Raw genomic sequence first — 194,005 nt, 5'->3', positions numbered from 1 at the left:
AGGGGGGTGTTTCCCCCCCCCCTCCCCCCCTTCCCCCCCCCCCCCCCCCCCCCCCCCCCTCCCCCCCCCTCCCCCCCCCCCCCCCCCCCCCCCCCCCCCCCCCCCCCCCCCCCCCCCCCCCCCCCCCCCCCCCCCCCCCCCCCCCCCCCCGGGCCGGCCGACCCGCGTCCGCAGACGTGCACCACTTTTCGATGGAAAGAGCAGTGCCCATGGCCCGCGACCTCACCCCCGGCACCGGCAACCGCGGCGGCCGCCTGAGGGTGTACCTCGGCTCCGCGCCGGGGGTCGGCAAGACCTATCGGATGCTGGACGAGGCCCGGCGCAGACAGCAGCGCGGGGCCGACGTCGTGGTCGGGTACATCGAGTGCCACGGCAGACGCCACACCGAGGCCATGCTGGCCGGCCTGGAGGTCCTGCCGCGGGTCCGGCGCGCCTACCGGGACGCCGGGTTCGACGAGATGGACCTCGACGGCGTGCTCGCCCGCCGCCCGTCCGTCGTGCTGGTGGACGAGCTGGCGCACACCAACGTCCCCGGCGGCCGGCACGCCAAGCGGTGGCAGGACGTCGAGGAGATCCTGGCCGCCGGGATCGACGTCATCACCACCGTCAACATCCAGCACCTGGAATCGCTGAACGACGTCGTCCGGAAGATCACCGGCATCCCGCAGCGCGAGACCGTCCCGGACGAGGTGGTCCGCCGGGCCGACCAGATCGAACTCGTCGACATGGCCCCGCAGGCGCTGCGCCGCCGGATGGCCCACGGCAACGTCTACCGGGCGGAGAAGGTGGACGCCGCGCTCTCGAACTACTTCCGGGTCGGCAACCTCACCGCCCTGCGCGAACTCGCCCTGCTCTGGGTGGCCGGGCGGGTGGACGAGGGCCTGCGCGACTACCGGGCCAGCCACAACATCGACCGGGTCTGGGAGACCCGCGAACGGGTCGTGGTCGCCCTCACCGGCGGCCCCGAGGGCGAGACCCTGATCCGCCGCGCCGCCCGGATCGCCGACCGCACGGCCGGCGGCGAGCTGCTGGCCGTCCACGTCTCCCGCAGCGACGGCCTGGCCGGCGCCTCCTCCGGCGCGCTCGCCCAGCAGCGGCAGCTGGCGGAGGCCCTCGGCGGCAGCTACCACGTGGTGGTCGGCGACGACGTCCCCACCGCGCTGCTCACCTTCGCCCGCGCCCACCACGCCACCCAGCTGGTGCTCGGCACCAGCCGCCGCGGCCGGATCAACCGCTTCCTCACCGGTCCCGGCACCGGGCAGACCACCGTGGACGCCTCCGAGGACATCGACGTCCACATGGTCACCCACGAGTTCACCGGCCGCGGCCGGCTGCCCTCGCTCGGCCGCCGCCACTCCCGGCGCCGCACCTTCGCCGGCTACCTGGCCGGACTGGCGGTGCCCTGGCTGCTCACCGCCCTGCTCTCCCAGGCGCACCACAGCATCAACCTGACCACCGACGCGCTGATCTTCCAGCTCGGCGTGGTCATCGTCGCCCTGCTCGGCGGAGCCGTGTCGGCCCTGCTGGCCTCGGTCGTCGCCTCGGTGCTGCTGAACTACTACTTCATCCCGCCGATCCACAGTCTGACCATCGGCGAGACCAACAACATCGTCGCCCTGGTGGTCTTCGCCGCCATCGCGCTCACCGTCTCCACCGTGGTCGACCACGCCGGCCGGCTCACCAGCCGGGCCGCCCGCGCCACCGCCGAGGCCGAGACCCTCTCCACCCTGGCGGGCAGCGTGCTGCGCGGCGCCGACGCGCTGCCCGCCCTGCTGGAGAAGTCCCGGACGGCCTTCGGCATGCGGGCCGTCGCCCTGCTCTCGCGGGTCGACGGCGAGGCGCTCGCGCACTGCGCGGGGGACCACCGGGGCGACGGCGACGGGCCGCACGAGACCACCGAGGTCCCGGTCGGCCCGGACGCCGTCCTGGTGCTCACCGGCCGCCGGCTGCCCGCCGCCGACCAGCGGGTGCTGACCGCCTTCGCCGCCCACGTCGCCGCCGCGCTGGAGCGCGACCGGCTTGCCGTCGTCGCCGCCGAGGTCGAGCCGATCAAGGCCGCCGACCGGATGCGCACCGCCCTGCTCGCCGCCGTCAGCCACGACCTGCGCACCCCGCTGGCCGCCGCCCGCGCCTCGGTCGGCTCGCTGCGCAGCCCCGACGTCGAGTTCTCGCCCGAGGACCAGTCCGAACTCCTCGCCACCGCCGACGAGTCGCTGGTCAAGCTCACCCGGCTGGTCGACAACCTGCTCGACATGAGCCGCCTCCAGGCCGGCGCGCTCACCCTGCACCTCACCGAGACCCACCTGGACGAGATCCTGCCCCGGGCGCTGGACAGCCTCCCCGACCCGTACGCACCGGTCCAGCCGCTCGACCTGGAGACCACGCCGCCGGTGCTCGCCGACCCGCCGCTGCTGGAGCGGGTGCTCGCCAACGTGATCACCAACGCGCTGCGGTACAACGCCCCCGGCGCGCCCGTCCTGGTCACCGCCAGCCACCACGCCGACCAGGTCGAGATCCGGGTGATCGACCGCGGCCCCGGCATCGCCCCCGAGGACCGCGACCGGGTCTTCCTGCCCTTCCAGCGCCTCGGCGACACCGACAACACCACCGGCGTCGGCCTCGGCCTCGCCCTCTCCCGGGGCCTCGCCGAGGCGATGGGCGGCAGCCTGGAGGTCGAGGACACCCCGGGTGGAGGCACCACCATGCTGCTCACCCTGCCCGCCGCCACCACCGGGCCCGCCGCCACAGCCCCCGCCACCTCAGACCCCGCCGCCACCGAGCCCGGACACCCCGGGGAGGAATCGCGACATGAGTGAGATCCTGGTCGTCGACGACGAGCCGGCCCTCCTGCGCACCCTGCGGATCAACCTCAGCGCCCGGCAGTACGCCGTCCGCACCGCCGCCAGCGGCGGCGAGGCGCTCGACCGCGCCGCGCACAGCACCCCGGACGCCGTCCTGCTCGACCTCGGCCTGCCCGACCTCGACGGGATGGACGTGCTGCGCGGCCTGCGCACCCGCAGCGCGATGCCGATCATCGTGCTCTCCGGCCGGACGGACGCCGCCGACAAGGTGGGCGCCCTGGACGCGGGCGCCGACGACTACCTCACCAAGCCCTTCCTGATGGAGGAACTGCTGGCCCGGCTGCGCGCCGTGCTGCGCCGGCCGCCGGGCGGCGTGCCGTCGGGCCGGCCGGTGATCGGCGACCACACCGTGGACCTCGCGGCCACCGCGGTGAACGGCCCGAACGGTCCGGTCCGGCTCACCCCGACCGAGTGGCGCATCCTCGCCCTGCTGCTCGCCAACCCCGGGCGGCTGGTGCCCGGGCGGCAGATCCTGCGCGAGGTGTGGGGCCCGGCCCAGGAGGGGCGCGGCAACTACCTGCGGGTCTACTTCGCCGGGCTGCGCCGCAAGCTGGAGCGCGATCCGGCCCGGCCGCGGCACCTGATCACCGAGCCGGGGATCGGGTACCGGTACGTGCCGTGACGGACCGGCGGGCGAGCCCTCGTCAACGAGCCGTCAAGAGCGCTCCGGTGGACGACAGGAGGGCGTCAAGACCGCCCGGGGGCGGTGTTCCGCGGGCGTAGTGTCGGTGTCGAACGAGCGGCCCGGCTCCGTGTGGGGGAGGCCCGGGTCCGCTCCGGCAGCCGTCCGAGGACGGCCAGCAGGTGGGGGAGGGGCGCGCGACATCCGTCGCGCGCCCCCATCTGTCGTCGGGGCCGGGTCCGTCCCCCGGATCAGCCGTCCGCGGCCCCGGACTGCCGGGGCAGCGCCAGCGCCACCGTGTCCGCGAACTCCCGGACCGCGCTGGTCCGGCTGACCACCCGGCCGCTGTGCACCACCAGCCGGCTGTGCCCGCCCGCGAGCGCCCCGGCCAGGCTGTCCCCGCGCACCGCCAGCAGCTCCGCCGGGAACCCGGCGTCCACCCGGACCGGGGCCAGCCCGAGCGCCGCCCGGGCCTGGTTCGCCACCGCGTCGTACGCCGCCGCCGGGTCCAGCTCCCCACCGGCCGACAGCAGGTACGCCGACTCCAGCGGATCCGCCCGGCCGACCGGGTTGGACGGGTCGCGCAGCGCCCCGCTGCCCGCCGCCAGCGGCACCCTGGCGGCGGCCAACTCCCTTACCAGGCCCGGCCGCAGGCCCGTCGTCCGGCCTTCCATTCCGGTGCAGCCGCCGTTCTGCGGCAGGCAGACGACCCGGATCCCGCTGGTCGCCAGCACCGTCGACCCGCCCCGGGCCAGCGCCCCGCACGGGCCGAGCGTCACCCGCGGCCGTAGCGGCGCCAACGCGCCCGCCATCCGGGCGAGTTGGGCGGCGTCGGCGGCGCCGGTGTGCAGGTCCACCGGACAGTCCGCCTCCCGGGCGGCCTCCAGCAGCAGCTGCACGTACCCGGCCGGGTCCGGATCCAGGTCCGGGCAGCCGCCGGCCGCGGTGGCGCCCAGCTTGAGCGCCTCGCGCAGCTGCGCCCGGCCGTCCGCGCCGGCCCGCCCGGTGAGCAGCCGGGGCATCGCCACCGCCTGGAGTTCGGCCAGCCCGCGCAGCGCCTGCCGGGCGGTGAGCACCGCCTCCAGCCGGCGCAGTCCGTGCACGTCGCCGATCCGGACGTGGGTGCGCTGGGCGGTGGCGCCGTAGCCGAGCGAGGTCAGCGCGGCCTCGGTGACCCGGCGGGTGAGGTCGGCCGGGGTGTCCGGCGGCGGGGCGGCCAGCGCGGCGGAGAACGCGGTGTCGTAGTGGGCGTGCGCCTCGGCGGGGGCCGGGAGCAGCAGGTAGCCGCGCAGGTCGATCCGGGCGCCGGTGGTGACGGTGGGCGCGCCGGGCAGGGCGGGCAGTGGGCCGAGGCTGCCGACGGTGCCGACCGCCTGGATCCGGTCGCCGCTGATCCGGACGTCCACCACCCGCCCGTCGGCCAGCCGGGCGCCGGTGAGGAGCAGGACCGGGCCGTGCCCGAGCGGGTTGGCCGCCGGGCCGGGTCCGGAGTGCGGCCCGTCGGCGGCTGCGCTGTCCATCGCCGGCTCCTTCTCGCGTCGGCCCGTGCGGTCGGCCCCGGGCCGCTGGCCCGTACCGCCGGGCGGTCCTCCCGATCAATGAGCGTCGAGCCTATGGGCCCGGGGGGCGGGGCGCCGGGAGGCGGGCAATAGTCGTATCGGGTCGGGCCGCGGCGCTCGCGGCCCGATCGAACGCAAGGCCTTGGATCGTCCGCCCGTACCCCTCACCCACCTGCGGTCTTCGCCGCGGGATACGGATTTCACCTCCGGGCGCGAAACGTGTAATCTCTTCCTCGTTCGCCCCTATAGCTCAGTCGGTAGAGCGTCTCCATGGTAAGGAGAAGGTCTGCGGTTCGATTCCGCATGGGGGCTCGGTGAGAAGCAGTCAGCCTCGGCTGTGCTGTGGATCACTGTGGCGGTGTAGCTCAGTTGGTAGAGCAAGCGGCTCATAATCGCTGTGTCACCGGTTCAAGTCCGGTCACCGCTACCCCGCGTAGTCGGTCGGGAGATCGCACTCCCGGTCGGCTACTCTTGTTGTGTTCTTATTCGTTGTCCAAGGAAGGCACTCCCGTGGCTGCCACCGACGTCCGCCCGAAGATCACGCTGGCCTGCGTGGAGTGCAAGGAGCGGAACTACATCACCAAGAAGAACCGGCGTAATGACCCGGACCGTCTTGAGATGAAGAAGCACTGCCCCCGCTGCAACTCGCACACCGCGCACCGCGAGACCCGCTGACCCTGAAGTAGGGCGACGGGCCTGTGTGAAATCAGGTCTTCTACTCCGGGCCGCATCCCTCACAGGGGGTGCGGCCCGGAGTTTTTTCGTATCCACCCGCGTTCCGAGGAGCTGCCATGGCGCTCGACCCCTCCTTCATCGGGCGTAGTTACCCGCCCACCGAGCCGTACGAGGTCGGCCGGGAGAAGATCCGCGAGTTCGCGACCGCGGTCGGCGACGCCAACCCGGCGTACACCGACCCGGAGGCGGCGAAGGCGCTGGGCCACCCCGACGTGATCGCCCCGCCGACCTTCCCGTTCGTGATCACCTACCGCGCGGCCGGCCAGGTGGTCGAGGACCCGGAGCTGGGCCTGGACTTCAGCCGGGTGGTGCACGGCGACCAGAAGTTCGCCTACACCCGCCCGGTGCGGGCCGGTGACCGGCTGTCGGTCGCGGTGACCATCGACAACATCAAGTCGCTGGCGGGCAACGACGTGCTCACCGTGCGCGGCGAGGTGACGGACGCGACCGGCGAGCACGTTGTGACGTCGGTCATGACCCTGGTGGCCCGGGCCGCCGACGAGGCGGGGGAGTGAGCGCGATGGCGATCGGCTACGACGAGGTCGAGGTCGGCACCGAGCTGCCGGCGCAGTCCTTCCCGGTGACCCGCGACACGCTGGTGCGGTACGCGGGCGCCTCGGGCGATTTCAACCCGATCCACTGGAACGAGAGGTTCGCCCTGGAGGTCGGCCTGCCGGACGTCATCGCGCACGGCATGTTCACCATGGCCGAGGCGATCCGGGTGGTCACCGACTGGGTCGGCGACCCGGCCGCGGTGGTCGAGTACGGCGTGCGCTTCACCCGCCCGGTGCCGGTGCCGAACGACGGGGTCGGCGCGGTGGTCGAGGTCTCGGCCAAGGTCGCCAAGAAGCTGGACGACCGCAGGGTGCAGGTCGACCTGCTGGCCACCGCGGGCGGTCAGAAGGTGCTCGGGATGTCCCGGGCCGTGGTCCGGCTCGGCTGAGCCGCCCCCTCGCGACGGCGGTCGCGGCCGGAGCCCCGTACTCACGGGATCTCCGGCCGCGGCCGCGGGCCTTGCCTTGATAGTGATTGGCCACTAACTTGGAACTCATGGCGAAGTCGAGCATCCGGATGAGCGCGGAGGAGCGGCGCGAGAGCGTCGTCCGGGCCGCCCTGATCGAGTTCGCCCGGGGTGGGTACCACGGCACCTCCACCGAGGCGATCGCCCGCCGGGTGGGCGTCTCGCAGCCGTACCTGTTCCGGCTGTTCCCGGGCAAGCAGGCGATCTTCGCCGCGGCTGCCGAGCGCTGCGTCGAGGAGACCTGGCGGGTGTTCGACGAGGCCTCGGCCGGGCTGTCCGGCGAGGAGGCCGCCGACGCGATGTCCGCCGCGTACATGAGCCTGGTCGAGGACCGTGACCAGCTCATGATGCAGATGCAGCTCTACGTCTCGGTCTTCGCGGCCCGGGCGGCCGGCGAGGAGGAGGTCGGGGAGACCGCCCGGCGGCTGTGGGAGAGCCTGTTCGACCGGGTCAGGATCCGGATCGGCGGGGGCATGAGGGACGCCACGCAGTTCTTCGCGTACGGGATGCTGATCAACACCATGGTGGCGCTGGGCTATCCGCCGGACCACCGGATGTGGAGCGGCTTCGACGGGTGCGAGGAGCCCGAGTAGCCGGGCCGCGCGGCGGTGTCCGTGCGGCCTTTTTTCGGCCCACGAAAGTTATTGAGCAATAACTACCTAGAGGAAACTGGGGGACGTCATGACGGAGAAACCGACCATGGGCAGAACCGCGATCTGGACGCTGGTGATCGTCAGCGCGGCCGGCTTCATGGCCGCCCTGGACAACCTGGTGGTCACCACCGCACTGCCGTCGATCCGCGAGGAACTCGGCGGCGGGCTGTCCGACCTCGAATGGACGGTCAGCGCCTACACCCTGAGCTTCGCCGTGCTGCTGATGTTCGGCGCCGCGCTCGGCGACCGCTTCGGCCGCCGACGGATCTTCCTGGTCGGCCTGACGGTCTTCACCGCAGGCTCCGCCGCGGCGGCGATGTCCCCGGGCATCGGCGACCTGATCGCCGCCCGGGCCGTCCAGGGCGTCGGGGCCGCGGTGATGATGCCGCTCACCCTGACCCTGCTCACCACCGCCGTGCCCGCGGCCAGGCGGGGGATGGCCTTCGGCATCTGGTCGGGCGTCAGCGGCCTCGCCGTCGCCGCCGGGCCGCTGATCGGCGGCTCGCTGACCGAGCACTTCTCCTGGCAGTGGATCTTCTGGGTGAACGTCCCGGTCGGCCTCGTCCTGCTGCCGCTGGCCTACCTGCGGCTCGGCGAGAGCCGGGGCGCGGGCCGGGCCCTGGACGTGCCCGGGACCCTGCTGGTCAGCCTGGGGATGTTCGGGGTCGTCCTCGGCCTGATCCGCGGCAACCCGGACGGCTGGACCAGCCCGCTGGTCCTCGGCGCCCTGGTCGCCGGCGTCCTGCTGCTGACCGCCTTCGTCTGGTACGAGCAGCGGGTGGCCGCCCATCCGATGCTGCCGATGCGGCTGTTCCGCAGCCGGGCCTTCTCCGCCGTCAACGCGGCCAGCCTGCTGATGTACCTGGGGATGTTCGGCTCGATCTTCCTGATCAGCCAGTACCTCCAGGGTGTCGGCGGCTTCAGCCCGCAGGAGTCGGGCATCCGGATGCTGCCGTGGACGGCGATGCCGCTGCTGGTCTCCCCGGTCGCGGGCATCGTCTCCGACCGGATCGGCGGCCGCCCGATCGTGGTCGCCGGGCTGGCCCTGCAGGCCGTGGGCCTGGTGCTGTTCGGCCTGGTCGCGGACGGGAGCACCGGCCTCGACTACCCCGCCCAGATCCCGGCCATCGTGATCTGCGGGATCGGCATGTCGCTGTACTTCGGCCCGACCGCCCAGCTGGTGATGGCCAGCGTCCGGCCGCAGGAGCAGGGGATCGCCTCCGGCGCCAACAACGCGCTGCGCGAGGTCGGCGGGGCGCTCGGGGTCGCCGTGCTCGCCGCGGTGTTCTCGGCGCGGGGCGGCTACCAGTCGACGCAGGCCTTCACGGACGGGCTGGTGCCCGCGCTGTACGTCGGCGGGGCCGCCGTCGGGCTCGGCGCGCTCGCCGCGGTGTTCATCCCCCGGCGGCGCGCGGCGGCGGCCGCGGGGGTGCGGGAGGAGCGGGCCGGGAAGCCGGCCGTGCCCGCGGGGGTCTGAGGCGCCGGCCCCGGGCGACCGGCGTACGGGCGAGCGGCGTACGGGGGGCGGGAGTACGGGCGGCGGGCGTGCCGGGAGGCACCCCCGCCACCCGTACGCTGGTGGGCGTGCTGGTAGAAAACGACGCCCCCCTCGCCCCGCTGACCACGCTCCGGCTCGGTGGCCCGGCCCGCCGCCTGGTGACCGCCCACACCGATGACGAGGTGATCGCCGCCGTCCGCGAGGCCGACGCGGCCGGCGAGCCGCTGCTGGTCCTCGGCGGCGGCTCCAACCTGGTGATCGGCGACGCCGGCTTCCCCGGCACCGTGCTGCGGATCGCCACCGAGGGCTTCGCCCTGGACGGCACCGCGCTGGAGGTCGCGGCCGGCGAGACCTGGTCCGAGGTGGTCCGCCGGACCGTCGTGGACCACGAGCTGGCGGGCATCGAGTTCCTGGCCGGCATCCCCGGTTCGGCGGGTGCCACCCCGGTGCAGAACGTGGGCGCCTACGGCCAGGAGGTCGCGCAGTCGGTCACCGAGGTGGTCGCGTACGACCGTGCCGCCGACGAGGTGGTCGTGCTCTCGAACGCCGAGTGCGCGTTCTCCTACCGGCACAGCCGCTTCAAGGCCGAGCCGGAGCGCTACGTGGTGCTGCGGGTGCGGTTCCGCCTGGAGGACAACGGCGGCCTCTCCACCCCCGTCCGCTACGCCGAGACCGCCCGGCACCTGGGCGTCGAGCAGGGCGAGCGGGTGGCGGTCGGCACCGCCTGGAACGCGGTGCTGCTGCTGCGCGCCGGCAAGGGCATGGTGCTGGACCCGGCGGACCACGACACCTGGTCGGCCGGCTCCTTCTTCACCAACCCGGTGCTCACGGCCGCGCAGTACGACTCGTTCCGCACCCGCCCGGGTGCCGAGGACGCCCCCGCCTACCCGGCCCCGGAGGGCCGCACCAAGACCTCGGCGGCCTGGCTGATCGACCGGTCCGGCTTCGGCAAGGGCTACGGCAGCGGCCCGGCGACGCTCTCCACCAAGCACACCCTGGCGCTCACCAACCGCGGCTCGGCCACCGCCGAGGACCTGCTGGCGCTGGCCCGGGAGATCCGGGACGGGGTCCGCGAGGCCTTCGGGGTGGAACTGGTGAACGAGCCGGTGATGGTGGGCGTCAAGCTCTGAGGCAGCGCCTCGTCAGGCGGGTACGGCGGCCGGCTCCGCGGGGGCTCGGCCGCCCACCAGCCAGGCGTCGATGTCCGCCAGCAGTTCCTTGCGGACGGCCTCCGGCGCGACCGAACCGCGCACCGACTGCCGCGCCAGCTCGGCGAGTTCGGCGTCGGAGAAGCCCAGCACGTCCCGGACCAGCTCGTACTGGGCGGCCAGCCGGCTGCCGAACAGCAGCGGGTCGTCCGCGCCCAGCGCGAGCGGCACCCCGGCGTCGAAGAGCCGGCGCAGCGGGACCTCCTCGGGGTGCTCGTAGACGCCGAGCGAGACGTTGGAGGACGGGCAGACCTCGCAGGTGACCTGCCGGTCCGCCAGCCGCTCCATCAGCCTCGGGTCCTCGGCGGCGCGCACGCCGTGGCCGATCCGGCCGGCGCCCAGGTCGTCCAGGCAGTCCCGGACGGACTCCGGGCCGGAGAGCTCGCCGCCGTGCGGGGCCGCCAGCAGCCCGCCGTTGCGGGCGATCGCGAAGGCCCGGTCGAAGTCCCGGGCCAGGCCCCGGCGCTCGTCGTTGGAGAGGCCGAAGCCGACCACCCCGTGGTCGGCGTAGCGGACGGCCAGCCGGGCCAGCGTCCGGGCGTCCATCGGGGACTTCATCCGGTTGGCCGCGACCAGGACCCGGATGCCCACGCCGGTCGCCGCGGCGGCGTGCTCCACGGCGTCCAGGATCAGCTCCAGCGCGGGGATCAGCCCGCCCAGCCGGGGCGCGTACGAGGTCGGGTCGACCTGGATCTCCAGCCAGCGGGAGCCGTCCCGCCGCTCGTCCTCGGCGGTCTCCAGGACCAGCCGGCGGATGTCCTCCTCGTCCCGCAGCACCGAGCGGGCGGTGTCGTACAGCCGCTGGAAGCGGAACCAGCCCCGCTCGTCGGTGGCCCGCAGTCGGGGCGGCTCGCCGGAGCTGAGCGCCTCCGGCAGCCGGACGCCGTGCTTGTCGGCCAGCTCCAGGAGGGTGGCGGGCCGCATCGAGCCGGTGAAGTGCAGGTGCAGGTGGGCCTTCGGGAGGCCCCTGACGTCTCGCGGGTTCAACAGGCGTTCCATTCACCGATACTGCCGTATGCGGCCCCCGAACGGGAACCGCCTCCTTTCCATCCCCCGAAGGGGTGAAAGGAGGCGGCGTGCCGGGTGAATCCCGTATGTCGGATTGACGTCAGTGCTGGAACCGCGTCAGTCGCGGGCCTCGCCGAGCAGCTTCTGCACCCGGCTGACGCCCTCGACCAGGTCGGCGTCGCCGAGCGCGTAGGAGAGCCGCAGGTAGCCGGGGGTGCCGAAGGCCTCGCCCGGGACGACCGCGACCTCGGCCTCGTCCAGGATCAGGGTGGCCAGCTCGCCGGAGGTCTGCGGGCGCTTGCCGCGGATCTCCTTGCCCAGCAGGCCCTTCACCGACGGGTAGGCGTAGAAGGCGCCCTCGGGCTCGGGGCAGAACACGCCGTCGATCTCGTTGAGCATCCGCACGATGGTCTTGCGGCGGCGGTCGAAGGCCTCGCGCATCTCGGAGACCGCGTCCAGGTCGCCGGCCACGGCGGCCAGGGCGGCGCGCTGGGCGACGTTGGAGACGTTCGAGGTGGCGTGCGACTGGAGGTTGGTCGCGGCCTTGATGACGTCCTTGGGGCCGATCACCCAGCCCACCCGCCAGCCGGTCATCGCGTAGGTCTTGGCGACACCGTTGACCACGACGCACTTGTCGGCCAGCTCGGGCAGCAGGGCCGGCAGCGAGGTGAAGGTGGCGTCGCCGTACACCAGGTGCTCGTAGATCTCGTCGGTGAGCACCCACAGGCCGTGCTCCAGCGCCCAGCGGCCGATCGCCTCGGCCTCGGCCTCGGTGTACACCGCGCCGGTCGGGTTGGACGGCGAGACGAACAGCACGACCTTGGTGTTCTCGGTGCGCGCGGCCTCCAGCTGCTCGACCGAGACCTTGTAGCCGGTGGTCTCGTCGGAGACGACCTCCACCGGGACGCCGCCGGCCAGCTGCACCGACTCCGGGTAGGTGGTCCAGTACGGGGCCGGGATGATGACCTCGTCGCCCGGGTCCAGGATCGCCGCGAAGGCCTCGTAGATCGCCTGCTTGCCACCGTTGGTGACCAGCACCTGGGAGGCGTCCACCTGGTAGCCGGAGTCGCGCAGCGTCTTGGCGGCGATCGCGGTCTTCAGCTCGGGCAGGCCACCCGCCGGGGTGTACCGGTGGTTCTTCGGGTCGCGGCAGGCCTCGACGGCCGCCTCGACGATGTAGTCCGGGGTGGGGAAGTCGGGCTCACCGGCGCCGAAGCCGATGACCGGGCGGCCGGCGGCCTTGAGGGCCTTGGCCTTGGCGTCCACGGCGAGGGTCGCGGACTCGGCGATCGCACCGATCCGGGCGGAGACCCGGCGGTCGGCGGGGCGGATGGACTGGTCGGGCTGAGGGGTGGAAGCGCTCATGCCTGCATCGTCGCAGAACCCGGACCTACCGGGCATCGGGGTATCGGCATCCGTACGTTCCCGTCCGAATCGCGGCCCCGGCGATCCGTCGGCGGGCGCCCCGCCGGACCGGACATCCGCCGGGTGACCGGCCGGTCCGGAAGAAGAGGTTCGACCAAACACCCCTCGACCACGTACACTCGCTGCTCGACGGCCCGCCGAGAAAAACCGGAGCTTTCACCGCCTGTACAGACAGCGGGGGGAGATGCGGTAGGTTGGTCGCCACCGGAGCCGCGAGGCACCGTAGGGCAATAGCTCAATTGGTAGAGCACCGGTCTCCAAAACCGGCGGTTGGGGGTTCGAGTCCCTCTTGCCCTGCTGCTAGATCCGTTTTCAGCCCGTTCGCTCCACAGGAGTGAGCGGGCTTGATGCGGAGATGGCACCGATCAGCACCGCTGGCCGACTGGCCGTGCCCCACCGGGAGCGCGGCGAAGCTCGGCAGGACCCGGATTCAGGTGAGGACGAGTGACGGAGACCACGGGCTCCACCGCAACGCCTGAGAGCGGCAACCCCGAGGGTGCCGATGGCGTTGCCGAGAACACGGCCGAGGGCGAGAACAAGTCCGGCAAGCAGAAGAAGTCCGGCAAGCGGGCCAAGAAGGGCCTGTTCGCCAGGATGGGTCTGTTCTACCGCCAGATCATCGCCGAGCTGCGCAAGGTCGTCTGGCCCACCCGCGGCGAGCTCACCAGCTACACCGCCGTCGTGGTCACCTTCGTCGTGGTCGTGATGGCCTTCGTGGCCGGCCTGGACTACGGCTTCTCCAAGCTGAGCCTCCTGGTCTTCGGCTGACCGGCCGCCTCACCTTTCGAACAGCTTCCCGACCCGGGCCGAATCCTCGGCCCGGGTCGAGCTGTCGGTGCCGGACGTACGCGCGGTTACCGTGGACTCGGTACTGTTGAAGTCTCCGAGACCTCGCCTGGCGCCCGCGCGAGCGGCCGTACGCCGGACCGGTCGAGGAGCGCGCCACCTTCACCATCTCCAGGAAAGAAGCCGCCACCGTGTCTGAGTCCCCCCTGTACGACGCCGACGAGACCGTCCGCGAGGCGGATGCGGATGTCGCCGCCGCGCCGGACGCGACCGAGCTGGCTGACGACGTCGAGTCCGCCGAGCAGATCGTGGACGCCGCGGACAGCGACGAGGACGAGGTCGAGGCGTACGACGAGGCCGAGGCCGGCGAGCCCGCCGAGGAGGCCGCGCTGCACGTGGAGGGCGAGGCCGAACTCGACGCCGAGCTCGCCGCCGAGGAGACCGTCGAGGAGGAGCCGGCCGACGAGGTCGACCCGGTCGCCAAGTTCCGCGAGGACCTGCGCTTCATGCCGGGCGAGTGGTACGTGATCCACACCTACGCCGGCTACGAGAACCGGGTGAAGCAGAACCTGGAGCAGCGCGCCGTCTCGCTGAACGTCGAGGAGTACATCTTCCAGGCCGAGGTGCCGCAGGAGGAGGTCGTCCAGATCAAGAACGGCGACCGCAAGACCATCCGCCAGAACAAGCTCCCCGGCTACGTCCTGGTGCGCATGGACCTCACCCCGGAGTCCTGGGGCGTCGTGCGCAACACCCCGGGTGTCACCGGCTTCGTCGGCAACGCCTACGACCCGTACCCGCTGACCCTGGACGAGGTCGTCAAGATGCTCGCCCCCGACGTCGAGCGCCAGGCCGCCAAGGAGGCGGGCAAGCCGTCGCCGATCAAGCCGAGCGAGATCCAGGTGCTGGACTTCGAGGTCGGCGACTCGGTCACCGTCACCGACGGTCCGTTCGCGACCCTCCAGGCGACCATCAACGAGATCAACCCGGACTCGAAGAAGGTCAAGGGCCTGGTCGAGATCTTCGGCCGGGAGACCCCGGTCGAGCTCTCCTTCGACCAGATCCAGAAGAACTAGTCCCACGGTCTTCGGATTCGGGGCGGGGCCGAGGGCCCTGCCCCGAATCCGTTTTGGTCCAGCGGCGCCGACGCGTTAGCCTGGTCCGATGTGTGTGCTGGCGGCCGGGTGTCGCCCCGGTTCCGCACGCACCAGCAATCACCTCTCGGAAGGACCCGGAGAGACATGCCTCCCAAGAAGAAGAAGATCACGGGGCTTATCAAGCTCCAGATCAACGCCGGTGCGGCCAACCCGGCGCCGCCGGTCGGCCCCGCGCTGGGTCAGCACGGCGTCAACATCATGGAGTTCTGCAAGGCCTACAACGCTGCGACCGAGTCGCAGCGCGGCATGATCGTGCCGGTGGAGATCACGGTCTACGAGGACCGCTCCTTCACCTTCATCACGAAGACGCCGCCGGCCGCGCGCCTCATCCTGAAGGCCGCCGGTGTGGACAAGGGCTCCAGCGAGCCGCACAAGACCAAGGTCGCCAAGCTCACCAGCGCCCAGGTCCGTGAGATCGCCACCACCAAGATGCCCGACCTGAACGCCAACGACCTGGACGCCGCGGAGAAGATCATCGCCGGCACCGCCCGGTCGATGGGCATCACCGTCGAGGGCTGAGAATCTCCCTTCCCGCCAGGGAAAAGTTGATTCAGCCGGTTCTTGTGGTAGGGCCCGCGCAGGCCCGTGACACCACACCTCCATTCACCATTCAGGAGCAGCTATGAAGCGCAGCAAGGCCCTGAAGGCCGCGGACGCCCAGGTCGACCGCGAGCGCCTTTACGCCCCCCTCGAGGCCGTCCGCCTCGCCAAGGCGACCAGCACCACCAAGTTCGACGGCACCGTCGAGGTCGCCATGCGTCTGGGTGTCGACCCGCGCAAGGCCGACCAGATGGTCCGCAGCACCGTGATCCTCCCGCACGGCACCGGTAAGACCGCTCGGGTCCTGGTCTTCGCGACCGGCGAGCGTGCCGAGGCCGCGCGTGCTGCGGGTGCCGACATCGTCGGTTCCGACGAGCTCATCGACGAGGTCGCCAAGGGCCGCCTCGACTTCGACGCCGTCGTCGCCACCCCGGACCTCATGGGCAAGGTCGGCCGTCTCGGCCGCGTGCTCGGCCCCCGTGGCCTGATGCCGAACCCGAAGACCGGCACCGTGACTCCGGACGTCGCCAAGGCGGTCAACGAGATCAAGGGCGGCAAGATCGAGTTCCGCGTCGACAAGCACTCGAACCTGCACTTCATCATCGGTAAGGCCTCCTTCACCGACGAGCAGCTGGTCGAGAACTACGCCGCCGCGCTGGACGAGGTGCTCCGCGCCAAGCCGTCCGCCGCCAAGGGCCGCTACATCAAGAAGACCGCGATCTCGACCACCATGGGCCCCGGCATCCAGGTGGACCCGAACCGCACCCGCAACCTCCTCGTCGAGGAGGACCCGGCCGCGGTCTGAGCCTCAGCGCTCTAGAGCAGTCCGTACGGCGGGCCCGCACCCCCTTCACCGGGGGTGCGGGCCCGCCGTCATTCCCGGGTGCGGGGCCGGTGCGGGCCGGAGGGCCGGGCGGGCTGCCGGACCGGGGCACCCGCGGATGGGAACGGCGGGCCGAACCGTCGTACGCTCTGCCGGTCAGACCACATGGAGCACCTGTGACCGCCGGAGTGTGCCGTGCCGCCCGCCCCTCGCCCCACCGTTCTCGCAGCGGCCCTGCTGCTCGCCACCACCACCGGGTGCAGCCTGCTGGCCGCTCCGACCACCGGCACCCCCGGGGGCCCCGCGCCGGTGCCGCCCAAGCAGGTGGTGCTCACCGCCGCGCAGGCGCTGGACGACGCCGGCAGCGCCCGGATCGACGTGGTGCGGGAGGGCCCGGGCGGCCGGCGCACCGCGAGCGGCTCCCTGGTCTGGGGCGCCTCGGACGAGGCCCGACTGACCGTCACCGACGAACGCGGCAGCGGCCGGCTGACCGTGAAGGACGGTGCCCTCGACCTCGTCTACCAGGACGGCGCGGCCAGGCACGCGGAGCGGAGCACCGCCGAGTCGGTCGACCCCGGGGCGGGCCCTGACCCGGAGGGCTTCGCGGGCGGCTGGACGACGGCGCTGATCTCCAGCCCGGGCGGCCGGGCGTACGAGGTCGCCCAGGGCGTCAAGCTCACCTCGCTCGGCGGCGAGCAACTGGCCGGGGTGACGGTGGCGCACTACCAGGGCTCCGCGCCGGTGGCCGAACTGTTCGGCAAGGACGACGAGTTGAGCCCGCGACGGCGCGCCGCCACATTGGACTGGTACCGGCAGCACGGGGTGACGGCGATCGGCTACGACATCTGGGTCGGGCCCGGCATGCAGCTGCTGCGGCTGCGCGAGACGGTCCGGGGGGACGCGGGAACCACGGTGACGACGACCGATGTCTCTGCTCCCGGGGCGGCGGACGCGACGCCCGCCGCGGGCGGGTGACGGGGAGGCGGATATCCGGTGCGTGGGGACATCGACGATCCGTTAGAGTCCGCATGAAAAGAACATGAGAAGAGCTGACGATCGGTTCTTCCATGGGGATCTGGATCTCACGGGGGTATCTCCATGCGCGCTCTGCGCCTCGCCTCGGCCGTCGCGACGACGGCCGTCCTGCTCGGTGCCGCGACCGCCTGCGGCAGTGACGCCAAGAGCGGCGACGCCAAGGGCGGCACCAAGACCGGTGAGGCCAAGCCCGGTGACACCAAGAGCGCCGACGCCAAGGGCGCCGACCCGCTCGCGGCGGCCCTGGCCGCGGACCCGAAGGCCGCGCTGGCCGCGTCCGCCGTGGTGATGCAGAAGGCCGGCAACGGCAAGGTCACCATGATCCCGGCCGATCCCACCGACCCCGCCGGCACCGGCGACGCGGACTGGAAGGACCCGGCCAAGGCGGCCGTGGACCTGGCCAGCGACATCGAGGGCAAGAAGCTCCGGATCCGGGTGCTCGGAACGGACGCCTACCTCGGCGGCGGCGACGACGTCGCGCCGGCCCTGGGCGGCAAGCACTGGGTCAAGATGCCCGCCGACGCGACGGGTGACAGCTTCCGGGCGGTCGGCCAGATGACGAACCCGGTCGTCCTGCTCACCGTCGCGGCCCAGAGCGGCAAGCTCTCCAAGGTCGGCCAGGAGGCCGTGGACGGCGTCCAGACCACCCACCTGCGGGCGGAGCAGGACACCGCCGCGCTGGTGGCCGGGATGACGGCGCTCTCGGCGGGCCAGCGCACGGCCGTCCAGAAGACGCTGGAGGAGGACGGCAAGACCCTCACCATCGACTTCTGGCTGAACGGCAACCAGGAGCTCGTCCAGTACAAGGAGTACGGCGACACCAACGGCGAGAAGCAGGCCGTCACGATCAAGTACTCCAACCTCGGCAAGGCCGCCGCGATCGCGGCGCCGGCCGCCGGCGACCTCGGCAACGAGGCCGACCTGCTCAAGCTGCTCGGCTGATCCGGCCGGACCGGACACCGGGCCCACCCGCAACAACCGGCTACCACCCCGGGCGCACGACGCGCCCGGGGGTCCTCAAGGGGGGAATCATGGCTGGAACCCGCAAGACCGCCGTCGCCGTCGTCCTCGCCGCCCTGGCGCTGACCGCGACCGCGTGCAACAACAACGACGACAAGAGCGCCGCCCCGGCCGCGCCGACCACGGCCGCCACCTCGGCCACCCCGTCGGCCGCCGCCCCGACCACCGCCGCGAAGCCGGAGAAGGTCAGCCCGGCGGTCTTCCTGGAGCAGGTCACCCAGAAGACCGGCGCGGCCAAGTCGGCCAAGGTCGACGAGGTGATCCAGGTCGGCGAGGTCGTCATGAAGGGCCAGGGGGCGGTGTCCTGGGCCGACGGCCTGGAGGCCGACCTCACGATGGACCTGTCGGGCTCCCCGATGGCCAAGCTCCTGGAGCCGCTGACCGGCGGGCCGAAGGTGCACTACCTGTACGCCAAGGACGCCATGTACATGGGCCTGGGCGGGCAGCTGCTGGAGAGCGGCAGCCCGAAGTGGGTGCGCTACAGCAAGGCCGACATGGCCAAGGCGTCCGGTGGCACGACCGACCAGCTGCAGAGCGCGGACCCGGTGCAGGGCGTCCGGACGCTGATCGCCAGCGGCAAGGTCACCGAGGTCGGCCAGGAGACGGTGAACGGCAAGGCCACCACCCACTACTCCGGTGTGCTCAGCGCGGCCGACGTGCTCAAGGCCACCAGCCAGGGCATGACCCAGGCGCAGGTCGACAAGATCAAGCAGAACCTGGACACGGCCGGCATCACCACCGACCAGATCGACGTCTGGGTCGACGCCGACAAGCTCGTGGTCAAGCGGAGCGAGGTGGCCGACACCAAGGCCGGCGCGCTGAACGTCACCGTCAGCTACTCGGACTACGGCACCCCGGTGATCGCCTCCACCCCGGCGGACTTCATCGACCTCGCCGACCTCCAGAAGGCCGCGGCCGGCAGCTGATCCGCGCGGCCGGGGAGGCGGGGCGCCGGAAGTCGGTCCCCGCCTCCCCGGCCCCGGGCCCGGCTGGGCCGACCCGGTGGATCCGCCCGGCGGAGGGGGCCGCCACCGGGCGGACCGGGGACGGGTGGCAAGGTGGCCGGGACGGGGCCGCCGCAGGACGGGGCCGGGCGAAAGGGGAACGGGCGATGGCGGCACGGCAGCGGTTGGCGGCAGTGGCCGCCGTCGCCCTGCTGGCGAGCGGGCTGAGCGGATGCGGCGGGGACGGCGGCGCGCCCGTCGTGATGTCCGGCAGCCCGAGCCCGGTCGGCGCCCCGCTCTCCACCGCCTCCCCGAGCGCGCAGGCCAAGCCCACCGACCGCTCGCCGCACGGGGTGCTGCTCTCCGCCCAGCTGGCCATGCAGACCGCCCGCCGGGCCAAGGTCAGCTACCGGCTCGGTTCGGACGCCGGGTCCGGCCCGCTGTTCTGGCAGCCCAAGACCGCGCTCCAGATCAAGCGCTCCACCCCGGCCGAGGCCGAGCAGCTGATCGTCGTGGACACCGTCGCCTACCAGGGCGGGGACGCCGCCACCGCGGCCCGGCAGGGCGGCCGCCACTGGGAGCGCTTCACCGTCCCGCCGGACGCGGACGGCCACAAGGAGATCCCGTACGCCGGGCTGATCGACCTGCTGAACCCGGTCGAGGCGCTGACCGCGGCCAACGCCGAGGGGACGGACCCGGTCTTCGTCGGCGAGGAGAAGTTCGAGGACTCCACCGTCGAGCACTACCGGGTCACCACCACCGCCGAGAAGTACGCCGCCGCCCAGACCCAGCTGACCCGGTCCCGCCGGGACGGCCTGCGGGCCGCGCTCGCGCCCGGCGGCTCGATCTCCCTCACCCTGGACCTCTGGCTCAACGACAAGGACCAGCTGGTCCGGCTCCAGCGCACCGGCAGCGGGGACAGTGGGCGGGCGGACGACTCGGTGCTCTACACCGACCTCGCCGGCGCGCTGCTCTCGGCGCAGGCGCCGGCCGAGACGGACACCGCGGACACCGGCGTCCGGACGGTCTCCCCGCTGGCCCGCTGAGCGGGCGCCCGGGATGCTCCGGGACGGCCCGGGCCCTCACCGCCCGAGGGCGATTTGCACCTCGCGGAGGGCTCCGGCTACGCTGGCCGAAGCCAAAGACCGCTGGTTGTCGCCGCGCCCGTCAGGGAGCAGGTGACCGAAGGATCTGCGCTTCGTCGCAGGCAGCCCGCGCAGGTGCGTCTGGAGCTTCGACTTCCGGGTCCCGCGTTCGCGTGGAGGTCCGTCGAGGTCGTTCCGAGCCCCGTGCCCCTGCGCACCGGGGCTCATTGCATTTCTGCAAGGGCTTTCCTTCCGTCCGGTCGGTCCACGGCGACCTAGGTCGACTTTCGCGGTCGGCCCGAATTCGACATCACGGAAGGAGGCGTAAGCCTATGGCCAGGCCCGACAAGGCTGCCGCCGTCGCCGAGATCACGGACAAGTTCCGTGGCTCCTCCGCGGCGCTGCTGACCGAGTACCGCGGTCTCTCGGTGAAGCAGGTCAAGACCCTGCGTCGCTCGCTCGGCGACAACGCCGAGTACGCCGTGGTGAAGAACACGCTGACCAAGATCGCGGCCAATGAGGTCGGGATCACGGAGCTCGACGACCTGTTCAACGGTCCGACGGCTGTCGCCTTCGTCACCGGTGACCCGGTGGAGTCGGCGAAGGCTCTGCGTGACTTCGCCAAGGAGAACCCCGCTCTCATCATCAAGGGCGGTGTCCTTGACGGTAAGGCGCTGTCCGCCGATGAGATCAAGAAGCTCGCGGACCTCGAGTCCCGCGAGGTGCTGCTCGCCAAGCTGGCGGGTGCCCTGAAGGCCAAGCAGTCCCAGGCTGCCGCGCTCTTCCAGGCCCTGCCGTCGAAGCTCGTCCGCACTGTGGACGCGCTGCGCGACAAGGTCGAGCAGGGCGGTGCCGGTACGCCGGCTCCCGCCGCCGAGGACGCCGCCGCCGAGTAATTCGGCAGGCTCACGCCTCGCTGCGGGCCCGTACGCCCGCCCCACCCGTACATCCGGCACCAACCTGCCGATTTAGTGGAAGGACGCCATCATGGCGAAGCTGTCCCAGGACGAGCTGCTCGCGCAGTTCGAGGAGCTCACCCTCATCGAGCTGGCCGCCTTCGTGAAGGCCTTCGAGGAGAAGTTCGACGTCACCGCCGCCGCCCCGGTCGCCGTTGCCGCCGCCGGCGTTGCCGGCCCGGCCGCCGAGGCCGCTGAGGAGCAGGACGAGTTCGACGTCATCCTCGAGGGCGCTGGCGACAAGAAGATCCAGGTCATCAAGGAGGTGCGCACCCTGACCTCCCTCGGCCTGAAGGAGGCCAAGGACCTCGTTGACACCGCTGGTGCCAAGGTCCTGGAGAAGGTTGCCAAGGACGTTGCCGAGAAGGCCAAGGCTGCCCTTGAGGGTGCCGGCGCCAAGGTCACCGTCAAGTGATCTCGCGCCCCCTCTGAGGGGGCGTAGGGCCGGGCCGATCACCCTTGCGGGTGGTCGGCCCGGCTTTTTCGCGTTTCCGGGCCGGGCCCGGGCCCCGCCGGGGCCGCCCCCGGTCCCGTTCCCCCGACCGGCCGGTACGGCCCGCCGGCGTGGCCGACGGCCCACTCGGCACCGTCGGTGCCGGGGGGTATGGTGATCACCGTCGTCGAGGGCGGCGCCACCACGGCTTCTGTAACGCCGGGGGGCTCCGGGTCGATAGACAGGTCGAGGCCCGCGCCGCCGGCGGGCCCTTGACGAACCTGGCGCGGCGCGCGATTCTCAAGGCGCGAGTCCGCCCGGTTGGTTCGCCACTGGATGCATAACCAGTGGCTCCGGCGGGAAATGACTCCACGTGAGTTAGAGCAGTACCCGGTGGGCGCCCGCGCTCGCCGGCTACCGGGAGGAGTCTCCGATTCGGTCTCCGAATCAGAGCTGGACAGCAGTGTCGCCATTGGCTACACTGTCCCTTTGCGCTGCCTGTTAGCTTCTCCGTGACTCGTCGCCCGGAGTTTGCGTTGCCCTGATGGGGTCTGGCACCGCCTCCGCAAAGCGGCTCTGACCTGGGGTTTCGACCCCGGCGGAGGCCAGTGGCGAGGGAGGCGGCACCAAGCCCAAGCAGGCCCGGCTGGTACGCGCGTAGTGAGCTCCGAGCCCTCGGAAGGACCCCCCTCTTGGCCGCGCCGCGCAACGCCTCGAACAATTCCGCCGCATCCACCGCCCCGCTCCGCGTCTCGTTCGCGAAGATCAAGGAGCCCCTCGAGGTCCCGAACCTCCTGGCCCTGCAGACCGAGAGCTTTGACTGGCTGCTCGGCAACGCGGCCTGGAAGTCCCGGGTCGAGGCGGCCCTGGAGAGTGGTCAGGACGTCCCCACGAAGTCCGGTCTGGAGGAGATCTTCGAGGAGATCTCCCCGATCGAGGACTTCAGCGGGTCGATGTCGCTGACCTTCCGCGACCACCGTTTCGAGCCGCCGAAGAACTCCATTGACGAGTGCAAGGACCGCGACTTCACGTTCGCGGCCCCGCTCTTCGTCACGGCCGAGTTCACCAACAACGAGACCGGTGAGATCAAGTCTCAGACGGTCTTCATGGGCGACTTCCCGCTCATGACCCACAAGGGCACGTTCGTGATCAACGGCACCGAGCGTGTCGTCGTGTCGCAGCTCGTCCGCTCCCCGGGTGTGTACTTCGACTCCACCCTGGACAAGGTGTCCGACAAGGACATCTACTCCTGCAAGGTCATCCCCTCGCGTGGTGCCTGGCTGGAGATGGAGATCGACAAGCGCGACATGGTCGGCGTCCGCATCGACCGCAAGCGCAAGCAGTCCGTCACCGTGCTGCTCAAGGCGCTCGGCTGGACCAACGAGATGATTCTCGAGGAGTTCGGCGAGTACGAGTCGATGCGCGCCACCCTGGAGAAGGACCACACCCAGGGCCAGGACGACGCGCTGCTGGACATCTACCGCAAGCTGCGTCCGGGCGAGCCGCCCACGCGCGAGGCCGCGCAGACGCTTCTGGAGAACCTGTACTTCAACCCGAAGCGCTACGACCTCGCGAAGGTCGGCCGTTACAAGGTCAACCGCAAGCTGGGCAACGCCGAGTCGCTGGACTCCGGCGTGCTCACCGAGCCCGACATCATCGGTGCGATCAAGTACCTGGTGAAGCTGCACGCGGGCGAGACCGAGTGGCGTGACGACGAAGGCCGCGACATCGTGGTCGAGGTCGACGACATCGACCACTTCGGCAACCGTCGCCTGCGCAACGTCGGCGAGCTCATCCAGAACCAGGTCCGTACGGGTCTCGCCCGTATGGAGCGCGTCGTGCGCGAGCGCATGACCACCCAGGACGTCGAGGCGATCACGCCGCAGACCCTGATCAACATCCGGCCGGTCGTCGCCTCCATCAAGGAGTTCTTCGGCACCAGCCAGCTGTCGCAGTTCATGGACCAGACGAACCCGCTGTCGGGCCTGACCCACAAGCGTCGTCTGTCCGCGCTGGGCCCCGGTGGTCTGTCCCGTGAGCGGGCCGGCTTCGAGGTCCGTGACGTGCACCCCTCGCACTACGGCCGCATGTGTCCGATCGAGACCCCCGAAGGCCCGAACATCGGTCTGATCGGCTCGCTCGCCTCGTACGGCCGGGTCAACGCGTTCGGCTTCATCGAGACCCCGTACCGCAAGGTCATCGAGGGTGTCGTCACGGAGCAGGTCGACTACCTGACCGCCGACGAGGAGGACCGCTACGTCATCGCCCAGGCGAACGCGCCGCTGACCGCGGACCTGCACTTCGCCGAGCCGCGCGTCCTGGTCCGCCGCCGTGGCGGCGAGATCGACTACATCCCGGGCACCGAGATCGACTACATGGACGTCTCGCCGCGCCAGATGGTGTCGGTCGCGACCGCCATGATCCCGTTCCTCGAGCACGACGACGCCAACCGCGCGCTCATGGGCTCGAACATGATGCGCCAGGCGGTGCCGCTGCTGAAGAGCGAGGCTCCGCTGGTCGGTACCGGCATGGAGTACCGCTGCGCCGTCGACGCCGCGGACGTCATCACCGCCGAGAAGGCCGGTGTCGTCCAGGAGGTCTCGGCCGACTACGTCACCGTGGCCAACGACGACGGCACGTACACCACGTACCGCGCCGCCAAGTTCACCCGCTCGAACCAGGGCACCGCCTTCAACCAGAAGGTGCTCGTGGACGAGGGCGCCCGGGTCGAGGTCAACCAGGTGCTGGCCGACGGCCCGTGCACCGACGAGGGCGAGATGGCCCTCGGCAAGAACCTGCTCGTGGCGTTCATGTCGTGGGAGGGTCACAACTACGAGGACGCGATCATCCTGTCGCAGCGCCTCGTGCAGGACGACGTCCTCTCCTCGATCCACATCGAGGAGCACGAGGTCGACGCCCGTGACACCAAGCTCGGCCCCGAGGAGATCACCCGGGACATCCCGAACGTCTCCGAGGAGGTCCTCGCGGACCTCGACGAGCGCGGCATCATCCGCATCGGCGCCGACGTCGTCACCGGCGACATCCTGGTCGGCAAGGTCACGCCCAAGGGCGAGACCGAGCTGACCCCGGAGGAGCGCCTGCTCCGCGCGATCTTCGGTGAGAAGGCCCGTGAGGTCCGCGACACCTCGCTGAAGGTCCCGCACGGTGAGTCCGGCAAGGTCATCGGCGTCCGCGTCTTCGACCGCGAAGAGGGCGACGAGCTGCCCCCGGGCGTCAACCAGCTGGTCCGCGTCTACGTGGCCCAGAAGCGCAAGATCACCAACGGTGACAAGCTCGCCGGCCGTCACGGCAACAAGGGCGTCATCTCGAAGATCCTGCCGGTCGAGGACATGCCGTTCCTGGAGGACGGCACCCCGGTCGACATCATCCTCAACCCGCTGGGTGTCCCGTCCCGAATGAACCCGGGACAGGTCCTGGAGATCCACCTCGGGTGGCTCGCCAAGCAGGGCTGGGACGTCTCCGGGCTGGCCGACGAGTGGGCCCAGCGCCTGCAGGCGATCGGCGCCGACACCGTCGAGGGCGGCACCAACCTCGCCACCCCGGTCTTCGACGGCGCCCGCGAGGACGAGATCACCGGCCTGCTGGACAACACCACCCTCACCCGTGACGGTGAGCGCCTGGTGAACTCCACCGGCAAGGCCCGACTGTTCGACGGCCGCTCCGGCGAGCCGTTCCCGATGCCGGTCTCGGTCGGCTACATGTACATCCTCAAGCTGCACCACCTGGTCGACGACAAGCTGCACGCCCGTTCGACCGGTCCGTACTCGATGATCACCCAGCAGCCGCTCGGTGGTAAGGCGCAGTTCGGTGGTCAGCGCTTCGGTGAGATGGAGGTGTGGGCCCTCGAGGCGTACGGCGCGGCCTACGCGCTCCAGGAGCTCCTCACCATCAAGTCCGACGACGTCCTCGGCCGAGTCAAGGTCTACGAGGCCATCGTCAAGGGCGAGAACATCCCCGAGCCCGGCATTCCCGAGTCCTTCAAGGTCCTCATCAAGGAAATGCAGTCGCTCTGCCTCAACGTGGAGGTGCTGTCCTCGGACGGCCAGTCCATCGAGATGCGGGACTCCGACGAGGACGTGTTCCGCGCCGCCGAGGAGCTCGGCATCGACCTGTCCCGGCGCGAGCCGAGCAGCGTCGAAGAGGTCTGACGGAGGCCGGGCCGGCCGCAGCAGCGGCCGGCCCGCCCCCAGGCCCCCCTCAGACCACATGAACGACTCTCGACTTACGAAAGAGGGCTTGACGACCAGTGCTTGACGTCAACTTCTTCGACGAGCTCCGCATCGGCCTGGCCACCGCCGACGACATCCGCCAGTGGTCGCACGGCGAGGTCAAGAAGCCGGAGACCATCAACTACCGCACCCTGAAGCCGGAAAAGGACGGGCTCTTCTGCGAGAAGATCTTCGGCCCCACCCGGGACTGGGAGTGCTACTGCGGTAAGTACAAGCGCGTCCGCTTCAAGGGCATCATCTGCGAGCGCTGCGGTGTCGAGGTGACCCGCGCCAAGGTGCGCCGCGAGCGGATGGGCCACATCGAGCTGGCCGCCCCGGTCACCCACATCTGGTACTTCAAGGGCGTGCCGTCCCGCCTGGGCTACCTGCTGGACCTGGCGCCGAAGGACCTCGAGAAGGTCATCTACTTCGCCGCCTACATGATCACCTGGGTGGACGACGAGCGCCGCCAGCGCGACCTGCCGTCCCTGGAGGCGCACGTCTCGGTCGAGCGCCAGCAGATCGAGAACCGCCGCGACTCGGACCTCGAGGCCCGTGCCAAGAAGGCCGAGACCGACCTGGCCGAGCTGGAGGCCGAGGGCGCCAAGGCCGACGTGCGCCGCAAGGTGCGCGAGGGCGCCGAGCGCGAGATGAAGCAGCTGCGCGACCGCGCGCAGCGCGAGCTCGACCGCCTCGACGAGGTGTGGGCCCGCTTCAAGAACCTCAAGGTCCAGGACCTCGAGGGCGACGAGCTGCTCTACCGCGAGCTGCGCGACCGCTTCGGCACCTACTTCTCCGGCTCGATGGGCGCGGCGGCCCTCAAGGACCGCCTGGAGACCTTCGACCTGGCGGAGGAGTCCGAGCGCCTGCGCGAGATCATCCGCACCGGCAAGGGCCAGAAGAAGACCCGTGCGCTCAAGCGCCTCAAGGTCGTCTCCGCGTTCCTGCAGACCACCAACAAGCCCAACGGCATGGTGCTGGACTGCGTCCCGGTCATCCCGCCGGACCTGCGTCCGATGGTGCAGCTGGACGGTGGCCGCTTCGCGACCTCCGACCTGAACGACCTGTACCGCCGCGTGATCAACCGCAACAACCGCCTGAAGCGCCTTCTCGACCTCGGTGCCCCCGAGATCATCGTGAACAACGAGAAGCGCATGCTCCAGGAGGCCGTCGACGCGCTGTTCGACAACGGCCGTCGTGGTCGCCCGGTCACGGGCCCCGGCAACCGCCCGCTGAAGTCCCTCAGCGACATGCTGAAGGGCAAGCAGGGTCGTTTCCGTCAGAACCTGCTCGGCAAGCGAGTCGACTACTCGGCCCGTTCGGTCATCGTCGTCGGCCCGCAGCTCAAGCTGCACCAGTGCGGTCTGCCGAAGGCCATGGCGCTGGAGCTCTTCAAGCCGTTCGTGATGAAGCGCCTGGTCGACCTGAACCACGCGCAGAACATCAAGTCGGCCAAGCGCATGGTCGAGCGTGCCCGTCCGGTCGTGTGGGACGTGCTCGAAGAGGTCATCGCCGAGCACCCGGTGCTGCTGAACCGTGCGCCCACCCTGCACCGCCTCGGCATCCAGGCCTTCGAGCCGCAGCTGGTCGAGGGCAAGGCCATCCAGATCCACCCGCTCGTCTGCACCGCGTTCAACGCGGACTTCGACGGTGACCAGATGGCCGTCCACCTGCCGCTCTCCGCGGAGGCGCAGGCCGAGGCCCGCATCCTGATGCTGTCCTCGAACAACATCCTGAAGCCGGCCGACGGTCGCCCCGTCACCATGCCGACCCAGGACATGGTGCTCGGTCTGTTCTTCCTGACCTCGGACCGCGACAACGTGAAGGGCGCCGGCCGCACCTTCTCGTCGACCGCCGAGGCGATCATGGCCTTCGACGCCCGCGACCTGGACGTCCAGGCCCCGATCGAGCTGCGCCTGCCGGCCGGCACCGTCCCGCCGCGCGGCTGGACCGCCCCGGTGGACGAGGACGGCCAGTCGAGCTGGTTCGACGGCGAGCCCTTCCGCCTGACCACCACCCTGGGTCGCGCGCTCTTCAACGAGCTGCTGCCCGAGGACTACCCGTTCGTCGACTACGAGGTGGGCAAGAAGCAGCTCTCCGCGATCGTCAACGACCTGGCGGAGCGCTACCCCAAGGTCGTCGTCGCGGCGACCCTGGACAACCTGAAGGCGTCCGGCTTCCACTGGTCGACCCGCTCGGGTGTCACCGTCTCGATCTCCGACGTCGTCGTCCCGCCGAACAAGCCCCAGATCCTTGAGGGCTACGAGGCGAAGGCGGAGAAGGTCCAGCGTCAGTACGAGCGCGGCCTGATCACCAACGACGAGCGCAAGCAGGAGCTCATCGGCATCTGGACCCAGGCGACCAACGAGGTCGCCGAGGCCATGAACGAGAACTTCCCGAAGACGAACCCCATCTTCATGATGGTCGACTCGGGTGCTCGTGGAAACATGATGCAGATGCGCCAGATCGCCGGTATGCGTGGTCTGGTGTCGAACGCCAAGAACGAGACCATCCCGCGACCCATCAAGGCGTCGTTCCGTGAAGGTCTGTCCGTGCTGGAGTACTTCATCTCCACCCACGGTGCCCGTAAGGGTCTGGCCGACACCGCCCTCCGTACCGCCGACTCCGGTTACCTCACCCGTCGTCTGGTCGACGTCTCCCAGGACGTCATCATTCGCGAGGAGGACTGCGGCACCGAGCGCGGCCTGAAGCTGGCGATCGGCTCCGTGGGTGCGGACGGCGTGCTGCGCAAGGCCGACGACGTCGAGACCAGCGTCTACGCCCGCATGCTCGCCGAGGACATCACGGTGGACGGCAAGCTCCTTGCCACCGCCAACACCGACCTCGGCGACGTCCTGATCGACGAGCTGATCCGCCACGGCATCGGCGAGGTCAAGACCCGCTCGATCCTGACCTGTGAGTCGGCCGTCGGCACCTGCGCCATGTGCTACGGGCGCTCGCTGGCCACCGGCAAGCTGGTCGACATCGGTGAGGCGGTCGGCATCATCGCCGCCCAGTCCATCGGTGAGCCCGGTACCCAGCTGACCATGCGTACCTTCCACACCGGTGGTGTGGCCGGTGACGACATCACCCAGGGTCTGCCGCGTGTCGTCGAGCTCTTCGAGGCCCGTACCCCGAAGGGTGTGGCTCCGATCTCGGAGGCCGCCGGCCGGGTCCGGATCGAGGACACCGAGAAGACCCGCAAGCTGGTCATCACGCCGGACGACGGCACCGACGAGATCGCCTACCCGGTCTCGAAGCGTGTGAAGCTGCTCGTCAGCGAGGGCGAGGCGGTCGAGGTCGGCCAGAAGCTGACCATGGGTGCCACCAACCCGCACGACGTCCTGCGCATCATGGGCCAGCGTGCCGTCCAGGTCCACCTGGTCGCCGAGGTCCAGAAGGTCTACAACTCGCAGGGTGTGTCGATCCACGACAAGCACATCGAGATCATCATCCGGCAGATGCTCCGCCGCGTGACGATCATCGAGTCGGGCGACGCCGAGCTGCTGCCCGGCGAGCTGGTCGAGCGCGGCCGCTTCGAGCAGGAGAACCGCCGCGTCGTCGCCGAGGGCGGTCACCCCGCCTCCGGCCGTCCGCAGCTGATGGGTATCACCAAGGCCTCGCTGGCCACCGAGTCCTGGCTGTCGGCCGCCTCCTTCCAGGAGACGACCCGGGTCCTCACCGACGCGGCGATCCACGCCAAGTCGGACCCGCTGCTGGGCCTCAAGGAGAACGTCATCCTCGGTAAGCTCATCCCGGCCGGTACGGGCCTGCCCCGTTACCGCAACATCCGGGTCGAGCCGACCGAGGAGGCCAAGGCCGCGATGTACTCGGCCGTCGGCTACGACGACTACGACCTGTCGCCCTTCGGCGCCGGCTCCGGCCAGGCGGTTCCGCTGGACGACTACGACTACGGCCCGTACACCGGCTGAGTCGCGCAGCACCGATCGCAGGGCGGTCACCCCACGGGGTGGCCGCCCTGCGGCGTTCCCGGGGGCCGCCAGGGACCGTCAGGGGCTGCCGGGGGGTGGGGGCGGCCGGCCGGGCCGCCCGGGGCGCGGACGGAAGCCGATTAGGTCATTCGGCCGAAGTCGCGTAGAGTCATGTTTACCGACGCGGGGTGGAGCAGCTCGGTAGCTCGCTGGGCTCATAACCCAGAGGTCGCAGGTTCAAATCCTGTCCCCGCTACAAAGGAAGGGCCCGGAGGCATCAAGCCTCCGGGCCCTTCGGCATTCCCGGGGCCGGACGGCTCCGTCGTACGGGGGAGGGGCGGGAACCGCTCCGGCGGGGGAGGCGGTCGGGGCGGCCGCCGAGGGAGGGTTCCCGGTGTCGGTCGACGGGCTTTCGAAGGAGCCGGGGATGAAGCGGGTGCTGGGCGTGGTGGCGATCACGGCGGGGGTGCTGGTCGGGATGTCGGCCTGTCTGCCGTTCGGGGACGACGCGGAGCACCGGACGGTGAGCTACGGGGTGGCGGGACCGGTCCGGGAGCTCGTCGTGGAGGGGGCCGACGGCGGGGTGGTGGTGCACGGGGGCGGTGACGCCGTGCACGTGGTCGAGAAGCAGGACTACCGGGGGGACACGCCGAAGAGCACCCACGAGGTGACGGACGGCGTGCTGAGGCTGACGTACGACTGCGGCTCGTGCGGGATCGGGTACACCGTGCAGGTGCCCGCCGGGACCAGGGTGCGGGTGAAGGAGGGCAACGGTGGCGTCGAGCTGTCCGGGCTGGCCGGCGAGGTGGACGCCGAGGTGACCAACGGCGGGGTCGAGGCCGACGGGCTGCGGGCCCCGCGGGTGCGGCTGGTCACGGTGAACGGCGGGGTGCGGGCCGACTTCGCCGCGGCGCCGTCGAAGGTCGAGGCGAGCACCACCAACGGCGGGGTGCGGCTGCGGGTGCCGGCCGGGGAGGCGTACGCGGTGGACGCCCGGGCCTCGGCCGGCGCGGTGGACCTGGGCATCCCCTCGCAGCCGGGCGCGGCGCGCAGCATCAGCGCCCGGGCGGAGACCGGCGGTGTGACGGTCAGCGGTGTCTGACCTGGGCGTTCCGCAGGCGCTGCCGGTAGGGCATGATCTCCTCCGCGGGGGCGGCGTCCCCGGCTACGGGGGAGGGACCGGGGTGGAGCGTGCGGTGCGCCTGCGCGGCCGGGTGGACGGGTTCGGCCCGTACCTGCCGGACTCGCTGCTGGCGGTGGCGGCGGCCGGGGTCGCGCTCTGGGCGGTGTCCCAGGACACCACGGTGCGCCCGTGGTGGATCCACCTGCTCGCGGTGGCGACCGCGCTGCCGCTGCCCTGGCGGCGCCTGAGGCCGCTGACGGTGCTGGCGCTGGCGACGGCGCCGTCGCTGGTGATCTCGGTGGTGGCGCACTCGGCCAACCCCCAGGTGCCGCTGTCCGGGGTGGTCGCCCTCTACACGGTGGCGGAGCGGTCCTCGGAGCGGGTGCGGTGGAGCGTGCTGGCGGTGGTGGTGGTCGGCAACGTGCTGGGCACCCACTCGCCGAACGGCGCGCTGTTCAGCCTGGTCACCTCCGTCGGCACCTTCGTGTTCGGCTCGCTGGTGCGCGCCCAGCGGCAGCTGGCCCGGGTGCAGGCGGAGCGGGCCCGGGAGGCCGGCGAACGGGCGGCGAGCGACGCGGCCCGGGCGGTGGCGGAGGAGCGGGCCCGGATCGCCCGGGAGATGCACGACATCCTGGCCCACGCCGTCTCGCTGATGGTGATCCAGGCCGAGGCCGGGCCGGTGGTGGTGCGCAGTGATCCGGACCGGGCCGTCCGCGCGTTCGACACCATCGCCGACGCGGGCCGGGACGCGATGGTCCAGCTGCGGCGCGTGCTGGGGGTGCTGAAGGACCCGGAGGCGGGCCGGCAGCTGGCGCCGCGGCCCCGGCTGGCCGAACTCGCCGGGGTGGCCGACCGGGTGCGCGCGGCGGGGCTGCGGGTGGATCTCGAACTTCCGGGGCAGGAGGGTCCGCTGCCGGCCGACGTGGAGACGGCGGCGTACCGGATCGTGCAGGAGGCGCTGACCAACACGGTCAAGCACGCCGGGGCGGACCGGGTCGCGGTCCGGGTGCGGCGGGCCGGGGAGGTGCTGGAGGTGGTGGTCTCGGACAACGGACGCGGGGTGCCGGCCGCGGCCGGCCGTGCGGTGGTCGGCTGGTCCGGCGGCCGCGGTCTGGTCGGCATCCGGGAGCGGGCGGCGGCCTGCGGCGGGCGGGCCGAGGCCGGGCCGGGGCCGGAGGGCAGGGGTTTCCTGGTGAGGGCCCGGCTGCCGCTGGGCACGGGCGGGGTGGTGGAGAGGGTGGACGAATGACGCCGATCCGGGTGGTCGTCGCGGACGATCAGGAGCTGGTGCGGGCCGGGTTCGGGATGATCCTGGACGCGCAGCCGGACATCGAGGTGGTGGCCGAGGCGTGCGACGGTGCCGAGGCGATCGAGGCGGTGCGCGCGCACGGCCCGGACGTGCTGCTGCTGGACGTCCGGATGCCGGTGATGGACGGGCTGGAGGCGGCCCGCCGGGTGTGCGCCGAGTTCCCGTCGACCAAGGTGATCATGCTGACCACCTTCGACATCGACGACTACGTCTTCGACGCGCTGTACGCGGGCGCCAGCGGCTTCCTGCTCAAGGACGTCCGGCGGGACGACCTGGCGCACGGGGTGCGGATGGTCGCCTCGGGGGAGGCGCTGCTCGCGCCGTCGGTGACCAGGCGGCTGATCGGCGAGTTCGCGGCCCGTCGGCCGGGGGCGCCGGAGCGGGCGGTGCGACCGCCGTCGCGGCTGCTGGAGCAGCTGACCCTGCGCGAGCGGGAGACGCTGCGGCTGATCGCGCGCGGGCTGTCCAACGCCGAGATCGCGGCCGAGCTGGTGGTCAGCGAGCACACGGTGAAGACGCACGTCAGCAATGTGCTGAGCAAGCTCGGGCTGCGGGACCGGGTGCACGCGGTGGTGTTCGCGTACGAGGCCGGGGCGGTGGTGGCGGGGGAGTCCTGACGGGCTCCCCCGTGCGGGGGAGGCGGCCGGTTCGCCGGTGCGGGTGATCCGGGACGAGGGCCCCGGCCGGGAGGCTCTGAGGTGTCGGAACGGACCACACCGCTGGAGACCATCGGATGAACACCGCCCTGGATGCCCGGAACACCCGCCCCACCCGCCCCACCCGCCTCAGCGGCCTCACGCCGTACGCCGTCGTCGGCGCCCCCGCCCTGATGGCCCTCTACGGCGGCATCCGCCTGGTGCCGGGCTCCCGGGCGCCCGGCCCCGGCTGGACGGCGGGGCACACCGCGATGCTCGCCGGGCTGCTGCTGTTCGCCCCCGTCCTCCTCGCCCTGCACCGGCGGCTCGCCCCGCGCGGCACGGCCGCGCGGACCGCGGCCGGCGCGGCGCCGGGGACGGCCTTCGCCGGGTTGCTCTGCTCGCTGGCGCAGATCGGCATCGACCTGGTGGTGGGGCTGGCGGCGGCGGACAAGGCCGAGCAGTCGCGGCTGTTCGACCGGGTCCAGGACGTCCCGGGCGTGCTGCCGGTCGTCTACCAGGTCGGCCCGCTGCTCTTCTACGTCGGCCTGCTGGCGCTGCTGACCGCCGCCGCGGCGGGCCGCTCCCGGGCGCTGCGCTGGTGGAGCCCGGTGCTGGCGCTGCTCGGCACCCTGGCCTCGGGCGTCGACCTGGCCCTCGTCCCGCTCGCCGCCGCCTGCTACCTGCTCGCGCTCGCCCCGCTGGCCCGCCCGGCCGCCGCGCCGCGCGCCGCCCTGGCCTGAAACGCGCGTCCTGGCCCGAAGCGGGCCCAGGGCCCGGCGCCCCCGGATTTTCGGTGGCCGGTCGTGGGCCGCGAGCCGTACGGTCCGGGGTATGAACGCGAAGCGCCCCCTGATCGCCGTGCTCACCGGCGCGGGCATCTCGACGGACTCCGGCATCCCCGACTACCGCGGCCCGCAGGGGCTGTGGCAGAAGGACCCGTCGGCGCAGGAGCTGGTCACCATCGGGCCGTACCTGGAGGACCCGGAGGTCCGGCGGCGGGCCTGGCGGATGCGGCTGGAGACGGGCGCGCTGGGCGCCGAGCCGAACGCCGGGCACCGGGCGCTGGTCGACCTGGAGCGCTCCGGGCTGCCGCTGCGGGTGCTCACCCAGAACATCGACGGGCTGCACCAGAGGTCCGGGCTGACCGCCCGCAAGGTGCTCGAACTGCACGGCAACGTGCGGGAGACGCAGTGCCTGCGCTGCCGGGTGGTCGGTTCGATGGCGGACGCGCTGGACCGGGTCGGGGCGGGCGAGCCGGACCCGGCGTGCCGGGAGTGCGGGGGGATCCTCAAGCCGCGCATCGTGATGTTCGGCGAGAACCTGGATCCGGAGGTGCTCGGGCAGGCCGACGCGGTCGCCCGGGCCTGCGACGTCTTCATCGCGGTCGGCACCAGCCTCCAGGTGTTCCCGGTGGCGGGGCTGCCGTACAACGCGGTGCGGACCGGGGCGAAGCTGATCATCGTGAACGGCGAGCCGACGCCCTACGACGAGGCCGCGGCCGAGGTGATCCGGGAGCCGATCTCGCAGGCGCTGCCGAAGCTGGTGCGCCGACTTGTCCTGGAACGGGCCTGAGCGGGGGCCGGAAGGGTCATGTTCCCGGACGTACCGCGTGCGTACGATGATCTTTCCGGCTTCCCCCCTCCTGGCCTGGAGTGATCGACCGATGACGACGACGGCGAAGTTCGACCCCTGGTCGGCGGCCTTCGTGGCCCACCCGTACGACGCGTACGCCGAACTGCGCGAGCACGCGCCGGTGACGTACTTCGAGCCCACGAACCAGTGGCTCGTCTCGCGCCACGAGGACGTCAGCGCCCTGCTGCGCGACCGGCGGCTCGGCCGCACCTACACCCACCGCTTCAGCCACCAGGAGTTCGGCCGCCCCGAGCCCGACCCGGCGCACGAGCCCTTCCACACCCTCAACGACCACGGGCTGCTCGACCTGGAGGCGCCCGACCACACCCGGCTGCGCCGGCTGGTCTCCAAGGCCTTCACCCCGCGCATGGTCGAGGGCCTGCGCCCCACCGTGCGGCGGCTGGCCGGCGAACTGGTCGACCGGCTGCTCGCGGCCGGCGGCGGCGACCTGATCTCCGCCGTCGCCGAGCCGCTGCCGGTCGCCGTGATCGCCGAGATGCTCGGCGTGCCGGAGGCCGACCGCCACCTGCTGCGGCCGTGGTCCGCCGACATCACCGGGATGTTCGAGCTCAACCCCACCGAGGAGACCGCCCGCCGGGCCGTCACCGCGAGCATCGACTTCTCCGACTACCTGCGCACCCTGATCCGCGAGCGCCGGGGCAACCCCGGGACGGACCTGATCAGCGCGCTCATCCAGGCCCAGGAGGGCTCCGACGCGCTCAGCGAGCAGGAGATGATCTCCACCTGCGTGCTGCTGCTCAACGCCGGCCACGAGGCGACCGTCAACACCACCGGCAACGGCTGGTGGGCGCTGTTCCGCAACCCCGGGGAGCTCGCCCGGCTGCGCGGCTCGGTGGACGCACTGCTGCCCACCGCGATCGAGGAGCTGATGCGCTGGGACACCCCGCTGCAGATGTTCGAGCGCTGGGTGCTGGAGGACATCGAGGTCCGCGGCGTCACCATCCCGCGCGGCGCCGAGATCGCCCTGCTCTTCGGCTCCGCCAACCGCGACCCCGAGCGCTTCGCCGACCCGGACCGCCTCGACCTCGGCCGCACCGACAACCCGCACATCACCTTCGGCGCCGGAATCCACTTCTGTCTGGGCGCCCCACTCGCCAGACTGGAGCTCACCGAGTCCTACGGCACGCTGCTGCGCCGGGCCCCGGGCCTGCGGTTGGTCCGCGAGCCCGAGTGGAACCCGGGCTACGTGATCCGCGGGCTCAAGGAGCTGTTGGTCGAGGTGTGACGGGAAGAGGGGGGAACTGCCGTGGGCAAGGCGACGGGGGCACTGCTGGGGCTGGCGATCGGCGACGCGATGGGCCGGCCGACCGAGTTCCAGGACATCGAGCGGATCGCCGCCGACCATCCGGACTGGCGGCGGCTCCCGCTGCCGAAGAAGGCGCTGGTCACCGACGACACCCAGATGACGCTCGCCCTCGCCCGCGGCCTGCGCACCGCCCTGGCGCGCGGGACCCTGACGCCCCTGCGGCTGGAACGGCCGGTCCGCGAGGAGTTCGTCGACTGGTGGCGCTCCCCGCAGAACAACCGTGCCCCCGGCATGACCTGCCTGCGCGCCTGCCAGCGCCTCAGCCACGACGAGTACCGCTGGCAGCAGGCCAGCGACGTCGGCTCCAAGGGCTGCGGCGCCAACATGCGGGTCGCCCCGGTCGGACTGATCCGCGACCTGGACGCCCGGCAGCTCTCCGGCGCCGCCCAGCTGCAGTCCGCGCTCACCCACGGCCACCCGACCGCGCTCGCCGCCAGTGACCTCACCGCGTACGCCGTGCGCAAGCTCGCCGAGGGCGTCCCGCCCGCCGCACTGCCTGCGGTGCTGCGGGCGTACGCGCTGGCGAGCCGCGAGCGGTACGACGCGTTCTGGCTCGGCGACCTCGCCGACCGCTGGTACGGCTCCTCGCCGCAGGCCGTCATCGCCCGCGGCTGATGGGCCCCTCCTTGCCCGTCGGCGGGCAAGGAGGGAGAGTGCCTCCAGGTGCTCGAGCGGCTGGACGCGGCGCTCGCCGCCCCCGACGTCGAGGCCGACCCGTGCCTGGCCACCGGCGAGGGCTGGGTCGCCGAGGAGGCCTTCGGCACCGGCCTGCTCTGCTTCCTGCTGCTGCCCGACGACCCGGTGGCGGCCGTCCGCCGGGCCGCCTGCTCCAGCGGCGACTCCGACTCGCTGGCCTGCCTGACCGGCGCCTTCGCCGGCGCCCACCACGGCGAGGCGGCCTGGCCGGCCGACTGGGTGGAGCGGATCGAGCACCGGGACGAACTGCTGGAGTTCGGAGCGCTCTGGGACTGATCCGGGGCACGCCGGCCGGGCGGAACCGGTGGGCGGGACGGCGCGTCGAAGGGCCATGACGAACCGCAGCACCGCAACCCGTCGCACCCTCCGCCGCCCGGCGGCGCTGCTCCTCGCGGCCGCGCTCGCCACGCCGCTGCTCGCCGGCTGCGGCAGCACCGGGGCCGCCGCGCCCGTGGAGCTCCGGGCGTCCGCGCCCGTGAGCCGGCCGGCCGTCGACCCGGCCCAGGTGGCCGCCACCGCGACCGCCACCGACGCCTTCGGCCTGGACCTCCTGCACGCCCTGACCAGCGAGCCGGACGCCGCCGGGAGCAACCTCGTGGTCTCCCCGTCCGGCCTGGCCACCCTGCTCGCCATGCTGCTGCCCGGAGCCCGCGGCGCCACCGCCGGGGAACTGGCCGAGGCCCTGCACACCGGGCTCGACCCGCGGCAGTACGCGCTCGCCACCGGCGCGCTGAACCGGCCGGTCCCGGCCACCGACCAGCTGACCCTGCGCCGCAGCGACGACGTCTGGACCCAGCAGGGCCTGGCCGTCGAGCCGGACTACCTCGCCACCCTCGCCGCCGCCTTCGACGCCGGGGTCCACCAGGCCGACTTCGCCAAGGACCCGGACGGCGCCCGCAAGACCGTCAACGCGGCGGTGGAGAAGGCCACCGACGGCCGGATCAAGGACCTGTTCGGCTCGAACGGGATCACGTCGAGCACCCGGCTGGTGCTCACCGACGCGCTGTACCTCAAGGCGAAGTGGGCCTCCGCCTTCACGCCCTCGCACACCGCCGACCGCCCGTTCCACAAGCTCGACGGCTCCGCCCCGGCCGTCCCCACGATGGGGCAGACCGGGGAGTTCAAGTACGCCGACGGCTCCGGCGGGATCGTCGGCGAGCCCTGGCAGGCCGTCGAACTGCCCTACGCGGAGGGCGGGCTGGTGATGGACCTGATCGTCCCCCCGCAGGGCGGCTTCGCCGCGTTCGCCAAGGGCCTGGACCAGCCCCAGCTCGACCGCGTCCTCGGGGCCCTCGCCGAGCGGCCGGTCGACCTCCGGCTGCCGCGCTTCCACTTCGGCACCTCGAAGGAGCTCACCCCCGCGCTGCGCTCGCTCGGCGTGCGGGCGGCCTTCGACGCGGCCGACTTCGGCGGCATCGCCAAGGACCCGCTGGCCGTCGGCACGGTGGTGCAGAAGGCCACGATCGAGGTCGGCGAGGACGGCACGGTCGCGGCGGCCGGCAGCGGTGTCGGGATGGAGGTGATGGCGGCGCCGAACGCCGAACGGCCGGTCCAGGTGTACGTCGACCGGCCGTTCCTGTTCCTGATCCGGGACAGCCGGGGCGGCGCGCCGCTGTTCCTCGGCCAGGTCACCGACCCGCAGGCGGGGTAGTCACCGGGCCGGGTGGTCACCAGGCGGGGTAGCGCCCGCCGAGCCCGGGGTGCAGCGGGTCGCGGCTGCCGAACAGCACCAGCAGGTCGTCCGCGACCTGCCGCAGCTCGGCCCGCCCCTCGACCGCCCCGGCCCACTCGGGGGGCAGCGCCGCGGCGCCGTACGCGGCCCCGACCAGGTTGCCGCAGACCGCGCCGGTCGAGTCGCTGTCCCCCGAGTGGTTCACCGACAGCAGCAGCGCGGTGCGCACCGGGTCGGGGTCCAGGGTGGCCGCCAGCAGCGAGTACACCGCGATGGCCAGGCACTCCTCGGCGGTCCAGCCGAGCCCGACCCGCTCCACCGTCTCCGCGGCCGGCTCGGCCTCCTGGGCCAGCCGCACCGCCCGGGCCAGCGCCTGGACGGTCTCCTTGGAACTCGGCAGCTCGCGGATCTGCTCCACCGTCTCGCCGACCGCCGCCCAGGGCTCGGTGCCGTCCGCGAGCCGCTCGACCAGGGCCGCGAAGGCGCCGGCCGCGAGGTAGCCGGTCGGGTGTCCATGGGTGAGCTGGGCGCACTGCACCGCCAGCCCGAAGGACTGCTCGACCCCGAGCCGGGCCAGCCCGAACGGCGCCGAGCGCATCACCGTGCCGCAGCCCTTGGAACCCGGGTTGATCGGCCCCAGCAGCCCGATCGCGGACGGCGCCTCGAACACCGGATGCTCGGCCACCCCGCTCAGGCAGGCGTTGCCGGGCGCCCGCCGCGCGTACAGGAAGGGCCGGCTCAGCAGCCAGCCGTCGTACGGGCGGGGCTGCGGCTCGGTGTCCGGCGCACCCTGGTACTGGGTCCGCAGCCAGCGCCGGTAGGCGCCGTGGACGGCCTCCGGCACCGAGCCGCCGCCGCCCGTCCAGCCGCGGACGAAGCCGCGGATCAGACCCTCGGCGGTGAACAGCGTCATCTGGGTGTCGTCGGTGACCTCGACCGGCCCGGGCCCGGCCGGCAGCGTGGTCACGCCCTGCGGCCCGAACCGGTCCTGGATCTGGTGGAGTTGCTGGAACTCCACCGGCCAGCCCAGCGCATCGCCGATCGCTCCGCCGAGCAGCGCTCCGCGCACCCGGTCCCGGTACCCCGACTCCGCCGCCGGATCCGTCACGTCGCGTCCCCCTTCGTTCGTGGCGGACTACGTTCTATCAGGTCCCCGGGGAATGATCGGCGGGACGGGCCCTACCGGCGGATCGCACCGGCGCGTCCGTGCAGCGCGGCCCGGTCGGCGGCGGCGCGTCCGGCCGCCCAGCCCACGCCGTCGCTGACCCGCACCCGCTGCGAGACCAGCTTCGGGAACAGCCGGTCGACCTGCTCGTCCACCGCCTCGGAGCGGGCGGCGAGCGCGGGCAGCAGCCGCTCGTCCGGCAGCAGCTGCTCCTCGGTGCCGTCCTCGCGCAGGTGCCGGCCGGCCGCGGCGGCGCTGGTGGCGCGCTCGGTCGCGGCGGTCAGCCGCTCGCGGATCCGCGCCGCGTACGCGACCAGGAAGGACTGCCGGAACGCCTTGCTGCGCGAGTCCTTGCGGGAGCCGGCCTTGTTGAGCGCGTGGGTGGCCTGCACCAGCAGCGAGGTGTAGAGCAGCTCGACGCCGTCCAGGTCGCCGTCGAAGCCGACCACGGTGCAGAAGCCGAACTCCTTCGCCCACACCACCCGGCACCGGTTGGCCGCCGCGACCGCGTCCAGCAGCATCGTCTTGGGACCCTCGTACGGGTTGTCCACCCCGATCCGCAGCGCCGCCGGGGTGTCGCGGTCGGCGCCGGCCGCGGCCAGCAGCGCGTCGTCGATGCTGTGCTGGGCCATCAGCTGCTGGGCCTTGGCGGTCAGCGCCTCGGCCTCCTCCGGGTACTCGGTGGACTCGGCCTTGGCCAGCAGCGCCCGGATCCGCGCCAGCATCCGCGGCTCGCCGGTCACCGGCGCCGAGTGCCGCCCCCGGACGGCCTGCCCGGGGGCGGGCCCCACCGGGGCGATCGGCGGCAGCCGGCCCCAGGTGCGCAGCAGCTCCAGGACGGCGGTGGCGAGCGCGAAGCGGTCCAGCCGGTGCCGGTGGGCGAAGGCGCCGAGGTACTCCTCGTCGCCGGACCACCACACCTCGGCCTCCAGCTCGCGCAGCTGCTCCCGCCAGCGCCGGTCCAGGCCGGCCGCGGGGTGGCGGCGGTCCTCGGCGGCGATCAGGTCCACCGCGAGGGCCAGGTGGACGGGCTGCAGCTCGCGGCGCACCACCCGGGCCAGGTCGGCCGGCCGCCATCCGGCGGACCAGCAGCGGCCGACGGCGGTGTCCGCGTGGCCGAGCACCGCCCGGCTCACCTCGGGCCACTGCCCGGCCGAGGCGGCCAGCAGCGAGGCCCCGGTGTCCAGGGCGAGGTCCAGTGCGTCCTCCGGTGCCGTCAGCACCGACCGCACCGCCTGCTCCAGCAGCGGCCCGGCGGTCCCGGCCTGCTGCGCTCGCTCGCCCACGGTGTGTCCCTGCTCTCCTCGACGGTCCGGCCTCCTGCCCATGATGCCGGAGCCGCGGCGAAGACCGTCCGGCGCTCGGGCCGGCGGGGCCCGCGGCTCAGCGCTCGATGGCCTTGGCCAGGATCTCCGGCGTGCGCTCCAGCAGCCGGCCCGCGGCCATCCGCACGCCCAGCGTCGCGACCAGGGCGCCGTACAGCGGGCCGACCAGCAGCACCGGCCAGCTCGGCCCGTCCGAGACCAGCGCCCAGGCGAGGTAGCCGCCGACCGGCAGTGCCAGCACCGTGACGCCGAGCATCGAGCCGAACTGGTTGAGCAGGATCAGCCCGCCCTGTCCGGGGGCGGCGTTGCGCATCGGGTTGCTGTCGGCCGGCATGGTGTAGGGCGCCAGCACGCTGAACATCGAGCCCAGCGCGATCCCGCAGCCGAGGAGGGTCAGCGCCAGGCCGAGCGCGGACGGCAGCTCGCCCCACCGGCCGGTGACGGCCGCCAGCACCAGCCCCAGCACCACCGTCACCGGGACGGCGTACGACAGCACCGCGTACGCCCGGCCGCGCAGCTCGGACCGGGCGTCGGCCGGGGTGCGCAGGGTGGCGGCGACCATCCAGAACGCCGAGCCGTCCATGCCGAACAGGTTGAGCATCTGCAGTCCGAGGAACACCCCGGTCATCGCCAGCAGGTAGACGCTCGCCCAGCCCTGGACCATCGACAGCACGCAGATCACCAGCGTCATCCCGATGCTGGTGAACAGCGCGGCCTTGGCCCGCGGCTCGCGCCAGGCGTAGCGCAGGTGGCGCTGCATCACCGCGCCGGTCCGGCCCTGGGGCAGGAAGCGCCAGCCGCGCGAGTTCTGCACCCCCCGGGCCACCTCCAGGGTGGAGGAGTCGGCGGTGACCATCAGCTCCTGCAGGCTCCGCCGCCACCAGCGCAGCAGCAGTGCCAGCAGCGCGGCGGCCGCGGCGAGCTGGAGCAGCGCGAGCCCGTACCGGCCCTCGCCGGCGGTGCGCGGCGCGTCCGCCGCGCTGATCGGCGGGATCCAGCGCAGTACCGAGGCGATCGGCTTCAGCGGGGTGAGGTCGATCGGTCCGCCCCGACGGCCGAGGATGCTCTGCGAGCCGACGTTGGCGACCTGCACCAGCAGCGCGAAGGCCAGCCCGCCGAAGATCGCGAAGTCCTTGCCGCGCCGGCTGGAGAGCATCCGGGCGTTGCCCGCCGCGACCGCCCGGGAGAGCGTGACCAGGCAGAGCACCGCGAGCGGTACGGCGGGCACCGCGACCGCGGCCGAGGCGCCGCCGGCCGCGCCGGCCAGCACCGCGCCGGTCACCAGCACCAGGCTGATCAGCGGCCCCGGTCCGATCAGCGCGGCCAGCAGCGAGCCGCGCAGCAGCGGGCCGGGCCGCAGCGGCAGCATGGTCAGCCGGGTCGGGTCGGCGCTCTCGTCGCTGGAGAAGAGGAACAGCGGCAGGGCGGCCCAGCCCAGGGCCAGCACGCCGAGCAGCATCACCCCGGCGTCCCCGGAGCCCGCGTAGCGCCCGTTCAGCGCGCTCATGGCGACGGCGACGCCGGCCGCGAGGGCCAGGCCCACGACGCCGCCGATCACGTAGACGGTGGTCCGGCCGGGGCTGCGCCGCAGCCCGTTGCGCAGCAGCCGCAGCTTGAGCGCGACCAGGGCGCGCACCACCGTCCGCCCGTCGGGCACCGAGGCCGTGCGCGTGGCCTCGCTCCGCTCGGTCACAGGGCACCCCCGGGCTGCCCGCCGCCGAGCCAGCCGAGCGCCTGCCCGTCGTCCTCGCGCACGCCGATCAGGTCCAGGAAGGCCTCGTGCAGGCTGCGCCCGCCCCGTACGGTGTCCAGCGGTCCCTGGGCGATCACCTGGCCGGCGTTGACCACGGCGACCCAGTCGCAGAGCTGTTCGACCAGCTCCATCACGTGGCTGGAGAAGACCACCGTGGAGCCGGCCGCCGCGTACCGCTTGAGCACGCCGCGGATGGTCTGGGCGGAGACCGGGTCGACGCCCTCGAAGGGCTCGTCCAGGAACAGCACGTCCGGGTTGTGCAGCAGCGCCGCGGCCAGGCCGATCTTCTTGCGCATGCCGGTGGAGTAGTCGGCGACCAGCTTGTCGCAGTCGCGGCCGAGGTCCAGGACGGCCAGCAGCTCCTCGGCCCGCCGGTCCACCTCGGCGCCGGGCAGGCCGCGCAGCCGCCCGGTGTACTGGAGCAGCTCGCGCCCGCTGAGCCGCTCGAACATCCGCAGGCCCTCGGGCAGGATGCCGATCCGCGCCTTGACCGTGACCGGGTCCGCCCACACGTCGGTGCCGTGCACCAGGACGGTGCCCTGGTCGGGCCGGAGCAGCCCGGTGACCATCGACAGCGTGGTGGTCTTGCCGGCACCGTTCGGCCCGACCAGGCCGATGAACGCCCCGGCCGGCAGCTCCAGACTCAGCCCGGCCACCGCGGCCTGGGTGCCGAAGTGCTTCCAGAGCCCCTGGATGCTGACGGCGGACGGGGTTCCCGGCCCGGGGAGGTCGGAGGACGGCGGCGCTGACGCCTGCATGGCGGCCTTCTCTGCTCGTGGTGGTGGAGTGGTGGGCATCGTGCTGGTGGAAGCCCTCGGGGCTCAGCCTGTCACTGCTCGAACAGGCTGTCGCCCGAGTTGAGCATCCCCTGAGCACATCCGCCGAACGGGTGAGGCACGCCGACCAATATCCTCTTCTCGGCGGCTACTGGGCCGATTTGGCAACTACTCAGTTCGGCCGTTCGTCCTGCACTATGAGGAAGCAGTGACGTGCGCGGGGGTGCCGCGCTACCGGGAGGTGGCGGATGTCCGTACAACCATGGGGCGAGCCCGGTTCCGGCTATCCGCCCGGCAAGCGGTCGGCGGGGGGCTGGCAGCCGGTGCCCGCGCCCGCGGTGTCGTCGCAGGCGGCGATGCGGGCGGGCCACGCGGACCGGGACCGGACGCTCGACGTGCTCAAGGCCGCGTTCGCCGAGGGGCGGCTCTCCGTCCAGGAGTACGAGCAGCGCCACGAGGCCGTGGCCGCGGCGCAGACCTACGGTCAGCTGGCCGTGCTGGTGGCCGACCTGCCCTCCGGGCCGATGACGGCGCCGCCGGCCGCCGCCGCCACGCCGGTTCCGGCCACCTTCATGGCCGTCCCGCCGCCGGTGCAGGCCCGCCCCACCAACGTGCTCGCCGTGGTCTCCCTGGTGGCCAGTCTGGTCGGCCTCTCCGCGCCCGCCGTGATCACCGGCCACATCGCCCGCTCGGAGATCCGCCGCCGCAACATGGACGGCGACTGGGCGGCCGTCCTCGGCCTGGTCATCGGCTACCTGGGGTGCGTGTTCTGGACCCTGATGATCCTCCTCGGCTTCGCCTGAGGCCCACCCGGTCGGGTGATCCCACGGTGGTCGGCCGTTCTTCCCGATGGGGCCTTCCTCAGACGGAGGACCTATGATGCCCGGGGCTGCCGCCGCGCACCCGGAAGCAGTACGTTCTCCGTCACCGGCCGACGCCGAAGGGCCGGGCGGGCCGAGCGAGCGACCACGAGCTGAGGACCGTGCCAGTGACAGTCAGTGCCCAAGAGGCCTCCAGGATCCCGCCGATCGGAGGACGTTCGCTGATCCGGGGATCCGCGGGCCGCTCCGTGGCCCGGCTCCGGACGTCGGCTCCGGCACTGCTCGCGGGCGAGGCCGTGGTCTCCTTCCTGGCCGCCCTGGTGCTCCCGCTGATGGCGCGCGGCTTCCAGATGGACCCGCTGAACCGGATCGCCCAGGTGAGCGGTCTCGCCGCGGTGCAGCTGCGGTTCGCGGTCATCGGCTTCCTCCTGCTCGGCGCGGTCGTGCTCGCGATGCGCTTCCGCTCGGGCCGGCACTTCGGCCTGGCGTCCCGTTTCTCCTCGGCCGCCATCGCCGGTCTCGCCAGCGGCTTCGTGGCGGCCGGCGCGGTCATCGCGCTGCTCGGCACGCCCTGGCCGATGTTCGGCATGAACGGCGACAGCCAGCGCATCGTCGAGTGGGCCCACGCGGTGGTGAACGGTCAGCCCTCGGGCTCGCCGGTCTACCCGCCGGCGCCGCTCTACACCCTGGGCTTCTACGCGGAGCTGTTCCGCGGCGGCAACACCGCGTACGCCTTCAAGGACCTGCAGATCTTCGGCGCCGCAGCGTTCGGCCCGCTGGTCTACCTCTCGTGGCGCATGCTGCTCAGCCCGGTCCGCGCACTGGCCTTCGGCGTGCTGCCGGCCTTCGCCCTGATCGACGCCTACAAGCCGTACAGCCAGACCGTGCTGGTGGTCCTGGTGCCCGTGCTGGTCGCCGTGGTGGTGCACCTGCGCCGGAGCGGGACGGACGGCTGGCGGCTGCTGCTGCTGAAGGCGGGCGGCTTCGGGGCGTTGCTGGGCCTGATGTTCCTCACGTACTCCGGCTGGTTCCTGTGGAGCGCCCTCGGCGTGCTGGTCGCGGCGTTGATGTACTTCCCCTGGCACGAAGACCGGCGCAAGGGCCTGGCGTACCTCGGCACCACCGGGGCCGCCTTCCTGCTGGTCTGCGGCAGCTACCTGGTGACCATGCTGACGGAGGCCCCGGACACCAAGGACTCCAACTTCCGCTTCGACAACTTCACTGACCCGGCGTACTTCCTGATGTGGCGTACGGACATGCCGGGCAAGGTGGGGGACTGGCCGATCCCCGGCGAGTTCGGCGGCATGGACCTGTTCGCGGTGGTGATGTTCGTCGCACTGGGCGCCGCCCTCTGGCTGGGCATCCGCAAGCCGGTGATCGTCACCATCAGCTGCATGTTCGCGAGCGCCTGGGTGATGCGGATGTTCATCGCCTCGCACATGTACGAGACGCAGACGGTCCAGCTCTACACCCGGACCAACAACCAGCTGCTCTACTGCGGCCTGCTGCTCTGCGCCCTGCTCGCCCACCTGGTCTCGCTCCGGCTGGCCGAGCGCCGCCGGGCCGCGGAGGCCGCCGGTACCGCCGGAACCGCCGGAACGGCCCTGCCGGGCCCGCAGGCGGCCGTGATCGGTACGCTGTTCGCTCTTCTCTTCCTGTTCGGTACGGTCTCCTCGTCGATGGCGGACCGCTACATGCCGGCGAAGGAGGACACCTACCGCATCCTGCCGTGGGTGTCGCACACCATGCAGAACCTCGACGGCACCTGCCCGAAGTTCGCGCCGGGTGGGCAGTGCTCCAAGACCGGTGACCAGTCATGGCTCAGCATGATCAAGTAACCAGTTCCCGCCCATGAGCCCGAACTGACCCCGAAGGCCCAATCCTGATGATGATCACCGCCGTCAAGAGCCTCGCCGACCGGCTCGTCTCCTCACCGAGGCGTCTGTGGGTTGTGGCGTTCGCGATCCTGTTCGCACTGAGTGGGGCCTGGGCGTTCGCTTCGCCGACCGGTGCCTCGCCGGACGAGCACGCACACCTGATCCGGGCGGCGGCCGTCGCCCGAGGCCAGGTCGAGGGACGGGAGGTCATGGTCCCGCACCTGGTGGGCGGCATCGAGGGCCAGTTCGCCGAGACCGGGGTCGAGCTCCCGCGCATCTACCAGGACCTCAAGGACGTCAACAGCTGCTACGTCTTCAAGCCCGAGCAGCCGGCCTCCTGCGCGCCCCGGCTCGTGGACCGTCCGGGGGAGACCCTGGTGACCACCGCGGCGGGCCGCTACCACCCGGCGTACTACTTCGCGGTGGGCTGGCCCAGCCTCCTGGTCCACGGGGCCAAGGCCTTCTACCTGATGCGCCTGATGTCGGCGCTGATCTGCTCCGCCCTGGTGGCGAGCGCGGTGGTCTCGGCGGCGGAGTGGCGGCGGCGCTCCTTCACCCTGCTCGGCGTGATCACCGCGGCCACGCCGATGGCGCTGTTCCTGTTCGGCGTGGTCAACCCGAGCGGTCCGGAGATCGCGGCGGGCATCCTGGTCTGGAGCGCCGGGCTGCCGATGCTGATGAGCCCGGACCCGCTCCTGCTGAACCGCCGGCTGGCGCGGTTGGGCATCGGCGCGCTGGTGCTGATCAGCATCCGCCCGCTGGGCCTGATCTGGTTCGCCGGGGCCCTGTTCTTCGCGCTGCTGCTGGGCCAGAAGGGGGCGGTGCGCGAAGTGCTCCGCCGCAAGGTGACCTGGCTCTGGGGCGGCCTGGCGGCGGCGGGGGCCGTCGCGGCCCTGGCCTGGTCGTCGAGCCACCCGGACAACTCGATCATCAACACCCCGAGCGACCTCACCCCGCTCGCCGCGGCCCGGAAGACCTTCGACTTCGGCCTGCTCTACATGAAGCAGATGATCGGCTACTTCGGCTGGCTGGACGCCGAGGCGCCGGCCGCGACGCTGCTGGTCTGGTGCGGTGTGGCGCTCGCCCTGGCGATGTTCGCGCTCTGCTACGCCCGGTTCCGCGACGCCCTGGCGATCGTCGGCGTGATGGCCGGCATCGTGGTGATACCGATAGCGGCACAGGCCATGCAGGCGCGCCAGCTGGGCATGATCTGGCAGGGCCGCTACCTGCTGCCGTTCGCCGTCGGACTGCCGATCCTGTGCGCCGCGATCTGCCACGAGCGGCTGCCCTGGGGCGGCTTCGCCTGGCGCCGGCTGCTGGTGATCGCCGGCTTCTCGCTGTCCCTGGTCAACGCCGCGGCCTTCCTCTGGGCGCTGCGCCGCAACACCGTCGGCAGCACCGGCCCGCTGCTGATCAACCCGGCCCACTGGTCCCCGCCCGGCACCTGGATGCTCTGGCTGGCCGTGTACACGCTGGCCGCGCTCGCGCTGGGGCTGTTCACGGCGGTGTCGGACAACCGGGAGCGCCCGTTGCCGCAGTCGGCCGGGGCGGCCGGCGGCAGCGCCAGCCAGGACCCGCCCCGGCTCGCCGGGGCCCACGCGGAGGCGTAGGGTCGCGGTGCGGGGGCTGCCCGGTTGTGGTAGGGAGCCCCGCCCCGGCCCGGTTCCCGGCCCGCTTTCGGTGCAAGCCCCGCGACCTGCGGCGTTGCATTTGTTTTGACCGAGCCCGATGCGCTAGGTACGCTCTGACCTTGTGCCTGGGGTGTCCCCGGGTCCTTGTGCGTGCATGCACACCGGTCGCCGCGCCGAGCCGGAGCGCTTCCCAGCGCGCCGCGCGTAGAGCGCCGTCGCTGTACAGCAGCCATGGGATTCCGTGTCGTAACAAGCCCAACACACCCGACCGCGTGGGTCGACCACGGGGCCGTGTGCGAGGGAGACATCGCAGGTTAGTTCCACCAAGCCTTGGCACACAGAAAACGGAGAAACGGTGCCTACGATCCAGCAGCTGGTCCGAAAGGGCCGGCAGGACAAGGTCGAGAAGAACAAGACTCCCGCGCTGAAGGGTTCCCCGCAGCGCCGTGGGGTCTGCACGCGTGTGTACACGACCACCCCGAAGAAGCCGAACTCGGCTCTCCGCAAGGTCGCCCGTGTGCGCCTCACCAGCGGGATCGAGGTCACCGCTTACATCCCGGGCGAGGGCCACAACCTGCAGGAGCACTCCATCGTGCTGGTGCGCGGTGGTCGTGTGAAGGACCTTCCTGGTGTCCGCTACAAGATCATCCGCGGTTCGCTCGACACCCAGGGTGTCAAGAACCGCAAGCAGGCCCGCAGCCGCTACGGCGCCAAGAAGGAGAAGTAAGAATGCCTCGTAAGGGCCCCGCCCCGAAGCGCCCGGTCATCATCGACCCGGTTTACGGCTCCCCGGTCGTCACCCAGCTGGTCAACAAGATCCTGCTGCACGGCAAGCGCTCCACCGCCGAGCGGATCGTCTACGGCGCCCTCGAGGGCGTCCGTGAGAAGACCGGCTCGGACCCGGTCGTCACGCTGAAGCGCGCGCTGGAGAACGTCAAGCCGGCTCTCGAGGTCAAGTCCCGCCGTGTCGGTGGCGCGACCTACCAGGTTCCGGTCGAGGTCCGTCCGGGCCGCGCCAGCACCCTGGCGCTGCGCTGGATGGTCGGTTACTCCCGCGCCCGTCGCGAGAAGACCATGACCGAGCGCCTGATGAACGAGATCCTCGACGCCAGCAACGGCCTGGGCGCTTCCGTGAAGCGTCGTGAGGACACCCACAAGATGGCCGAGTCCAACAAGGCCTTCGCGCACTACCGCTGGTAGTCCCTACCCCGTCACTAGACAGAGAGAGAACGAGCCACCATGGCTGCAACCTCCCTTGACCTCGCCAGGGTCCGCAACATCGGGATCATGGCGCACATCGACGCGGGCAAGACCACCACCACCGAGCGGATCCTGTTCTACACCGGTGTCTCGTACAAGATCGGTGAGGTCCACGATGGCGCTGCCACCATGGACTGGATGGAGCAGGAGCAGGAGCGCGGCATCACGATCACGTCGGCCGCGACGACCTGTCACTGGACCGTTGACGACGTCGACAACACCATCAACATCATCGACACCCCGGGCCACGTCGACTTCACCGTCGAGGTGGAGCGTTCGCTGCGCGTCCTCGACGGTGCCGTGACGGTGTTCGACGGTGTCGCCGGTGTCGAGCCCCAGTCCGAGACCGTGTGGCGGCAGGCTGACCGCTACGGCGTCCCGCGCATCTGCTTCATCAACAAGCTGGACCGCACGGGCGCGAACTTCTTCTTCTGCGTCAAGACCATCGTGGACCGCCTCGGCGCCACCCCGCTGGTCATGCAGCTGCCGATCGGTGCCGAGTCGGACTTCCAGGGCGTTGTCGACCTGGTCCGCATGAAGGCGCTGGTCTGGTCCGCCGAGGCCGCCAAGGGCGAGATGTACGACGTCGTCGACATCCCGGCCGACCTGCAGGAGCAGGCCGAGGAGTACCGCGAGGCGCTCATCGACACGGTCTCGAACGTCAGCGACGAGATCATGGAGCTCGCCCTGGAGGGCGAGGAGATCCCGGTCGAGCTGCTGCAGGACGCGATCCGCAAGGGCACCCTGAACTCGGACTTCACCCCGATCTTCTGCGGTACCGCCTTCAAGAACAAGGGCGTTCAGCCCCTGCTCGACGCGGTCGTCAAGTACCTGCCGTCGCCGCTGGACATCGAGTCCATCGAGGGCACCAAGCCCGGTGACGACACGGTCAAGATCTCCCGCAAGGCCTCGGACGACGAGCCGCTCGCCGCGCTCGCGTTCAAGATCATGTCGGACCCGCACCTCGGCAAGCTCACCTTCGTCCGGGTCTACTCGGGCCGCCTGGAGTCCGGCACCTCGGTGCTGAACGCCGTCAAGGGCAAGAAGGAGCGCATCGGCAAGATCTACCGCATGCACGCGAACAAGCGTGAGGAGATCGACTCGGTGGGCGCCGGCGACATCATCGCCGTCATGGGCCTGAAGCAGACCACCACCGGTGAGACGCTGTCCGACGAGAAGAACCCGGTCATCCTGGAGTCCATGGACTTCCCGGCCCCGGTCATCCGCGTCGCGATCGAGCCCAAGTCCAAGGGTGACCAGGAGAAGCTGGGCGTTGCCATCCAGCGTCTCGCCGAGGAGGACCCGTCCTTCCAGGTCAACACGGACGAGGAGACCGGCCAGACCATCATCGCGGGTATGGGCGAGCTGCACCTCGAGGTGCTGGTCGACCGTATGCGCCGTGAGTTCAAGGTCGAGGCCAACGTCGGCAAGCCGCAGGTCGCGTACCGCGAGACCATCCGCCAGGCGGTCGAGCGCATCGACTACACCCACAAGAAGCAGACCGGTGGTTCCGGTCAGTTCGCCAAGGTGCAGATCGCGATCGAGCCGCTCGAGCAGGCCGAGGGCTACGAGTTCGTCAACAAGGTCACCGGTGGCCGCGTTCCGCGCGAGTACATCCCGTCGGTCGACGCCGGTTGCCAGGAGGCCATGGAGTTCGGCATCCTCGCCGGCTACCCGCTGCAGGGTGTCCGCGTGAGCCTGCTCGACGGTCAGGCGCACGACGTCGACTCCTCCGAGCTCGCGTTCAAGATCGCCGGTTCGATGGCGTTCAAGGAAGGCGCGCGGAAGGCCAAGCCGGTCCTCCTCGAGCCGATGATGGCCGTCGAGGTCACCACGCCCGAGGACTACATGGGCGACGTGATCGGCGACATCAACTCTCGCCGTGGCCAGATCCGGTCCATGGACGAGCGTCACGGTGCCCGCGTCGTCACGGCGCTGGTGCCCCTCTCCGAGATGTTCGGCTACGTCGGTGACCTGCGCAGCAAGACCTCTGGTCGCGCGAGCTACTCGATGCAGTTCGACTCGTACGCCGAGGTTCCGAAGAACGTGGCGGACGACATCATCGCCAAGGCCAAGGGCGAGTGACGTCCCGATAATCGGGACGATAGCGAAGCCTTAGGCTATTCGGAGGCAACCCGGGAGGATCCGGTCGGATCCTCCCGGGAGCCTCCGGCCCCCCCACCAGCGGGACGGCACGGGATGTCCTCCGGACAACCCGCACCAAAACCGATCAAAGACCAACTGGCGTCAGCACGGCGTACAGGAACTGTCCTCAGGAGGACTCAGTGGCGAAGGCGAAGTTCGAGCGGACGAAGCCCCACGTCAACATCGGCACCATCGGTCACATCGACCACGGTAAGACCACGCTGACCGCGGCCATCACCAAGGTGCTGCACGACGCGTACCCGGAGATCAACCCCTTCACGCCGTTCGACCAGATCGACAAGGCGCCGGAGGAGCGGCAGCGCGGTATCACCATCTCCATCGCGCACGTCGAGTACCAGACCGAGGCGCGCCACTACGCCCACGTCGACTGCCCGGGTCACGCCGACTACATCAAGAACATGATCACCGGTGCCGCCCAGATGGACGGCGCCATCCTCGTGGTCGCCGCCACCGACGGCCCGATGCCGCAGACCAAGGAGCACGTCCTCCTGGCCCGCCAGGTCGGCGTTCCGTACATCGTCGTCGCCCTGAACAAGGCCGACATGGTGGACGACGAGGAGATCCTGGAGCTCGTCGAGCTCGAGGTCCGCGAGCTGCTCTCCGAGTACGAGTTCCCGGGCGACGACCTGCCGGTCGTCCGCGTCTCCGCGCTGAAGGCGCTGGAGGGCGACAAGGAGTGGGGCGAGAAGCTCCTCGGCCTGATGCACGCGGTCGACGAGGCCATCCCGACCCCGGCCCGCGCCGTGGACCAGCCGTTCCTGATGCCGATCGAGGACGTCTTCACGATCACCGGTCGTGGCACCGTCGTCACCGGCCGTATCGAGCGTGGCATCCTCAAGGTCAACGAGACTGTCGACATCATCGGCATCAAGGAGACCAAGACCACCACCACGGTCACCGGCATCGAGATGTTCCGCAAGCTGCTCGACGAGGGCCAGGCCGGTGAGAACGTCGGTCTGCTGCTCCGTGGCATCAAGCGCGAGGACGTCGAGCGCGGCCAGGTCATCATCAAGCCGGGTTCGGTTACCCCGCACACCGACTTCGAGGCCCAGTCCTACATCCTGTCGAAGGACGAGGGTGGCCGCCACACCCCGTTCTTCAACAACTACCGCCCGCAGTTCTACTTCCGTACCACGGACGTGACCGGCGTCGTGACCCTCCCCGAGGGCACCGAGATGGTCATGCCGGGCGACAACACCGCCATGACGGTCGCGCTGATCCAGCCGATCGCCATGGAGGAGGGCCTGAAGTTCGCCATCCGTGAGGGTGGCCGCACCGTCGGCGCCGGCCAGGTCACCAAGATCATCAAGTAGTCTGACGGTCTGACCTGCCTGCCTCGTACAGGCTCAGTCCGAAGGGCCCCGCGCACCGCACGGTGCGCGGGGCCCTTCGGCGTCTCAGCAGCGGTTCACCGGAGCGCGCCGCCTTTCACCGGCCGCTCATCGCAGACTGTTAAGGTCGGGCGACATCCAGCCCGGCCGTCGTGGAAAGTGGGACCAACGCATGTCAACGGCACCGCTGTTGTCGGTCGTGATGCCTATCTACAACGAGCAGGAGGCGCTCCCGCTGACCGTCGAACGGCTGCGGCCGATCCTCGACGGGCTCGACGTGAGCTACGAGGTGGTCGGCGTCGACGACGGCAGCACCGATGTCACCCCGGTGCTGATGCAGAAGATCCGCCAGGACTGGCCGGAGTTCCGCATCGTCCGCTTCGCCCGCAACTCCGGGCACCAGGCCGCCCTCACCGCCGGCCTCCACCGCGCCTTCGGCGACTACGTGGTCTCCATCGACGCCGACCTCCAGGACCCGCCGGAGAAGATCCCCGAGATGCTGGCGCTCGCCCGCGAGCAGAACCTGGACATCGTCTACGGCGTGCGCGGCGACCGCGGCACCGACACCTTCTTCAAGCGGCACACCGCCGGCGGGTACTACCGGCTGATGCGCCGACTGGTCGGCAAGCGGATGCCCAACCAGGCCGGCGACTTCCGGCTGCTCAGCCGGGCGGCCGTGGACGCGCTCAAGGCGATGCCCGAGCACCAGCCGGTCTACCGGCTGCTGGTGCCCTGGCTGGGCTTCCCCAGCGGCGAGGTGGTCTACGTCCGCGAGGAGCGGATCGCGGGGAGCAGCCACTACCCGCTGTCCAAGATGGTCCGGCTCGCGTTCGACAGCGTCACCAACTTCTCCGCCGCCCCGCTGCGACTGGCCACCTGGCTCGGGCTGTTCAGCTTCCTGGTCTGCATCCTGCTGGCGCTCTACACCACGATCGCGTACGCCGTCGGCTCCACCGTGCCCGGCTGGTCCTCGCTGTTCATAGGGATGCTCTTCATCGGCGCCGTGCAGCTGGTCTGCGTCGGCCTGCTGGGCGAGTACGTCGGCCGGATCTACTCGGCGGTCCAGGCGCGGCCCGCGTACTTCGTCGGCTACGACTCGGCCGAGGAGCCGGACCGGTACGGTGCGGGCGCGTGAACGAGAGCCTCCCCACGGCCCGGGACGAGCGCGAGGAACCCGCCGAGGCACCCCGGCCGGTCCGCCGGCTGCTGCCGTCCTTCCTGGTGATCGGGGTGCTGAGCACGGTCTTCTGCCTGGCGCTGTTCGTGCTGCTGCGGCTGGTGACCTCGCCGCAGGTGGCCAACCTGATCGCGCTGGCGGTCAGCGCGGTGGCCAACACCGCCGCCAACCGCCGCTTCACCTTCGGCATCACCGGCTCGGACGGCGCGGTGCGCCACCAACTGCAGGGCGCGGTCGCGTTCCTGATCGGGCTGGGCCTGTCCAGCGGCGCCCTGGCGCTGCTGGACGTGGCGGTGCCGCACGCCTCCCGGACGGTCGAGGTGGCCGGGCTGGTGGTGGCCAACGGCCTCGCCACGGTGGTCCGGTTCGTGCTGGCCAAGCTGTGGGTCTTCCGGACGCCCTGAGCCGGCGCGGGGGAGACGACGACGGAGGGGGCGCGTGCCGTGGCACGCGCCCCCTCCGTGTGGGCCGGGCTGCGCTACTGCTGCTTCAGCGAGTCCGTGTAGGCCTTGCAGGCCTGGTAGTCCGGCAGCAGGCCGTCGGCGAGCGCCTCCGCGAGGGAGGGCGCCACCGCGTCGCGGGCCGAGAGCTGCGGGGCGTCGGTCGGCCACTCGATGCCGAGATCCGGGTCCAGCGGGTGCACGCCGTGCTCGCCGGTCGGGTTGTACGTCGCCGAGCAGAGGTAGGTCAGCGTGGCGTCGTCGGTGAGGGCGCAGAAGCCGTGGCCGAGGCCCTCCGGGATGTAGACGGCCTTGCGCTCGGTGTCGTCCAGCCGGACGAACTCCCACTTGCCGAAGTTCGGCGAGCCGACCCGCAGGTCGACGATGACGTCCAGCACCGCGCCGCGGGTGCAGGCCACGTACTTGGCCTGGCCGGGCGGGACGTCGGCGAAGTGGATGCCGCGGACGACGTCCTTGGCGGAGAGCGACAGGTTGGCCTGGGCCAGGTTCAGCGGGTGGCCGACGACCTCGGCGAGGCGGTCGAAGCGGTACCACTCGGTGAAGTGGCCGCGGGCGTCGCCGTGCACCTGAGGGGTGATCTCGAAGGCGCCCTCGATGGAGAGCTCACGGAACTTCACTTGGCGGCCGCCTCTTCGAGCAGGCCCACCAGGTACTGGCCGTAGCCGCTCTTCAGCAGCGGCTCGGCGAGCTCGCGCAGCTGGACGTCGTCGATCAGCCCGGCCCGCCAGACGGCCTCCTCGATGCAGCCGATCTTGAAGCCCTGGCGCTCCTCGATGACCCGGACGAACTCCGAGGCCTGGACCATCGACACGAACGTGCCGGTGTCAAGCCAGGCGGTGCCGCGGTCGAGGATCGTCACGTGCAGGTCGCCGGTGCGCAGGTAGGCGTCGTTGACGGCGGTGATCTCCAGCTCGCCGCGGGCGCTCGGCTCCAGCGTGCGGGCGATCTCGACGACCCGGTTGTCGTAGAAGTACAGGCCGGGGACGGCGTAACGGGACTTGGGCTCGGTCGGCTTCTCCTCGATGGAGATGACCTGGCCGGTCCCGTCGAACTCGACCACGCCGTACGCGGTCGGGTCGGCCACGGGGTACGCGAAGACCCGGCCGCCCTTGATGTCGGAGTGCTCGGTGAGCGCGGTGCCCAGGCCGGTGCCGTGGAAGATGTTGTCGCCGAGGATCAGGGCCACCGGCTCGTCGCCGATGAAGTCCGCGCCGAGCACGAAGGCCTGGGCGATGCCCTCGGGCTTCTCCTGGACGGCGTACTGGAGCTTCAGGCCGAACTGGGAACCGTCGCCCAGCAGTCGTTCGAACTGGTCCCGGTCGTTCGGGGTGGTGATGATCAGGATTTCGCTTATCCCGGCCATCACCAGGGTCGAGAGGGGGTAGTAGATCATCGGCTTGTCGAAGACCGGGAGGAGCTGCTTCGACACCGCACGGGTCAGGGGCCACAGCCGCGAGCCGGTGCCGCCGGCCAGGAGGATTCCACGCATGGGTGCACCCTATTCGAGATCGGTGAACGCGGGAGGGGCCGGGTCGGGAGGGCGTTCGGGCGGCGGTAGACTACGCGCATTATGCGCATCCTCGTGACCGGCGGCGCCGGATTCATCGGTTCGGAGTTCGTCCGTCAGCTCCTCGGGGCTGACGAGAATGCCCGGATCACGGTCTTTGACAAGCTCACCTACTCGGGCGTCCTGGAGAACCTCGCTCCGGTGGCCGACCACAAGGGCTACACCTTCGTCCAGGGCGACATCTGCGACGCGGACGCCGTCGACCAGGTCATGCCTGGACACGACGTGGTGGTGCACTTCGCCGCCGAGTCCCACGTGGACCGTTCGATCGCCGGCGCGGGCCCGTTCGTGCTGACCAACGTCGTCGGCACCCAGGTGCTGCTCGACGCGGCCCGCAAGCACGGCGTCGGCCGCTTCGTCCACATCTCCACCGACGAGGTGTACGGCTCGATCAACGAGGGCTCCTGGACCGAGACCTGGCCGCTCGAGCCGAACTCCCCGTACTCGGCCTCCAAGGCCTCCTCCGACCTGCTGGCGCTGGCCTACCACCGCACCCACGGCATGGACGTCGTGGTGACCCGCTGCTCCAACAACTACGGGCACTACCAGTTCCCGGAGAAGGTCATCCCGCTGTTCACCACCAACCTGATCGACGGCAAGAAGGTGCCGCTGTACGGCGACGGTGGCAACGTCCGCGACTGGCTGCACGTCTCGGACCACTGCCGGGGCATCGAGCTGGTCATGCGCGGCGGCCGCGCGGGCGAGGTCTACAACATCGGCGGCGGCACCGAGGCGACCAACAAGGAGCTGACCGGCCTGCTGCTGGAGGCCGCCGGCGCCGGCTGGGACATGGTCGAGCACGTCGCGGACCGCAAGGGCCACGACCTCCGCTACTCCATCGACATCAGCAAGATCCGCGAGGAGCTCGGCTACGAGCCGCAGGTCCGCTTCGAGGACGGCCTCGCCGCGACCATCGCCTGGTACCGCGAGAACCGCGCCTGGTGGGAGCCGCTGAAGCAGAAGGCGGCCCTGGCCAAGTGACCGCGAACGCCGCCGCGCCCGTGCGCTGGCTGGTCACCGGCGCGGCCGGGATGCTCGGGCAGGACCTGCTGTCGGTGCTGGGCGCCGACGGGACCGCCGAGATCACCGCGCTGCGCCGGGCGGACCTCGACATCACCGACGCGGCGGCCGTCCTGGCCGCCGTCGAGGGCCACGACATCGTGGTCAACTGCGCCGCGTGGACGAACGTCGACGGTGCGGAGACCGAGGAGGCAGCCGCCACCGCCGTCAACGGCACCGGCGTGCGCCACCTGGCCGCGGCCTGCGCCAGGACCGGCGCGCGGCTGCTGCACGTCTCCACCGACTACGTCCTGCCGGGCGACGCCACCGAGCCCTGCCCGGAGGACGCCCCGACCGCTCCGGTGAACGCGTACGGCCGCAGCAAGCTGGTGGGGGAGCAGGCGGTCGCCGAACTGCTCCCCGAGCACGGCTACATCGTGCGCACCGCCTGGCTGTACGGCGAGCACGGCCCGAACTTCGTGGCCACCATGCTCAAGCTCGCCGCCCAGCGGGACACCCTGGACGTGGTGGACGACCAGCACGGCCAGCCGACCTGGTCGTACGCGCTGGCCGGCCGCCTGGTCGAGCTCGGCCGGGCCGCGCTCGCCGGGCAGGCCCCGGCCGGGGTCTACCACGGCACCGCGAGCGGCCGCACCACCTGGTGCGGACTGGCCGGCGAGACCTACGCGCTGAGCGGGCTGGACCGGGAGCGGATCCGCCCGACCACGTCGGAGGCCTTCGTCCGCCCGGCCGCCCGCCCCGCCTTCAGCGTGCTGGCCCACGACCGCTGGGCCGCCGCCGGGCTGGCGCCGCTGCCCGAGTGGCGGGCCATGCTGGCCGAGGCGCTGTCCCGGCCCGTCTTCGCCGAACTGGCCGCAACGGCCCGGACCACCGAGAGCGACAGACCTCAGTGAAGAACGCACTGACGAAGGTGGCTGCCGCGCTACCGCCGGGAACCCTGGCGGTGGCCGGCGGCACCGTCGTCCTGGGTGCCGCCAACTACATCCACCTCGGGGTGGCGGGCCACAGCCTGTCCGTCGACGACATGGCGAACGTCTCGCTGCTGTGGACGATCGTGATGTCCGTCGGCATCGGCGTCTTCTTCCCGATCGAGCAGGAGCTCACCCGGATCGTCGCGGCGCGCGCGGCGCTCGGTCACGGTGCCGCGCCGGTCCTGCGCCGGGCGGCCCTGCTCACCGGCGGGATCCTCGGGGCGACCCTGATCGTCCTCGGCGCCGCCTCCGGCCCGATCGCCCGGTCGATGTTCCACGGCGACCGCTCGCTGGTGCTGGCGCTCGGCGGGGCCTTCACCGGCATGGCCGTCTGCTACCTCACCCGTGGCGTGCTGGCCGGCCTCGGCCGCTTCGGCGCGTACGGCACCCAGCTGGGCCTGGACGGCGGCCTGCGGATCGGCCTGGCCTTCGCCTGCGGCGTGGCCGGGGTGCACTCGGCGTTCGCGTTCAGCCTGATCCTGGCCGTCGCGCCGATCCTCGCCACGATCCTCACGCTGCCGCCGCTGCTGCGCGCGGTGAAGCCCGGCGAGCAGGTCGGCTGGTCCGAACTCTGCTCCGGGCTGGGCCTGCTGATCTGCTCGACGCTGCTCTCGCAGGTCGTGGTGAACGCGGCCGTGGTGAGCACCAAGCTGCTCGCGCCCTCGGACTCCGCGCTGATCGCCGCTCTGCTCAACGCGCTGGTGCTGGCCCGGGTGCCGCTGTTCGTCTTCGGTTCGCTCCAGGCCTCGCTGCTGAACGGCCTCTCCGCCGCGATCGCGGTCGGGGACCGGGCGGCCTTCACCGGGATGCTCAAGAAGATCGGCGTCGTGGTGGGCGCGCTCGGCGTGCTCGGCGGGATCCCGGCGGTCGCCCTCGGCCCGTGGCTGATCCAGGTGCTGTTCGGCGCCAAGCCGGTGCTCGGCTGCCTCGACTTCTTCTGGTTGTCCGCCGGAACCGTGGCGTACATGTTCGCGATGGTGCTCGGCCAGGCGTTGATGGTATTCAAGCGGCACAACCTTCAGCTGCTCTGCTGGGCGCTCGGCACCGCGGTCCTCGCCGGGGTGACCTTCCTGCCGGGCGAGGTGTCCACCCGCGTGATCCTTGCGTACACGGCGGGTTCCGTGGCCACCGTCCTCGGTATGCTGGCGGTGCTGAGGCAGAGTTTCGCCCGTTCGGCGACGAATTCCGCCGGCCTCGTCCAGCAGCCGGGGGACCCGAACGCCGCGGTGCTGAGCAGCCGGACGGCCGGTGAATGACCGTGTCCGCCCCTCATCTTCAGATCGCCGCGCAGCAGCGCGGGCCAGACCCCATTCATGGAGCCTCCGTGTCCCAGTACGACGATGTTTGGCTGGTGATCCCGGCCTACAACGAGGGCCAGGTGATCGCCGACGTTGTGGAGGGGGCGCGAAAGACGTTCCCGAACATCGTGGTGGTCGATGACGGCAGCGGCGACGACTCGGCCAAGCACATCATGGAGACGGGCGCGCACCTGGTGCGCCACCCGGTCAACCTCGGTCAGGGTGCCGCCCTCCAGACCGGCCTGGCCTACGCCCTGGCCCAGCCGGGCGCCAAGTACTTCGCCACCTTCGACGCGGACGGTCAGCACCAGACCGCCGACGTCGAGAAGATGGTCGCCCTGCTGCGGGAGGGCGACACGGACGTGGTCCTCGGCTCGCGCTTCATCGAGCAGAACGGGCAGGTGCCGTGGATCAAGCGGGTCGTCCTGCGCACCGCGGCGACCGTCAGCCCGACCGCTCGCAAGCTCAAGCTGACCGACTCCCACAACGGCCTGCGGGTGCTGAACCGCGAGGCCGCCGGCCGGCTGCGGATCACCATGAACGGCATGGCACACGCGTCGGAGATCGTCAGCTTCCTCGCCGGCTCGGACCTCCGGGTCGCCGAACTCCCGGTGGACATCCTGTACACCGACTACTCACGCGCCAAGGGTCAGTCCCTGATCAACGGCGTCAACATCATCTTCGACATCTCGCTGCGGGAGCGTAGCCGCCGATGAAATTCTTCTGGATCCAGCTGGTTCTCATTCTCGGCTCGGTCACTCTCGCCTTCATGTTCATCCGGCGTTGGGACCGTGCCAACACCCGCGCCTGGAAGCGCATCGCGTTCTCGGTCTTCGTGATCGTGAACATCTACGCGGTGCTGCGCCCCACCGACGTGACCTGGCTGGCCCACCAGCTCGGCGTCGGCCGCGGCACCGACCTGGTGCTGTACGTGATGGTGCTGGGCATGGGCTTCCTGACCCTGAACACCTTCCTGCGCTTCCGCTCTCTGGAGAAGAAGCTCACCGATCTGGCGCGCACCGTGGCGATCAACGAGGGCGCCCGCCTGAACGAGGAGCGCTTCGACCTGGACCTGCCGGTCTCGGCGCCGGTCGACCGAAGCAAGGTCTGATCCCGTGGCGACCTTCGAGTTCATGCTGCCGTACTACGGCGACGTGGCGCTGATGCAGGCCGCCGTGCGGAGCATCCTCGCGCAGACCGACCCGGACTTCCGGCTGACGGTCATCGACGACGGCAAGGAGCCGGACGTCCCGGGCTGGTTCGCCACGCTCGGCGACGACCGGGTGGGCTACCTGCGCAACGAGCAGAACCTCGGCATCACCAAGAACTTCCAGAAGTGTGTGGAGCTGTCCAAGGCCGACCACGTGGTCATCATGGGCTGCGACGACCTGCTGCACCCGCACTACCTGGAGACCGTCCGGTCGATCCTCAAGGCCAACCCGGACCTGGGCATGGTGCAGCCGGGCGTCGAGGTCATCGACGGCAACGGCGAGGTCAGCCGTTCCGGCCTGGCGGACAACGTCAAGGAGAAGATCTACGCGCCGACCGTCAAGGGCCGGCGGCTGATGGGCGGCGAGGAGCTGGCCGCGAGCGTGCTGCGCGGCAACTGGCTCTACTTCCCGTCGATCTGCTGGCGGGGCGAGGCGCTGCGCGCGGTCAACTTCCGTGACGAGTACTCGGTGATCCAGGACCTGGCCCTGGTCGTCGACCTGCTGGAGCGCGGCGAGCAGATGATGGTGGACAACACCACCGTCGTCTTCCAGTACCGCCGGCACGCCGTCAGCGAGTCCTCGGTGCAGGCCTTCTCCGGCACCCGGTTCACCGAGGCGGAGCGGTACTTCAACGCGGTGGCCGAGCGGATGGACGCCCGCGGCTGGCCGAAGGCCGCCCGGGCGGCCCGGTTCCGCAGCGCCTCCCGGCTGCACGCGCTCACCATGCTGCCGGGCGCGCTGAAGCGCGGCCAGCGGGACGGCGCCAAGGTCCTGGTCCGCCACGCGCTGACCGGCGGAGAGCGGCACTGACCGTTCGTAGGTCCTGATACGGCACTGGGCCGGTAGTCCGAACTCGGACTACCGGCCCAGTGCCGTTCGCGGGCGCCTCGCCACGGTCTACCAGGGCGCGCCCGAGGGGCCGAGCGGGTCGGGCTGCCGCGGCGGGTACGGGTTGACCTTCGGGCACGCGAGCTTGCCGGTGTCGGGCACCGGCTCCAGCAGGTTGCTGATGTCCGTCGGCTGGTCGCACTGGCCGTTGGGCGCGTAGCGCGAGCAGTGCCCCTTGGTGTCGGCGGTGCTCTGCGCGATCCAGGCCAGCGCGCCCGGGCCCCAGTGCGGGTCGGGCATGTACTTGCTGGCGGTGGCGGAGCCGGCCATGCCGAAGAGCAGGCCCAGCGAGCAGATGGCGCCGATGGCCACACCGCGCGGGTTGAGGCGCAGCGGGAGCCGGCGTCCGGTCTCCGCGGCCGTCTCGGCGGTGGGAGCCGCCGGGGCGCCCTGGCGGCGGCGGACGATCAGGTAGCACGCCAGCCCGACGAGGACCAGCAGGCAGTAGAGCAGCTGTGCGCTGGTGCGCGGGTAGAGCATGACGGCCTGGTCGCGCTCCATGTGGGAGGCGTACCAGTAGCGCATCAGCAGGGCGCTCGCCGTGCACGCGGCGGCGGTCAGCACGGTGGCCCGGCCGATCCCGAGGGCCAGCGCCACGCCCAGGCCGACCAGCAGGAGGATCGTGAAGAGGCCGACCCCGCCGATCTCGCCGGGGACCGGCCAGGTGCTCTGGCCGTCGGTGCCGGGGAGGTCGTCGCGCCACATCGCGAAGTAGGTGGGCTCGGTGTAGGTGTCGAAGTAGCAGTAGCGGTCGACGGTGCTGCCGGCGGACCCGAGCAGCCGGACCAGGTAGAGGCCGGCGACGACCAGGAAGACCCCGGCGGCGGCGCCGATCGCGCACAGGGCGTTGAGCAGACCGGGGGTACCGCCGCTGCGGCGGGCGCGCAGCAGCAGCACCAGGGTGAGCACCACCACTCCGGCCGCGGACCACACGAACCAGCCGGAGTAGAGGAGGAACAGCAGCCCGATCCCGAGGCCGAGCACGGCGCCGCGGACGGCGGCGGTGCGGCGCGGGAGGTCCGGGGCGCGCTGGAGGAGCTGCATCAGCTTCGCCACCACGGGGAGGAAGGCGACGAGCACGAAGGTGGTGTACGGCTTGTACGGCTGCGCCATCGGCAGGGCGGCGGTGACGCCGATCCCGAGCGCCCAGAGCGGGGGCAGCAGCAGGCGCCAGGACAGGTAGGCGAGCGGGCCCAGCAGCGCGGTGAACGCCAGGTCGGCGAGCTTGAGCGCGTAGCCCACCTGGCCGTGGGTGAGGTGCTCGGCGATGAAGGCGACGATGTGCGGGAACAGCGGCGGGTAGGCGCCGTCGAGGGACTTGCCGTCCATCAGGGCGCCGACCCAGGCCTGGAGGCTGCCGGAGTCGCCGTGCTGGGCGTACAGCGGCCAGTTGGTGTCGCGCAGCGCGAGCGAGATGCCGGCGGCCAGGACGCCGGAGGACAGGCCCGCGACCGCGGCGGCGGCGAACCGCACCGGGAGGTCCGCCCAGCGGCGCATCGCCGGCACCAGGACCAGGACGACGAGGCCGACGAGCAGCAGGAGCCGGAGCTGGAGCGCGGCGAGGCCGCTGACCTGGCCGATCCTCGACATGGGGTTCAGGTGGACGGTCCATGCCAGACCGGTCATGAACAGCGCCGCCGTGGCCGCGGTCAGGATCTCCGCGGCCCAGAGGACAGCGGGGAGGCGAAGAGCGGCTGCCCGTCTCCTCTGGCTGGGCGGTATGCCCTGATGCCTGCCCGAGGCGGGGGCGGGCTGGACGCTCGTCGTCACTGTTCGGTCCTTCTGCTTCCCGCAGCACGTGGACGCGGGGGCGGTGTGTGGTTTCGGTGGCCGGACACCGCGATTCTGCCAGCACCTCGGTCGGGGGATCAGCGCGGGCTGAACCACCGTTCCCGGGCGGGTCGTTGTCGTCCAGGGGCGAGGAGTGCGTTGGCTCCGGCCGATCACCGCGTGGCACACTGCCGATGCGCTTCGACGCGTGGTGGCAGGACCCGTGGCGCACCGTCCGGAACCGGCCATGACGAGATCGTCAACTCATACAAGTAGGGAAGTGTCTCGGTGCAGCCGCTGATCGACTCTGCCCACACGTCCGACGGGCCTCGCCGGGGTGAGGGCGGCGACGGGAGCGCGTCCGGCACCCCGGCCCCGGTCGTGCCGGTCCGGCTGCGGGCGCTCGCCGCCCACCGCTGGTTCTGGCCGGCGGCCCTGCTGCTCGGGTACGGCGCGCAGGTGGCGTTCCGCCTGGTGCTGTCGATCCACAACTACTTCCCGTCGGTGCACGCCGACGAGGACTCGTACCTGGTGATAGCGCGGGTGCTGGCCGGCCGGCCGACCACCGAGATGCCGGTCGGCGTGGTGATCCCGGGCGGTTACCCGCTGCTGATCTCGCCGGCGCTGCGGATCGCCGACAACCCGGCCACCGCGTACCACCTGGTGATGGGCATCAACGCGGTGCTCAACGCGCTGGTGTTCCCGCTGGCCGTGGTGGCCGCGCGCCGGCTGGGCCTGTCCCGGCCGCAGGCGTACCTGGTGGGCACCGCCGTGGCGCTGGTGCCGCCGGTGGTCTTCTACTCCCAGTTCGTCATGTCGGACACCGTGCTGCCGGTGCTCCTGCTGGCCTGGGTGCTCGCGATGCACGGCTGGCTCTCGCCCGGCACGGCGCGCCGCCGCGCGCTGTACGCGGCGGGGATGGGCCTGGCGGCCGGCTACACGATGGCCACCCACGACCGGGGCGGCGTGGTCGTGGCGCTGACGGCGCTGGTGCTGGTCGTGGTGCTGGTCCTCGGCTGGGCGCCGCGGCTCGCCTCGCTGGCCGGCGTCGGCGCGCTCGGGGTGTCGTACCTGGGCGCCAAGCTGCTGGCCGGCTTCGTCGAGAGCCAGTTCAAGGACGTGCCGCCGAGCGACGTCGGCAACAAGGTCTTCGAGAACCTTGAGGACAGCACGTACATCGGCACGATCGTCGCCCGCACGTTCGGGCAGCTGTGGTACTTCATGACCTCCACGTACGGCTTCGGGGCGATCGCCCTCGTGCTGTGCGTGGTGGTGGTGTTCCGGCGCCGGTACTCGGTGGCCGAGCGGGTGGTGGCCTTCACCATGGTGGCCATGCTGTTCGGCACCGCGCTGGCCTCGGCGGCCGGCCTGGCGGACAACGACCGGACCGACAACTGGGTGTACGCCCGGTACTGCGCGGTGCTGGTGCCGCTCTTCCTGGTGGTCGGCCTGACCGCGCTGTTCCGGGCCGGGGTCCGTGCGCTGCTGTGGATGGCGCTGGTCGGCACGGTGGTGATCGGTGTCATCCAGGTGTCGGTCGGCGCGTACGCGGGTGCCGCGCTCAAGCTCTGGGTCAGCCCGTGGACGGTGCCGGACGCGATGTTCCTGGCCTCGACCTGGGACGGCCTGCACATGATCCGGACGAGCTTCGGCGCGCTGGCGGTGCTGGCCGCCTGCCTGCTGCTGCGGGTGGCCGGTGGGCGCCGGGTGGTCGCCGCGGTGGTGGCCTGCCTGACGCTGTTCGCGGCCTACGCGACGATCGCCATCACCGACAACGTCTCCGAGCCGCACGCCAAGTTCCGCAAGTACCAGGCGGTCGGCGTGGCCAAGGAGGCGGGCCTGCGCAAGGGCGACAACGTGGTCCTGGACTGGGACCTCGACTGGGACACCCGGATGGCGATGGCCTACGAGGTCTACTGGGGCCGGGTCTGGACGGACAACGTCAAGGGCGGCAACGCCCCGCCGGAGAAGGCCACCGCGTTCCTGGCGGCCACCGGCAAGGACGCCCCGCCGGAGGCCAGCTGGCCGAATCCGAAGCCCGGCTGGCACGTCGCGACGTACAACAAGGACCGCGGCTGGGTGCTCTGGCGCAAGGACTGACCAGGGCGTTCACCCCATCGGGGCCGGTGAGGAGCGCCTCACCGGCCCCGATTGGCATCCGGGCTGCTCCATGTGGCAGTATGTCCAAGTTGCTCGGTTGAGTGCCGATGCTGCGCGCCTCCCGCCGGGAGGACTGGAAGCGAGTCCCATGTACTCGTCGTTCCCGTGATGGCCGTCAAGCGTGAGTTCTACGCCACGGCAGCTGCGGGGCGAAAGTACGGGAATCTTCCGGGAAGCGTGAGCGGGGCCTCGACCCGGCGCCCCCAACCCCGAAAGTTCTAAACCGACGAAGTGATTCGTTGGTTTTTTGCAAGCGCGAGTGCGACACGCCCGAGCGCGGGGGTCGGAGGGTTGTCGTGCAGTGACTAAGGACAAAGGACTACTGAGTAGCCATGGCGGGACAGAAGATCCGCATCCGGCTCAAGGCCTACGACCACGAGGTCATCGACTCTTCGGCGAAGAAGATCGTCGAGACGGTGATCCGTACTGGTGCGCAGGTCGCGGGCCCGGTGCCGCTGCCCACTGAGAAGAACGTGTACTGCGTCATCCGCTCGCCGCACAAGTACAAGGACTCGCGCGAGCACTTCGAGATGCGTACTCACAAGCGTCTGATCGACATCCTCGACCCCACGCCGAAGACGGTTGACTCGCTCATGCGTCTCGACCTGCCGGCCGGCGTCGACATCGAGATCAAGCTCTGAGAGGCGCACCGAAGATGGCTAAGCAGATTAAGGGCATCCTGGGCGAGAAGCTCGGCATGACCCAGGTCTGGGACGAGAACAACCGGGTCGTCCCGGTGACCGTCGTCAAGGCTGGGCCCAATGTCGTGACCCAGGTCCACACCGCCGACAGCCCGGCCGGCTACGACGCCGTCCAGATCGGCTTCGGCGAGATCGACCCCCGCAAGGTGAACAAGCCCCTCGCGGGTCACTTCGCCAAGGCCGGTGTCACCCCGCGCCGCCACCTGGTCGAGCTGCGTACCTCGGACGCGTCCGAGTACACCCTGGGCCAGGAGATCACCGCCGAGCTGTTCGAGGCGGGTGTCAAGGTCGACGTGACCGGCACCTCCAAGGGCAAGGGCTTCGCCGGTGTCATGAAGCGCCACAACTTCCGGGGCCTCGGCGCCGGTCACGGCGTGCAGCGCAAGCACCGTTCGCCCGGTTCCATCGGTGGCTGCGCCACCCCGGGCCGCGTGTTCAAGGGCCTGAAGATGGCCGGCCGGATGGGTCACGAGCGTGTGACCACCCAGAACCTGACCGTGCACGCGGTTGACGCGGAGAAGGGTCTGCTCCTGATCAAGGGTGCGATCCCGGGCCCGAACGGCGGCCTCGTCCTCGTCCGCACCGCGGCGAAGGGGCTGTGAAGGATATGAGCACCATTGACATCCTGTCGCCCTCGGGTGACAAGACCGGCAGCCTTGAGCTGCCGGCCGAGATCTTCGACGCGAAGGTCAGCGTTCCGCTGATGCACCAGGTCGTCGTGGCGCAGCTCGCTGCGGCCCGTCAGGGCACCCACAAGACCAAGACTCGTGGCGAGGTCCGCGGCGGCGGCAAGAAGCCGTACCGCCAGAAGGGCACCGGCCGCGCCCGTCAGGGCTCGACCCGTGCGCCGCAGTTCGCCGGCGGTGGCGTCGTGCACGGTCCCGTGCCGCGCGACTACTCGCAGCGGACCCCGAAGAAGATGATCGCCGCCGCTCTGCGCGGTGCGCTCACCGACCGGGCCCGCCACAACCGCATCCACGTCGTCACCGACGTGGTCGCGGCCGAGGTGCCGTCGACCAAGGCCGCCAAGGGCCTGTTCGGCAAGATCACCGAGCGCAAGAACGTCCTCCTGGTCGTCGAGCGCGAGGACGAGCTGGGCCTGAAGTCCGCTCGTAACCTGCCGCACGTGCACATCCTGGACGCCGGTCAGCTGAACACCTACGACGTGCTCGTCTCCGACGATGTGGTCTTCACCCAGGCCGCCTTCGAGCGTTTCGTGGCCGGTCCGGCCGCGTCCGCCAAGGCCGTTGCCGCTGAGGGCGAGCTCGAAGGGAGCGCCGCCTGATGAGCGACGTTACGAGCAAGACGTTCACGGACCCCCGTGACGTCCTGGTGAAGCCGGTCATCTCCGAGAAGAGCTACAGCCTTCTCGACGAGAACAAGTACACGTTCATCGTGTCGCCGGGCGCCAACAAGACCCAGATCAAGCAGGCCGTCGAGGCGGTCTTCTCGGTCAAGGTCGAGGCTGTCAACACGATCAACCGTCAGGGCAAGCGCAAGCGCTCCAAGACGGGCTTTGGCAAGCGCAAGGACACCAAGCGCGCCATCGTGACGCTGGCCGAGGGCAACCGCATCGACATCTTCGGTGGTCCGGTCTCCTAACGGAGATCGTGATCGTCGATAAGGACGAGGACGAGAGAGCCAAATGGGCATCCGCAAGTACAAGCCGACTACGCCGGGCCGTCGTGGCTCCAGCGTGGCCGACTTCGTAGAGATCACGCGGTCCACGCCGGAGAAGTCGCTGGTTCGCCCCCTGCACAGCAAGGGCGGCCGTAACAACGCCGGTCGGATCACCGTTCGCCACCAGGGTGGCGGTCACAAGCGCGCCTACCGCGTGATCGACTTCCGTCGTCACGACAAGGACGGCGTGCCGGCCAAGGTCGCGCACATCGAGTACGACCCGAACCGCACCGCGCGCATCGCGCTCCTGCACTACGCGGACGGCGAGAAGCGCTACATCATCGCGCCGCGCGGCATCGCGCAGGGTGACCGGATCGAGAACGGCGCTGGCGCCGACATCAAGCCGGGCAACAACCTGCCGCTGCGCAACATCCCGGTCGGTACCACCATCCACGCGGTGGAGCTGCGTCCCGGTGGCGGTGCCAAGCTGGCCCGCTCCGCCGGCTCCGGCATCCAGCTGCTGGCGCGTGAGGGCAAGATGGCGCACCTGCGCATGCCCTCCGGCGAGATCCGCCTGGTGGACGCGCGCTGCCGCGCGACCGTCGGCGAGGTCGGCAACGCCGAGCAGTCGAACATCAACTGGGGCAAGGCCGGCCGTATGCGCTGGAAGGGCGTTCGCCCGACCGTGCGTGGTGTGGCCATGAACCCGATCGACCACCCGCACGGTGGTGGTGAGGGTAAGACCTCCGGTGGTCGCCACCCGGTCTCGCCGTGGGGCCAGAAGGAGGGTCGTACCCGTCGCCCGAAGAAGGCGTCGGACGCTCTCATCGTGCGCCGCCGCAAGACCAACAAGAAGCGCTAGGAGCAGGTCAGATGCCGCGCAGTCTCAAGAAGGGCCCCTTCATCGACGGCCACCTTCTCAAGAAGGTGGACGCGCAGAACGAGGCGGGTACCCAGAACGTCATCAAGACCTGGTCCCGTCGCTCCGTGATCTTCCCGGCCATGCTCGGCCACACGATCGCGGTTCACGATGGTCGCAAGCACGTCCCGGTGTTCGTCACCGAGTCGATGGTCGGCCACAAGCTGGGCGAGTTCGCTCCGACCCGCACCTTCCGCGGCCACGTCAAGGACGACCGCAAGTCGAAGCGTCGCTAGTCGCCTGAGCTTCACCGCCAGAACGACTCAATGACTTACTCCATTAAGGGGACAACCATGGAAGCCAGGGCCCAGGCGCGGTACATCCGCGTCACGCCCATGAAGGCCCGCCGCGTGGTGGACCTCATCCGTGGCCTGCCGGCCACGGAGGCCCAGGCCGTCCTGCGTTTCGCTCCGCAGGCCGCCACCGTGCCGGTCGGCAAGGTGCTCGACAGCGCCATTGCCAACGCCGCGCACAACTACAACCACTCCAACGTGGACGACCTCGTCATCAGCGAGGCGTACGTTGACGAGGGTCCGACCCTGAAGCGGTTCCGCCCGCGTGCCCAGGGCCGCGCCTACCGGATCCGCAAGCGGACCAGCCACATCACCGTGGTCGTCAGCAGCAAGGAAGGGACCCGGTAATGGGCCAGAAGGTTAACCCGCACGGGTTCCGCCTCGGCATCAGCACGGACTTCAAGTCCCGCTGGTACGCCGACAAGCTGTACAAGGACTACGTCAAGGAAGACGTTGCCATTCGTCGCATGATGACGAAGGGCATGGAGCGCGCCGGCATCTCGAAGGTTGAGATCGAGCGCACCCGCGACCGCGTCCGCGTCGACATCCACACCGCCCGCCCCGGCATCGTCATCGGTCGCCGTGGCACCGAGGCCGACCGCATCCGCGGCGACCTCGAGAAGCTGACCGGCAAGCAGGTCCAGCTGAACATCCTCGAGGTCAAGAACCCCGAGCTGGACGCCCAGCTCGTGGCTCAGGGCGTCGCGGAGCAGCTGTCCTCGCGCGTCTCCTTCCGCCGTGCCATGCGCAAGTCGATGCAGGGCACCATGAAGTCCGGCGCCAAGGGCATCAAGGTCCAGTGCTCCGGTCGTCTCGGCGGCGCCGAGATGAGCCGTTCGGAGTTCTACCGCGAGGGTCGCGTGCCGCTGCACACCCTGCGTGCGAACGTCGACTACGGCTTCTTCGAGGCCAAGACCACCTTCGGCCGCATCGGCGTGAAGGTCTGGATCTACAAGGGCGACGTCAAGAACATCGCCGAGGTCCGCGCTGAGAACGCCGCTGCCCGCTCGGGCAACCGCCCGGCCCGTCCCGAGGGTGGTCGTCCCGCCCGCGGTGGCGACCGCCGTGGTGGCGAGCGCGGTGGCCGTGGCCGTCGCCCCGCCGCTGCCGAGGCCCCCGCGGCCGCGGCCGCCGAGGCTCCGGCTGCCGAGAACACCGGAACGGAGGCCTGACCCCAATGCTGATCCCCCGTCGGGTCAAGCACCGCAAGCAGCACCACCCCAAGCGCCGTGGCGCTGCCAAGGGTGGCACCGAGCTCGCGTTCGGCGAGTACGGCATCCAGGCCGTCACCCCGGCCTACGTGACGAACCGGCAGATCGAGTCCGCTCGTATCGCCGTCACCCGTCACATCAAGCGTGGCGGCAAGGTCTGGATCAACATCTACCCGGACCGTCCGCTCACCAAGAAGCCGGCCGAGACCCGCATGGGTTCCGGTAAGGGTTCGCCCGAGTGGTGGATCGCGAACGTGCACCCGGGTCGGGTCATGTTCGAGCTGTCGTACCCCAACGAGAAGGTGGCTCGTGAGGCGCTGACCCGCGCAGCTCACAAGCTCCCGATGAAGTGCCGGATCATCCGGCGCGAGGCAGGTGAGAGCTGATGTCGGCCGGCACCAAGGCTGCTGACCTCCGCGAGCTGGACAACGAGGGTCTCGTTGCCAAGCTCCGTGAGGCCAAGGAGGAGCTGTTCAACCTCCGCTTCCAGGCGGCGACCGGGCAGCTCGACAACCACGGACGGCTGAAGCTCGTCCGCAAGGACATCGCGCGGATCTACACCCTGATGCGCGAGCGCGAGCTGGGCATCGAGACGGTGGAGAACGCCTGATGACTGAGAACACCAACGAGACGCGCGGTTTCCGCAAGACCCGTGAGGGTCTCGTCGTCAGCGACAAGATGGACAAGACCGTCGTCGTCGCCGTCGAGGACCGCGTCAAGCACGCTCTGTACGGCAAGGTCATCCGCCGTACGAACAAGCTGAAGGCGCACGACGAGGCGAACGCCTGCGGCATCGGCGACCGGGTCCTCCTCGCGGAGACCCGCCCGCTGTCCGCGACGAAGCGCTGGCGCGTCGTCGAGATCCTCGAGAAGGCCAAGTAACGAAGCCGATGTGGTACGGCCGTATGTGCAGCGGGTCCCTGCGGGACGCCGGTGTGAGCAGCGGCCGGCCCGTCAGCTCTCGTTGACGATCAGGAGAAAGCTGTGATCCAGCAGGAGTCGCGACTGCGTGTCGCCGACAACACGGGCGCGAAGGAAATCCTTTGCATCCGCGTTCTCGGTGGCTCCGGTCGTCGCTACGCCGGTATCGGGGACGTCATCGTCGCGACCGTCAAGGACGCGATCCCCGGCGGTTCGGTGAAGAAGGGTGACGTCGTCAAGTGCGTCGTCGTCCGTACCGTGAAGTCGCGTCGTCGTCCGGATGGCTCGTACATCCGCTTCGACGAGAACGCCGCGGTTGTTCTGAAGAACACCGATGGTGACCCCCGTGGCACCCGCATCTTCGGCCCGGTGGGCCGCGAGCTGCGTGACAAGAAGTTCATGAAGATCATCTCGCTTGCGCCGGAGGTGCTCTAACTCATGGCGAACAGCATGAAGATCAAGAAGGGTGACCTGGTTCAGGTCATCACCGGCAAGGACCGCGGCAAGCAGGGCAAGGTCATCCAGGCCATGCCCGCCGAGAACAAGGTCCTGGTCGAGGGTGTGAACCGGGTCAAGAAGCACACCAAGCCGGGCCCGGGCACTCAGGGTGGCATTGTCACCGTCGAGGCCCCGGTGCACGTCTCCAACGTCCAGCTGGTCGTGGAGAAGGACGGCAAGAAGGTCGTCACCCGCGTTGGCTACCGCTTCGATGACGAGGGCAACAAGATCCGCGTTGCCAAGCGAACCGGTGAGGACATCTGATGTCTGAGACGACTGTTGAGAAGGTGACCCCCCGTCTCAAGGAGCGTTACAACTCCGAGATCAAGGGTCAGCTGCAGGAGCAGTTCTCGTACGAGAACGTCATGCTGACGCCCGGCCTGGTCAAGGTCGTCGTCAACATGGGTGTCGGCGAGGCCGCCCGTGACAGCAAGCTGATCGAGGGCGCGATCCGCGACCTGACCGCGATCACCGGTCAGAAGCCGGCCGTGACCAAGGCTCGCAAGTCCATCGCGCAGTTCAAGCTGCGCGAGGGCCAGCCGATCGGCACGCACGTCACCCTCCGCGGTGACCGCATGTGGGAGTTCCTGGACCGTCTGGTTTCGCTGGCCCTGCCGCGAATCCGTGACTTCCGCGGCCTCTCCCCGAAGCAGTTCGACGGCCGTGGCAACTACACCTTCGGTCTGACCGAGCAGGTTATGTTCCACGAGATCGACCAGGACAAGGTCGACCGTCAGCGCGGTATGGACATCACCGTCGTGACCACCGCTCAGACCGACGACGAGGGCCGGGCGCTCCTGCGCGCTCTGGGCTTCCCGTTCAAGGAGGCGTGAGCCAATGGCGAAGAAGTCCCTCATCGCGAAGGCCGAGCGGAAGCCGAAGTTCGGCGTCCGGGCCTACACCCGGTGCCAGCGCTGCGGCCGTCCGCACTCGGTGTACCGCAAGTTCGGCCTGTGCCGTGTCTGCCTCCGTGAGATGGCGCACCGCGGCGAGCTGCCGGGCGTGACCAAGAGCTCCTGGTAATCAGGGCGCTTTAGGCACACAGCGAAGCAGAGGTGCCCGATCCCACACCGGCCCGTTTTGGGCCTGCCGTACGGATTCCCGTAAGGTAGTGGGGTCGGGCCCCCTGCCACGGCTTCCCCATGGACGTCCGTGGCCCTCTCAAGGGAGGGCTCGCACCCAGTCTTACGACGTCGCAGGTCCCCTGCGCTTGTGCCCCTGACGAACTCGGAAGAGTGCGTAAGGGGGACCTGGCGCGGAGAAACCGCGGCGAGAGAGGCCTGAGGCCATCATGACCATGACCGACCCCATCGCAGACATGCTCACGCGTCTGCGTAACGCGAACTCGGCGTACCACGACACCGTGGCGATGCCGGCCAGCAAGATCAAGGCGCACGTCGCCGAGATCCTGCAGCAGGAGGGGTACATCTCCTCCTACAAGGTTGAGGAGCCCGTCGAGGGCGAGGTCGGCAAGAAGCTGACCATCGAGCTCAAGTTCGGCCCCAACCGTGAGCGCTCCATTGCCGGCATCAAGCGCATCAGCAAGCCGGGTCTGCGTGTTTACGCAAAGTCCACCAACCTGCCGAAGGTTCTCGGCGGCCTGGGCGTGGCGATCATCTCCACGTCCTCCGGCCTCCTGACCGACAAGCAGGCCGCCAAGAAGGGCGTAGGCGGAGAAGTTCTCGCCTACGTCTGGTAATTCGGGAAACGGAGGTACAGCAATGTCGCGCATTGGACGGCTGCCCATCCAGGTCCCCGCTGGCGTGGACGTCACCATCGATGGCCAGACGGTCTCGGTGAAGGGCCCGAAGGGCTCCCTCACCCACGTCGTCGCCGCGCCGATCGAGATCGGCAAGGGCGAGGACGGCATTCTGGCTGTCACCCGCCCCAACGACGAGCGTCAGTCGAAGGCCCTGCACGGCCTGACCCGCACGCTGGTGGCGAACATGATCACCGGCGTGACCGCGGGCTACCGCAAGTCGCTGGAGATCAGCGGTGTCGGCTACCGAGTTCTGGCGAAGGGCTCCGACATGGAGTTCCAGCTGGGCTACAGCCACCCGATCCTCGTCGAGGCGCCCGAGGGCATCTCCTTCGTCGTCGAGTCGGCCACCAAGTTCCACGTGGACGGCATCGACAAGCAGAAGGTCGGCGAGGTCGCCGCGAAGATCCGCAAGCTGCGCAAGCCGGACCCGTACAAGGCCAAGGGTGTCAAGTACGCGGGCGAGGTCATCCGCCGCAAGGTCGGAAAGAGTGGTAAGTAAGCGATGAGTGTCTCTGTCAAGATCGGCAAGGGCAACGCCTACAAGAGCGCCGCTCGCAAGCGCCGCGCGATCCGCGTTCGCAAGCGCGTCGTCGGCACCGAGGTGCGTCCGCGCCTCGTCGTGACGCGCTCGAACCGTCACATGGTCGCCCAGGTCATCGACGACGCCAAGGGTCACACCCTGGCGTCGGCGTCCACCCTCGACGTGTCCATCAAGGGCGCCGAGGGCGACAAGACCGAGCTGGCCAAGAAGGTCGGGAGCCTGGTCGCCGAGCGCGCCAAGGCCGCCGGCATCGAGTCGGTCGTCTTCGACCGCGCGGGCAACCGGTACGCCGGCCGCATCGCCGCCCTGGCGGACGCGGCCCGCGAGGCCGGGCTCGACTTCTAAGCCGCTCGTCGACTCTGTCGACGGACGTAAACGAGAGAGGTAATTCCAATGGCTGGACCCCAGCGCCGCGGTAGCGGCGCCGGCGGTGGCACCGGCGGTGGCGAGCGGCGCGACCGTAAGCGTGACGACCGGGGCAACGCCCCCGCCGTCGAGAAGACCGCTTACGTCGAGCGCGTCGTCGCGATCAACCGTGTCGCCAAGGTTGTCAAGGGTGGTCGTCGCTTCAGCTTCACCGCGCTGGTCGTGGTGGGCGACGGTGACGGCACCGTGGGTGTCGGTTACGGCAAGGCGAAGGAGGTTCCGGCCGCCATCGCCAAGGGTGTTGAGGAGGCCAAGAAGAACTTCTTCAAGGTCCCCCGTATCCAGGGCACCATCCCGCACCCGATCCAGGGTGAGAAGGCCGCCGGCGTCGTGCTGCTGAAGCCCGCCGCCCCCGGTACCGGTGTTATCGCCGGTGGTCCGGTGCGCGCCGTCCTGGAGTGCGCCGGCATCCACGACATCCTGTCGAAGTCGCTCGGCTCGGACAACGCGATCAACATCGTGCACGCCACCGTGGCCGCTCTGAAGGGCCTCGTGCGCCCCGAGGAGATCGCCGCCCGTCGTGGTCTGCCGCTGGAGGACGTGGCCCCCGCCGCTCTGCTGCGGGCGCGTGCTGCTGGGGTGAGCGCCTGATGGCTCGCCTGAAGATCACGCAGACCAAGTCGTACATCGGCAGCAAGCAGAACCACCGTGACACCCTGCGTTCGCTTGGTCTCAAGCGCATGCACGACGTGGTGGTCAAGGAGGACCGTCCCGAGATTCGCGGGATGGCCCACACGGTCCGTCACCTGGTGACGGTTGAGGAGGTGGACTGATCATGGGCGACAACCCGATCAAGATCCACAACCTGCGTCCCGCCCCGGGTGCCAAGACCGACAAGATCCGCGTGGGTCGTGGTGAGGGCTCCAAGGGTAAGACCGCTGGTCGTGGTACCAAGGGCACGAAGGCCCGCTACCAGGTTCCGCAGCGCTTCGAGGGTGGCCAGATGCCGCTCCACATGCGCCTGCCGAAGCTGAAGGGTTTCAAGAACCCGTTCAAGATCACCTTCCAGGTCGTCAACCTCGACAAGCTGGCCGAGCTCTACCCGCAGGGTGGAGAGGTCACGGTCGAGGACCTGGTCGCCAAGGGCGCGGTTCGCAAGAACTCCCTCGTCAAGGTGCTCGGCACCGGCGAGATCTCGGTTGCCCTGCAGGTGACGGTCGACGCCGTCTCCGGCTCGGCCGCCGAGAAGATCACCGCCGCCGGCGGTACGGTCACCGAGCTCGTCTGAGCCCGCTGACAACCGGCTTCGAGCCCCGCACCTCCTCCGGGAGGTGCGGGGCTCGCGCCGTTCCCGGGGATATCCGGCCGGACGGCGCTCGTTCTTTTGTGTGGCAAACCCGGGCATCCCGTACCCCATGAGTGGGGGAGGGGTGGTACGCGCTTCTTCCGAGTGGCTGCGCACTGTTAGAGTCCGTGGAGTTCCCTTGTAGGCTGCGCGTAGGCTCGCCTGTGCCGTCTGTACGGGAGCCCGAACCGCCAAACTCCCCATTCAGGACCGACCCTCCCGCCGACGACGCGCGGGAGGCGCAGGAGGCACCGTGCTCAGTGCGTTCGCGCGGGCGTTCCAGACGCCCGACCTGCGCAAGAAGCTGCTGTTCACGCTGGGCATCATGGTGCTGTTCCGCCTGGGCTCGCACATCCCGATCCCGGGCGTGAGCTTCACGGCCGTGAACGAGTGCGTGAAGGAGACCAAGAACAGCGGCCTCTTCGGACTCGTCAACCTGTTCAGCGGTGGCGCGCTCCTCCAGCTGACGATCTTCGCCCTCGGCATCATGCCGTACATCACGGCGAGCATCATCCTCCAGCTCCTCACCGTCGTGATCCCGCGACTGGAGATGCTGAAGAAGGAGGGACAGGCCGGCCAGGCCAAGATCACCCAGTACACCCGCTACCTGACCATCGCGCTCGCCGTGCTCCAGGGCACCGGCATCGTGGCGACGGCCTCCAGCGGTGCGCTGTTCTCCGGCTGCCCGCTGGCCAACCAGATCGTCCCGGACACCGGCGTGTTCCGGATCGCCGTCATGGTGCTCACCATGACCGCCGGCACGACGGTCATCATGTGGCTCGGCGAGCTGATCACCGACCGCGGCATCGGCAACGGCATGTCGCTGCTGATCTTCACCTCGATCGCGGCCCAGTTCCCGTCCTCGATGTGGGCGATCAAGCAGTCCGGCACCATCGGCGGCGGCTGGGTCGAGTTCCTCTCCGTGGTCGCGGTCGGCGTCATCGTCGTGATGCTGGTCATCTTCGTCGAGCAGGCCCAGCGCCGGATCCCGGTCCAGTACGCGAAGCGGATGATCGGGCGCCGCGCGTTCGGCGGGACCTCGACCTACATCCCGCTCAAGGTGAACCAGGCCGGTGTCATCCCGGTCATCTTCGCCTCGTCGCTGCTGTACATCCCCGCCCTGGTGGTCCAGCTGACCAACAGCCAGGCAGGCTGGGCCACGTGGATCCGGACGAACTTCGTCAAGGGTGACCACCCGATCTACATGGCCACCTACTTCCTGCTGATCGTCTTCTTCGCGTTCTTCTACGTCGCCATCTCCTTCAACCCCGAAGAAGTTGCCGACAACATGAAGAAGTATGGTGGGTTCATCCCGGGTATCCGGGCCGGCCGACCGACGGCCGAGTACCTGAACTACGTGCTGACCCGTATCACGTGGCCGGGTTCGCTCTACCTGGGCCTGATCGCGTTGATCCCGATGATCGCCCTGGTCGCCTTCGGACAGCAGACCAACTTCCCGTTCGGCGGCACCAGCGTGCTCATCGTCGTCGGCGTCGGACTCGAAACTGTGAAGCAGATCGAGAGCCAGCTCCAGCAGCGCAATTACGAAGGGTTCCTCCGCTGATGCGTATCGTCCTCGTTGGTCCTCCCGGGGCCGGGAAGGGTACTCAGGCGCACCTGCTCGCCAAGACCCTGTCCATCCCGCACATCTCCACCGGCGACCTGTTCCGTGCCAACATCGGCCAGGGCACCCCGCTGGGGCTCGAGGCCAAGGGCTACATGGACGCCGGCCGCCTGGTGCCGGACGAGGTCACCATCGGGATGGCCAAGGACCGCATGCTCCAGGCGGACGCCGAGAACGGCTTCCTGCTCGACGGCTTCCCCCGCAACCTGGGCCAGGCCGAGGCTCTCGACGAGTTTCTCGCCGAGAAGGGCATCAAGCTGGACGGCGTCCTGGACCTGGAGGTCCCCGAGGACGAGGTCGTCAAGCGGATCGCGGGCCGTCGCCTGTGCCGCAAGAACGGCAGCCACGTGTTCCACGTCGCGTACAACCCCCCGAAGGAGGAGGGTGTCTGCGACGAGTGCGGTGGCGAGCTCTACCAGCGCTCGGACGACACCGAGGCAGCGGTGCGCACCCGCCTGGAGGTCTACCACACGGAGACCGAGCCGATCATCGGCTACTACAAGGAGCAGGGGCTGCTGGTGACCATCCCGGCCCTCGGCAAGGTGGACGAGGTCACCACCCGCGCCATCGAGGCGCTGAAGCAGGACAGCTGAGTCTCTCGGCGAACGTACGACGGTACGGCCGGGTCGCCCGCCCCTCGCGGGTGGCCCGGCCGTTTCGGCGTCGTACGGTGGTAGCAGTGGTAATCCGGACTTGGAAGGCGTGACCAGATGGTGGAGATCAAGACCCCCGAGCAGATCGCGAAGATGCGAGCGGCCGGGCTGGTCGTCGCCGAGGCCCTGAAGGCCTGTCGCGAGGCGGTCGTCCCCGGGGTGACCACCCAGGAGCTCAACGACGTCGCGGACAAGGTCATCACCGGCCACGGTGCCACCTCGAACTTCCGGGCCCACCACGGCGGGCTCTGGTTCCCGGGCGTGATCTGCGCCTCGGTGAACAACGAGGTGGTGCACGGCATCCCCGGCGAGCGGGTGCTCCAGGAGGGTGACGTCATCTCGATCGACTGCGGCGCCATCCTGGACGGCTGGCACGGCGACTCGGCCATCACGGTGGCGGTCGGCGAGGTCCGCCCGGAGGTCGAGATGCTGAGCCGGGTCACCGAGGGCTCGATGTGGGCCGGCATCGCCCAGATGAAGAAGAACAACCGCCTGGTGGACGTCTCCAAGGCGATCGAGGGCTTCATCCGTCGCCAGCCGCTGCCGCCGAAGGGCAAGTGGGGCATCACCGAGGGCTACGGCGGTCACGGCATCGGCACCGCGATGCACATGGAGCCGCACGTGCTGAACTACGTCGAGCGCGGCCGCGGCAAGGGCCCGAAGCTGGTCCCCGGCACCGTGCTCGCGATCGAGCCGATGGTCTCGCTCGGCACCCCGCACACCACCGTGCTGGACGACGAGTGGACGGTCGTCACCAACGACGGCACCTGGGCCTCGCACTGGGAGCACTCGGTGGCCGTCACCGAGCAGGGCCCGCTGGTGCTGACCGCCTTCGACGGCGGCCGGGCCGAGCTGGCCAAGCTGGGCATCACCGCAGCTCCGGACCCCCTCGCGTAGTCGCCACGGCGCCCAACTGCCGCTGCTGACAAGGGATCAGAGCCCTGGAGGTTTGGACCTCCAGGGCTTTTGTCCTATTTTTATCGGCTGGCAGGGTCTGTAGTGGCTCACGAGCGAGCAGGAGAGAGTACGTGCTCAAGGGATTCCGCGACTTCATGATGCGCGGCAACGTCGTCGACATGGCGGTCGGTGTGGTCATCGGTGCCGCGTTCACCGCGGTGGTGACCGGCTTCGTGTCCGCCTTCCTCACCCCGCTGGTGGGCGTGGTGGTCGGTGCGGCCGGCGACTTCAGCTCGTACAAGGCGCACATCGCGGGGGTGACCTTCCCGTACGGGCAGTTCCTCAACGTGCTGATCGCGTTCTTCATGACCGCCGCGGTGCTGTACTTCTGCGTGGTGCTGCCGATCACCAAGGCGACCGCGCGCTACATGCCGAAGAAGCCGAAGACGCCGAAGCGTCCCTGCCCCGAGTGCCTGACCGAGATCCCCGAGGCCGCCCGCCGCTGCTCGGCCTGCACCGCCCACGTCGAGCCGCTGGTGGTCTTCACCAAGGCCTGACGCGACGGGTGTGACGGTGACCGCTTTCCGGGGCCCCCGTTTTGGTCCGTCGGACGCGCTGGCGTAGGATGGACCGTCGGCTCACTCGTAGCGTGCTTCAGCGCGCCCTCTTCCCCCCGGGGGAGGGGTGAACCCAGGTTCGCACGAGCGTTCCGCATACGGTAGCCGGTCCCGGAAGGTGGATCTCGCAGTTCATGGCTAAGAAGCAAGGCGCCATTGAGATCGAGGGCACCGTGATCGAGTCTCTGCCGAACGCGATGTTCAAGGTCGAGCTGCAGAACGGTCACAAGGTCCTCGCGCACATCAGTGGCAAGATGCGCATGCACTACATCCGCATCCTGCCGGACGACCGGGTCGTCGTGGAGCTCAGCCCCTACGACCTCACGCGCGGGCGGATCGTCTACCGCTACAAGTAAGAACGTCAGATCTAGACCCGGAGAACCTGAACATGAAGGTCAAGCCGAGCGTCAAGAAGATCTGCGACAAGTGCAAGGTGATCCGCCGTCACGGCCGGGTCATGGTGATCTGCGACAACCTGCGCCACAAGCAGCGCCAGGGCTGATCTCTCCCCAGCATTTCTCGTAGTACTTCGCGCGACGCGAAAACGTCATAAGCGGGCTGCCCGATCCGTTCCGTCCGGAACGGACTGCCACCCCCGGTCAGAGGCCGGGGCTCCCTCACCGTGAGGTGTCGGAGTAGGCAGCACGCAAGACCTCTGAAAAAGCACAGGAGCCTTGAATGGCACGCCTCGCCGGCGTTGATCTCCCCCGTGAGAAGCGGATCGAGATCGCCCTCACCTACGTGTACGGCATCGGCCGTACCCGCGCCCAGCAGACCCTGGCCGAGACCGGTGTGAACCCGGACGTCCGCGTCCGCGACATCACCGAGGACGACCTGGTCAAGCTGGGTCAGTACATCGACGCCAACTACACGGTCGAGGGTGACCTCCGCCGTGAGGTGGCCGCCGACATCCGCCGCAAGGTCGAGATCGGCTGCTACGAGGGTCTGCGTCACCGCCGTGGCCTGCCGGTCCGCGGCCAGCGCACCCACACCAACGCGCGTACCCGCAAGGGCCCGCGTCGCGCGATCGCCGGTAAGAAGAAGCCGGGCAAGAAGTAGTCCGTCCCGTAACCGGACATCCCTCCGGCCCGCGGGTCAGCGGACCGACCACCTCAGTAGGAGAACAGACTTATGCCCCCCAAGGGTCGTCAGGCTGCCGGCGCGAAGAAGATCCGCCGCAAGGAAAAGAAGAACGTCGCTCACGGCCACGCGCACATCAAGAGCACGTTCAACAACACCATCGTTTCGATCACCGACCCCGCGGGCAACGTGATCTCCTGGGCCTCCGCCGGCCACGTCGGCTTCAAGGGCTCGCGCAAGTCGACCCCGTTCGCCGCGCAGATGGCCGCCGAGGCCGCTGCCCGTCGCGCGCAGGAGCACGGCATGCGCAAGGTTGACGTCTTCGTGAAGGGTCCGGGCTCCGGCCGCGAGACCGCGATCCGTTCGCTCCAGGCCACCGGCCTGGAGGTCGGCTCGATCCAGGACGTCACCCCCACCCCGCACAACGGCTGCCGTCCGCCGAAGCGCCGCCGCGTCTGACGCAGCGCCTTCGGGCACGCGGGTGATGTTTTAAACCTCGTACGGGCTCCCGTTTTCCACGGGAGCCCGTACGCTTGGTCCTGTCGGCATCAAATAGTGGGTGCCGAAGACAACCGGAGGATTTCCCCCATGCTTATCGCTCAGCGTCCCTCGCTGACCGAAGAGGTCGTCGACGAGTTCCGCTCCCGGTTCGTGATCGAGCCGCTGGAGCCGGGCTTCGGCTACACCCTCGGCAACTCCCTGCGCCGCACGCTCCTGTCGTCGATCCCGGGTGCCGCTGTCACCAGCATCCGCATCGACGGCGTCCTGCACGAGTTCACCACCGTGCCGGGCGTCAAGGAGGACGTGACCGACCTCATCCTCAACATCAAGCAGCTGGTCGTCTCCTCGGAGCACGACGAGCCGGTCGTGATGTACCTGCGCAAGCAGGGCCCGGGTGTCGTCACCGCCGCCGACATCGCCCCGCCGGCGGGTGTCGAGGTGCACAACCCCGAGCTGGTCCTCGCCACGCTGAACGGCAAGGGCAAGCTGGAGATGGAGCTGACCGTCGAGCGCGGTCGCGGCTACGTCTCCGCCGTCCAGAACAAGGCCTCCGGCCAGGAGATCGGCCGCATCCCGGTCGACTCGATCTACAGCCCGGTGCTGAAGGTCACCTACAAGGTCGAGGCCACCCGTGTCGAGCAGCGGACCGACTTCGACAAGCTGATCGTCGACGTCGAGACCAAGCCCGCCATGCGTCCGCGCGACGCCATGGCCTCGGCCGGCAAGACCCTGGTCGAGCTGTTCGGTCTCGCCCGCGAGCTGAACATCGACGCCGAGGGCATCGACATGGGCCCGTCCCCGACGGACGCCGCCCTGGCCGCCGACCTGGCGCTGCCGATCGAGGAGCTGGAGCTCACCGTCCGCTCCTACAACTGCCTCAAGCGCGAGGGCATCCACACCGTGGGTGAGCTCGTCGCCCGCTCCGAGGCCGACCTGCTCGACATCCGCAACTTCGGTGCGAAGTCGATCGACGAGGTCAAGGCGAAGCTGGCCGGCATGGGCCTGGCCCTCAAGGACAGCCCGCCCGGGTTCGACCCGACCGCTGCCGCCGACGCCTTCGGCGCCGACGACCTCGACGACTCGCACTTCGCCGAGACCGAGCAGTACTAAGAGAATTGGCCGCGGGGGCGGTTCCACGGAGCCGCCCCCGTCGTCGCGAAAGTCGTACGGGCAACAGTGCCCGTACGCCCGCTGCGGTACCTGATACGGCCGTAGTCGGAGATCCAAGGAGAAATCCATGCCGCGTCCCACCAAGGGTGCCCGCCTCGGCGGCGGCCCGCACCACGAGCCGCTGCTGCTCGCCGGTCTGTGCCGGGAGCTGTTCCAGTACGGCCGCATCACCACGACCGAGGCCAAGGCCCGTCGGATGCGCCCGCTGGCGGAGAAGCTGATCACCAAGGCGAAGAAGGGCGACATCCACAACCGTCGCCTGGTGCGCAAGACCATCACCGACATCTCGGTGCTGCACACCCTCTTCACCGAGATCGCGCCGCGCTACGAGAACCGCCCGGGTGGCTACACCCGCATCACCAAGATCGGTCCCCGTCGTGGCGACAACGCCCCGATGGCCGTGATCGAGCTGGTCGAGGCGCTGACCGTCGCGCAGACCGCCGTCGGCGAGGCCGAGGCCGCCACCAAGCGCGCCGTCAAGGAGGCCGACGAGGCCGCTGCCGTCGAGACCAAGGCCGACGAGGCCGAGGCCGCCGAGCAGGCCTGACGCCTCTAGGTGTTCCGCGGGCCCGTTTCCCCAGCTCTGGGGGAGCGGGCCCGTTCCTCATCCCCGGGAGATGTGAGAAGCAGTGGTCAACGATTGCGCCGAGCAGCCGCCGGTGAAGGACGGCCCGGCCGACGGGTACGTCCGGGTCCGGCTCGACCTCGCCTACCAGGGCGCCGAGTTCTCCGGCTGGGCCCGTCAGAAGGGCGGCCGGCGGACGGTCCAGGAGGAGATCGAGACCGCGCTGCAGATCGTCACCCGCAGCCCCGAACTGTTCCCGCTGACCGTGGCCGGCCGCACCGACGCCGGGGTGCACGCCCGCGGCCAGGTCGCCCACGTCGACCTGCCCGCCGAGCTGTGGGAGGCGCACCGGGAGAAGCTGCTGCGCCGGCTGGCCGGCCGGCTGCCCGGGGACGTCCGGATCTACCGGGTCGGCGAGGCGCCGGCCGGGTTCGACGCCCGCTTCTCGGCGGTCTGGCGCCGGTACGCGTACCGCGTCGCCGACCACCCCGGCGGGGTGGACCCGCTACTGCGCGGCCACGTGCTCTGGCACGACCGCCCGCTGGACGTGGACCGGATGAACGCCGCGGCGAAGCTGCTGCTCGGCGAGCACGACTTCGCCGCGTACTGCAAGAAGCGCGAGGGCGCCACCACCATCCGCACCCTGCTGGAGCTGCACTGGGACCGCGTCCCGGTGGACTCCTACGCGGCCCAGGAGGGCTCGCTCGCGGTCGCCACCGTCCGGGCCGACGCCTTCTGCCACAACATGGTCCGGGCGCTGGTCGGCGCGATGCTGCTGGTCGGCGACGGGCACCGGCCGGTGGAGTTCCCCGGCGAGGTGCTGGCGGGCGGGGTGCGCAACTCCGCCGTCAACGTGATCCGGCCGTACGGGCTCACGCTGGAGGAGGTCGGCTATCCGCCGGACGACCAGCTGGCCGAGCGCAACCGGGCGGCCCGGCGGATGCGGACCCTGCCCGGGCAGCCGGCCGTCGGGTAATCCGTTTTGGCCCGGCGCGTCCGCTTGGGAGAATCGCTCCCATGGGACACGTCGAGATTTCGCACCTGGAGTACTACCTGCCGGACGGGCGCGTGTTGTTCGACGACGCGTCCTTCCGGGTCGGAGAGGGCGCCGCGGTCGCCCTGGTCGGTGCCAACGGCGCCGGCAAGACCACCCTGCTGCGCATGATCGCGGGGGACATCCAGCCGCACGGCGGCTCGGTGACGATCAGCGGCGGGCTGGGCGTGATGCGCCAGTTCGTCGGCACCACCGGCCGCGAGGACCAGTCGTCCACCCCGGGCGCGCTGCCGGCCGACGCCTCGGTGCGCGACCTGCTGGTGTCGGTCGCCCCCGAGCGGATCGCCAAGGCCGCCCGCGCGGTGGACGCCGCCGAGCTGGCGATGATCGCCCAGGACGACGAGAAGACGCAGATGGCCTACGCCCAGGCGCTCTCCGACTGGGCCGACGTCGGCGGCTACGACTACGAGACGGACTGGGACGTCTGCACCACGGCGGCCCTCGGGGTGCCGTTCGACAAGGCCCAGTGGCGGGGCCTGAACACCCTCTCCGGCGGCGAGCAGAAGCGGCTGGTCCTGGAGGCGCTGCTGCGCGGCCCGGAGGAGGTGCTGCTGCTCGACGAGCCGGACAACTACCTGGACGTCCCGGGCAAGCGCTGGCTGGAGGAGGCCATCAAGGCCACCTCGAAGACCGTGCTGTACATCTCGCACGACCGCGAGCTGCTCTCGAAGACCGCGGACAAGATCATCGCCGTCGAGTCCGGCGCCGCCGGCAGCAGCGTCTGGGTGCACGGGGGCGGCTTCGACAGCTTCCACGAGGCCCGCAAGGACCGCTTCGCGCGCTTCGAGGAGCTGGGCCGGCGCTGGGACGAGGAGCACGCCAAGCTCAAGAAGCTGGTCGTCACCCTGCGCCAGGCGGCCTCCGTCAGCCACGCGCTCGCCACCCGCTACGCCGCCGCCCAGACCCGGCTGAAGAAGTTCGAGGAGGCCGGCCGCCCGGAGGAGCCCCCGCGCGAGCAGAGCATCACCATGCGGCTCAAGGGCGGGCGCACCGGCATGCGCGCCTTCACCCTGGAGCAGCTGGAGCTCACCGGCCTGATGCAGCCCTTCGACCTGGAGGTCTTCTACGGCGAGCGGGTCGCGGTGCTGGGCGCCAACGGCGCCGGCAAGTCGCACCTGCTGCGGCTGCTGGCCGGCGACACGACGGTCGGGCACAGCGGGAACTGGAAGCTCGGCGCCCGGGTCGTCCCCGGCCACTTCCGGCAGACCCACGCCCACCCGGAGCTGTTCGGCCGCACCGTGCGGTCGATCGTCGAGGAGGAGCACGCGCTCAGCCGCGGCGCCGCGATGGGGGCGCTGCGCCGCTACGAGCTGGACCGCCAGGAGGAGCAGAAGTTCGAGTCGCTGTCCGGCGGGCAGCAGGCCCGGCTGATGATCCTCAAGCTCGAACTCTCCGGTGTGACGGCCCTGTTGCTCGACGAGCCGACCGACAACCTGGACCTGGAGAGCGCCGAGGCGCTGCAGACCGGCCTGGAGGCCTTCGAGGGCACCGTGCTGTGCGTCACCCACGACCGCTGGTTCGCCAGGACCTTCGACCGCTTCCTGGTGTTCGGGGCGGACGGCCGGGTGTACGAGTCGTCGGAGCCGGTCTGGGACGTGACCCGGGTGGAGCGCGAACGCTGAGTCGCGACCGGCCCCGGCCGGGAGGGGGCCAGCCGATTTTTGACCCCTCAGGGTCGGGCCGGTAACCTGGACGCTTGATGTGCGTATTGGCTCGCTCTTTCTCACGTGAGAGGTCGGTACGCCGGAGACATCAGGTCGTCGACCAGCGGTCCCCCTTGAATTGCGTCCAAGGTTGGCCAGGCTGCTCTGCCGTCCGGGTGCTCCTGTCAGGACTCACTCACTGAAAAGCGAAGGCTACGACCGTGCGTACGTACAGCCCCAAGCCCGGCGACGTCCAGCGTCAGTGGCACGTCATCGACGCGACCGACGTCGTGCTCGGCCGCCTGGCCTCCCAGGCCGCCAACCTCCTCCGGGGCAAGCACAAGGCGATCTACGCGCCGCACGTTGACACTGGTGACTTCGTCATCATCATCAACGCCGACAAGGTGCACCTGTCCGGTAACAAGAAGACCCAGAAGCTGGCCTACCGCCACTCGGGCTTCCCGGGCGGTCTGCGCTCGGTGCGCTACGACGACCTGCTGGCGAACAACCCGGAGAAGGCCGTCGAGAAGGCCATCAAGGGCATGATCCCCAAGAACAGCCTGGGCCGCCAGATGCTCTCCAAGCTGAAGGTCTACTCGGGCGACCAGCACCCGCACGCTGCCCAGCAGCCGGTGCCGTTCGAGATCACCCAGGTCGCGCAGTAATTCGGCCACCAAGCCCCCCAACACTGAAAAGAGCTGAGGAACATCGTGGCCGAGACCACTGAAACCCTTGAGGTCGACTTCGACGAGGCCGTTGAGGCCGTCGAGGGCGAGTACACCTCCGAGGAGAGCTACACCTCCGAGTCCCTGGCCGGCCGCTTCGGCGAGGCCACCCCGGGCGCCGGCCTCGGCCGTCGCAAGGAGGCGATCGCCCGCGTGCGCATCGTCCCCGGCACCGGCCAGTGGAAGATCAACGGTCGCACCCTCGAGGGTTACTTCCCCAACAAGGTGCACCAGCAGACCGTGAACGAGCCCTTCAAGCTCCTTGAGCTGGACGGCCGTTACGACGTCATCGCCCGCATCAGCGGTGGTGGCACCTCCGGCCAGGCCTACGCGCTGCGCCTCGGCGTCGCCCGTGCCCTGAACGAGGCCGACGTGGACAACAACCGCGCCGCGCTGAAGAAGGCCGGCTTCCTGATGCGTGACGCCCGCGCCGTCGAGCGCAAGAAGGCCGGTCTGAAGAAGGCCCGCAAGGCGCCGCAGTACAGCAAGCGCTAATCGCCTCCCCGGGGGTGCGCTCCGCCCTGGCGGCGCACCCCCTGGTTGTGCGAAACCGTCGCCCCGGAGTACCTCGCGTACTCCGGGGCGACGTGTTCCCCGGCTACTGTGCGGCGGCCGGGATCTTCGGTTGGGTTCCGAGCAGTGGTGATGGAGGACGGGACAGTGGGACGACTCTTCGGTACGGACGGCGTGCGCGGAGTGGCCAACGAGGGCCTGACGGCGGAGCTCGCGCTCGGCCTGTCGGTCGCGGCGGCCCATGTGCTCGGCGAGGCCGGCGCCTTCGACGGCCACCGGCCGGTCGCGGTGGTCGGCCGTGACCCGCGCGCCTCGGGCGAGTTCCTGGAGGCCGCCGTCATCGCCGGTCTGGCGAGCGCCGGCGTCGACGTCCTGCGGGTCGGCGTCCTGCCCACCCCGGCCGTGGCGTACCTCACCGGCGCGCTCGGCGCCGACTTCGGCGTGATGCTGTCCGCCAGCCACAACGCCATGCCGGACAACGGCATCAAGTTCCTCGCCCGCGGCGGCCACAAGCTGGACGACCGGATCGAGGACGCGATCGAGTCCCACTACCGCAAGCACACGCTCGGCGACGAGGACTGGAACCGTCCGACCGGCGCGGCCGTCGGCCGGGTGCGCGAGTACACCGAGGGCTTCGACAAGTACGTCGCCCACCTGATCGGCGTGCTGCCCAACCGCCTGGACGGCATCAAGGTCGTCATCGACGGCGCCCACGGCGCGGCCGCCTACGTCGCCCCCGAGGCCTTCGCCCGGGCCGGTGCCGAGGTGGTCCACACCCTGGGGGCCGAGCCCACCGGCCTCAACATCAACGACGGCGTCGGCTCCACCCACCTGGACCGGCTGCGGGTCGCGATGAAGGAGCACAAGGCCGACCTGGGCATCGCCCTGGACGGCGACGCCGACCGCTGCCTGGCCGCCGACGCCGAGGGCGCCGAGGTGGACGGCGACCAGATCATCGCCATCCTCGCGGTCGCCATGAAGGAGGCCGGCACCCTGCGCCGCAACACCGCGGTGGCCACCGTGATGTCCAACCTCGGCTTCAAGCTGGCGATGGAGCGCGAGGGCATCGAGCTGGTGGAGACCGCCGTCGGCGACCGCTACGTGCTGGAGGCGATGAAGGAGCACGGCTTCGCGCTGGGCGGCGAGCAGTCCGGCCACGTGATCCTGCTGGACCACGCCACCACCGGCGACGGCACCCTGACCGGCCTGATGCTGGGCGCCCGGCTGGCCGCCACCAAGCAGCCGCTGGCCGACCTGGCCGCCGTGATGACCCGGCTGCCGCAGGTGCTGATCAACGTCAAGGGCGTCGACAAGTCCCGGGTGCGGACCAGCGCCGAGCTGACCGCCGCGGTCGCCGCGGCCGAGGCCGAGCTGGGCTCCACCGGCCGGGTCCTGCTGCGCCCGTCGGGCACCGAGCCGCTGGTCCGGGTGATGGTCGAGGCCGCCGACCCGGCGCAGGCCGAGGCGGTCGGGCAGCGGCTGGCCGACGCGGTGCGCACCCACCTGGGCTGAGCCCCCGGGCACCCACCTGGGCTGAGCCCCGGAGACGGCGAAGGGCCCCCGCGCGACGCGGGGGCCCTTCGTGTCGTGCCCGGCGGGCGCTCAGAGCTTGCGCAGCAGCGCCCGGCGGACCTTGTGGTCCGAGCCCTTCTGGAGGATCAGGGTGGCGCGGCCGCGGGTCGGCAGCACGTTCTCCAGCAGGTTGGGCTTGTTGATGGTGCGCCAGACCTGCCGGCCGTACTCCATCGCCTCCTCCTCCGGCACCTCGGTGAAGCGGCGGAAGTAGGAGTTCGGGTCCTGGAAGGCGGTCTGCCGCAGCTTGCGGAAGCGGTCCAGGTACCAGTGCTCGATGTCGTCGGTCCGGGCGTCGACATAGATCGAGAAGTCGAAGTAGTCGGCCACCGCGAGGCGGGTGCGGCCGTCGGAGCCGGGCAGGGCCGGCTGGAGCACGTTCAGGCCCTCGACGATCAGGATGTCCGGGCGCTCCACGGTCAGCCGCTCGCCCTGCACGATGTCGTACACCAGGTGCGAGTAGACCGGCGCGCTGACCCGCTCCTTGCCCGCCTTCACGTCCGCGACGAAGCGCATCAGCGCCCGGCGGTCGTACGACTCCGGAAAGCCCTTGCGGGCCATCAGGCCGCGCCGGCGCAGCTCGGCGTTGGGGAGCAGGAAGCCGTCGGTGGTGACCAGCTCGACCCGGGGGTGCTCGGGCCAGCGGGCGAGCAGTGCCTGGAGCAGGCGGGCGGTGGTGGACTTGCCGACCGCCACGGAGCCGGCCACGCCGATGATGAACGGGGTGCGGGTGCGTTCGGTGTCCGGGGTGTCCAGGAAGGTGCCCAGCGTGCCGCGCAGCTCGTGCGTGGCGTGGATGTACAGGTTCAGCAGGCGCGACAGCGGTAGGTAGACGTCGCGGACCTCGTCCAGGTCGAGGGCGGTGCCGAGGCCGCGCAGCCGTTCCACCTCCTCGGCGGTCAGCGGCAGTGGCGTACGCTCGCGCAGCGCGCTCCACTCGGCCCGGCTGAGGTCGACGTAGGGGGACGGCGACGGGCCGGGCGTGGCGGCGCCCCGCGTACAGAGTTCGGTCAGCACATGCTCCATTGTGAGCCGTAGCGGCGTTCACGGTGGCTGTGGTGTCGGTCACGCAGCGTTCGCGCGCGGGGGGAAACGGCCACAGAACCGCCCTTATGCTGGCACGCATGTGCGGAATTGTTGGATACGTGGGCGCTCAGTCCGCCCTCGACGTAGTAATCGCAGGCTTGCAGCGACTGGAGTACCGGGGCTACGACTCGGCCGGTGTCGCGGTGCAGGTCCAGGACTCCGAGGGGCAGTGGAGCCTGGCCACCGACAAGCGGGCGGGCAAGCTCGCCAATCTGGAGAAGTCGCTCGCCGAGTCCCCTCTGCCCGGCGGCACCACCGGCATCGGCCACACCCGCTGGGCCACCCACGGCGGCCCGACGGACGCCAACGCCCACCCCCACCTGGACGACCACCAGCGGGTGGCCGTGGTGCACAACGGCATCATCGAGAACTTCGCGCAGCTGCGCGCCGAGATCGCCGAGCGCGGCCACACCCTCCGGTCCGAGACCGACACCGAGGTCGTCGCCCACCTGCTGGGCGAGGCCTACGCGGGTGACCTCGCCGAGGCCATGCGGGTGGTCTGCCGTCAGCTGGAGGGCGCCTTCACCCTGGTCGCCGTGCACGCGGACGCGCCGGACGTGGTCGTCGGTGCCCGCCGCAACTCGCCGCTGGTGGTCGGCCGCGGCGAGGGCGAGAACTTCCTCGCCTCGGACGTCGCCGCCTTCATCGCCCACACCCGCGAGGCGATCGAGCTGGGCCAGGACCAGGTGGTCGAGCTGCGCCGGGAGGGCGTGACCGTCACCAACTTCGACGGCACCCCGGCCGACGTGCGCGAGTACCACGTCGACTGGGACGCCTCGGCCGCCGAGAAGGGCGGCTACGACTACTTCATGCTCAAGGAGATCGCCGAGCAGCCGAAGGCGGTCGCCGACACCCTCCTCGGCCGGATCGGCACCGACGGCCGGCTGACCCTGGACGAGCTGCGGATCTCCGACGCCGACCTGCGCTCGGTCGACAAGGTCGTCATCGTGGCCTGCGGCACGGCCTTCCACGCCGGCATGATCGCCAAGTACGCGATCGAGCACTGGACCCGCATCCCCTGCGAGGTCGAGGTCGCCTCCGAGTTCCGCTACCGCGACCCGATCATGGGCCCGGGCACGCTGGTCATCGCCATCTCGCAGTCCGGCGAGACCATGGACACCCTGATGGCCCTGCGGCACGCCCGCGAGCAGGGCGCCAAGGTGCTGGCGATCTGCAACACCAACGGCTCCACCATCCCGCGCGAGTCGGACGCGGTGCTGTACACCCACGCCGGCCCGGAGGTCGCGGTCGCCTCGACCAAGGCGTTCCTGACCCAGCTGGTCGCCTGCTACCTGGTCGCCCTGTACCTGGGCCAGGTGCGCGGCACCAAGTGGGGCGACGAGATCTTCGCCGTCATCAAGGAGCTCGGCGACGCGCCGAAGCAGGTCGAGCAGGTCCTGGAGACCATGGAGCCGGTGCGCGAGCTGGCCCGCTCGCTGGCCGACGCCCGCTCGGTGCTGTTCCTCGGCCGCCACGTCGGCTTCCCGGTGGCCCTGGAGGGCGCGCTCAAGCTCAAGGAGCTGGCGTACATGCACGCCGAGGGCTTCGCGGCGGGCGAGCTCAAGCACGGCCCGATCGCGCTGATCGAGGAGGGGCTGCCGGTCGTGGTGGTCGTGCCCTCGCCGCGCGGGCGCTCGATCCTGCACGACAAGATCGTCTCCAACATCCAGGAGATCCGGGCCCGCGGTGCTCGCACGATCGTGATCGCCGAGGAGGGCGACGAGGCCGTCGTCCCGTACGCGGACCACCTGATCCGCATCCCGGCCACCCCGGTGCTGCTCCAGCCGCTGGTCGCCACCGTCCCGCTCCAGGTCTTCGCCTGCGAGCTGGCCACGGCCAAGGGCCACGAGGTCGACCAGCCGCGCAACCTGGCGAAGTCGGTCACCGTCGAGTAGTCGCTCGGCGGCACGGTGCCCCTGCGGTGGCTGCGTCCTACCGCAGGGGCACCGTGCCGAGCGTGAAGGAGAACGGGGCGGGAGCTTGATGCGCCTGCCGAATTCGGTTTCGTGGAGGGTGGTGCAGTCGCCGTTCCCCGGATCCGTGAACAGCGTCACCCTGCCGTCGCTGCGGTCGATGACCAGGTAGCACGGGATGCCCGCAGCGGCGTAGCCCAGGCGCTTGGCCTCGCGATCCTTGTGCGGGCCACAAGGTAGGCGTACGGACCGGCACCGGCGGGGGATCGAAGTGGTTGTCACTCGAACGTGTGCCGCAGGCCCGGCTCCCGCGGGGCGGTGACGCGGGCTAGCGTCGGCGGTAGCCGACCGCCGAAGGAGTTCTCCCCATGCGTCATGCACACCCTGTGGAAACCGTCCGGGCCGCCGAGGCCGAGCTGATGGCGCGGCTGCCCGAGGGCACCCTGATGCAGCGGGCGGCCGCGGGGCTGGCCGCGACCTGCGCGCGGCTGCTGACGCGGCGTCGGGGGCGGGTGTACGGCAGCCGGGTGACGGTGCTCGCGGGCAGCGGGGACAACGGGGGTGACGCCCTGTACGCCGGGGCCGCGCTGGCCCGGCGCGGGGCGCGGGTGACGGCGGTGCTGCTGGCGCCGGAGAAGGCCCACCCGGGCGGGCTGGCCGCGCTGCGGGCCGCCGGCGGGCGGGTGACGGCGGAGCGGGAAGTCGGCCTGGCCGACTTCCCGCGCGCGGACCTGGTGCTGGACGGGATCGTCGGCATCGGCGGCCGGGGCGGGCTGCGCCCGGAGGCCGTGCCGTACGCGAGGGCCGAGCGGCACGGGATCGTGGTGGCGGTGGACCTGCCGAGCGGGGTGGACGCCGACACCGGGGAGGTGCCGGGCGCCGCGCTGCGGGCGGACGTCACGGTCTGCTTCGGCACGTACAAGCCCGGGCTGCTGGTCGACCCGGGGGCCTCGTACGCGGGGGCCGTGCAGCTGGTCGGCATCGGGCTGGAGCCGGGCGCCGCGCAGGTGACGGCGCTCCAGCACGCGGACGTGGCGGCGCTGCTGCCGGAGCCGGGCGCGGAGAGCGACAAGTACCGGCGCGGCGTGGTCGGGGTGGCGGCCGGCTCGGCGACCTACCCGGGGGCGGCGCTGCTGGCGGTGGCCGGGGCGCTGCACGGCGGCGCGGGCGCCGTCCGGTACGTGGGCACGGCGGCCGAGGAGGTGGTGCGGCGCTTCCCGGAGGTGCTGGTCACCGAGGGCGGGCCGGCCGGCGCCGGACGGGTGCAGGCCTGGGTGGTCGGGCCGGGCGGCGGCGAGGGGGCGCGGCAGGCGCTGACCGAGGCGCTGGCGAGCGACGTCCCGGTGCTGGTGGACGCCGACGGGCTGACCGAGCTGGGCCGGCTCGGCCCGGACGCGCTGGCCGGCCGCACCGCGCCCACCCTGCTCACCCCGCACACCGGCGAGGCCGCCCGGCTGCTCGCCGGCGCCGACGGCGGTACACCGCCGGCCGCCGACGACCTGGCCGCGGCCCGGCTGGCCACCGCCCGACGGCTGGCGGCCGGCTACCGCGCCACGGTGCTGCTGAAGGGCTCGACCACGGTGGTCGCCGATCCGGGCGGGGCCGTCCGGGTGAACCCCACCGGCACCTCCTGGCTGGCCACCGCCGGCAGCGGCGACGTGCTGGCCGGGCTGGCCGGCTCCCTGCTGGCGGCCGGCCTCGCGCCGCTGGAGGCCGCGTCGGCGGCCGCCTACCTGCACGGCCTGGCCGGCCGGGAGGCGGCGGGCGTGCCGGGCGCCCCGACGACGGCGCTCGCGGTGGCCGGGGCGCTCCCGGCGGTGTGGCGGGCGGTCCGCGCGGGGTGACCCCGGAACCGGGACATCCGGTTGCGGCGTCCTGAACGGGGTGAACGGGCGGTCCGCCGCACGTCGGCGCGTCGTGGGGGCCGCCGCGCCGCCGGGCCGTTCGGCGAGGACTCCGGGACGTCTGGGAGACTGACCCTGATGACAACTGCGAACACGACCGGCACAGCCACCCGCACCGACGGCCTCCGGGCCGAGGCGACCATCGATCTCGCCGCCCTGCGCGGCAACCTCGCCGCCCTGCGCGAACGCGTCGGCGGCGCGGCGGTGATGCTCGCCGTCAAGGCGAACGCCTACGGCCACGGCGCGGTCGAGTGCGCCCGGGAAGCGGTCGCGAACGGGATCGGCTGGCTCGGCTGCGCGACGCCGGACGAGGCGCTGGCGCTGCGGGCCGCGGGCATCCGCCCGGAGCAGGCCCGCATCCTGTGCTGGCTGTGGACGCCGGGCGGGCCCTGGCACGAGGCGCTGCGCGCGGACCTGGACATCTCGGTCAGCGGCCAGTGGGCGCTGGACGAGCTGCTGCCCGCCGTCCGCGAGACCGGCATCCCGGCCCGGGTGCACCTGAAGGCCGACACCGGCCTCGGCCGCAACGGCTGCCAGCCGCACGACTGGCCGCGGCTGGTGGCCGCCGCCCGCCGGGCCGAGACGGAGGGGCTGCTGACGGTCGTCGGCGTGTGGTCGCACTTCGCCGCGGCGGACGAGCCGGGCCACCCGTCGATCCAGGCCCAGCTGGACTCCTACCGCGCCGCGCTGGCCACGGCCGAGGCCGCCGGGCTGCGCCCCGCGGTCCGGCACCTGGCGAACTCCCCGGCCGCGCTGCTGCTGCCCGAGTCGCACTTCGACCTGGTCCGCACCGGCCTGGCCGCGTACGGGCTGTCGCCGGTGCCGGAGGTGGGCTCGCCGGCCGACTTCGGGCTGCGCCCGGTGATGGCGCTGACCGCGCGGCTGGCGCTGGTCAAGCACGTCCCCGGCGGGCACGGGGTCAGCTACGGCCACCACTACACGACGCCGGGCGAGACCACCCTGGGCCTGGTCCCGGTCGGCTACGGCGACGGCATCCCCCGGCACGCCAGCGGCACCGGCCCGGTGCAGATCGCCGGCAAGTGGCGCACGGTGGCCGGCCGGGTCGCGATGGACCAGTTCGTGGTGGACCTCGGCGGCGAGACCCCGGCGATCGGCGACGAGGTGCTGCTGTTCGGCAACGGCGAGCGCGGCGAGCCCACCGCGGAGGACTGGGCCCGCGCCTGCGGCACCATCTCGTACGAGATCATCACCCGGATCGGTGCCCGGGTGCCCCGCCGCTACCTCGGCGGCAGCCACCCGGAGGGCCCGTCGGCATGACCGGTGCACCGGCCGAGGGCAGTCCGGTCGCGGCGGTCGCCAAGGCGGCCGGCGCCGCCTCCGGGGTGAGCCGGGCGGGTGTGATCGGGATCTCGGTCGGCGTACTGGCGGCGGGGGCGGCCGCGGGCGTCGCGGTGGAGCGGCTGACCGTCGGCCGGGCGATGCGCCGCCGGGCCCGGGCCGAGCTGGACGCGAACGCCCCGTACGGCTCGCTGCGCGGCCGTCCGAGGACGGTGGCCGCGCCGGACGGCACCGAGCTGTACGTCGAGCTGGACGGCACCGGCTGGAGCGGGCCGGACGGGGACGGCGCCGGCGCCGAGCCGCTGACCGTGGTGTTCTGCCACGGCTACTGCCTCAACCAGGACAGCTGGCACTTCCAGCGGGCCGCGCTGCGCGAGGGCATGCGGCTGGTCCTCTGGGACCAGCGCAGCCACGGCCGCTCCGAGCGCTCCCGTTCGTACCTGGCGGGCGAGCCGGCCGGCATCGACCAGCTGGGCGGCGACCTCAAGGCCGTGATCGACGCCGTCGCCCCGACCGGGCCGCTGGTGCTGGTGGGCCACTCGATGGGCGGCATGACGGTGATGGCGCTGGCCGACCAGCACCCTGAACTGTTCCGCGAGAGGGTCGCCGGGGTGGCGCTGATCGGCACCCTCGCCGGGGACTGGAACGAGGTCAGCCTCGGCCTGCCGAGGGCCGGCGCGAAGCTGTTCAGGAAGGTCGCGCCCGGCATGGTGAAGCTGCTGGGCCGCCAGGTCGACCTGATCGAGGCGACCAGGCGGCTGGGCTCGGACGTGGCCGCCGTGTTCTACCGGAGGTTCTCCTTCGGCGGCCGGGACGTCGACCCCGGTGTGGTGCGCTTCGCCGAGCAGCTGCTGGACGCCACCCCGATCGACGTGGTCGCCGAGTTCTACCCGGTGTTCGGCGCGCACGAGAAGTACGAGGCGCTGGCCGCCCTGCGGGGCCTGCCCGCGCTGGTGCTGGCCGGGACGAAGGACCTGCTGACGCCCTCGACGCACAGCGAGGCGATGGCCGCGCGGCTGCCCGGCGCCGAACTGGTCCTGGCCGAGGGCGCCGGGCACCTGGTGATGCTGGAACGCCCGGAGCTGGTGGACCACGAGCTGGCGCGGCTGCTGCGCCGGGCCGCCGGCTTCGCCGGGGCGGCGCCGCTGCCCGCGGCCGTCCTCGACCTGGCCCGGGAGCGGGTCGCGGAAGGCGTCGTCGACCCCGTGTGAGCCCCGGCGGCGCGCGGATGTGGCACGGTAGCGGTGGCGGCCGGTGGTCGGTGCGCCGGTACGGACCGAAGGGCAAGACACGCGCATGGGCTCGCACGCCACTCTCACCGTCCCCACCCCGGAGCGGATGGGCCGGCTCGGCCGGGAGCTGGCCGCGCTGCTGCGGCCGGGTGACCTGGTGCTGCTCTCCGGGGAGCTGGGCGCGGGGAAGACCACGCTGACCCGGGGCCTGGGGGAGGGCCTGCAGGTCCGCGGGGCGGTGACCTCACCGACCTTTGTGATCGCCCGGGTGCACCCCTCGCTGGTCGGCGGCCCGGCGCTGGTGCACGTGGACGCGTACCGGCTGGGCGGGGACCTGGACGAGATGGAGGACCTCGACCTGGACGTCTCGCTGCCCGAGTCGGTGGTCGTGGTGGAGTGGGGCGAGGGCAAGGTCGAGCGGCTGTCCGAGGACCGGCTGGAGGTCCGGATCGAGCGCGCCATCGGCGGCACGGCGGACGGGGACGACCAGGACCCGCGCCGGGTGGTGCTGACCGGGATCGGCCCGCGCTGGGCGGACGCGGCGCTGGCGGACCTCGGATAGCCGACGGGCGCCGACGGGGTGCCGACGTCCCGCCGACATCTTGCCGACAGGCTGTCGGCAAGATGTTGCGGGCGGGGTGCCGGGCGTGGTGGGATGGGTGCTGCGGTTAGGTCTGCCTAACTAGGGAGGCGCCATGTCGAGCACCACCCCCGCCCCGAAGCGCGCGGTCCCCGCCGCCGGGGCCGGAGAACCGGCCCGTCGCGCTCCGGGAGAGCCGATGCGGGCGCTGCTGGCCGCCTGCGCGGCCGCCGAGGCGGTGTCCACCCCGCCCGAACCGCGGCCCCGACAGGACGAACGGCCCGAGGCGCGGGCGCCCCGGGCCGCGTGAGGCCGGTCCTTCCGGGCCCGGGCCGTTCCGGGCCGTCCGGGTCAGGCGATCACGACCACCTTGGTGTCCTTGGGCGCGAAGTCCCAGAGCAGCTGCCCCTCGGCGCGTCCGCTGCGGATGCCGCCGGTCTTGGCGCTCGGGTCGGTGGTCGGCGTCGCGCCGTCCACCGCCGCGCTGAAGCCGAACACCACGCCGTTCTGCTGCGCGAAGCGCACCACGTGCTCGATCTGCTTGCCGTCCGTCCCGGTGGTGGTCTGGGTGCGGCTGTACACGGCGTAGCTGCCCGGGGCCGGCTCGACCGAGCCCGGGGTGACCGGGAAGGCGGCCGCGACCTGCGGAGTCTTCTTCGGGTCGACCAGCCAGACGAAGTGGCTGCCGACCGAGTAGACCACGCGGATGCCGGTGCCCGAGGTGGTCGGCAGCGCGGGGACGGTCGGGGCGGCCGAGGCGGTCGGCGCCGCGGCGGTCGCGGTGCCGGTCGCCGTGGTGGTGGCCGTGGGCCTGGGGCCGCCGGCCCGGTCCTGGGCGCCGTTGGCCTGGAAGGCCAGCAGGCTCACCACCGCCAGGGCCCCCAGGGTCAACCCCGTGACCACCACTCCAGGACCCATCTTCGCCACGTTGCCGCTCCCGCCGCCGTCCCTTTACGTACGGCCCCATCGTGCCAGGTTCATCCGCGCGGGTCGCAGCGCCTCGGATGTGTGTTCCCGGCTGGTACACCTTGCCGATCGGCCGGTCGGCCCAACGCGGTCTAACCTTGACCCCGTGCTGCTGCTCGCGTTCGACACCGCTACCCCCGCCGTCACCGCCGCCGTCCACGACGGCACGGCCGTCCTCGCCGAGACCCACCAGGTCGACGCCAGGCGCCACGGCGAACTGTTGCTGCCCGCGATCGACGGGGTGCTGCGGGCCGCGGGGGTGGACAAGCACCGGCTGACCGGCATCGCGGTCGGCGTCGGCCCCGGCCCGTACACCGGCCTGCGGGTCGGCCTGGTGACCGCCGCCGCGCTCGGCCACGCGCTCGGGCTGCCGGTGCACGGCGTCTGCACCCTGGACGCGATCGCCTTCCAGGCCCGCGCCGAGGGCCTGGCCGGGCAGCCGTTCACCGTCGCCACCGACGCGCGCCGCAAGGAGGTCTACTGGGCCTCGTACGACGCCGAGGGCCGCCGCACCGAGGGCCCCGGCGTGGACCGCCCGGCCGAGCTGACCCCGCAGGAACGCTCCGTCGGCGCCGGCGCGCTGCTCTACCCCGACGCCTTCCCGGGCGGGCACGGCCCCGAGCACGTCTCGGCCGGCGCCCTGGCCGGGTTCGCCGCCGCCGAGCTGGCCGCCGGGCGCGAGCTGCTGCCGAACCACCCGCTGTACCTGCGCCGCCCGGACGCCCAGGTCCCGGCCGGCTACAAGGCGGTGCTCCCGGCGTGAACCACGGCACCACCCTGCGCCCGATGCGCTGGTGGGACATCGCGCCGGTGCTGGAGCTGGAGCTGCGGCTCTTCCCCGAGGACGCCTGGTCCGCCGGGATGTTCTGGTCCGAACTGGCCGAGTCCCACCCCGGCGGCACCCGCCACTACACCGTCGCGGCCGCCCCGGACGGCACGATCGTCGGCTACGCCGGCCTGATGGCGATCGCCGGTGAGGGCGACGTCCAGACCATCGCCGTCGACGCGCGCCACCAGGGCGCCGGCCTCGGCGCGGCGCTGCTCACCGACCTGATCCGGGAGGCCGCCCGGCGCGAGTGCGCCGAGCTGCTGCTGGAGGTGCGGGTGGACAACCCGCGCGCCCAACGGCTGTACGAGCGCCACGGCTTCGAACCGGTGGGCATCCGGCGCGGCTACTACCAGCCCGCCAACGTCGACGCGCTGGTGATGCGCCTCGACTCCCCGAGCACTGACAGCACTGACCCGAAGGACATTGAGGACACCCGCCATGGCTGACGAACCGCTCGTCCTCGGCATCGAGACCTCCTGCGACGAGACCGGCGTCGGCATCGTGCGCGGCACCACGCTGCTGGCCGACGCGGTCGCCTCCAGCGTCAACGACCACGCCCGCTTCGGCGGCGTCGTCCCGGAGATCGCCAGCCGCGCGCACCTGGAGGCGATGGTCCCGACCATCCAGCGCGCCCTGGACACCGCCGGGATCAAGGCGAGCGACCTGGACGGCATCGCCGTCACCGCGGGCCCCGGCCTGGCCGGCGCGCTGCTGGTCGGCGTCAGCGCCGCGAAGGCGTACGCCTGGGCGCTGGACAAGCCGCTGTACGGGGTCAACCACCTCGCCTCGCACATCTGCGTCGACCAGCTGGAGCACGGCCGGCTGCCCTCGCCGACGATGGCCCTGCTGGTCTCCGGCGGGCACTCCTCGCTGCTGCTCAGCGAGGACATCACCAGCGACGTCCGCCCGCTCGGCGCGACCATCGACGACGCGGCCGGCGAGGCCTTCGACAAGGTCGCCCGGGTGCTCGGCCTCGGCTTCCCCGGCGGCCCGATCGTCGACCGCACGGCCCGCGAGGGCGACCCGAAGGCGATCGCCTTCCCGCGCGGCCTGACCGGCAAGAACGACCCGGAGTACGACTTCTCCTTCTCCGGCCTGAAGACCGCCGTCGCCCGCTGGGTGGAGGCCAGGCGCCGGGCCGGCGAGGAGGTGCCGATCGCCGACGTGGCGGCGTCCTTCCAGGAGGCGGTCACCGACGTGCTCACCCGCAAGGCCGTCAAGGCGTGCAAGGACAGCGGCGTCGACCACCTGATGATCGGCGGCGGCGTGGCGGCCAACTCGCGGCTGCGCGAGATGGCCCAGCAGCGCTGCGACCGGGCCGGCATCCGGCTGCGGGTGCCCCGGCCGGGCCTGTGCACCGACAACGGCGCGATGGTCGCGGCGCTCGGCGCCGAGATGGTGTGGCGCGACCGCACGCCGTCCGCCTTCGACCTGTCCGCCGACTCCTCGCTGCCGGTGACCGAGGTCCACGTGCCCCACACCGACGTCCACGGCCAGGCCTACGACGCCCTCGGCGGTGGCGCGGCATGACCGTCGCCGCGATGTGGGAGGCCCGGGCCGCCGACGGGTGCGGGCCCGAACTCGCCGCCTGGGCACGGGAGTCGGCGCTGCCCCGGCTTCGCGGCTCGGCCGGGCTGGAGCGCCTCGAACTGCTCACCGCCCCGGGCGGGCGGGTGCTGCTGATCACCTGGTGGAACGGCGAGCCGGTGCCCGTCGCCGACCCGCCGGCCGAGCTGCTCGGCCGCCCGGTGCACCGCTGGTCCTTCACCAGCGAGCACCTGGAGTAGCCCCGTACCGGGAACCGCGGGACCGGCCGTTACCGTGCATAGCTGAGAGAATGCTGGACGGGAACCGGGAGCGCGCAGCGGTGATCAGGAACGGGCGGAGCAGGACCAGGACGTACGCGGCGGGGGCGGTGGCCCTGCTGGCCCTCGCCACCGGGTGCGGCGACAACGGGGGCGGCGGCAGCGCCGCCCCGGCCGCCGCGACCACGCCGGCCGCGCCCCGGCCCTCCGGCGCCGCGCCGGCCGCGGCCGCGACCACCGCCGCCGCGGCCGGCGCCCCGGCGGGAGCGGGCGCGGCGGCCTGGGCCAAGTGGAACCTCTCCCCGCTCGCCCCCGCCCCGGCGCCGCCCGCCGACAAGCCGATAAAGCTCGAACGGACCGGCCCCGTCCCGGTGTTCAGCGACGTGAAAACGAGCGACAAGGTCGTCTTCATCACCATCGACGACGGGGCCGAGAAGGACCCGAAGTTCGTCGAGATGCTCACCGACCTCAAGGTGCCGATATCGATGTTCCTGACCCGGGACATCGTCAAGAACGACTACGCCTACTTCAAGCCGCTCCAGGCCCTGGGCAACCACGTCCAGAACCACACCGTGGACCACCCGGTGATGAGCAGGATCCCGGCGGAGAAGCAGAAGTCCGAGATCTGCGACGCGCAGTCCGCGCTCACCCAGCAGTACGGCGCCGCCCCGCTGCTGTTCCGCCCGCCGTTCGGCGACGGCGCCAACACCCCGACGCTCAACACCTCCGTCCAGCAGTGCGGCCCGCGCGCGATGGTGCTCTGGCGCGAGTCGATGCAGATCCACGACATGCAGTACCAGGCGGGGGACAAGCAGCTGAAGCCCGGCGACATAATCCTGGCGCACTTCCGCGGCCCCAAGGAGCTGAAGGGCGCCACGATGACCCAGATGTTCGGCGACCTGCTGGCCCGGATACAGGAGCAGGGCTTCTCGGTGGCGCGGCTGGAGGACTACATCCAGCCACCCGCGTGACCGACGCCGCGGGTCGACCCCCTAGGACGCCGCGACCGGCTGTCCCAGCATCATCAGCGGCCCGTTGTCGGTGCGGCTGAGGATCACCGTGACACTGTTCGGCCCGGAGGGCTTGAGCTGGCGGCGCAGCTCCTCCGGGGTGATCGCCATCCCGCGCTTCTTGATCACCACCGTGCCGACCGCCCGCTCGCGCAGCAGCGCCTTCAGCTTCTTGATGTGGAACGGCAGCACGTCGGTGAGCTCGAAGGCGTGCGCGTACGGGGTGGCGACCAGCTCGTCCGAGGTCAGGTAGGCGATCTTCGGGTCGATCAGCCGGCCGCCCACCCGCCCGGCCACCTCGGCCACCAGGTGGGCCCGGATCACCGCGCCGTCCGGCTCGTACAGGTACCGCCCGACCGGGCCGGCCGGCGGGTCGGGCAGGTCGCCGCCGGTCAGGCTGGCGCCCTGCGGCAGCAGGGTGGCGCGGTGCGGGCTCGCGGCCCTGGTGCCGAACCAGAGCACCGCCTCCTTGACGTCACCGTGGTCGGAGACCCACTCGGCCTCGGCGTCCCGGGGCACGGCCTCGTGCGGGATGCCCGGCGCGACCTTCAGCGCGCCGATCGGGGTCCGCCGGCCGGCCTCGATCGCCCAGGAGAGCGGTGGGGCGTACGCCTCCGGGTCGAACACCCGGCCGCGCGAGGTGCGCCGGGCCGGGTCGGTGAACACCGCGTCGTAGCCGGTGACGTCCACCTCGGCGACGTCCGCGCAGCGCACCTCGACCAGCTCGGACAGGCCCAGGGCGGCGGCGTTGGCCGCGGTGGCGGCGCAGGCCGCCGGGTCCTTGTCGACGGCCAGCACCTCGATGCCCGCCCGGGCCAGCGCCAGCACGTCCCCGCCGATGCCGCAGCACAGGTCCGCCAGCCGTCGGACGCCCAGCGCGGCGAACCGCTGCGCCCGCCACTCGGCCACGCTGCGCCGGGTGGACTGCTCGACCCCGTTGGGCGTGAAGTACATCAGGTCGGCGTCCGCCCCGAACTTCGCCCGCGCCCGCTGCCGCAGCCGCGCCTGCCCGAAGGCCGCCGAGACCAGCTCCGCCGGATGCTCCCGGCGCAGGCGGGTCGCCAGCGCCAGCTCCTCCTCGGGGGTGAACTCGCGCAACTCGGCGAGCAGGGCCTGGCCCTCGGGCGTCAGCAGCGGCTGGAGGTTCTCGGTGTCCACGGGGGCCATTCTCGCCGCTCGGCCGGTCGGTGACCGCAGTGGTGCGGCGGTCACCGGCCGATGACGGGGATGCCGGAGGCGAGCCGGCCCACGAGCACGCCCAGCGGTGCTGCGGCCACCGCGGCGTACGGCGTGATCCGGTAGCCGAGCCGTCGGGTGCCCCGGAAGGTCAGGGTCAGCAGCACGAGCAGGACCACGACGCCGAAGACGTCCAGGGCCACGGTCCCGGGGCCGTACAGGGCGAGCAGCTTCAGCACGTTGAGCACGAGCGATCCGAGGAACACCGCGACGGCGGTCACCGCGAGCACCACCGCGGCGAGCACCAGGTCCGCCGCCCAGTGGATCCGCGGCGGCTCGGACGGGGCGGCCGGTCGGCTCACCGGAGCGCCCCCGGGAGGAGCGGCAGCGCGGGCGGGGCGTCCTTCGCGCCGGAGGGGTCGACGCGTACCGGGGTGTCGGTCATGGCAGGAGTCTGCCCGAGGGAGTGCCGCCCGTACAGGTGAACGGCAGTACGGCCCCCAGCAGGGGCGGCGCCGGCGCGGCGAGGGCGGCGTCCCTGGGCCGGGACGGGCCGGGACGCACCGGGATCGAGGTCATGGCAGGAGTCTGCGGGGGCCGGGCCGGGGCGCACATGAGTGCGGCTGCTCATCCGCGGAACCGGGGCCCCCAGGGCGCGTCGTTGGCACTCTGGTTGACTGAGTGCTAACACGGCCCTATGGTCGTCCTTGGCACTCTCCACCGGGAGAGTGCTAACGCGACGACGTGTGTCTGACCCCCGCGACGGCAGGCCCGCAGGATCGCCCTACCCGTTAGAAAACCCCGTAATCTCCGAAGGGGAGCTCGGACGTGACCACCAGCAGCAAGGTTGCCATCAAGCCGCTCGAGGACCGCATTGTGGTCCAGCCGCTCGACGCCGAGACCACCACGGCCTCCGGCCTGGTTATCCCGGACACCGCCAAGGAGAAGCCCCAGGAGGGCGTCGTTCTGGCCGTCGGCCCGGGCCGCTTCGAGGACGGCCAGCGTCTGCCGCTCGACGTCGCCGTGGGTGACATCGTCCTGTACTCGAAGTACGGCGGCACCGAGGTGAAGTACCAGGGCGAGGAGTACCTGGTGCTCTCCGCCCGCGACGTCCTCGCGATCATCGAGAAGTAAGACGTTCCGACCCGCCCCGGATCCGTGTCCCAAGTGACAGGGGCCCGGGGCGTGGTTGTTGGTTCACGTAGTTCGGCGGCCGGTGGGCCGGCCGCAGCCCCGAGGGAATAGGGAACATGGCGAAGATCCTGCAGTTCGACGAGGACGCCCGCCGCTCGCTGGAGCGCGGTGTCAACAAGCTGGCCGACACCGTCAAGGTGACCATCGGCCCCAAGGGCCGCAACGTCGTCATCGACAAGAAGTTCGGCGCCCCGACCATCACCAACGACGGTGTCACCATCGCCCGCGAGGTCGAGCTGGACGACCCGTACGAGAACCTTGGCGCGCAGCTCGTCAAGGAGGTCGCCACCAAGACCAACGACGTCGCGGGTGACGGCACCACCACCGCCACCGTGCTGGCCCAGGCCCTGGTCAACGAGGGTCTGCGCAACGTCGCCGCCGGTGCCGGCCCGGCCGCCCTGAAGAAGGGCATCGACAAGGCCGTCGCCGCCGTCTCCGAGCACCTGCTCTCGATCGCCCGCGAGATCGAGGGCAAGGACGACGTCGCCGCCGTCGCGTCCCTCTCCGCCCAGGACACCCAGGTCGGCGAGCTGATCGCCGAGGCGATCGACAAGGTCGGCAAGGACGGTGTCATCACCGTCGAGGAGTCGAACACCTTCGGCGTGGAGCTGGACTTCACCGAGGGCATGCAGTTCGACAAGGGCTACCTGTCGCCGTACTTCGTCACCGACGCGGAGCGGCAGGAGGCGGTCCTGGAGGACCCGTACATCCTGATCAACCAGGGCAAGATCTCCTCCATCCAGGAGCTGCTGCCGCTGCTGGAGAAGATCCTCCAGGGCGGTGCCTCCAAGCCGCTGCTGATCATCGCCGAGGACGTCGACGGCGAGGCGCTGTCGACCCTGGTGGTCAACAAGATCCGCGGCACCTTCAACGCCGTCGCCGTCAAGGCCCCGGGCTTCGGCGACCGCCGCAAGGCGATCCTCGGCGACCTGGCCGTCCTGACCGGCGGCACGGTCATCTCCGAGGAGGTCGGCCTCAAGCTCGACCAGGTCGGCCTGGACGTGCTAGGCACCGCCCGCCGCGTGACCATCACCAAGGACGAGACCACCGTCGTCGACGGCGCCGGTGACTCCGAGGCCGTGGCCGGCCGCGTCGCCCAGATCAAGGGCGAGATCGCCGCGACCGACTCCGACTGGGACCGCGAGAAGCTGCAGGAGCGCCTGGCCAAGCTGGCCGGCGGCGTCTGCGTCATCAAGGTCGGCGCCGCCACCGAGGTGGAGCTGAAGGAGCGCAAGCACCGCCTGGAGGACGCCATCTCGGCGACCCGTGCCGCGGTCGAGGAGGGCATCGTCGCCGGCGGTGGCGCCTCCCTGGTCCACGCCGCCAAGGTGCTGGACGGTGGCCTGGGCCTGTCGGGCGACGAGGCGACCGGTGTCGCGGTCGTCCGCAAGGCGCTGCACGAGCCGCTGCGCTGGATCGCCCAGAACGCCGGCCTGGAGGGCTACGTCATCACCTCCAAGGTCTCCGAGCTGGAGGCCGGCCAGGGCTACAACGCCGCCACCGGCGAGTACGGCGACCTGGTGAAGGCCGGCGTCATCGACCCGGTCAAGGTCACCCGCTCCGCCCTGGAGAACGCCGCCTCGATCGCCTCCCTGCTTCTCACCACCGAGACCCTCGTGGTGGAGAAGAAGGAGGAGGAGGCCGACAACGGTCACGGCCACGGCCACGGCCACTCGCACTGAGGCTCCGACGCCTGACCGGAGGCCCGGTCCGCGCCCCGCGAGGGGTGGCGGGCCGGGCCTCCGGCGTTCACCTTCACTGTTCAACTATCAGTAGAATTTTGCAGAATGCAAAGATTGCCTTATAACTGAGGCATGATCGAGGCCCGCCATCTGCGCGTCCTGCGTGCCGTCGCCCGCACCGGCTCCTTCTCCGCCGCCGCCCGCGAGCTGGGGTGTACGCAGCCCGCCATCAGCCAGCAGATGAAGGCGCTGGAGAAGTCGGTGGACACCCCGCTGGTGGTCCGCTCGGGCCGCGGGATGCAGCTCAGCGAGGCCGGCCGGGTCCTGCTCAAGCATGCCACCGGAATCCTGGCCGGGCTCTCGGCCGCCGAGGAGGAGGTGGCCGCGATCGCCGGGCTGCGGGCCGGGCGGGTGCGGCTGGTCTCCTTCCCGACCGCGAGCTCCACCCTGGTGCCGCCCGCGGTCGCCCGCCTGCGGGACGGCCATCCGGGGGTGCGCGTGTCGCTGGTCGAGGCGGAGCCGCCGGAGTCGCTGGCGATGCTGCGCGGCGGCGAGTGCGAGATCGCGCTGGCCTTCCGCTACCCGCAGTCCGGCGGCGCCGTCGCGCTCCCGGCGCCGGCCCACGGCACGCCGCGCGAGGCCCGGGCCGAGGCCAATCTGGAGGCGCAGCAGCTGACCGCGGGGTCCGACTGGTCCGATCTGGTGGTCACCCCGCTGCTGGACGACCCGCTGGTGGGCCTGCTGCCCGCCGGCCACGGGCTGGCGGGGCGGGGCGGCGCGGTCGGGCTGGCCGAGCTGGCGGGGGAGCAGTGGATCGCCGGCTGCCCGCAGTGCCGGGGGCACCTGGTGGAGCTGTGCGCCGGGGCGGGCTTCGAGCCGCGGATCGACTTCGCGACGGACGACTACCCGGCGGTGGTCGGCCTGGTGGCGGCCGGGCTGGGGGTGGCGGTGCTGCCCCGGCTGGCGCTCCGGTCGGTGCGTCCTGACGGCGTGTCGACGGTGCCGGTGCACACGGCCTCCGGGGCGCCCGCGGTGCGCCAGGTGGTCGCGCTGACCCTGCCGGACCTGGCGGAGGTGCCGGCCGTGGCGCTGATGCTGGAGCGGCTGGCGGGGGCGGCCGCCGATCGCTGACGGTGGGTGACGGGACCGCGGGGGTCCGGCACGTAGGGTGAGCCAGAAGGCTGAAGCGCCGCGAAGGAACGTTTCTTCACGGCGCTCACGGAGTCGGGTCTAGCGCTGGGCGACCGCCGGCGGGGCCAGCGGGACCTCGATCAGTCGGTGCCGCGAGCGCCCCAGCATCTCCTCGCGCTCGTCCTCGGTCATCCCGCCCCAGACGCCGTACGGCTCACGGACCGCCAGCGCGTGCGCCGCGCACTCGGCGATCACCGGGCAGCGCATGCAGACCTCCTTGGCGCTGGCCTCGCGCGAACTGCGCGCGGCCCCGCGCTCGCCCTCGGGGTGGAAGAAGAGCGAGCTGTCCACGCCACGGCAGGCTGCGGAGAGCTGCCAGTCCCAGAGGTCCGCGTTGGGACCGGGGAGGCGGGAGAAATCTGCCATGGCTCATTCCCTTCAGAGGCTGTCGGCCGTCGGCCGGGCGTTCGGCGGGGCTGCTGCCGAGCGGTGCGGCGGGGCTTCGATGCACTGGTGTGGACACCTGGAAATATGACTTAAGGCAACTCCATGGACAAGTCACCCACACACTGGCACAACAGTCAATGACCATACGAAAGCTATAAAAACGGGCATAGTGGGCAAGGGCTCCGCCGGGCGCGGGCGTGGCAATCGGGTGGCCGACGGGCGCGCGACGTGCCGAATCGGTGTGCGGGTCGTACGCCCACCGCGCGCGAGCTGCGCAAAAGTGCGGCGTGTGCACCGCGATGCGGCTGATCGGTAATGGGTTGGCCACGTACAGTGGTGGAGATGGCCCCGAAGGCCGTAACTCATTCGAGTGACGGTCGTTGGAAGTGCGGAGGCGGTTAGCGGGCGCCGGACGTCGGGAACGATCGCGGGCAGGTTGGGGCGATCAGGACGGAGTCTGTCGCCGATCGGCCGTGTCGGAGAGGTTCGTACCAGCCAGGAGGCTCAACGTGACGCGGATCAGCTGCGGAGGACGACGGTCATGACTTCCGTTCTCGTTTGCGACGATTCCCCGCTCGCCCGCGAGGCGCTTCGCCGCGCGGTCGCGACCGTACCCGGTGTGGACCGGGTCACCACCGCGACGAACGGGGAGGAGGTCCTCCGCCGCTGGGTGGCCGACCGCTCCGATCTCGTTCTGATGGACGTCCGGATGCCCGGCCTCGGCGGGGTCGAGACGGTCCGGCGGCTGCTGTCCGCCGACCCCGGCGCGCGGATCATCATGCTCACCGTCGCCGAGGACCTCGACGGCGTCGCGCTCGCGGTGGCCGCCGGCGCCCGCGGGTACCTGCACAAGGACGCCTCGCGCGCCGAGCTGCGGGCCACCGTCACCCAGGCCCTCGCCGACCCGACCTGGCGGCTCGCCCCGCGCCGGCTGCGCAGCCCCGACATGGGCGCGGCACCGACGCTGACGGCGCGTGAGATCCAGGTGCTGGAGGGCATGAGCCACGGCCGCAGCAACGCCGAGATCGGCCGTGAACTGTTCCTCTCCGAGGACACCGTCAAGACCCACGCCCGACGGCTGTTCAAGAAGCTCGGGGCCTCCGACCGGGCGCACGCGGTGGCGCTGGGTTTCCGCTGGGGCCTGGTCCGCTGACCACCGGCGGCGCCGCCGGGTGCGGCGTGCCGCCGGCGGTTCCCGGAGCGGGTGCCGCACAGGCGTGTGACGTTACGGTCCCGAGGTTGCACCATGGAGGAGTGGAGCACCTCGGGGACCAGCGGACAGGCACTGCGGCGAACCACACGGCCGCAGGACACTCGGCGGACGGCGCGACGGACGGGACCACCACCGATCGCGGCGGGGCGGGAGGCGGCACGGTGCAGGAGGGGCCGGTGGTGCGGGGCACGCCCTACGGTGCCGCAGCGCATAACGTTCCGGTGCACAACTCCGGACGCGGTGCCGCGTTTTCCCGCTCGACCAGGCACCATGGACCGATGCGCGACGACGTCGCCGGTACGGCCGGCCAGGCGGACCCGGCGGAGGCCGAGCCCTCCGGTCCGGGCCGTGATCCGTCGTACGCCGACCCCGACGGTCCCGTCGGCCTGACCGGCCCGGACCGCCCGCCGGTACTCGGCACGGGCGGCTCGCCGCTGATGGGCGAACTGGTCGCGGCCGCGGTCCGCGGCGAGGGCCCGGCGATCGACGCGCTGCTCGCCTACGTCCACCCGCTGGCGCTGCGGTACTGCCGCGCCCGGCTGGTCCGGCTGCCCGGCGGGGCCCGGCACCACGTGGACGACGTCGCGCAGGAGGTCTGCGTGGCCGTGCTCTGCGCGCTGCCCCGGTACAAGGACCAGGGGCGTCCGTTCGAGGCCTTCGTGTACGGGATCGCCGCGCACAAGATCGCCGACCTCCAGCGGGCCGCGATGCGCGGACCCGGCTCGACCGTCGTGCCGCAGGACGACCTGCCCGAGGTGCCGGACGAGGCGCTCGGCCCCGAGGAGCAGGCGCTGCTGAGCAGCGACGCCGCCTGGGCGAAGGAACTCCTCTCCAACCTGCCGGCCCGTCAGCGCGAGCTGGTGCTGCTGCGGGTGGCCGCCGGGCTGTCGGCGGAGGAGACCGGCGAGGTGCTCGGGATGTCGCCCGGCGCCGTCCGGGTCGCCCAGCACCGGGCGCTCAGCCGGCTGCGGGCCCTCGCGGAGGAGTCCTCCTGATCGGGTCCCCCGATCCGGCGGCCCGTCCCGATCCGCACTCTTTCCACCGTTTCCGGGCGGAATGAGCCACGGGGCCGGGTTGTTGTCAAGGGCACACGAGGACACATTCGCGGTGCCAGTACCATGGGGTATCGGCGCCTGGGCGGGTTGCCAAAGTTTGACGGGTGCGCTCTGGGTCCCCTTGGAGGATCCTCCCATTGCATCCGGCTTCGGCGGTCTGCGCGAGTGAGCGATGAATGCGCCCCCACCCTCGGGCGTGAGCGGATAAGGCCGGCCACGGAAGGTACCCCCCAAATGTCTTACAACGCCGCAGGCGTACCCGAGAAGTTCGCGATGCTCGGGCTCACGTACGACGACGTGCTGCTGCTGCCCGGGGCCTCCGAGGTGCTGCCGAACCAGGTGGACACCTCCTCGCGGGTCTCCCGGAACGTGCGCGTCAACATCCCGCTGCTGTCCGCGGCGATGGACAAGGTGACCGAGTCGCGCATGGCCATCGCCATGGCCCGCCAGGGCGGCGTCGGCGTGCTGCACCGCAACCTGTCGGTCGAGGACCAGGCCAACCAGGTCGACCTGGTCAAGCGCTCCGAGTCCGGCATGGTCACCGACCCGATCACGGTCGGCCCGGAGACCACCCTGGCCGAGGCCGACGCGCTGTGCGCCAAGTTCCGCATCTCCGGCGTGCCGATCGCCGACGAGGCCGGCAAGCTGCTCGGCATCGTCACCAACCGCGACATGGCCTTCGAGTCGGACCGCAGCCGCCAGGTCCGCGAGATCATGACCCCGATGCCGCTGATCACCGGCAAGGTCGGCATCTCCGGGGTGGACGCGATGGCCCTGCTGCGCCGCCACAAGATCGAGAAGCTGCCGCTGGTCGACGACGAGGGCCGGATCAAGGGCCTGATCACCGTCAAGGACTTCGTCAAGGCCGAGCAGTACCCGAACGCGGCCAAGGACGCCGAGGGCCGGCTGCTGGTCGGCGCCGCCGTCGGTGCCAGCGCCGAGGCGTTCGACCGGGCCCAGGCCCTGGTCGAGGCCGGTGCGGACTTCCTGGTGGTGGACACCTCGCACGGCCACAGCCACAACGCGCTGGCCTGGATCGCGAAGATCAAGTCGGCCGTCAGGATCGACGTGGTCGGCGGCAACGTGGCCACCCGGGACGGCGCCCAGGCGCTGATCGACGCCGGCGTGGACGGCGTCAAGGTCGGCGTCGGCCCCGGCTCCATCTGCACCACCCGCGTGGTCGCCGGCATCGGCGTCCCGCAGGTCACCGCCATCTACGAGGCCGCCCAGGCCTGCCTGGCGGCCGGCGTGCCGGTCATCGGCGACGGCGGCCTGCAGTACTCGGGCGACATCGGCAAGGCGCTCGCCGCCGGTGCCGACACCGTGATGCTCGGCTCGCTGCTGGCCGGCTGCGAGGAGTCCCCGGGCGAGCTGATGTTCATCAACGGCAAGCAGTTCAAGTCCTACCGCGGCATGGGCTCGCTCGGCGCCATGCAGTCCCGCGGCCAGGGCCGCTCGTACTCCAAGGACCGCTACTTCCAGGCCGAGGTGGCCTCGGACGACAAGCTCGTCCCCGAGGGCATCGAGGGCCAGGTGCCCTACCGCGGCCCGCTGTCGGCCGTGCTGCACCAGCTCGTCGGCGGTCTGCGCCAGACCATGGGCTACGTCGGCGCCGCCACCGTCGCCGAGATGGAGAGCAAGGGCCGGTTCGTCCGGATCACCTCGGCGGGCCTCAAGGAGAGCCACCCGCACGACATCCAGATGACCGTCGAAGCGCCGAACTACTCGGCCCGCTGACCCGCTGAACCCCAGAAGGGCCCGCTGCCGCACCGCGGCGACGGGCCCTTCGGGCTGCCCGGGGTGCGGTCGATGTGCGTCGGGGGTGCGGCCCGGGGGCGCGGCTCCGGGCGCGGCCGGAGGCGTCCGGGGCGTGTCCGGGCCGTGGGCCGTCGGGGCGGGACCAGCGGCAGTACGGGATACTGGGGTGCGGCCGGGGTGACCCGGCGCGGGCATGAGCAACAAAGCAGAAGGGCTCGAAGTGACTGAGATCGAGATCGGGCGAGGCAAGCGCGGCCGACGGGCGTACGCCTTCGACGACATCGCCGTCGTCCCCAGCCGCCGTACCCGGGACCCGAAGGAGGTCTCGATCGCCTGGCAGATCGACGCGTACCGCTTCGAGCTGCCGTTCCTGGCCGCCCCGATGGACAGCGTGGTCTCGCCGCAGCAGGCCATCCAGATCGGCCGCCTCGGCGGTCTGGGCGTGCTGAACCTCGAAGGCCTGTGGACCCGCTACGAGGACCCGCAGCCGCTGCTGGACGAGATCGCCGCGATCACCGACGAGTCCACCGCGACCCGCCGCCTCCAGGAGATCTACGCGGCGCCGATCCGCGCCGAGCTGATCAAGCAGCGGATCCAGGAGGTCCGCGACTCCGGTGTGGTCACCGCCGCCGCGCTCTCGCCGCAGCGCACCGCCGAGTTCTCCAAGGCCGTGGTCGACGCCGGCGTCGACGTCTTCGTCATCCGCGGCACCACCGTCTCGGCCGAACACGTCTCCAGCGCCGCCGAGCCGCTCAACCTCAAGCAGTTCATCTACGAGCTGGACGTCCCGGTGATCGTCGGCGGCTGCGCCACCTACACCGCCGCGCTGCACCTGATGCGCACCGGCGCCGCCGGCGTCCTGGTCGGGTTCGGCGGGGGCGCCGCCCACACCACCCGGAACGTCCTGGGCATCCAGGTGCCGATGGCGACCGCCGTGGCCGACGTGGCGGCCGCCCGTCGCGACTACATGGACGAGTCCGGCGGGCGCTACGTGCACGTGATCGCGGACGGGGGCGTCGGCTACAGCGGGGACATCCCGAAGGCGGTCGCCTGCGGCGCGGACGCGGTGATGATCGGGGCCGCGCTGGCCCGGGCGACCGACGCCCCGGGCAAGGGGTTCCACTGGGGGATGGAGGCCGTCCACGAGGAGCTGCCGCGCGGCAAGCGGGTGAACCTCGGCGCGGTCGGCACCACCGAGGAGATCCTCACCGGGCCTTCGCACACCCCGGACGGGACCATGAACCTGTTCGGTGCGCTGCGGCGCGCGATGGCCACCACGGGGTACACGGAGCTCAAGGAGTTCCAGCGGGTCGAGGTGACGGTGAACCCGGCGCTCGATCACCGCTGACGGGTGTCGACGGGGCCCCTGCCGGGAATCGGCGGGGGCCTTCGGGGTTTTCGGGGGGCTTCCGGGAGGGGCGCCGGCGTCAGCTTCGGGTGGCGGTGCGGCGGGTGAGGAGGAAGCCGCCGATGAGGGCGATGGTGTAGAAGGCGGCGTCGAGGGGGCGGAGGTCAGCGCGCCAGGCGGTGACGGTGTCGTGCAGCAGGTCGTGGGGGGCGGGGCCTTCGGCGCGCAGGCGGCGGAGGTGTTCGATCAGTTGGCCGAGGAGGAGGGCGCCGGCGGCGAGGAGGGCGCCGAGCGGGGGGAGCGAGCGGCTCGTGCCGCCGAGGCGGCCGAGGGGGAGGGCGACCAGGCCGGCCGGGGCGATGGCCAGCCAGCCGAGGCTGTCGGCGGCGCGCAGGGGGGCGCTGCCGTAGGCCAGGCCGCCGATCAGCATGGCGAGCAGGGCGAGGGCCACGGCCAGGGCGGTGCGGCGGCGGGGGACGGGCCGGGGCGGGGGTTCGGTGGGTTCGAAACCGGCCACGGGGGCGCCGGGCATGCCGGGGGCGACGTAGCCCTCGGGGGCGGCCGGGGGCGGCGCGACCGAGTAGTGCTCGGCGGTGCGGGGCCGGGTCGATGGGCCGTCAGTGCCCGGCGCGGGTGCGGTCATGGGCGTCGAATCCCCCCGGAAAGACGATGAGCTGCCGAACGGTAGCAGTGGTTCGGGCAGATCTTGGCGAGTTTTCGATCACAGATCGAGCACGGAGCGCCGCGCCCGTTCCGGTTCGTCCCGGCTTGTGGCGGGGGCCGGGTGGTCGCGGGCCCTCCGGACAGGAGATGATGGAGGCTTGGGCGTCCGGGCCCCAGGTCGGGCCGACGCGCCGTCACCACGACCGCCAGCAGCACATGGGGGAACGTTCCGAATGACCCAGGCGCAGGGTTCCACCGGCCGCCTCCTGGCCGGCCGCTACCGCCTGAACGGCGTGCTCGGGCGCGGTGGCATGGGCACGGTCTGGCGCGCCGAGGACGAGATGCTGGGCCGGACCGTCGCGGTCAAGGAACTGCGGATGAACGCCAGCGTCGACGAGGAGGAGAAGCACCGGCTGATCACCCGGACGCTGCGCGAGGCCAAGGCGACCGCGCGGATCCGGCACAGTTCGGCGGTGACGGTCTTCGACGTGGTCGACGAGGACGACCGGCCGTGGATCGTCATGGAACTGGTCGAGTCCCGCTCGCTGGCCGACGTGGTGCGGGAGGACGGGCCGTTGGAGCCCGCCCGGGCCGCGGAGATCGCGCTGGACGTGCTGGGTGTGCTGAGCGCGGCGCACGCGCTGGGCATCCTGCACCGGGACGTCAAGCCGTCCAACGTGCTGATCGGCGAGGACGGCCGGGTGGTGCTCACCGACTTCGGCATCGCCAGTGTGGAGGGCGACGCCTCCGTCACCTCGACCGGGATGCTGGTCGGCGCGCCCTCGTACATCTCGCCGGAGCGGGCCCGCGGGCAGAAGCCCGGGCCGCCGGCCGATCTGTGGTCGCTGGGCGGCACGCTGTACGCGATGGTCGAGGGCCGGCCGCCGTACGACCGGGGCTCCGCGCTGGCCACGCTGACCGCGGTGATGACCGAGGACCTGGCGGCGCCGGTGAACGCCGGGCCGCTGCGGCCGGTGATCGAGGGGCTGCTGGCGAAGGACCCGGCCGAGCGCCTGGACGCCTCGCAGACCCGGTCGATGCTCAAGCGGGTGGTCGCGGAGTCCACCGCGCGGGCGGAGTCGACCACCGAGCACGCGGTGCCGGTGGAGAAGCCGGCCGGGGAGCCGGAGCCCGCGAAGGAGGCGCCGGAGCAGGCCGAGGAGGGCCGCAAGCGGCCCGTGGCCGGGCTGCTGGGGACGGTCCGGGTCGGTAGCCGGGCCCAGGACGAGGAGCCCGTCGAGAAGCCGGCCGGGGAGCCGGAGGCGCCGGAGCCGGAGTCGATCCGGCCGGTGACCAGCGAGTGGACGATGGGTGCGACGCAGGCGGCCGGGGCCGATCCGCGCACCGGTCGGCGGCGGCTGGCCATCGCCACCGTGATCGTGGTGCTGCTGCTGATCGCCGGGGTGGTGGCGGTGCTCCGGATGGTCGGCAACGAGGACGGCGGGTCGGGCGGCGGGGCCGCGCAGAGCGCGGGGGCCACCGCGCCGGCGGCGGGCACGGAGCCGGAGTCGAGCCCGAGCGCGGCGGCGCCGCCGGCGAGCGGACCCGCGCCGCAGCCGACCGGCGACCCGGCCGCGGTGCCGGACGCGCCCGCGCAGTCGGCCGGTGCGCCGGCGGCTCCCGTGCAGCCCCCGGCACCGGCCCAGACCCCGGCGCAGCCCACGCCGGGGGGCGTGCCGGCCGGGTACCACGAGTACAAGGACCCGAGCGGCTTCTCGGTCGTGCTGCCGGACGGTCTGCAGCCGACGGCGTCCGACGCCAACCGGCGGATCTTCAAGAACGCGGCGGACGGCAGCCAGCTGCGGATCGAGTGGACCACGTCGCCCGGCGCGAGCGCGGTCGCCGACTGGCAGGAGTCGGAGCCGAGCGTCCGCGGGCAGGTCACCAACTATCAGCGGCTGAACCTGGCGGCGATCACCTACCGGCAGTGGAGCAACGCCGCGGACTGGGAGTGGACCAACGGCACGCCCAGGATGCACTCGCTCAACCGCGGCTTCGTGACCGGGACCCCGGCCAAGTACGGGTACTCGATCTACTGGATCGTCCCGGACGCCGAGTGGGCCGCCCAGGCCCCGGTCCGGGACGTCGTCTTCAACAGCTTCCAGCCCGCGCCGTAGACAGGCTCTAACCGATCAGGCGTTGCTTGGCGCGGGTGAACTCGTCCTCGGTGAGGGCACCGGAGGTGCGCAGGGCGGCCAGCCGTTCGAGCTGGCTGATGAGCTGTTCGCCGGTGGCGGCTCCGGCCGGTGCGGCGGGCAGGGCCTTCGGGGTGTTGCGGGCGGTGCGGGCGGCGGCCCGGAGCCGCTCGGCGAAGAACTCGGCCTTGACCACGTCCTCGAAGCGGTGGGAGCCGGTGAGCGCCACCACCAGGAGCACTTCGCCGTTGAGCTTGGTGCGGGTCACGGTGACGTCGCTGACGGCGGCGAGCGGAACCGGGACCGGCGGCTTGCCGTCCTTCAGGAACAGGAGCCGATGGGTGGTCAGCACGAGCACTCCCTTGCGGAAGTGCTCGGGGTGGCGCCCGGCGGTGGAGGCGACCGGTTTCTCGCCGTCGATGACGGTCGCCTCCACGGCGCGGACGGCCTCGGCCTGGTTGGCCTTGCTGCTGTTCCCGGACGCCTTGAGGGCGGTGTCGATCAGATCGGTCCAGTCCATGGACCGAGCCTAAGGGAGCCGCTCAGTAGGCTGGTCGGCGAGCGAGAGGAACTGGCATGCGAGGCGGCCCCGAGCTGTTGCTGGCGGGACGGTACCGGCTGACGGACCGTCCCGGACCGCTGAGCGCCCACGCGGTGGACGAGTGGACCGGAGAATCGGTGCTGCTGAGCGCCCTGGAGCTGCCGGGGCTGCTGACGGTGGGGCAGGATCCGGAGGACGCCGCCGCGGCACAGGCGGACCGCCTGGTGCGGCGGGTGGCGGCGGTCGGTTCGGCCGCGCCGGTCGCGCACCCGCGGCTGCTGCGGGGGGTCGGCGCGTTCGTCGAGGGCGAGCTGCTGTGGACGGTGGAGGAGCGGCCGGCCGGGTGGACGGTGGCCGAGCTGCTCGCCGAGGGGCCGCTGCCGCCGTACCGGGCGGCCGAGTTGGCGGCGGACCTGGCGGGCGCGCTGCGGGCGCTGCACGCGGCCGGGCTGACCCACGGTGACCTGACCGCGGAGTCCGTGCTGGTCTGCGAGGACGGTGCGGCGATGCTCGGCGGACTGCTCGCCGGGGTGGCGCAGGAGGCGCTGGCCGAGGAGCTCGGCGGGCCGGCCGGGCGGCGTCGGTACGAGGTGCGGGCGACCCTGGTGGGTCCGGTGGCGGAGCGCTGGCCGCTGGACGGCGGCCCGGCGGGCGACTGCTGGGCGCTCGGGGTGCTGGTGCAGCGGATGGTCACCGGCCGCGCGCCGTACCCGGAGCGGAACGTGCCGGAGCTGGTGACGGCCGTACGGGACGGGCGGCGCGAGCCCTCGGTGGTGTGCGGGCCGCTCGGGCCGCTGGTGGAGCGGCTGTTGCAGGCCGATCCGGTGCGGCGGCCGACGGCGGAGGCGGTGCGCGGGGAGCTGGCGGAGCTGCTGGCGGGGGCGCCGGAGCCGGTCGACGAGGAGCGGGTGGCGGCGATTGCGGTGCCCGCTCCACCGGAGTCGAGGCAGCCGCGCCGGCGGGGCGGGAGGACCGGGGCCCCCGGGGGCGGCAGGAGTGCCCGAAAGGGCGGGAACGGCGGGGACTTCGGGGCAGGAAACGGTGCGAAGCCGCCCCGGATACCCCCGGCCCTATTGGGCCCGCTGTTGGTCGGTGGAGTGTTTGCGCTGCTCGCGCTGGGAATTGTCGCGGTGGTGCTGTTCGCGGGCTGACGATCCGCTGGGATTCCGGTCCTGCGGTTCAGCGGGTGGGCGTGATTACCCGGGGCGGCAAGGTGCGCCTAATGTGTGCGTGGGATTTGTTCGAACAGTGGTCTGCACCAGGCCCTCCGTCGCTGTGACGGCTGGCGGAGTGTGTGGGGGAGCGGGCGCAGATGGGCGTGCAGGACCGGCCGGAGGCGGCCGAGGCGGAGCGGTTGCTGGCCGGGCGGTACGAGCTCGGCGAGCGGCTCGGCCGGGGCGGCATGGGTACCGTCTGGCGGGCCTGGGACCGGATGCTCGACCGCGAGGTCGCGGTCAAGGAGCTGACCGTCAACCACCTGCCCGAGGAGGACCTCCAGATCCTGCACACCCGGATGAAGCGCGAGGCCAGCGCGGCCGCGCGGATCAAGCACCCCGGTGTGATCACCGTGCACGACGTGCTGGAGCAGGACGGCCGGCCGTGGATCGTGATGGAGCTGGTCGACGGCCGCTCGCTGGCCGACGTGATCAGCCAGGACGGCACCCTGCAGCCGCGCGCCGCCGCCGAGGTCGGCAGCCAGGTGCTGGCCGCGCTGCACCGGGGCCACCAGCTGGGTGTGCTGCACCGGGACGTGAAGCCGGCCAACGTGCTGCTGGAGCGCGGCACCGGGCGGGTGGTGCTGCTGGACTTCGGCATCGCGAAGTACGAGGGCTCGACCGAGCTGACCCGGCCGGGGGACCTGGTCGGGTCGCCGGACTACCTGGCGCCGGAGCGTGCCCAGGGCGAGCGGCCCGGGCCGGCCTCCGACCTGTGGGGCCTCGGGGCGACGCTGTACGCGGCGGTCGAGGGCCAGTCGCCGTTCCGGCGGGACTCGCCGATCAGCACGCTCGCCGCGGTGGTCGACGAGCCGCTGCCGGAGTCGCGGCGGGCCGGGCCGCTGGGGCCGGTGCTGGCCGCGCTGATGGCCAAGGACCCGGCCGAGCGGCCCACCGCGGACGAGGCGGCCAAGATGCTGGCCGAGGTGCAGGCCGGGCACACGATGGGCCTGAAGTCGGTCGCGGCGGTGCGCACGCCCACCCGGTCGGTGCCGGTGGTGGACCGCAGCGACGGCCCGGTGCCCGAGGCGGAGCCGGCCGAGGGCTCCGAGGAGCCGACCGAGCCGAAGGCCGCCGCACCCGCCGCGCCCGTCGTCCCCGTCGCGCCCGTCGTCCCTGTCGAACCGGACACCACCGGGGGCGCACAGGCCGCCGCCCGGGCGCACACCGGGCCCGTCGCGCCGGTGCCGCACTCCGTCACGCCCGAGCGGGGACCGGCCAAGCGCCGCAGCCTGCTGAAGATCGTCGGCATCGCGGTGGCCGTCGGCCTGCTGGCCGCCGCGGGCACCTTCCTCGTCACCCGGCACGTGGTCGGCGGCGACGGCCCCGACGACCCGACGCCGACCGCCGCGGAGTCCACCGGGCCCGAACCCACCAGCGACGCCACCCCCGCGGTGGCACCGCCCAACGGCTACCACTGGGTCGACGACCCGGCCGGCTTCCGCTTCCCGCTGCCGAACGGCACCCCGCCCTGGCAGCGGATCAGCGCCGGCGACAACCAGATCTTCTACAGCCCCGACGGCAAGGTGCACTACCTCCAGTTCGCCGTCACCGTCGGCCAGTCGGTCAAGCCGCTGGAGCACATGCGGCAGATGGAGACCAGCGTCTCCAAGTCGCTCAAGGACTACAAGCAGCACCGGATGGCCGGCACGGCGGTGAAGGGCCAGGAGGCGGCGGTCTGGGAGTTCAGCTACCTGGCCAAGGAGGGCGGCCGCCGGCGCGCGATCGAGACCGAGTTCATCAGCCAGGACGGCACCAGCTACGCGATCTACTCGTCCAGCCCGGACCGGGGCAGCGAGTGGAACGAGGCCGAACAGCGCTTCTACGCCGTGCTCAACAGCTTCACCCCGACCCGCTGACCGGGACCGGGCGGGGCGCCCGCTTTCACCCGACTGCGGCAGATTCTTGTTACCGACGGGTACCGGACCGGGCGCCGAACGCCTAGGCTGCGCCGTATGTCGGACCTCACAGCAGACGCAGTGGCCACCGAACACCCCGGCACGGGCAACCCGGCGGCACCCGGCGGCGCGCGGACCGTCGCCGCGGCCGTCCCGCCGTCCCTGGTCGCCAAGCTGGCGACCGGCGTCACCGCCACCGGCGAGCCCGACCTGGTGGAGACCGTCGCCCCGCTGACCGGCGAGCGGCTGGCCAGCCTGCCGCAGTCCACCCCGGCCGACGTCGAGGTCGCCTTCCAGCTGGCCCGCCGCGCCCAGGCCGCCTGGGCCGCGCTGCCGGTGCGCCGCCGGGCCGCCGTCCTGCTGCGCTTCCACGACCTGCTGCTCAAGCGGCAGGACGAGGTGCTGGACCTCGTCCAGGCGGAGACCGGCAAGGCCCGGCTGCACGCCTTCGAGGAGGTGCTGGCCGTCGCCATGGCCGCCCGGCACTACGGGCGGGCCGCGCACCGGTACCTCCGGGACAAGCGGCGCGGCGGCGCGCTGCCGGTGCTCACCCAGGCCGTCGAGGCCCGCCGGCCCAAGGGCGTGGTCGGCCACATCTCGCCGTGGAACTACCCGCTGGAGCTGTCCGTCGGCGACGCCCTGCCCGCCTTCGTGGCCGGCAACGCGGTGGTCAACAAGCCCGACACCCAGACCGCGCTGACCGCGCTGTGGGCCCGCGAACTGCTGATCGAGGCCGGGCTGCCGGCCGACCTGTGGCAGATCGTGATCGGCGACGGCCCGGTGATCGGCCCCGCCGTGGTGGAGCACGCCGACTACGTCTCGTTCACCGGCTCCACCCGTACCGGCCGCGACGTCGCCCAGCGCGCCGCCGCCCGGCTGGTCGGCGCCTCGCTCGAACTCGGCGGCAAGAACGCCATGCTGGTGCTCGCCGACGCCGACCTCGACGCGGCCGCCGCCGGCGCCGTACGGGCCTGCTTCTCCTCCGCCGGACAGCTGTGCATCTCGATCGAGCGGCTGCTGGTGCACCGCTCGGTGGCCGACGAGTTCCTGGAGCGCTTCGCCGCCCGCACCCGGGCGCTGCGCCTCGGTGGCGGCCTCGCGTACGGCGCCGACATGGGCTCGCTGGTCTCCGTCCGCCAGCTGGAGACCACCACCCGGCACGTCGACGAGGCGGTCAAGGCGGGCGCCACCGTGGTGGCCGGCGGACGGGCCCGGCCGGACCTCGGCCCGTTCTTCTTCGAGCCGACCATCCTCGACGGCGTCACCCCGGACATGGCGGTCTGCGCCGAGGAGACCTTCGGCCCGGTCGTCTCCGTCTACCGCTTCGACACCGACGAGGAGGCGGTGGCCGCCGCCAACTCCACGCCGTACGGCCTCAACTCCAGCGTCTGGACCAGGGACGTGCGGCGCGGCCGGACGGTCGCGGCCCGGCTGCGCACCGGCACGGTCAACGTCAACGAGGCGTACGCCGCCGCGTACGGCTCGATTGCCTCGCCGATGGGCGGGATGGGCGACTCCGGGCTGGGCCGCCGGCACGGCGCCGAGGGCATCCTGCGCTTCACCGAGGCGCAGACCATCGCGACCCAGCGGCTGATGCCGATCGCGCCCTCGTTCGGCCTGGACGACAAGCAGTTCGCCGCGGTGATGACCGGCGGCCTGCGGGCGCTCAAGGCGCTGCGCTTCAAGTAGGCCCGCTTCACGCAGGCCCGCTTCGTGCGGGCCCGGGCGGCGGGCCGGGCCCCGCAGTGCGCGCGGGCCCGGCCCGCCGCCCCACAGACAGGTTCACCCGGCGAAGGAGCGGTGGCAGATGGTGCAGTCCGGCGGTGCGGCGGAGTTCGACTACGACGTGGTGGTGGTCGGGTCCGGCTTCGGCGGTTCGGTCGCGGCGCTGCGGCTGACCGAGAAGGGCTACCGGGTCGCCGTCCTGGAGGCCGGGCGGCGCTTCGACCGGGACGAACTGCCCAGGAACTCCTGGGACCTGCCGAACTACCTGTGGGCGCCGCGGCTCGGGCTGTACGGAATCCAGCGCATCCACCTGCTGGCCAACGTGCTGATCCTGGCCGGCGCCGGGGTCGGCGGCGGCTCGCTGAACTACGCCAACACCCTGTACGTGCCGCCGAAGGCCTTCTTCGAGGACCGGCAGTGGCGCCACATCACCGACTGGCAGCAGGAGTTGGCGCCGTTCTACGACCAGGCGCAGCGGATGCTCGGGGTCCGGCTCAACCCGACCCTCACCCCGTCCGACGTCCACCTCAAGGCGGCCGCCGAGCGGATGGGCGTCGGCGACACCTTCCACATGGCGCCGGTCGGGGTCTTCTTCGGCGACGGCGAGGACGCCGGGGGCACCTCCCGGACGGAGTCCGGGGGAGGCACGGCCGAGGCGGCCCCGGGGGGCGAGGTGGCCGACCCGTACTTCGGCGGCGCCGGCCCGGCCCGCAAGGCCTGCGTGGAGTGCGGCGAGTGCATGACCGGCTGCCGGCACGGCGCCAAGAACATGCTCACCGAGAACTACCTGTACCTGGCCGAGAAGGGCGGCGCGGAGATCCACCCGCTCACCACGGTGGCCCGGATCCGGGAGATCGGCGGGGCCGACGGGGACCGGGGCTTCGCCGTGGACGTGCGCCGCACCGACGCGCGCTCGAAGACCGACCGGGTGAAGGCGGGCGCGCGGACCATCACCGCGGCCCGGGTGGTCGTCGCGGCCGGCACCTACGGCACCCAGTCGCTGCTGCACCGGATGCGGGACGGCGGCCACCTGCCCCGGATCTCGGAGCGGCTGGGCGAGCTGACCCGGACCAACTCCGAGGCCCTGGTGGGGGCGCAGACCACCGACCGGCGCTACGGCGCCAAGGCGGACTTCACCAAGGGCGTGGCGATCACCTCCTCGATCCACCCGGACGCCAACACCCACATCGAGCCGGTCCGCTACGGCAAGGGCTCCAACGCGATGGGCGCACTGTCCATCGCCCAGGTCAGGGGCGGCGGAACGCTCCCGCGCTGGCTGCGCTACCTGGGCAACTCGGCGCTCCACCCGGTGACCTTCGCCCGCTCGATGAACCAGCGCCGCTGGTCCGAGAAGACGATCATCGGCCTGGTGATGCAGTCGCTCGACAACTCGATCACCGTCTCGCTGCGGAAGGGCCCGCTCGGCAACGCCCGGCTCACCTCCGCCCAGGGCCACGGCGAGCCCAACCCGACCTGGATCCCGGCGGCCGAGCGCGGCGCCCAGGCGCTGGCCGACGAGATCAACGGCTTCCCCGGCAGCACCGTAGGCGAGATCTTCGACATCCCGATGACGGCGCACTTCCTGGGCGGCTGCCCGATCGGCGACGCCCCCGGGACCGGCGTGGTGGACCCGTACCACCGGCTGTACGGCTACCCGGGCATCAGCGTGGTGGACGGTTCGGCCGTCTCCGCCAACCTGGGAGTCAACCCCTCGCTCACCATCACGGCCCAGGCCGAGCGCGCCCTGTCGATGTGGCCGAACAAGGGCGAGGCGGACCCGCGCCCGGCCCAGGGCGAGGAGTACCGGCGGGTCGCGGCGGTGGCGCCGGTGCGGCCGGCCGTGCCCGAGGGCGCGTTCGGCGCGCTGCGGCTGCCGCTGCTGCCCGTCCCGGAGGTCCCGAAGAAGCGCGGCTGAACCCGGTCCGGCGGGCCAATCCGCCTGCGCCGGTTCCCGGTTGACAGCCGTTCGGGTCCGATGGGATAAACGGGCTCCCTGGGGCGGCCAGGAACTCGTCGAGCGGGGGGAACGCGGGCCATGGCCAACTGCACATCGTGCGGGGCGACTTCGGCGGAGGGGGCGCCCGCCTGCGGGTCGTGCGGCCGGCCGTTCGCGCCCCCGGCCCCGCCGACCGTCCCGCCGGCCGCCGTCCCGCCGCCACCTCCGGGTGCGGCTGCGCCCGTTCCGCCGTCCGTGCCGCCGCCCGGGTACGGTCCACAGCCGGGGTACGGGCCCGCGGCCGCGGCCCCGCCCGCCCTGGGCAGCTGGGGTGCCGGGCAGTCGTACGACAGGCAGCCCGCCCTCCAGCGCCTGCTGACGGCCGCGGACTGGCGCCCGGCGGCCAGGGCGGCCGTCGCGCCGACCCTCGTCCTGCTGGCCGTGGCGCTGGTCGCGGCGGTCCCCGGCGACTACCAGTACCAGTACCGGTTCGAGGCGCCCGGCTTCGGCGAGCGCTTCGGCGCGATGCTGTCGATGACCCTGAACGCGCTCGGCGCGCCGTTCCGGCTCGCCTACCAGGGCTCGGTGGGCCGGGGTCCGGGCGGCTGGACCGAGACCGTCCGGGTGCTGCCGATGACCGTCACGGTCCTGTGGTGCCTGGCGCTCTGGCTCGGCCTGCGGGCCGGGCTGCGCCGGCGCAAGGCGGCCGAGGGCCAGCTGACCCGGGGCCAGGCCGCCGCCGAGGCGATGCGCACCGCGGCGGTCCTCGCGGCGGTGAGCCTGGCGCTCGGCCTGGTCGGCGGTACGGACTGGAGCCCGGACGGCCGCGGCGTGAAGTCCGACTACTTCGACTCCCGAGGGAAGCCGGAGCTGCTGGTCACCGCGGACTCCGGCTGGCTGGAGGCGGTCGCCTGGACCGTGGTGCCGGCCGCCCTGCTGGCCTTCCTGGTGTACGGCACCGACGCGCTGCGCTGGGCGGCCTGGCGCAGCCGCTCGGTGCGCGGCTGGGCGGTGGCCGCGCTGACCGCCGGCCAGGCGCTCGCGGTCTCGGTGGGGCTGTCCTCGGTGGCGGCCTTCCTGCTGGTCGCGCTGAACAGCGACGACGGGGCGTTGACCGGGGTCTCGCTGGCCTTCCTGCCCAACCTCGGCCTCGGTCTGCTCGGCTTCGGCTCGGGGGCGGGCTTCCGGACGCACACCGGTCTGTCCGGTGACGGCGGCGGCTCGTGGCGCGACCGCAGCAACGACACCGAGTTCTCCTTCTTCGACCTGCGGGACCTGGGCGCCGACTGGCGCTGGGCCGGCCTGGCCGCGCTCGTCGCGGCGGGCGTGCTCGGCTGGGCGGCGTACCGGCGGCGCCTGGACGCGACCGACCGGCTGCGCCTGGCGGCCCTGCACGCCGGGGCGCTCACCCTGCTGATGGCGCTCTCCGGGGCGCGGTTGGTGGAGACCACGTCCATGGCGGGCTGGACCGAGACCGCCCGGATGGAGTTCTCGCAGGAGTCCTCGGCCGGGCTGGTGTTCCTGGGCACGCTGGTGGCCAACGCGGTCTGGGCGCTGGTCGGCGCCCTGCTGGTGCCGCCGCTGCTGGTGGCCGTCCGCGACCGGGGCGCGGGCGCGCCGAACGGCGCGGTGCCGTACGCCGAGTCCCCGTTCGCCCGTGCCCAGGGCGGCGCGCCGCACCCGGCGACGGTGCCGCCGCAGGTGCCGTACGCGACGCCGCCGCACGGCGTTCCGGCGCAGCAGGGCGGTCCGGTGCCGGGGTACGGCGGGCCGGCGCGGGCCGTCGTGCCGCAGGACGCGCCGTTCGACTCCGGGGGCGGGGTGAGCGAGGTGCTCGACTCGCACGAGGAGCCGCCCGTCCCGGCCGGCGGGGCGCCGGTGCCCGGCGCGGTGCCGCCGCCCCCGGCCGAGGAGCCGGTCGACCCGAGCGTCTGGCGCAAGCACCCCTGACCCGGGCGGCCGTCGGGGTGCCGGAGGCCGGGAGCACGGTGCCGGAGGCCGGGAGCACGGGGAAAGGGCAAAGGGCCCCGCGGGGGAACGGGGCCCTTTGTCGTTCAGCACTCGGCGTCAGGGCCGCGCCGGTGCTGGGGTGACGGCGCCGGGGGAGGAGCGCCGTCGTGTCGGTCGGCTTCGGGGTGCGCCGCAAGGCTCCGGCGTGGGTGGCCGGCCGTGCGGGGCGCGCACCTCCGTGCGCGGCGGGTCGGCACGCAGGTCTGCGCCGGTCCCACGCTCACGGAGCGTGAACTGACAATCGCTGCCACCGCCCTGCGGCGCGGCTGCGGAGAACGCCGTCGCGGGCCTCCTCGGTGGGCCGTGAGGCGCCAGGAGAACCGCTTACAACGAGCATCGTGCTGGACAAGGGGCTCGCTCTGCAACCGGTTCGGCACAGTTCGGCACAGAGCATTTCCCGACGGGGCCGCCATCGATGATCACGGTGCGTAGTGGTTCGGATGGTTGTGGCGCACGGGGACGCGCGTAGCGGCACGAGGTGGACGGGGGAGTGCGCCCGGGCGCGCACCGGAACGGACCGGGGGTGCGACGGCCGGTCCCGGGCGTCCCCGGACTCCGGCCGTCCCACCTCTCGGCCCAGTCGCGGCCGGGGTCGCTGTCCCCTGCTCGCCGGCCGCGGCACCCGCGCACGGTCCCACGGAGCCGCGCGCCCGGCGGACCGGGCGGCGGCACCACGTGCGCCGGTGGACTGGGGTGGAGCTCCACGCGTGGTCCTGCTGCCGTACGGTGCCCCCGCGGGGACGGGCGGCGCGTCTGGCGGACGCGGCGCGGCCGTACGTTCGTCAGAAGCAACGAACCGCGGCCCCGCCCGGTCACGGTTCATTGGACGGGCAGACGAGTGAAACCGGACAGCCCGGTAGAATCGGTGTCCAGACACCCCACACCGTCCGCCGCAGCCGCAGTCCCGCCGGGGAGGCGGCCACGCGTGACACCTCGATACCGCTGCCGGAAGGCCGTCTGTGTCCTCTGCAATTCCCGTCCAGTCCGCGCCGGACAACGACCCCGTCCTGGTGGTCGACTTCGGCGCCCAGTACGCCCAGCTCATCGCCCGTCGGGTGCGTGAGGCGCGGGTCTACAGCGAGATCGTGCCGAGCAGCATGCCGGTCGCCGAGATGCTCGCCAAGAACCCCAAGGCGATCATCCTCTCCGGTGGCCCCTCGTCGGTCTACGAAGACGGCGCGCCGCAGATCGACCGCGCGATCTTCGAGGCCGGTGTCCCGGTCTTCGGCATGTGCTACGGCTTCCAGCTGATGGCCAAGAGCCTCGGCGGCACCGTCGACAACAACGGCGCCCGCGAGTACGGCCGCACCCCGCTGACCGTCTCCCGCACCGGCTCCACCCTGTTCGAGGGCGTCCCGGCGCAGCACTCGGTGTGGATGTCGCACGGCGACGCCTGCTCCGCCGCCCCGGAGGGCTTCGCCGTCACCGCCTCCACCGACCTGGTCCCGGTCGCGGCCTTCGAGAACGACGAGGCCCGGCTCTACGGCGTCCAGTACCACCCCGAGGTGCTGCACTCCGACCACGGCCAGCAGGTCCTGGAGCACTTCCTCTACCGCGGCGCCGGCATCGCCCCGACCTGGACCACCGGCAGCGTGGTCGACGAGCAGATCGCCCTGATCCGCGAGCAGGTCGGCGACAAGCGCGCGATCTGCGGCCTGTCCGGCGGCGTGGACTCCGCGGTCGCGGCCGCCCTGGTCAACAAGGCCATCGGCGACCGGCTGACCTGCGTCTACGTCGACCACGGCCTGATGCGCAAGGGCGAGACCGAGCAGGTCGAGAAGGACTTCGTGGCCGCCACCGGCGTCCAGCTGAAGGTCGTCGACGCCGCCGAGCGCTTCCTGAACGCGCTGAAGGGGGTCACCGACCCCGAGGAGAAGCGCAAGATCATCGGCCGGGAGTTCATCCGGGTCTTCGAGCAGGCCCAGGCCGAGATCGTCGCCGAGGCCGGCGAGCAGGGCGAGTCGGTCGACTTCCTGGTCCAGGGCACCCTGTACCCGGACGTGGTGGAGTCCGGTGGCGGCACCGGCACCGCCAACATCAAGTCCCACCACAACGTCGGCGGCCTGCCCGAGGACCTCCAGTTCCAGCTGGTGGAGCCGCTGCGCAAGCTGTTCAAGGACGAGGTCCGGATGGTCGGCCAGGAGCTGGGCCTGCCGGAGGAGATCGTCCAGCGCCAGCCGTTCCCGGGCCCGGGCCTGGGCATCCGGATCGTCGGCGAGGTCACCAAGGAGCGTCTGGACCTGCTCCGCGACGCCGACGCGATCGCCCGCGAGGAGCTGACCGCGGCCGGTCTGGACCGCGAGATCTGGCAGTGCCCGGTCGTGCTGCTCGCCGACGTCCGCAGCGTGGGCGTGCAGGGCGACGGCCGCACCTACGGCCACCCGATCGTGCTGCGCCCGGTCTCGTCCGAGGACGCCATGACCGCCGACTGGTCGCGCCTGCCGTACGACGTGCTGGCGAAGATCTCCACCCGGATCACCAACGAGGTCCGCGACGTGAACCGCGTCGTCGTCGACGTCACCAGCAAGCCGCCGGGCACCATCGAGTGGGAGTGATCACTCCCGCCGGCCGCCGGGACGCTTCTTCGTCCTGAGGCCGATGCCTGAACGGTCGCGCCGTCGTTCCCGTACTGGAGGGAGCGACGGCGCGACCGTTTGCGGTGCGGGCGTCGCTCTCCGGGAGGACCTCCCACCGAAAGCGGCCGGGAGCGGGCAGAATGCGGACCGGACCTGTCAGGGACTGGCAGGCGGCGAGGGAAGGTGTGAGGGATGTCGGAGGCCAGCAACTCGGTGCCGGCCGGTGGCGGCGCGGCCGGCCGGGCCGCCAGGGCGGCGCGACTGCGGGCGCTCGCGTCCACGTACGCGCTGCTGCCTCTGCGGCTCTTCCTCGGCGTCACCTTCGTCTACGCCGCGCTCGACAAGCTCTCCGACGCCCACTTCCTGGCCGGGGCGGGCGACCCGGCGTCCTTCGTCTCGCAGACCCAGGCCGCCAAGGCGGGCGGAAGCCCGATCTCCTTCCTGCTCGGCCCCGCCCTCGACCACCCGACCCTGTTCGCGCTCGCCGTCGCCTTCGGCGAGCTGGCGGTGGGCCTGGGCACCCTGCTCGGCCTCTGGGGCCGGGTCGCCGCGCTCGGCGGCGCGCTGCTCAACCTCAGCCTGTGGCTGACCGTCAGCTGGAGCGTCTCGCCGTACTACCTCGGCAACGACCTGGCCTACCTGATGGCCTGGACGCCGCTGCTGCTGGCCGGCACGCCGTACCTGTCGGTGGACGGCTACCTGGCCCGCCGGGCCGGACGGGACCGCGCGCGCGGGCTGGGCGAGGACCACGTCAAGCGCCGGGCCCTGGTGGACGGCGGGATCGCGGCCGTCGCGATCGGCGGGGCCGGGCTGCTCACCGGCTCGCTGACCCGGACCTTCGGCCGGGACAAGCCGGCCGCGCCCGAGCCGTCGGCGGCCCCGGTCTCCGCCGTCCCGTCCGCCGCGGCCCCGGCCTCCGGCGCCCCGGCGACGGCGCCCACGGTGCCCGCCGCGAGCGTGCCGGTCGGCGGCTCGGCCCAGGTCAAGGACCCGGCCACCGGGGACGCCGTCTACATCGTCCAGCCCAAGGCCGGCCAGTACTGCGCCTTCTCCGCGGTGTGCACCCACTCCGGCTGCGCCGTGGACGCGCCGAAGAACGGCCAGCTGTACTGCCCCTGCCACGGCTCCCGGTTCGACGCCGCGACCGGTGCGGTGGTCAACGGGCCGGCGGTCAAGCCGCTGCCCAAGTACGCCGTCAGCAAGGACGGGGACCGGCTGGCCCTGGGCCCGCAGCAGAGCTGAGGGCCCGGAGCCGGGCTGAGGGCCCGGAGCCGGTCAGGGGCGGCCCGGGACGTCCGGGGGCCTGCCCCGGACGCTCACTCCTCGCGGTCGGGCCGGCCGCGCCGGGCCACCGCCGCGACCGCGCCGGCCAGGCCGCCGACACCGAGCACGATGAAGGTGACCGGGATGACGATCCGCCCGTTCACCGACTGGTCGTTGAGCGCCGCGACCAGGTAGAGCACCGCGAGTACGGTGAACAGCGCGCCCGCGATCAGCGAGAACAGGTCGAGCCGGTGCTTCCTCACTGCTGGACCACCTTGATGTTGCCGAGCCCGATGCCGAGTTCGAGATTGAGGGTCCCCTTGGCCGGCTGCCCGTTGGCAGGGCCGATCAGGTAGGTGTGCCGCCCGGTGCCGTCGCTCCGCTCACCCGGGACGGTGACGTTGCCCAGGCCGACCCGGGTCACCAGGTTCACCGTGATGTCGTCCGGCACGGTGACCGTCATGTCGCCGGTTCCGAGGTCGACCTTGGTGGCGAGGGTGGCCCCCGCCGGGTCGAGCGCGGAGAGGTCGAGCCTGATCTGCCCGGCGCCCAGGTTGTACCGGTCGCGCAGGTCGGTCGCCGAGGCGACGGTCCAGTCGCGATCGCCGACGGCGTTGCGCATGGAGTCCGGTGAGTGGCCGACGAAGGCCAGCGCCAGGGTGAGCAGCAGGCCGGTCACCGCCAGCCGGCGGGCCCGGCCGAACTTCGCGCCGACCAGCAGCGTCAGGCCCACCACCAGCAGCGCGGCGGCCAGCACCGTCGCACCCAGCACGGTGGGGTCGTGGTGGTCGGCGGAGGCGGCCCAGACCGCGGCGCCCGCGCCGATCGCCAGCAGGAAGCCGAAGAAGCCGAGCGCCGAGCGCTCCCGGGGGCGCCGTACGGCGGCGGGCGCGGGGCGTCGCCCGGGGTGCTCCTTGCGCAGCGGGTCGCCCTGCGGCAGGTCGGCGCGCTGCCACCAGGGCCGGGCCGGGCCACCGGCCGGCGGCACCGGGGTGCCGAACGGCGGGGTCGGGGTGCCGAAGGGCGGTGTCGGGGTGGCCGAGGAGCCGCCCCCGTACGGATTGCGCTCGGGGTGGCGGGGGTCCCACAGGTAGCCGCCGGCGCCGGGGGCCGGGCTGTCGGCGGGGCCCTTTCCGGCGGCCCGGGCGGACTCGTCCTGCTCCGGCCGCGGCCAGCGGTAGGCCCCGGCGCTCCCGGCGCCCGCCGCGCCGCCGGTGACCCCGGTGACCCCGGTGCCCTCGGACCCGTCGGACCCCGGGAAGTGGCGGTCGTACGGCCCGCCGCCGCGGCGGTCGCGCCCCCGGCCGCGGCCCCGGCGGCGCTCCGGGTCGTAGCGCACCGCCAGGAAGACCAGGGCGGCGAGCAGCAGCAGCGGGAACATCTGGTCCCCGTCGCCCATCGAGGAGAAGAACACCCCGGTGCCGATCACGGTCAGCAGAACCGCGCCGACCGACTGGCCGTCCACCCGCCCGGTGAGCACCCGCTGGAGCTCGGTGCGCCCGCCGCGGCCCTTGGACTCGTCGTCGGTCGGGACGATCAGCCAGGCCAGGCCGTACAGGAACAGCCCGAGGCCGCCGGAGAGGCAGAGCACCACCGTGACGATCCGGAAGACCACCGGGTCGATGTCCAGGTGCCGGCCGAGGCCGCCGCAGACGCCGGCCACCACGCGGTGGTGCTCGGCCCGGGTCAGTGGCGGGCGGTCCGGTTCCGGCGGGGCGGCGGGCCCGGCCTCCTCGATGCGGGGGTCCTCGGTCATGGGCACCATCCTTCCGGCAGGGGCGGGCCCGGCCCAACCGGGTCGATCCCTGTCCGTACCCTGACTTGTCCCTGATACGCGATGGGGACACACCCTGATGCGCCCGTGGGCGCGCGCGTGGAACCATCGGTGCCGTGGCAGCCCCCGGTACCGATCCCCGACCCACCGCCCCCGACGCCGCGTCGTCGGCCGGCGCCGACCCGAGCGCGCCCGACGACGGGAGGCCGCCCTACCGGCGGCTCTACCGCAGCCCGCAGGGACGGATGCTCGGCGGCGTCGCGCACGGCCTGGCGGTGCACCTCGGGCTGCCGGTGCGGTGGGTGCGGATCGCCTTCGTCGTGCTGTTCTTCGCGCAGGGGATCGGCGCCCTGCTGTACGCCGCGTTCTGGTTCGTGGTGCCGATCGGCATCGGCGAGCCCTCGCAGCGCGGCGGCGCCCAGTGGGTGTACGTCAACGGGGTGTTCGTCCCGGCCTCGCCCGGGGTGCAGGGCGGCCTGCTGAGCAAGGGCGGCCAGGCCGGCGGCTGGGTGGCCCGGATGCGCCGGCTGCTCCAGCACACCCTGCAGGGCGAGCCGGTGGGCTCCCCCGCGGAGGGGGAGGAGGCGGCGCCGGCCGGCAAGGCCGGGCAGGGCGGCCTGGGCCAGCTCGCCGCCCTGGTGATGACGGTGATCGGCCTGATCGCCCTGCTCAACGTGCTCGGCCTGCAGACCGCCAAGCCGTACACCTGGCCGCTGCTGGCGATCGGCGTCGGCGTGGCGCTGGTCTGGCGGCAGGCCGACGACTCGCGCTGGCAGCGCTGGTTCGGCATCGAGGAGGGCGAGAAGCGGCGCGGCGCCTACACCCGGGTCGGCGCCGGCGTGCTGCTCGCGGTGGCCGGCACCATCGCGCTGCTCGCCATGCAGGGCAGCGGTTCCACGCTCGGCTCGGTGGTCGAGGCCTCGCTCGCGGTGCTGGCCGGCGTGCTGGTGCTGCTGGGCCCGTACGGACTGCGGCTCTGGCAGGACCTCGGGGCCGAGCGCACGGCCCGCATCCGCGCCCAGGAGCGGGCCGAGATCGCCGCGCACATCCACGACTCCGTGCTGCACACCCTGACCCTGATCCAGCGCCGGGCCGAGGACCCCAAGGAGGTGCTGCGGCTGGCCCGCTCGCAGGAGCGCGAGCTGCGGCTGTGGCTGTACCGCCCGGAGGCCGCCGCCGAGGCCGCGCCGGACACCATGGCGGAGAGCCTGCGGGCCGCCGTCGCCGAGGTCGAGGACCGGCACGGCGTCCCGGTGGAGCTGGTGATCGTCGGCGACTGCCCGATGGACGAGAGGATCGCGGCACAGATGCAGGCCGCGAGGGAGGCGACCGTCAACGCGGCCAAGTACGGTGGCGGGGGACCGGTCCAGGTCTACGCCGAGGTGGAGGGGAGGACGGTGTCGGTGTTCGTCCGCGACCACGGCCCCGGCTTCGACCCCGACACGGTGCCCGAGGACCGGATGGGCGTACGGGAGTCGATCATCGGCCGGATGAAGCGCAACGGCGGCACCGCTCGGGTGCGGCCGGCGGCGGGCGGCGGCACCGAGGTCGAGTTGGAGATGGAGAGAGCGGATGACTGAGGCAGCTCCGGAGCGTTCTGCGCGGGTCGTGCTGGTGGACGACCACCGGATGTTCCGGACGGGGGTCAGGGCCGAGATCGGCCGCACCGAGGTGACCGGAATCGACGTGGTCGGCGAGGCCGACGACGTGGACTCGGCGGTCCGCGTGGTCGCCGAGACCAGGCCGGACGTGGTGCTGCTCGACGTCCACCTGCCGGGCGGCGGCGGCGTCGAGGTGCTGCGCCGCTCGGCCGGGGTGATGGGCGAGGGGTCGGGCGGTGCGGCGCGCAGCGCCTCGGACAAGAGCGGTGGCGAGCGACGGGAGGGCGTGAAGTTCCTGGCGCTGTCGGTGTCGGACGCCGCCGACGACGTCATCGGCGTCATCCGCGGCGGCGCGCGCGGCTACGTCACCAAGACCATCACCGGCGCCGACCTGGTGAACGCGATCTTCCGGATCGCCGACGGCGACGCGGTGTTCTCGCCCCGGCTGGCCGGCTTCGTGCTGGACGCCTTCGCCGCGACCGACACCCCGCCGGTGGACGAGGACCTGGACCGGCTCACCCAGCGCGAGCGCGAGGTCCTGCGGCTGATCGCCCGCGGCTACGCCTACAAGGAGATCGCCAAGCAGCTCTTCATCTCGGTGAAGACGGTCGAGAGCCACGTCTCCGCGGTGCTGCGCAAGCTCCAGCTGAGCAACCGCCACGAACTGACCCGCTGGGCCACCGCCCGCCGTCTGGTCTGAGGTCTGAGGCTCTGAGGCTCTGAGGCTCCGAGGGGCCGAGGCGCCCGGTCCGGGGCGTCCGGCGCCCTCGAAGGCCGGTGCGGTCCCGTCCGACCGGCCCGCACCGGCCCGCACCGGCCCGCGCCGGCCCGGTCGCCCGGGGCGGGCGGGCTTGTCGGCGGGTGGCCATAGACTCGATGTGCCATGAGTAGCCTCTTTGACGACCTTCCGCTCCCCGGTTTCGAGGCACCCGCCGCCGGGTCGAAGCAGCCCGCCGCTCCCCTCGACGAGGAGCCCCCGCCGTACGACGACGACGTTCCGTACGACGCGTACGAGGAGGCCATCCCGGACGGGCTGTTCCGGACCGACCACTCCGCCGAGGCGGAGCGGGACGCCTGGTACCGCAACGGCGCCGCGCGGACGGTGGTGGACCCGGCGCAGCTGCTGGAGGGGATGAACGACCCGCAGCGCGAGGCGGTGCTGCACGCGGGCTCGCCGCTGCTGATCGTGGCCGGCGCCGGCTCGGGCAAGACCCGGGTGCTGACCCACCGGATCGCCCATCTGCTGGGCGCCCGCGGGGTGCAGCCGGGGGAGATCCTGGCGATCACCTTCACCAACAAGGCGGCCGGCGAGATGCGCGAGCGCGTCGAGGCGCTGGTCGGCCCGCGCGCCCGGGCGATGTGGGTCTCCACCTTCCACAGCGCCTGCGTGCGCATCCTGCGCCGCGAGTCCAAGCAGCTGGGCTTCACCTCCAGCTTCTCGATCTACGACTCGGCGGACTCGCAGCGGCTGATGTCGCTGGTCTGCCGGGACCTCGACCTGGACCCGAAGCAGTTCCCGCCGAAGTCCTTCACGGCGAAGGTCAGCAACCTCAAGAACGAGCTGATCGACGAGGAGACCTTCGCCGACCAGGCCGCCAACCCGATGGAGAAGAAGCTCGCCGAGGCGTACGCGCTCTACCAGCGGCGGCTGCGCGAGGCCAACGCGCTGGACTTCGACGACATCATCATGACGACGGTGAACCTGCTGCAGGCCTTCCCCGACGTCGCCGAGCACTACCGGCGCCGGTTCCGGCACATCCTGGTCGACGAGTACCAGGACACCAACCACGCCCAGTACATGCTGGTCAGGGAGCTGAGCGGGGGCTCCGTCGCGGCCGCGCCCAGGCGCACCGCGGACGGCGACCTCGTGAACCCGGCGGCCGGGCGGCTCGCCGAGGTGCCGCCGGCCGAGCTGTGCGTGGTCGGCGACGCGGACCAGTCGATCTACGCCTTCCGCGGCGCGACCATCCGCAACATCCTCCAGTTCGAGGAGGACTACCCGAACGCGACCACGATCCTGCTGGAGCAGAACTACCGCTCCACCCAGACCATCCTGAGCGCCGCCAACGCCGTCATCGAGCGCAACGCCAACCGCCGCGAGAAGAAGCTGTGGACGGCCGGCGAGCACGGCGAGAAGGTCATCGGCTACGTCGCGGACGACGAGCACGGCGAGGCCCAGTTCATCGCCGACGAGATCGACCGGCTCACCGACAAGGGCGAGGCCAAGCCCGGCGACGTCGCGATCTTCTACCGGACCAACGCCCAGTCCCGCGTGTTCGAGGAGGTGTTCATCCGGGTCGGCCTGCCGTACAAGGTGGTCGGCGGGGTGCGCTTCTACGAGCGCAAGGAGGTCCGGGACGTCCTGGCGTACCTGCGGGTGCTCTCCAACCCGGAGGACACCGTGCCGCTGCGCCGGATCCTCAACGTGCCCAAGCGCGGCATCGGCGAGCGGGCCGAGGCGATGATCGACGCGCTGGCCGCGCGGGAGCGGATCTCCTTCGCCCGGGCGCTGGTCCAGGTCGACGAGGCCTACGGGATGGCCGCGCGCTCGGCCAACGCCGTCAAGAAGTTCAACACCCTGATGGCCGGGCTGCGCCAGGTCGTCGAGTCGGGCGCGGGCCCGGCGGCGGTGCTGGAGGCCGTCCTGGAGGAGACCGGCTACCTGGCCGAGCTCCAGGCGTCGACCGATCCGCAGGACGAGACCCGGGTGGAGAACCTCCAGGAGCTCGCCTCCGTCGCCCTGGAGTACGAGCAGGACCCGGGCGAGCGGCCGGACGGCGACGCCGAGGGCACGCCGCCGGTCGGCTCGCTCGCCGACTTCCTGGAGCGGGTCGCGCTGGTCGCCGACTCCGACCAGATCCCGGACGACGACGAGAACGGACAGGGCGTCATCACGATGATGACCCTGCACACCGCCAAGGGCCTGGAGTTCCCGGTGGTCTTCCTGACCGGCATGGAGGACGGGATCTTCCCGCACATGCGGGCGCTCAACCAGGTCAAGGAACTGGAGGAGGAGCGCCGGCTCGCGTACGTCGGGCTCACCCGGGCCCGCGAGCGGCTGTACCTGACCCGCTCGGTGCTGCGCAGCGCCTGGGGGCAGCCGGCCTACAACCCGGCCTCGCGGTTCCTGGAGGAGATCCCGGAGACGCTGGTGGAGTGGAAGCGCACCGGGGCCGCGCAGGCGCCGGTCCAGCGCGGCTACTCCTCCGGCTCGTCCTGGGGCAGGTCCTCGTCCGGGGGCGGCGGTTCGCGGTCCTCGTCGACGGCGGCCGCGCCGAAGGCGGGCTGGGGGCAGTCGGCCCGGCGCGGCGGCCGGACGGTGGAGCGCGAGGCCGTCTCGCTCGCGGTCGGCGACCGGGTCACCCACGACAGCTTCGGGCTGGGCACGGTGATGGCCGTCACGGGCGCCGGCGACCGGGCGCAGGCCACCGTCGACTTCGGTGCCGAGGGCCGCAAGCAGCTGCTGCTGCGCTACGCGCCCGTCGAGAAGCTGTAGGGCGGCTCAGCGCGGGTCCAGCCCGTTCGCGAGGAACCAGGGCAGCGGGTCGATCGGTCCGCTGCCCTGCGGCCGGATCTCGAAGTGCAGGTGCGGGCCGGTGCTGTTGCCGCTGGTGCCGACGAAGGCGATCACGTCGCCCTGCTTCACCGGGCCCTTGCGCACCTTGTACGCCCGCAGGTGGCAGTACCAGGCCTCGGTGCCGTCGGGCATCTTGAGGATCGTCATGTAGCCGTAGAACGGGTTCCACTGGGTGCGCAGGGTGCCGTCGGTCACGGCGTAGACCTCGGAGCCGCCGTCCACCGGGAAGTCGATGCCGGTGTGCCGGTTGGCCCAGTGGGTGCCGGCCTCGCCGAACTGTTCGCCGAGACCGTGCCGGGCGACCGGCATGACCACCTTGGGCCCGACCGGCTCGGGCGCCGGCTCGGCGGTGGGCTGCGCGGTGGGGGCCTCGGTGGGCTGGGCGCCGGCCAGCGGCAGGCGGGCGTCGCCGCGCGAGGCCTGGGTCGGCGCGCCGGCCGCCACCGCCTGGGCCGCCGCCTGAGCGGCGGTGGTGTCCGGGGCGTTGTCGGCCGCGGTCCGCGGCACCTGTCCGGCGGCCTGGGCGCGCTGCTGGTCGGCCTCCCCCTGCACCGTGATCGCCGCCGCCGCGGCCACCCCGAGCGCGGCCACCGACGGCAGCGCGACCCGCAGCAGCGCCGTCCGGGTGGCCGCCCTGGCGGCGCCGCGGCGCTGGGCACGGGACTGCTCGCGGGCGGCGAGGCGCAGCTCCGCGCGGGTCGGACGGGCGGCTGCATCGGGAGCCATCGGGGGCTGCCTCCTCGGTGGGCCTCGGACGTCGTCGGGCGGGGGAAGACAGCCGTGACTGTAGCTCCCTGGCCGACGCCCCGGAAAAACCTCCGGATGTCAAGGGGGCGGCCGGGGGGTCTGTGCGGAGGTTGCGGGGAGGAGGGGTAGGCCCGCCGGTGGCAAGGCCCGGAGCTGTGACTTTGCCCTCCTCTTGGGAGGTGGCACGGTCAACCGTGCCGGGTGGCGCTAACCTCCCCTCAGGTTGGTTATTGACCGTTAACCGCGCCGGCGGCCCACGAGGCCCGGTCGGATGGTGGACGACGACGTCCAGGAGGCAGTCATGAGTGTGTCGGGGCCGATCCGTGTGGTGGTCGCCAAGCCCGGGCTCGACGGTCACGACCGTGGTGCCAAGGTCATCGCGCGCGCCCTGCGCGACGCCGGTATGGAGGTCATCTACACCGGACTGCACCAGACGCCCGAGCAGGTCGTCGACACCGCGATCCAGGAGGACGCGGACGGCATCGGGCTGTCCATCCTCTCCGGCGCCCACATGACGCTGTGCGCGCGGGTCCTGGAGCTGCTGAAGGAGCGCGACGCGGAGGACATCAAGGTCTTCTGCGGGGGGATCATCCCGGACGAGGACATCGCCGAACTCAAGGCGATGGGTGTCGCGGACATCTTCACCCCGGGCACGCCGACCCGCGACGTGGTCGCCTGGGTCGAGTCGAACCTGCGGGCCGGCTGAACCACCGCGCGTCGAGCGGGCCGCCCCTCCCGGGGCCGGCCCGCTCCGCCGTTCCGGGGCCCGGAAAGCCCCGGAAAGCCCCGGAAAGCCGACGGGCCGGCCCGTCGGCCCCGGCTCAGCCCGCCAGCTCCGCGAGCATCGCCGCCCGGAAGCGCAGGGTGCCGGCCAGCCGGGCGAAGGTCTCGGACCACGCGGAGTCCGGGGCGGCCCCGGCGGCCAGCTCCTCCACCGCGGCGGCCGTCTCCGGGGCGAGCGCGCGCTCCGTCATCCCGAGCACCCCGCTGTGGCTCCACGGGTACGCCCCGGAGGCCGCCGCCCGGGCCAGGGCGGTCACCACGGCGGTGGACAGCGGTGGCGTCCACGGGGTGGCGCAGGCGCCGAGCAGCTGGAAGGCCTCGCCCAGCCCGTGCGCCGTGATGAACGCCGCCGTCCAGACGGCCCGCTCCTCCGGCGGGAGGACGGCCAGCAGCTTGGCCGGGGCGCCGGTGGCGCGCGCCGCGCGGGCCCGCGCACTGCGCCCGGACGGGGCCGGGCCGAGCAGCGCCCGGGCCCAGTCGGCGTCCTGCTGGCGGACGGCGGCCCGCGCCCAGGCCTCCCGCAGGTCGTCGGCCCAGCTGCTGCTGGTCTCGTCGATGCTGTCGCCGACCCGCAGGGCGAGCAGCTGCTCGGGCGTCAGCCCGGTGCTCTCCGGCCAGAGCGACAGCGGCGCGGCGGCCACCACCTCGCCGAACCACCAGGCCCGTTCGCCGCGCCCGGTGGGCGACTTGGGCGCGATCCCGTCGCGCTGCATCTGCGCGTCGCACTCGGCGGGCGGGGTGACCAGCAGATGCGTGCCGGTGCCGGCGAGCCGGACGGCGGCCCGCGCCCGCTCGGCCATCCGGCGGGCCAGGGCCGAGCCGGGCAGGGTGGAGAGCAGTTCGGCGGCGGTGGCCCGGACGTTCTTGCTCCGGTCGCCGAGGGCGGCCTCCAGGAACGGTTCGTCGGCGGGGGAGAGGCCGTCCTGGAGGGCGTCCAGGAAGAGCAGGCGGTCCTCGGCGCGCTCGGTGGACCAGGTGCCGCGCAGCAGTTCCAGGCCGGCCGCCGGGTCGCGGCGGCGCAGCAGCGTGAGGTGGGTGACCCGCTCGGCGAACAGGCCCTCGTGCCAGAGCCGGTCGTCCGTCGGCCGTTGCGGCAGGTCGGGGGCGGTGGTGCGCAGCACGAACCGCCAGTCGGGGTTCTGCTCGGCCAGCCAGCGGCCCGGCGGACCGGCCAGGGCCACGGCGTCGGGGCGCAGTTCGCTGCGGGCGCGGGCGGCGTCGAGCAGGCCGGGTATCAGCGCCGCGGGCGGGCGCAGGCCCCGGGCCCGGGCGGTGGTGAGCCACTGCGGCAGCAGCTCGGCCAGGTTGGCCAGGGTGCCGCCGCCGCTGCCGGCCCGCCCCGAGAGCAGGACGGCCAGCCGGCGGGCGGCCGGCTCGGGCAGCTCCGGGCGGGTGTCCTCGGCCGCGGGCGGGCCGGGCGGCCCGGCGGCCGGTACGGGCAGCGCTCCGGCCCGGCGGCGGACGGCGGCCAGTGCGGCCAGCTCCAGCAGGGCGGTGGCCGGGTCGCCCCGGTCCACGGCGTCCGCGAGCGGCAGGGCGGTGGCCGGGAGCGGGCGGCGGTCGGTGCCGAGCAGCGCGCTGGTGTGCAGGGTCTCCCACGGGTCCTGGGTGATCGTCATGCCGGGTTCTCCTGGGGAGTGTCCGGGGCGTGTCTGGGGCACGCCCTACGCGTTGGTGAGGCCGACCGGGCGTCGGCCGGCGGCCCAGGCCGTGACCGGGGCGAAGCCCTGGTGGCCGTACTCGCCGAAGACCGTCAGCGGGCGGCCGGTGGAGACGGCGGCCAGCCGCCACAGGGCCGTCTCCGGGACGGTCGAGGCGCGGACCGGCACGGTGTGGTGGCCGTCCGTCAGGAACCAGCCGTCCGGGGTGCGGACCGGGACGACGTCGCCGAGCACGGTCGGCCGGCTCTCCAGCCACGGGTCGTCGGCGACGGCGGTGCCGTAGCCGGCCACCGCCTCGGCGACGGTGAGCCCGGCGGGCGGTTCGGCGGGGCCCGGCTCGGGGGCGCCGTAGCGCTCGCCGAGGGTGGCGCGCAACGGGTGGGCGCCCGGGTGGTAGGCGAGGTCGGCCTCCACCAGGCGGCCGGTGGGCAGGGCGAGGGCGGGGGCCTGGCCGGTGCGGCCGAAGGAGAGCAGCAGCGCCGGGCGGCCGGTCTTGGCACCGCGCAGCCAGATCCGGCGGGTGATGAGCCGCTCGTCCGAGGTGTCGCGGCTGCCGAGCACCAGCCAGCGGTCGCGGACGGTCGGGCCGGCCAGCACCTCGTTGCTCTCCACGGTGTAGCCGACCCGGGTGCGGACGGTGGCGGCCAGCTCGGCGGGCAGCTCGTCCAGCCGGGTGGCGGCGGTGGCGAGCAGGTGCAGCATCGCGTACTCCTCCAGCAGCCGCTCCTGCGGCAGCGCGTCCAGTTCGCGGACCCGGGCGGCCAGGCCGGGGGCCTGTGCGTCGACCATCCGGGCGGCGACCTCCTCCCAGGGCCCGGCGGTGGACTGGTCGGCGAGGCCGTGCCGGACCCGGTCGGCCAGCCGCAGCCGCAGCTCGGCCGCGCCGGCCGCGACCCGGGCGCCGCGCCGCTCGGCCCGGCGCCGGGCGCCCTCCGGATCGACGACCTGCTCCTTCACGCGCTTCTCGGCGCGCTCCTGGCGGGACGTGAGCCACTCGGCCACCCAGTCGGCGGGCTCCCCGGCCGGGACGGCCTGCGGGGTTCCGCTCCACAGCAGGAGGAGCCCGAGCGCGTGCTTGCACGGGAACTTCCGGCTGGGGCAGCTGCACTGGTAGGCGGGCGTGGCGAGTTCGATCGCGGTGCGGTACGGCGTGCGGCCGCCGCCCTTGCACTCGCCCCACAGCGCGGTGCCGTCGGTGCCGGTGCCGGACCACGGCGCGGGCGCGGACAGCTTGCCCGCAGCCTTCTGCGAGGCGGCGTCAGGTGCCAGGGACAGGACGTGTTCGGTGCTCCAGCGTTCCTCCATGCGACCGACCGTAGGCGGCGGCACTGACATCGGCTGACGGCCCGTCCGGGGCCCCGCCGGGTTGTCAGTGGCTCGGTGCAGGGTTGGTTCCACAGGCCGGGACGCCGACCTGGCTCCCCCCGATCACCCTTGCGCCCGGGGCACCCGTGTGCCCGGCGGCAGACCCGAAGGAGCCCCCATGACCGACGTTCTGCGGCAGCACGCCGAGGACGCGTTCGCCGGCGAACTGGCCGCGCTGGCCGCACAGGACGACCGGCCGCGTCCCGAGCGCTGGAAGCTCTCGCCGTGGGCCGTGGCGACGTACCTGCTCGGCGGCGACCTGCCCGACGGCACCCGGATCACCCCCAAGTACATCGGCCCGCGCCGGGTCGTCGAGGTCGCCGTGACGACCCTGGCGACGGACCGCGCGCTGCTGCTGCTCGGCGTGCCGGGCACCGCGAAGACGTGGGTGTCCGAGCACCTGGCGGCGGCGATCAGCGGTGACTCCACGATGCTGGTGCAGGGCACCGCCGGCACCCCCGAGGAGGCCGTCCGGTACGGCTGGAACTACGCCCAGCTGCTCACCCGCGGGCCCAGCCGGGACGCCCTGGTGCCCTCGCCGCTGATGCGGGCAATGGCCGAGGGCAGGATCGCCCGGGTCGAGGAGCTCACCCGCATCCCGGCCGACGTGCAGGACAGCCTGATCACCATCCTGTCGGAGAAGACGCTGCCGATACCGGAGTTGGGCTCCGAGACGCAGGCGGTGCGCGGCTTCAACGTGATCGCCACCGCCAACGACCGCGACCGCGGTGTCAACGAGCTGTCCAGCGCGCTGCGCCGCCGCTTCAACACCGTGGTGCTGCCGCTGCCGGGCTCGCTGGACGAGGAGGTCGACATCGTCACCCGCCGGGTCAACCAGCTCGGCCGCTCCCTGGAACTGCCCGAACTGCCCGGCGGCGCCGAGGAGATCAGGCGCGTGGTCACCGTCTTCCGGGAGCTGCGGGCCGGGATCACGGTGGACGGCCGGACGAAGGTCAAGACCCCGAGCGGCACCCTCTCCACCGCCGAGGCGATCTCGGTGGTGACCAACGGACTCGCGCTGGCCACCCACTTCGGCGACGGCGTGCTGCGCGCCGGGGACGTGACGGCCGGCATCCTCGGCGCCGTCGTCCGCGACCCGGTGGCGGACCGGGCGGTCTGGCGCGAGTACGTCGAAGGGGTGGTGCGCGAGCGCGACGGCTGGAAGGACTTCTACCGCGCCGCCCGTGAGGTGGGGGCATGACGGCGCCCGAGGTCGCCCTGCTGGGCATCCGCCACCACGGCCCCGGCTCGGCCCGGGCGGTCGCCGCCGCGCTGGCGCAGTGGCGGCCGGACGCGGTGCTGATCGAGGGCCCGCCGGAGGCCGACGGCATCGTCCACCTGGCCGCGGAGAAGGACCTGGTCCCGCCGGTCGCGCTGCTCGCCCACGCGGTGGACGACCCGGCGAAGGCCGCCTTCTGGCCGTACGCCGAGTTCTCCCCGGAGTGGGTGGCGATCCGGCACGCCGTGGAGCACGACCTGCCGGTCCGCTTCATCGACCTGCCCGCCGGGCACGGCTTCGCGCCGGCCCCGGAGGAGGACGCGGAGGGGACGGCCGCCGAGGAGGAGGAGGACGCCGGGCCGGTCGCCGACCCGCTGGCGCTGCTCGCCGAGGCGGCCGGGCACGACGACGCGGAGCGCTGGTGGGAGGACGTGGTCGAGCACCGCGCGCCCGGCGACGACGCGCTGGCGCCGTTCGCCGCCGTCGCCGAGGCGATGGGCGCGCTGCGCGCGGAGGGCCTCGGCGAGTCCCGCCGGGACCTGCTGCGCGAGGCGTACATGCGCCAGCAGATCCGTGCCGCCCGCCGCGCCGGGCACCGCAGGATCGCCGTGGTCTGCGGGGCCTTCCACGTCCCGGCGCTGGAGCGGATGCCCACCGTCGCCCACGACCGGGCGCTGCTCGCCGCACTGCCGAAGAAGGTGCGGACGGACATCACCTGGGTGCCGTGGACGCACCGCCGGCTCTCCCAGGCCACCGGTTACGGCGCGGGTGTGCAGTCACCCGGCTGGTACCACCACCTGTTCACCACCGACGGTGACCCGGTGCCGCGCTGGCTCACCCGGGCGGCCGACCTGCTGCGCGCCGAGGACCACCCGGTCTCCTCCGCGCACGTGATCGAGGCGGTCCGGCTGGCCGAGACCCTGGCCGTGCTGCGCGGCCGCCCGCTCGCCGGGCTGACCGAGACCCTGGACGCCGTGCGCGCGGTGCACTGCGAGGGCTCGGACGTCGCCCTGGAGCTGGTCCGGGACCGCCTGGTGGTCGGCGACGCGCTCGGCGAGGTCCCGGACGCCGCACCGGCGGTGCCGCTCCAGCGCGACCTGACCCGGTTGCAGCGCTCGCTGCGGCTCAAGCCCGAGGCCGCGCCGAAGGACGTCGACCTCGACCTGCGCAAGGACACCGACGCGGCCCGCTCCCGGCTGCTGCACCGGCTGCGGCTGCTGGGCGTGGACTGGGGTGTGCCCGCGCGCTCCTCGGTGAACTCGACCGGGACGTTCCGGGAGAGCTGGCGGCTGTGCTGGCAGCCCGAGTTCGCGGTCCGGATCGCCGAGGCCGCCCAGTGGGGCACCACGGTCGAGGAGGCCGCGGCCAACAAGGCCGTCGGCACCGCCCGCGCCGCCGGGGAACTCGCCGAGCTGACCGGCCTGGTGGAGACCTGCCTGCTGGCCGGGCTGTCCGGCGCACTGCCCGCCGTGATGCGGGTGCTCGCCGACTGCGCGGCCCTGGACACCGACGTCGCGCACCTCGCGGGCGCGCTGCCCGCACTGGTCCGCGCGCTGCGCTACGGCGACGTGCGCGGCACCGACCACGGCGCGCTCGCCGAGGCGGCCGCGGGCCTGGCCGAGCGGATCTGCGTGGGACTGCCGCCCGGCTGCGTCGGCCTGGACGCGCAGGGGGCGGAGGCGATGCGCGGCCGCCTCGACGAGGTGCACGGCGCGATCGGCCTGCTGGCCGCCGATCCCGGCGACGTCACTGCCGTCGGCACCACCACGGCCGACACCATCACCGCCGCCGGCACCGCGCCGGACCCGGACGGCCTGGCCGGCCTGGCCGACCGCTGGGCCGCCGCCCTGGGCTCGCTGGCCCGCCGCGAGCCGGCCGGCGGACCGGCCACCGGCGCCCCCGGGCTGCTGCGCGGCCGGGCCGCGCGGCTGCTGCTGGACGACGGCCGGCTCGACTCCGCGGCGGCCGGCCGACGGCTTCGGCTGGTGCTCTCCGCCGCCAACGCCCCGGCCGACGCGGCCGGTTGGGTCGAGGGCTTCCTGACCGGCGGCGGCGCCCTGCTGCTGCACGACCCGCGGCTGCTCGCCCTGCTGGACGAGTGGCTGACCGGGGTGAGCGGCGAGGCCTTCACCGACGTCCTGCCGCTGCTGCGCCGCACCTTCGCCGGACTGGAGGCGGGCGTGCGCACCACCATCGGCGGCCGGGTCGCGGCCGGCCCGCTCGGTGAGCCGCCGGCCGTCGACGCCGCGGCCGGTGAGCTGGACCGGGCCCGCGCCGACGCCGCCGTCCCGGTGGTGGCCCTGCTGCTCGGGATCCGCCCGAGGATCCCCCGGCAGGCCGCCGGCCGCGACACCTGACACCCGCCGCGGTGGCACCCACCGCACCGAACGCCTGCCCCACCGCAGGACCCGCTGAAGGAGGACGAGATGGCAGCGCCCACGACCGACGAACGGCTGCGCCGCTGGCGGCTGGTGCTCGGCGGCGAGGCCGACGGCACCGGCTGCGCCCTGCGCGGCCGCGACGCCGCGATGGACGGCGCCCTCGCCGCGCTCTACCGCGGCGCCCCCGAGGAGGGTGCCCGGGCCGGGCGCACCGGCCGCCGCGGTGCCGGGCTGGGCGGCTCGGCCCCGCAGGTGGCCCGCTGGCTGGGTGACATCCGCGAGTACTTCCCCTCCACCGTGGTGCAGCTGATGCAGCAGGACGCGATCACCCGGCTCGGCCTGGACCGGCTGCTGCTGGAGCCGGAGATGCTGGAGGCCGTCGAGCCGGACGTGCACCTGGTCGGCACCCTGCTGTCGCTCAAGCACGCGCTGCCCGAGACCACCCGGGAGACCGCCCGGGCGGTGGTCGGCAAGGTGGTCGCCGACCTGGAGCGCCGGCTCGCCGACCGCACCCGGGCCACGCTCGGCGGCGCCCTCGACCGCAGTGCCAAGGTCAACCGTCCCCGCCACCGCGACATCGACTGGGACCGCACCATCCGGGCCAACCTGAAGAACTACCTGCCCGAGCACGGCACCGTCGTCCCCGAGCGGCTGGTCGGCTACGCGCGCGCCCAGCGCGCCGTGAAGAAGGACGTCATCCTCTGCATCGACCAGTCCGGCTCGATGGCGCCCTCGGTGGTCCACTCGGCGGTCTTCGGCGCGGTGCTCGCCTCGATGCGCACCCTGGACACCCGGCTGGTCGTGTTCGACACCTCGGTGGTCGACCTCACCGAACAGCTCACCGACCCGGTCGACGTCCTGTTCGCCACTCGGCTCGGCGGCGGCACCGACATCAACCGCGCCCTGGCCTACTGCCAGTCGAAGATCACCCGGCCCTCCGAGACCGTCGTGGTGCTGATCAGCGACCTGTACGAGGGCGGCATCCGGGACGGCATGCTCAAGCGGGTCGCCGCGATGAAGGCGGCCGGCGTCCAGTTCATCGCCCTGCTCGCGCTCTCCGACGAGGGGGCCCCGGCGTACGACCACGCGCACGCCGCCGCCCTGGCCTCGCTCGGCGCGCCGGCCTTCGCCTGCACCCCGGACGCGTTCCCGGAGATCATGGCGGCGGCGATCGAGAAGCGCCCGATCCCGCAGAGCCTGTTCGAGGGGGCCGCCCAGGGGGGTGAGGGATTCACCCGAACGCGCTAATCGGACCGATCGGTGGACCGGCCGCCCACCCCGTCCCTCCTGGGCATTCTGTGACGGTTCTCACCCATGCCGGGCAGGCCCCGGGCGGAACAGTCCCGTCCCGCGGGGATAACCTGCCAGACGGACGTGACGCGCGTGTTGATTGACGTGAGCGCCCGTGGCTGTGTGGGCCGCAAGGCCGTACCTCTGCGTACCCGCACCGCCCCGACGACCCGCAGCGAAGATCCTGCCGTGGCACGCTCGTAGAGACACAATCCGCGACCACGAACAAGGACAAACACGTGGACCTGTTCGAGTACCAGGCGAGGGACCTCTTCGCCAAGCACGGCGTGCCCGTGCTTGACGGCGATGTCATCGAGACCGCCGCAGACGCTGCCGCCATCGCGGAGCGCTTCGGCGGCCGCGCCGTCGTCAAGGCTCAGGTGAAGGTGGGTGGCCGAGGCAAGGCCGGCGGCGTCAAGCTCGCCGCCGACCCGGCGGACGCCGTCGCCAAGGCCGAGCAGATCCTCGGCATGGACATCAAGGGCCACACCGTTCACAAGGTGATGCTGGCCCAGACCGCGGACATCAAGGACGAGTACTACGTCTCGTTCCTGCTGGACCGCACCAACCGCACCTTCCTGGCCATGGCCAGCGTCGAGGGCGGCGTGGAGATCGAGGTCGTCGCCGAGCAGAACCCCGAGGCGCTCGCCAAGATCCCGGTCGACGCCAACGAGGGCTGCACCCCGGAGAAGGCCGCCGAGATCGTCGCCGCGGCGAAGTTCCCGGCCGAGGTCGCCGACCAGGTCGCCGAGGTCCTGCAGAAGCTGTGGACCGTCTTCATCAAGGAGGACGCCCTCCTTGTCGAGGTCAACCCGCTGATCAAGTCCGGTGAGGGCAAGATCATCGCGCTCGACGGCAAGGTCTCCCTGGACGAGAACGCCGAGTTCCGCCAGCCCGAGCACGAGGCCCTGGAGGACAAGGCCGCGGCCAACCCGCTGGAGGCCGCCGCCAAGGCCAAGGGCCTGAACTACGTCAAGCTCGACGGCCAGGTCGGCATCATCGGCAACGGCGCGGGCCTCGTCATGAGCACCCTCGACGTGGTCGCGTACGCCGGTGAGAACCACGGCGGCGTCAAGCCCGCCAACTTCCTCGACATCGGTGGCGGCGCCTCCGCCGAGGTCATGGCGAACGGCCTGGAGATCATCCTGGGCGACCCCGACGTCAAGTCGGTCTTCGTCAACGTCTTCGGCGGCATCACCGCGTGCGACGCGGTCGCCAACGGCATCGTGCAGGCCCTCGCGCTCCTGGAGGGCAAGGGCGAGAACGTCACCAAGCCGCTGGTCGTCCGTCTGGACGGCAACAACGCGGAGCTGGGTCGCAAGATCCTCGACGACGCCAACCACCCGCTGGTCCAGCGCGTGGACACCATGGACGGCGCCGCTGACCGCGCCGCCGAGCTGGCCAACAAGTAAGGAAGGGGACTTAACACCATGGCTATCTTCCTTACCAAGGACAGCAAGGTCATCGTCCAGGGCATGACCGGCGCCGAGGGCATGAAGCACACCCGCCGCATGCTCGCCTCCGGCACCCGGATCGTCGGCGGCGTGAACCCGCGCAAGGCCGGCACCACGGTCGACGTCGACGGCACCGAGATCCCGGTCTTCGGCTCCGTCGCCGAGGCGATGGAGAAGACCGGGGCCGACGTCTCCGTCCTCTTCGTGCCCCCGGCCTTCACCAAGGCCGCCGTCGTCGAGGCCATCGACGCCGAGATCGGCCTGGCCGTCGTCATCACCGAGGGCGTCCCGGTGCACGACACCGCCGCCTTCTGGGCGCACGCCGGTGCCAAGGGCAACAAGACCCGCATCATCGGCCCGAACTGCCCCGGCCTGATCAGCCCCGGACAGTCGAACGCCGGCATCATCCCGGCCGACATCACCACCTCCGGCAAGATCGGTCTGGTCTCGAAGTCGGGCACCCTGACCTACCAGCTCATGTACGAGCTGCGCGACATCGGCTTCTCCTCGGCCGTGGGCATCGGCGGTGACCCGGTCATCGGGACCACCCACATCGACGCCCTCAAGGCCTTCCAGGAGGACCCGGACACCGAGATCATCGTCATGATCGGTGAGATCGGTGGCGACGCCGAGGAGCGTGCCGCGGCCTACATCGCCGAGCACGTCACCAAGCCGGTCGTCGGCTACGTCGCGGGCTTCACCGCCCCCGAGGGCAAGACCATGGGCCACGCCGGCGCCATCGTCTCCGGCTCCTCGGGCACCGCCCAGGCCAAGAAGGAGGCCCTGGAGGCCGCCGGTGTCAAGGTCGGCAAGACGCCGTCCGAGACCGCCCGCCTGGCCCGCGAGATCATCGCCGCCCAGGCCTGATCCCGCCCCGCGCGTGATGAGCGCCCCCGCCCTCCCGGGCGGGGGCGCTCGCCGTTCGCGGCTCAGTGCCGCCCCGGCCCCGTGGTGCAGGGCAGCGGCGACCACGGCCGGCAGGCCGCCGGGCCCTGCGGCGGCGGAGCGGCGCCCCGGGCCGCCGGCGGCAGCTCCCAGCGCGCGACCGCCTGGGGCTGCGGATCCACCAGGACGGCCTCCAACCCGGGCGCCGGGCTGCACCAGATGCTGGTGATGCCGTTCGGCGCCCCGTCGGGCAGCAGCGGCACGGCCGGCTCCGCCGCCTGCGCCGCGGTGGCGGCCAGGCAGAGCGTGGGCGTCGGCGGGGTGGTCGGCCTGAACAGCTCCGCCGGGCGCACCCCCGCCAGGGTCGCCAGCGTCGCCCCGCCCACCGCGACCGTCAGCAGCGCCGCCGCGCCCGTCCGGCTCGCCGTCCGGAGCCGGTACCGGGCCCGCAGCACCGGCACCGGCGTCCGGTGCGGCTCCGGGCAGCCGCGCACCGCCGCCCGGTGGAGCAGCCCGCACAGCCGGTCCGCGAAGCCCGGCGCCGCCGGGTCCGGCCCGACCAGGTCCGGCACCCACGCGGCCAGGGCCGCCCGGGCGGCCCACACCCGCCCCTCGGCCGCCGCCCGGGTGGACTCCACCTCCACCGCGACCGCCACGGCCGGCAGCCCCAGCCCGTCGTGCAGCACCAGCGCCCGGCGCTGGGGGCGGGACAGCCGCTTGAGCGCCTTCAGCAGCGCCCGGTCCCGGTCGGTCAGCCGGTCGTGGTCCGGCAGCACCGCCTGGGTCTCGTCGGCCGGCCGCACCTTGATCCGCCGGTGCGGCAGCCCCCACGCGTGCGCCCGCCGGGGGCCGCCCCGGTGCCACGGGGACAGCGCCAGCTCGCAGGCGCGCGCCCGGACCCAGCCCTCCGGGTTCCCCGAACCGGCGGCCGTGGCCCAGCACCGCCGGGCCTCGCCGAACGCCCGCCGCACGCAGTGCACCGCCCGGTGCCGGCAGGCGGTCAGCAGGAACACCTGCTGCACCAGCCGGGTGTGCGCGGTCTCGTAGAGCTCGTCGAAGCCCATCGCCGGGGGCTCGGCGTCGAGGTCGTCGTCCGCGCCCGAGGGAGCGGCGGCGGCCAGCGCCGCCCGGCCGGGACTGGCGGCGGCAGGCTCCTGCGGCTCCGGCCGTGCCGTCCGCGCCCGGTCGGGTTCGGCGGCCGGTGGCCGTTCGGCGTCCGGCCCGGAGTCCGCTTCGGGGGCGGCCGGGGTGCGGTTCGGCGTGTCGCCGTGGCCGGCGGCCGGCCCGGCGGGGGCCTCCTCGGACCCGCCTCCACCGGCCGCGTCCGTGGTCGGAGCGCTCGCCTGCCAGGCCGGCCCGGCGCCGGGAGTGCCGGGAGTGCCGCCGTGCCGGTCGGGATCCCCGGGGGCCGTCGGCGGGTGGCCGGTGTCGGACGGCTGACGCCGCCCGTCGTCCGCCGCCGCGGCCGGAGGTGCCTGGAGGGCGGCGGCTCCTGGCCGGCCCCCGGGCGTGCGTGGCTCCTGCGCGCGCCCGGGGGCGGCGCTCCTCTCGGCGGCCGGCGGCCCGTCGGCGGCCTGCCGCGGCTGCCCGGCCGGGGCCGTCCGCCGGGTGCCGCCCGAGGGTCCCGGAGCGGGTTTCCCGGCTCGGGTACGGCTCCGCTTCCCGGTCGCCTCCCCGTCCGTCGCCGCGTCGGCCCGCGGGCGGTCGGCCCCGACCACGGAACCGGGGGCGGCCGGGGCGGAGGAGCCCGGGACCGGCCGCAGGAGGACCGGTTCGGCCGGTGGGAGCCCGGCACCCGGGGCCGGCCCCGGGTCGGCCGGGTCGAGGCCGGCGGAGTTCGCCGGGTGTCCGGTCGGGCCGGGGTCCTGGGGGCGCGGCGGTGTGCCGGCCAGCAGGGCGAGTGCCTCCGCCGCGGTGCGGGTGCCGAGCTTGCGCATCGCGCGCTGGAGGTAGCTGCGGGCGGTGGTGGGGGTGACCCCGAGGGTGGCGGCGGTGCGGGGGAGGTCGTGGCCGGCGGCGAGGTGGGCCAGGGTCTGGGCCTCACGGGGGGTCAGCGTCCGCAGCAGGCGGCCCGGGTCGGTCTCGGCGCGGGCGGGCCTGCGGTGGCGCTCCGGAGTGGGGGAGTCGGCGGTGGGTGGCGTGGCCATCAGACGCTCCGGGCCGGGGCGCCGGCGGCTTGGGGGCAAGGTCTGAAAATGCGCATAAGCCAATAATCTGGGACACGGCGGCGGTTTGGCGCTTCACGGAGCATGGCGAGTCGCCTTGGCACCATGTGGCCCATGACGCAGCTGATGGGCCGTCCGATCCTGGAGTCGCCCGGTGAATTGGGCGGACGCCCCGCGCTGGCCGACCTGTTGGCGGGTGTGCGGACGGCGTTGGTCGGCCTGGCGGTGGTCGGGGCGCCGGTGCTCGGGCTCTGGGTGGCGACGCCGTACGCGGACGACGACGCGGGCGTTGTCACCCGGTTGGCGGGGGCGCTCTGGCTGCTGGGGCACGGAGCGCCGCTGCTGCGCGGGCCGGCGGACGCCCCGCTGACGGTCACTCCGCTGCTGCTCGGCGCCCTGGCCGTGGTCCGGCTCTACCGGGCGGCCGCCAGGGTGGCCGCGCGGCGCGGGCCGCGCCCGCGCTGGGGCGGTCCGGTGGCGGTGTGGGCGGGGTACTGCGCGGTGGCCTTCGCGGTGGCGCTGCACTGCGCGGCCACCGGGCCGTTCCGCAGCCGGGTGCTGCCGGACGTGCTGGTGGTGGCGCTGGTGGCGGGCCTGGCGACGGCCGCGGGGGCCCGCTCGGTGGCCGTCCTCGACGTGCCTGTCGACTCCCCGCTGGACCGCCTCCCGCCGCCGTACCGCCCGGTCGACGGTGCGCCGGTGGTACGGGCCGCGGCGCTGGCGGCCGGGGCCGGGCTGGTCGCGGCGGGCGGTCTGCTGGTGGTGTTCTCGGCGGTGCTGGACGCGGTGGCGGGCGGTGGGCGCGGGATGGCGCTGCTCGGCGGTGGGCCCGTCGCGCTGCTGGGGCTGGTGCTGCTCGCGCTGGCGCTGCTGCCGAACGCGGTGCTGTGGGGTGCGGCGTACGCGCTGGGGCCGGGCTTCGCGCTCGGCGCCGGGACGGTGGTGTCGCCGACCGGTGCGGTGCTGGGCCCGGTGCCCGAGTTCCCGCTGTTCGCCCTGCTGCCGGCGGACGGGCCGGGCGGCTGGCGGCTCGCGGCGTCGGTCCTGCCGCTGTTGGCCGGGGTGGTGCCGGCGGTGCTGCTGGGCCGTGCGGCGGCGGGCCGGCGGCTGCCGGTCTCCGGGGCGGGGGCCGGGGAGCGGCCCGAGCCCTGGACGCCGGCCGCGACGGCGGTGGCCGCGCTGGCGGCGGCGCTGTGGGTCGGGGCCGGGGCGGCGGTGCTGGGCCGGCTCTCCGGCGGGGCGCTGGCGGGGGAGCGGCTGGCGTGGGTGGGGCCGCTGCCGTGGACGGGTCCGGCGGCGGCGGGCTGGATCGCGCTGGTCGCCGTCCCGGGCGCGTTGCTGGTCCGGTACCGGATGCTGGGCCCGGCGGACGGTGTGGGCGTGTACGCCCGGCTCGCGCGCCAGGCCCGCCGGGGTGTGCTGGGGCTGCGCGCCCGTACGTACGCCCTCGTGCTGCGGCTTTCGGAGCCGGGTGCCGGGCCCGCAGCCGGCGGACCGGGCCCCGACGGGCGGGATCCGGACGACCGCGCGGGCCTCGACGACTGAGCGGGCCTCGACGACTGACCGGGGCCGGGGCGGCCGGGCGGACCCGGAGGTCCGGCTACTCGGTGTTCCCGGTGAAGTCCACGTACCACTGCGGCGCGTACCGGTCGCAGTTCTGGGCGCCGACGCTGGTCAGCGAGTCCTGGACGCAGGTGACGTAGTCGCGGTAGTGGTACCCGAGGCCGATCACCGAGGTCGCGACCACGATGGTCATCGCACCGGTCAGGATGCCGGCGAGCGCCGCCGGGGTGAGCGGGTTCGGGGCGGGGGCCGCGGGGAGCGGCCCGGCCGGCCCGGCGACGGTGGCGGCCGGGGCGGGCCGCCGGGTCCGCAGCGCGCCGACGCCCCAGACGACGCCGAGCGCCCCGATCAGCAGGGCGATCCAGTGGAATCCCGCGAACAGGCAGATCAGGGCGAACGGCCCGGCCAGCGCCGCGTTGCGGGCCTTGCGGTGGGCCGGATCGGCGAGGTCGAGCCGGGGCGGCTGCGGGGACGGCGGTCGCTGGCCGGTGCGGCCGTCGCCGGGGCCCCATTGCGGCGGCAGCTGCGGACGCTCGCCGCCCCTGCCGTCGGAGCCGCCCCTGCCGTCGGAGCCGCCCTGTCCGGCGGGGCCGCCCTGTCCGGTGGGGCCCGCTTGGCCGTCGGAGCCGTGACCCCCGCCGGCCCAGGGGCTGCGCGGCTGCCACGGCTGGTCCGGGGCATCCGCCGGCGGCGGCGCGAAGGGGTTGCGCTCGCCGGTGTCGTCGCCGCTGCTCATGGGTTCAGCCATTCCTTCTCGGTCGGGGCTCGTTCGGAGGTTCTCGCGTCGGAGCGGTCTCCCGCGCCCCCAATGATCCCGCAGTCGTCCGTCGGGCCATCGGCGGCCCGGTGCCGCGGGGCGGGCGGGGACGCCGGGGCCGGTGCGGTGGGCCGGAGGAGATCCCCGTCTCAACTACGCGCGTAGCGCCGCCGGGAGGGTGCGGAGGCCCTCCGACCAGCCGTTATCGTGGTGACGGTCAGCAGCCCACAGAGGTTCCCCGGGGCCCGCGTCGCGGCGGATTTCCCTGGAGTTCCCCCTCGCTCGACCTGCCGTTCGTAGTGGCCCCACCACCGGTGGACGTACCAGCGGACGGCGCCCGACCTACGGAGAGACGCGCAGTGGCCGCCGCCCCCGCCCAGCACTTCCCGCCCCGTACGCCCGGACCGGCCCGCCTGGTGGTGCTGGTCTCCGGCTCCGGCACCAACCTGCAGGCGCTGATCGACGCCGTCGCCGACCCGGCCTACGGCGCCGAGATCCTCGCCGTCGGCGCGGACCGGGACGGGATCGCGGGCCTGGAGCGCGCCGGGAAGGCGGGCCTGCCGACCTTCGTCCACCGGGTGAAGGACCACCCGGACCGGGCCGCCTGGGACCGCGCGCTGACCGCCTCCGTCGCCGAGTACCAGCCGGACCTGGTGGTCACGGCCGGTTTCATGAAGATCCTCGGCCCCGAGTTCATCGCCGCCTTCGCCGGGCGGACCGTCAACACCCACCCCGCACTGCTGCCCTCCTTCCCCGGCGCCCACGGCGTCACCGACGCGCTCGCGTACGGCGTGAAGGTCACCGGCTGCACCGTCCACCTGGTCGACTCCGGCGTGGACACCGGGCCGATCATCGCGCAGGGCGTCGTCGAGGTCGTCGACGCCGACCACGCCGATGGCGGCGAAGCGCTGCACGAGCGCATCAAGACTGTCGAGCGCCAGTTGCTCGTCGACGTCGTGGGCCGGCTGGCCCGCGAAGGTCACCGCATCGAGGACCGAAAGGTATGGATTCCGGCATGAGTGCCAGCTCCACCACGCCCGTTTCGGAGAACGTCCGTCCGATCCGTCGCGCGCTGATCAGCGTGTACGACAAGACCGGTCTGGAGGAGCTGGCCCAGGGCCTGCACGCCGCCGGGGTCGCCATCGTCTCCACCGGCTCCACCGCCGGCCGGATCGCCGCCGCCGGTGTCCCGGTGACCGAGGTCTCCGAGCTGACCGGCTTCCCGGAGTGCCTGGACGGGCGCGTGAAGACGCTGCACCCCCGGGTGCACGCCGGCGTGCTGGCCGACCTGCGGCTGGAGTCGCACCGCGCCCAGCTGGCCGAGCTCGGCGTCGAGCCCTTCGACCTGGTCGTGGTGAACCTCTACCCGTTCAAGGCCACCGTCGCCTCCGGCGCCACCCCGGACGAGTGCGTCGAGCAGATCGACATCGGCGGCCCGAGCATGGTCCGCGCCGCCGCCAAGAACCACCCCTCGGTGGCCGTGGTGGTCGACCCGGCCCGCTACGGCGACGTGCTGAAGGCGGCGCAGGAGGGCGGCTTCGACCTGGCCACCCGCAAGCGCCTGGCCGGTGCCGCGTTCGCCCACACCGCCGCCTACGACGTGGCCGTCGCCTCCTGGTTCGAGGACGGCTACGCGCCCAGCGACGAGCGCTTCCCCGAGTTCCTCGGCTCGACCTGGGAGCGGCAGAACGTGCTGCGCTACGGCGAGAACCCGCACCAGGGCGCCGCGCTCTACAGCGACGGCACGGGAGGCCTGGCCGGCGCGCAGCAGCTGCACGGCAAGGAGATGTCGTACAACAACTACGTCGACACCGACGCCGCCCGCCGCGCCGCCTACGACCACGCCGAGCCGGCCGTCGCGATCATCAAGCACGCCAACCCGTGCGGCATCGGGACCGGCGCCGACGTCGCCGAGGCGCACCGCAAGGCGCACGAGTGCGACCCGGTCTCCGCGTACGGCGGCGTGATCGCCGTCAACCGCCCGGTCACCGTCGCGCTGGCCGAGCAGATCGCCCCGATCTTCACCGAGGTCGTGGTGGCCCCCGGCTACGAGGAGGGCGCCCTGGAGGTGCTCACCCGCAAGAAGAACCTGCGGGTGCTGCTCGCCCCCGAGGCCCCGGCCAACCGCCAGGAGGTGCGCCCGATCTCCGGCGGCGTGCTGCTCCAGGACGCCGACCGGGTGCACGCCGAGGGCGACGACCCGGCGAACTGGACCCTCGCCAGCGGTGAGGCGCTGGCCGCCGACGAGCTGGCCGAGCTGGCCTTCGCCTGGCGCGCCTGTCGGGCCGTCAAGTCCAACGCGATCCTGCTGGCCAAGGACGGCGCCTCGGTCGGCGTCGGCATGGGCCAGGTCAACCGGGTGGACTCCTGCAAGCTCGCGGTCGAGCGGGCCGGCGAGCGCGCCAAGGGCGCCTACGCGGCCTCGGACGCCTTCTTCCCGTTCGCGGACGGCCCGGCGATCCTGATCGCGGCCGGTGTCAGGGCGATCGTCCAGCCCGGCGGCTCGATCCGGGACGAGGAGGTCGTCGCGGCGGCCGCCGAGGCCGGCGTGACCATGTACTTCACCGGCGCGCGGCACTTCTTCCACTGATCCCGCCGATTCCACCGGCCCCGCCGGCGGCGTGACGGTGTGACGGCACGACAGAGCGGCCCGGCCCCCTCCGAGGAGGGAGCCGGGCCGCTCTGCGCTGGTCGTGCGGGCCGGTCAGTAACGCGGCCGGTTGAACCAGTTGACGCCGTCCTGGACGCACATGGCGGTGATCCAGATGATGCTGATCGCCAGCCAGAGCAGGGCCATCACCAGGCCGACCGCGGTGCCGCCGGAGATGGCGCCGAGCAGGATCAGCAGGCCGACCAGGGCACCCAGCGAGCCGTACACGATGGTGGTGACGCGGACGGCGTTGCCGCCCTTGCCGAACTTCACGCCGAGCGTGATGGAGAGCGCGGCGAACAGCCCGAACAGCACGCCGACGACGAGCAGGACACCGGCGGCGGCGTCGCCCAGCGCGGTGAACGGGTTGTCGTCGCTGGTGGTCCGGCTGGCGGCGTTGGTGACGTCCTTGGCCGCCGCCCCGATGATCACGTAGGAGATCGCGGCGAGCGTCTGGACGCCGCCGACGATGAACAGCAGTACCCGGGCCGTGGTCATCAGGCCCGGCATGGACGGCGGGACCATCGGCGCATACCCGTAGGCCGGGGCCTGCTGCGGGTAGCCGTAGCCCGGGGCGGCCTGCGGCGGGGCCTGCTGCGGGTAGCCGTAGCCCGGGGCGGCCGGCGGCTGGCCGTACGGGTTGTTCGGGTCGGGCGGGTACGTCATGGATGCCTCCGGGCAGTTACGGGGACGCGGGGACGGGACGCCGACGGTCCCGGTCGGTGAGTCGGGTCACCGGCCGAGGGGGACGTCGGCGGAGCGGGGAACGGCCCGGCGGCGGTGACGGGCGCCGCGGCTCGCAGCGTGGTGAGCGTCAGGGGTGCGAGGCGGCCGACGGGTACGGCGCGGGCGGAACGGTGCCCCCGCGGTCGGACTGCTCGTTCTGCTGTGGTCGGCTCACTGGCTCTTTCCCCCGGGTACGCCCCGCCGCGGGGTCCGTCGGCCCGTCACCGGGCCGGTATCGCGGCGGGAATGCGCGCTTATCGTCATCCGGACGGCGGCGCCCTGTCCAGCCGGTTCCGCGTGCCGCGTCAAGACTGTGGCGCAACCGCAACGTGCGTCGGACCTTCGTACCCGTCCGTTCACCCGTTCGTCCACCCCGGAAGCGGGCCCGGGAGCGGGCCGGAGTCGCGCCCGGAGCCGCGCCCGGGACCGCGCCCGCAACCGCGCCCGCGAGCGTGTCGGCAGCGGTCGGACGCCCTCGGTACGGAGACCCCCGGCGATCCGGGAGAATGGGGTCATGACTGCCCAGATTCTCGATGGCAAGGCCACCGCCGCCGCGATCAAGTCCGAACTCGCCGCCCGCGTGGCGGTCCTCAAGGCGAAGGGCGTCACGCCCGGCCTCGGCACCGTCCTGGTCGGCGACGACCCGGGCAGCCGCTGGTACGTGAACGGCAAGCACAAGGACTGCGCCGAGGTCGGCATCGCCTCGATCCAGCGCGAGCTGCCCGCCACCGCCACCCAGGAGGACGTCGAGAACGTCGTCCGCGAGCTCAACGCCGACCCGTCCTGCACCGGCTACATCGTCCAGCTGCCGCTGCCCAAGGGCCTGGACCAGAACCCGGTCCTGGAGCTGATGGACCCGGACAAGGACGCCGACGGCCTGCACCCGACCTCGCTCGGCCGGCTCGCCCTGGGCATCGAGGGCCCGCTGCCGTGCACCCCGCTCGGCATCGTCGAGCTGCTGCGCCGCCACGACGTCGAGATCAACGGCGCCGAGGTGGTCGTGGTCGGCCGCGGCATCACCGTCGGCCGCTCGATCGGCCTGCTGCTGACCCGCCGCAGCGAGAACGCCACCGTCACCCTGTGCCACACCGGCACCCGGGACCTCGGCGCCCACCTGCGCAAGGCCGACATCATCATGGCCGCCGCCGGCGTGCCGCACCTGGTCAAGCCGGAGGACGTCAAGCCGGGCGCGGCGGTGCTGGACGTGGGCGTCAGCCGCAGCGAGGGCAAGATCGTCGGCGACGTGCACCCGGGTGTGGCCGAGGTGGCCGGCTGGATCTCCCCGAACCCCGGCGGCGTGGGCCCGATGACCCGCGCGATGCTGCTCAACAACATCGTCGAGGCGGCCGAGCGCCGCGCCGGCATCTGACACCCCAGGGACGGCGAGCATGACTGAACCGCGACCGGCACGGTCCCGCCGCAGGCCGGTCAGGACGACCGGCACCCTGCCGCCCGAGGGCGCCTCCGCGGCCCTCGGACGCGAGCACGCCCTGCCGGTGCGGCAGTGGCCGATCACGCTGGTCCTGCTGGTCGTCGGCGCCGGCCTCGCGGTCACCTGGTTCGCCGACTTCAAGGACGGGTTCAAGTACGGGCTGCTGATCCTCGGCTGCGGCGTGCTGCTCGGCGCGGTGCTGCGGCTGGTGCTGCCCGAGGTCGGGATGCTGGCGGTGCGCAGCCGCTTCACCGACGTGATCGTGCTGAGCTTCCTGGGCATCTCGATCGTGCTGCTGACCCTGGTGGCGCAGCCGAACCCGTGGCTGCAGATCCCGCTGCTCGACAACATCGGCCAGCTGATGGGCCGGCCCAGGCACTGATCCGCAGGGCCTGCGACGGCCCCCGCCCGGTCCCGTGGAAATCCAGGGCCCGGGCGGGGGCCGCCTTGCTTCTGTGACGCATCAGCCACGCCGGGACACCGGGCATACGCTTCCCTTTGCGATAACCTGACGCCGGTCTCTCGACGTCGAGAGAGATCATCCTGGCTCCAGTGCCGGTGTGCCTGGGGCGCCTGGCGATTTGCTGGAGAAGGTAGAAATGACCCGCACCCCCGTCAACGTCACCATCACCGGAGCAGCCGGCCAGATCGGCTACGCGCTGCTCTTCCGCATCGCCTCGGGCCACCTGCTCGGTGCCGACGTGCCGGTGAACCTGCGCCTCCTGGAGATCCCGCAGGGCCTCAAGGCCGCCGAGGGCACCGCCATGGAGCTCGTCGACTGCGCCTTCCCGCTGCTGCGCGACATCACGATCACGGACCAGCCGAACGTGGCCTTCGACGGCGCCAACGTCGCGCTGCTGGTCGGCGCCCGTCCGCGCACCGCGGGCATGGAGCGCGGCGACCTGCTGTCGGCCAACGGCGGCATCTTCGGCCCGCAGGGCAAGGCCATCAACGACAACGCCGCGGACGACATCAAGGTCCTGGTCGTCGGCAACCCGGCCAACACCAACGCCCTGATCGCCCAGCGCAACGCCCCGGACGTCCCGGCCGAGCGCTTCACCGCGATGACCCGCCTGGACCACAACCGCGCCGTCGGCCAGCTGTCCTCCAAGACCGGCGCCCTGGTCTCCGACATCAAGCGCGTCACCATCTGGGGCAACCACTCCGCGACCCAGTACCCGGACATCTTCCAGGCCGAGATCGCCGGCAAGCCGGCCTTCGAGGCCGTCGGCAGCGACCTGGCCTGGCTGGAGGGCGAGTTCATCCCGACCGTCGCCAAGCGCGGTGCCGCCATCATCGACGCCCGCGGCGCCTCCTCGGCCGCCTCGGCCGCCAACGCCGCCATCGACCACGTCCACACCTGGGTCAACGGCACCGCCGAGGGCGACTGGACCTCCATGGGTGTCGTCTCCGACGGCTCCTACGGCGTTCCGGAGGGCCTGATCTCCTCCTTCCCCGTCACCACCAAGGACGGCAAGTTCGAGATCGTCCAGGGCCTGGAGATCTCCGACTTCTCGCGCGCCCGCATCGACGCCTCGGTCAAGGAGCTGACCGAGGAGCGCGACGCGGTCCAGGAGCTGGGCCTCATCTGAGCCCGCCCCGCACGGTTCCGCCGGCGGCCCGCCGCTTCCCTCCCGGAAGCGGCGGGCCGCCGTCGTGTTCGGGTCCTCGCGGCAGCGGCCGTCCTACACTGGCCCGCTGTGAACGAAACACTCGGGGACGCCGCGCTCGTCCTCGTCTTCATCCTGCTGGGCGGGTTGTTCAACGTCGCCGAGATCTCGCTGATCTCGCTGCGCGAGGGCCAGATCCGGACGCTGGAGGGGCTCGGCACGCGGCGCGCGGCGCGGGCCGCGCACCTGGCGGCCGACCCCAACCGCTTCCTGGCCGCCGTCCAGGTCGGGGTGACCTGCATGGGCTTCCTGTCGGCCGCCTTCGGCGCGGACACCCTGTCCGGCAAGGTCGCACCGCTGTTCGTCCGGGCCGGGCTGTCCGCGGGCGTGGCCGACGCGGTGGCCCTGGTCGGCCTCACCCTGGTGATCAGCTACGCCTCGCTGGTGCTGGGCGAGCTGACCCCCAAGCGGATCGGCCTGCAGCGCGCCGCGTCCATCTCGGTCATCGCCGCCCCGGTGGTGGACGTGATGTCGGTGGTGCTGCGGCCGGTGATCTGGCTGCTCGGCCACTCCACCAACCTGATGGTCCGGTTGCTCGGCGGCGACCCGGCGGCGGGCCGCGGCTCGATGAGCTCCGAGGAACTGCGCGGCCTGGTCGCCGCCAACACCGAACTCGGAAGCGACGAACGGGCGTTGATCGCCGATGTGTTCTCCGCCGGAGAGCGTCAGCTGCGCGAGGTGATGGTCCCGCGCACCGAGGTGACGTTCCTGGACGCCGAGCGCCCGCTGGCCGCCGTGCGGCACCAGGCCGACACCTCCCCGCACTCGCGCTACCCGGTGGTCGAGGGCAGCGCCGACGCGGTGGTCGGCTTCGTCCACGTCCGCGACCTGTACGGCGCGCGCGGCGAGCAGGCCGTCAAGGTCCGCGACCTGGCCCGCCCGGTCAAGCTGCTGCCCGGCACCAAGCTGGTGCTGGAGGCGATGGGCGAGATGCGCCGGGAGGGCCACCACCTGGCCATCGTGGTGGACGAGTACGGCGGCACCGCCGGGATCGTCACCCTGGAGGACCTGGTCGAGGAGGTGATCGGCGAGATCCGGGACGAGTACGACCGCCCGGAGGCCGCCCCCACCCGCCGGCTGGCCGGCGGCGGCGTCGAGCTGGACGGCCTGCTCAACCTCGGCGACTTCGCCGAGGAGACCGGCGTCACCCTGCCCGAGGGTCCGTACGAGACGGTGGCGGGCTGCCTGGTCGCCGCGCTCGGCCGGCTGCCCCGGGACGGCGACCAGGTGCGCGTTCCGGTCGAGGGCGGCGGCGGGGTGCTGCTGACGGTGGCCAAGGTCGAGGGCCGGCGGATCGCCCGGGTCGGGGTGAGTGCGGTCACACTGGCCGAACCTCCGGGGGCGGAGGTTTCCTGAGCGAGCGGTGGAACTGGAACAATGGCGCGCATGGTCAACGCAGCGGTCACCGGTCCGGCCAAGGACCGTCCCCGGGTGCTCTCCGGCATCCAGCCCACTTCCGGCTCGTTCCACCTCGGCAACTACCTGGGCGCGGTGCGCCAGTGGGTCGACCTGCAGAAGGAGAACGACGCCTTTTACATGGTCGTCGACCTGCACGCGATCACGGTGCCGCAGGACCCGGCGACGCTGCGCGAGAACACCCGGATCTCCGCCGCCCAGCTGCTCGGCGCGGGCCTGGACCCGGACCACTGCACGCTCTTCGTCCAGTCGCACGTGCCCGAGCACGCCCAGCTCGCCTGGGTGATGAACTGCCTCACCGGCTTCGGCGAGGCCTCGCGGATGACCCAGTTCAAGGACAAGTCCTCCCGGTACGGCTCCGAGGGCACCACGGTCGGCCTGTTCACCTACCCGATCCTCCAGATCGCGGACATCCTGCTCTACCAGGCGGACGCCGTCCCGGTCGGCGAGGACCAGCGCCAGCACGTGGAGATCACCCGCGACATCGCCGAGCGGTTCAACTCGCGCTACGCCCCCACGTTCACGATCCCGAAGCCGTACATCCTCAAGGAGACGGCGAAGATCATGGACCTCCAGGACCCGGGCATCAAGATGAGCAAGTCGGCCTCCTCGGCCAAGGGCCTGGTCAGCCTGCTGGACGAGTCGAAGGTCAGCGCCAAGAAGTTCAAGAGCGCCGTCACCGACACCGGCACCGTCGTCTCCTACGACGAGGAGGAGAAGCCGGGCGTCTCCAACCTGCTGCGCATCCACTCCGCGCTCAGCGGCCGGTCGGTGGACCAGCTGGTCGAGCACTTCGAGGGCAAGATGTACGGCGCCCTGAAGACCGAGCTGGCCGAGCTGTTCACCGAGTGGGTCACCCCCTTCCAGGAGCGCACCCGGGTGTTCCTGGACGACCCGGCGGAGCTGGACCGGGTGCTGGCGATCGGCGCCGAGAAGGCGCGCGCGGTGGCGTCGGTGACGCTGGAGACGGTGTACGACCGGATCGGCTTCCTTCCGGCCGCCAAGCGGTGACTCCCCTCACGCACCTGCCCGGTGGTGGCGACCTCCCCGAGGTCGTCACCATCGGCGTGTCCGTGAGCGTCCCGGACCCGTACGGCACGGCGGTCCAGGACGCCCGGGCCGGGCACGGCGATCCGCTGGCCCGGTCGATACCCACCCACGTCACCCTGCTGCCGCCGACCGAGGTGCCCGCCGAGGCGCTGCCGAAGATCGAGGAGCACCTGGCGGCGGTGGCGGCCGCGCACCGCCCGTTCCGGATGCTGCTGCACGGCAGCGGGACCTTCCGCCCGGTCTCCCCGGTGGTGTACGTCCGGGTCGAGGAGGGCGCCCAGGAGTGCCGGCTGCTGGAGGCGGACATCCGCTCCGGCCCGCTGGCCCGCGAGCTGGCCTTCCCGTACCACCCGCACGTGACGGTCGCCCACGGACTGTCGGACGACGTGCTGGACCAGGCGTACGAGCAGGCACGCGACTTCCGGGCGGACTTCCCGGTGGAGGGCTTCGGCCTCTCCCGGTTCGGCGCGGACGAGGTCTGGCGGCCCTGGCGGAGCTACCCGTTCGGGTGAACCGGGGCGTCTCCTGGCCCCGCCGCGCAGCCTAGCCCCGCCGCCCGGCCTCCCCGGCCGCCGAGTTCGAGCATCCGGTCGACCACCCGGCGGGCCGCGCGGCCGTCGTCCAGGGCGCAGTGCTCGGCCCGGAAGCGCCGGTAGCGCTCGGCGTAGTCGGGCGGCGGTCCGCCGTCGCCGTCGGCGAGTCCGCGCAGCGCGCCGAGCAGTTCGGCCGAGGTCGGCACCAGCGGGCCGGGGGCGTTCGCCTCGAAGTCGAAGGAGAAGCCGCGCAGGGTGTCGCGGTAGTGCTCCAGGTCGTAGGTGAAGAAGTACATCGGACGGCCGGTGATGGCGAAGTCGAACATGATCGACGAGTAGTCGGTCACCAGGACGTCCGCGACCAGCAGCAGTTCCTGCGGGTCGGGGTAGTCCCCGCAGTCGTACAGGAAGCCGTCGCCGGCGCCGGGCAGCGGTTCGCGCACGTGCGCGTGCGGGCGGACCAGCAGCACGTGGTCCGGCCCGAGCAGGCGCCGGGCGTGGTCGAGGTCCAGCCGCAGGTCGAGCCGGAAGCCCTCGCCGTCGCCGCGCTGCTGGTCCTCGCGCCAGGTCGGTGCGTACAGCACGATCCGCCGGCCCTCGGGAACGCCGAGCCGGCGGCGGACGGCGGCGACGGTCCGCGGGTCCGGTCGGGCGAGCACGTCGTTGCGCGGGTACCCGGACTCCAGCAGCTCGCCGGCGTAGCGGAAGGCGCGCCGCAGGATCGGGGTGGCGAACGGGCTGGGGGAGAGCAGCAGGCTCCACTGCGGCGTCTCCCGGTCGAGCGCCGCCAGATAGCCGCGGTCGGCCAGCCAGGGGCTCTCGACGTCGTGGGCGATCCGCTTCAGCAGGGAGCCGTGCCAGGTCTGCACGACGACCTGGCCGGGACGGCGCTCCAGGAAGTCCGGGAAGTGGGTGTTGCCGACCAGGTACCGGCAGGTGGCCAGCGCGCGGTACCACTCCGGGCTCCAGCTGCGCACCGGGACGATCCCGGGCGGCACCACGGCCTGGGCGTCGTCGACCACCCACAGGTGCTCCAACCGGGCGTTGCGGCGCACGAGTTCGGTGTGCACCGCGCGTGGGGAGTCGGCATAGCCGCGGCCGCCGAACACGTCGTACAGCACCGCCTCGCGCAGTGGCGCGCGGCGGGCGGCCGGGTAGCGCTCGGTGCGCAGCCGGCGCTGCGTCCAGGCGCTGCGCTCGGCGGCGGTGAGCACCGGCGTGGAGTCCACCACCAGGGTGTCGTGCCACCGGCGCTGCAGCAGGACCCGCTTGCCGCCGGCGGTGGTGGCGGCGGGGACGGCGGACAGCGCGGCGGGGGCGGCGAGCAGCGGCCGGGCGTCCCCGGGGCGGGCGACCGGCTCCAGGGCGGCCTCCCAGACGCCTTTGCGCAGCGGCAGCGCGACGCCATCCGAGCCGGTCCGGGCGGCGGGCACCCGGACCCGGAAGCGGCCGTCCGGGCCGGTGGCGACCGGGGTGCGGACCTCGCTCGCGGAGCCGGCGTGCCGCAGCACCAGCTGCAGCCGGTCCGCGGCCGGGTCCGGGCAGCGGCCGGACAGTTCGAAGCCGCCGTCCCGTACGGCGATCCGGTCGACCAGGCCGGCCGCGGGCTGGACGCAGAGCTGGAGCCGGCCGTCGGCGAGGTGCTTGAGATAGAGCACCCGGTCCGGGACACCGGGCAGCGGGTGCTGGCCGGCCACCGGGCCGCCGCGCTCGTCGAGGCAGAGCTGTTCGGTGCCGCCGTCGGGGCGCAGCAGTTCGGCGTCCCAGTGCTCCAGCCTGCCGCTGCCCCGCCCGTCGGCGGTGAACGGCCGGTACGGCACCCGGACGGTGAAGGTGTTGCCGGTGCGGGCGAGCGGCTGCTCGACCACCGCGTCGCTCTCCCGGTGGCGCAGCCGCAGCACGGTGCCGGAGGGACAGGCGTCGGCGACCCCGCCCAGGTCCAGGCCGTCGGGGGCGGGGGCGGCGCGGGTGATCCGGACGGCCGGGCGCTCCAGCCGCAGCCGCAGCCGGCCGTCGGCGAAGAACGGCTGGAGCCGGACGCCGTCGTCCACCCAGTGGGCCGGCGGGTACTCGCCGGAGCCGCACCAGTGCGGGGCGAGGGCGCCGTACCGGCGGCGCACCCGGGCGGGGCGGGGGCGGGTGAAGAGCGTGGCCTCGATCCGCCAGTCGCCGAGCAGCCAGTGGTCCCCGCGGCGCAGCCGGCCGGGTGCTATCAGCGCGGTGAAGCCGGACCAGTCGTGGTTGTGCTCGGACTGGGCGCTGTCGTCGGTGACCTCGGGCATCCGGCGGGGGCGGGAGCGCAGGTGCAGCGGCGGCTGGGACCGGTTCTGGTGGCGCAGGGTCAGCCAGGTCCAGGCGGAGCCGGGGCGGGCGGTGTCCTGGCCCTTCGGGCGGGCGAAGCCGGTGAGCTCCAGGCCGCGGCCGTGCCAGTGGGCGCGCAGCAGCCCGAAGACGACGTCCTCGTCCTCGGCGGGGCGGCCGGCGGTCACCCGGGGGGCGGCATGCGGCAGGACCAGCCGCGTGAGCACAGGCATGGCGGTGGGAGCCCTTCGGAAGGGAAGTCAACATCCCATCCAGAAATGGCGCCGGGGTCAATTGCACGCTTTTTCGAATGCCCCGGGGAATGCATTTCCGGGAACGCCGGTTCGAATGCGGATCCGGTGTTCCGGTCCTTTCCGCCGGGCCCTTTTCGGTCCCTTCCGCCCGGACGCACAGGTGCCCGGACACATGCGGGCGCCCGGCACCGATCGGTGCCGGGCGCCCGCCGGAGCGTGTACGGCGGCTACTCCTTGCGGAGCATCGCGTCGACCACCCGGGCGGAGGCCTTGCCGTCGTCCAGGTCGCAGTACGCCTCGCGGAACGCGGTGGCCCGGTCCGCGTACTCGGCCGTGATCCCGTCCACCCGGCCGAGCACGGAGACGAGTTCCTCGGAGGTGGCCGGCATCGGGCCGGGCGCCTCGGCCTCGAAGTTCAGGCTGAAGCCGCGCAGGTTGTCCCGGTAGTGCTCCAGGTCGTAGGTGAAGAACACGATCGGCTTGCCGGTCGCCGCGAAGTCGAACACGCTCGCCGAGTAGTCGGTCACCAGCACGTCGGCGATCAGCAGCAGCTCCGCCATGTCGGGGTAGCTGCCGACGTCCCAGATGTAGCCGTTGCCGGCGCCCGGGATCTGGCCGCACATCAGGTGGTGCCGGCGCACCAGCAGCACCTGGTCGTCGCCGAGCGCGGCCCTGGCCGCCGCCAGGTCGATCCGCAGGTCGATCTGGTAGCCGTCCTGCGGCCGGCGCCGGTCCTCGCGCCACGTCGGCGCGTAGAGCACGACCTTCTTGCCCTCGGGCAGGCCGAGCCGCTCCCGGACCTGCTCGGCGGTCTTCTCCCGGTCGGAGGCGAACAGCAGGTCGTTCCGGGGCGAGCCGCTCTCCAGGATCTCGCCCTTGAAGTCGAAGGCGCGCCGCAGCACCGGGGCCGACCAGCGGTTGCCGGCCACCAGCAGGCTCCAGTTCGGGACCTCCCGGGCCAGGCTCTTGAGGTACTTGGAGTCGGTGAACCAGACCTTCTCGAAGTCGAAGCCGATCTGCTTCAGCGGGGTGCCGTGCCAGGTCTGGACGACCACCTGGTCGGGACGGCGGACGAAGAAGTCGGGCAGGTGGGTGCTGGCCACCACGTACTTGGCGGTGGCCAGCGCCTCGTACCACTCCGGGCTGCGGTACCGCAGCGCGGTCGCGCTCTGCGGCAGCTCGGCCTGCATGTCGTCGTTGCCCCACAGGTGCTCCAGCGGCAGGCCGCGGCGGACCAGCTCCTCGTGGACGGCCCGGGGCGAGCCGGAGTACGTGCCGTACTTGCCGGTGTGGTACACCACCGTGTCGCGCACCGGCAGCCGTCGGGCAGCCGGGTAGTCCACGCTCTGCAGCTGGCGCTGGCGGAAGCCGGCCCGCTCCTCGGGCAGCAGCACCGAGTCCGACTCCAGCGACAGGCCGTCGTGGTCGCGACGCTCCAGCAGTATCCGCTTGCCGCGGGACTCCACCACGACCGGCAGGACGTCGAAGCAGTCCGGGGTGACCAGCGCGGCGGCGTCCGGCAGTTCGGGCACCTGCACGCCGACCGGGCGGAAGACGACGTGCCAGGTGCCCCGGGAGAGCGGCACCCGGCCGGCGAAGGAGGCGGTCGGCACGGCGGGCAGCGCGGTGCGGAACCGGCCGTCGGAGATCTCCACCGGGTAGGCGTGCTCCTCCTCGCGCCACTTGTGACGGACCACCAGTTCCCAGCGGTGCGCGCCGGGCAGCGGGAACGAGCCGCTCAGCAGGAAGCCGTCGGCGCCGCGCGAGGACACGTCGTCCACCAGCGGCTGGAGCACCTGGTCGGTGAACTGGAGGTGCCCGTTGGGGGAGGGCTTGGAGTAGAGCGCCCGGCGCTCGGCCACCGGGGCCTGCGGGTTCAGCGCCAGGTGCAGCCGCTCGGGCGCGTTGCGGTCGTCCCAGGCCAGCGGGACGGTGCTGCCGTCGGCCAGCAGCAGGGAGCCGTCCCAGTGGTCGCGGCTGCGCTCGCCGGCCACCGGGTCCAGCTCGGCCCAGGCCTCGCGGACGGCGGTCAGCTCGGCGACCGGGGCGAGCGCGGTGAACGGCTGGAGCGAGCCGACCGGAGCGCCCAGCTCCAGCGGGAAGGTCACGTGGCGGTCCGACTCGGCGTGGGTGAGCCGCAGCCGCGCCCCGGCGAAGCTCGGGCCGGAGCGGGCCGCGCCCGAGACCTCCAGCCGGTCGCCGTGCGCGGCCAGGCCGGTCACCCGGGCCTTGACCGTCTCCACCCGGAGGTAGACGAAGTTGTCCCGGATCCACGGCACGATCCGCACGTCCGGCTCGACCCAGTGCGACGGGAGGAACTGCGCGCTGTCGCTCCACCCGGCCGAGATCCGGCCCTTGTAGACCCCGCCCTTGCCGGCGCCGGCCACCAGGACGCGCCAGTTGCCGTCCTTCCACTGGCCGCGGTGCCTGAGCCTCTTCGGGTCGATGGCCACGTTGAAGCCGGACCAGTCGCAGCTGTACAGGTCGTGCTGGCAGCTCGCGGTGGCCTCGGGGCTGTACGTCGTCCTCATCGGCACCGCGATGACCCGGCGGCCCTTGGCCTCGCGCAGCACCAGGGTGCGGACCATGTCGTGCTTGCCGGCCGCGCCCAGCTGCTCCGGGTAGGCGTGCCCGGTCAGCCGCAGCTTCCCGTCCTCCCAGGCGCTCCGGTACAGCCGGCTGCGGATGACCAGCGAGTTGTCCAGCTTGAGCACCCCGGCCGGCACGCTCTTGCGCCCGCCGCGCAGGAACGGGTAGTCGGCGTACGGGCGCAGCAGGCCGCGGGCCTGGACACCGCCGCCGCTCTCGCGCTCGTACGTGATCTGGTCGACCAGCTCGTCCATCCGGCCCGACAGCGTCAGGTGGTACTTCAGCCGCACCGGCGCGCGCAGCCGGCCGACGTGGTCGGAGCCGATCGCCCGGAGCAGCCGGCCGACGTGCTGGAGGTAGGCGTCCCGGTAGTCCTTGTCCCCCTCCACCAGGGACGAGAAGAACATCGGGATCTCCTCGACGAGGGTGTTCTCGTCGTAGGAGCGCAGGTACTCGGCGAAGCGCGGCTCGGTCTGCTTCATCAGCCAGGCGCGCACCAGCTCGACCGAGGCGACCCGGTCGATCAGGCCCTTGGGGTTGGTGCGCATCTGCGTGATCGACATCTCGCCGACCTCGCGCTCGCGCCAGTGGTAGATCGGCTCGGAGAGCACGTCCACGCTCTTGGCCAGGTAGTGGTGCGGCACGCTGACCGGCGCGTCCTCGTACAGGATGCCCTCGGGGTAGAGCAGGCCGGCGCCGTCGAAGAACGAGCGGCGGTACACCTTGTTCCACGCGGTGCGGTCGGTGACCAGCGCCGGGATCTCGGTGATGTGGGTCTTGAGCCTGGTCTCCTTGAACGGCTTCAGGTGGCCGCCGGACTGGTAGTAGCCCACGGCGCGGAAGCGCAGCACGTTGCCGGTGCAGAAGTCCGAGCCGGTCTCGTCCAGCGTGTTGATCATCAGCTCGTACGCGCTCGGCGGCATCGAGTCGTCGCTGTCCACGAAGCACAGGAACTCGGAGTCCGGGTCGATGTGCCGGATGCCGGTGTTGCGGGCCGCGCCGAGTCCCTTGTTCACCTGCCGGACCAGCCGGAACCGGGAGTCCTCGGCCGCGTACGCCTCGGCGAGCGCCGCGCTGCCGTCCTTCGAACCGTCGTCGACCATGACGCACTCGAAGTCCGTGAAGGTCTGGGCGGCGATCGAGTCGAGGCATTCGACGAGGTAGCGCTCGACGTTGTAGATCGGGACGACGATGGAGAGGCGGGGAGCCATCGGCTACGCAGGCCTTTCTCTGGAGGAGCGTGGCAGCCCGTACGGGGCCTGGCCGCACTTGGATCGGTGCGTACGTGCGCCCCCGATCCTACCTCCGGGGACCTCGCCCACCCCGGGACCACTACGCTGGGTCCGTGTCCCGTTTCAGCGTGATCGTCCCCGTGTACCAGGTCCAGGACTACCTCTCCGAATGCCTCGATTCGGTACTCGGCCAGGACGGCCCGGACTTCGAACTGATCGCCGTGGACGACCGCTCCCCGGACGGCTGCGGCGCCCTGCTGGACGAGGCCGCGGCCGCCGACACCAGGGTGCGGGTGCTGCACCTGCCGGAGAACGTCGGCCTCGGCCGGGCCCGCAACGCCGGCCTGGAGGTCGCCACCGGGGACTACGTGATCTTCCTCGACAGCGACGACACACTCACCCCCGGATTGCTGAAGGGCATCGACGAGCGGCTCACCGCCACGGGTGACCCGGACATCCTGGTTTACGACTACGCCCGCACCTACGCCGACGGCCGGATCACCCGGGCCGCCTCCGCCCACGTCTTCGGCGCCGCCTCCCCGGACGTCTTCGACCTCGACGCCCGCCCCGACCTGCTCGACCTGCTCCAGGTCGTCTGGAACAAGGCCTACCGCCGCGGCTTCATCGCCGAACAGCGGCTGGTCTTCCCGGCCGGCTACTACGAGGACACCCCCTGGACGTACCCGGCGCTGCTCGCCGCCGCCCGGATCACCCTGCTCGACCAGGTCGGCGTGCACTACCGCCAGCGCCAGGAGGGCGGCAACATCCTGGCCACCGCCAGCCGCAAGCACTTCGACGTGTTCGCCCAGTACGACCTGGTCTTCGCCTTCCTCGACCGCCGCCCCGACCTGGAGCGCTGGCGCCCGGTCGTCTACGGCCGGATGCTGCACCACCTCAACACCGTGGTCTCCAAGCCCGGCCGGGTCCCGCCCGGCGACCGCCGCGAGTACTTCCGCCGGGCCGCCGGGCACTGCGCCCGGCTGCGGCCGGCCGGCTACCGGCCGCCGGCCGGCGTGGACGGCGTGCGCACCGAACTGCTCAGCCACGGCCGCTACGGGGCCTACCAGGCCGTCCGAGCCCTCGCCAAGGCCCGTCGACTCGTCAAGCGGTAGCCGCGGGGCGTCCTGCCGGTCCTCGCCGGGGCCGCCGAAACCCACGGGACACCCACCCGGGGCCTGACGCCCATTCGGGGGACAGGGCCGGTATAACCGGTGGGTGGACTTCCTGACCCGTCTGCCGGTCCTCGGCCCGCTCGTGGCCCGGGTGCTGCGCAGCCGCCCGTACCGGGTGTACGAGTACTTCTCCGCCGCCCGGGGCAACCGGCTGGCCGGCGCCGTCACCTTCTTCGGCTTCCTCGCCCTCTTCCCGCTGCTCACGGTGGGCCTGGCGATCGCCGCCGCGGCGCTCAGCGACGACCGGGTGCACGAGCTGCAGAAGCACATCTCCGACCAGCTGCCGGGGCTCTCGGACGCGCTCAACCTGCCGGCCCTGGTGTCCAACGCGGGCACCGTCGGGCTGGTCGGCGGGGCGCTGCTGCTGATCTCCGGCCTCGGTTGGGTGGACACCATGCGCACCTCGATCCGGGACCTGTGGCAACTGCCCCAGGAGGAGGGCAACCCGGTGCTGCGCAAGGCCTGGGACGTGGCGGTGCTGGGCGGCCTCGGCCTGGTCTCGCTGTTCTCGCTGGCCGCCTCCGCCACCGGGACCACGCTGGCCGGCCGGATCGCCGACGCGATCGGCCTCAACAGCGGGTACCTGCTCACCGCCGTCGGCGTGCTGATCGCCATAGCGTGCGACATGCTGCTCTTCGCCTACCTGCTGGCGCCCTTCCCCGGCATCACCGACCAGCGCCGCCGGGACCTCGTGCAGGGCGCGCTGATCGGCTCCGTCGGCTTCGAGCTGCTGAAGCTCCTGCTCGCCTCCTACCTGGGCTCGATCGCCGGACGGAGCCTCTACGGGGCGTTCGCCACGCCGGTCGCGCTGCTGCTGTGGATCAACTTCGTCTCCCGGCTGCTGATGTACTGCGTGGCCTGGACGGCGACGGCCGACCCGCGGGCCGCCCGGGAGCGGACCAGGGCGCACGGGCGGACGCTGCTGGAAGCGGCCGACAAGGCGGAGGCGGCGGCCCGGGCGGACGCCGCGGAGCAGGCCGCCCGGGCCCGGAAGAAGGAGAGGACGGAGAGAAAGGGAAAGGGGAAAGCTCGGCCCCAGGACTGAGGCCGGGCCCTGCCGCGGGCCGGTGTTCAGCCGGTTCGGCGTCGGCGGATCAGCCGGCGGATCAGCCCGCGGAGCGGCGCCGCAGCACCACCGCGCCGTACCCGAGCGCGGCACCGGCGAGCACCACGGCCGACCAGCCGACGACAGCGAACCGGCCGCCCCCGCCCGCCGCGCTGGGCGCCGCGGCCGCCGGTGCGGCGGGGTGCGGCGGCGGCACGGGCGTGCTGTCACCGCCGCCGGCCTGGCCGGTCGGCTCGGCGCCGCCGGGCGGGAGCTCGTCGACCAGCCGGCCGACCGGCTGGACCTTGCCGGCCGCGGCGAAGCCCCAGTCCAGCAGCGCGGCCGTCTCGTCGTACACCTTCTGGTAGCTCGACGGGTGCATCACCGTCACCAGCAGGGTGCGGCCGTCGCGTTCGGCGGCGCCGACGAAGGTCGAGCCGGCGTTGGTGGTGGTGCCGTTCTTCACGCCGATCAGGCCCGGGTACTTGCCCAGCAGCCGGTCGGTGTTGGCGATCCCGAAGCTGCCGCGTCGGCCGGTGTTCCGGTCGACGGCGCCGGGGAACATCGCGTCCCGGGTCGCGCAGTACATCCGGAAGTCCGCGTTGCGCAGACCGGCCCGGGCGAACAGCGACAGGTCGTAGGCCGAGGACACCTGGCCGTCCATGTCGTAGCCGTCCGGGGAGATCACCCTGGTGTCCCGCGCCTGGAGCGTGTCGGCGCGCGTCTGCATCTCGGCGACGGTCTGCTGCACCCCGCCGTTCATGTGCGCCAGGACGTGCACCGCGTCGTTTCCGGAGCTCAGGAAGACCCCGCGCCACAGGTCCTCGACCCGGTAGTCCAGGTTCTCCTTGATGCCGACCAGGCTGCTGCCGGGGCCGATCCCCTGGATCTCCTCGTCGGCCACCCGGTGCACCGCGTTGCGGTCGAACTTGGGCAGCACGGTGTCCGCGAACAGGATCTTCAGAGTGCTCGCCGGGGGCAGCCGCAGATGCGGATTGCTGGCCGCCAGCACCTCCCCCGACACCGCGTCGGAGACTATCCAGGACTGGCCGGTGAGGTCGGCGGGCAGCGGCGGAGCGCCCGCCATCGGGGCGACCTGCACCCCCGGGAGCCCGAGCCGCTCGCCGCCGATCGCGACCGACGGGGGCTGCTGCTGCGGGGCCGCGCCCGCCGGGGCGGCGAGCAGTACCGGCAGGGCCGCGGTGACCGCGGCGCACAGGCGCGCGAATGTGAGACGGGGTGTGGGCACCAGCAGACCGTACCCACTCACGGCTCCCGGCGCCCTCCCCCCGGGGCCCGTCCTCCGCAGGAGGGGCCCGCCCTACGCCGATCGGCGGCCCGCGCATACTGGGGAAGCACACCGCCTTCACACGCCGAGGACCCCCATGAAGCTCAGCCGCCGCACCTCCTGGTTCCTGACCGCCTTCGGGGTCTGGTCGATCGTCATCTGGACGACCTTCGTGAAGAACCTCTGGAAGGACTCCGGCGGCCAGGCCTTCACCAACGGCGACCACTCCCAGCCCACCACCTTCTTCTGGGTCCACCTGCTCCTCGCCGTCACCTCCTTCGCCCTCGGCATCGCCGTCGGCACCATCGGCGTGCGCGGCCTTCGCGCCACCACCCGCCGCACCCCGGCCACCGACTGAGAATCCCCGTTGCCGCTGTCGGCCCCCACTGGCAGGATCCTCACCGCTCGTGCACGTCTCGAACAGATCTGCCGACAGAGGGTGGGGATTCCTTGAAGAAGCACACGCGTTCACGCAGGCTCGGGGGGCTGGTCGCGGCGACCGTGGCCGCGGGCCTGCTCACCGTGCCGACGGCGGCCGTGGCCGACACGGCACCGACCGTCCTCGGGACGGAACAGGGCGGTGACTACGTCACCAGCGCCTGCGACTCGACCACCGTCCCGTTCTGGAGCGGACGGACCATGTACGGTCCGAAGCTCGTCGCGAACGTCACCGGCACCAGTGCCCGGTTCAGCGTCCGGGACGAGACCACGGGCGCCCAGGACCCGGTGTACACCGGTGAGGCGCAGGCCTACGGCCAGCGGTCCAGCGTCAAGGTCCCCGGCCTGCTGGACGGGCACAGCTACGCCTGGCACGCCTGGGCCCTCCAGGACACCCAGGCCTCCGCCCCGTCGGCGGACTGCCGCTTCTCGGTGGACACCACGAGCCCGACCGTCACGGCCTCCTCGACCGATTTCCCGGCGAGCGGCCCCGCCACCAAGTACGCGGGCCAGACCGGCACCTTCGTCCTCACGGGGCTCGACCCGGCGCCGGCCGGCGGCACGGCCTCCGGCATCGACTGCTTCCGGTACGGCTGGAACTACCTCGGGGTCGGCGACTGCAATTCGACGAACGCTGTCCGGCCGGACGCCGACGGTACGGCGAAGGTCGACCTCAGGGTCGTGGACTGGGGCACCAACACCCTCATCGTCCAGGCGGTCGACAGGACGGGCAACGTCGCCTCGGCCTCCTACACCTTCTACGCCCGGTCGAACCCGAACCCGCCGAAGACGCTCGGAGACGTCGACGGGGACGGCACCGCGGACATCGTGCTGCCCGACGCCCAGGGCAACCTGCAGTACATCGGCGTGAACGCGACCGACACCACGCCCAACGCGACGATCCGGGCGCTCGCCTCGCCCGACCACAACGGCTGGGCGTCGTACCGGGTCGTCCACCGCGGCTGGACGGACGACCACGCGCCGTCCCTGGACGACCTGTTCCTCCACCGGCCGGGCTCGGGCGCCCTCTACCTGTACCGGAACTTCGACTACGGCTCCTTCGACCGGAGCCTGCTCGGCGCCCGGCGTTCGACCAGCTGCGTGGACGCGACGGGCACGGACGTGCCGTGCCCCGCGGACTACGCCTCCGACTGGTCGAAGGCGGACCAGATCGTCGCGCTGGGCCCGGCGGCCGGAGGCTTCGACCCGGCGCTGGTGACACTGGAGAACGGCGACCTCTGGCTGCACGCCGGAGGCGACTTCGCGTACGGCTGGCAGACGGCCCGCAAGCTCACCACGTCAGGCGGCTGGGCCGGCTACGACCTGGTCGCCCCGGGTCCGGACACGGCCGGGAACCTCGCCCTGTGGGCACGCGACCGGGCCACCGGCGAGCTGCACGCGTACCCGGTTCCGAAGCAGGCCGACGGCACCTTCGACTACTCCGCCCTCGCCGACCCCTCGGCGAACGTGGTCGCCACGGGCTTCACCACCGCCGCGTACCCGACGCTCGGCAGCTCGGGCGACGGTGATGGGGACGGCACGCCGGACCTGTGGGCCGTCACTCCCGACCGGCACCTGGTGACCTTCAGCGGCTGGTCGGCGCCGAAGGACCTCGGCGCCCTGCGCTGAAACGGGCGAAGGCCCCCGCCCGATCGGAGGATCGGGCGGGGGCCTTCGGGGTGTCGGGCGGGGATCAGAAGCGGCGGGTGACCAGCGCCCGCTTCACTTCCTGGATCGCCTTGGTGACCTCGATGCCACGCGGGCAGGCCTCGGAGCAGTTGAAGGTGGTGCGGCAGCGCCACACGCCCTCACGGTCGTTGAGGATCTCCAGGCGCTGCTCGCCGCCCTCGTCGCGCGAGTCGAAGATGAAGCGGTGCGCGTTGACGATGGCGGCCGGGCCGAAGTACTGGCCGTCGTTCCAGAACACCGGGCAGGACGACGTGCACGCGGCGCACAGGATGCACTTGGTGGTGTCGTCGAAGCGCTCGCGGTCCTCGGCGGACTGCAGGCGCTCCCGGGTCGGCTCGTTCCCCTTGGTGATGAGGAACGGCATGACGTCCTTGTACGCCTGGAAGAACGGGTCCATGTCCACGACCAGGTCCTTGAGGACCGTCAGGCCCTTGATGGCCTCGATCGTGATCGGCTTCTCCGGGTCGACGTCCTTGATCAGGGTCTTGCACGCCAGCCGGTTGCGGCCGTTGATCCGCATGGCGTCGGAGCCGCAGATGCCGTGCGCGCAGGAGCGGCGGTAGGTGAGGGTGCCGTCCTGCTCCCACTTGATCTTGTTGAGCGCGTCCAGGACGCGCTCCTTCGGGTCCATCGTCAGCTGGTAGTCCACCCACACCGGGTCCGGGTGCTCCTCCGGGTTGAACCGGCGGATCCGGAAGGTGACGGTGATCGGCTGGACGGCACCGGCTTCGACCGCGTCCAGAGCGGCCGAGTGCTTCTCCACGGTCGGAGTGCTCATCAGTACTTACGCTCCATCGGCTGGTAGCGGGTCGTGACGACCGGCTTGTAGTCGAGGCGGATGGAGGTGGTGCCGTCGGCGGCAACCTCCTGGTACGCCATGGTGTGCTGCATGAACTTCACGTCGTCACGGGTCGGGAAGTCCTCGCGGTAGTGGCCGCCGCGGGACTCCTCGCGGGCCAGCGCGGAGACGGCCAGCACCTCGGCCAGGTCGAGCAGGTTGCCCAGCTCGACGGCCTCCAGCAGGTCCGTGTTGTACCGGAAGCCCTTGTCCTGGATGGAGACGTTCTTGTAGCGCTCCTTCAGCGCGGCGATGTCCTCGACCGCCTGCTTCAGGGTGGCGCCGGTGCGGTACACCATCGCGTTGGCGTCCATGGTCTCCTGCAGTTCCTTGCGGATCTGCGCCACGGACTCGGTGCCGGTGCTCTCGCGCAGGCCGTCGACCAGGGCCTGGACCTTCTCGGCCGGGTCCTCGGGCAGCTCGACGAACTCGTTGGCGTTGGCGTAGTCGGCGGCGGCGATGCCCGCGCGACGGCCGAACACGTTGATGTCCAGCAGCGAGTTGGTGCCCAGGCGGTTGGCGCCGTGCACGGACACGCAGGCGACCTCGCCGGCCGCGTACAGGCCCGGGACGATGTCGGTGTTGTTGCGCAGGACCTCACCCTCGACGTTGGTCGGGATGCCGCCCATGGCGTAGTGCGCGGTGGGCTGGATCGGGATCGGGTCCGTGTAGGGCTCGATGCCGAGGTAGGTGCGCGCGAACTCGGTGATGTCCGGCAGCTTGGCGTCCAGCTGCTCCGGCGGCAGGTGGGTCAGGTCCAGGTAGACGTGGTCGCCGTCCGGACCGCAGCCGCGGCCTTCGCGGATCTCGGTGTAGATCGCGCGGGAGCAGACGTCACGGGACGCGAGGTCCTTCATGACGGGGGCGTAGCGCTCCATGAAGCGCTCGCCGTCCTTGTTGCGCAGGATGCCGCCCTCGCCGCGGGCGCCCTCGGTGAGCAGGATGCCCATGCGCCAGATGCCCGTCGGGTGGAACTGGAAGAACTCCATGTCCTCCAGCGGCAGGCCGCGGCGGTAGACCAGGGCCTGGCCGTCACCGGTGAGGGTGTGGGCGTTGGAGGAGACCTTGAAGAACTTGCCGGTGCCGCCGGAGGCGAAGACGACCGACTTGGCCTGGAAGACGTGGATCTCGCCGGTGGCCAGCTCGTACGCGACGACGCCGGAGGTCTTGCCCTCGCTGATCAGCAGGTCGAGGACGTAGAACTCGTTGAAGAACTCGACGCCGTGCTTGACGCAGTTCTGGAACAGCGTCTGGAGGATCATGTGGCCGGTGCGGTCGGCCGCGTAGCACGAGCGGCGGACCGGGGCCTCGCCGTGGTTGCGGGAGTGACCGCCGAAGCGGCGCTGGTCGATCCGGCCCTGCTCGGTGCGGGAGAAGGGCAGACCCATCTTCTCCAGGTCGAGGACGGCGTCGATGGCCTCCTTGCACATGATCTCGGCGGCGTCCTGGTCGACCAGGTAGTCACCGCCCTTGACCGTGTCGAAGGTGTGCCACTCCCAGTTGTCCTCCTCGACGTTGGCGAGGGCGGCGCACATGCCGCCCTGGGCCGCGCCGGTGTGGGACCGGGTCGGGTAGAGCTTGGTCAGGACGGCGGTGCGGCTGCGCTGCGTCGACTCGATGGCCGCTCGCATGCCGGCGCCGCCGGCGCCGACGATGACGGTGTCGTACTGGTGAATCTGCATGGGGGGTTAACTCGCCTCTGGCCTCTGCCGATGGTCGATGGTGCTCGCGGCTCAGATGTTGGGGTCGAAGGTGAAGATCACCAGGGTGCCGAGCAGCACGGTGAAGACCGTGGCGGTGCCCATGAGCCCCTTGAGCCAGAGCCGGGTCGAGTCCTTCTCGGCGTAGTCGTTGATCACCTGACGCATGCCGTTGGCGCCGTGCAGCATGGCGAGCCAGAGCATCAGGAGGTCCCAGCCCTGCCAGAACGGCGAGGCCCAGCGGCCGGCCACGAAGGCGAAGCCGATCTTGGAGACGCCGCCGTCGAGCACCAGCATGATCAGCAGGTGGCCGAGGATCAGCACGACCAGAACGACACCGGACAGGCGCATGAAGAGCCAGGCCAGCATCTCGAAGTTGGTGCGGGTGCGACGCGGGGTCTTCTTGGTCCGCTGGCGCGGAGGCTCGATGACGAACGCGTCGGCGGGGTTGCCGGTGCCCAGTCCCCTGCCGGTGTGCGCCTGCTTGGAGGGGACGACGATGGCGTCGGAGTATTCCGTGGACATGTCTCGGCTCACTTCCCGAACCAGGAGATCAGCGTGTGCTGGAGGATCCCGTAGAAGGAACCGGCCATCAGGACGACCCAGACGCCGACGACGGTCCAGAGCATCTGCTTCTGGTACTTCGGGCCCTTGGACCAGAAGTCCACTGCGACGACGCGCAGGCCGTTGAGGGCGTGGAACAGGATGGCGGCCACCAGGCCGTACTCCATCAGGTTCACGAGCGGAGTCTTGTACGTCTGGATGACGGTGTCGTAGGACTCCGGCGACACTCGCACGAGGGCGGTGTCCAGGACGTGGGCGAACAGGAAGAAAAAGATGAGGACGCCGGTGACTCGATGAGCCACCCAGCTCCACATGCCTTCCCGGCCGCGGTACAGCGTTCCAGCCGGCACGGAAAAACCCTCCGGAAGCGATTGGGGGCTCGGCCGGCTTCGGTGTCGGTCAGCCCGGCCGGGTACGGTCCACCGGCCGCCAGCATCCTATCGACGCCTTTCCGTGAACCGCCTCCGGGGGCCCCAGGTGTGATCAATCAGGCACTTCTGGCCTAGCGGGGCGGGAACCAAACCCGAGGGCGTCACGATGGGTGACGGCATGCCCGCGCCCCGTGCCGGAAGGTGAGGGGCGCGGGGCGGGGCGGGTTCGGATTCGGTGGTGGTTCGGATCGGATGGTGCCGCGGCCTCACTCGTCCGGGCGGTTTCGTGGGCGGGGTCACCCGCGCGGGTGAAGAGGAGTGGGTGAGGAGGAGTGGGTGATGTGCGCTCAGCGCGCCGCGGCCTCCGAGGGGGTGGCGACCAGGTGCTCCAGGCGGGTGAGGGCGATCCGGCGGAGTTCGTCGGACGCGATCAGCCGCTCCTCGTCCGGGTCGTTGGCGAGGCGGGTGCGGATGGAGGAGAGCACGGTGTCGAGCATCTCCTCCGGGGCGACCCCTTCCAGGCAGACCACGAAGACGTGGCCGAACCGGGCCTCGTACGCGGCGTGCGCGGCCCGCAGCGCGGTGTGCGCGGCCTGGCTTCCGGGAGCCCGCATGCCGAGCAGCGGCTGCGGCATCCAGCTCTCGTCCGCCAGCGCCTCGGTGAGGTCGGCCGGGCGGAGGTCGTAGGAGGCCTCGCTGGCGGCGGCCAGCAGGGACTCGATGTCGGGGTAGGGCCGGTGTGCGGTGAGCCGCAGGGCCCAGCGGTGGCTGCCGCAGCAGGCCAGCAGGGCCTCCTCGGCAGCGCCGGCGTCGGCTTCGTTGAAGCGGTGCAACCCGAGGAGGGTCGGCTCTGTTCTGACGTCGAGCCGCTGTGACGGGATGTCGCTGGCCAGCGGGTCCTCCTCGTGAGGGCGGGAAGGTGCCGGTGGAGTGGGGTGGTGAACCGGTGGGATGGGGGCTGCCGAGGGGCGCGTTGGCGCCGGTCGACCTGCGCCTCAAAGGTAGTTGAGCGGTCATCAGTTGGGGAGGGCGCGCGCCGAATTCATCCGGACGAGCTATCAAGTTGTGACGTTGACACCTGCGCGTCAGCGCCCTCCCCGCGTCCTGCCGCCGGCCGCGGCGCCACCGTCCACCGAGGACCCGGGCCGGGCCGGGCCGGTCCACGGGACTCAGTCGCAGCGGGTGCCCGCGGCCGGCATCGTGCCCTCGGTCAGGTAGGCCTCCATGGCCCGGTCGATGCAGGCGTTGCCCTTCCCGAAGGCGCCGTGCCCCTCGCCGACCCGGGTGAGCAGGGTGGCGTTGGCGAAGCCCTTGGCCAGCGCCTCGGCCGAGGCGTACGGGGTGGCCGGGTCGCCGGTGCTGCCGACCACCAGGATCGGCGCGCTGCCCTCGGCCCGCACGGTGTGCGGCGTCTCCTGCGTCCTGAACGGCCAGTAGGCGCAGCCGGCCTCGCTGAAGTCGTCCACCGTGACGCCCCTGGACATCAGCGGCGCCTCGGCGAGCAGCCGGTCCACGGCGGCCCTGGCGTGCTCGGGGGTGGGCGCGGGGCGGGCGGCGTCGGCGCAGCCGATCGCGTTGTTGGCCTCGTCCACCGGGCTGTAGTGGCCGTCCGCGTCCCGGCCGTTGTAGTCGTCGGCGAAGGCCAGCAGGTAGTCGCCCTTGTCGCGCACCATCGCCCAGCCGAGGGCGGCGCGCAGGTACTTCCAGGCGGTCGTCTCGTCGCCGTAGAGGAGCGAGATGGTGCCGGTCCAGGCCTGGTCGCGGCCGAGCTTGCGGCCGTCCTTGGTGGTCAGCGGGTGGTCGTACAGCCCGTCGAGGAAGTCGGCGGCCTTCTTGGCGGCCTTGGTGCCGTCCTTGCCGAGCGGGCACTCGTCGGCGTGGTTCTCCACGCAGTCGGCGGCGAAGCGCTCGAAGGACTTCTCGAAGCCGACCTGCTGGTCGACCCCGTGGTCCAGCCGGTCCTGGCCGGGGTCGACCGCGCCGTCCAGGATCAGCCGGCCGGTGTTCTTCGGGAACTCCTCGGCGTAGAGCGCGCCGAGGTACGTCCCGTAGGAGATGCCGAGGTAGTTGAGCTGCTTGTCGCCGACCGCGGCGCGCAGCACGTCCAGGTCGCGGGCGGTGTTGCGGGTGCCGACGAAGGGCAGCAGCCTGCCGGACCTGGCCTGGCAGGCGGCGGCGTGCTCGGTGGCCTGCTTGACGTGCTCGGCCTTGCGGACGGCCGGGTCGAGGGAGGCGTCCGTCTGGTTGACGGCGTCGTGCTGCTTGTCGTCGTAGCAGACGACCGGGGAGCTGTCGCCGGTGCCGCGGGGGTCGAAGCCGACCACGTCGAAGCGGTCGTGCAGGGTGCCGGCGAACTGCTTGGCGCCGTACGTGACCATCCCGACGCCGGATTCGCCGGGGCCGCCGGGGTTGACCATCAGCGAGCCGATCCGCTGGTCCGGCTTGGCGGCCGGGTACTTGACCAGCGCGAGGTCGAGGGCGTCGGTGGCGGGGGCGGCGTAGTCCAGCGGGACGTGCAGCGTGCCGCACCGCAGGCCGGATATGTCGATCTTGGCTTTCTCGGCCCGGGCGTCGGCCGGGCAGTCGGCCCAGGTGATCTGCTGGCCGTAGAACGGCTTGAGCGCCGGGTCGGCCTCGCCGGTGGGCCTGGGCGTCGGTGTCGGGGAGGCCGTGGGGGTGGCGGCGGCGGGCGCGGTGGTGCCCGCGGCCCGGTCCTGGGCCGGCGCGGCGGTGTCGTCGCAGGCGGAGGCGAGGAGCAGGGTGCCTGCCGCCAGCGCGGCCAGCAGGACCCGTGGGCGGGCGGCCCGGAAGGTTCTCATCGCACGTGTGTACCACCGGGGGGTGATGTGTTCGATCTTGGCCCCTGCTCCGGGGCCGCCCGCCGGGCCGGGCTCAGGCGCGGTGGACCTTGTGGTTGGCGGCCTGCGCCCGGGGGCGGACCACCAGCAGGTCGATGTTCACGTGCGAGGGCCGGGTGACCGCCCACGCCACGGTGTCCGCGATGTCCTCCGAGGTGAGCGGTTCGACCACGCCCGCGTACACGGCGGCGGCCTTCTCCTCGTCGCCGCGGAAGCGGGTGACCGCGAAGCCCTCGGACTTCACCATGCCGGGCGCGATCTCGATCACCCGGATCGGCTCCCCGCACAGCTCCAGCCGCAGCGTGGCGGCGATGGTGTGCGCGGCGTGCTTGGCGGCGACGTACCCGCCGCCGCCCTCGTAGGCGGCCAGCGCGGCGGTCGAGGAGAGCACCAGCACCGTGCCATCGCCGGTGGCCCGCAGGGCCGGCAGCAGGGCCTGCGTCACGTGCAGCACGCCGAGCACGTTCACCTCGTACATGGCCCGCCAGTCGGCCGGGTCCCCGTGCTCGACGCTCTCCGCGCCGATCGCGCCGCCGGCGTTGTTCACCAGGACGTCCACCCGGCCGACCGCGGCGGCGAAGGCGTCCACCGCGGCCCGGTCGGTGACGTCCAGGGTGACCGCGCGGGCCGAACCGCCCCGGTCGGCGATCTCCTCGGCCAGCGCCTCGACGCGGTCGGTGCGCCGGGCGGTCAGCACCACGTCGAAGCCCTCGGCGGCCAGCCGGCGGGCGGTCGCCGCGCCGATTCCGCTGCTGGCACCGGTGACCACGGCCACCTTCTGCTCGGTCATTGCCACTCCCTGGGGCTCATCGGTCGTTCACCCGATCATCTCAACCGCGTCGCCGCCGCGGCGGGCCGGTCAGGCCCTACATTGCGAGGACCCGCTCCCCAGCTCCGGAGGAGGCACCCCCATGACAGCCGAACCGCGCCGCGCCGAGTCGGGTTTCGCGATCGAGCCGCTGTACGGCCCCGAGTCCCTGGCCGGCCGGGAGGCCGGCGCCCGGCTGGGCCGGCCGGGGGAGTACCCCTACACCCGGGGTGTCTATCCGACGATGTACACGGGCCGCCCCTGGACGATGCGCCAGTACGCGGGCTTCGGCACCGCCGCCGAGTCCAACGCCCGCTACCGGCAGCTGATCGCGGGCGGCGGCACCGGCCTCTCGGTCGCCTTCGACCTGCCCACCCAGATGGGCTACGACTCGGACGCGCCGCTCGCCGCCGGGGAGGTCGGCAAGGTGGGCGTCGCCGTGGACGGCGTCGAGGACATGGCGGTGCTGTTCGACGGCATCCCGCTCGGCGGGGTGTCCACCTCGATGACCATCAACGCGCCCGCCGCCCTGCTCCTGCTCCTCTACCAACTGGTCGGCGAGGCCCAGGGGGTGGCGCCGGCGGCGCTCACCGGCACGGTCCAGAACGACGTGCTGAAGGAGTACATCGCCCGCGGCACCTACATCTTCCCGCCGCAGCCCTCGCTGCGGCTGGTCGCCGACGTGTTCCGGTACTGCCGGGCCGAGATCCCGCGCTGGAACACCATCTCCATCTCCGGGTACCACATGGCCGAGGCCGGGGCCGACCCCGCGCAGGAGATCGCCTTCACGCTGGCCAACGGCATCGCCTACGTCCGCACCGCGATCGCCGCCGGGATGGCCGTGGACGACTTCGCCCCCCGGCTCTCGTTCTTCTTCGTGGCCCGCACGACGCTGCTGGAGGAAGTGGCCAAGTTCCGTGCGGCGCGCAGGATTTGGGCCACAATCATGCGCGACGTGTTCGGCGCCCGGAACCCGCGCTCGCAGATGCTGCGCTTCCACACCCAGACCGCCGGAGTGCAGCTCACGGCCCAGCAGCCCGAGGTCAACCTGGCCCGGGTCACCGTGCAGGCGCTCGCCGCGGTGCTCGGCGGCACCCAGTCGCTGCACACGAACAGCTACGACGAGGCGATCGCGCTGCCCACCGAGAAGGCCGCCCGGCTCGCCCTGCGCACCCAGCAGGTGCTCGCGTACGAGACCGACGTGACCGCCACCGTCGACCCGTTCGCCGGCTCCTACGCCGTCGAGTCGCTCACCGACGAGGTGGAGGCCGCCGCGCGGTCGCTGATGGACCGGATCGAGGAGCAGGGCGGCGCGGTGGCCGCGATCGAACGGGGCTACCAGAAGGGCGAGATCGAGCGCACCGCCTACCGGCTCCAGCAGGAGACCGACTCCGGGGAGCGGACGGTGGTCGGGGTCAACCGCTTCCGGTCGGACACGGAGGAGCCCTACCAGCCGCTGCGGGTGGACCCGGCGATCGAGGAGCGGCAGGCGCGGCGGCTGGCCCGGCTGCGGGCCGAGCGCTCCGCCGGTGCCGTCACCCGGGGGCTGGACGCGCTGCGCCGCACCGCCGAGGGGACGGGGAACGTGCTGTACCCGATGAAGGAGGCGCTGGCCGCCCGGGCCACCGTCGGCGAGGTGTGCGACGCGCTGCGCGGAGTGTGGGGGACGTACTCCCCGGTGGAGCGTTTCTGACGTCCTGCTGAACGGCCGTCAACCCGCCGGTGTCGTCGGAGAAGTGGCGGCCGTGACCGTCGGCCGGGGTGGTCGTTGCACAGGGCACGCAACCCGGGGAAGGCGGCTGAAACAAGATGTCATACCCACGTGTCCGGCCGGTATGCACCCATCCGGGGACTAGTTTTCCGGAAGTCGGGCCAAATCCCCCCAACAGGCCTACGATTGGCGAGATGAACCGTCCTGAGCCCGCTCAGCCGGGCACCACTCTCGCCGTCCCACGCCCCGCCGCCGATCTGCGCGACCGGGTCCGGGAGCTGGAGCCCGAGCTGGTCGCCTTCCGTCGTGATCTGCACCGGCACCCGGAGCTGGGCCGCCAGGAGTTCCGAACCACCGGGCTGCTGCGCGACCGGCTGGCGGCCGCCGGGCTCGAACCCCGGGTGCTGCCCGGCGGCACCGGCATGCTCGTCGACATCGTCCCGCCCGGCACCGCCCCGGGGACGGAGTTCCTGGCCTTCCGCGCCGACATCGACGCGCTGCCGATCGACGACGCCAAGACCGACGTGCCGTACCGCTCCACCGTCCCCGGCCGGGCCCACGCCTGCGGCCACGACGTGCACACCTCGGTGGTGCTCGGCACCGGCCTGGTGCTGGCCGAGGCCGCCCGCGCCGGCGAGCTGCGCCGCCCCGTCAGGCTGGTGTTCCAGCCCGCCGAGGAGGTCATGCCGGGCGGCGCGCTGGACGTCATCAAGGCCGGCGGGATGGCGGGTGTCGGGCGGATCTTCGCGGTGCACTGCGACCCGAAGGTGGAGGTCGGCCGGATCGCCCTGCGGGTCGGGGCGATCACCTCGGCCTGCGACCGCCTGGTGCTGCACCTGGACGGCCCCGGCGGGCACACCGCCCGTCCGCACCTGACCACGGACCTGGTCACCGCGGTCGCCAGGACGGCCGCCGACCTCCCGGGGGCGCTGGCCCGCCGGATGGACCCGCGCTGGGGCGTCAGCCTGGTCTGGGGGCGGATCGCCTCCGGCTCCGCGCCCAACGTCATCCCGCAGCACGCCGAGCTGGAGGGCACCGTCCGCTGCCTGGAGCTGGACGGCTGGCGGGAGGCGCCGGACCTGCTGCACGAGCTGATCGCCAAGCTGTCCGAGACCCACCGGGCCAAGTGGACGCTGGACTACCACCGCGGGGTGCCGCCGGTGGTGAACGAGGCGGTCTCGGTCGCCCTGCTGGACGGGGCGATGCACGCCCGCTTCGGCGGGGACGGCGCCGTGGTGGTGGAGGGCACCGAGCAGAGCCTGGGCGGCGAGGACTTCTCCTGGTACCTGGAGCACGCCCCGGGCGCGCTGGCCCGGCTCGGCGTCCGCGCCCCCGGCGACGCCACGGTCCGGGACCTGCACCAGGGCCGGTTCGACGTGGACGAGCGGGCGATCGGCATCGGCGTGGAACTGTTCTCGGCGCTGGCCCTGGAGGCGGACGGCAGCTGACGGCAGGTCCGGGGGCGGTGCGGCCGGAGCGAAGCGGAACGGCCGGATCCGGGGTCCCGTCGGGGTTACGTAAACTGACCGAACCGACCTCGGATCACCGTCCGCGCGGGGGACAGAGCCCCGGGGAGAACATCAGACCACGGTTTGATAACAACCCGTATGCTCCGGCACCCCGTAACACAACCGTGTTCTACGCGCGTTACGGTGGCGTCCGACCACGCCAAACGGTTGCGTGTAGAAGGAGATATCCCCTTGCGCCGTTCAATGAAGCTCGCCGCGGTTGTGCTCTCGGGTTCCCTGGGCATGGCCTCGCTCGCCGCTTGCGGCGCAAAGAGCACCGACTCCTCCTCCTCCGGCTCGGGCGACGGTTCGCTCAAGGTCGGCCTGGCCTACGACATCGGCGGCCGCGGCGACCAGTCGTTCAACGACTCCGCCGCCCGTGGTCTCGACAAGGCCAAGTCCGAGCTGGGCGTCTCCGTGACCGAGGCCGAGGCCAAGCAGGGCGAGGCCGAGGCCGACAAGGAGACCCGTCTCAAGAACCTGATCGACGCGGGTTACAAGACGATCATCGCGGTCGGCTTCGTCTACCAGCCGGCGATCAACAAGATCGCCAAGGACAACCCGACGGTCAAGTTCGCGATCATCGACTCGAACGACAAGGACCAGCCGGCCAACGTCACCTCGCTGCTCTTCGCCGAGCAGGAGGGCTCGTACCTGGCCGGTGTCGCCGCCGCGAACAAGTCGAAGGCCAAGCACGTCGGCTTCATCGGCGGTGTGCAGTCCGAGCTGATCAAGAAGTTCGAGGCCGGTTACACGGCGGGTGTGAAGTCCGTCGACCCGAGCATCACGGTCGAGACCACCTACCTGACCACCCCGCCGGACTTCACCGGCTTCGCCTCGCCCGACAAGGGCAAGGAGGCCGCCCAGGGTCAGCTCGACAAGGGCGCGGACATCATCTACACCGCCGCCGGCTCCTCCGGCAACGGCGCCATCGAGGCCGTCGCCAACAAGCAGGGCGCCCTGGCCATCGGTGTCGACTCCGACCAGGCCAGCCAGCCGGCCCTGGCGAAGTACAAGAGCAGCATCCTGACCTCGATGGTCAAGAACGTCGACACCGCGGTGTTCTCGTACATCCAGTCGGTCAAGCAGGGCCAGAGCCCGACCGGCGTCAAGCTGTTCGACCTGAAGGCCGAGGGCGTCTCGCTCGCCACCACCGGCGGCAAGATCGACGACATCCAGGACAAGCTGAAGCTCGCCGCCGACGCGATCAAGTCCGGCGCCACCACCATTCCGACCGCGCCGGTCAAGTAAGCACCGCGCGTCCCGGACGCCGCAGCGCCCGCCGCCTGCCCGGCAGGGCGACGCATCCACACAGTTCACGGGAGGGGCCCGGCAGGGTGCGCTCAACGCGTACCCCCGGGCCCCGTTCCGTCTCCCCGTTCCCCCTTGGCCCTCCGAGCGCAACGACGCGCCTCCATACCACCAGGAGACCGCCATCACCGCATCCGACCCCGTCCCCCTGCGCAAGGACGGCACCCCCAGCGCGGGGACGGCGACACCGGCCGTCGAACTGCGCGGCATCACCAAGCGCTTCCCGGGTGTCGTGGCCAACCACGACATCAACCTCACCGTCCGCACCGGGACCGTGCACGCCCTGATGGGTGAGAACGGCGCCGGCAAGTCGACGCTGATGAAGATCCTCTACGGCATGCAGAAGCCGGACGAGGGCACCATCGCGATCAACGGCGAGCCGTGCGAGTTCAACACCCCCGGCGACGCCATCTCCCGCGGCGTCGGCATGGTGCACCAGCACTTCATGCTCGCCGACAACCTCACGGTGTGGGAGAACGTCGTCCTCGGCGGCGAGAAGCTCCACGGCATCGGCGCCAGGGCGAAGGCGAAGATCAAGGAGATCTCCGACCAGTACGGCCTGGGCGTGCGCCCGGACGCCCTGGTCGAGGACCTCGGCGTCGCCGACCGCCAGCGCGTCGAGATCCTCAAGGTGCTGTACCGCGGCGCCAAGATCCTGATCCTCGACGAACCCACGGCCGTGCTCGTCCCGCAGGAGGTCGACGCGCTGTTCGACAACCTGCGCGAGCTCAAGTCCGAGGGCGTCACCGTCATCTTCATCTCGCACAAGCTGCACGAGGTGCTCGCGGTGGCCGACGCGATCAGCGTCATCCGGCGCGGCACCACGGTCGGCGACGCCGACCCGAAGGCCGTCACCGCCCGGCAGCTCGCCGAGCTGATGGTCGGCGCCGAGCTGCCCTCCCCGGAGAGCCGCGAGTCGACCGTCACCGACGCCGTGATGCTCGACGTCGAGGGCCTGCGGATCGCCAAGACCGACGCCGAGGGCATCGAGCGCGTCGTCCTCGACGACATCTCGCTGCGCATCCACAAGGGCGAGATCCTCGGCATCGCCGGTGTCGAGGGCAACGGCCAGGCCGAGCTGGTCGAGGCCGTCATGGGGATGCTGCCGCTGAACGCCGGCACCGTCACCCTGGACGGCAAGGACCTCTCCGGCAGCCTGACCCGGGCCCGCCGCGAGGCCGGCATCGGCTACATCCCCGAGGACCGCCACAAGCACGGCCTGCTGCTGGAGGCCCCGCTCTGGGAGAACCGCATCCTCGGGCACGTCACCGAGGCGCCCAACTCCAAGGGCGTGCTGCTCGACCCGGCCGCCGCCCGCACGGACACCTGGCGGATCGTCGAGGAGTACGACGTCCGCACTCCCGGCATCGAGGTCACCGCGGCCTCGCTCTCCGGCGGCAACCAGCAGAAGCTGATCATCGGCCGCGAGATGAGCCACCAGCCCAAGCTGCTGATCGCCGCCCACCCCACCCGCGGTGTGGACGTCGGCGCGCAGGCGCAGATCTGGGAGCACATCCGGGTCGCCCAGCGGGCCGGCCTGGCCGTCCTGCTGATCTCCGCCGACCTGGACGAGCTGATCGGCCTGTCCGACACCATCCGGGTCATCTACCGCGGCCGCCTGGTCGCCGACGCCGACCCGGCCACCGTCACCGCCGAGGACCTCGGCACCGCGATGACCGGTGCCGCCAGGGGCCACCTGGAGTCCGAGCCGGAGGCCGTCGCCGAGGCGCAGGCCGTCGCGGCCGAGGGCACCGAGGCCGAGGCCGGGCACCAGCCCACCGACACCGCCGACGACCCGCAGGCGGGGGAGTAACCCATGACCAGTCCCAACCCCGCCGCCGCGAAGCCCGGCCTGGCCCAGCGGTTCAGCGGTGAGCGGATCGTGCTCGCGCTGGCGGCGCCGGTGCTCGCGGTCCTGCTCTCCATCGCGATCTGCTCCGTCCTGCTGGCGACTTCGGGCAAGAACCCGTTCGACGCCTGGAACGTGATGATCACGTACGCCGGCAAGTCGGACGGCCAGGTGGGCATCCTCAACCGGTCCACCACCTACTACCTGGCCGCCGCGGCCGCCGCGTTCGGGTTCCGGATGAACCTGTTCAACATCGGCGTCGAGGGCCAGTACAAGGTCGCGGCGCTGTTCGCGGCCTTCGTCGGCGCCAAGGTGGACCTGCCGGCCTTCATCCAGATCCCGCTGCTGCTGGTCACGGCCATGCTGGTCGGCGGTCTGTACGCGAGCATCGCCGGTCTGCTGAAGGTCTACCGCGGCGTCAGCGAGGTCATCTCGACCATCATGCTGAACTCGATCGCGACCGCGATCATCGGTCTGCTGCTCGTCCCCGGCATCTTCGCGCCGAAGACCAGCGGCACCACCAACTCGATCCAGACCGAGCCGATCTCGCAGTCCAGCCACTTCTTCTCGCTGGAGACGGCCGGCGGAACGCTCTGGGGCTTCATCTTCGTCGCCGCCCTGGTCGGAGTGGTCTTCCAGGTCGTGCTGACCCGCACCCGCTTCGGCTTCGACCTGCGCGCCACCGGCCGCTCGGAGTCCGCGGCGACCGCCTCCGGCGTGAACGTCAAGCGCATGGTGATCATCTCGATGGTGGTCTCCGGAGCCATCGCCGGTCTGATCGGCCTGCCGGAACTCCTGCAGAACTCGTACTACTTCGGCCAGAGCTTCCAGCCCGGTCTGGGCTTCCTGGGCATCTCGATCGCCCTGCTCGGCCGGAACAGCCCGATCGGCATGGCCTTCGCGGCACTGCTGTTCGCCTTCCTGGACGTCACCGGCTCGGTGCTGCCGCTCCAGGGCGGGTTCCCGTTCGAGATCGTCGACGTCATGAAGGGCACCATCGTCATCTGCGTCGTCGTCGCGTACGAGCTGGTGCGCCGCTACGGCCTGAAGCGTCAGCAGCAGAAGGTCGGCGCCCAGCTCGCCGCCCAGGCTGCCGCGAACAGTGAGAAGAAGGAGGTGTCCGCATGAGCACGGCAACGGCTGCCCGTCCGAAGGCGTCGGGCGCACCCGCGAAGAAGCGCAAGCTGTCCTGGCCGGTCGTCCTGCTCCTGATCGCGGGCGCCCTGGTGCTGTTCTCCGCCGTGGGCCTGGCCACCGGCAACCACTCGCTGACCTCCTCCGGGCAGGTCACCGCCGCGCTCGGCGCCGCCGTGCCGATCGGCATGGCCGGTCTGGGCGGTCTCTGGTCCGAGCGGGCCGGTGTGGTCAACATCGGTCTCGAAGGCATGATGGTCGCCGGCACCTTCTGCGGCGCCTGGGCGGGCTACCTGGTCAACCCGTGGGTCGGCCTGCTGGCCGGCATGCTGGGCGGGGCGGTCGGCGGCCTGCTGCACGCGGTCGTCACGGTCACCTTCGGCGTCGACCACATCGTCTCCGGCGTCGGCATCAACCTGCTGATCCCCGGCATCTGCGCGTACGTCAACCGGATCTACTACAAGGACTACGTCTCGGTCGGTGCCGGCCAGAACCAGTCCCCGCCGGCCGACCCGCTGCCGTACATCACCGTCCCGGGCCTGTCCTCCGGGCTGAAGAGCATCGAGAGCCACCACTGGTTCTTCGTCTCGGACGTCGCGGGCGTGCTCGGCGGCCTGGTCACCAACATCTCGGTGGTCGTGCTGCTGGCCGGCGCGCTGATCGTGGTCAGCTACTTCGTGCTCTGGCGCACGGTGTTCGGCCTGCGGCTGCGCTCCTGCGGTGAGAACCCCACCGCCGCCGAGTCGCTGGGCGTCAACGTCTACAAGTACAAGTACCTCGCGGTCATCGCCTCCGGCGCCTTCGCCGGCCTCGGCGGGGCGTACCTCTCGCTGGTCGCGGCGCACTTCTACAAGGACGGCCAGACCCTCGGCCGCGGCTTCATCGGCCTCGCCGCGATGATCTTCGGGAACTGGATGCCCGGTGGCCTCGCCATGGGCGCCGGTCTGTTCGGTTTCACCGACAGCCTCCAGCTGCGCGACCCGGAATCGGTGCACGTGCTGATCCTGATCGTCGGCATCGCGATGATCCTGTTCGCGCTCTGGCAGCTGTACCGCCGCAAGTACACCGCGACGGTGGTCTCCCTCGTGGTGGCCGGCGGCCTGATCGCCTGGTACTCGCTGACCGACGAGGTGCAGCGCCCGCTGATCGTCGCCACGCCGTACCTGATCACCCTGGTGGTGCTCTCGCTGGCCTCGCAGCGCCTGCGGATGCCCAAGGCGGACGGCCAGATCTACCGCAAGGGCCAGGGCAAGTGACCGCCCCCGCGCCTGCGGCGCCGCCCGCGATCGACTGGGAGCTGCTGCGCACGGCGGCGCGCGAGGCCATGGGCCGCGCGTACGCGCCGTACAGCAGGTTCCCGGTCGGCGCGGCCGCCCTGGTGGACGACGGCAGGGTGGTCACCGGCTGCAACGTCGAGAACGCCTCGTACGGGCTCGGGCTGTGCGCCGAGTGCGGGCTGGTGTCCGCGCTGCACTCCTCCGGCGGCGGCCGGCTGGTCGCCTTCACCTGCGTGGACGGCGCCGGTGAGCTGCTGATGCCGTGCGGGCGCTGCCGCCAACTGCTGTACGAGCACGGCGGGCCGGGGCTGCTGGTCGAACTGGCCTCGGGCGTGAAGCCGATGAGCGAGGTCCTGCCCGACGCGTTCGGGCCGGAGCGGCTCTAAGGGCCCGGTTGGCCCTAGCCGCAGCAATTGTTACGCGCGTAGAGTGTCGCGAGTGGGCCGGAACCCGGTCATCTCGCGACACTCTTCGCTTTTGAAACCCCTCTTGGAGCACGCATGGACGCCATCTCCGTCATCAGGACCAAGCGCGATCGCGGAGAGCTGAGCGACGCTCAGATCGACTGGGTCATCGACGCCTACACCCGCGGTGAGGTCGCCGACGAGCAGATGTCCGCGCTGGCGATGGCGATCCTGCTGAACGGGATGAAGCCGCGCGAGATCAGCCGCTGGACCGACGCCATGATCCGCTCCGGCGTCCGGATGGACTTCTCCTCGCTGCCGCTGCCCACCAGCGACAAGCACTCCACCGGCGGCGTCGGCGACAAGATCACCCTGCCGCTCGCCCCGCTGGTCGCCGCCTGCGGCGCCGCCGTCCCGCAGCTGTCCGGCCGCGGCCTCGGCCACACCGGCGGCACCCTGGACAAGCTGGAGTCCATCCCCGGCTGGCGCGCCCTGCTCTCCAACGAGGAGATGATGGACGTGCTGGGCTCCGCCGGCGCGGTGATCTGCGCGGCGGGCGACGGCCTCGCGCCGGCCGACAAGAAGCTGTACGCGCTGCGCGACGTCACCGGCACCGTCGAGGCCATCCCGCTGATCGCCTCCTCGATCATGTCGAAGAAGATCGCCGAGGGCACCGGCGCGCTGGTCCTGGACGTCAAGGTCGGCTCCGGCGCGTTCATGAAGAACCTGGACGACGCCCGCGAACTCGCCCGCACCATGGTCGGCCTGGGCACCACCGCCGGCGTCAACACCGTCGCGCTGCTCACCGACATGTCCACCCCGCTCGGCCTCACCGCGGGCAACGCGCTGGAGGTCCGGGAGTCCCTGGAGGTGCTCGCGGGCGGCGGCCCGGCCGACGTCGTCGAGCTGACCCTCGCGCTCGCCCGCGAGATGCTCGCCGCGGCCGGTGTGCAGGGCAAGGACCCGGCGGACGCGCTGCGCGACGGCTCCGCGATGGACCACTGGCGCCGCATGATCGCCGCCCAGGGCGGCGACGTCGACGCCCCGCTCCCGGTCGCCCGCGAGCAGCACGTCATCCCGGCGCCCGCCTCCGGCGTGCTCACCGCCCTGGACGCCTACGCGATCGGCGTCTGCGCCTGGCGTCTGGGCGCCGGCCGCGCCCGCAAGGAGGACCCGGTCCAGGCCGGCGCCGGCGTCGAGATGCACGCCAAGCCCGGCGACACCGTGGTGGCCGGCCAGCCCCTGCTGACCCTGCACACCGACACCCCGGAGCGCTTCGACTACGCCGTCGAGGCCCTGGCGGGCGGCGTCGAGGTCGCCCCGGCGGGCACCGCCTTCACCCCGAACCCGATCGTCCTCGACCGCATCGCCTGAGGGTCCTGAGGTCTGCTCACGTACGCCGGATCAGGCGTACGTGAGCAGACCGCTGGTGTCGAGCGTCCAGGGACCGACGGCGATCCTGTCGCCGAAGACGAACTTCTCCCGGGCCTCGTAGCCGGGTTCCGAGTGCACGATGCCCGTGCCCGTGCGGGGATCGACGAGCAGGTAGAACGGAATCCCCATGGCCGAGTAGTCGCGGACCTTGTCGTGGTAGTCGTTCTCGGGGTTCGACTTGGAGACGACTTCCACGACGAGCAGCACCTCGTGCGGGAGGACCGCCCGCTGCTCGCCCTCCAGGGTCGCCTCGGGGAACACCATCAGGTCCGGGTTGCGCAGTCGGCCGAGCCCCGCGTCCTGGAGATCCGCGCCGTGATACGCGATGTGACCGGGGTGGGTGGCCGACAACTGGGCGTTGATCTGTCGGGAGAGGCGCAGCACGGCGAGTTCGTGACGCTTCACGGGCGACATCATCATGACGATCTGGCCGTCGGCGATCTCGATCTTCCCTATCCCCGGCACCTTCGGCAGCTGATCCGCGATCTCGAGCAGCCTGGCGTACACAGCAGGATCGATGCTCATGTTCCGGAGTGTATCCGCGGCGGCTGTCAAGCGTTCGCGACCGTTCGGCGGGCCGCGTGGGCCCGGTGGGTGGCGTAGAGGGTGACGGCGGCGGCGAGGGCCATGGCGGCGAGCCCGACGGTGGCGGCGCCGGGCCAGCCGGTGGCGTGGTAGGCGTCGGCGCCGAGGGTGCCGCCGAGGCTGTTGCCGAGGTAGTAGGCGATCAGGTAGAGGGCGGAGGCCTGGGCGCGGCCCTCGGTGGCGGTGCGGCCGACCGAGGAGGAGGCGGTGGCGTGGCCGGCGAAGAAGCCGGCGGTGATCAGGACCAGGCCGAGCAGGGCGCAGGCCAGGGACTCGGCGAGGGAGAGCAGCAGGCCGGCCGCGGTCACGCCGATGGAGACGTAGAGGGCGCCGCGCCGGCCGAGGCGGCCGGAGAGCCGGCCGGCGGCGGCGGAGGTGCCGGTGCCGACCAGGTAGACCACGAAGATCGAGGCGGCGATCGACTCCGGCAGGTGGAACGGCGCGGAGATCAGCCGGTAGCCGACGGTGTTGTAGACCGCCCCGAACACGGCCATGAACAGCATCCCGAGCGCGTACAGCCGCACCAGCAGCGGGTTGCGCAGGTGCCGTCCGACGGTCCGGGCGAGCGCGCGGGCGTCCACCGGGGCGGGGGTGAAGTGCCGGGCCGCGGGGATCAGCAGCCGGAAGGCGAGCGTGGCGAGCAGGGCGAGGACGGCGGAGGCGGCGAGGCCCCAGCGCCAGCCGAGTCCGGCGGCGGTCCAGCCGGAGAGCAGCCGGCCGCCCATCCCGCCGATGCTGTTGCCGGCCACGTACAGGCCCATCGCGGAGGGCAGCGCACTGGGGTGGACCTCCTCGGCGAGGTAGGCCATGGCGGTGGCGGGGAGCCCGGCGAGGGCGGCGCCCTGGAGGACCCGCAGGGTGACGAGGGCGGTGAGGTCCGGCGCGAAGGGCAGGGCGAGCGCGAGGGCGGAGGCGGCGAGGGTGGAGGCCGTCATCACCGCGGTGCGGCCGTACGTGTCGGAGAGCGCGCTGGCCGGGAGCAGCCCGAGGGCGAGGCCGAGGGTGGCGGCGGAGGCCGTCCAGCTGGCCTGGCCGGGGGTGAGGTCGAGGTCGGCCGAGAGGATCGGCAGCAGGCCCTGGGTGGAGTACAGCAGGACGAAGGTCGCGACCCCGGCGGCGAACAGGGCGAGGTTGGCGCGGCGGAAGCCGCGCTGGCCGGGGCGGTGGCGGTCGTCCGTGGTGGCGGTGGGGGAGGGGGCGGGGGCGGGGGCATCCGGGGTGGTCACGGATGCCCCGGTATCGGCGGGCTGCATGTCGTCGACCGTAGGCCTGGCGCCGTTGATGCGTCCAATGCATGAAGCGTGGATGATCGATGCACTGGTGTATGAGTCGAGGTGGTGGCGCGATGTCCGGTCCGGAGTCGGCGGACGGTGGCGAGCAGCGGTACCGGGTGGCCGAGTTGGGCCCGCGGGAGCCGGCGGCGCTGCTGGCGCCCCGGCTGGCCCGGTTCGCGGCGGTGGCCCGGCTGGAGCACGTGACCCAGGCGGCCGCGCTGCTCGGGGTGCCGCAGCCGACGCTGTCGCGCTCGGTGGCCCGGCTGGAGGAGGAGCTGGGGGTGGACCTGCTGGCCCGTCAGGGCCGTACGGTGCAGCTGACCCGGGCGGGCCGGCTGCTGCTGGCCTCGGTGGAGCGGGCGCTGGCCGAGGTCGAGCGCGGTGCGGCGGCGGCCCGGGCGGAGGCGGACCCGGAGGCGGGACTGGTGGCCTTCGGCTTCCTGCACACGATGGGGCCGGACGCGGTGCCGGCGCTGCTGCGCGGCTTCCGCGCGGCGCACCCGCGGGTGCGGTTCCAGCTGGTGCAGGACTACGGCGCGGCGATGCTGGAGCGGTTGCGGGCCGGGGAGTTGGACCTCTGTCTGGTCGCGCCGCTGCCGGAGGACCCGGCGTTCGCCGCCCGCCCGCTGGACGAGCAGCGGCTGCACCTGGTCGTCCCGGCGGACCACCGGCTGGCCGGGCGGCGGCGGATCCGGCTGGCGGAGGTGGCCGAGGAGCCGTTCGTCGGGCTGGAGCAGGGGTACGGGCTGCGCGCGATCACGGACGGCTTCTGCGCGCAGGCCGGGTTCGTCCCCCGGCTGGCGTTCGAGGGGGAGGAGGCGGAGACGCTGCGCGGGCTGGTGGCGGCCGGGCTGGGGGTGGCGCTGCTGCCGCCGGCCCTGGTGCCGCGACCGGGGGTGGTGGAGCTGGAGGTGACGGCGCCCCGCACCCGCCGGGCGATCGGGTTGGCCTGGGCGGCGGGGCGGCCGCTGACCCCGCCGGCGCGGACCTTCCGGGACTTCGTGCTGTCCCGGCGGGGGCGGCTGTTGCAGCACGACTGACGCCCGCTCGGCGGCGGTCCGGCGTTTTGGCGGATCGTATGGACCGGGCGGTGGAATTCCGCGTGGAGTTTGGACCATCCGGTGGTGTTCGCGGTGGTCGGTCTACGCGCGTAGGGGCTATATTTCCGCAATGGAACAGCAGATCCCCGTCACCACCGCGGGCACCGGCCCGCGCATCCCCACCGCCGACCAGATCCGCCGCGCGCCGAAGGTCCTCCTGCACGACCACCTGGACGGCGGGCTGCGCCCGGAGACCGTGGTCGAGCTGGCCGCCGCCTGCGGCTACCAGGGCCTGCCCACCACCGACGCCAAGGAGCTCGGCGAGTGGTTCCGCGAGGCCGCGGACTCCGGCTCGCTGGTCCGCTACCTGGAGACCTTCGCGCACACCTGCGCCGTGATGCAGACCCGTGAGGCGCTGATCAAGGTCGCCGCGGACTGCGCCGAGGACCTGGCCGCCGACGGCGTCGTGTACGCCGAGGTCCGCTACGCCCCCGAGCAGCACCTGGAGGCCGGGCTGAGCCTCGACGAGGTCGTCGAGGCCGTCCAGGAGGGCTTCCGCCTCGGCGAGGCCAACGCCCGCGCAGCCGGCCACCGGATCCGCATCGGCACCCTGATCACCGCGATGCGGCACGCCGCCCGCTCGCAGGAGATCGCCGAACTGGCCAACCGCCACCGGGACTCGGGCGTCGTCGGCTTCGACATCGCCGGTGCCGAGGCCGGCTACCCGCCCACCCGGCACCAGGCCGCCTTCGACTACCTCAAGGGCGAGAACAACCACTTCACCATCCACGCGGGCGAGGCCTTCGGCCTGCCGTCGATCTGGGAGGCCCTGCAGTGCTGCGGCGCCGACCGGCTCGGCCACGGCGTGCGGATCGTCGACGACATCACGGTCGGCGAGGACGGCACGGTCGAGCTCGGCCGGCTGGCCGCGTACGTGCGCGACAAGCGCATCCCGCTGGAGATGTGCCCGACCTCCAACATCCAGACCGGCGCCGCGGCCTCGTACGCCGAGCACCCGATCGGGCTGCTCAGCCGGCTGAAGTTCCGGGTCACCGTGAACACCGACAACCGGCTGATGAGCGGCACCAGCATGAGCCGGGAGTTCGGCCACGTGGTGGAGGCCTTCGGCTACACCCTGGGCGACCTGGAGTGGTTCACCGTGAACGCGATGAAGTCCGCGTTCCTGCCCTTCGACGAGCGGCTGGCGATGATCAGCGACGTGATCAAGCCGGGCTACGCCGAGCTGAAGGCGGAGTGGCTGTTCAGCGTGGGCGCCGGCGGCAACTGAGCCGCCGGGGCGGTGCCCCGGGCCCGCCGGGTCGGATGAACGCCGTGTTCCCGCACGAGAGTTGGCGTTCATCCGACTACTCACTCGGGTGAGTGAACGCCCTTTGGCTCCCGGGTGACCGGCTCACTACGGTGTGCCCGTCATTGCCGATACGGCTCGGCGGCGGTCGCCCGTCCGTCGGTCCCGTGCGTGAAGTCGGCCACCGACGAGGACCCAAAGGGGACCCACCATGAAGCAGGCTCTCAAGGCCGCGGGCACCGCGGCGCTCGGCATCGCCATCGCGGCGGTCGGCGCCGGTACCGCCTCCGCGGCCGACGGCCAGGCGGCCGGCGGCCTCGGGCTGCCCACCGGCGCGCTGACGAACCCGGCGGTGACCGGTGCGGTCACCGACACCGCCGCCAAGCTGCCCGCC

General features: G+C 72.3%; 175 protein-coding genes, 4 tRNA genes and 2 pseudogenes (1 of these 181 only partly in view). 144 read left to right on the top strand and 37 right to left on the bottom strand.

Features of this window, described 5'->3' with window-relative positions:
- The first annotated feature begins 209 nt into the window (after positions 1-209).
- The gene (locus ACZ6EM_RS15605) at positions 210-2,816 is read left to right on the top strand and encodes an ATP-binding protein (protein WP_452177426.1); all 2,607 of its coding nucleotides are present in this window, start codon (positions 210-212) and stop codon (positions 2,814-2,816) included.
- Positions 2,809-3,483 carry a response regulator gene (locus ACZ6EM_RS15600; protein WP_465772542.1) on the top strand — a complete coding sequence of 225 codons (675 nt, stop codon included), beginning with the start codon at positions 2,809-2,811 and terminating at the stop codon, positions 3,481-3,483. The genes ACZ6EM_RS15605 and ACZ6EM_RS15600 overlap by 8 nt, the downstream gene beginning before the upstream one ends.
- Positions 3,484-3,734: 251 nt before the next feature.
- On the opposite strand, the gene ACZ6EM_RS15595 is transcribed toward ACZ6EM_RS15600, so the two are convergent.
- Complete coding sequence (locus ACZ6EM_RS15595; RefSeq protein WP_452177427.1) at positions 3,735-5,003, bottom strand: amidohydrolase family protein; 1,269 nt, start codon at positions 5,001-5,003, stop codon at positions 3,735-3,737.
- A gap of 278 nt (positions 5,004-5,281) precedes the next feature.
- On the opposite strand from ACZ6EM_RS15595, the gene ACZ6EM_RS15590 reads away from it, so the two are divergent.
- The 8 genes from ACZ6EM_RS15590 (at position 5,282) to ACZ6EM_RS15555 (ending at position 10,079) form a co-directional block, all read left to right on the top strand.
- Positions 5,282-5,354, top strand: a tRNA-Thr gene (locus ACZ6EM_RS15590).
- Between the two features lie 42 nt (positions 5,355-5,396).
- Positions 5,397-5,469, top strand: a tRNA-Met gene (locus ACZ6EM_RS15585).
- Between the two features lie 83 nt (positions 5,470-5,552).
- Positions 5,553-5,717 carry a 50S ribosomal protein L33 gene (gene rpmG, locus ACZ6EM_RS15580; RefSeq protein ID WP_006604855.1) on the top strand — a complete coding sequence of 55 codons (165 nt, stop codon included), beginning with the start codon at positions 5,553-5,555 and terminating at the stop codon, positions 5,715-5,717.
- A 116-nt stretch (positions 5,718-5,833) separates the two neighbouring features.
- Positions 5,834-6,292 (top strand): MaoC family dehydratase N-terminal domain-containing protein, encoded by a 459-nt coding sequence (locus ACZ6EM_RS15575; protein WP_359897553.1) that lies wholly within the window; start codon positions 5,834-5,836, stop codon positions 6,290-6,292.
- 5 nt (positions 6,293-6,297) lie between these two features.
- Entirely contained in the window at positions 6,298-6,720 is a 423-nt protein-coding gene (locus ACZ6EM_RS15570; RefSeq protein WP_401047087.1) for a MaoC family dehydratase, read from the top strand.
- 107 nt (positions 6,721-6,827) lie between these two features.
- Positions 6,828-7,391, top strand: coding sequence for a TetR/AcrR family transcriptional regulator (locus tag ACZ6EM_RS15565; protein WP_401047089.1), 564 nt, complete (start codon positions 6,828-6,830; stop codon positions 7,389-7,391).
- Positions 7,392-7,479: 88 nt separating this feature from the next.
- Positions 7,480-8,928, top strand: coding sequence for an MFS transporter (locus ACZ6EM_RS15560; protein ID WP_401047092.1), 1,449 nt, complete (start codon positions 7,480-7,482; stop codon positions 8,926-8,928).
- Positions 8,929-8,996: 68 nt separating this feature from the next.
- Positions 8,997-10,079, top strand: coding sequence for a UDP-N-acetylmuramate dehydrogenase (locus ACZ6EM_RS15555; RefSeq protein WP_452177428.1), 1,083 nt, complete (start codon positions 8,997-8,999; stop codon positions 10,077-10,079).
- Between the two features lie 12 nt (positions 10,080-10,091).
- Here the strand turns inward: ACZ6EM_RS15555 and ACZ6EM_RS15550 are convergent, their stop codons facing one another.
- The gene (locus ACZ6EM_RS15550; RefSeq protein WP_359897549.1) at positions 10,092-11,156 is read right to left on the bottom strand and encodes an adenosine deaminase; all 1,065 of its coding nucleotides are present in this window, start codon (positions 11,154-11,156) and stop codon (positions 10,092-10,094) included.
- A gap of 126 nt (positions 11,157-11,282) precedes the next feature.
- Entirely contained in the window at positions 11,283-12,530 is a 1,248-nt protein-coding gene (locus tag ACZ6EM_RS15545; RefSeq protein ID WP_359897548.1) for a pyridoxal phosphate-dependent aminotransferase, read from the bottom strand.
- 284 nt (positions 12,531-12,814) lie between these two features.
- Between ACZ6EM_RS15545 and ACZ6EM_RS15540 the strand changes: the two genes are divergently transcribed.
- The 22 genes and pseudogenes from ACZ6EM_RS15540 (at position 12,815) to ACZ6EM_RS15435 (ending at position 37,903) form a co-directional block, all read left to right on the top strand.
- Positions 12,815-12,887 (top strand) — tRNA-Trp (locus tag ACZ6EM_RS15540).
- 147 nt (positions 12,888-13,034) lie between these two features.
- Positions 13,035-13,358 carry a preprotein translocase subunit SecE gene (gene secE, locus ACZ6EM_RS15535; protein WP_359897547.1) on the top strand — a complete coding sequence of 108 codons (324 nt, stop codon included), beginning with the start codon at positions 13,035-13,037 and terminating at the stop codon, positions 13,356-13,358.
- 209 nt (positions 13,359-13,567) lie between these two features.
- Entirely contained in the window at positions 13,568-14,449 is an 882-nt protein-coding gene (nusG, locus tag ACZ6EM_RS15530; RefSeq protein WP_380357517.1) for a transcription termination/antitermination protein NusG, read from the top strand.
- A gap of 165 nt (positions 14,450-14,614) precedes the next feature.
- A complete protein-coding gene (gene rplK / locus ACZ6EM_RS15525; RefSeq protein ID WP_359897545.1) occupies positions 14,615-15,049 on the top strand; it encodes a 50S ribosomal protein L11 in 435 nt (144 codons plus the stop codon).
- A gap of 103 nt (positions 15,050-15,152) precedes the next feature.
- Entirely contained in the window at positions 15,153-15,875 is a 723-nt protein-coding gene (gene rplA / locus ACZ6EM_RS15520) for a 50S ribosomal protein L1 (RefSeq protein WP_196951777.1), read from the top strand.
- A 213-nt stretch (positions 15,876-16,088) separates the two neighbouring features.
- Entirely contained in the window at positions 16,089-16,868 is a 780-nt protein-coding gene (locus ACZ6EM_RS15515) for a hypothetical protein (RefSeq protein ID WP_359897544.1), read from the top strand.
- A gap of 123 nt (positions 16,869-16,991) precedes the next feature.
- On the top strand, positions 16,992-17,870 hold the full coding sequence (locus ACZ6EM_RS15510; RefSeq protein ID WP_465772541.1) for an SCO4651 family lipoprotein: 879 nt from the start codon (positions 16,992-16,994) through the stop codon (positions 17,868-17,870).
- A gap of 89 nt (positions 17,871-17,959) precedes the next feature.
- Positions 17,960-18,874 (top strand): SCO4651 family lipoprotein, encoded by a 915-nt coding sequence (locus tag ACZ6EM_RS15505; RefSeq protein WP_465772540.1) that lies wholly within the window; start codon positions 17,960-17,962, stop codon positions 18,872-18,874.
- 185 nt (positions 18,875-19,059) lie between these two features.
- A complete protein-coding gene (locus ACZ6EM_RS15500) occupies positions 19,060-19,938 on the top strand; it encodes an SCO4651 family lipoprotein (RefSeq protein WP_465772539.1) in 879 nt (292 codons plus the stop codon).
- A 371-nt stretch (positions 19,939-20,309) separates the two neighbouring features.
- On the top strand, positions 20,310-20,873 hold the full coding sequence (gene rplJ, locus ACZ6EM_RS15495) for a 50S ribosomal protein L10 (RefSeq protein ID WP_045693068.1): 564 nt from the start codon (positions 20,310-20,312) through the stop codon (positions 20,871-20,873).
- Between the two features lie 91 nt (positions 20,874-20,964).
- Positions 20,965-21,348: a 50S ribosomal protein L7/L12 gene (gene rplL / locus ACZ6EM_RS15490; RefSeq protein ID WP_401052223.1), complete on the top strand. Its 384-nt coding sequence runs from the start codon at positions 20,965-20,967 to the stop codon at positions 21,346-21,348.
- 710 nt (positions 21,349-22,058) lie between these two features.
- A complete protein-coding gene (gene rpoB, locus ACZ6EM_RS15485) occupies positions 22,059-25,535 on the top strand; it encodes a DNA-directed RNA polymerase subunit beta (protein ID WP_359897540.1) in 3,477 nt (1,158 codons plus the stop codon).
- Between the two features lie 98 nt (positions 25,536-25,633).
- On the top strand, positions 25,634-29,527 hold the full coding sequence (locus ACZ6EM_RS15480) for a DNA-directed RNA polymerase subunit beta' (RefSeq protein ID WP_401053930.1): 3,894 nt from the start codon (positions 25,634-25,636) through the stop codon (positions 29,525-29,527).
- 182 nt (positions 29,528-29,709) lie between these two features.
- Positions 29,710-29,783 (top strand) — tRNA-Met (locus tag ACZ6EM_RS15475).
- Between the two features lie 171 nt (positions 29,784-29,954).
- On the top strand, positions 29,955-30,629 hold the full coding sequence (locus ACZ6EM_RS15470) for a DUF4097 family beta strand repeat-containing protein (protein WP_465772538.1): 675 nt from the start codon (positions 29,955-29,957) through the stop codon (positions 30,627-30,629).
- An 82-nt stretch (positions 30,630-30,711) separates the two neighbouring features.
- The gene (locus tag ACZ6EM_RS15465; protein WP_452177435.1) at positions 30,712-31,899 is read left to right on the top strand and encodes a sensor histidine kinase; all 1,188 of its coding nucleotides are present in this window, start codon (positions 30,712-30,714) and stop codon (positions 31,897-31,899) included.
- On the top strand, positions 31,896-32,576 hold the full coding sequence (locus tag ACZ6EM_RS15460; protein ID WP_380351773.1) for a response regulator: 681 nt from the start codon (positions 31,896-31,898) through the stop codon (positions 32,574-32,576). The genes ACZ6EM_RS15465 and ACZ6EM_RS15460 overlap by 4 nt, the downstream gene beginning before the upstream one ends.
- Positions 32,577-32,692: 116 nt before the next feature.
- Complete coding sequence (locus tag ACZ6EM_RS15455) at positions 32,693-33,337, top strand: hypothetical protein (protein WP_465772537.1); 645 nt, start codon at positions 32,693-32,695, stop codon at positions 33,335-33,337.
- A gap of 91 nt (positions 33,338-33,428) precedes the next feature.
- Positions 33,429-34,169 carry an SIR2 family NAD-dependent protein deacylase gene (locus ACZ6EM_RS15450; protein ID WP_401048346.1) on the top strand — a complete coding sequence of 247 codons (741 nt, stop codon included), beginning with the start codon at positions 33,429-33,431 and terminating at the stop codon, positions 34,167-34,169.
- Between the two features lie 91 nt (positions 34,170-34,260).
- Positions 34,261-35,475, top strand: coding sequence for a cytochrome P450 (locus tag ACZ6EM_RS15445; RefSeq protein ID WP_452177437.1), 1,215 nt, complete (start codon positions 34,261-34,263; stop codon positions 35,473-35,475).
- 21 nt (positions 35,476-35,496) lie between these two features.
- Positions 35,497-36,528 (top strand): annotated as a pseudogene (locus ACZ6EM_RS15440) (ADP-ribosylglycohydrolase family protein).
- 55 nt (positions 36,529-36,583) lie between these two features.
- Positions 36,584-37,903 (top strand): serpin family protein, encoded by a 1,320-nt coding sequence (locus ACZ6EM_RS15435; protein ID WP_401048342.1) that lies wholly within the window; start codon positions 36,584-36,586, stop codon positions 37,901-37,903.
- A 16-nt stretch (positions 37,904-37,919) separates the two neighbouring features.
- On the opposite strand, the gene ACZ6EM_RS15430 is transcribed toward ACZ6EM_RS15435, so the two are convergent.
- The 4 genes from ACZ6EM_RS15430 to ACZ6EM_RS15415 form a co-directional block, all read right to left on the bottom strand.
- Positions 37,920-39,032 carry an ADP-ribosylglycohydrolase family protein gene (locus ACZ6EM_RS15430; protein ID WP_401048341.1) on the bottom strand — a complete coding sequence of 371 codons (1,113 nt, stop codon included), beginning with the start codon at positions 39,030-39,032 and terminating at the stop codon, positions 37,920-37,922.
- Positions 39,033-39,103: 71 nt separating this feature from the next.
- The gene (locus ACZ6EM_RS15425; RefSeq protein ID WP_380538554.1) at positions 39,104-40,375 is read right to left on the bottom strand and encodes a DUF2786 domain-containing protein; all 1,272 of its coding nucleotides are present in this window, start codon (positions 40,373-40,375) and stop codon (positions 39,104-39,106) included.
- Between the two features lie 97 nt (positions 40,376-40,472).
- Positions 40,473-42,107, bottom strand: a complete 1,635-nt coding sequence (locus ACZ6EM_RS15420) for a transporter (RefSeq protein ID WP_401049625.1) — start codon at positions 42,105-42,107, stop codon at positions 40,473-40,475.
- Positions 42,104-42,925 carry an ABC transporter ATP-binding protein gene (locus tag ACZ6EM_RS15415; RefSeq protein WP_401049623.1) on the bottom strand — a complete coding sequence of 274 codons (822 nt, stop codon included), beginning with the start codon at positions 42,923-42,925 and terminating at the stop codon, positions 42,104-42,106. Before ACZ6EM_RS15415 ends, ACZ6EM_RS15420 begins: the two co-directional genes overlap by 4 nt.
- A 266-nt stretch (positions 42,926-43,191) precedes the next feature.
- On the opposite strand from ACZ6EM_RS15415, the gene ACZ6EM_RS15410 reads away from it, so the two are divergent.
- The 9 genes from ACZ6EM_RS15410 to ACZ6EM_RS15370 all read left to right on the top strand — a co-directional run bounded on the left by ACZ6EM_RS15410 (position 43,192) and on the right by ACZ6EM_RS15370 (position 53,610).
- A complete protein-coding gene (locus ACZ6EM_RS15410; RefSeq protein WP_465772536.1) occupies positions 43,192-43,746 on the top strand; it encodes a DUF1707 and DUF4190 domain-containing protein in 555 nt (184 codons plus the stop codon).
- 266 nt (positions 43,747-44,012) lie between these two features.
- Positions 44,013-45,602, top strand: coding sequence for a hypothetical protein (locus ACZ6EM_RS15405; protein WP_465772535.1), 1,590 nt, complete (start codon positions 44,013-44,015; stop codon positions 45,600-45,602).
- Between the two features lie 47 nt (positions 45,603-45,649).
- The gene (locus ACZ6EM_RS15400; RefSeq protein ID WP_359897524.1) at positions 45,650-47,251 is read left to right on the top strand and encodes a DUF2142 domain-containing protein; all 1,602 of its coding nucleotides are present in this window, start codon (positions 45,650-45,652) and stop codon (positions 47,249-47,251) included.
- 376 nt (positions 47,252-47,627) lie between these two features.
- Positions 47,628-47,999, top strand: a complete 372-nt coding sequence (rpsL, locus tag ACZ6EM_RS15395; protein WP_014144289.1) for a 30S ribosomal protein S12 — start codon at positions 47,628-47,630, stop codon at positions 47,997-47,999.
- A 2-nt stretch (positions 48,000-48,001) separates the two neighbouring features.
- Positions 48,002-48,472 (top strand): 30S ribosomal protein S7, encoded by a 471-nt coding sequence (rpsG, locus tag ACZ6EM_RS15390; RefSeq protein ID WP_030055803.1) that lies wholly within the window; start codon positions 48,002-48,004, stop codon positions 48,470-48,472.
- Between the two features lie 39 nt (positions 48,473-48,511).
- A complete protein-coding gene (fusA, locus tag ACZ6EM_RS15385; protein ID WP_359897523.1) occupies positions 48,512-50,617 on the top strand; it encodes an elongation factor G in 2,106 nt (701 codons plus the stop codon).
- A 200-nt stretch (positions 50,618-50,817) separates the two neighbouring features.
- Positions 50,818-52,011: an elongation factor Tu gene (gene tuf / locus ACZ6EM_RS15380; RefSeq protein ID WP_359897522.1), complete on the top strand. Its 1,194-nt coding sequence runs from the start codon at positions 50,818-50,820 to the stop codon at positions 52,009-52,011.
- Between the two features lie 220 nt (positions 52,012-52,231).
- A complete protein-coding gene (locus ACZ6EM_RS15375) occupies positions 52,232-53,164 on the top strand; it encodes a glycosyltransferase family 2 protein (RefSeq protein ID WP_452182871.1) in 933 nt (310 codons plus the stop codon).
- Positions 53,161-53,610: a GtrA family protein gene (locus ACZ6EM_RS15370; RefSeq protein ID WP_401050870.1), complete on the top strand. Its 450-nt coding sequence runs from the start codon at positions 53,161-53,163 to the stop codon at positions 53,608-53,610. The genes ACZ6EM_RS15375 and ACZ6EM_RS15370 overlap by 4 nt, the downstream gene beginning before the upstream one ends.
- Positions 53,611-53,684: 74 nt before the next feature.
- Here the strand turns inward: ACZ6EM_RS15370 and rfbC are convergent, their stop codons facing one another.
- Both rfbC and rfbA read right to left on the bottom strand, forming a co-directional pair.
- Positions 53,685-54,284, bottom strand: coding sequence for a dTDP-4-dehydrorhamnose 3,5-epimerase (gene rfbC, locus ACZ6EM_RS15365; protein ID WP_359897519.1), 600 nt, complete (start codon positions 54,282-54,284; stop codon positions 53,685-53,687).
- Positions 54,281-55,156, bottom strand: coding sequence for a glucose-1-phosphate thymidylyltransferase RfbA (gene rfbA, locus ACZ6EM_RS15360; protein ID WP_452179449.1), 876 nt, complete (start codon positions 55,154-55,156; stop codon positions 54,281-54,283). The genes rfbC and rfbA overlap by 4 nt, the downstream gene beginning before the upstream one ends.
- 81 nt (positions 55,157-55,237) lie before the next feature.
- Here rfbA and rfbB point away from each other — a divergent pair, with 81 nt between their 5' ends.
- The 6 genes from rfbB (at position 55,238) to ACZ6EM_RS15330 (ending at position 60,544) form a co-directional block, all read left to right on the top strand.
- On the top strand, positions 55,238-56,215 hold the full coding sequence (gene rfbB / locus ACZ6EM_RS15355; protein ID WP_359897517.1) for a dTDP-glucose 4,6-dehydratase: 978 nt from the start codon (positions 55,238-55,240) through the stop codon (positions 56,213-56,215).
- On the top strand, positions 56,212-57,147 hold the full coding sequence (gene rfbD / locus ACZ6EM_RS15350; RefSeq protein ID WP_452179450.1) for a dTDP-4-dehydrorhamnose reductase: 936 nt from the start codon (positions 56,212-56,214) through the stop codon (positions 57,145-57,147). The genes rfbB and rfbD overlap by 4 nt, the downstream gene beginning before the upstream one ends.
- Before the next feature lie 17 nt (positions 57,148-57,164).
- Positions 57,165-58,481, top strand: a complete 1,317-nt coding sequence (locus ACZ6EM_RS15345) for a lipopolysaccharide biosynthesis protein (protein ID WP_452179451.1) — start codon at positions 57,165-57,167, stop codon at positions 58,479-58,481.
- 68 nt (positions 58,482-58,549) lie between these two features.
- Positions 58,550-59,239 carry a glycosyltransferase family 2 protein gene (locus ACZ6EM_RS15340; protein WP_359897515.1) on the top strand — a complete coding sequence of 230 codons (690 nt, stop codon included), beginning with the start codon at positions 58,550-58,552 and terminating at the stop codon, positions 59,237-59,239.
- Positions 59,236-59,634 (top strand): DUF2304 domain-containing protein, encoded by a 399-nt coding sequence (locus ACZ6EM_RS15335; protein WP_401044046.1) that lies wholly within the window; start codon positions 59,236-59,238, stop codon positions 59,632-59,634. The genes ACZ6EM_RS15340 and ACZ6EM_RS15335 overlap by 4 nt, the downstream gene beginning before the upstream one ends.
- 4 nt (positions 59,635-59,638) lie before the next feature.
- Complete coding sequence (locus tag ACZ6EM_RS15330; RefSeq protein ID WP_359897513.1) at positions 59,639-60,544, top strand: glycosyltransferase family 2 protein; 906 nt, start codon at positions 59,639-59,641, stop codon at positions 60,542-60,544.
- 87 nt (positions 60,545-60,631) lie between these two features.
- Here the strand turns inward: ACZ6EM_RS15330 and ACZ6EM_RS15325 are convergent, their stop codons facing one another.
- Positions 60,632-62,248, bottom strand: a complete 1,617-nt coding sequence (locus ACZ6EM_RS15325) for a hypothetical protein (protein ID WP_465772534.1) — start codon at positions 62,246-62,248, stop codon at positions 60,632-60,634.
- Between the two features lie 432 nt (positions 62,249-62,680).
- Here ACZ6EM_RS15325 and ACZ6EM_RS15320 point away from each other — a divergent pair, with 432 nt between their 5' ends.
- The 37 genes from ACZ6EM_RS15320 to glmM all read left to right on the top strand — a co-directional run bounded on the left by ACZ6EM_RS15320 (position 62,681) and on the right by glmM (position 87,283).
- Positions 62,681-64,492 (top strand): hypothetical protein, encoded by a 1,812-nt coding sequence (locus ACZ6EM_RS15320; RefSeq protein ID WP_401044042.1) that lies wholly within the window; start codon positions 62,681-62,683, stop codon positions 64,490-64,492.
- A 392-nt stretch (positions 64,493-64,884) separates the two neighbouring features.
- Entirely contained in the window at positions 64,885-65,193 is a 309-nt protein-coding gene (gene rpsJ / locus ACZ6EM_RS15315; protein ID WP_012785157.1) for a 30S ribosomal protein S10, read from the top strand.
- 14 nt (positions 65,194-65,207) lie between these two features.
- Positions 65,208-65,855: a 50S ribosomal protein L3 gene (rplC, locus tag ACZ6EM_RS15310; protein ID WP_189916064.1), complete on the top strand. Its 648-nt coding sequence runs from the start codon at positions 65,208-65,210 to the stop codon at positions 65,853-65,855.
- Between the two features lie 5 nt (positions 65,856-65,860).
- Positions 65,861-66,538 (top strand): 50S ribosomal protein L4, encoded by a 678-nt coding sequence (gene rplD / locus ACZ6EM_RS15305; RefSeq protein ID WP_359897509.1) that lies wholly within the window; start codon positions 65,861-65,863, stop codon positions 66,536-66,538.
- A complete protein-coding gene (rplW, locus tag ACZ6EM_RS15300; RefSeq protein WP_030280768.1) occupies positions 66,538-66,855 on the top strand; it encodes a 50S ribosomal protein L23 in 318 nt (105 codons plus the stop codon). The genes rplD and rplW overlap by 1 nt, the downstream gene beginning before the upstream one ends.
- Before the next feature lie 43 nt (positions 66,856-66,898).
- Positions 66,899-67,735: a 50S ribosomal protein L2 gene (rplB, locus tag ACZ6EM_RS15295; protein ID WP_320440637.1), complete on the top strand. Its 837-nt coding sequence runs from the start codon at positions 66,899-66,901 to the stop codon at positions 67,733-67,735.
- A gap of 11 nt (positions 67,736-67,746) precedes the next feature.
- On the top strand, positions 67,747-68,028 hold the full coding sequence (gene rpsS / locus ACZ6EM_RS15290) for a 30S ribosomal protein S19 (protein ID WP_030055821.1): 282 nt from the start codon (positions 67,747-67,749) through the stop codon (positions 68,026-68,028).
- Between the two features lie 57 nt (positions 68,029-68,085).
- Positions 68,086-68,433: a 50S ribosomal protein L22 gene (gene rplV / locus ACZ6EM_RS15285; protein ID WP_030055822.1), complete on the top strand. Its 348-nt coding sequence runs from the start codon at positions 68,086-68,088 to the stop codon at positions 68,431-68,433.
- On the top strand, positions 68,433-69,257 hold the full coding sequence (rpsC, locus tag ACZ6EM_RS15280; RefSeq protein ID WP_359820416.1) for a 30S ribosomal protein S3: 825 nt from the start codon (positions 68,433-68,435) through the stop codon (positions 69,255-69,257). The genes rplV and rpsC overlap by 1 nt, the downstream gene beginning before the upstream one ends.
- Positions 69,258-69,262: 5 nt before the next feature.
- Positions 69,263-69,682: a 50S ribosomal protein L16 gene (gene rplP / locus ACZ6EM_RS15275; protein WP_030055824.1), complete on the top strand. Its 420-nt coding sequence runs from the start codon at positions 69,263-69,265 to the stop codon at positions 69,680-69,682.
- Complete coding sequence (rpmC, locus tag ACZ6EM_RS15270; RefSeq protein WP_063348970.1) at positions 69,682-69,906, top strand: 50S ribosomal protein L29; 225 nt, start codon at positions 69,682-69,684, stop codon at positions 69,904-69,906. Before rplP ends, rpmC begins: the two co-directional genes overlap by 1 nt.
- Positions 69,906-70,178, top strand: coding sequence for a 30S ribosomal protein S17 (gene rpsQ, locus ACZ6EM_RS15265; protein WP_030055826.1), 273 nt, complete (start codon positions 69,906-69,908; stop codon positions 70,176-70,178). The genes rpmC and rpsQ overlap by 1 nt, the downstream gene beginning before the upstream one ends.
- Positions 70,179-70,280: 102 nt before the next feature.
- A complete protein-coding gene (gene rplN / locus ACZ6EM_RS15260; RefSeq protein ID WP_030393301.1) occupies positions 70,281-70,652 on the top strand; it encodes a 50S ribosomal protein L14 in 372 nt (123 codons plus the stop codon).
- 15 nt (positions 70,653-70,667) lie between these two features.
- A complete protein-coding gene (rplX, locus tag ACZ6EM_RS15255) occupies positions 70,668-70,979 on the top strand; it encodes a 50S ribosomal protein L24 (protein ID WP_030055828.1) in 312 nt (103 codons plus the stop codon).
- Entirely contained in the window at positions 70,979-71,548 is a 570-nt protein-coding gene (gene rplE, locus ACZ6EM_RS15250) for a 50S ribosomal protein L5 (protein ID WP_030393302.1), read from the top strand. Before rplX ends, rplE begins: the two co-directional genes overlap by 1 nt.
- A gap of 4 nt (positions 71,549-71,552) precedes the next feature.
- Positions 71,553-71,738, top strand: a complete 186-nt coding sequence (locus ACZ6EM_RS15245; RefSeq protein WP_030393303.1) for a type Z 30S ribosomal protein S14 — start codon at positions 71,553-71,555, stop codon at positions 71,736-71,738.
- A 268-nt stretch (positions 71,739-72,006) separates the two neighbouring features.
- Positions 72,007-72,414: a 30S ribosomal protein S8 gene (gene rpsH, locus ACZ6EM_RS15240; protein WP_033824224.1), complete on the top strand. Its 408-nt coding sequence runs from the start codon at positions 72,007-72,009 to the stop codon at positions 72,412-72,414.
- Between the two features lie 22 nt (positions 72,415-72,436).
- Entirely contained in the window at positions 72,437-72,976 is a 540-nt protein-coding gene (gene rplF, locus ACZ6EM_RS15235; protein ID WP_030393304.1) for a 50S ribosomal protein L6, read from the top strand.
- Positions 72,977-72,979: 3 nt separating this feature from the next.
- Positions 72,980-73,363, top strand: a complete 384-nt coding sequence (gene rplR / locus ACZ6EM_RS15230; RefSeq protein WP_030280785.1) for a 50S ribosomal protein L18 — start codon at positions 72,980-72,982, stop codon at positions 73,361-73,363.
- 48 nt (positions 73,364-73,411) lie between these two features.
- Entirely contained in the window at positions 73,412-74,035 is a 624-nt protein-coding gene (gene rpsE / locus ACZ6EM_RS15225) for a 30S ribosomal protein S5 (RefSeq protein WP_030055834.1), read from the top strand.
- Positions 74,035-74,217, top strand: coding sequence for a 50S ribosomal protein L30 (gene rpmD / locus ACZ6EM_RS15220; RefSeq protein ID WP_030055835.1), 183 nt, complete (start codon positions 74,035-74,037; stop codon positions 74,215-74,217). Before rpsE ends, rpmD begins: the two co-directional genes overlap by 1 nt.
- A gap of 2 nt (positions 74,218-74,219) precedes the next feature.
- The gene (gene rplO / locus ACZ6EM_RS15215; protein ID WP_255752515.1) at positions 74,220-74,672 is read left to right on the top strand and encodes a 50S ribosomal protein L15; all 453 of its coding nucleotides are present in this window, start codon (positions 74,220-74,222) and stop codon (positions 74,670-74,672) included.
- Between the two features lie 310 nt (positions 74,673-74,982).
- Positions 74,983-76,293, top strand: coding sequence for a preprotein translocase subunit SecY (gene secY / locus ACZ6EM_RS15210; protein WP_359820423.1), 1,311 nt, complete (start codon positions 74,983-74,985; stop codon positions 76,291-76,293).
- On the top strand, positions 76,293-76,946 hold the full coding sequence (locus ACZ6EM_RS15205; protein ID WP_401046066.1) for an adenylate kinase: 654 nt from the start codon (positions 76,293-76,295) through the stop codon (positions 76,944-76,946). The genes secY and ACZ6EM_RS15205 overlap by 1 nt, the downstream gene beginning before the upstream one ends.
- A 117-nt stretch (positions 76,947-77,063) precedes the next feature.
- On the top strand, positions 77,064-77,903 hold the full coding sequence (gene map, locus ACZ6EM_RS15200; protein ID WP_401046064.1) for a type I methionyl aminopeptidase: 840 nt from the start codon (positions 77,064-77,066) through the stop codon (positions 77,901-77,903).
- A 131-nt stretch (positions 77,904-78,034) separates the two neighbouring features.
- Entirely contained in the window at positions 78,035-78,460 is a 426-nt protein-coding gene (gene mscL, locus ACZ6EM_RS15195) for a large conductance mechanosensitive channel protein MscL (RefSeq protein WP_452182862.1), read from the top strand.
- A gap of 194 nt (positions 78,461-78,654) precedes the next feature.
- Positions 78,655-78,876 (top strand): translation initiation factor IF-1, encoded by a 222-nt coding sequence (infA, locus tag ACZ6EM_RS15190; RefSeq protein WP_003956442.1) that lies wholly within the window; start codon positions 78,655-78,657, stop codon positions 78,874-78,876.
- Between the two features lie 32 nt (positions 78,877-78,908).
- Positions 78,909-79,022 (top strand): 50S ribosomal protein L36, encoded by a 114-nt coding sequence (gene rpmJ, locus ACZ6EM_RS15185; protein WP_003956441.1) that lies wholly within the window; start codon positions 78,909-78,911, stop codon positions 79,020-79,022.
- 176 nt (positions 79,023-79,198) lie between these two features.
- The gene (gene rpsM, locus ACZ6EM_RS15180) at positions 79,199-79,579 is read left to right on the top strand and encodes a 30S ribosomal protein S13 (RefSeq protein WP_350511311.1); all 381 of its coding nucleotides are present in this window, start codon (positions 79,199-79,201) and stop codon (positions 79,577-79,579) included.
- A gap of 72 nt (positions 79,580-79,651) precedes the next feature.
- A complete protein-coding gene (rpsK, locus tag ACZ6EM_RS15175; RefSeq protein ID WP_030232513.1) occupies positions 79,652-80,059 on the top strand; it encodes a 30S ribosomal protein S11 in 408 nt (135 codons plus the stop codon).
- Positions 80,060-80,188: 129 nt separating this feature from the next.
- On the top strand, positions 80,189-81,211 hold the full coding sequence (locus ACZ6EM_RS15170) for a DNA-directed RNA polymerase subunit alpha (RefSeq protein ID WP_049649049.1): 1,023 nt from the start codon (positions 80,189-80,191) through the stop codon (positions 81,209-81,211).
- A gap of 127 nt (positions 81,212-81,338) precedes the next feature.
- Positions 81,339-81,818 carry a 50S ribosomal protein L17 gene (gene rplQ / locus ACZ6EM_RS15165; protein WP_359897505.1) on the top strand — a complete coding sequence of 160 codons (480 nt, stop codon included), beginning with the start codon at positions 81,339-81,341 and terminating at the stop codon, positions 81,816-81,818.
- An 82-nt stretch (positions 81,819-81,900) separates the two neighbouring features.
- Positions 81,901-82,812 (top strand): tRNA pseudouridine(38-40) synthase TruA, encoded by a 912-nt coding sequence (gene truA / locus ACZ6EM_RS15160; protein ID WP_380631384.1) that lies wholly within the window; start codon positions 81,901-81,903, stop codon positions 82,810-82,812.
- Positions 82,813-82,853: 41 nt separating this feature from the next.
- Entirely contained in the window at positions 82,854-84,512 is a 1,659-nt protein-coding gene (locus ACZ6EM_RS15155) for an ABC-F family ATP-binding cassette domain-containing protein (protein ID WP_465772533.1), read from the top strand.
- A 242-nt stretch (positions 84,513-84,754) separates the two neighbouring features.
- Positions 84,755-85,198, top strand: a complete 444-nt coding sequence (gene rplM, locus ACZ6EM_RS15150; protein WP_030055846.1) for a 50S ribosomal protein L13 — start codon at positions 84,755-84,757, stop codon at positions 85,196-85,198.
- Positions 85,199-85,243: 45 nt separating this feature from the next.
- Entirely contained in the window at positions 85,244-85,753 is a 510-nt protein-coding gene (gene rpsI / locus ACZ6EM_RS15145; RefSeq protein ID WP_387735829.1) for a 30S ribosomal protein S9, read from the top strand.
- 165 nt (positions 85,754-85,918) lie between these two features.
- Positions 85,919-87,283, top strand: a complete 1,365-nt coding sequence (gene glmM, locus ACZ6EM_RS15140) for a phosphoglucosamine mutase (RefSeq protein ID WP_452179453.1) — start codon at positions 85,919-85,921, stop codon at positions 87,281-87,283.
- A 90-nt stretch (positions 87,284-87,373) separates the two neighbouring features.
- On the opposite strand, the gene coaA is transcribed toward glmM, so the two are convergent.
- Positions 87,374-88,369 carry a type I pantothenate kinase gene (gene coaA, locus ACZ6EM_RS15135; protein WP_359897501.1) on the bottom strand — a complete coding sequence of 332 codons (996 nt, stop codon included), beginning with the start codon at positions 88,367-88,369 and terminating at the stop codon, positions 87,374-87,376.
- Positions 88,370-88,467: 98 nt separating this feature from the next.
- Between coaA and glmS the strand changes: the two genes are divergently transcribed.
- The 6 genes from glmS (at position 88,468) to ACZ6EM_RS15105 (ending at position 95,667) form a co-directional block, all read left to right on the top strand.
- Complete coding sequence (gene glmS, locus ACZ6EM_RS15130; protein WP_465772532.1) at positions 88,468-90,324, top strand: glutamine--fructose-6-phosphate transaminase (isomerizing); 1,857 nt, start codon at positions 88,468-88,470, stop codon at positions 90,322-90,324.
- Positions 90,325-90,710: 386 nt separating this feature from the next.
- On the top strand, positions 90,711-92,186 hold the full coding sequence (locus tag ACZ6EM_RS15125) for an NAD(P)H-hydrate dehydratase (protein ID WP_465772531.1): 1,476 nt from the start codon (positions 90,711-90,713) through the stop codon (positions 92,184-92,186).
- A gap of 138 nt (positions 92,187-92,324) precedes the next feature.
- A complete protein-coding gene (alr, locus tag ACZ6EM_RS15120; RefSeq protein ID WP_465772530.1) occupies positions 92,325-93,524 on the top strand; it encodes an alanine racemase in 1,200 nt (399 codons plus the stop codon).
- A complete protein-coding gene (locus ACZ6EM_RS15115) occupies positions 93,521-94,756 on the top strand; it encodes an alpha/beta fold hydrolase (protein ID WP_401049444.1) in 1,236 nt (411 codons plus the stop codon). The genes alr and ACZ6EM_RS15115 overlap by 4 nt, the downstream gene beginning before the upstream one ends.
- A gap of 85 nt (positions 94,757-94,841) precedes the next feature.
- Positions 94,842-95,339, top strand: a complete 498-nt coding sequence (gene tsaE, locus ACZ6EM_RS15110; RefSeq protein WP_359897495.1) for a tRNA (adenosine(37)-N6)-threonylcarbamoyltransferase complex ATPase subunit type 1 TsaE — start codon at positions 94,842-94,844, stop codon at positions 95,337-95,339.
- 133 nt (positions 95,340-95,472) lie between these two features.
- A complete protein-coding gene (locus ACZ6EM_RS15105; protein WP_401053884.1) occupies positions 95,473-95,667 on the top strand; it encodes a hypothetical protein in 195 nt (64 codons plus the stop codon).
- 41 nt (positions 95,668-95,708) lie between these two features.
- On the opposite strand, the gene ACZ6EM_RS15100 is transcribed toward ACZ6EM_RS15105, so the two are convergent.
- A complete protein-coding gene (locus ACZ6EM_RS15100; protein ID WP_465772529.1) occupies positions 95,709-96,275 on the bottom strand; it encodes a hypothetical protein in 567 nt (188 codons plus the stop codon).
- A 154-nt stretch (positions 96,276-96,429) separates the two neighbouring features.
- Between ACZ6EM_RS15100 and tsaB the strand changes: the two genes are divergently transcribed.
- Genes tsaB through ACZ6EM_RS15075 form a run of 5 tightly spaced genes read left to right on the top strand, consistent with a single transcriptional unit; the run spans position 96,430 to position 99,928 of the window.
- Positions 96,430-97,086 (top strand): tRNA (adenosine(37)-N6)-threonylcarbamoyltransferase complex dimerization subunit type 1 TsaB, encoded by a 657-nt coding sequence (tsaB, locus tag ACZ6EM_RS15095; RefSeq protein WP_380356892.1) that lies wholly within the window; start codon positions 96,430-96,432, stop codon positions 97,084-97,086.
- A gap of 23 nt (positions 97,087-97,109) precedes the next feature.
- Positions 97,110-97,598 (top strand): ribosomal protein S18-alanine N-acetyltransferase, encoded by a 489-nt coding sequence (gene rimI / locus ACZ6EM_RS15090; protein ID WP_387686383.1) that lies wholly within the window; start codon positions 97,110-97,112, stop codon positions 97,596-97,598.
- Positions 97,591-98,682 carry a tRNA (adenosine(37)-N6)-threonylcarbamoyltransferase complex transferase subunit TsaD gene (gene tsaD, locus ACZ6EM_RS15085; RefSeq protein WP_401053889.1) on the top strand — a complete coding sequence of 364 codons (1,092 nt, stop codon included), beginning with the start codon at positions 97,591-97,593 and terminating at the stop codon, positions 98,680-98,682. The genes rimI and tsaD overlap by 8 nt, the downstream gene beginning before the upstream one ends.
- Positions 98,679-98,939, top strand: coding sequence for a hypothetical protein (locus tag ACZ6EM_RS15080; protein ID WP_401053890.1), 261 nt, complete (start codon positions 98,679-98,681; stop codon positions 98,937-98,939). Before tsaD ends, ACZ6EM_RS15080 begins: the two co-directional genes overlap by 4 nt.
- Positions 98,940-98,989: 50 nt before the next feature.
- Positions 98,990-99,928, top strand: a complete 939-nt coding sequence (locus ACZ6EM_RS15075) for a polysaccharide deacetylase family protein (RefSeq protein ID WP_465772528.1) — start codon at positions 98,990-98,992, stop codon at positions 99,926-99,928.
- 21 nt (positions 99,929-99,949) lie between these two features.
- Here the strand turns inward: ACZ6EM_RS15075 and ACZ6EM_RS15070 are convergent, their stop codons facing one another.
- On the bottom strand, positions 99,950-101,134 hold the full coding sequence (locus tag ACZ6EM_RS15070) for a THUMP-like domain-containing protein (protein WP_401046474.1): 1,185 nt from the start codon (positions 101,132-101,134) through the stop codon (positions 99,950-99,952).
- Positions 101,135-101,175: 41 nt separating this feature from the next.
- Positions 101,176-101,505, bottom strand: coding sequence for a hypothetical protein (locus ACZ6EM_RS15065; RefSeq protein ID WP_401046477.1), 330 nt, complete (start codon positions 101,503-101,505; stop codon positions 101,176-101,178).
- 466 nt (positions 101,506-101,971) lie between these two features.
- On the opposite strand from ACZ6EM_RS15065, the gene groES reads away from it, so the two are divergent.
- The 3 genes from groES (at position 101,972) to ACZ6EM_RS15050 (ending at position 105,150) form a co-directional block, all read left to right on the top strand.
- Positions 101,972-102,277 (top strand): co-chaperone GroES, encoded by a 306-nt coding sequence (gene groES / locus ACZ6EM_RS15060; protein WP_014136232.1) that lies wholly within the window; start codon positions 101,972-101,974, stop codon positions 102,275-102,277.
- A 116-nt stretch (positions 102,278-102,393) separates the two neighbouring features.
- A complete protein-coding gene (gene groL, locus ACZ6EM_RS15055; protein ID WP_359897486.1) occupies positions 102,394-104,019 on the top strand; it encodes a chaperonin GroEL in 1,626 nt (541 codons plus the stop codon).
- Between the two features lie 132 nt (positions 104,020-104,151).
- On the top strand, positions 104,152-105,150 hold the full coding sequence (locus ACZ6EM_RS15050) for a LysR family transcriptional regulator (protein WP_465772527.1): 999 nt from the start codon (positions 104,152-104,154) through the stop codon (positions 105,148-105,150).
- A gap of 99 nt (positions 105,151-105,249) precedes the next feature.
- Here the strand turns inward: ACZ6EM_RS15050 and ACZ6EM_RS15045 are convergent, their stop codons facing one another.
- Entirely contained in the window at positions 105,250-105,576 is a 327-nt protein-coding gene (locus tag ACZ6EM_RS15045; RefSeq protein WP_387686340.1) for a WhiB family transcriptional regulator, read from the bottom strand.
- 562 nt (positions 105,577-106,138) lie between these two features.
- Between ACZ6EM_RS15045 and ACZ6EM_RS15040 the strand changes: the two genes are divergently transcribed.
- The 4 genes from ACZ6EM_RS15040 (at position 106,139) to ACZ6EM_RS15025 (ending at position 110,971) form a co-directional block, all read left to right on the top strand.
- Positions 106,139-106,750, top strand: coding sequence for a response regulator transcription factor (locus ACZ6EM_RS15040; RefSeq protein WP_014136228.1), 612 nt, complete (start codon positions 106,139-106,141; stop codon positions 106,748-106,750).
- Positions 106,751-107,247: 497 nt separating this feature from the next.
- Positions 107,248-107,805 (top strand): RNA polymerase sigma factor ShbA, encoded by a 558-nt coding sequence (gene shbA / locus ACZ6EM_RS15035; protein ID WP_359897585.1) that lies wholly within the window; start codon positions 107,248-107,250, stop codon positions 107,803-107,805.
- 294 nt (positions 107,806-108,099) lie between these two features.
- The gene (guaB, locus tag ACZ6EM_RS15030; protein ID WP_401046481.1) at positions 108,100-109,602 is read left to right on the top strand and encodes an IMP dehydrogenase; all 1,503 of its coding nucleotides are present in this window, start codon (positions 108,100-108,102) and stop codon (positions 109,600-109,602) included.
- Between the two features lie 241 nt (positions 109,603-109,843).
- Positions 109,844-110,971: a GuaB3 family IMP dehydrogenase-related protein gene (locus ACZ6EM_RS15025; RefSeq protein WP_380356899.1), complete on the top strand. Its 1,128-nt coding sequence runs from the start codon at positions 109,844-109,846 to the stop codon at positions 110,969-110,971.
- Between the two features lie 79 nt (positions 110,972-111,050).
- Here ACZ6EM_RS15025 and ACZ6EM_RS15020 read toward each other — a convergent pair whose 3' ends face one another.
- Positions 111,051-111,614: a hypothetical protein gene (locus ACZ6EM_RS15020; RefSeq protein WP_401053660.1), complete on the bottom strand. Its 564-nt coding sequence runs from the start codon at positions 111,612-111,614 to the stop codon at positions 111,051-111,053.
- A gap of 253 nt (positions 111,615-111,867) precedes the next feature.
- On the opposite strand from ACZ6EM_RS15020, the gene ACZ6EM_RS15015 reads away from it, so the two are divergent.
- Positions 111,868-113,751, top strand: a complete 1,884-nt coding sequence (locus ACZ6EM_RS15015; RefSeq protein WP_465772526.1) for a serine/threonine-protein kinase — start codon at positions 111,868-111,870, stop codon at positions 113,749-113,751.
- A gap of 7 nt (positions 113,752-113,758) precedes the next feature.
- Here ACZ6EM_RS15015 and ACZ6EM_RS15010 read toward each other — a convergent pair whose 3' ends face one another.
- On the bottom strand, positions 113,759-114,289 hold the full coding sequence (locus tag ACZ6EM_RS15010; RefSeq protein ID WP_401053663.1) for an SHOCT domain-containing protein: 531 nt from the start codon (positions 114,287-114,289) through the stop codon (positions 113,759-113,761).
- Between the two features lie 56 nt (positions 114,290-114,345).
- Between ACZ6EM_RS15010 and ACZ6EM_RS15005 the strand changes: the two genes are divergently transcribed.
- The 8 genes and pseudogenes from ACZ6EM_RS15005 to ACZ6EM_RS14970 all read left to right on the top strand — a co-directional run bounded on the left by ACZ6EM_RS15005 (position 114,346) and on the right by ACZ6EM_RS14970 (position 126,911).
- Positions 114,346-115,461: a protein kinase domain-containing protein gene (locus ACZ6EM_RS15005; protein ID WP_465772525.1), complete on the top strand. Its 1,116-nt coding sequence runs from the start codon at positions 114,346-114,348 to the stop codon at positions 115,459-115,461.
- A gap of 161 nt (positions 115,462-115,622) precedes the next feature.
- On the top strand, positions 115,623-117,383 hold the full coding sequence (locus tag ACZ6EM_RS15000) for a serine/threonine-protein kinase (protein WP_452180426.1): 1,761 nt from the start codon (positions 115,623-115,625) through the stop codon (positions 117,381-117,383).
- Between the two features lie 96 nt (positions 117,384-117,479).
- Positions 117,480-119,111: a succinic semialdehyde dehydrogenase gene (locus ACZ6EM_RS14995; RefSeq protein WP_401053375.1), complete on the top strand. Its 1,632-nt coding sequence runs from the start codon at positions 117,480-117,482 to the stop codon at positions 119,109-119,111.
- Positions 119,112-119,229: 118 nt separating this feature from the next.
- The gene (locus tag ACZ6EM_RS14990; protein WP_465772524.1) at positions 119,230-121,062 is read left to right on the top strand and encodes a GMC oxidoreductase; all 1,833 of its coding nucleotides are present in this window, start codon (positions 119,230-119,232) and stop codon (positions 121,060-121,062) included.
- Positions 121,063-121,338: 276 nt separating this feature from the next.
- On the top strand, positions 121,339-123,033 hold the full coding sequence (locus tag ACZ6EM_RS14985) for a hypothetical protein (RefSeq protein WP_452179509.1): 1,695 nt from the start codon (positions 121,339-121,341) through the stop codon (positions 123,031-123,033).
- A gap of 1,019 nt (positions 123,034-124,052) precedes the next feature.
- Entirely contained in the window at positions 124,053-125,648 is a 1,596-nt protein-coding gene (guaA, locus tag ACZ6EM_RS14980; RefSeq protein ID WP_380548910.1) for a glutamine-hydrolyzing GMP synthase, read from the top strand.
- A 213-nt stretch (positions 125,649-125,861) separates the two neighbouring features.
- Positions 125,862-126,395: pseudogene (locus ACZ6EM_RS14975) on the top strand (DoxX family membrane protein); the annotation flags it as partial.
- A gap of 42 nt (positions 126,396-126,437) precedes the next feature.
- The gene (locus ACZ6EM_RS14970; RefSeq protein ID WP_452179512.1) at positions 126,438-126,911 is read left to right on the top strand and encodes a QcrA and Rieske domain-containing protein; all 474 of its coding nucleotides are present in this window, start codon (positions 126,438-126,440) and stop codon (positions 126,909-126,911) included.
- A 74-nt stretch (positions 126,912-126,985) separates the two neighbouring features.
- On the opposite strand, the gene ACZ6EM_RS14965 is transcribed toward ACZ6EM_RS14970, so the two are convergent.
- The gene (locus tag ACZ6EM_RS14965) at positions 126,986-127,195 is read right to left on the bottom strand and encodes a hypothetical protein (protein ID WP_359911252.1); all 210 of its coding nucleotides are present in this window, start codon (positions 127,193-127,195) and stop codon (positions 126,986-126,988) included.
- Positions 127,192-128,688 (bottom strand): PspC domain-containing protein, encoded by a 1,497-nt coding sequence (locus ACZ6EM_RS14960; protein ID WP_465772523.1) that lies wholly within the window; start codon positions 128,686-128,688, stop codon positions 127,192-127,194. Before ACZ6EM_RS14960 ends, ACZ6EM_RS14965 begins: the two co-directional genes overlap by 4 nt.
- A 263-nt stretch (positions 128,689-128,951) precedes the next feature.
- Between ACZ6EM_RS14960 and ACZ6EM_RS14955 the strand changes: the two genes are divergently transcribed.
- From ACZ6EM_RS14955 to pcrA, 3 genes are all read left to right on the top strand, one after another.
- A complete protein-coding gene (locus ACZ6EM_RS14955) occupies positions 128,952-130,286 on the top strand; it encodes an ATP-binding protein (protein ID WP_452179511.1) in 1,335 nt (444 codons plus the stop codon).
- Positions 130,279-131,007: a LuxR C-terminal-related transcriptional regulator gene (locus ACZ6EM_RS14950; RefSeq protein ID WP_401052299.1), complete on the top strand. Its 729-nt coding sequence runs from the start codon at positions 130,279-130,281 to the stop codon at positions 131,005-131,007. The genes ACZ6EM_RS14955 and ACZ6EM_RS14950 overlap by 8 nt, the downstream gene beginning before the upstream one ends.
- 183 nt (positions 131,008-131,190) lie before the next feature.
- A complete protein-coding gene (gene pcrA / locus ACZ6EM_RS14945; RefSeq protein WP_465772522.1) occupies positions 131,191-133,803 on the top strand; it encodes a DNA helicase PcrA in 2,613 nt (870 codons plus the stop codon).
- A 6-nt stretch (positions 133,804-133,809) separates the two neighbouring features.
- On the opposite strand, the gene ACZ6EM_RS14940 is transcribed toward pcrA, so the two are convergent.
- The gene (locus ACZ6EM_RS14940) at positions 133,810-134,610 is read right to left on the bottom strand and encodes a M23 family metallopeptidase (RefSeq protein ID WP_401052302.1); all 801 of its coding nucleotides are present in this window, start codon (positions 134,608-134,610) and stop codon (positions 133,810-133,812) included.
- Between the two features lie 322 nt (positions 134,611-134,932).
- Here ACZ6EM_RS14940 and ACZ6EM_RS14935 point away from each other — a divergent pair, with 322 nt between their 5' ends.
- Positions 134,933-135,337: a cobalamin B12-binding domain-containing protein gene (locus ACZ6EM_RS14935; protein ID WP_224285525.1), complete on the top strand. Its 405-nt coding sequence runs from the start codon at positions 134,933-134,935 to the stop codon at positions 135,335-135,337.
- 115 nt (positions 135,338-135,452) lie between these two features.
- Here ACZ6EM_RS14935 and ACZ6EM_RS14930 read toward each other — a convergent pair whose 3' ends face one another.
- Both ACZ6EM_RS14930 and ACZ6EM_RS14925 read right to left on the bottom strand, forming a co-directional pair.
- The gene (locus tag ACZ6EM_RS14930) at positions 135,453-137,033 is read right to left on the bottom strand and encodes a DUF5691 domain-containing protein (RefSeq protein ID WP_465772521.1); all 1,581 of its coding nucleotides are present in this window, start codon (positions 137,031-137,033) and stop codon (positions 135,453-135,455) included.
- A gap of 45 nt (positions 137,034-137,078) precedes the next feature.
- Positions 137,079-138,380 (bottom strand): SWIM zinc finger family protein, encoded by a 1,302-nt coding sequence (locus ACZ6EM_RS14925; protein WP_465772520.1) that lies wholly within the window; start codon positions 138,378-138,380, stop codon positions 137,079-137,081.
- Between the two features lie 178 nt (positions 138,381-138,558).
- On the opposite strand from ACZ6EM_RS14925, the gene ACZ6EM_RS14920 reads away from it, so the two are divergent.
- The 5 genes from ACZ6EM_RS14920 to sucD all read left to right on the top strand — a co-directional run bounded on the left by ACZ6EM_RS14920 (position 138,559) and on the right by sucD (position 145,651).
- On the top strand, positions 138,559-139,641 hold the full coding sequence (locus ACZ6EM_RS14920; RefSeq protein WP_465772519.1) for an ATP-binding protein: 1,083 nt from the start codon (positions 138,559-138,561) through the stop codon (positions 139,639-139,641).
- Complete coding sequence (locus ACZ6EM_RS14915) at positions 139,638-142,016, top strand: DUF5682 family protein (RefSeq protein ID WP_465772518.1); 2,379 nt, start codon at positions 139,638-139,640, stop codon at positions 142,014-142,016. The genes ACZ6EM_RS14920 and ACZ6EM_RS14915 overlap by 4 nt, the downstream gene beginning before the upstream one ends.
- 69 nt (positions 142,017-142,085) lie before the next feature.
- A complete protein-coding gene (locus ACZ6EM_RS14910) occupies positions 142,086-143,288 on the top strand; it encodes a VWA domain-containing protein (protein ID WP_465772517.1) in 1,203 nt (400 codons plus the stop codon).
- A 281-nt stretch (positions 143,289-143,569) separates the two neighbouring features.
- Positions 143,570-144,742, top strand: coding sequence for an ADP-forming succinate--CoA ligase subunit beta (sucC, locus tag ACZ6EM_RS14905; protein WP_359911285.1), 1,173 nt, complete (start codon positions 143,570-143,572; stop codon positions 144,740-144,742).
- 18 nt (positions 144,743-144,760) lie between these two features.
- The gene (gene sucD, locus ACZ6EM_RS14900; protein WP_401053791.1) at positions 144,761-145,651 is read left to right on the top strand and encodes a succinate--CoA ligase subunit alpha; all 891 of its coding nucleotides are present in this window, start codon (positions 144,761-144,763) and stop codon (positions 145,649-145,651) included.
- Between the two features lie 62 nt (positions 145,652-145,713).
- Here the strand turns inward: sucD and ACZ6EM_RS14895 are convergent, their stop codons facing one another.
- Positions 145,714-147,816 carry an RNA polymerase sigma factor gene (locus ACZ6EM_RS14895; RefSeq protein ID WP_465772516.1) on the bottom strand — a complete coding sequence of 701 codons (2,103 nt, stop codon included), beginning with the start codon at positions 147,814-147,816 and terminating at the stop codon, positions 145,714-145,716.
- A gap of 132 nt (positions 147,817-147,948) precedes the next feature.
- Between ACZ6EM_RS14895 and ACZ6EM_RS14890 the strand changes: the two genes are divergently transcribed.
- Positions 147,949-149,379: a cell division protein PerM gene (locus ACZ6EM_RS14890; RefSeq protein ID WP_401051095.1), complete on the top strand. Its 1,431-nt coding sequence runs from the start codon at positions 147,949-147,951 to the stop codon at positions 149,377-149,379.
- Positions 149,380-149,434: 55 nt separating this feature from the next.
- Here ACZ6EM_RS14890 and ACZ6EM_RS14885 read toward each other — a convergent pair whose 3' ends face one another.
- Positions 149,435-150,133: a hypothetical protein gene (locus tag ACZ6EM_RS14885; protein WP_465772515.1), complete on the bottom strand. Its 699-nt coding sequence runs from the start codon at positions 150,131-150,133 to the stop codon at positions 149,435-149,437.
- 380 nt (positions 150,134-150,513) lie between these two features.
- Between ACZ6EM_RS14885 and purN the strand changes: the two genes are divergently transcribed.
- Together purN and purH are read left to right on the top strand one after the other, a co-directional pair.
- Positions 150,514-151,173 (top strand): phosphoribosylglycinamide formyltransferase, encoded by a 660-nt coding sequence (gene purN / locus ACZ6EM_RS14880; RefSeq protein WP_359915185.1) that lies wholly within the window; start codon positions 150,514-150,516, stop codon positions 151,171-151,173.
- Entirely contained in the window at positions 151,170-152,744 is a 1,575-nt protein-coding gene (gene purH / locus ACZ6EM_RS14875; protein ID WP_401043728.1) for a bifunctional phosphoribosylaminoimidazolecarboxamide formyltransferase/IMP cyclohydrolase, read from the top strand. The genes purN and purH overlap by 4 nt, the downstream gene beginning before the upstream one ends.
- A 114-nt stretch (positions 152,745-152,858) precedes the next feature.
- Here the strand turns inward: purH and ACZ6EM_RS14870 are convergent, their stop codons facing one another.
- The gene (locus ACZ6EM_RS14870; RefSeq protein ID WP_359915188.1) at positions 152,859-153,470 is read right to left on the bottom strand and encodes a hypothetical protein; all 612 of its coding nucleotides are present in this window, start codon (positions 153,468-153,470) and stop codon (positions 152,859-152,861) included.
- Between the two features lie 574 nt (positions 153,471-154,044).
- On the opposite strand from ACZ6EM_RS14870, the gene ACZ6EM_RS14865 reads away from it, so the two are divergent.
- From ACZ6EM_RS14865 to ACZ6EM_RS14840, 6 genes are all read left to right on the top strand, one after another.
- Positions 154,045-154,899 carry a bifunctional methylenetetrahydrofolate dehydrogenase/methenyltetrahydrofolate cyclohydrolase gene (locus ACZ6EM_RS14865; protein WP_465772514.1) on the top strand — a complete coding sequence of 285 codons (855 nt, stop codon included), beginning with the start codon at positions 154,045-154,047 and terminating at the stop codon, positions 154,897-154,899.
- Positions 154,900-154,918: 19 nt separating this feature from the next.
- Positions 154,919-155,344, top strand: coding sequence for a DUF3017 domain-containing protein (locus ACZ6EM_RS14860; RefSeq protein WP_359915192.1), 426 nt, complete (start codon positions 154,919-154,921; stop codon positions 155,342-155,344).
- A gap of 217 nt (positions 155,345-155,561) precedes the next feature.
- Entirely contained in the window at positions 155,562-156,554 is a 993-nt protein-coding gene (locus ACZ6EM_RS14855; RefSeq protein ID WP_465772513.1) for a malate dehydrogenase, read from the top strand.
- A gap of 108 nt (positions 156,555-156,662) precedes the next feature.
- Positions 156,663-157,988, top strand: coding sequence for a hemolysin family protein (locus tag ACZ6EM_RS14850; protein WP_401043734.1), 1,326 nt, complete (start codon positions 156,663-156,665; stop codon positions 157,986-157,988).
- A gap of 75 nt (positions 157,989-158,063) precedes the next feature.
- Positions 158,064-159,059, top strand: a complete 996-nt coding sequence (gene trpS / locus ACZ6EM_RS14845; RefSeq protein WP_401043748.1) for a tryptophan--tRNA ligase — start codon at positions 158,064-158,066, stop codon at positions 159,057-159,059.
- Positions 159,056-159,610, top strand: coding sequence for a 2'-5' RNA ligase family protein (locus ACZ6EM_RS14840; RefSeq protein WP_380542974.1), 555 nt, complete (start codon positions 159,056-159,058; stop codon positions 159,608-159,610). Before trpS ends, ACZ6EM_RS14840 begins: the two co-directional genes overlap by 4 nt.
- Here ACZ6EM_RS14840 and ACZ6EM_RS14835 read toward each other — a convergent pair.
- Positions 159,595-162,165, bottom strand: a complete 2,571-nt coding sequence (locus ACZ6EM_RS14835; protein ID WP_401043737.1) for a CDP-glycerol glycerophosphotransferase family protein — start codon at positions 162,163-162,165, stop codon at positions 159,595-159,597. The genes ACZ6EM_RS14840 and ACZ6EM_RS14835 overlap by 16 nt on opposite strands.
- A gap of 248 nt (positions 162,166-162,413) precedes the next feature.
- Complete coding sequence (locus ACZ6EM_RS14830; protein WP_465772512.1) at positions 162,414-165,986, bottom strand: bifunctional glycosyltransferase/CDP-glycerol:glycerophosphate glycerophosphotransferase; 3,573 nt, start codon at positions 165,984-165,986, stop codon at positions 162,414-162,416.
- 134 nt (positions 165,987-166,120) lie between these two features.
- On the opposite strand from ACZ6EM_RS14830, the gene ACZ6EM_RS14825 reads away from it, so the two are divergent.
- Together ACZ6EM_RS14825 and ACZ6EM_RS14820 are read left to right on the top strand one after the other, a co-directional pair.
- Complete coding sequence (locus ACZ6EM_RS14825) at positions 166,121-167,119, top strand: glycosyltransferase family 2 protein (protein ID WP_401043740.1); 999 nt, start codon at positions 166,121-166,123, stop codon at positions 167,117-167,119.
- Between the two features lie 103 nt (positions 167,120-167,222).
- Complete coding sequence (locus ACZ6EM_RS14820; protein WP_452179715.1) at positions 167,223-168,224, top strand: YihY/virulence factor BrkB family protein; 1,002 nt, start codon at positions 167,223-167,225, stop codon at positions 168,222-168,224.
- Between the two features lie 61 nt (positions 168,225-168,285).
- Here ACZ6EM_RS14820 and ACZ6EM_RS14815 read toward each other — a convergent pair whose 3' ends face one another.
- Entirely contained in the window at positions 168,286-169,473 is a 1,188-nt protein-coding gene (locus ACZ6EM_RS14815) for a D-alanyl-D-alanine carboxypeptidase family protein (RefSeq protein WP_465772511.1), read from the bottom strand.
- A gap of 136 nt (positions 169,474-169,609) precedes the next feature.
- Between ACZ6EM_RS14815 and ACZ6EM_RS14810 the strand changes: the two genes are divergently transcribed.
- The gene (locus ACZ6EM_RS14810; protein ID WP_465772510.1) at positions 169,610-169,870 is read left to right on the top strand and encodes an SCO4848 family membrane protein; all 261 of its coding nucleotides are present in this window, start codon (positions 169,610-169,612) and stop codon (positions 169,868-169,870) included.
- Between the two features lie 92 nt (positions 169,871-169,962).
- On the top strand, positions 169,963-171,579 hold the full coding sequence (locus tag ACZ6EM_RS14805; protein WP_452179717.1) for a hypothetical protein: 1,617 nt from the start codon (positions 169,963-169,965) through the stop codon (positions 171,577-171,579).
- A gap of 64 nt (positions 171,580-171,643) precedes the next feature.
- Here ACZ6EM_RS14805 and ACZ6EM_RS14800 read toward each other — a convergent pair whose 3' ends face one another.
- The 7 genes from ACZ6EM_RS14800 to ACZ6EM_RS14770 all read right to left on the bottom strand — a co-directional run bounded on the left by ACZ6EM_RS14800 (position 171,644) and on the right by ACZ6EM_RS14770 (position 178,760).
- Positions 171,644-172,417, bottom strand: a complete 774-nt coding sequence (locus ACZ6EM_RS14800) for a succinate dehydrogenase iron-sulfur subunit (protein WP_359911565.1) — start codon at positions 172,415-172,417, stop codon at positions 171,644-171,646.
- Positions 172,417-174,159: a succinate dehydrogenase flavoprotein subunit gene (gene sdhA, locus ACZ6EM_RS14795; protein WP_401048872.1), complete on the bottom strand. Its 1,743-nt coding sequence runs from the start codon at positions 174,157-174,159 to the stop codon at positions 172,417-172,419. The genes ACZ6EM_RS14800 and sdhA overlap by 1 nt, the downstream gene beginning before the upstream one ends.
- 51 nt (positions 174,160-174,210) lie before the next feature.
- Positions 174,211-174,702 (bottom strand): succinate dehydrogenase, hydrophobic membrane anchor protein, encoded by a 492-nt coding sequence (gene sdhD, locus ACZ6EM_RS14790; protein ID WP_359911559.1) that lies wholly within the window; start codon positions 174,700-174,702, stop codon positions 174,211-174,213.
- A gap of 8 nt (positions 174,703-174,710) precedes the next feature.
- The gene (gene sdhC, locus ACZ6EM_RS14785; protein ID WP_033332398.1) at positions 174,711-175,091 is read right to left on the bottom strand and encodes a succinate dehydrogenase, cytochrome b556 subunit; all 381 of its coding nucleotides are present in this window, start codon (positions 175,089-175,091) and stop codon (positions 174,711-174,713) included.
- A gap of 368 nt (positions 175,092-175,459) precedes the next feature.
- Positions 175,460-175,945, bottom strand: a complete 486-nt coding sequence (locus ACZ6EM_RS14780) for a 2-oxo-4-hydroxy-4-carboxy-5-ureidoimidazoline decarboxylase (protein WP_359911557.1) — start codon at positions 175,943-175,945, stop codon at positions 175,460-175,462.
- A 336-nt stretch (positions 175,946-176,281) separates the two neighbouring features.
- Positions 176,282-177,931 carry an alpha/beta hydrolase gene (locus ACZ6EM_RS14775; protein ID WP_465772509.1) on the bottom strand — a complete coding sequence of 550 codons (1,650 nt, stop codon included), beginning with the start codon at positions 177,929-177,931 and terminating at the stop codon, positions 176,282-176,284.
- Between the two features lie 73 nt (positions 177,932-178,004).
- Positions 178,005-178,760: an SDR family oxidoreductase gene (locus ACZ6EM_RS14770; protein ID WP_465772508.1), complete on the bottom strand. Its 756-nt coding sequence runs from the start codon at positions 178,758-178,760 to the stop codon at positions 178,005-178,007.
- Between the two features lie 121 nt (positions 178,761-178,881).
- Between ACZ6EM_RS14770 and ACZ6EM_RS14765 the strand changes: the two genes are divergently transcribed.
- The 8 genes from ACZ6EM_RS14765 (at position 178,882) to ACZ6EM_RS14730 (ending at position 189,346) form a co-directional block, all read left to right on the top strand.
- A complete protein-coding gene (locus ACZ6EM_RS14765; RefSeq protein ID WP_465772507.1) occupies positions 178,882-180,471 on the top strand; it encodes an acyl-CoA mutase large subunit family protein in 1,590 nt (529 codons plus the stop codon).
- Positions 180,472-180,683: 212 nt separating this feature from the next.
- On the top strand, positions 180,684-181,937 hold the full coding sequence (locus ACZ6EM_RS14760) for an amidohydrolase (protein ID WP_401046246.1): 1,254 nt from the start codon (positions 180,684-180,686) through the stop codon (positions 181,935-181,937).
- Between the two features lie 252 nt (positions 181,938-182,189).
- A complete protein-coding gene (locus ACZ6EM_RS14755) occupies positions 182,190-183,248 on the top strand; it encodes a BMP family lipoprotein (RefSeq protein WP_401046243.1) in 1,059 nt (352 codons plus the stop codon).
- 292 nt (positions 183,249-183,540) lie between these two features.
- A complete protein-coding gene (locus ACZ6EM_RS14750) occupies positions 183,541-185,121 on the top strand; it encodes an ABC transporter ATP-binding protein (RefSeq protein WP_401046241.1) in 1,581 nt (526 codons plus the stop codon).
- Between the two features lie 3 nt (positions 185,122-185,124).
- On the top strand, positions 185,125-186,285 hold the full coding sequence (locus ACZ6EM_RS14745) for an ABC transporter permease (protein WP_401046238.1): 1,161 nt from the start codon (positions 185,125-185,127) through the stop codon (positions 186,283-186,285).
- Entirely contained in the window at positions 186,282-187,547 is a 1,266-nt protein-coding gene (locus ACZ6EM_RS14740) for an ABC transporter permease (RefSeq protein ID WP_401046235.1), read from the top strand. Before ACZ6EM_RS14745 ends, ACZ6EM_RS14740 begins: the two co-directional genes overlap by 4 nt.
- Positions 187,544-187,954: a cytidine deaminase gene (locus ACZ6EM_RS14735; RefSeq protein ID WP_401046232.1), complete on the top strand. Its 411-nt coding sequence runs from the start codon at positions 187,544-187,546 to the stop codon at positions 187,952-187,954. The genes ACZ6EM_RS14740 and ACZ6EM_RS14735 overlap by 4 nt, the downstream gene beginning before the upstream one ends.
- A 114-nt stretch (positions 187,955-188,068) precedes the next feature.
- The gene (locus ACZ6EM_RS14730) at positions 188,069-189,346 is read left to right on the top strand and encodes a thymidine phosphorylase (protein WP_401046230.1); all 1,278 of its coding nucleotides are present in this window, start codon (positions 188,069-188,071) and stop codon (positions 189,344-189,346) included.
- A gap of 30 nt (positions 189,347-189,376) precedes the next feature.
- Here ACZ6EM_RS14730 and ACZ6EM_RS14725 read toward each other — a convergent pair whose 3' ends face one another.
- Both ACZ6EM_RS14725 and ACZ6EM_RS14720 read right to left on the bottom strand, forming a co-directional pair.
- Positions 189,377-189,931 carry a Uma2 family endonuclease gene (locus ACZ6EM_RS14725; RefSeq protein WP_401046227.1) on the bottom strand — a complete coding sequence of 185 codons (555 nt, stop codon included), beginning with the start codon at positions 189,929-189,931 and terminating at the stop codon, positions 189,377-189,379.
- Positions 189,932-189,957: 26 nt separating this feature from the next.
- Complete coding sequence (locus ACZ6EM_RS14720) at positions 189,958-191,244, bottom strand: MFS transporter (RefSeq protein ID WP_465772506.1); 1,287 nt, start codon at positions 191,242-191,244, stop codon at positions 189,958-189,960.
- Positions 191,245-191,336: 92 nt separating this feature from the next.
- Here ACZ6EM_RS14720 and ACZ6EM_RS14715 point away from each other — a divergent pair, with 92 nt between their 5' ends.
- The 3 genes from ACZ6EM_RS14715 to ACZ6EM_RS14705 form a co-directional block, all read left to right on the top strand.
- Positions 191,337-192,305 (top strand): LysR family transcriptional regulator, encoded by a 969-nt coding sequence (locus ACZ6EM_RS14715; protein ID WP_452179722.1) that lies wholly within the window; start codon positions 191,337-191,339, stop codon positions 192,303-192,305.
- Between the two features lie 130 nt (positions 192,306-192,435).
- The gene (locus ACZ6EM_RS14710) at positions 192,436-193,593 is read left to right on the top strand and encodes an adenosine deaminase (protein ID WP_380542931.1); all 1,158 of its coding nucleotides are present in this window, start codon (positions 192,436-192,438) and stop codon (positions 193,591-193,593) included.
- A gap of 229 nt (positions 193,594-193,822) precedes the next feature.
- A protein-coding gene (locus ACZ6EM_RS14705; RefSeq protein WP_359911518.1) for an ATP-binding protein crosses the window boundary here: on the top strand, positions 193,823-194,005 show its start. Its footprint extends 189 nt past the window's final position; only the first 183 of its 372 coding nucleotides appear in the window; its start codon is at positions 193,823-193,825; its stop codon lies beyond the right edge, outside the window.

This window comes from Kitasatospora sp. NPDC041917, assembly GCF_055589745.1.
This window is presented reverse-complemented; position numbering and strand designations above follow the sequence as displayed.

Coding starts and splice junctions, on each gene's coding strand:
- ACZ6EM_RS15605 (WP_452177426.1), top strand. CDS start 210: ATGGCCCGCGACCTCACCCCCGGCACCGGCAACCGCGGCGGCCGCCTG.
- ACZ6EM_RS15600 (WP_465772542.1), top strand. CDS start 2,809: ATGAGTGAGATCCTGGTCGTCGACGACGAGCCGGCCCTCCTGCGCACC.
- ACZ6EM_RS15595 (WP_452177427.1), bottom strand. CDS start 5,003: ATGGACAGCGCAGCCGCCGACGGGCCGCACTCCGGACCCGGCCCGGCG.
- ACZ6EM_RS15575 (WP_359897553.1), top strand. CDS start 5,834: ATGGCGCTCGACCCCTCCTTCATCGGGCGTAGTTACCCGCCCACCGAG.
- ACZ6EM_RS15570 (WP_401047087.1), top strand. CDS start 6,298: ATGGCGATCGGCTACGACGAGGTCGAGGTCGGCACCGAGCTGCCGGCG.
- ACZ6EM_RS15565 (WP_401047089.1), top strand. CDS start 6,828: ATGGCGAAGTCGAGCATCCGGATGAGCGCGGAGGAGCGGCGCGAGAGC.
- ACZ6EM_RS15560 (WP_401047092.1), top strand. CDS start 7,480: ATGACGGAGAAACCGACCATGGGCAGAACCGCGATCTGGACGCTGGTG.
- ACZ6EM_RS15550 (WP_359897549.1), bottom strand. CDS start 11,156: ATGGAACGCCTGTTGAACCCGCGAGACGTCAGGGGCCTCCCGAAGGCC.
- ACZ6EM_RS15545 (WP_359897548.1), bottom strand. CDS start 12,530: ATGAGCGCTTCCACCCCTCAGCCCGACCAGTCCATCCGCCCCGCCGAC.
- rplK (WP_359897545.1), top strand. CDS start 14,615: ATGCCTCCCAAGAAGAAGAAGATCACGGGGCTTATCAAGCTCCAGATC.
- rplA (WP_196951777.1), top strand. CDS start 15,153: ATGAAGCGCAGCAAGGCCCTGAAGGCCGCGGACGCCCAGGTCGACCGC.
- ACZ6EM_RS15510 (WP_465772541.1), top strand. CDS start 16,992: ATGCGCGCTCTGCGCCTCGCCTCGGCCGTCGCGACGACGGCCGTCCTG.
- ACZ6EM_RS15505 (WP_465772540.1), top strand. CDS start 17,960: ATGGCTGGAACCCGCAAGACCGCCGTCGCCGTCGTCCTCGCCGCCCTG.
- ACZ6EM_RS15500 (WP_465772539.1), top strand. CDS start 19,060: ATGGCGGCACGGCAGCGGTTGGCGGCAGTGGCCGCCGTCGCCCTGCTG.
- rplJ (WP_045693068.1), top strand. CDS start 20,310: ATGGCCAGGCCCGACAAGGCTGCCGCCGTCGCCGAGATCACGGACAAG.
- rplL (WP_401052223.1), top strand. CDS start 20,965: ATGGCGAAGCTGTCCCAGGACGAGCTGCTCGCGCAGTTCGAGGAGCTC.
- ACZ6EM_RS15470 (WP_465772538.1), top strand. CDS start 29,955: ATGAAGCGGGTGCTGGGCGTGGTGGCGATCACGGCGGGGGTGCTGGTC.
- ACZ6EM_RS15460 (WP_380351773.1), top strand. CDS start 31,896: ATGACGCCGATCCGGGTGGTCGTCGCGGACGATCAGGAGCTGGTGCGG.
- ACZ6EM_RS15455 (WP_465772537.1), top strand. CDS start 32,693: ATGAACACCGCCCTGGATGCCCGGAACACCCGCCCCACCCGCCCCACC.
- ACZ6EM_RS15450 (WP_401048346.1), top strand. CDS start 33,429: ATGAACGCGAAGCGCCCCCTGATCGCCGTGCTCACCGGCGCGGGCATC.
- ACZ6EM_RS15445 (WP_452177437.1), top strand. CDS start 34,261: ATGACGACGACGGCGAAGTTCGACCCCTGGTCGGCGGCCTTCGTGGCC.
- ACZ6EM_RS15435 (WP_401048342.1), top strand. CDS start 36,584: ATGACGAACCGCAGCACCGCAACCCGTCGCACCCTCCGCCGCCCGGCG.
- ACZ6EM_RS15415 (WP_401049623.1), bottom strand. CDS start 42,925: ATGCAGGCGTCAGCGCCGCCGTCCTCCGACCTCCCCGGGCCGGGAACC.
- ACZ6EM_RS15410 (WP_465772536.1), top strand. CDS start 43,192: ATGTCCGTACAACCATGGGGCGAGCCCGGTTCCGGCTATCCGCCCGGC.
- ACZ6EM_RS15400 (WP_359897524.1), top strand. CDS start 45,650: ATGATGATCACCGCCGTCAAGAGCCTCGCCGACCGGCTCGTCTCCTCA.
- rpsG (WP_030055803.1), top strand. CDS start 48,002: ATGCCTCGTAAGGGCCCCGCCCCGAAGCGCCCGGTCATCATCGACCCG.
- fusA (WP_359897523.1), top strand. CDS start 48,512: ATGGCTGCAACCTCCCTTGACCTCGCCAGGGTCCGCAACATCGGGATC.
- ACZ6EM_RS15375 (WP_452182871.1), top strand. CDS start 52,232: ATGCCTATCTACAACGAGCAGGAGGCGCTCCCGCTGACCGTCGAACGG.
- rfbA (WP_452179449.1), bottom strand. CDS start 55,156: ATGCGTGGAATCCTCCTGGCCGGCGGCACCGGCTCGCGGCTGTGGCCC.
- rfbB (WP_359897517.1), top strand. CDS start 55,238: ATGCGCATCCTCGTGACCGGCGGCGCCGGATTCATCGGTTCGGAGTTC.
- ACZ6EM_RS15335 (WP_401044046.1), top strand. CDS start 59,236: ATGAAATTCTTCTGGATCCAGCTGGTTCTCATTCTCGGCTCGGTCACT.
- ACZ6EM_RS15325 (WP_465772534.1), bottom strand. CDS start 62,248: ATGACCGGTCTGGCATGGACCGTCCACCTGAACCCCATGTCGAGGATC.
- rpsJ (WP_012785157.1), top strand. CDS start 64,885: ATGGCGGGACAGAAGATCCGCATCCGGCTCAAGGCCTACGACCACGAG.
- rplC (WP_189916064.1), top strand. CDS start 65,208: ATGGCTAAGCAGATTAAGGGCATCCTGGGCGAGAAGCTCGGCATGACC.
- rplD (WP_359897509.1), top strand. CDS start 65,861: ATGAGCACCATTGACATCCTGTCGCCCTCGGGTGACAAGACCGGCAGC.
- rplW (WP_030280768.1), top strand. CDS start 66,538: ATGAGCGACGTTACGAGCAAGACGTTCACGGACCCCCGTGACGTCCTG.
- rplB (WP_320440637.1), top strand. CDS start 66,899: ATGGGCATCCGCAAGTACAAGCCGACTACGCCGGGCCGTCGTGGCTCC.
- rpsS (WP_030055821.1), top strand. CDS start 67,747: ATGCCGCGCAGTCTCAAGAAGGGCCCCTTCATCGACGGCCACCTTCTC.
- rplV (WP_030055822.1), top strand. CDS start 68,086: ATGGAAGCCAGGGCCCAGGCGCGGTACATCCGCGTCACGCCCATGAAG.
- rpsC (WP_359820416.1), top strand. CDS start 68,433: ATGGGCCAGAAGGTTAACCCGCACGGGTTCCGCCTCGGCATCAGCACG.
- rplP (WP_030055824.1), top strand. CDS start 69,263: ATGCTGATCCCCCGTCGGGTCAAGCACCGCAAGCAGCACCACCCCAAG.
- rpmC (WP_063348970.1), top strand. CDS start 69,682: ATGTCGGCCGGCACCAAGGCTGCTGACCTCCGCGAGCTGGACAACGAG.
- rpsQ (WP_030055826.1), top strand. CDS start 69,906: ATGACTGAGAACACCAACGAGACGCGCGGTTTCCGCAAGACCCGTGAG.
- rplX (WP_030055828.1), top strand. CDS start 70,668: ATGAAGATCAAGAAGGGTGACCTGGTTCAGGTCATCACCGGCAAGGAC.
- rplE (WP_030393302.1), top strand. CDS start 70,979: ATGTCTGAGACGACTGTTGAGAAGGTGACCCCCCGTCTCAAGGAGCGT.
- ACZ6EM_RS15245 (WP_030393303.1), top strand. CDS start 71,553: ATGGCGAAGAAGTCCCTCATCGCGAAGGCCGAGCGGAAGCCGAAGTTC.
- rpsH (WP_033824224.1), top strand. CDS start 72,007: ATGACCATGACCGACCCCATCGCAGACATGCTCACGCGTCTGCGTAAC.
- rplF (WP_030393304.1), top strand. CDS start 72,437: ATGTCGCGCATTGGACGGCTGCCCATCCAGGTCCCCGCTGGCGTGGAC.
- rplR (WP_030280785.1), top strand. CDS start 72,980: ATGAGTGTCTCTGTCAAGATCGGCAAGGGCAACGCCTACAAGAGCGCC.
- rpsE (WP_030055834.1), top strand. CDS start 73,412: ATGGCTGGACCCCAGCGCCGCGGTAGCGGCGCCGGCGGTGGCACCGGC.
- rpmD (WP_030055835.1), top strand. CDS start 74,035: ATGGCTCGCCTGAAGATCACGCAGACCAAGTCGTACATCGGCAGCAAG.
- rplO (WP_255752515.1), top strand. CDS start 74,220: ATGGGCGACAACCCGATCAAGATCCACAACCTGCGTCCCGCCCCGGGT.
- ACZ6EM_RS15205 (WP_401046066.1), top strand. CDS start 76,293: ATGCGTATCGTCCTCGTTGGTCCTCCCGGGGCCGGGAAGGGTACTCAG.
- map (WP_401046064.1), top strand. CDS start 77,064: ATGGTGGAGATCAAGACCCCCGAGCAGATCGCGAAGATGCGAGCGGCC.
- infA (WP_003956442.1), top strand. CDS start 78,655: ATGGCTAAGAAGCAAGGCGCCATTGAGATCGAGGGCACCGTGATCGAG.
- rpmJ (WP_003956441.1), top strand. CDS start 78,909: ATGAAGGTCAAGCCGAGCGTCAAGAAGATCTGCGACAAGTGCAAGGTG.
- rpsM (WP_350511311.1), top strand. CDS start 79,199: ATGGCACGCCTCGCCGGCGTTGATCTCCCCCGTGAGAAGCGGATCGAG.
- rpsK (WP_030232513.1), top strand. CDS start 79,652: ATGCCCCCCAAGGGTCGTCAGGCTGCCGGCGCGAAGAAGATCCGCCGC.
- ACZ6EM_RS15170 (WP_049649049.1), top strand. CDS start 80,189: ATGCTTATCGCTCAGCGTCCCTCGCTGACCGAAGAGGTCGTCGACGAG.
- rplQ (WP_359897505.1), top strand. CDS start 81,339: ATGCCGCGTCCCACCAAGGGTGCCCGCCTCGGCGGCGGCCCGCACCAC.
- ACZ6EM_RS15155 (WP_465772533.1), top strand. CDS start 82,854: ATGGGACACGTCGAGATTTCGCACCTGGAGTACTACCTGCCGGACGGG.
- coaA (WP_359897501.1), bottom strand. CDS start 88,369: ATGGAGCATGTGCTGACCGAACTCTGTACGCGGGGCGCCGCCACGCCC.
- glmS (WP_465772532.1), top strand. CDS start 88,468: ATGTGCGGAATTGTTGGATACGTGGGCGCTCAGTCCGCCCTCGACGTA.
- ACZ6EM_RS15125 (WP_465772531.1), top strand. CDS start 90,711: ATGCGTCATGCACACCCTGTGGAAACCGTCCGGGCCGCCGAGGCCGAG.
- alr (WP_465772530.1), top strand. CDS start 92,325: ATGACAACTGCGAACACGACCGGCACAGCCACCCGCACCGACGGCCTC.
- ACZ6EM_RS15115 (WP_401049444.1), top strand. CDS start 93,521: ATGACCGGTGCACCGGCCGAGGGCAGTCCGGTCGCGGCGGTCGCCAAG.
- tsaE (WP_359897495.1), top strand. CDS start 94,842: ATGGGCTCGCACGCCACTCTCACCGTCCCCACCCCGGAGCGGATGGGC.
- ACZ6EM_RS15105 (WP_401053884.1), top strand. CDS start 95,473: ATGTCGAGCACCACCCCCGCCCCGAAGCGCGCGGTCCCCGCCGCCGGG.
- ACZ6EM_RS15100 (WP_465772529.1), bottom strand. CDS start 96,275: ATGGGTCCTGGAGTGGTGGTCACGGGGTTGACCCTGGGGGCCCTGGCG.
- rimI (WP_387686383.1), top strand. CDS start 97,110: ATGCGCTGGTGGGACATCGCGCCGGTGCTGGAGCTGGAGCTGCGGCTC.
- tsaD (WP_401053889.1), top strand. CDS start 97,591: ATGGCTGACGAACCGCTCGTCCTCGGCATCGAGACCTCCTGCGACGAG.
- ACZ6EM_RS15080 (WP_401053890.1), top strand. CDS start 98,679: ATGACCGTCGCCGCGATGTGGGAGGCCCGGGCCGCCGACGGGTGCGGG.
- ACZ6EM_RS15075 (WP_465772528.1), top strand. CDS start 98,990: ATGCTGGACGGGAACCGGGAGCGCGCAGCGGTGATCAGGAACGGGCGG.
- ACZ6EM_RS15070 (WP_401046474.1), bottom strand. CDS start 101,134: ATGGCCCCCGTGGACACCGAGAACCTCCAGCCGCTGCTGACGCCCGAG.
- groL (WP_359897486.1), top strand. CDS start 102,394: ATGGCGAAGATCCTGCAGTTCGACGAGGACGCCCGCCGCTCGCTGGAG.
- ACZ6EM_RS15050 (WP_465772527.1), top strand. CDS start 104,152: ATGATCGAGGCCCGCCATCTGCGCGTCCTGCGTGCCGTCGCCCGCACC.
- ACZ6EM_RS15045 (WP_387686340.1), bottom strand. CDS start 105,576: ATGGCAGATTTCTCCCGCCTCCCCGGTCCCAACGCGGACCTCTGGGAC.
- ACZ6EM_RS15040 (WP_014136228.1), top strand. CDS start 106,139: ATGACTTCCGTTCTCGTTTGCGACGATTCCCCGCTCGCCCGCGAGGCG.
- shbA (WP_359897585.1), top strand. CDS start 107,248: ATGGGCGAACTGGTCGCGGCCGCGGTCCGCGGCGAGGGCCCGGCGATC.
- guaB (WP_401046481.1), top strand. CDS start 108,100: ATGTCTTACAACGCCGCAGGCGTACCCGAGAAGTTCGCGATGCTCGGG.
- ACZ6EM_RS15020 (WP_401053660.1), bottom strand. CDS start 111,614: ATGACCGCACCCGCGCCGGGCACTGACGGCCCATCGACCCGGCCCCGC.
- ACZ6EM_RS15015 (WP_465772526.1), top strand. CDS start 111,868: ATGACCCAGGCGCAGGGTTCCACCGGCCGCCTCCTGGCCGGCCGCTAC.
- ACZ6EM_RS15010 (WP_401053663.1), bottom strand. CDS start 114,289: ATGGACTGGACCGATCTGATCGACACCGCCCTCAAGGCGTCCGGGAAC.
- ACZ6EM_RS15005 (WP_465772525.1), top strand. CDS start 114,346: ATGCGAGGCGGCCCCGAGCTGTTGCTGGCGGGACGGTACCGGCTGACG.
- ACZ6EM_RS15000 (WP_452180426.1), top strand. CDS start 115,623: ATGGGCGTGCAGGACCGGCCGGAGGCGGCCGAGGCGGAGCGGTTGCTG.
- ACZ6EM_RS14995 (WP_401053375.1), top strand. CDS start 117,480: ATGTCGGACCTCACAGCAGACGCAGTGGCCACCGAACACCCCGGCACG.
- ACZ6EM_RS14990 (WP_465772524.1), top strand. CDS start 119,230: ATGGTGCAGTCCGGCGGTGCGGCGGAGTTCGACTACGACGTGGTGGTG.
- ACZ6EM_RS14960 (WP_465772523.1), bottom strand. CDS start 128,688: ATGACCGAGGACCCCCGCATCGAGGAGGCCGGGCCCGCCGCCCCGCCG.
- ACZ6EM_RS14955 (WP_452179511.1), top strand. CDS start 128,952: ATGCTCGGCGGCGTCGCGCACGGCCTGGCGGTGCACCTCGGGCTGCCG.
- ACZ6EM_RS14950 (WP_401052299.1), top strand. CDS start 130,279: ATGACTGAGGCAGCTCCGGAGCGTTCTGCGCGGGTCGTGCTGGTGGAC.
- pcrA (WP_465772522.1), top strand. CDS start 131,191: ATGAGTAGCCTCTTTGACGACCTTCCGCTCCCCGGTTTCGAGGCACCC.
- ACZ6EM_RS14940 (WP_401052302.1), bottom strand. CDS start 134,610: ATGGCTCCCGATGCAGCCGCCCGTCCGACCCGCGCGGAGCTGCGCCTC.
- ACZ6EM_RS14935 (WP_224285525.1), top strand. CDS start 134,933: ATGAGTGTGTCGGGGCCGATCCGTGTGGTGGTCGCCAAGCCCGGGCTC.
- ACZ6EM_RS14930 (WP_465772521.1), bottom strand. CDS start 137,033: ATGACGATCACCCAGGACCCGTGGGAGACCCTGCACACCAGCGCGCTG.
- ACZ6EM_RS14925 (WP_465772520.1), bottom strand. CDS start 138,380: ATGGAGGAACGCTGGAGCACCGAACACGTCCTGTCCCTGGCACCTGAC.
- ACZ6EM_RS14920 (WP_465772519.1), top strand. CDS start 138,559: ATGACCGACGTTCTGCGGCAGCACGCCGAGGACGCGTTCGCCGGCGAA.
- ACZ6EM_RS14915 (WP_465772518.1), top strand. CDS start 139,638: ATGACGGCGCCCGAGGTCGCCCTGCTGGGCATCCGCCACCACGGCCCC.
- ACZ6EM_RS14910 (WP_465772517.1), top strand. CDS start 142,086: ATGGCAGCGCCCACGACCGACGAACGGCTGCGCCGCTGGCGGCTGGTG.
- sucD (WP_401053791.1), top strand. CDS start 144,761: ATGGCTATCTTCCTTACCAAGGACAGCAAGGTCATCGTCCAGGGCATG.
- ACZ6EM_RS14895 (WP_465772516.1), bottom strand. CDS start 147,816: ATGGCCACGCCACCCACCGCCGACTCCCCCACTCCGGAGCGCCACCGC.
- ACZ6EM_RS14890 (WP_401051095.1), top strand. CDS start 147,949: ATGACGCAGCTGATGGGCCGTCCGATCCTGGAGTCGCCCGGTGAATTG.
- ACZ6EM_RS14885 (WP_465772515.1), bottom strand. CDS start 150,133: ATGAGCAGCGGCGACGACACCGGCGAGCGCAACCCCTTCGCGCCGCCG.
- purH (WP_401043728.1), top strand. CDS start 151,170: ATGAGTGCCAGCTCCACCACGCCCGTTTCGGAGAACGTCCGTCCGATC.
- ACZ6EM_RS14870 (WP_359915188.1), bottom strand. CDS start 153,470: ATGACGTACCCGCCCGACCCGAACAACCCGTACGGCCAGCCGCCGGCC.
- ACZ6EM_RS14865 (WP_465772514.1), top strand. CDS start 154,045: ATGACTGCCCAGATTCTCGATGGCAAGGCCACCGCCGCCGCGATCAAG.
- ACZ6EM_RS14860 (WP_359915192.1), top strand. CDS start 154,919: ATGACTGAACCGCGACCGGCACGGTCCCGCCGCAGGCCGGTCAGGACG.
- ACZ6EM_RS14855 (WP_465772513.1), top strand. CDS start 155,562: ATGACCCGCACCCCCGTCAACGTCACCATCACCGGAGCAGCCGGCCAG.
- ACZ6EM_RS14835 (WP_401043737.1), bottom strand. CDS start 162,165: ATGCCTGTGCTCACGCGGCTGGTCCTGCCGCATGCCGCCCCCCGGGTG.
- ACZ6EM_RS14830 (WP_465772512.1), bottom strand. CDS start 165,986: ATGGCTCCCCGCCTCTCCATCGTCGTCCCGATCTACAACGTCGAGCGC.
- ACZ6EM_RS14810 (WP_465772510.1), top strand. CDS start 169,610: ATGAAGCTCAGCCGCCGCACCTCCTGGTTCCTGACCGCCTTCGGGGTC.
- ACZ6EM_RS14800 (WP_359911565.1), bottom strand. CDS start 172,417: ATGAGCACTCCGACCGTGGAGAAGCACTCGGCCGCTCTGGACGCGGTC.
- sdhA (WP_401048872.1), bottom strand. CDS start 174,159: ATGCAGATTCACCAGTACGACACCGTCATCGTCGGCGCCGGCGGCGCC.
- sdhD (WP_359911559.1), bottom strand. CDS start 174,702: ATGTCCACGGAATACTCCGACGCCATCGTCGTCCCCTCCAAGCAGGCG.
- ACZ6EM_RS14775 (WP_465772509.1), bottom strand. CDS start 177,931: ATGAGAACCTTCCGGGCCGCCCGCCCACGGGTCCTGCTGGCCGCGCTG.
- ACZ6EM_RS14770 (WP_465772508.1), bottom strand. CDS start 178,760: ATGACCGAGCAGAAGGTGGCCGTGGTCACCGGTGCCAGCAGCGGAATC.
- ACZ6EM_RS14765 (WP_465772507.1), top strand. CDS start 178,882: ATGACAGCCGAACCGCGCCGCGCCGAGTCGGGTTTCGCGATCGAGCCG.
- ACZ6EM_RS14760 (WP_401046246.1), top strand. CDS start 180,684: ATGAACCGTCCTGAGCCCGCTCAGCCGGGCACCACTCTCGCCGTCCCA.
- ACZ6EM_RS14745 (WP_401046238.1), top strand. CDS start 185,125: ATGACCAGTCCCAACCCCGCCGCCGCGAAGCCCGGCCTGGCCCAGCGG.
- ACZ6EM_RS14740 (WP_401046235.1), top strand. CDS start 186,282: ATGAGCACGGCAACGGCTGCCCGTCCGAAGGCGTCGGGCGCACCCGCG.
- ACZ6EM_RS14730 (WP_401046230.1), top strand. CDS start 188,069: ATGGACGCCATCTCCGTCATCAGGACCAAGCGCGATCGCGGAGAGCTG.
- ACZ6EM_RS14725 (WP_401046227.1), bottom strand. CDS start 189,931: ATGAGCATCGATCCTGCTGTGTACGCCAGGCTGCTCGAGATCGCGGAT.
- ACZ6EM_RS14720 (WP_465772506.1), bottom strand. CDS start 191,244: ATGCAGCCCGCCGATACCGGGGCATCCGTGACCACCCCGGATGCCCCC.
- ACZ6EM_RS14715 (WP_452179722.1), top strand. CDS start 191,337: ATGTCCGGTCCGGAGTCGGCGGACGGTGGCGAGCAGCGGTACCGGGTG.
- ACZ6EM_RS14710 (WP_380542931.1), top strand. CDS start 192,436: ATGGAACAGCAGATCCCCGTCACCACCGCGGGCACCGGCCCGCGCATC.